The organism is Halobacillus sp. HZG1 (assembly GCF_035818575.1).
Taxonomy (GTDB): Bacteria; Bacillota; Bacilli; order Bacillales; family Halobacillaceae; genus Halobacillus; species Halobacillus litoralis.
Window position 1 is genome coordinate 115343 of the sequence record NZ_JAYLVQ010000086.1, and the last position, 213539, is coordinate 328881.

210 protein-coding genes and 2 riboswitches (1 of these 212 cut by a window edge) are annotated in these 213539 nt (G+C 43.6%); of the genes, 14 read left to right on the top strand and 196 right to left on the bottom strand.

Annotation, left to right across the window (positions count from 1 at the left end; genetic code table 11):
- Positions 1-224 carry the end of an AMP-binding protein gene (locus tag VKA52_RS19695; protein WP_326316932.1) on the top strand. 1732 nt of this gene lie to the left of the window's left edge, so only the last 224 of its 1956 coding nucleotides appear in the window; its start codon lies beyond the left edge, outside the window; the stop codon is at positions 222-224.
- 102 nt (positions 225-326) lie between these two features.
- On the opposite strand, the gene VKA52_RS19700 is transcribed toward VKA52_RS19695, so the two are convergent.
- The 14 genes from VKA52_RS19700 to VKA52_RS19765 all read right to left on the bottom strand — a co-directional run bounded on the left by VKA52_RS19700 (position 327) and on the right by VKA52_RS19765 (position 16829).
- Entirely contained in the window at positions 327-1856 is a 1530-nt protein-coding gene (locus VKA52_RS19700) for an acyl-CoA carboxylase subunit beta (protein WP_326317094.1), read from the bottom strand.
- A gap of 15 nt (positions 1857-1871) precedes the next feature.
- Positions 1872-2654 carry an enoyl-CoA hydratase gene (locus VKA52_RS19705; protein WP_326316933.1) on the bottom strand — a complete coding sequence of 261 codons (783 nt, stop codon included), beginning with the start codon at positions 2652-2654 and terminating at the stop codon, positions 1872-1874.
- Between the two features lie 3 nt (positions 2655-2657).
- Positions 2658-3566 (bottom strand): hydroxymethylglutaryl-CoA lyase, encoded by a 909-nt coding sequence (locus VKA52_RS19710; RefSeq protein ID WP_160913389.1) that lies wholly within the window; start codon positions 3564-3566, stop codon positions 2658-2660.
- A 13-nt stretch (positions 3567-3579) separates the two neighbouring features.
- A complete protein-coding gene (locus VKA52_RS19715; protein ID WP_160913387.1) occupies positions 3580-3792 on the bottom strand; it encodes an acetyl-CoA carboxylase biotin carboxyl carrier protein subunit in 213 nt (70 codons plus the stop codon).
- 12 nt (positions 3793-3804) lie between these two features.
- A complete protein-coding gene (locus VKA52_RS19720) occupies positions 3805-5160 on the bottom strand; it encodes an acetyl-CoA carboxylase biotin carboxylase subunit (protein WP_326316934.1) in 1356 nt (451 codons plus the stop codon).
- A gap of 17 nt (positions 5161-5177) precedes the next feature.
- Complete coding sequence (locus VKA52_RS19725; RefSeq protein WP_326316935.1) at positions 5178-6818, bottom strand: AMP-binding protein; 1641 nt, start codon at positions 6816-6818, stop codon at positions 5178-5180.
- 23 nt (positions 6819-6841) lie between these two features.
- Positions 6842-7984 (bottom strand): acyl-CoA dehydrogenase, encoded by a 1143-nt coding sequence (locus VKA52_RS19730; RefSeq protein WP_326316936.1) that lies wholly within the window; start codon positions 7982-7984, stop codon positions 6842-6844.
- A gap of 69 nt (positions 7985-8053) precedes the next feature.
- Positions 8054-8686 (bottom strand): TetR/AcrR family transcriptional regulator, encoded by a 633-nt coding sequence (locus tag VKA52_RS19735; RefSeq protein WP_160913380.1) that lies wholly within the window; start codon positions 8684-8686, stop codon positions 8054-8056.
- Positions 8687-8689: 3 nt separating this feature from the next.
- Positions 8690-8881 carry a hypothetical protein gene (locus VKA52_RS19740; protein ID WP_160913378.1) on the bottom strand — a complete coding sequence of 64 codons (192 nt, stop codon included), beginning with the start codon at positions 8879-8881 and terminating at the stop codon, positions 8690-8692.
- A 45-nt stretch (positions 8882-8926) separates the two neighbouring features.
- On the bottom strand, positions 8927-11383 hold the full coding sequence (gene parC / locus VKA52_RS19745; protein ID WP_160913376.1) for a DNA topoisomerase IV subunit A: 2457 nt from the start codon (positions 11381-11383) through the stop codon (positions 8927-8929).
- Positions 11384-11398: 15 nt separating this feature from the next.
- Complete coding sequence (gene parE / locus VKA52_RS19750; RefSeq protein WP_442788869.1) at positions 11399-13381, bottom strand: DNA topoisomerase IV subunit B; 1983 nt, start codon at positions 13379-13381, stop codon at positions 11399-11401.
- A 429-nt stretch (positions 13382-13810) separates the two neighbouring features.
- Complete coding sequence (locus tag VKA52_RS19755; RefSeq protein ID WP_160913373.1) at positions 13811-14224, bottom strand: CoA-binding protein; 414 nt, start codon at positions 14222-14224, stop codon at positions 13811-13813.
- 11 nt (positions 14225-14235) lie between these two features.
- Positions 14236-15762, bottom strand: a complete 1527-nt coding sequence (locus VKA52_RS19760; RefSeq protein WP_326316937.1) for an ABC transporter permease/substrate-binding protein — start codon at positions 15760-15762, stop codon at positions 14236-14238.
- On the bottom strand, positions 15759-16829 hold the full coding sequence (locus VKA52_RS19765) for an ABC transporter ATP-binding protein (RefSeq protein ID WP_326316938.1): 1071 nt from the start codon (positions 16827-16829) through the stop codon (positions 15759-15761). The genes VKA52_RS19760 and VKA52_RS19765 overlap by 4 nt, the downstream gene beginning before the upstream one ends.
- 259 nt (positions 16830-17088) lie before the next feature.
- Here VKA52_RS19765 and plsY point away from each other — a divergent pair, with 259 nt between their 5' ends.
- The 4 genes from plsY (at position 17089) to VKA52_RS19785 (ending at position 19393) form a co-directional block, all read left to right on the top strand.
- The gene (gene plsY / locus VKA52_RS19770) at positions 17089-17670 is read left to right on the top strand and encodes a glycerol-3-phosphate 1-O-acyltransferase PlsY (protein ID WP_326316939.1); all 582 of its coding nucleotides are present in this window, start codon (positions 17089-17091) and stop codon (positions 17668-17670) included.
- 175 nt (positions 17671-17845) lie between these two features.
- Positions 17846-18778 carry a GTP cyclohydrolase FolE2 gene (folE2, locus tag VKA52_RS19775; RefSeq protein WP_160913365.1) on the top strand — a complete coding sequence of 311 codons (933 nt, stop codon included), beginning with the start codon at positions 17846-17848 and terminating at the stop codon, positions 18776-18778.
- 8 nt (positions 18779-18786) lie between these two features.
- On the top strand, positions 18787-19041 hold the full coding sequence (yidD, locus tag VKA52_RS19780) for a membrane protein insertion efficiency factor YidD (protein WP_160913363.1): 255 nt from the start codon (positions 18787-18789) through the stop codon (positions 19039-19041).
- Between the two features lie 61 nt (positions 19042-19102).
- Positions 19103-19393 (top strand): HesB/YadR/YfhF family protein, encoded by a 291-nt coding sequence (locus tag VKA52_RS19785; protein WP_326316940.1) that lies wholly within the window; start codon positions 19103-19105, stop codon positions 19391-19393.
- Positions 19394-19400: 7 nt separating this feature from the next.
- Here the strand turns inward: VKA52_RS19785 and VKA52_RS19790 are convergent, their stop codons facing one another.
- The 7 genes from VKA52_RS19790 to acnA form a co-directional block, all read right to left on the bottom strand.
- Entirely contained in the window at positions 19401-19718 is a 318-nt protein-coding gene (locus VKA52_RS19790; RefSeq protein WP_160913359.1) for a hypothetical protein, read from the bottom strand.
- The gene (locus VKA52_RS19795) at positions 19718-20143 is read right to left on the bottom strand and encodes an acyl-CoA thioesterase (protein ID WP_160913357.1); all 426 of its coding nucleotides are present in this window, start codon (positions 20141-20143) and stop codon (positions 19718-19720) included. Before VKA52_RS19795 ends, VKA52_RS19790 begins: the two co-directional genes overlap by 1 nt.
- On the bottom strand, positions 20143-22407 hold the full coding sequence (locus VKA52_RS19800) for an AAA family ATPase (RefSeq protein WP_442788871.1): 2265 nt from the start codon (positions 22405-22407) through the stop codon (positions 20143-20145). Before VKA52_RS19800 ends, VKA52_RS19795 begins: the two co-directional genes overlap by 1 nt.
- Before the next feature lie 133 nt (positions 22408-22540).
- A complete protein-coding gene (tlp, locus tag VKA52_RS19805; protein WP_160913353.1) occupies positions 22541-22786 on the bottom strand; it encodes a small acid-soluble spore protein Tlp in 246 nt (81 codons plus the stop codon).
- A 147-nt stretch (positions 22787-22933) separates the two neighbouring features.
- Positions 22934-23077, bottom strand: a complete 144-nt coding sequence (locus VKA52_RS19810) for an FbpB family small basic protein (protein ID WP_160912244.1) — start codon at positions 23075-23077, stop codon at positions 22934-22936.
- 51 nt (positions 23078-23128) lie between these two features.
- Positions 23129-23701, bottom strand: coding sequence for a TlpA family protein disulfide reductase (locus tag VKA52_RS19815; protein WP_326316942.1), 573 nt, complete (start codon positions 23699-23701; stop codon positions 23129-23131).
- Positions 23702-23997: 296 nt separating this feature from the next.
- Positions 23998-26703: an aconitate hydratase AcnA gene (acnA, locus tag VKA52_RS19820; RefSeq protein WP_326316943.1), complete on the bottom strand. Its 2706-nt coding sequence runs from the start codon at positions 26701-26703 to the stop codon at positions 23998-24000.
- Positions 26704-26980: 277 nt separating this feature from the next.
- Here acnA and VKA52_RS19825 point away from each other — a divergent pair, with 277 nt between their 5' ends.
- The gene (locus VKA52_RS19825; RefSeq protein WP_326316945.1) at positions 26981-27409 is read left to right on the top strand and encodes a DUF2621 family protein; all 429 of its coding nucleotides are present in this window, start codon (positions 26981-26983) and stop codon (positions 27407-27409) included.
- 12 nt (positions 27410-27421) lie between these two features.
- On the opposite strand, the gene VKA52_RS19830 is transcribed toward VKA52_RS19825, so the two are convergent.
- The 8 genes from VKA52_RS19830 to VKA52_RS19865 form a co-directional block, all read right to left on the bottom strand.
- Positions 27422-27904 (bottom strand): CcdC family protein, encoded by a 483-nt coding sequence (locus tag VKA52_RS19830; RefSeq protein WP_160913345.1) that lies wholly within the window; start codon positions 27902-27904, stop codon positions 27422-27424.
- 32 nt (positions 27905-27936) lie between these two features.
- On the bottom strand, positions 27937-28296 hold the full coding sequence (locus tag VKA52_RS19835; RefSeq protein ID WP_160913343.1) for a response regulator: 360 nt from the start codon (positions 28294-28296) through the stop codon (positions 27937-27939).
- A gap of 14 nt (positions 28297-28310) precedes the next feature.
- Positions 28311-28739: a Na(+)/H(+) antiporter subunit B gene (locus VKA52_RS19840; RefSeq protein WP_326316947.1), complete on the bottom strand. Its 429-nt coding sequence runs from the start codon at positions 28737-28739 to the stop codon at positions 28311-28313.
- Positions 28740-28803: 64 nt separating this feature from the next.
- A complete protein-coding gene (locus VKA52_RS19845) occupies positions 28804-29505 on the bottom strand; it encodes a cytochrome c biogenesis CcdA family protein (protein WP_160913339.1) in 702 nt (233 codons plus the stop codon).
- A 139-nt stretch (positions 29506-29644) separates the two neighbouring features.
- On the bottom strand, positions 29645-29869 hold the full coding sequence (locus VKA52_RS19850; protein ID WP_035505139.1) for a YneF family protein: 225 nt from the start codon (positions 29867-29869) through the stop codon (positions 29645-29647).
- Between the two features lie 305 nt (positions 29870-30174).
- Positions 30175-32178 (bottom strand): transketolase, encoded by a 2004-nt coding sequence (gene tkt, locus VKA52_RS19855; protein ID WP_160913337.1) that lies wholly within the window; start codon positions 32176-32178, stop codon positions 30175-30177.
- Positions 32179-32361: 183 nt separating this feature from the next.
- Positions 32362-32595, bottom strand: coding sequence for a DUF896 domain-containing protein (locus VKA52_RS19860; protein WP_206945099.1), 234 nt, complete (start codon positions 32593-32595; stop codon positions 32362-32364).
- Positions 32596-32679: 84 nt separating this feature from the next.
- Complete coding sequence (locus tag VKA52_RS19865) at positions 32680-33339, bottom strand: YneB family resolvase-like protein (protein ID WP_160913334.1); 660 nt, start codon at positions 33337-33339, stop codon at positions 32680-32682.
- A 301-nt stretch (positions 33340-33640) separates the two neighbouring features.
- Here VKA52_RS19865 and lexA point away from each other — a divergent pair, with 301 nt between their 5' ends.
- A complete protein-coding gene (lexA, locus tag VKA52_RS19870) occupies positions 33641-34264 on the top strand; it encodes a transcriptional repressor LexA (protein WP_146816304.1) in 624 nt (207 codons plus the stop codon).
- Positions 34265-34421: 157 nt separating this feature from the next.
- On the opposite strand, the gene glnA is transcribed toward lexA, so the two are convergent.
- The 7 genes from glnA to miaA form a co-directional block, all read right to left on the bottom strand.
- Positions 34422-35753, bottom strand: a complete 1332-nt coding sequence (gene glnA, locus VKA52_RS19875; RefSeq protein ID WP_089652331.1) for a type I glutamate--ammonia ligase — start codon at positions 35751-35753, stop codon at positions 34422-34424.
- 24 nt (positions 35754-35777) lie between these two features.
- Positions 35778-36182, bottom strand: a complete 405-nt coding sequence (locus tag VKA52_RS19880; RefSeq protein ID WP_089652332.1) for a MerR family transcriptional regulator — start codon at positions 36180-36182, stop codon at positions 35778-35780.
- Between the two features lie 126 nt (positions 36183-36308).
- The gene (locus VKA52_RS19885) at positions 36309-37556 is read right to left on the bottom strand and encodes a methionine gamma-lyase family protein (RefSeq protein ID WP_326316949.1); all 1248 of its coding nucleotides are present in this window, start codon (positions 37554-37556) and stop codon (positions 36309-36311) included.
- A gap of 50 nt (positions 37557-37606) precedes the next feature.
- Complete coding sequence (hflX, locus tag VKA52_RS19890; protein ID WP_160913330.1) at positions 37607-38839, bottom strand: GTPase HflX; 1233 nt, start codon at positions 38837-38839, stop codon at positions 37607-37609.
- Between the two features lie 80 nt (positions 38840-38919).
- Positions 38920-39864 (bottom strand): AAA family ATPase, encoded by a 945-nt coding sequence (locus tag VKA52_RS19895; protein ID WP_160913328.1) that lies wholly within the window; start codon positions 39862-39864, stop codon positions 38920-38922.
- Between the two features lie 157 nt (positions 39865-40021).
- Positions 40022-40246, bottom strand: a complete 225-nt coding sequence (gene hfq, locus VKA52_RS19900) for an RNA chaperone Hfq (protein ID WP_089652336.1) — start codon at positions 40244-40246, stop codon at positions 40022-40024.
- 45 nt (positions 40247-40291) lie between these two features.
- A complete protein-coding gene (gene miaA / locus VKA52_RS19905; RefSeq protein WP_160913327.1) occupies positions 40292-41221 on the bottom strand; it encodes a tRNA (adenosine(37)-N6)-dimethylallyltransferase MiaA in 930 nt (309 codons plus the stop codon).
- Between the two features lie 185 nt (positions 41222-41406).
- Between miaA and VKA52_RS19910 the strand changes: the two genes are divergently transcribed.
- Positions 41407-41766, top strand: coding sequence for a helix-turn-helix domain-containing protein (locus VKA52_RS19910; protein WP_160913325.1), 360 nt, complete (start codon positions 41407-41409; stop codon positions 41764-41766).
- A 108-nt stretch (positions 41767-41874) separates the two neighbouring features.
- Here the strand turns inward: VKA52_RS19910 and mutL are convergent, their stop codons facing one another.
- The 111 genes from mutL to smc form a co-directional block, all read right to left on the bottom strand.
- On the bottom strand, positions 41875-43737 hold the full coding sequence (mutL, locus tag VKA52_RS19915; protein WP_326316951.1) for a DNA mismatch repair endonuclease MutL: 1863 nt from the start codon (positions 43735-43737) through the stop codon (positions 41875-41877).
- 13 nt (positions 43738-43750) lie between these two features.
- Positions 43751-46333 (bottom strand): DNA mismatch repair protein MutS, encoded by a 2583-nt coding sequence (gene mutS, locus VKA52_RS19920; RefSeq protein ID WP_326316952.1) that lies wholly within the window; start codon positions 46331-46333, stop codon positions 43751-43753.
- Positions 46334-46516: 183 nt separating this feature from the next.
- Complete coding sequence (gene cotE / locus VKA52_RS19925) at positions 46517-47092, bottom strand: outer spore coat protein CotE (RefSeq protein WP_115823236.1); 576 nt, start codon at positions 47090-47092, stop codon at positions 46517-46519.
- A gap of 171 nt (positions 47093-47263) precedes the next feature.
- On the bottom strand, positions 47264-47689 hold the full coding sequence (locus tag VKA52_RS19930) for a RicAFT regulatory complex protein RicA family protein (RefSeq protein ID WP_160913319.1): 426 nt from the start codon (positions 47687-47689) through the stop codon (positions 47264-47266).
- A complete protein-coding gene (miaB, locus tag VKA52_RS19935) occupies positions 47690-49261 on the bottom strand; it encodes a tRNA (N6-isopentenyl adenosine(37)-C2)-methylthiotransferase MiaB (RefSeq protein ID WP_160913317.1) in 1572 nt (523 codons plus the stop codon).
- 481 nt (positions 49262-49742) lie between these two features.
- A complete protein-coding gene (locus VKA52_RS19940; protein ID WP_326316954.1) occupies positions 49743-50918 on the bottom strand; it encodes a glycine C-acetyltransferase in 1176 nt (391 codons plus the stop codon).
- A gap of 18 nt (positions 50919-50936) precedes the next feature.
- Positions 50937-51977 carry an L-threonine 3-dehydrogenase gene (gene tdh / locus VKA52_RS19945; RefSeq protein WP_326316956.1) on the bottom strand — a complete coding sequence of 347 codons (1041 nt, stop codon included), beginning with the start codon at positions 51975-51977 and terminating at the stop codon, positions 50937-50939.
- A gap of 418 nt (positions 51978-52395) precedes the next feature.
- Positions 52396-52656, bottom strand: a complete 261-nt coding sequence (locus VKA52_RS19950) for a stage V sporulation protein S (protein WP_008640081.1) — start codon at positions 52654-52656, stop codon at positions 52396-52398.
- Between the two features lie 108 nt (positions 52657-52764).
- Positions 52765-53562 (bottom strand): TIGR00282 family metallophosphoesterase, encoded by a 798-nt coding sequence (locus tag VKA52_RS19955; protein ID WP_160913314.1) that lies wholly within the window; start codon positions 53560-53562, stop codon positions 52765-52767.
- 87 nt (positions 53563-53649) lie between these two features.
- The gene (rny, locus tag VKA52_RS19960; protein WP_160913312.1) at positions 53650-55212 is read right to left on the bottom strand and encodes a ribonuclease Y; all 1563 of its coding nucleotides are present in this window, start codon (positions 55210-55212) and stop codon (positions 53650-53652) included.
- A gap of 345 nt (positions 55213-55557) precedes the next feature.
- Complete coding sequence (gene recA, locus VKA52_RS19965) at positions 55558-56601, bottom strand: recombinase RecA (protein ID WP_160913310.1); 1044 nt, start codon at positions 56599-56601, stop codon at positions 55558-55560.
- A 166-nt stretch (positions 56602-56767) separates the two neighbouring features.
- On the bottom strand, positions 56768-58006 hold the full coding sequence (locus VKA52_RS19970) for a competence/damage-inducible protein A (protein ID WP_160913308.1): 1239 nt from the start codon (positions 58004-58006) through the stop codon (positions 56768-56770).
- On the bottom strand, positions 58003-58581 hold the full coding sequence (gene pgsA / locus VKA52_RS19975) for a CDP-diacylglycerol--glycerol-3-phosphate 3-phosphatidyltransferase (protein WP_160913306.1): 579 nt from the start codon (positions 58579-58581) through the stop codon (positions 58003-58005). The genes VKA52_RS19970 and pgsA overlap by 4 nt, the downstream gene beginning before the upstream one ends.
- Before the next feature lie 116 nt (positions 58582-58697).
- Complete coding sequence (locus VKA52_RS19980) at positions 58698-59618, bottom strand: helix-turn-helix domain-containing protein (protein ID WP_326316958.1); 921 nt, start codon at positions 59616-59618, stop codon at positions 58698-58700.
- Positions 59619-59636: 18 nt separating this feature from the next.
- Positions 59637-60428 (bottom strand): DUF3388 domain-containing protein, encoded by a 792-nt coding sequence (locus VKA52_RS19985; RefSeq protein ID WP_146816339.1) that lies wholly within the window; start codon positions 60426-60428, stop codon positions 59637-59639.
- A gap of 192 nt (positions 60429-60620) precedes the next feature.
- Complete coding sequence (locus tag VKA52_RS19990; RefSeq protein WP_160913302.1) at positions 60621-60881, bottom strand: DUF3243 domain-containing protein; 261 nt, start codon at positions 60879-60881, stop codon at positions 60621-60623.
- A 67-nt stretch (positions 60882-60948) separates the two neighbouring features.
- Entirely contained in the window at positions 60949-61668 is a 720-nt protein-coding gene (ymfI, locus tag VKA52_RS19995) for an elongation factor P 5-aminopentanone reductase (RefSeq protein ID WP_326316960.1), read from the bottom strand.
- Positions 61661-62953 (bottom strand): EF-P 5-aminopentanol modification-associated protein YfmH, encoded by a 1293-nt coding sequence (gene yfmH, locus VKA52_RS20000; RefSeq protein WP_326316961.1) that lies wholly within the window; start codon positions 62951-62953, stop codon positions 61661-61663. Before yfmH ends, ymfI begins: the two co-directional genes overlap by 8 nt.
- Positions 62953-64239 (bottom strand): EF-P 5-aminopentanol modification-associated protein YfmF, encoded by a 1287-nt coding sequence (yfmF, locus tag VKA52_RS20005; RefSeq protein WP_326316962.1) that lies wholly within the window; start codon positions 64237-64239, stop codon positions 62953-62955. The genes yfmH and yfmF overlap by 1 nt, the downstream gene beginning before the upstream one ends.
- Positions 64240-64379: 140 nt before the next feature.
- A complete protein-coding gene (locus VKA52_RS20010; RefSeq protein WP_202412419.1) occupies positions 64380-65339 on the bottom strand; it encodes an ABC transporter permease in 960 nt (319 codons plus the stop codon).
- On the bottom strand, positions 65340-66386 hold the full coding sequence (locus tag VKA52_RS20015; RefSeq protein WP_202412418.1) for an ABC transporter permease: 1047 nt from the start codon (positions 66384-66386) through the stop codon (positions 65340-65342).
- Complete coding sequence (locus VKA52_RS20020; RefSeq protein WP_160913293.1) at positions 66386-67912, bottom strand: ABC transporter ATP-binding protein; 1527 nt, start codon at positions 67910-67912, stop codon at positions 66386-66388. Before VKA52_RS20020 ends, VKA52_RS20015 begins: the two co-directional genes overlap by 1 nt.
- Positions 67913-68040: 128 nt before the next feature.
- Positions 68041-69156: a BMP family lipoprotein gene (locus tag VKA52_RS20025; protein WP_326317098.1), complete on the bottom strand. Its 1116-nt coding sequence runs from the start codon at positions 69154-69156 to the stop codon at positions 68041-68043.
- 115 nt (positions 69157-69271) lie between these two features.
- The gene (locus tag VKA52_RS20030; protein WP_160913291.1) at positions 69272-69997 is read right to left on the bottom strand and encodes a GntR family transcriptional regulator; all 726 of its coding nucleotides are present in this window, start codon (positions 69995-69997) and stop codon (positions 69272-69274) included.
- A 672-nt stretch (positions 69998-70669) separates the two neighbouring features.
- Positions 70670-72967 carry a DNA translocase FtsK gene (locus VKA52_RS20035; protein ID WP_326316964.1) on the bottom strand — a complete coding sequence of 766 codons (2298 nt, stop codon included), beginning with the start codon at positions 72965-72967 and terminating at the stop codon, positions 70670-70672.
- A gap of 128 nt (positions 72968-73095) precedes the next feature.
- A complete protein-coding gene (locus VKA52_RS20040) occupies positions 73096-73302 on the bottom strand; it encodes a YlzJ-like family protein (RefSeq protein ID WP_160913287.1) in 207 nt (68 codons plus the stop codon).
- Positions 73299-74018, bottom strand: a complete 720-nt coding sequence (locus tag VKA52_RS20045) for a ClpP family protease (RefSeq protein WP_206945078.1) — start codon at positions 74016-74018, stop codon at positions 73299-73301. Before VKA52_RS20045 ends, VKA52_RS20040 begins: the two co-directional genes overlap by 4 nt.
- 226 nt (positions 74019-74244) lie before the next feature.
- The gene (gene dapA, locus VKA52_RS20050; protein ID WP_326316965.1) at positions 74245-75117 is read right to left on the bottom strand and encodes a 4-hydroxy-tetrahydrodipicolinate synthase; all 873 of its coding nucleotides are present in this window, start codon (positions 75115-75117) and stop codon (positions 74245-74247) included.
- Complete coding sequence (gene dapG, locus VKA52_RS20055) at positions 75114-76355, bottom strand: aspartate kinase (protein ID WP_326316966.1); 1242 nt, start codon at positions 76353-76355, stop codon at positions 75114-75116. The genes dapA and dapG overlap by 4 nt, the downstream gene beginning before the upstream one ends.
- Positions 76356-76380: 25 nt before the next feature.
- Positions 76381-77427: an aspartate-semialdehyde dehydrogenase gene (gene asd, locus VKA52_RS20060; RefSeq protein WP_160913280.1), complete on the bottom strand. Its 1047-nt coding sequence runs from the start codon at positions 77425-77427 to the stop codon at positions 76381-76383.
- Between the two features lie 104 nt (positions 77428-77531).
- The gene (locus VKA52_RS20065; RefSeq protein ID WP_370550837.1) at positions 77532-78131 is read right to left on the bottom strand and encodes a dipicolinate synthase subunit B; all 600 of its coding nucleotides are present in this window, start codon (positions 78129-78131) and stop codon (positions 77532-77534) included.
- Positions 78128-79021, bottom strand: a complete 894-nt coding sequence (gene dpaA / locus VKA52_RS20070; protein WP_326316968.1) for a dipicolinic acid synthetase subunit A — start codon at positions 79019-79021, stop codon at positions 78128-78130. The genes VKA52_RS20065 and dpaA overlap by 4 nt, the downstream gene beginning before the upstream one ends.
- A gap of 111 nt (positions 79022-79132) precedes the next feature.
- Positions 79133-79360: a YlmC/YmxH family sporulation protein gene (locus VKA52_RS20075; RefSeq protein ID WP_202412449.1), complete on the bottom strand. Its 228-nt coding sequence runs from the start codon at positions 79358-79360 to the stop codon at positions 79133-79135.
- 27 nt (positions 79361-79387) lie between these two features.
- A complete protein-coding gene (locus tag VKA52_RS20080) occupies positions 79388-80308 on the bottom strand; it encodes a polysaccharide deacetylase family protein (protein WP_160913272.1) in 921 nt (306 codons plus the stop codon).
- 149 nt (positions 80309-80457) lie between these two features.
- The gene (gene pnp, locus VKA52_RS20085; protein WP_326316970.1) at positions 80458-82581 is read right to left on the bottom strand and encodes a polyribonucleotide nucleotidyltransferase; all 2124 of its coding nucleotides are present in this window, start codon (positions 82579-82581) and stop codon (positions 80458-80460) included.
- A gap of 122 nt (positions 82582-82703) precedes the next feature.
- Positions 82704-82973 carry a 30S ribosomal protein S15 gene (gene rpsO / locus VKA52_RS20090; RefSeq protein WP_128522718.1) on the bottom strand — a complete coding sequence of 90 codons (270 nt, stop codon included), beginning with the start codon at positions 82971-82973 and terminating at the stop codon, positions 82704-82706.
- Positions 82974-83171: 198 nt separating this feature from the next.
- Positions 83172-84068: a tRNA pseudouridine(55) synthase TruB gene (gene truB, locus VKA52_RS20095; protein ID WP_326316971.1), complete on the bottom strand. Its 897-nt coding sequence runs from the start codon at positions 84066-84068 to the stop codon at positions 83172-83174.
- Positions 84069-84137: 69 nt separating this feature from the next.
- The gene (rbfA, locus tag VKA52_RS20100) at positions 84138-84488 is read right to left on the bottom strand and encodes a 30S ribosome-binding factor RbfA (protein ID WP_075037583.1); all 351 of its coding nucleotides are present in this window, start codon (positions 84486-84488) and stop codon (positions 84138-84140) included.
- 26 nt (positions 84489-84514) lie between these two features.
- Positions 84515-84793 (bottom strand): DUF503 domain-containing protein, encoded by a 279-nt coding sequence (locus tag VKA52_RS20105; protein WP_089652373.1) that lies wholly within the window; start codon positions 84791-84793, stop codon positions 84515-84517.
- Positions 84790-86850 (bottom strand): translation initiation factor IF-2, encoded by a 2061-nt coding sequence (gene infB, locus VKA52_RS20110; protein WP_326316973.1) that lies wholly within the window; start codon positions 86848-86850, stop codon positions 84790-84792. The genes VKA52_RS20105 and infB overlap by 4 nt, the downstream gene beginning before the upstream one ends.
- Positions 86851-86857: 7 nt before the next feature.
- Entirely contained in the window at positions 86858-87172 is a 315-nt protein-coding gene (locus tag VKA52_RS20115) for a YlxQ family RNA-binding protein (protein ID WP_160913265.1), read from the bottom strand.
- Entirely contained in the window at positions 87169-87444 is a 276-nt protein-coding gene (gene rnpM / locus VKA52_RS20120) for an RNase P modulator RnpM (RefSeq protein ID WP_160913263.1), read from the bottom strand. Before rnpM ends, VKA52_RS20115 begins: the two co-directional genes overlap by 4 nt.
- 14 nt (positions 87445-87458) lie before the next feature.
- Positions 87459-88568, bottom strand: coding sequence for a transcription termination factor NusA (nusA, locus tag VKA52_RS20125; protein ID WP_160913261.1), 1110 nt, complete (start codon positions 88566-88568; stop codon positions 87459-87461).
- A 14-nt stretch (positions 88569-88582) separates the two neighbouring features.
- Positions 88583-89056, bottom strand: a complete 474-nt coding sequence (rimP, locus tag VKA52_RS20130; RefSeq protein ID WP_160913259.1) for a ribosome maturation factor RimP — start codon at positions 89054-89056, stop codon at positions 88583-88585.
- A gap of 535 nt (positions 89057-89591) precedes the next feature.
- A complete protein-coding gene (locus VKA52_RS20135) occupies positions 89592-93884 on the bottom strand; it encodes a PolC-type DNA polymerase III (protein ID WP_326316974.1) in 4293 nt (1430 codons plus the stop codon).
- 89 nt (positions 93885-93973) lie between these two features.
- Positions 93974-95677 carry a proline--tRNA ligase gene (locus VKA52_RS20140; protein WP_326316975.1) on the bottom strand — a complete coding sequence of 568 codons (1704 nt, stop codon included), beginning with the start codon at positions 95675-95677 and terminating at the stop codon, positions 93974-93976.
- A gap of 145 nt (positions 95678-95822) precedes the next feature.
- Entirely contained in the window at positions 95823-97079 is a 1257-nt protein-coding gene (rseP, locus tag VKA52_RS20145) for an RIP metalloprotease RseP (protein WP_326316976.1), read from the bottom strand.
- 106 nt (positions 97080-97185) lie between these two features.
- The gene (gene dxr / locus VKA52_RS20150; protein ID WP_160913252.1) at positions 97186-98331 is read right to left on the bottom strand and encodes a 1-deoxy-D-xylulose-5-phosphate reductoisomerase; all 1146 of its coding nucleotides are present in this window, start codon (positions 98329-98331) and stop codon (positions 97186-97188) included.
- A gap of 20 nt (positions 98332-98351) precedes the next feature.
- A complete protein-coding gene (locus VKA52_RS20155; RefSeq protein ID WP_160913250.1) occupies positions 98352-99149 on the bottom strand; it encodes a phosphatidate cytidylyltransferase in 798 nt (265 codons plus the stop codon).
- Between the two features lie 16 nt (positions 99150-99165).
- Positions 99166-99933, bottom strand: coding sequence for an isoprenyl transferase (locus tag VKA52_RS20160; RefSeq protein ID WP_326316978.1), 768 nt, complete (start codon positions 99931-99933; stop codon positions 99166-99168).
- Between the two features lie 270 nt (positions 99934-100203).
- Entirely contained in the window at positions 100204-100761 is a 558-nt protein-coding gene (gene frr, locus VKA52_RS20165) for a ribosome recycling factor (protein ID WP_089652385.1), read from the bottom strand.
- A gap of 2 nt (positions 100762-100763) precedes the next feature.
- Positions 100764-101486 carry a UMP kinase gene (gene pyrH, locus VKA52_RS20170; RefSeq protein ID WP_089652386.1) on the bottom strand — a complete coding sequence of 241 codons (723 nt, stop codon included), beginning with the start codon at positions 101484-101486 and terminating at the stop codon, positions 100764-100766.
- 116 nt (positions 101487-101602) lie between these two features.
- Positions 101603-102487, bottom strand: a complete 885-nt coding sequence (tsf, locus tag VKA52_RS20175) for a translation elongation factor Ts (RefSeq protein ID WP_160913246.1) — start codon at positions 102485-102487, stop codon at positions 101603-101605.
- A 121-nt stretch (positions 102488-102608) separates the two neighbouring features.
- Positions 102609-103346, bottom strand: coding sequence for a 30S ribosomal protein S2 (gene rpsB / locus VKA52_RS20180; protein ID WP_074734064.1), 738 nt, complete (start codon positions 103344-103346; stop codon positions 102609-102611).
- Between the two features lie 145 nt (positions 103347-103491).
- A complete protein-coding gene (locus VKA52_RS20185; RefSeq protein WP_326316980.1) occupies positions 103492-103980 on the bottom strand; it encodes a DUF6115 domain-containing protein in 489 nt (162 codons plus the stop codon).
- Between the two features lie 92 nt (positions 103981-104072).
- Positions 104073-104849: a FliA/WhiG family RNA polymerase sigma factor gene (locus VKA52_RS20190; RefSeq protein ID WP_160913243.1), complete on the bottom strand. Its 777-nt coding sequence runs from the start codon at positions 104847-104849 to the stop codon at positions 104073-104075.
- A 43-nt stretch (positions 104850-104892) separates the two neighbouring features.
- A complete protein-coding gene (locus VKA52_RS20195) occupies positions 104893-105183 on the bottom strand; it encodes a hypothetical protein (protein WP_326316981.1) in 291 nt (96 codons plus the stop codon).
- Positions 105180-105683: a chemotaxis protein CheD gene (locus VKA52_RS20200; protein WP_326316983.1), complete on the bottom strand. Its 504-nt coding sequence runs from the start codon at positions 105681-105683 to the stop codon at positions 105180-105182. Before VKA52_RS20200 ends, VKA52_RS20195 begins: the two co-directional genes overlap by 4 nt.
- On the bottom strand, positions 105670-106314 hold the full coding sequence (locus tag VKA52_RS20205) for a chemotaxis protein CheC (protein WP_326316984.1): 645 nt from the start codon (positions 106312-106314) through the stop codon (positions 105670-105672). The genes VKA52_RS20200 and VKA52_RS20205 overlap by 14 nt, the downstream gene beginning before the upstream one ends.
- Positions 106307-106774, bottom strand: coding sequence for a chemotaxis protein CheW (locus VKA52_RS20210; RefSeq protein ID WP_326316986.1), 468 nt, complete (start codon positions 106772-106774; stop codon positions 106307-106309). The genes VKA52_RS20205 and VKA52_RS20210 overlap by 8 nt, the downstream gene beginning before the upstream one ends.
- 18 nt (positions 106775-106792) lie before the next feature.
- Positions 106793-108802 (bottom strand): chemotaxis protein CheA, encoded by a 2010-nt coding sequence (locus VKA52_RS20215; RefSeq protein WP_326316987.1) that lies wholly within the window; start codon positions 108800-108802, stop codon positions 106793-106795.
- A 4-nt stretch (positions 108803-108806) separates the two neighbouring features.
- Positions 108807-109859, bottom strand: a complete 1053-nt coding sequence (locus VKA52_RS20220) for a protein-glutamate methylesterase/protein-glutamine glutaminase (protein WP_326316989.1) — start codon at positions 109857-109859, stop codon at positions 108807-108809.
- Between the two features lie 4 nt (positions 109860-109863).
- Positions 109864-110724 carry a MinD/ParA family protein gene (locus VKA52_RS20225; protein WP_326316990.1) on the bottom strand — a complete coding sequence of 287 codons (861 nt, stop codon included), beginning with the start codon at positions 110722-110724 and terminating at the stop codon, positions 109864-109866.
- Positions 110708-111808 carry a flagellar biosynthesis protein FlhF gene (gene flhF, locus VKA52_RS20230; RefSeq protein WP_326316991.1) on the bottom strand — a complete coding sequence of 367 codons (1101 nt, stop codon included), beginning with the start codon at positions 111806-111808 and terminating at the stop codon, positions 110708-110710. The genes VKA52_RS20225 and flhF overlap by 17 nt, the downstream gene beginning before the upstream one ends.
- Positions 111809-111810: 2 nt before the next feature.
- Positions 111811-113841: a flagellar biosynthesis protein FlhA gene (flhA, locus tag VKA52_RS20235; protein WP_160913226.1), complete on the bottom strand. Its 2031-nt coding sequence runs from the start codon at positions 113839-113841 to the stop codon at positions 111811-111813.
- A 17-nt stretch (positions 113842-113858) separates the two neighbouring features.
- Entirely contained in the window at positions 113859-114944 is a 1086-nt protein-coding gene (gene flhB, locus VKA52_RS20240) for a flagellar biosynthesis protein FlhB (protein ID WP_326316994.1), read from the bottom strand.
- Between the two features lie 5 nt (positions 114945-114949).
- Positions 114950-115726 carry a flagellar biosynthetic protein FliR gene (gene fliR / locus VKA52_RS20245; protein ID WP_160913222.1) on the bottom strand — a complete coding sequence of 259 codons (777 nt, stop codon included), beginning with the start codon at positions 115724-115726 and terminating at the stop codon, positions 114950-114952.
- A 1-nt stretch (position 115727) separates the two neighbouring features.
- On the bottom strand, positions 115728-115997 hold the full coding sequence (fliQ, locus tag VKA52_RS20250) for a flagellar biosynthesis protein FliQ (RefSeq protein WP_089652403.1): 270 nt from the start codon (positions 115995-115997) through the stop codon (positions 115728-115730).
- 17 nt (positions 115998-116014) lie between these two features.
- Positions 116015-116680: a flagellar type III secretion system pore protein FliP gene (gene fliP / locus VKA52_RS20255; RefSeq protein ID WP_160913220.1), complete on the bottom strand. Its 666-nt coding sequence runs from the start codon at positions 116678-116680 to the stop codon at positions 116015-116017.
- On the bottom strand, positions 116673-117332 hold the full coding sequence (locus VKA52_RS20260) for a flagellar biosynthetic protein FliO (protein ID WP_326316997.1): 660 nt from the start codon (positions 117330-117332) through the stop codon (positions 116673-116675). Before VKA52_RS20260 ends, fliP begins: the two co-directional genes overlap by 8 nt.
- Before the next feature lie 11 nt (positions 117333-117343).
- Positions 117344-117706: a response regulator gene (locus VKA52_RS20265; RefSeq protein ID WP_160913216.1), complete on the bottom strand. Its 363-nt coding sequence runs from the start codon at positions 117704-117706 to the stop codon at positions 117344-117346.
- A 27-nt stretch (positions 117707-117733) separates the two neighbouring features.
- Positions 117734-118948 (bottom strand): flagellar motor switch phosphatase FliY, encoded by a 1215-nt coding sequence (fliY, locus tag VKA52_RS20270; RefSeq protein WP_326316999.1) that lies wholly within the window; start codon positions 118946-118948, stop codon positions 117734-117736.
- A complete protein-coding gene (fliM, locus tag VKA52_RS20275) occupies positions 118941-119942 on the bottom strand; it encodes a flagellar motor switch protein FliM (protein ID WP_160913212.1) in 1002 nt (333 codons plus the stop codon). The genes fliY and fliM overlap by 8 nt, the downstream gene beginning before the upstream one ends.
- Before the next feature lie 27 nt (positions 119943-119969).
- Positions 119970-120386 carry a flagellar basal body-associated protein FliL gene (gene fliL / locus VKA52_RS20280; protein WP_326317000.1) on the bottom strand — a complete coding sequence of 139 codons (417 nt, stop codon included), beginning with the start codon at positions 120384-120386 and terminating at the stop codon, positions 119970-119972.
- The gene (locus VKA52_RS20285; RefSeq protein ID WP_160913208.1) at positions 120383-120598 is read right to left on the bottom strand and encodes a flagellar FlbD family protein; all 216 of its coding nucleotides are present in this window, start codon (positions 120596-120598) and stop codon (positions 120383-120385) included. The genes fliL and VKA52_RS20285 overlap by 4 nt, the downstream gene beginning before the upstream one ends.
- Before the next feature lie 43 nt (positions 120599-120641).
- The gene (gene flgG / locus VKA52_RS20290) at positions 120642-121550 is read right to left on the bottom strand and encodes a flagellar basal body rod protein FlgG (protein WP_160913207.1); all 909 of its coding nucleotides are present in this window, start codon (positions 121548-121550) and stop codon (positions 120642-120644) included.
- A gap of 82 nt (positions 121551-121632) precedes the next feature.
- Positions 121633-121998 (bottom strand): TIGR02530 family flagellar biosynthesis protein, encoded by a 366-nt coding sequence (locus tag VKA52_RS20295; RefSeq protein WP_326317002.1) that lies wholly within the window; start codon positions 121996-121998, stop codon positions 121633-121635.
- 1 nt (position 121999) lies between these two features.
- The gene (gene flgD / locus VKA52_RS20300; RefSeq protein ID WP_326317003.1) at positions 122000-122467 is read right to left on the bottom strand and encodes a flagellar hook assembly protein FlgD; all 468 of its coding nucleotides are present in this window, start codon (positions 122465-122467) and stop codon (positions 122000-122002) included.
- An 8-nt stretch (positions 122468-122475) separates the two neighbouring features.
- On the bottom strand, positions 122476-123906 hold the full coding sequence (locus VKA52_RS20305) for a flagellar hook-length control protein FliK (protein WP_326317004.1): 1431 nt from the start codon (positions 123904-123906) through the stop codon (positions 122476-122478).
- A gap of 27 nt (positions 123907-123933) precedes the next feature.
- Entirely contained in the window at positions 123934-124509 is a 576-nt protein-coding gene (locus VKA52_RS20310) for a magnesium transporter MgtE N-terminal domain-containing protein (protein ID WP_326317005.1), read from the bottom strand.
- 4 nt (positions 124510-124513) lie between these two features.
- Complete coding sequence (gene fliJ, locus VKA52_RS20315; protein WP_326317006.1) at positions 124514-124963, bottom strand: flagellar export protein FliJ; 450 nt, start codon at positions 124961-124963, stop codon at positions 124514-124516.
- Positions 124964-124976: 13 nt separating this feature from the next.
- Entirely contained in the window at positions 124977-126281 is a 1305-nt protein-coding gene (gene fliI / locus VKA52_RS20320; protein WP_326317007.1) for a flagellar protein export ATPase FliI, read from the bottom strand.
- Positions 126274-127035, bottom strand: a complete 762-nt coding sequence (gene fliH, locus VKA52_RS20325; RefSeq protein ID WP_326317008.1) for a flagellar assembly protein FliH — start codon at positions 127033-127035, stop codon at positions 126274-126276. The genes fliI and fliH overlap by 8 nt, the downstream gene beginning before the upstream one ends.
- Positions 127019-128032, bottom strand: a complete 1014-nt coding sequence (fliG, locus tag VKA52_RS20330; protein ID WP_206945033.1) for a flagellar motor switch protein FliG — start codon at positions 128030-128032, stop codon at positions 127019-127021. Before fliG ends, fliH begins: the two co-directional genes overlap by 17 nt.
- A 12-nt stretch (positions 128033-128044) precedes the next feature.
- A complete protein-coding gene (gene fliF, locus VKA52_RS20335; protein WP_326317009.1) occupies positions 128045-129655 on the bottom strand; it encodes a flagellar basal-body MS-ring/collar protein FliF in 1611 nt (536 codons plus the stop codon).
- Positions 129656-129719: 64 nt separating this feature from the next.
- On the bottom strand, positions 129720-130025 hold the full coding sequence (gene fliE, locus VKA52_RS20340; protein WP_160913187.1) for a flagellar hook-basal body complex protein FliE: 306 nt from the start codon (positions 130023-130025) through the stop codon (positions 129720-129722).
- Between the two features lie 16 nt (positions 130026-130041).
- On the bottom strand, positions 130042-130494 hold the full coding sequence (gene flgC, locus VKA52_RS20345; RefSeq protein WP_326317011.1) for a flagellar basal body rod protein FlgC: 453 nt from the start codon (positions 130492-130494) through the stop codon (positions 130042-130044).
- A 3-nt stretch (positions 130495-130497) separates the two neighbouring features.
- On the bottom strand, positions 130498-130890 hold the full coding sequence (gene flgB, locus VKA52_RS20350; protein WP_326317012.1) for a flagellar basal body rod protein FlgB: 393 nt from the start codon (positions 130888-130890) through the stop codon (positions 130498-130500).
- A gap of 944 nt (positions 130891-131834) precedes the next feature.
- Positions 131835-132614: a GTP-sensing pleiotropic transcriptional regulator CodY gene (codY, locus tag VKA52_RS20355; protein WP_160913181.1), complete on the bottom strand. Its 780-nt coding sequence runs from the start codon at positions 132612-132614 to the stop codon at positions 131835-131837.
- 25 nt (positions 132615-132639) lie between these two features.
- Entirely contained in the window at positions 132640-134037 is a 1398-nt protein-coding gene (hslU, locus tag VKA52_RS20360) for an HslU--HslV peptidase ATPase subunit (protein ID WP_206945028.1), read from the bottom strand.
- A 12-nt stretch (positions 134038-134049) separates the two neighbouring features.
- Positions 134050-134595 carry an ATP-dependent protease subunit HslV gene (gene hslV / locus VKA52_RS20365; protein ID WP_326317014.1) on the bottom strand — a complete coding sequence of 182 codons (546 nt, stop codon included), beginning with the start codon at positions 134593-134595 and terminating at the stop codon, positions 134050-134052.
- A 5-nt stretch (positions 134596-134600) separates the two neighbouring features.
- Positions 134601-135500 carry a tyrosine recombinase XerC gene (xerC, locus tag VKA52_RS20370; RefSeq protein WP_206945027.1) on the bottom strand — a complete coding sequence of 300 codons (900 nt, stop codon included), beginning with the start codon at positions 135498-135500 and terminating at the stop codon, positions 134601-134603.
- Positions 135501-135888: 388 nt separating this feature from the next.
- On the bottom strand, positions 135889-137964 hold the full coding sequence (gene topA / locus VKA52_RS20375; RefSeq protein WP_160913173.1) for a type I DNA topoisomerase: 2076 nt from the start codon (positions 137962-137964) through the stop codon (positions 135889-135891).
- A 306-nt stretch (positions 137965-138270) separates the two neighbouring features.
- The gene (gene dprA / locus VKA52_RS20380) at positions 138271-138954 is read right to left on the bottom strand and encodes a DNA-processing protein DprA (RefSeq protein WP_326317017.1); all 684 of its coding nucleotides are present in this window, start codon (positions 138952-138954) and stop codon (positions 138271-138273) included.
- A 265-nt stretch (positions 138955-139219) separates the two neighbouring features.
- Positions 139220-140122, bottom strand: coding sequence for a succinate--CoA ligase subunit alpha (sucD, locus tag VKA52_RS20385; RefSeq protein ID WP_160913170.1), 903 nt, complete (start codon positions 140120-140122; stop codon positions 139220-139222).
- Between the two features lie 17 nt (positions 140123-140139).
- Positions 140140-141300 (bottom strand): ADP-forming succinate--CoA ligase subunit beta, encoded by a 1161-nt coding sequence (sucC, locus tag VKA52_RS20390; RefSeq protein WP_160912433.1) that lies wholly within the window; start codon positions 141298-141300, stop codon positions 140140-140142.
- Between the two features lie 552 nt (positions 141301-141852).
- Positions 141853-142122: an EscU/YscU/HrcU family type III secretion system export apparatus switch protein gene (locus tag VKA52_RS20395; protein WP_160913168.1), complete on the bottom strand. Its 270-nt coding sequence runs from the start codon at positions 142120-142122 to the stop codon at positions 141853-141855.
- Entirely contained in the window at positions 142119-143975 is a 1857-nt protein-coding gene (locus VKA52_RS20400) for a hypothetical protein (protein WP_326317018.1), read from the bottom strand. The genes VKA52_RS20395 and VKA52_RS20400 overlap by 4 nt, the downstream gene beginning before the upstream one ends.
- Before the next feature lie 18 nt (positions 143976-143993).
- A complete protein-coding gene (locus VKA52_RS20405; RefSeq protein WP_326317019.1) occupies positions 143994-144758 on the bottom strand; it encodes a ribonuclease HII in 765 nt (254 codons plus the stop codon).
- Between the two features lie 174 nt (positions 144759-144932).
- Positions 144933-145778, bottom strand: a complete 846-nt coding sequence (ylqF, locus tag VKA52_RS20410; protein WP_326317020.1) for a ribosome biogenesis GTPase YlqF — start codon at positions 145776-145778, stop codon at positions 144933-144935.
- A gap of 10 nt (positions 145779-145788) precedes the next feature.
- The gene (gene lepB / locus VKA52_RS20415; RefSeq protein WP_160913800.1) at positions 145789-146340 is read right to left on the bottom strand and encodes a signal peptidase I; all 552 of its coding nucleotides are present in this window, start codon (positions 146338-146340) and stop codon (positions 145789-145791) included.
- Positions 146341-146655: 315 nt separating this feature from the next.
- Positions 146656-147000: a 50S ribosomal protein L19 gene (rplS, locus tag VKA52_RS20420; protein ID WP_160912444.1), complete on the bottom strand. Its 345-nt coding sequence runs from the start codon at positions 146998-147000 to the stop codon at positions 146656-146658.
- Between the two features lie 127 nt (positions 147001-147127).
- Positions 147128-147859, bottom strand: a complete 732-nt coding sequence (gene trmD, locus VKA52_RS20425; protein ID WP_160913160.1) for a tRNA (guanosine(37)-N1)-methyltransferase TrmD — start codon at positions 147857-147859, stop codon at positions 147128-147130.
- Complete coding sequence (gene rimM, locus VKA52_RS20430) at positions 147859-148374, bottom strand: ribosome maturation factor RimM (protein WP_326317022.1); 516 nt, start codon at positions 148372-148374, stop codon at positions 147859-147861. Before rimM ends, trmD begins: the two co-directional genes overlap by 1 nt.
- A gap of 8 nt (positions 148375-148382) precedes the next feature.
- Positions 148383-148769: a YlqD family protein gene (locus VKA52_RS20435; RefSeq protein WP_160913156.1), complete on the bottom strand. Its 387-nt coding sequence runs from the start codon at positions 148767-148769 to the stop codon at positions 148383-148385.
- 90 nt (positions 148770-148859) lie between these two features.
- Positions 148860-149087, bottom strand: coding sequence for a KH domain-containing protein (locus tag VKA52_RS20440; RefSeq protein WP_089652440.1), 228 nt, complete (start codon positions 149085-149087; stop codon positions 148860-148862).
- A 22-nt stretch (positions 149088-149109) separates the two neighbouring features.
- Positions 149110-149379, bottom strand: coding sequence for a 30S ribosomal protein S16 (rpsP, locus tag VKA52_RS20445; RefSeq protein WP_089652441.1), 270 nt, complete (start codon positions 149377-149379; stop codon positions 149110-149112).
- Between the two features lie 85 nt (positions 149380-149464).
- Positions 149465-150805, bottom strand: a complete 1341-nt coding sequence (gene ffh, locus VKA52_RS20450) for a signal recognition particle protein (RefSeq protein WP_160913154.1) — start codon at positions 150803-150805, stop codon at positions 149465-149467.
- Between the two features lie 13 nt (positions 150806-150818).
- A complete protein-coding gene (locus tag VKA52_RS20455; RefSeq protein ID WP_115824939.1) occupies positions 150819-151148 on the bottom strand; it encodes a putative DNA-binding protein in 330 nt (109 codons plus the stop codon).
- Between the two features lie 75 nt (positions 151149-151223).
- The gene (gene ftsY, locus VKA52_RS20460) at positions 151224-152546 is read right to left on the bottom strand and encodes a signal recognition particle-docking protein FtsY (RefSeq protein ID WP_326317026.1); all 1323 of its coding nucleotides are present in this window, start codon (positions 152544-152546) and stop codon (positions 151224-151226) included.
- A 13-nt stretch (positions 152547-152559) separates the two neighbouring features.
- Positions 152560-156120 (bottom strand): chromosome segregation protein SMC, encoded by a 3561-nt coding sequence (gene smc / locus VKA52_RS20465; protein WP_326317028.1) that lies wholly within the window; start codon positions 156118-156120, stop codon positions 152560-152562.
- Between the two features lie 382 nt (positions 156121-156502).
- On the opposite strand from smc, the gene VKA52_RS20470 reads away from it, so the two are divergent.
- Entirely contained in the window at positions 156503-156724 is a 222-nt protein-coding gene (locus tag VKA52_RS20470) for a DUF1128 domain-containing protein (protein ID WP_160913149.1), read from the top strand.
- 71 nt (positions 156725-156795) lie between these two features.
- Here the strand turns inward: VKA52_RS20470 and rnc are convergent, their stop codons facing one another.
- The 9 genes from rnc to sdaAB all read right to left on the bottom strand — a co-directional run bounded on the left by rnc (position 156796) and on the right by sdaAB (position 165002).
- Positions 156796-157488 carry a ribonuclease III gene (gene rnc / locus VKA52_RS20475; protein ID WP_160913147.1) on the bottom strand — a complete coding sequence of 231 codons (693 nt, stop codon included), beginning with the start codon at positions 157486-157488 and terminating at the stop codon, positions 156796-156798.
- Between the two features lie 76 nt (positions 157489-157564).
- The gene (gene acpP, locus VKA52_RS20480) at positions 157565-157798 is read right to left on the bottom strand and encodes an acyl carrier protein (protein ID WP_035505393.1); all 234 of its coding nucleotides are present in this window, start codon (positions 157796-157798) and stop codon (positions 157565-157567) included.
- A gap of 130 nt (positions 157799-157928) precedes the next feature.
- Positions 157929-158669 (bottom strand): 3-oxoacyl-[acyl-carrier-protein] reductase, encoded by a 741-nt coding sequence (gene fabG / locus VKA52_RS20485; RefSeq protein WP_326317032.1) that lies wholly within the window; start codon positions 158667-158669, stop codon positions 157929-157931.
- Positions 158669-159610, bottom strand: coding sequence for an ACP S-malonyltransferase (gene fabD / locus VKA52_RS20490; RefSeq protein WP_326317034.1), 942 nt, complete (start codon positions 159608-159610; stop codon positions 158669-158671). The genes fabG and fabD overlap by 1 nt, the downstream gene beginning before the upstream one ends.
- The gene (plsX, locus tag VKA52_RS20495) at positions 159607-160611 is read right to left on the bottom strand and encodes a phosphate acyltransferase PlsX (RefSeq protein ID WP_160913142.1); all 1005 of its coding nucleotides are present in this window, start codon (positions 160609-160611) and stop codon (positions 159607-159609) included. The genes fabD and plsX overlap by 4 nt, the downstream gene beginning before the upstream one ends.
- A complete protein-coding gene (gene fapR / locus VKA52_RS20500) occupies positions 160608-161189 on the bottom strand; it encodes a transcription factor FapR (protein ID WP_326317037.1) in 582 nt (193 codons plus the stop codon). The genes plsX and fapR overlap by 4 nt, the downstream gene beginning before the upstream one ends.
- A 206-nt stretch (positions 161190-161395) precedes the next feature.
- The gene (recG, locus tag VKA52_RS20505) at positions 161396-163432 is read right to left on the bottom strand and encodes an ATP-dependent DNA helicase RecG (RefSeq protein ID WP_326317101.1); all 2037 of its coding nucleotides are present in this window, start codon (positions 163430-163432) and stop codon (positions 161396-161398) included.
- 5 nt (positions 163433-163437) lie between these two features.
- Positions 163438-164322 carry an L-serine ammonia-lyase, iron-sulfur-dependent, subunit alpha gene (sdaAA, locus tag VKA52_RS20510; protein ID WP_160913135.1) on the bottom strand — a complete coding sequence of 295 codons (885 nt, stop codon included), beginning with the start codon at positions 164320-164322 and terminating at the stop codon, positions 163438-163440.
- A 17-nt stretch (positions 164323-164339) separates the two neighbouring features.
- Positions 164340-165002: an L-serine ammonia-lyase, iron-sulfur-dependent subunit beta gene (gene sdaAB / locus VKA52_RS20515; protein ID WP_326317038.1), complete on the bottom strand. Its 663-nt coding sequence runs from the start codon at positions 165000-165002 to the stop codon at positions 164340-164342.
- Positions 165003-165224: 222 nt separating this feature from the next.
- On the opposite strand from sdaAB, the gene VKA52_RS20520 reads away from it, so the two are divergent.
- Positions 165225-166493: an NCS2 family permease gene (locus tag VKA52_RS20520; RefSeq protein ID WP_160913132.1), complete on the top strand. Its 1269-nt coding sequence runs from the start codon at positions 165225-165227 to the stop codon at positions 166491-166493.
- 84 nt (positions 166494-166577) lie between these two features.
- On the opposite strand, the gene VKA52_RS20525 is transcribed toward VKA52_RS20520, so the two are convergent.
- The 11 genes from VKA52_RS20525 to VKA52_RS20575 all read right to left on the bottom strand — a co-directional run bounded on the left by VKA52_RS20525 (position 166578) and on the right by VKA52_RS20575 (position 177078).
- Positions 166578-166964, bottom strand: coding sequence for a hypothetical protein (locus VKA52_RS20525; RefSeq protein WP_326317040.1), 387 nt, complete (start codon positions 166962-166964; stop codon positions 166578-166580).
- Between the two features lie 546 nt (positions 166965-167510).
- Positions 167511-167960, bottom strand: coding sequence for an Hsp20/alpha crystallin family protein (locus VKA52_RS20530; RefSeq protein WP_326317042.1), 450 nt, complete (start codon positions 167958-167960; stop codon positions 167511-167513).
- Positions 167961-168033: 73 nt separating this feature from the next.
- Positions 168034-169746 (bottom strand): assimilatory sulfite reductase (NADPH) hemoprotein subunit, encoded by a 1713-nt coding sequence (gene cysI, locus VKA52_RS20535; RefSeq protein WP_326317043.1) that lies wholly within the window; start codon positions 169744-169746, stop codon positions 168034-168036.
- Between the two features lie 28 nt (positions 169747-169774).
- Positions 169775-171571 carry an assimilatory sulfite reductase (NADPH) flavoprotein subunit gene (locus VKA52_RS20540; protein WP_326317045.1) on the bottom strand — a complete coding sequence of 599 codons (1797 nt, stop codon included), beginning with the start codon at positions 171569-171571 and terminating at the stop codon, positions 169775-169777.
- Between the two features lie 23 nt (positions 171572-171594).
- On the bottom strand, positions 171595-172407 hold the full coding sequence (locus tag VKA52_RS20545; protein WP_326317046.1) for a uroporphyrinogen-III synthase: 813 nt from the start codon (positions 172405-172407) through the stop codon (positions 171595-171597).
- On the bottom strand, positions 172395-173021 hold the full coding sequence (locus tag VKA52_RS20550; protein WP_326317047.1) for an NAD(P)-binding protein: 627 nt from the start codon (positions 173019-173021) through the stop codon (positions 172395-172397). Before VKA52_RS20550 ends, VKA52_RS20545 begins: the two co-directional genes overlap by 13 nt.
- On the bottom strand, positions 173018-173776 hold the full coding sequence (locus tag VKA52_RS20555) for a sirohydrochlorin chelatase (RefSeq protein WP_326317048.1): 759 nt from the start codon (positions 173774-173776) through the stop codon (positions 173018-173020). Before VKA52_RS20555 ends, VKA52_RS20550 begins: the two co-directional genes overlap by 4 nt.
- 13 nt (positions 173777-173789) lie before the next feature.
- Positions 173790-174566 (bottom strand): uroporphyrinogen-III C-methyltransferase, encoded by a 777-nt coding sequence (gene cobA, locus VKA52_RS20560; RefSeq protein WP_160913118.1) that lies wholly within the window; start codon positions 174564-174566, stop codon positions 173790-173792.
- Positions 174567-174579: 13 nt separating this feature from the next.
- Complete coding sequence (gene cysC / locus VKA52_RS20565; RefSeq protein ID WP_326317050.1) at positions 174580-175176, bottom strand: adenylyl-sulfate kinase; 597 nt, start codon at positions 175174-175176, stop codon at positions 174580-174582.
- Between the two features lie 5 nt (positions 175177-175181).
- On the bottom strand, positions 175182-176330 hold the full coding sequence (sat, locus tag VKA52_RS20570) for a sulfate adenylyltransferase (protein WP_326317052.1): 1149 nt from the start codon (positions 176328-176330) through the stop codon (positions 175182-175184).
- Positions 176331-176343: 13 nt separating this feature from the next.
- On the bottom strand, positions 176344-177078 hold the full coding sequence (locus tag VKA52_RS20575; RefSeq protein ID WP_326317054.1) for a phosphoadenylyl-sulfate reductase: 735 nt from the start codon (positions 177076-177078) through the stop codon (positions 176344-176346).
- 81 nt (positions 177079-177159) lie between these two features.
- A riboswitch (SAM riboswitch) is annotated at positions 177160-177266 on the bottom strand.
- Positions 177267-177436: 170 nt separating this feature from the next.
- Positions 177437-177534, top strand: a riboswitch (SAM riboswitch).
- 118 nt (positions 177535-177652) lie between these two features.
- Between VKA52_RS20575 and VKA52_RS20580 the strand changes: the two genes are divergently transcribed.
- Positions 177653-178534 carry a sulfite exporter TauE/SafE family protein gene (locus tag VKA52_RS20580; protein ID WP_160913110.1) on the top strand — a complete coding sequence of 294 codons (882 nt, stop codon included), beginning with the start codon at positions 177653-177655 and terminating at the stop codon, positions 178532-178534.
- Positions 178535-178574: 40 nt separating this feature from the next.
- Here VKA52_RS20580 and VKA52_RS20585 read toward each other — a convergent pair whose 3' ends face one another.
- Both VKA52_RS20585 and VKA52_RS20590 read right to left on the bottom strand, forming a co-directional pair.
- Positions 178575-180242 (bottom strand): DAK2 domain-containing protein, encoded by a 1668-nt coding sequence (locus VKA52_RS20585; protein WP_326317057.1) that lies wholly within the window; start codon positions 180240-180242, stop codon positions 178575-178577.
- A gap of 31 nt (positions 180243-180273) precedes the next feature.
- A complete protein-coding gene (locus VKA52_RS20590; protein WP_160913106.1) occupies positions 180274-180636 on the bottom strand; it encodes an Asp23/Gls24 family envelope stress response protein in 363 nt (120 codons plus the stop codon).
- Positions 180637-180878: 242 nt separating this feature from the next.
- On the opposite strand from VKA52_RS20590, the gene rpmB reads away from it, so the two are divergent.
- Positions 180879-181067 (top strand): 50S ribosomal protein L28, encoded by a 189-nt coding sequence (gene rpmB, locus VKA52_RS20595; protein WP_035505437.1) that lies wholly within the window; start codon positions 180879-180881, stop codon positions 181065-181067.
- A gap of 146 nt (positions 181068-181213) precedes the next feature.
- On the opposite strand, the gene spoVM is transcribed toward rpmB, so the two are convergent.
- The 14 genes from spoVM to VKA52_RS20665 all read right to left on the bottom strand — a co-directional run bounded on the left by spoVM (position 181214) and on the right by VKA52_RS20665 (position 195025).
- Positions 181214-181294 carry a stage V sporulation protein SpoVM gene (gene spoVM / locus VKA52_RS20600; protein ID WP_035505439.1) on the bottom strand — a complete coding sequence of 27 codons (81 nt, stop codon included), beginning with the start codon at positions 181292-181294 and terminating at the stop codon, positions 181214-181216.
- 48 nt (positions 181295-181342) lie between these two features.
- The gene (locus VKA52_RS20605) at positions 181343-182002 is read right to left on the bottom strand and encodes a thiamine diphosphokinase (RefSeq protein WP_326317058.1); all 660 of its coding nucleotides are present in this window, start codon (positions 182000-182002) and stop codon (positions 181343-181345) included.
- Positions 182003-182398: 396 nt separating this feature from the next.
- Entirely contained in the window at positions 182399-183052 is a 654-nt protein-coding gene (gene rpe, locus VKA52_RS20610; RefSeq protein ID WP_326317059.1) for a ribulose-phosphate 3-epimerase, read from the bottom strand.
- A gap of 2 nt (positions 183053-183054) precedes the next feature.
- Positions 183055-183936 (bottom strand): ribosome small subunit-dependent GTPase A, encoded by an 882-nt coding sequence (rsgA, locus tag VKA52_RS20615; RefSeq protein ID WP_160913102.1) that lies wholly within the window; start codon positions 183934-183936, stop codon positions 183055-183057.
- 11 nt (positions 183937-183947) lie between these two features.
- Positions 183948-186002, bottom strand: a complete 2055-nt coding sequence (pknB, locus tag VKA52_RS20620; RefSeq protein WP_326317060.1) for a Stk1 family PASTA domain-containing Ser/Thr kinase — start codon at positions 186000-186002, stop codon at positions 183948-183950.
- Positions 186002-186763 (bottom strand): Stp1/IreP family PP2C-type Ser/Thr phosphatase, encoded by a 762-nt coding sequence (locus tag VKA52_RS20625; RefSeq protein WP_326317061.1) that lies wholly within the window; start codon positions 186761-186763, stop codon positions 186002-186004. Before VKA52_RS20625 ends, pknB begins: the two co-directional genes overlap by 1 nt.
- Before the next feature lie 145 nt (positions 186764-186908).
- A complete protein-coding gene (rsmB, locus tag VKA52_RS20630) occupies positions 186909-188255 on the bottom strand; it encodes a 16S rRNA (cytosine(967)-C(5))-methyltransferase RsmB (RefSeq protein WP_326317063.1) in 1347 nt (448 codons plus the stop codon).
- Positions 188248-189195, bottom strand: coding sequence for a methionyl-tRNA formyltransferase (gene fmt, locus VKA52_RS20635; protein ID WP_326317065.1), 948 nt, complete (start codon positions 189193-189195; stop codon positions 188248-188250). The genes rsmB and fmt overlap by 8 nt, the downstream gene beginning before the upstream one ends.
- Positions 189196-189217: 22 nt before the next feature.
- The gene (priA, locus tag VKA52_RS20640; RefSeq protein WP_326317067.1) at positions 189218-191626 is read right to left on the bottom strand and encodes a primosomal protein N'; all 2409 of its coding nucleotides are present in this window, start codon (positions 191624-191626) and stop codon (positions 189218-189220) included.
- A complete protein-coding gene (coaBC, locus tag VKA52_RS20645; RefSeq protein ID WP_326317069.1) occupies positions 191623-192828 on the bottom strand; it encodes a bifunctional phosphopantothenoylcysteine decarboxylase/phosphopantothenate--cysteine ligase CoaBC in 1206 nt (401 codons plus the stop codon). The genes priA and coaBC overlap by 4 nt, the downstream gene beginning before the upstream one ends.
- Before the next feature lie 104 nt (positions 192829-192932).
- On the bottom strand, positions 192933-193160 hold the full coding sequence (gene rpoZ, locus VKA52_RS20650; protein WP_146816568.1) for a DNA-directed RNA polymerase subunit omega: 228 nt from the start codon (positions 193158-193160) through the stop codon (positions 192933-192935).
- A 2-nt stretch (positions 193161-193162) separates the two neighbouring features.
- Entirely contained in the window at positions 193163-193777 is a 615-nt protein-coding gene (gene gmk, locus VKA52_RS20655) for a guanylate kinase (protein WP_160913089.1), read from the bottom strand.
- A 14-nt stretch (positions 193778-193791) separates the two neighbouring features.
- Positions 193792-194055, bottom strand: coding sequence for an extracellular matrix/biofilm regulator RemA (gene remA / locus VKA52_RS20660; protein WP_027954142.1), 264 nt, complete (start codon positions 194053-194055; stop codon positions 193792-193794).
- Between the two features lie 79 nt (positions 194056-194134).
- Positions 194135-195025, bottom strand: coding sequence for a YicC/YloC family endoribonuclease (locus tag VKA52_RS20665; RefSeq protein WP_326317104.1), 891 nt, complete (start codon positions 195023-195025; stop codon positions 194135-194137).
- A gap of 141 nt (positions 195026-195166) precedes the next feature.
- On the opposite strand from VKA52_RS20665, the gene VKA52_RS20670 reads away from it, so the two are divergent.
- A complete protein-coding gene (locus VKA52_RS20670) occupies positions 195167-196882 on the top strand; it encodes an Rqc2 family fibronectin-binding protein (RefSeq protein WP_326317071.1) in 1716 nt (571 codons plus the stop codon).
- Between the two features lie 103 nt (positions 196883-196985).
- Entirely contained in the window at positions 196986-197111 is a 126-nt protein-coding gene (locus VKA52_RS20675) for a hypothetical protein (protein ID WP_255534767.1), read from the top strand.
- A gap of 38 nt (positions 197112-197149) precedes the next feature.
- Here the strand turns inward: VKA52_RS20675 and VKA52_RS20680 are convergent, their stop codons facing one another.
- From VKA52_RS20680 to lspA, 13 genes are all read right to left on the bottom strand, one after another.
- The gene (locus tag VKA52_RS20680) at positions 197150-199324 is read right to left on the bottom strand and encodes an FUSC family protein (RefSeq protein WP_326317074.1); all 2175 of its coding nucleotides are present in this window, start codon (positions 199322-199324) and stop codon (positions 197150-197152) included.
- 703 nt (positions 199325-200027) lie between these two features.
- Complete coding sequence (gene pyrE / locus VKA52_RS20685; RefSeq protein ID WP_160913081.1) at positions 200028-200654, bottom strand: orotate phosphoribosyltransferase; 627 nt, start codon at positions 200652-200654, stop codon at positions 200028-200030.
- On the bottom strand, positions 200629-201351 hold the full coding sequence (gene pyrF, locus VKA52_RS20690) for an orotidine-5'-phosphate decarboxylase (protein ID WP_326317076.1): 723 nt from the start codon (positions 201349-201351) through the stop codon (positions 200629-200631). Before pyrF ends, pyrE begins: the two co-directional genes overlap by 26 nt.
- Positions 201317-202249: a dihydroorotate dehydrogenase gene (locus VKA52_RS20695; protein WP_326317078.1), complete on the bottom strand. Its 933-nt coding sequence runs from the start codon at positions 202247-202249 to the stop codon at positions 201317-201319. The genes pyrF and VKA52_RS20695 overlap by 35 nt, the downstream gene beginning before the upstream one ends.
- On the bottom strand, positions 202246-203004 hold the full coding sequence (locus tag VKA52_RS20700) for a dihydroorotate dehydrogenase electron transfer subunit (protein ID WP_326317080.1): 759 nt from the start codon (positions 203002-203004) through the stop codon (positions 202246-202248). Before VKA52_RS20700 ends, VKA52_RS20695 begins: the two co-directional genes overlap by 4 nt.
- Positions 203001-206204 (bottom strand): carbamoyl-phosphate synthase large subunit, encoded by a 3204-nt coding sequence (gene carB, locus VKA52_RS20705; RefSeq protein ID WP_326317081.1) that lies wholly within the window; start codon positions 206202-206204, stop codon positions 203001-203003. The genes VKA52_RS20700 and carB overlap by 4 nt, the downstream gene beginning before the upstream one ends.
- Positions 206183-207292, bottom strand: a complete 1110-nt coding sequence (locus VKA52_RS20710; RefSeq protein WP_326317082.1) for a carbamoyl phosphate synthase small subunit — start codon at positions 207290-207292, stop codon at positions 206183-206185. Before VKA52_RS20710 ends, carB begins: the two co-directional genes overlap by 22 nt.
- Positions 207273-208562, bottom strand: coding sequence for a dihydroorotase (locus VKA52_RS20715; protein WP_326317084.1), 1290 nt, complete (start codon positions 208560-208562; stop codon positions 207273-207275). The genes VKA52_RS20710 and VKA52_RS20715 overlap by 20 nt, the downstream gene beginning before the upstream one ends.
- Entirely contained in the window at positions 208563-209459 is an 897-nt protein-coding gene (locus tag VKA52_RS20720; protein ID WP_326317086.1) for an aspartate carbamoyltransferase catalytic subunit, read from the bottom strand.
- A gap of 164 nt (positions 209460-209623) precedes the next feature.
- Positions 209624-211012 carry a solute carrier family 23 protein gene (locus VKA52_RS20725; protein WP_326317088.1) on the bottom strand — a complete coding sequence of 463 codons (1389 nt, stop codon included), beginning with the start codon at positions 211010-211012 and terminating at the stop codon, positions 209624-209626.
- A gap of 191 nt (positions 211013-211203) precedes the next feature.
- Entirely contained in the window at positions 211204-211746 is a 543-nt protein-coding gene (gene pyrR, locus VKA52_RS20730; RefSeq protein ID WP_206945876.1) for a bifunctional pyr operon transcriptional regulator/uracil phosphoribosyltransferase PyrR, read from the bottom strand.
- Positions 211747-211938: 192 nt separating this feature from the next.
- Positions 211939-212850 (bottom strand): RluA family pseudouridine synthase, encoded by a 912-nt coding sequence (locus tag VKA52_RS20735; protein WP_160913063.1) that lies wholly within the window; start codon positions 212848-212850, stop codon positions 211939-211941.
- The gene (gene lspA, locus VKA52_RS20740) at positions 212847-213320 is read right to left on the bottom strand and encodes a signal peptidase II (RefSeq protein WP_160913061.1); all 474 of its coding nucleotides are present in this window, start codon (positions 213318-213320) and stop codon (positions 212847-212849) included. The genes VKA52_RS20735 and lspA overlap by 4 nt, the downstream gene beginning before the upstream one ends.
- Between the last annotated feature and the right edge of the window lie 219 nt (positions 213321-213539).

The following is a 213539-nucleotide window of genomic DNA, read 5'->3' on the forward strand; positions in this document are numbered from 1 at the left end:
CAGAAGAGTTAACGATGATTCTGAATCAAAAACTAGGGAAGGCTCTCTCCCCGAAAAAAATCTTTGTGGTCGATGACCTGCCTAAAACAAGAAATGCCAAGGTGATGAGACGTGCCATCAAATCCGCATACTTGAACCACCCTTCCGGTGACTTGAGTGCACTTGTCAACCCGGAAAGCATTGAGCAAATAAGGAGCATTGGTCAAAATCTTTCGTCAACGTAAGAAGTACCACCCTTTTGTATGAGGTTGCTAGAAATCATTCTATTAACATGTCGTATCCAATAAAAAAGGTTCCTGGACCAATGTTGTCCAGGAACCTTTTTGTCAGACCGGATAGACGCCGTGTTTTCTTTCAGTAAACAACACGTCTTTTGTTTCGTAGGCATCGTATCTGGTGGAAAGCTCTTCGCGCAGCTTATTCGGCTGAACGATGTCATCGATGACCATCTCAGAAGCCAACCGATAGATATCAATGTTCTCTTTGTATTCTTCATGCTTTTCCTTGATGAAAGCCGGTCGCTCCTCTTCAGGCAGCGCAGCAATCTTATTGGCATACACGGCGTTCACAGCCGCTTCCGGCCCCATGACAGCAATTTGTGCTGTTGGCAAGGCTAGACACGCATCTGGCTCAAACGCCGGCCCTGCCATCGCATAGAGCCCTGCTCCATATGCTTTGCGGACTACAACAGAAATTTTCGGTACCGTTGCTTCACTCATAGCAGAAAGCATTTTCGCACCGTGACGGATAATCCCTGCTCGCTCAACCTTTGTTCCGATCATGAACCCTGGAATATCAGCAAGGAACAGTAGTGGAATATTAAAGGCGTCACAGAGCTGGATGAATTTCGCCGCTTTATCCGCAGAATCAGGGAATAGAACCCCTCCCTTTGCTCTCGGCTGGTTAGCGATAATCCCCACAGGCCGTCCTTCAATTCTTGAAAGCCCGGTAATGAGTTCAGGAGCAAACTTTTTCTTGATTTCGCAGAACGAATGATCATCAATGAGACGATCAATCAACTGGTACATATCAAAGGGTGCATTTTGATTTTTAGGAATCAGTTCTTCCACACTTTTCTCAAAAGGAGCAGGCTCCCTCGAATCTGCCTTTTTCGGAAGTTCCCGGTAGGACTGCGGGAAGTAACTCAAATACTTTCTGGCATAGGCAATCGCATCACTTTCGTCTTTAGCCAGCACATCTCCGCATCCGGAGACCGAACAATGCATATTCGCACCGCCCATTTCCTCAAGTGTCACTTTTTCACCGATGACTTTTTCTGCCATACGTGGAGATCCTAAATACATGGATGCATTGCCATCGACCATCACGACGATGTCGCAAAAGGCAGGTATGTAAGCCCCGCCCGCTGCGGATGGTCCGAATAGTAAGCAGACTTGTGGCACGCGGCCGGATAGTTTGATCTGATTATGGAAAATACGTCCCGCTCCGCGGCGGTTAGGGAACATCTCTACCTGATCGGTAATCCTTGCCCCCGCCGAGTCTACAAGGTAAAGCATAGGGACATTTAGTTTTAATGCGGTTTCCTGGATCCGGATAATCTTCTCAACTGTCCGCGCACCCCAGGATCCTGCTTTAACGGTTGAATCGTTAGCCATCACGCATACTTTCTCTCCGTTAATTCGCCCGATTCCTGTGACCACGCCGTCAGCAGGAAGGGATTCATCCTGGCAATTGGCGAAAAAAGCATCTTCGATATCGATGTCGTCATCAAACAAAAGCTGTAAACGTTCACGGACGAACATTTTCCCTTTTTCTGCGTTCTTGCTATGATATTTTTCCGCACCACCAGAAGCAATTTTCTTCGCTCGTTCTTCTAACGTTTCATTTGTAGGCATCGTTTTTTCCACCTTTTATTCTCCTTTGTATTCCGGCTTCCTTTTTTCCTGGAACGCTTGAAGTCCTTCCACGCGATCATCAGTTGGAATCGTCTTTTTATAACAGGCGCGCTCAATCTCAAGACCTGAAGATAAATCGGTATCATACCCTTGATTGATCGCTTTTTTTGCCTGCTTCATAGCTACCGGGCCGTTCCGTGCAATGCATGCCGCAAGGTCCTTCGCTTCTTCCATAAGAAACTGCGGTTCATGGATATATTCGACAAGTCCGAGGGAATAAGCGCGGTTGGCTTCCACCGGTTTCGCTGAATAGATCATCGCTTTTGCCTGGCCAATCCCAATCAGCCTGGATAGACGCTGTGTTCCGCCAGCTCCCGGAATAATGGCAAGCGATGTTTCCGTCAGTCCTACTTTGGTAGACGTACTCATCATCCGTAAGTCACAGGCAAGCGCAAGCTCTAATCCACCGCCAAATGCGACCCCATTGATGACAGCAATCGTAGGTACATGGATATCTTCGATCATTCGAACCGTATCTCCGATTTTGGTTACGGTCTGGACGACTTCTTCGTCACTCATTCCCTTTCTTTCTTTCAAATCAGCACCTGCACAAAAGGCTTTATTTCCTTCCCCAGTCACTAAAACGACTCTGATCTCCTGACGCCGGTTAATTTCGTGTGCTTTTTCCTGCAGTTGGTCAAGTAGATCTGAAGACAATGCATTCGCTGCATCCGGCCGGTTCAATTTCAGTACAAACACGTGAGGGGAAATCTCTTCTAACGCGACTAGTTCCTCCATCCGTTACACCCTTTCTTTATTTACCACCTGCATTTGATGACTCGGCAGTGATTTATTCAACACGCGTTGGATATAAATCGCCGCTTCCTTCAGTTTTTCTTCATTGATCCCTGTTTCAATGCCCATCTGATGAAGCATGTGTACAAGATCGTCTGTGGCTAAATTCCCGGAAGCTCCCTTTGCGTATGGGCAGCCCCCGAGTCCTCCAAGCGCTGCATCAAAAGTGGTGATGTTATGCTGCATGGAGACAAGGACGTTGGATAAGGCCATTCCCCTTGTATTATGAAAATGCATGGCAAGCTTGTCGAAAGGAAGCCATTGTTTCCATTCGTGAAGAGCTTGATCAACTTGCCTCGGATTTGCAACACCGATTGTGTCTCCTAAAGACAATTCATCAATACCCATTTCCAGTAAACGCTCACTTACCCTTGCCACCTGGTCTGTAGCAATGTCTCCTTCATAAGGGCACCCGAACACCGTGGAAAGATAACCTCTTACAGTTTTGCCTTCTAATTTGGCTTCTTGCACGACCTCTTTAAGGACTGGATACGTTTCCTCCAGCGTCTTGTTGATGTTTTTTTTGTTATGCGTATCGGAAGCGGACATGAATACAGATACTTCATCCACGTCCGTATCGATCGCTGCTTCAAGCCCCCGCCGGTTGGGGACCAGGGCAGCATAGGTGACCCCCTCTTTCCGTGAGATCTTCGCTGCCACTTCCTTTGCATCTTTCAACTGTGGAATCCACTTTGGATGGACGAATGAACTGAATTCAATGTACGAGTAACCCGCTTCAGATAAGAGATCGATCCAGGCAACCTTATCTTCAAGCGGTACTTCTACAGGTTCATTCTGCAGGCCATCACGTGGACCGACTTCTTTAATTGTGACTTTTTCAGGCCATTCCATCATACGAACCTCCTGTTTATTCAATAATGGCGATGACGTCTCCTTCGTTGACGAAATCCCCTTCGCTTACTTTTAACTCTTTGACTGTTCCCGAGGTTTCTGTAGGGATCGGAATCTCCATTTTCATAGATTCGAGGATCGCAATATCCTCTCCGTCGTTCACTTTTGTACCTTCTGCTGCAACAATTTTCCATACACTTCCTGCCATGGATGCTTTAATTTCTGTCATGATTATTCCTCCTTAATGATTTGTCAATGTTGGTAGGTAATAGTTTTCTACAAATGTGGTTTTCGTTTCGCCTTCTTTAAATTTCTCATGGGTGACGACGCTCTTCAGCATCGTCAGGTTGCATTTGATGCCTTCAATTTCGTATTCATGAAGGGCTTTTGTAAGACGTTCAATCGCGTCTTCACGGTTTTCTCCATGAATGACAAGTTTCGCAATCATCGGGTCATAGAACGGAGTCACTTGTGAATCTCCTTCTACCGCTAATTCATGCCGTACTCCTGGTCCTTCCGGCAGAACCATTTTCGTCAATTTACCTGGTGAAGGATAGAAAGTATTTGGATCTTCGGCATAAATCCTCACTTCAATGGCGTGGCCGTCAATGATCAAATCCTTCTGCTGGATGGATAAATGTTCCCCGTCTGCTACCCTCAATTGTTGTTCGACAAGGTCGACCCCTGTAATTTGTTCGGTGACCGGGTGCTCGACTTGCAAACGTGTATTCATTTCAAGGAAATAGAAATTCTCCTGATCATCGACCAGAAACTCAATTGTACCGGCATTGGAATAGCCGAGAGAGGAAACCGCCTTCAGAGCACTTTCACCCATTTTCTCCCGTGTCTTTTCTGAAAGGACCGGTGACGGGGCCTCCTCAACAACTTTTTGGTGCCTGCGCTGAATGGAACATTCGCGTTCAAACAAATGGACGACATTACCGTGACGATCAGCAAGCACTTGAATTTCAATGTGACGCGGATGCTCGATTAATTTTTCGATGAACATCTTCCCATCACCGAAAAAGGCCTGCGCTCGTTTGGAGTTGCCTTCAAACGCTTTTTCCAGTTCTTCATCGTTATAGACCGCCTGCATGCCGATACCACCGCCTCCAGCGGCCGCTTTCAGCATGACAGGATAACCGAACTCGACCGCAATTTTTTTGGCATCGTCGGAGTTCGCAACTGCATCTTCGGTTCCAGGAATAATAGGGACACCAGCCGCTTTCATTTCCGCCCTCGCGGCAATCTTATCTCCCATTTTTGCAATGACATCGGCAGCCGGTCCGATAAACGTGAAGCCTGCTTCTTCCGTTCTTTTCGCAAACTCCGCATTTTCACTTAAAAGACCGTATCCCGGATGAATCGCTTCCGCTCCGGAGTCCTTGGCCACCTGTAAGATTTTATCGATGTTCAGGTACGATTCATTCACGCGTGGTTTTCCAATAAGATAGCTCTCATCAGCCATTCGTACATAAGGAGCTTGCTGATCCGCTTCCGAGTAGACAGCCACTGTTTGGATGTTCAATCTTTGGCACGTCCGAATAATTCGGGATGCAATCTCTCCACGGTTGGCAATTAATATTTTTTGAAACAACAGGGATCACCTCTTCGTTAGGATTTTAAGTTCATCATTTCAAGCGCATGTTCACGGAGTCTGAACTTCTGGATCTTTCCGCTCGCCGTCATTGGGTACTCATCTGTGAAGGTTATATATCGAGGAATTTTATGTTTCGATATTTTCCCTTCACTGAATTCCCTGATATCGCTTTCATTTAATTGTTTACCTTCTTTAGGAATGATCCAAGCCATGATCTCTTCCCCGTACTTCTCATCTGGAACACCAACCACTTGGACATCGAGAACATCCGGATGCTGATACAAAAATTCTTCAATTTCTCTCGGATAGACATTTTCGCCTCCGCGAATAATCATATCTTTGATTCTACCGGTAATTTCGACATAACCATTTTCATCCATCACTGCAATATCTCCTGTATGCAGCCAGCCATCCGGATCGATCGCAGTCATTGTGGCTTCCTCGTTTTTGTAGTACCCTTCCATCACGAGATATCCTCGCGTACAAAGTTCACCAGGAGTCCCTGTATCCACTTCTTCACCTGTGGCGGGTTCAATAATTTTCACTTCGACGTTTGGATGGGCCTGGCCGACGCTGCTCACTCTCAAATTAATCGGATCATCCGCTTTTGTCTGTGTGATGACAGGTGATGACTCCGTCTGACCATAAGCAATCGTGATTTCTTCCGCTCCCATATCTTCGATCACACTCTTCATGACTTCCATCGGACAGGTAGAGCCTGCCATGATTCCTGTTCGTAAAGTCGAAGGCTTCAAGTCTTCATATTCTGGGTGGTTCAATTCGGCAATGAACATGGTAGGCACTCCATGAAGCGCTGTACAGTTTTCCTCTTTCACAGCCTGGAGTACTTTTTTCGGATCAAATTGCTCCAGAATAACCATCGTTGTCCCTTTGGAAACAGCAGCCATCGTTCCTAACACACACCCGAAACAGTGGAAAAATGGCACGGGAATACAGAGGCGGTCATCTTCTGTAAGGCGCATACAATCCGCTACCTGATTTCCGTTGTTTACGATATTGTAATGACTCAGCATGACCCCTTTAGGAAAGCCAGTTGTTCCTGAAGTGTACTGCATGTTGATCACATCACGATGGTGAAGCGTTTCTTTCCGCTCTTTCAATTCCCCATCATCTACGGTCATCCCCATATCAAGGATATCCTGCCATGAATAACAGCCGCGGTAGGACTTGTCACTCAAAACAACGATATTCTTTAAGAAAGGAAGACGATCACTTTGAAGATCACCTTTTTCAGAGGTTTCAAGCTCCGGACAGATTTCTTTCAAAATATCAATATATGAGGTTCCTTTGAATTCTTCAGCAAGAATCAATGTGGAAGCATCTGATTGTTTTAATAGGTATTCGAGCTCCTGAGCCCGATAGTTCGTATTGACAGTGACGAGTACGCCACCCATTTTTCCAGAGGCAAATTGTGATTGAAGCCACTCCGGCTTGTTATCCGACCAAATGGCGACATGCTCTCCTTTTTCAATCCCTAGAGCCATGAATCCCTTGGCTACTTCATCCGTCATATCGTTGAATTCAGCATAGGTCTTCCTAAGATCCAGCTCAGGATAAACGAACGCCTCATGGTCCGGATAAGCTTCGGCCTGCTGTTCTAACAATTCACCAACCGTCTGATCTAATAAGGACATAAGATTTCCTCCTTTAAAATGATTTAGCAACCTAACTGACGGGCAATGACCAAGCGCTGGATTTCTGATGTTCCTTCACCAATCTCAAGAAGTTTTGCATCACGGAGAAAACGTTCGACTTCGTACTCTCTCATATATCCATATCCACCATGAATTTGGATGGCCTGATTAGCAGATCGGAAAGCCGTCTCTGAAGCGAAAAGTTTTGCGTAGGCCGATTCTTTTGTGAAATTCCTTCCTTGATCTTTCAACCAGGCTGCTTTTAAAACCATGTTCCGAGCAAGTTCCACTTCCATCGCCATGTCTGCCAGCTTAAACTGAATGGCCTGGAATTTAGTAATCGGCTGACCGAACTGTTTCCGTTCTTTTGCATAAGCGAGGGCGCGGTCCAATGAAGCTTGTGCGATTCCTACTGCTAGAGCAGCAATGGAAATTCTTCCCCCATCCAATGTGTAAAGGAATTGTTTGAACCCTTTTTCTGGATCTCCGAGAATATTTTCTTTCGGCACTTTCACATCTTCTAAGATGATTTCAGACGTGTTCGAACCTCGGACGCCCATTTTGTCATAAGGACTGGTAATCTTCATACCTGGTGTATCTTTTGGAACGATGAAAGCGGATATGATGTTCTTCCCGTCGTCACGCTTTCCTGAAACAGCCGTGACCGTGATGGACCTCGCATATTCAGCATTTGTAATCCAGCACTTTTCTCCATTGATCACGTAGTGGTCACCTTTCAATTCGGCACGCGTCTTCGTACCTCCTGCATCGGAACCGGCATTCGGTTCTGTCAATCCAAAAGACGCTAATCCTTCTCCTTTAGCTAGAGGAGTTAAGAACTCTTGTTTTTGTTCTTCTGTCCCGAAATAATAGATGGGGCTCGCTCCCAGTGAAACGGCAGCAGCGTAACTGAGACCCGTAGAACCACAAACACGACCGATCTCTTCAACAGCAAGAGCATAACTGATCGTATCTCCCCCGGATCCGCCATACTCTTCAGGGAATGGGATACCGAGAAGCCCAAGCTTGCCCATTTCATCAAAGATATCTTTCGGGAATTCACTGTTGATGTCGATATCCACCGCTCTTGGTGCAATCACATCTTCTGAAAAATCACGGACCATTTTCCTTGTCATTTCCTGCTCTTTCGTTAAATCGAAATTCATATGATTCCTCCTTAGGGAAATAAAGACCGACTGGTTGGTCTGTTTTAATGATAAATATAATGAAAGCGTTTACTCACTTTCATAAAAAAAAGGAACTTTTAACATATGACGGAAATATTCACTGTCTTCTTTACCTGGAAGCAAAAAGTGCAGCACCAGATCAGTGAAAACCTCTGCGATTTGATCGATGGTGTATGTCCCATCCCGCCTGTACCATTTATAGATCCAGTTAACCATACCTAAGATCGCCATCCCTGTAATCTCAAGCGGCAGCTCTTTACGGAAGTGGCCGGATTTTTGACCTTCGTCAATGACATTGAACACCATCCGTTTGAACTCATCACGCTTCCCTTTGATTTCTTCCTCATACGCTGGTTTTAAATACAGGCTTTCCTGATAAAACACCGAGATATGTGGTTTGTACAAGTCGAATACCTGAACAAACGATTGAATGATCGCCTGTACTTTCGGTATAGGGGAAGAATGAGTAACGTTAGCGGCCTGTGCTTCTTTCAATACATATGTAATAAACGTGTCGTGAATAACGAATAGAAGTTCATCCTTTGACTGGAAATGATGATAGAAGCCGCCTTTTGATGTGTTCGTCTGCTGTACAATTTGTTTTACTGTGACGCCGTGAAAACCATGGCGGTCGAACAGTTCTAAAGATGTCTGGATGATTTTTTCTCGCAAATCGCTCATACATCAACTCCCATCTGCTGAATATACACTCATTTTATCACATTTTTCTGAAAATACAACGGTATAAAGGATGACATCAAGCAGGTGTTCACCTCCGTGAACGAATGATTCTCCTACACCCGCTTCATTGGTAGAACAGAGGCCAGCGAAAAAAGTCTGGACCCCTATACACACAAGCCATTCTTTTTTATCCAATAAAAAAAGCCCTCTGGACGCAGAGGGCTTTTCACATCATTATTATTAGGTTGTATCAGGTTCGGTTTCAAAAGGAACACGATAGACCGGCTTGATCCACGCTTCTTCCGCTTGTCCTTTTTCTTCGGTGTCGAGGACATAGGACCCATTGCTGTATCGATCATTCGCTTTAAAGTCCATCGGATTGACAACGATGGTTTCTTGTTTTTCTGTCATGATCATCACTTGGTCATCTCTATGCACGAGGTGTACATCCACCAATTGATGAGGGTTCTTCTTCAACTCTCTTAACATGAGCACCCCGCGTTTTGCCCGGGTTGTTCGTTCAAACTCTTTCAATCGCATCCGCTTCACTGCGGCACGATGAGTGGTCAGAAGGATCGAAGGATCTTCTGAGGCTCTGAACAATTGTCCAGACACCACTTCATCGTCTTCTTTCAGGTTGATCGCTTTCACACCTGCTGCCCGCTGGCCGACGGTGTTCACTTCTTCTTCATGGTACCAAAGGCCATAAGCTTTCTTCGTAGCAATAAACAAATCGGACTGGCCATTTGTTTTGTAGACATCCACTACTTCATCATCATTTTTCAGATTGATGGCAACGAGAGCCTTGGAATGACGCTGGGCTTGATAGAGCTGTAATTCGCTCTTCTTCACCATCCCGTTCTTCGTGAAGAAAATGAGGTATTCCTCTGCTGTGAAGTCACGGACTGGTATGGCCTCAACGATATATTCTTCTTTGTCCACTTGTACAATGTTGGAAATATATTGACCAAGATCCTTCCACCGGATATCCGGCAGTTTGTGAACAGGTAAGAATAAATATTTACCGAGGTTCGTAAAGAGTAAGATGGTATCCGTTGTATTGATTTCAAATAAACCCAGCAGGTGATCCCCGTCTTTCAAAGCGAAATCTTCCCCGTTTGACGCTGCATAGGAACGAAGACTTGTGCGCTTAATGTAACCATCTTTCGTCACAGATACGAGCACATCTTCACTCGCGACAGTCACTTCAAGATCTACTTTCAACTCTTCCACTTTTTCCTCGATCTTCGTCAAACGATCATCGTTGTATTGTTTTTTCATCGAGCGAAGATCAGCCTTGATGACTTTCAACATTTCGTTTTCACTGGATAACAATTTTTCTAAGTAATCAATTTGCTTTTTCAGTTCATCCGCTTCTTTTTGCAAGGCTGTAATATCTGTATTTGTTAAACGGTACAGCTGTAATGTCACAATCGCTTCTGATTGTTCTTCTGTAAAATCATAGCTTGCAATGAGCTGTTTCTTGGCATCAGCTTTGTCTTTGGAGCTGCGAATCGTTGCGATGACATCATCCAAAATGGAAATCGCCTTGATCAGACCTTCCACAATGTGAGCGCGAGACTTCGCTTTATTCAAATCATAAATGGATTGCCTTGTGACCACTTCTTTCTGGTGCTTGATATAGGCGTCAAGCATCATTGGAAGACTCATCAGGCTTGGTGTCCGTTCATGAATGGCGACCATATTAAAGTTGTAAGAGATCTGAAGGTCTGTATGTTTGTAAAGGTAATTGAGGACCCCTTCACTGTTCGCATCCTTCTTCAGATCAATGACGACACGCAAACCGGTACGATCCGTTTCGTCACGGACTTCAGCGATACCTTCGACTTTTTTATCAATTCTCAATTCATCCATTCGCTTGACCATGCTTGCCTTGTTCACTTCAAAAGGAATTTCGTCGATGACGATTTGTTCTCGTCCTCCGCGCTGTTCTTGGATTTCGGCACGCCCACGTAAGACGATTTTCCCTCTGCCCGTTTCATAGGCCTTCTGAATGCCATCGATCCCTTGAATGATTCCACCCGTAGGAAAATCCGGACCTTTTAATTTGGTCATCAGCTCAGGTACAGTCGACTGAGGCTTATCGATCTTCATGATTACCGCATCAATTACTTCTCCCAGGTTGTGGGAAGGAATTTCTGTCGCATAGCCTGCGGATATCCCGGTAGAACCGTTGACGAGAAGATTCGGGAACTTGGCCGGAAGAACGGTTGGTTCATCAATCGTATCATCAAAGTTTGGAATAAACTCCACGGTCTGTTTTTCAATATCCCTGAGCAGTTCAGATGAAATTGCGGAAAGTCTTGCTTCCGTATAACGCATAGCTGCAGGCGGGTCGCCATCAACACTTCCGTTATTTCCGTGCATCTCCACTAAGGATTTTCTCACTTTCCACGTTTGGCTCAAGCGGACCATCGCATCGTAAACGGAAGTATCCCCGTGCGGGTGATAATTACCGATTACGGTACCGACCGTTTTCGCGGATTTCCGGTAAGCTTTATCGTGGGTGTTTTTTTCCTGGTGCATCGCATAAAGGATACGCCTCTGTACAGGCTTTAGCCCGTCCCTGGCATCAGGGAGGGCACGTTCCTGGATGATGTATTTACTATATCTCCCGAAGCGGTCTCCGAGAACTTCTTCTAATGGTAAATCTAAAAATTTCTCTGCCTCTGCCAACAGAAGGTCCCCCTTTTACGTCTGTATTTTGTCGTTTTCTAGTATGCTCGCTTCATCTTCAAGACCAAAAGCGACATGGGATTCAATCCATTTACGGCGAGGTTCAACCTTATCTCCCATCAACGTCGTCACCCTGCGCTCGGCACGGGCGATATCGTCAATCGTAACCCGGATCAATGTGCGTGATTCGGGGTTCATCGTCGTTTCCCAAAGCTGATCGGCATTCATTTCACCTAAACCTTTGTATCGTTGGATCGTATACCCGTTTTTAAATTCCTTCAATATCTTCTGCATGCCTTCTTCATCCCACGCATATTCGACTTTCTCTTTCTTCCCTTTCCCTTTGGAAACTTTATAAAGGGGTGGGAGGGCGATAAATACTTTCCCCGCTTCTACAAGCGGTCGCATGTATCGATAGAAGAAGGTTAATAAAAGCACCTGAATGTGTGCTCCATCGGTGTCGGCATCGGTCATGATGACGATTTTATCATAATTACAGTCTTCGAGCGTAAAGTCTCCTCCGACTCCAGCGCCGATGGTATGAATGATTGTTGAGATTTCTTCATTTTTGAAGATGTCCGCAATTTTCGCTTTCTCTGTGTTGATGACTTTTCCGCGCAAAGGAAGGACGGCCTGGAATTTACGATCACGTCCCTGTTTTGCTGATCCACCAGCTGAGTCCCCCTCCACGAGATACAACTCGTTCTTTTGGGCATTTTTAGACTGAGCAGGCGTGAGTTTCCCGCTTAGAAGAGTGTCCTTACGTTTCTTCTTCTTCCCTGAACGCGCATCTTCTCTAGCTTTTCTTGCTGCTTCTCTAGCTTCTTTCGCTTTAATCGCTTTTTTGATGAGCATAGAAGCGACATCCGGATTCTCTTCGAGGAAATAGGATAATTGTTCAGCAACGATTCCATCGACGGCGGAGCGTGCTTCAGAGGTTCCTAATTTGCTTTTGGTTTGCCCTTCAAATTGAAGAAGCTCTTCTGGAATTCGCACGGAGATCACCGCAGTAAATCCTTCTCTGATATCGTTTCCTTCTAAATTCTTATCTTTATCCTTCAGAAGTTGTGCTCGTCTGGCATAATCATTAAAAACTCTGGTAATGGCCGTTTTAGCTCCAGATTCATGGGTGCCCCCATCCTTCGTCCGCACATTATTGACAAAGGATAAAATGTTCTCTGCAAACCCGTCGTTGAATTGAAAAGCGAAATCCGCTTCAATTCCACTGTGACTTCCCTCGAAAGAAACGACAGAATGCAGGGTATCTTTCTCTTCATTTAAATATTCGACAAAAGAGACCAGTCCGTCATCATATTGGTACTCTTCTTTAACCGTTTCCTTACGCTCATCTACAAGGATGATACGGAATCCTTTCAATAAGAAGGCCGCTTCTCGTAAACGTTCGGATAACGTTTCAAAATTGAATTTCGTCATTGAGAAAATGGAAGGATCCGGTTTAAAGCGGATCGTCGTTCCTGTTTTGCGGGTCGCTCCTTTATTTTCTAAAGAAGTGACGGGAACGCCCCCGTTCTCGAATCTTTGATAAAATTTCTCTCCATCTCTACAGATGTAAACTTCCAACCATTCAGATAGAGCATTTACCACAGAAGCACCGACACCGTGCAAGCCACCTGAGGATTTATAACCACCTTGGCCAAATTTACCTCCTGCATGTAGGACGGTCAAAATAACCTCAGGTGTCGGTTTACCTGTTTTATGCATCCCCGTAGGCATGCCCCGGGCTTCGTCCTGAACCGATACACTACCATCTTTATGGAGCGTGACAGTCATTTTTTCGCCGAATCCAGATAACGCCTCATCAATCGCGTTATCTACAATTTCGTGGACGAGATGGTGCAGACCTCTATGATCCGTGGATCCAATATACATCCCCGGTCTCTTCCGAACGGCCTCCAATCCCTCCAGCACTTGAATAGAATCATCTGAATACGTTTGATTTTGACTCGACAATTTACCATCGGCTCCTTTCTCTAACACCTGCTACATCAATAATAGAACAAACGTTCGATTATGTAAACGATGAGTGCATCTCCAGGTCCTTCAGCTCTCACGACATAAGTCAATCAACGGTGTGGACACTCTTCCACTCCATTGATTGGCTTATGACTTAGAATAAGGCTGCCGACCTGTGCACAAATGTGGGGGTGATTAGAACTCCCGTTTGATTTCGCTTACATTTCTTATTCTTTCTTAAACAACCGTTCTGTTAAACCATGGTTCTCCAATTAAAATCGGTCCTCTACTAAAGGTCCTTTTCTCTTATTCGGAGCTTCTCGTTGTCTCTAACAAAAAACGTCGCTTGTTATATTGTAGCGATTTTATAAGGTTTCGCAAACATAAATCTTCCAAAAAACATGAAAAAACCCCTGAATGAACAGGGATTTTTTCATTTTCATTCATATTCTTTTACTTGTAAATCGCATGCGCGACCTTTATGCAAGAGTCCATAATGACAAGCTTTGAATCGTTTTTCAGGATGTCATCCGCTTCTTCGGAATAGACCCCTTGCTGAGCCCAAAAGGCTTTAGCCTTAATATTTTTCGCTTCCTCTGCAATTTGGGGTAAATATTCGGATCTTCGAAAGACATTGATAATGTCTACAGGCTCTTGTATATCTCCAAGGTTTGCTACCGCTTTTTCCCCAAGAGCTTCTTTGATTTGAGGATTCACAGGGATGATTTTGTACCCGGCTTTCTGCATGGCTTCACTCACTTGATAGGATGTACGGTGCGGTTTATCCGAAAGCCCTACAACCGCAATCGTCTTCGATTGGGCCAGTAAATCCCGGATCTCTGTTTTGGACGGATTTTCAAAAGTCATCTTTATACCTCCTATTCGTCGATTAATCCTTCACTGACTAAATACTCTCTAGCCACTTTTTCAGGATCGCGATCTTCAAAATCAACCTGGTAATTCATTTCCCTCATTTTATCTCCGGTAATCTTTCCTCCCAGTTGATTCAGGACTTCCTCAAGTTCAGGATATTGATCTAAGGTCTCTTGTCTCATCAATGGTGCCCCCTGGTATGGAGGAAATAGATTTTCCGGATCCTCCAATACTTTTAAATTCAGGTCAACCATGTAACTATCTGTAGCGTAGGCGTCAATGATGTCAACTTCTCCACTTTCAATAGCTCCCTGTCTTAAGCCAGGGTCCATTGTCCGAACTTCTCCCAGGTTCAAGTTATAGATGTCCTTCATGCCTTGATACCCGTCTTGACGATCATTGAATTCGAGTGTGAAACCAGCTGTGATTTGATCTTCAACTGGTTTAAGGTCCCCGATCGTTTCAAGATCGTATTGATCGGCAAGCTCCTGGGTCGTAGCTACGGCGTAGGTATTGTTAAATTGCATCGGTTGCAAAAACGCCATATCATAGGTTTCTGCCATACCTTCTTTCGCCTGTTCATATACTTCTTCAGGTTCATTGCTGTTCGCTTCTTCTCCTAGAAGAGAGACGATAGCTGTCCCTGTGAATTCCGGATAAATATCAATGCTTCCTTCTTCCAATGCACTGAATACAAGGTCTGTCTTTCCTAAGTTCGGTTGAAGACCTACACTCAAGTCTGTTTCCTCTTCTATTAAAAGCTTATACATGTTAATGAGTATAGCAGGTTCTGATCCAAGCTTTGCTCCAAGCGTCAAGTCATTCTTCACTTTTCCACCGAACGCTAAAGGACCAACTGCAATCAAAGCAGCGATCAATAATAAACTGACAAGTGAACGGAAACCGGATTTGGCTGAAGTTCGTTCAAATAAACGGAGAATAAGATCTAGAATAATGGCTAACAAAGCAGCTGGAATAGCGCCGAGCAAGATAAGATTGACATCTCCGCCCCTGTCTAAACCGAGCAGGATTAAATCCCCGAGACCACCCGCTCCAATAAGAGCAGCAATCGTGGTCGTTCCGACGATCAGTACCATGGATGTCCGTATCCCTGCCATAATGACAGGCATGGCGATTGGTAATTCAATTTTAGAAAGACGTCTGAATGATTTCATTCCCATTCCTGTAGCCGCTTCCTTTAGAGCAGGATCCACTTCCTTGATTCCTGTGTACGTGTTTCTAAGGATAGGTAGGAGCCCGTAGGCCGCAAGCGCGATAATGGCCGGGGTTTGACCAATACCGAAAAACGGAATGAGAAAAGCAAGCACCGCAAGGCTTGGAATGGTCTGTAACACAGCTGTCATCCCGATAATAGGCTCTGCTACTCTCTGCTTTCTTGTCAGCCATAAGCCAAGCGGAACGGAAATCAATGTAGCAATCACTAATGCAATAATGGATATTTGTAAATGTTCCCATATCTTCTCTAATAAAATGCCCTGTCGTTGATTAAAAACCTCTAGAAACTCACTCATTTACTTTCCACCTCCTCTTCCTTTTTACGTGACTGTTCTTTAAGGTAGAGGACAATATCCCTATAAGATAAGGTGCCGATCAGCTTGTCACCCTTGACGACTGGCAGAATGGTAGAGTGACCTTCTTCAAAGATTCGAACAGCATCTCTAAGAATCATATCATTGGATAACGGGTGAGCCTGTACCTGATTCCCATCCTCGATCATCCCTCGATACGTCCCATCGTGACTTTTAAGGGCAAAAGGTCCATCCACGACAACATGGCCTTCCTTGAATTCTTCTTCTGACACAACACGTTTTTCTGCATGATTCATGATGACATCAACAGCGGTCTGCCACGGTGTTTTTCTCCCCCCGATGAAATCTTCTACGAATTCATTGAATGGTTTCAATACGAGATTTTGTGGAGTATCCAACTGAACAATTTCTCCTACCTTCATGAGGCAGACGCGATCGCCCAGTGCTAAAGCTTCGTCCATATCATGGGTGACAAAAACAATCGTTTTCTTGATTTCCTTCTGCAATTGACGGATATCCTTCTGCAACTGATCCCTGCTGATAGGGTCGAGAGCACTGAAGGGCTCATCCATCAAGATGATATCAGGATCTGCAGCTAATGCCCGGATCACTCCGACCCTTTGCTGCTGGCCGCCTGAAAGTTCACTGGGTTTTCTTTTGCGGTGCTTTTCAGGATCCAGGCCAACCATATTCATCAATTCGTCAATTCTTTTAGACAAATCTTTTTTCTTCCATTTTTTCATTTCAGGTACGACCGAAATGTTTTCTTCTACTGTCATATGTGGAAAGAGAGCAATTTCCTGCAACACATAGCCGATATTCCAACGTAGTTCATGAATGTTGTATTCTCTAATATCTTTGTTATGTATAGTAATGGTCCCTTCCGTCGGATGAATCAGACGGTTAATCATTTTCATCGTGGTTGTCTTCCCACAGCCGCTTGGACCGATCAGCGCAAGCAGTTCTCCTTCTTGCACTTCTAAGTTGAAATTCTTCAACGCTGTCGTCCCATCCGGGTAAGTCTTCGTTACATCAGTAAACGTGATCATCGTTTTCCCCCTAAACAAAAAATAAAAGACCTATTTCTATAACCACATTTCCACAATCTGAAACATTTTGCAATTTTCCTGCCTTTTCAATAAGCTGAATTTTTGCAACTGCCTCCCTTGCCGGTTCTCCAACACTATTAAAACAACTTGATACCTGGTACTAAATTGATATAATAGAGAAGCTGCCTTATGAAATAAGAGTTCTTTATCTATGAAGCCCATGATAAAATAGTAGAAAGTGCAGAAGGAGTTGAACTTATTGGAATATGTACTCTATATCCTCATCGCCTATCTCCTTGGGTCCATCCCTTCAGGATTAATTGTAGGTAAAATTGGTTACGGTACGGACATACGCGAACATGGAAGCGGAAACCTTGGAGGTACGAACACATTCCGAGTGTTGGGGATCAAAGCAGGCTTAATTGTCACCCTCGCTGATATCCTGAAAGGAACATTAGCCGCAGCTCTTCCTTATTTTATGGGAGCTGAAGTCATACCACTTGTTATTGGAATTTTTGCCGTTATAGGTCATATGTATCCTGTATTTGCGGGCTTTAAAGGTGGAAAAGCTGTCGCTACATCCGGAGGCGTGATTCTGGGTGTCAATCCAGTCATTTTTGCCGTCCTCTTATTATCCTTTTTCATTGTCCTATATTTAAGTAAATACGTTTCCTTATCTTCCATGGTAAGCGGAATTGTTGGCATTATTGCTACTTTGGTCGTGAAGGATTACGGCTTGACCATCATCATTTCCTTGTTTACCATCTTCGTGATTTACCGCCACCTTGCAAACATTAAAAGGATTATTAATAAAACAGAGCCGAAAATCACATGGATGTAGAAACGATCCACGCTTAAAAGGGTATCGATTGCGAAGATAGTCTATCCCATTGAAGGATAGGCTTTCTTTTATGGTGTATTCTATAAATACACACTCATCAAGCAATCCATTGTATATTCAGAAATACATATTGTATACTTTGACATAGAAAGAAGGCCTGAAAGGAGTCTTTATTATGAATAAGACTGAATTGAACCAAAACAAACAATTACCATCCAAAAAAGAACGACATAAATTATTCGGCTCCGTTGAGCCGGGTCCACGAACAAAGCCTTTGGAAAAAGATCAAATGGCTGACCTTCAAAACTCGAAAAAGGATTTTTTGTTTGAAATTGATATGGTTGGGATTTCCAGCGTCAAGCACCCCATCCGTATTCCCAGCACGATGACACCAGAGATTCAGACAACCATCGGAACCTTTTCATTCGGTTCATCCATTGCTCAAGGTAGTAAAGGCACGAACATGAGCCGATTCACAGAGCAGCTTGATAAATACCACAACGAAGGATTCGCCGTTGACATTGGCACCCTAAAACAATTTACCGAGGAATTAGCCGGTCGCCTCAAGCAATCGGATGCGGAAGTGGAAGTGACATTTCCATGGTTCTTCGAACGAAAAGGTCCATACTCCGGTCTCACAGGGATGAATCATGCAGATGCAACCATCCGCGTCGAGTATGATCAAGAAACAGGACATGATGTGACCGTGACTCTTACCGGGAAAATCACCACGCTATGCCCTTGTTCCAAGGAAATCAGTGAATATAGTGCGCACAACCAGCGAGGAAACGTGACCATGAGTGTGAAATTGACGGATGATTTCGATGAGCAGGAAATCGATTGGAAAGCAGCGCTTTTAGAAGCAGCTGAAAGCAATGCAAGCGCGCGCATCCATCCGGTATTAAAGCGACCCGATGAAAAGATGGTAACAGAACAAGCCTATGAGAATCCTCGCTTTGTCGAGGATATCGTAAGACTAGTCGCTGCCGATCTTTATGAGTATTCCTTTATAGAAGCGTTCACCGTAAAGTGCCGTAATGAAGAATCCATTCACCTGCATGATGCTGTGGCGACCCTCAGTTACGATAAGAAGAAGGAAGCTGAGTAATAGAACAGATGAAACAAATCATGATCGTCTTGATTCAATTTTACCGAAAGGGCATCAGCCCGTTTTTCCCACCATCATGCCGGTTTCAACCAACGTGTTCAGAATACGGACTTGAGGCTTTTCGTCGTTTCGGTTTCTTCAAAGGCAGTTATTTGACGGTCAAGAGAATTCTTAAGTGCCACCCTTTCCACCCAGGAGGATTTGACCCTGTACCTATGAAGCAACCGAACCATAACTCTGATTCGTCTTCTCCTGAAAAATAGGTTTATAAAACGACGACAGAGGAAAGAGACGAACACGGACCCCATTACAGGAGATGATCTAATGAACTTAACAGTAACAGAAGAAGCAGCAAAGTGGTATGAAGAAGAACTCGATATCGATAGGAACGTTGACTTAAGATTTTACGTCCGTTATGGAGGCGTTGGTGGACTTCAACCTGGTTTCTCTCTTGCCATTAAATTGGAGGATCCTGCAGAACCAATTGCGGAAACCACAACAGGCCCGATACATTTCTTCATTGAAGCGGACGATGAGTGGTACTTTGATGAACATTCATTAGAAGTGACGTTGGATGAGAAATGGAATGAACCGTCATTTGAATATAAAAAATAAGACGCCGCTATGGCGTCTTATTTTTTTGTAATTGGAAGCGGCGAATATGGTCCCAATGCCCTTCTTTTTTCAAGATAAACAGCTGACGGTCACCAAATAGATCGAAGTGCGGGAATCTTGGATCGTTATGGATCCAGGCCGGGTCTAAACCATACTGTTTCCCCCATGCCTCCAATTTCTTGAGATCACAGCAGCCGACTTTAGTGACGGTATCACAGCCAGGAAAACGATCATCCAACCAAAAGTGCGTCAAAAAAGCAATATCCCCTCGCTTCACTTTCGCTTTCCAATCCTGCAGTTCCGACTTTTTCACTCCAAAAGCCATTAGCCTTCCGTCTCCATAGCAGATAAATAAGCTTCGTGCCAATCGGGAAAACTACGCCTGATGGATACTGGTTTGAAGTTATCTTTTTTAACGATGACGTGTTTCGTCACCCCCGTCACTGCTACATCACCATTACTAAACGCCACTTCGTATCCGTAGGAAACACGAAGACCGTCGTAACTTTCGACCCATGTTCGCACATGGACAGGGTCACCGTATTTTACAGGTTTTTTAAAACTCATTTGAGCATCAATGACGGGTGAAACGACTCCCTGTTTTTCAATCTCAGAATACATAAACCCCAGGTCTTCGATAAAGGATGTTCGTCCAATCTCAAACCAAACTAAGTAGTTGGCATGGTAAACGACACCCATCATATCTGTTTCTTGATATCGTACTTGAATCGGTGTTTCGACCACTTTCATTAAGAAGACTCCCTTCGCACCATATGCCATGCTTTTTCTAAATCGACAAGTTCAAGCTCATTCATATCTTCCACTTCATTTTCCATAATTCGAATCGCCTGGAATTGAATCGCTTCATTCACAAGGTTATTGATGAAGCGTCCATTGCCCCTCACTTTGTGATCCTTGTATTTTTCTAAGAGGAATGACTCCGCCCATTCATTGAAATGATACCCGTATTGCTTCGCCTGATAGTGAGTCATGGCAATCAACTCTTCCTCTGTATAATCCGGGAAGTGGAAATATTTTTTAAAGCGGGAAGACAAGCCCGGATTACTTTCCACCAACTGCTCCATTTCGCGTTGATAACCAGCGAGGACAACGACTAGGTTCTCATTATGTTTAGTCATTTCGTCCACGAGGGTCTCAATAGCTTCTTTACCAAAATCATCCCTGCCTCCGTTGTATAGAGAATAGGCTTCATCAATGAAAAGGACACCACCAAGAGCCTCCCGGATTTTCCGTTTCGTTTTGATGGCTGTCTGTCCCACATAACCGGCGACAAGATCGCTCCTTGAGACCACCACTGTATGCCCTCTCTTTAACAACCCGCATTCTTTCAGGACATCAGCATAGATTTCTGCAACCGTTGTCTTTCCGGTCCCTGGATTTCCTGAGAATACAGAATGCAATTGGATAGGAACGACTGGATATCCTTTTTCTTTCCTCTTTTGCTGGGCTTGAACGAAGGATGACAGCTTTTTCACCTCTTCTTTGACGTTGGATAGCCCGATCAGTTCATCCAAGCGTTGCATGGGAGACCGCTCGTCTTCATCCGTTTCTTTCTCCCACACAAGGTCTTCGACAGAAATCCTCATATGATCCAGCCAATGATGCTTATCCTGTTCAGCTTCCTTGGCACCTTTTTGGAAAACGGTCTTTAATACTAAGTTTTTGACCGTGCGTGCATTACCGAATGAATCATCCACACGCTCGCGATCAATGAGTGAGGTGAATTCATTTAACGCAGATTCTGTGAAAAAGAAATCATTATCAGTCGCCGTTTGCTCAGCAATCGTAAGCAGTTCATCCATGTGATAATCAGGTAGTTCGATATGATTTTGTTCAGGGAAACGACTTCGGAGACCTGGATTTGACCATAAGAACTGGCGCATTTCTTCTGGATAACCAGCAAGGATTACGGCAAACTTCCCTCCATATTCTTTGCTTGTCATCGCAGAAACAAGAGTGTCAATGACCGCTTGACCATAGTCATTTCCTGTTTGCCCTTCCCTTTTTAGGCTATATGCTTCGTCAATGAACAAGACACCGCCGATCGCCTGTTTGACATAGTTCATCGTATTCTCTTCACTCTGTCCGACATAAGACCCGACAAGGTGGGAACGATTTACTTCTACTACTTCTTTTGTATCTAAAATTCCAAGCTCATGATATATATTCGCGAGCAGCCGGGCAATCGTCGTTTTCCCTGTCCCGGGGTTCCCGGTAATGATCATATGTAATCCAGGCTCATCCACCATGGAAAAACCATAGCTTTTTCTTTGCTGCTGGTATCTCAAGAAATGATAATACCGTCGAATGTACGTTTTCACATCATGCAACCCAACCATTTGATCGAATGCTTCTAAAGGATTTTGAAACGATTGATCTGTCAGAAAGCTTGGCAATCGTTTATAAATTTCATCCTGATTATCTGAAAGGCGTCTTGTACGCTCATTGATCTCTTTGACAGGTACTCGAATCCGCCGATTTTCAATAGAGTTAATAGCTTCTTCCAGCATGTGTTCCAAATCAGACAATTCTTCATAAACATCCTGATATAAGCTCAAACGACTGGATGCGTCGATGATCGTTTTTTTGGCCAGATCATCGTCCCACTGCTCCTTCAAATGACAAACATCAGAGTAAATGGCTTTCGCTTTTTTACCCTTCGCTGAATCATGATCCGTTTCATGAAGAATCCACTGATCAAGTGGTGTTTCTTTTAATAAAGTATACGCCTGCATCAACTGCTGGGACTCATACAATTCCGCCACTAAGGGATGCGCAGGATGCAGTACCCGAGCCTCATCGATGAATTGCTCAGCAAGAGGATCATCTCCCGGGTGCCTCTTAATCCGGTGGTAGGCAAGCGTGACATAAAGCAAAGCTTTTACTTCTTTCTCCTGCTCCCCACTCGTTTGATCCATATATCGTAAAGCCTCCACTTCGGAAATAGGAGGCTGCTGCTCTAAACTGTTCCACTGTTTCAGTTGTTCTAACATCTTCATCACTTCCTTTTCTTTCGCCGATATCCATTTTATCATAGTCAAGATTTAATGTAGATGAAGATGCCTTAAAGCTTACATTGTAAAGGTAAAAAACCGCTCCCCTGAAAGAGAAGCGGTTGATCAGACATTAATATTGTTGATGACGGGCTTCGTCCTTAATTTCATCACGCATAGCTTCTAATGATTGATTTCTGCGTTTGTTTTTCTTCTCAATGTTTCTCTTTTCTTCCTCTGTTGCAAACTGCATAGCATCATGGGATTCTTCAATATTTTCAATCGTGTTCGTCACTTTTTCTTGAAGACGATCGACGTTATCTGCGCGATTGTCAGGGTTCGGTTTTTGATTAGCCATATGCTGTTGTTTATGGGACATGGTCTTTTCCCTCCTGTAAATGTCAATAGACCCTCGATGAGTCATCCTTTACTTTTCCCATGAAGAAGCTGAATTATGAAAAGAAAAAGGAAGGAGCCTGCAATGCTCCTTCCTTTGTGGTTTATTATGTACAAAAACAAACCCCGCTTACGATGGGATTTGCTTCATACGCTCATTGTGACGCTTTTCAATCCGTTCATCGATCTGGTCCAACAGCTTTTGGTCAGCTTTGATGGAACGGATATTTTCTTTCACACGTTCTTCAAAAGATATGCTTTTATGTTTTCTCATGGATATCTCTCCTTTTATAGGTAGGATTTCCATGAATTGATAAAAATATTCCTATTTCAGCGCATCTTTCTTCTTTTCCATCATTTCGTAGGTCATCGGCCCGACAATTCTTGGTTCTTGAATGACTCCATCTGTACCGATGAAATAAGTGGTAGGAATGGATAGAATCTGGTATGTCTGATTAATCTTGAGTTCCTCGTCCAGAAGAATAGGGAATGTATAACCTCCATCTTTGACAAACTGGTCAACATCTTCTATTTTTTTCTCTGTTCCCGTTCCATTAACAGCCAGAATGACCACTTCATCTCCATAATCTTCATGAAACGCCTGCATTTCGGGCATTTCATCACGACAAGGAGGGCACCAAGTCGCCCAATAATTGAGAAAAACTTTTTTACCGCGATAATCAGAAAGCTGAACGGTCTCTCCGTTCAACGTTTTCAAAGTGAAGTCAGGAGCCTTCTCCCCTACTTGTAATCCATCTGGTGCATTAGGTGCAACCATACCTGCTTCCTGATTTGCAGAAGATTTTTGCTGCTCCCCCTCGTCCTTTTCAGAAAAGGTAGTAAAAATAACGAGACCTAAAAGTATAACCAGGAAAGCTGTTGCCAGCCATTGTTTCATGATGATAGCCTCCGTCCATAATCCAAAACGTTTCTGCTTTATGTATAAGAATAAAGAAAACCATTTATGCTTGTAAAGCTTTATCAGAAAATGTATGAGAGTCGTTAATGATCTTTTTGTTTTTTATAACCTTTGGAGTTACTACTAAGTTTGAATAGAGAATAATAGACACGTCTTACGAATCCACACTTCTTCCTTCAAGCAAAGATCGGTGTACATTTCCAATCATTGATCACATGGTTTTTGTGAAGAATAAAAAAATCGCCCTTTAAAAAGGGCGATTTTTAGAAAGAAATTTAGTTCAATTTGTTTCGTAGAACCATTTGTAAAATACCACCGTGGCGGTAGTAATCAACTTCCACTTCACTGTCGAAGCGGGCGATTACTTCAAATTCTTTCTTATTGCCTTCTTCGTCTGTAGCTGTGACTTTGACAAGGTCACGTGGCTTAACATCTTCACCGACTTGTACGTCGAATGTCTCGCGTCCAGTCAGCCCAAGAGACTCAATGCTGTCTTCAGGTTTGAACTGCAATGGAAGAACACCCATCATAACAAGGTTCGAGCGGTGGATACGCTCAAAGCTTTCAGCGATGACCGTTTTAATTCCAAGAAGATCTGTCCCTTTTGCAGCCCAGTCACGGGAACTTCCCATACCATAATCATTACCGGCAATGACCATCAACGGAGTCTTATCCTGTTGGTACTTCATTGCTGCTGTATAAATCGGCATCACTTCTTCTGTCGGCCAGTAAGTAGTGAAACCACCTTCAGTACCTGGAGCTAACTGGTTACGGATACGGATATTTGCAAACGTACCACGCATCATAACTTCATGGTTACCACGACGGGAGCCGTAAGAGTTGAAGTTACGAGGACTTACGCCATTGTCTTGCAGGTATTCCCCTGCAGGCATATCTTTTGGAATCGCACCTGCTGGTGAGATGTGGTCCGTTGTTACAGAATCGCCAAATTTACCGATGACACGCATGCCATTTAATGGCTTAACTGCTTCAGGATTACTGGAAAGTCCTTCGAAGAACGGAGGATTTTGGATGTATGTGGAGTTGTCGTTCCAATCATACAATGGCTCATCCGTTGTTTCGATTTCGTTCCATTTTTCGTTTGAGTTGAATACATTTTCATACTCTTTACGGAAAATCTCAGGTGTAACAACACGGGAAATTTCTGATTTGATCTCTTCTTGAGAAGGCCAAATATCATTGAAATACACGTTGTTTCCTTCATTGTCTTTTCCGATTGGTTCATTTTTAAGGTCAATATCTACAGTACCCGCAAGGGCATAAGCAACTACTAGTGGCGGAGAAGCCAGATAGTTGGCTTTAACTAGTGGATGAATACGTCCTTCGAAGTTACGGTTACCAGACAAGACAGAAGAAGCCGTCAAGTCACTGTCAGCAATAGCTTTTTCAATTTCCGGCAGTAATGGACCTGAGTTACCAATACATGTCGTACATCCATATCCGACCAGGTTGAATCCTAAATCATTCAGGTAAGTCATTAGTCCTGAATCTTCCAGGTAGCGAGTAACAACTTTAGATCCTGGAGCTAAAGATGTCTTCACGTAATCAGGAACTTGCAAGCCTTTTTCAATCGCTTTTTTAGCGACCAGGCCAGCCCCAAGCATAACGTGAGGGTTGGATGTGTTTGTACAGGAAGTAATAGCGGCGATCGCCAGAGCACCTGTCTTCATAACAGACTTGTCTCCATTATCAAACTGCACTTCAACTTCTTTGTCGAACTCAGATTTATCCAGGCCAAAACCATGGTTTCCTGCTGGACCTGTAATCGCCTTTTCGAATGATTCTTTCATTTGAGAAAGAGGAATCAAATCCTGAGGACGTTTTGGTCCTGACAAGTTCGGCTCCAACTCACCGAGATCGATTTCAACAAGTGATGTGAATTCCGGGTCCTCAAAGGACGGATCATACCAAAGGCTGTTCTTCTTGCAGTATTCTTCGACAAGCTTGATTTGCTCCTCAGTACGTCCCGTAAGGCGAAGATACTCAAGAGACTCGCCGTCAACCGGGAAGAAACCACATGTCGCACCATATTCAGGAGCCATGTTGGAGATAGTCGCACGATCAGCCAATGGCATTTCCTGCAATCCTGGCCCGAAGAACTCAACAAACTTCCCGACTACATTTTGTTCACGAAGTTTTTGAGTGACTTTCAGGGCTAAGTCTGTAGCTGTTGTTCCTTGTGGGAAGCTTCCATTCAGCTTCACTCCAATAACTTCTGGAGCCGGGAAGTAGGAAGGTTGACCGAGCATGCCGGCTTCTGCTTCTATACCACCAACACCCCAGCCCAGGACACCAAGACCATTGATCATCGTTGTATGTGAGTCCGTTCCGACAAGTGTATCAGGATAAGTATCATAAGAGCCGTTCTCATTTTCTTTCGCGTGAACGACGTTTGCGATGTATTCAAGGTTTACCTGGTGAACGATCCCTGTTGCAGGTGGAACTGCACGATAGTTATCGAACGCTTTTTGAGCCCAGTGTAGGAATTCATAACGTTCTTCATTTCGTTCAAATTCTAGCTCCATGTTCACATTCAGTGCATCTGGTGTTCCATACTTGTCCACTTGAACAGAGTGGTCAATAACAAGATCAACAGGAACTTCCGGGTTGATTTTGTCAGGGCTTCCTCCCATATCCACCATCGCTTTTCTAAGAGATGCCAGATCGACCACGGCAGGTACACCGGTGAAGTCTTGTAAAATAACACGGGAAGGCTTAAATGGAACATCTTCCCCTTTGGATTTCTCCGTTCCCCAGTTTGCTAGACTCTCGACGTGATCATCGCTGATGACGCGTCCGTCATGTTGACGTAATAGAGATTCTAGTAGGATACGGATGGAGAAAGGTAGACGGGAAATCTTACCATGTCCCGCATCTTCTAAGGCTTTCAAATCGTAATAGTTGTACGTTTGGCCATTGAGTTCAAATTGTTTGCGAGCATTAAAAGCATTGCTAGCCATATTCCTTTTACCCCCTCATCAATATTCAATAGTGAACCTTTTTTAGGTTTCACTATTCCCCAAATTCTTACATTTGTTCCCTTTGTATAAATCAAGTTCACAAATCTGCAATCCTTATTGTAAATGAAAACGATTTATAAGTAAAATGAATGACCACAAATTTTTCTGAATTCGATAAATTTTATACAAAAACCTACATAAACGTACGCTTGTATTTAAAGAGTCAACCTTTTATAATGAAATTAGAAAAGTCTAAGACAATGAAACAGGTGATAATATGTCAGGTGGATTTGCCCTATTTATCGTCGGGTGGATTGTCATTATGGTTGGTTTGATGAGCATTGGTGGTTTCTTTATGTTCCGCAAATTTCTGAAACGTCTTCCAAAAGAAGACGGAAAATCAATCATTGATTGGGAAGAATATTATGTGGACAAAACAAGACACATGTGGTCTGCGGAACAAAAAGACTTATTGGAAGAGTTGATCTCTCCCGTCCCTGAGATCTTCCGGGATGTAGCAAGACAAAAGATCGCTGGCCGTATCGGAGAAATCGCCCTACAGAAAAAGAAGAAGAAAATCACCCAGGAGATTTTAATTGAGGGCTACATACGAGCCACTCCAAAGCGAGACCATAAGTTCCTCGTGAGAAAGTTAGAAGAGAAAAAAATAGACATGAGCCCTTATGATGTACTGATTGAACGTTAAAAAGGACCCGGCTTAAGCCAGGTCCTTTTTTAGTTCCAATTTTTTCTCTAACTGTAAGTATTGTTTTAACATGGCGATCCGCCAAGTCATAATCATACCGAAGGCCAGCAGAAAGAACATTCCACTCGTTTCTCCAAGGGATACATGCTGCCCTATAATAATTTTGAAAACCACTCTCAAAATCAGAAGTCCGAAAAGAATAAACACGAAGGCCCTTGATGGCTTTAAATAAATATCTCCATCCCTCACCTCAAATTTCGAAGTTCGAATGAGGAATATCGAAAAAATCACACCAATGAGTACGGCCTCAATGACCTGGGTCCATTCAACTCTGAACACTGGAAATACAAACATGAGAGCCCCTGTGCTCATCATGAAAGGCGGCAGAATGATTTTTTTTACACTTGCGGGTTTTTTAGCCGCCCGCAATCGGACGAAGATCATCGCTGTTGCCATCCCAGCAGCGACAATGGTACTTGCAATTAACCAAAACATAACGATTCACTCTTTCTACTCTGTCCTTAATATCAGTTCAACACAAGATCAATGGCATCCAGGACCCGAGCTTCATCAAAGGGTTTAACGATGAAGTCTTTTGCTCCACATTCAATAGCCTTTAAGACCATTTTCTGCTGCCCCATCGCTGAACACATGATGACTTTTGCTTCATTAGAAACCTGTTGGATCTCTTTAAGAGCATCAATGCCGTTCATTTCCGGCATTGTAATATCGAGCGTAACCAGGTCTGGTCGAAGCGAACCATATTTCTCAACCGCTTCTTTTCCATTATCAGCTTCCCCTACAACTTCATGTTGTCCTTTTTCCAGGATGTTTTTTAAAGTTACCCGCATGAACTTGGCATCATCGACAATTAATACCCTAGCCATTACATGCTCCCCTTTTAATCCCTGTCATAAGCAATGGTCAAAATGATCGTCATGGTTACGCCAACAACAGCTAGATAAACACCGAGGTCGAACAGAAGCGCCGTGGCAAGTTCTGTTTTGCCAAGGATCGGTAGTTGAAAGTAAGCAAACGTTTGAGTTAGGAAAGGTGCGTTAAACACCATTCCACCAATCCCGGTTGCTGCAGCTACCATCAATCCAACCGGAATCAGAAAACGGAAATTAATCGGAAGGATCTTTTCCATCGCTTTACTTCCATAGGCCATGTACATGAGGATAATGGCCGCAGCTGTCATTAAACCACCAATAAACCCTCCACCTGGAGCATTATGTCCAGCAAAAAATAAATAAACGGAAAACCCTAGCAGGATAAAGGCGATTAGTGTGGTCGTAGTTCTTAATATAATATCGTTGGTCTGGGTCATAAAAAAGCTCCTTTATTTTTTCTCTAGTATCATCTTAATATAAATGCTCATTAAAATCCACGGCTTAGAACCCTTGGAAATCAAAGACTCCGGCTAGGTATGATGTCAGCATAGTCATCCAGTCGAAATAAAGAGCAATCCCGACGAGGATCATGATATACCCACCTATCTTAACAATTCCCGTACTATGAGTTTTAATCCAATTCAATTTCCCAATGAAGAAGGACAGGGCTAGAAAAGGAATGGAAAAACCAAGAGAATAAGACAGCATCATAACTAAGAAAAGTTCCGGAGAATCCGCGGCCAACGAAAGGACAGAAGCTAGGATTGGACCTGTACAAGGGGTCCAGCCGAGTGAGAATGTAAGACCAATAAGAAACGTGCCTATGTATCCAGAGGGCCTATTCTTAAAAGTGATTTTCCGGTCCTTCATTAAAAAATCGAAGTTGAACACCCCTATAATGACAAATCCGAAGAAAATAATCAGAATGGATCCTAAACGACGGATCACGGATTCATATTGTATGAAAAACTGTGCAAACAACGATCCTGAAAACCCTAAGAGTAAGAAGATCGTTGTAAATCCTAGTAAGAACAAAACCGTATGGATCAGACTTGCTCTTTTCAGCATCCCATTGTCTTCTTTTAATTCATGCACACTCATCCCGGTAATGTAGGAAAGGAATGCAGGATATAAAGGAAATACGCACGGGGATATAAACGATAAAAAACCTGCTCCGAAAGCAAGGAAGAGATTCACATCCATTCAATCATCACACCTTCATTCATAGTCGCCTCTTATTGTATCAGAGCTTCAGGACTAACACGATGTTTATCTTGTGAACATCTCAGGAAGTCCGCATAGAGAAAGCCTTCTTTCGTTTACGAAAGAAGGCTTTGTGTCATTATTTCATTTGATTGTTCATTGAACGCATCATCTGATTGATTTTCTTCTGTGAAGGCTTTTGGCCCATCTGCATCATCAATGTGCGCAACATTTGTTCGTTAATTGGCGGGTTTTTTTTCAAATAGTTCATCATGTACTTTCTTGCGATGAAGAAGCCTAGAGCTGCACCACCGACAAGAGTCAATAAAGCAATGATGATAACCCAAACGATCCCCAATGTCATGACTTCGTCTTCCTCCTTCGTGTTGTCTCCCATAACAGTATAGTAAAACGTTCTTTAGAATACAATAGTCGTTTCTATAAGACTAGAGACCAAACGCTACTATAGGATCAACCGTCACTTTAAATAAGCAAAAACACCCTGAAATGAAGGATTATCCGCAATGACAGATGACCGTAACAGAGACAACAATCATTCTTATGAATATTATATCATATAGAGCTGGGAAACCGAAAATGGTTATCCCTACGATCTCACTATTCAGCCAAAAAAGAAGCTGCCTCAGAAACAGGCAGCTTCTTTCTTGTTTATTTCATTAAGTTTTCCGCATGCTTGACTACGTTTTCTACTGTAAAACCATAGTTCTCAATTACAGTATTTCCTGGCGCAGAAGCACCGAACTTGTCAATTCCGATGACAGAACCATCAAGACCTACATAACGGTCCCAACCGAATGAAGCGCCCATTTCAACTGCCAGACGTTTGCGGACAGAAGAAGGCAATACCTGTTCCTTGTATTCCTTAGGCTGAGCTTCGAAGCGATCGAAAGAAGGTACACTGACAACGCGGACGTCATAGCCATTCTTTTTCAATTCAGCTTGAGCTTCAACAATCAGCTGCACCTCAGAACCTGAAGCAAGTAGGATCGCATCCGGCTCTTCTTTATCAGAATCGCTAAGGATGTATGCCCCTTTCTTCATTCCTTCATAGGCATGTTCCTCTGTACCTTTTAGAGTCGGTAAACCTTGACGTGTAAGGACAAGTGCTGTTGGAGTCGATTCAGACTCTAAAGCAAGTCGCCATGCCGCATTGGTTTCGTTCCCATCCGCAGGACGGAGTACAGAAAGGTTTGGCATTGCACGAAGTGAAGCCAATTGTTCAACAGGTTCGTGGGTCGGACCATCTTCACCAACAGCAACAGAATCATGAGTGAAAACATAGTTCACCGGCAGGTTCTGCAGAGCGGATAGACGGACAGCAGGACGCAGATAGTCACTGAAGACAAAGAATGTACCCGCATATACTTTAAGACCACCATGAAGTCCCATTCCGTTTAAGGCAGCCGCCATGGCAAATTCACGTACACCGAACCAGATGTTTCGACCTGCGTAGTTGTTACGTGAGAAGTCCTCTTCGTCTTTGACGGCCGTTTTGTTTGAACCTGCCAGGTCGGCACTACCACCAAAGAAGTTAGGGATCGCTTGAGAAAGAGCATTAATCGCATCACCCGATGCTGCGCGTGTGGCCGGGCTGTCTTCCCCTACCTGGTATGTTGGAAGGCTTTGATCCCAACCTTCAGGAAGTTCACCACGAATCGCACGCTCAAACTCTTCAGCAAGTTCAGGATGCGCCTCTTTGTACTGAGCCAATAGATTGTTCCAGGACTCTTCTTTATCCTGACCATTTTGCTGAACTTTTTCTTTGAAGTCCTGATAAACTTCTTCAGGTACGTGGAACGGCTCATGTTCCCACTCATAGAACTGCTTCGCTGCTGTAACTTCCTCATCACCTAAAGGAGCACCATGAGAAGCAGACTTACCAGACTTGTTAGGAGATCCATACCCAATGACCGTTTTCACTTCAATCATTGTAGGCTGATCAGTGTTTGCTTTAGCTTTCTCTAAGGCTTTCGCAACTTCTTCTGTATTCGTGCCCTCCTCTACACGGATAACTTGCCATCCATAAGCTTCATATCGTTTTTCGACACTTTCGCTGAAGGAACGGTCAAGATCTCCATCAAGAGAAATATCATTGGAATCATAAAGAACAATCAATTTACCAAGGCCAAGGTGACCGGCAAGAGAAGCAGATTCTTGTGATACTCCCTCCATCAAATCACCATCACCGCAAATTGTATAGGTGTAATGGTCAACGACGTTGTAACCTTCACGGTTATATTTCGCAGAAAGATGAGCTTCAGCCATCGCCATTCCGGTCGCCATTGCAATACCTTGTCCAAGGGGACCTGTAGTTGCTTCTACACCGTCTGTGTGACCAAACTCTGGGTGACCAGGGGTTTTGGAATCCCATTGACGGAACGACTTAAGGTCGTCCATCGTCACATTATAACCAGATAGGTGGAGCAAGCTGTAAAGAAGCATAGAACCGTGTCCAGCTGATAGGACGAAACGGTCACGGTCGAACCAGTTCGAGTTTTTTGGATTGTGATCCATGAACTGAGTCCATAGCGTATAAGCCATCGGCGCTGCACCCATTGGCATCCCCGGGTGGCCGGAGTTTGCTTTTTCTACTGCATCGATTGTTAAAGTTCTAATCGTATTGATTGATGTTTGTTCAAGGCTGTTTGCCATGTTCAACATTCCCCTTTCTTTTCAGGTATATGTACCATGTATTATCCTATAATGAAAATCGTTTCGAAACAAGCTTTGTGCAAAATTTCGCACAGCCTCAGACCTAATTTCCCCCTTATCCAAGGAATTAAACAAGAAAAATCCGCATTCGAAAATAGATCGAATACGGACGAATGATCAAGATTAATTCTTTTTCTCGTTCTTTTGCATTTGACGAAGCTTCTCTGGAGTTACGTCATTCCCTTTCGGATCAATGACGGTCACACCTTTAAGTTGATTTTTGAAGGATGCACGGGCGTTTTTCAAATATTCCTGGCGCAGCTTCTGCTGCTCTGCTTTTTCTTCCTTCGAAAGCTCTTCCTGCTTAGATTTATTAGCTAGTTCATTTATACGATTAATTTTTTCTTTTGATAACATAGATCCTTCTCCTTTACTCATAGTCTGGATCGCAAAACATGAAAAAGACAAGAAATCCATAGATCCTTGTCCGTGTACCTAATATTATCGTGATTCTTCTTCTTTTTCAAGCGATAGGTACTCTTTGTATCTACGATGCACCGTAGCTTTTGATACGTCATATCCCAAACCTCTCAAAGTCGCTGCAATATCTTTGAAGGTCAAATCATTTTTCCTTAACCGAACAACCTCCTCAATGGGAAACTCGATTCTCTCACGTCCGGGTGCCTGATCACGATTGGATAAGTTGGCGGATGGATCGTAGCCGCCCTCTACAGCTTTTCTCATCCCACGCCGTATTTTCATATTATGTATCTTCCTTTGGTATTCTTCTACAATGCCGACAATCTGTAAAACCATCGAATCCGATTCCGATAACTGAAGCTCCCCCTGGTTAGATAGGGAGTACACCTTGATCTCCAACCGATTTAATTGATGGAATAAAGCAATCTTCGTGTTTCCCCGACCTAAGCGTGTTTCATCCTGAATCAATAAGGCATCCGCACGTCCGGAAGAAAAGCATTCCAGCATGCGGAAAATCCCTTCACGTTCAATATCGTAACCACTCGCCTGCTCTTCAATACAATCAACCACTTCGAAGTCATGACTTTCCGCCATGGATATCAATTCAGCTCTTTGTCGTTTTAGTGAAGTCACTTGAGCTTCTTTCTCCGTACTTACTCTGCAATATAAAATTACCTTCAATTAATATGTTCCTCTCTCTTTCTCTATTATACAGCTGTGACCATAGAATAATAGAGAATGATAAAACTCACAATAAAAAGAATAATGTAGGTGTAATCCAGCTTAGATAATTTGTTAAACATTGATAACCCCTCCGTTTTCCTTAGAACGAACGTTCTTAAGAACCTGTGTTCGCTTTTGTTACTTCCATTATATACGAACACAAGTTCTTGTCAATGGTTTTTTCGAACGCGTGTTTGTATTTTTGAAATATAAGTGGTACAATGTGGTTACTATAATCCTATGTACGAGGTGCTAATCTATGAGTAAACTTTCAAAGCGGCAGCAGGAAATACTAGATTTTATTAAAGAACAAGTCCTATCCAAAGGGTATCCACCATCCGTAAGAGAGATTGGCCAGTCCGTCGGTCTCGCTTCAAGTTCGACAGTTCACGGTCACTTATCCAGACTGGAGAAAAAAGGATACATCAGACGTGACCCGACCAAACCTCGTGCCATTGAAGTGATCGAATTAGAAGAAGATCACAGCATCCCGAGAAGCGAAGCTTCTTACGCTCCAGTAATCGGTAAAGTCACGGCGGGGTCACCGATTACAGCTGTTGAAAACATTGAAGAATATGTCCCTCTACCAGATACACTTGCAGGGTCGGATGACAACACATTCGTACTAATTGTCCAAGGGGAAAGTATGATCGAGGCAGGAATTCTTGACGGGGATATGGTCATCGTCAGACAACAACAGACCGCTCAGAACGGCGACATCGTTGTTGCAATGACAGAAGACGAAGAAGCCACTGTGAAGCGGTTCTTCAAGGAAAGAAATCATGTTCGCTTGCAGCCTGAGAACGCAACGATGGAACCCATTCTATTACAGGATGTATCCATTCTAGGGAAAGTCGTAGGTCTTTACAGGACCGTACACTAAAAGAAAGAGGCGAGGTTTAGTTTAACTCGCCTCTTTCTTTATTTATATCAAGCTCATAACTTTCAACGAAAAAAATTTCACTTATTTTCGCTCGTAAAGTGAATCTTCTTGAACACAGAAAAACCCTTGAAGTAAACTACTTCAAGGGTTTTATCATTTAATATGTCTGTAGATATTGTTCGCGTTCCCACGGATGGACCTGTGTGCGGAACATATCCCATTCGATTTCCTTCGCTTCAATGAAGTGTTCAAACAGGTGCTCGCCGAGAGCTTCTACCATGATTGGATCTTGATGCAGCTCTTCCAATGCATCATATAGAGTAGCTGGGAGATCTTTCACTCCGTGTGCTTCCCGTTCTTTTTTATCCATCACGTAAATGTTTCGATCGACAGGAGCAGGTGCTTCCAGTTTATTTTCCACACCATCAAGTCCAGCAGCAAGAAGGACCGCCATCGCCATGTATGGGTTCGCTGAAGGATCCACACTGCGGACTTCGATTCTTGTGCTCAACCCACGGGATGTCGGTACGCGTACAAGTGGACTACGGTTTTGACCGGACCATGCAACATAACATGGAGCCTCATAGCCTGGTACAAGACGCTTGTAAGAGTTGACGGTAGGATTTGTCACGGCTGTGAAGTTCGTTGCATGCTTGATGATGCCTGCTGTGAACTGGTAAGCGACTTCTGACAATTGTTCCTTCCCTTTCTCATCGAAGAAAGCATTGCCCTTTTCATTGAAAAGAGACATGTTCGCGTGCATACCCGACCCATTTACGCCGAACAATGGTTTAGGCATGAATGTTGCATGCAAACCATGTTGACGTGCAATGGTTTTTACGACGAGTTTGAATGTTTGGATATCATCACAGTGCTTGACGGCATCTGCATATTTGAAATCAATTTCGTGCTGACCTGGAGCTACCTCGTGGTGCGAGGCTTCGATTTCAAAGCCCATTTCCTCAAGCTCAAGGACAATATCACGACGGCAGTTTTCACCAAGGTCGGTCGGTGCCAAGTCGAAATAGCCACCTTTATCATTCAACTCCATCGTCGGTTCGCCTTTTTCATCTAATTTAAATAGGAAAAATTCAGGTTCTGTACCAATGTTGAAAGCAGAAAAGCCGAGTTTCTCCATTTTTTTGATGTTACGCTTCAGATTGTAGCGCGGGCATCCTTCAAAAGGAGTTTGGTCTGGGTTGTAGATGTCACAGATGAATCGTGCGACCTTCCCTTTTTCTGAAGTCCAAGGGAAAACGACGAACGTATCCAGGTCTGGAACCAAATACATGTCAGACTCCTCGATACGAACGAATCCTTCAATAGAGGACCCGTCAAACATCATCATGCCATCAATAGCTTTATCCAACTGGCTTAGTGGGATTTCCACGTTTTTTATCGTACCAAGCATATCCGTAAACTGAAGGCGGATAAACTTGACGTTTTCCTCATCGATTTTTTTGTAGATTTCTTCTTTTGTTAAACCCATTGAATTTCTCCTCTCAACACAAAATTAATGGAAGAACCTCGACATTTCTCCCTGCCTGATTGCTAATTTACCTTGTCTTCCCGCTGTGAATAGTTCTCGTTGCAGCATACGACGAAGTTCTTTTTCGGTAAGTTCATTGTGTACTTCCTTCACTTGATCCTCATCATATACCTCATTATCTGGCTGATCATTCAGCTTCAGAACTTTCTTGATTCCGGCCATGTTCACACCTTGATCGATCAGGTCTTTTATTTCGAGAAGACGATCGACGTCATTGAATGAAAACATGCGACGGTTACCTTCTGAACGGGCCGGCTGTACCAGCTCGTGCTGTTCGTAGTACCGGATCTGCCGTGCAGTAAGGTCTGTCAAGGATTGAACAATCCCCATCGGGAATAACGGCATGGAACGACGAATTTCATCACTCATCGATGTGCCACCTCCCCATAAGAATGATACTTTAATTATACGTCACGAAAGGGATATGTCAACATATGTGAGGAATGTTCACACAATTTATCGCTGTTTTTTGAAAGGGTTACCATCCCCGTAGCTTCAGGCTTTGACCATACCCTCTTCGATTAATTGTTCCACTGCTTGTACGACAGCGATCTTAACATGGGCATAGGTCAATCCACCTTGGACGAAAGCAGTGTAAGGGGGGCGGATGGGACCATCAGCGGTCAATTCGAGGCTTGCGCCCTGAATGAAAGTCCCAGCAGCCATAATGACTTCGTCCTCGTATCCCGGCATGGCGCTCGGTTCGGGTTTGAAATGGGAATTCACTGGAGATGCCTGCTGTATGGATTGGCAGAATCTGATCATTTGTTCAGCCGTTTTGAAGTTGACGGATTGAATTAAATCCGTTCGTTTTTTATCATAAGCAGGATTCGTGTCGAAACCATATTCACTTAAATATTTAGAAGTGAAAATAGCTCCTTTCAAAGCTTCCCCTACGACATGTGGGGCTAGAAAGATGCCCTGATACATCTCCTGAAGGCTATTTAAACTCGGTCCTGTTTCCTTCCCTAACCCAGGAGCAGTCAAGCGGTAGCTGCATTTTTCAATTAAGGATTTGCTCCCTGCAATGTAACCACCGACCCTGGCAATTCCACCTCCCGGGTTTTTAATTAACGAACCAGCAATTAGATCAGCGCCAACTTCAAGTGGTTCCTTCATTTCTACAAACTCACCATAACAATTGTCAACAAAAATAATTACATCTTCTTTGATCTCACGGACGAACTGTATGATCGACTGTAATTCGTCAATGAGAAATGATGGACGATCCTCGTACCCTTTGGATCGTTGGATGGCTACTACCTTCGTTTTTTCACGCATAGCTTCCCGGATTCTATCATGGGAAAAAGACCCGTTTTCTTCTAAAGGAACCGTTTGGTAACTGATACCAAAATCACGTAAAGAACCTGTATCCTTATTTCCTCCAGAACCAATGACTTCTCTCAGGGTGTCATAGGGCTCTCCTGATATGTAAAGCAGTTCATCTCCAGGTCGCAGGACACCAAACAAGGCAGTCGTAATCGCATGCGTTCCGGAGATGAGCTGAGGTCTGACAAGGGCATCTTCCGCTTCAAATATTTCTGCATACAATGCTTCAAGGGTGTCCCGCCCAAAGTCATCATATCCATACCCCGTCGTCGGATTAAAGTGAGAATCGCTGACCCTCAGTTTATGGAAGGCCTTCAAAACCTTTTGCTGATTGTGCTCGACAATCTCTTCCACGTGATCATGTTGAGGCTTAATTTCTTTTGTTACGCGTTGCTTCAATTCTTGAATATTCATGATGAGTCCTCTTCCTATTTTGCAGAATTTCGTTGATTCAACGTTTTCATTTATAATATTTGGTGTTTCAATGGGTGCTCTGGATGGATGAAACCATGAAGAGCGTACCCCTCTTTTTCTTCAAAGAAATGAATGCTTGTAATCATGCTGTAAGCCTTGAATTGCTGGAGCCGTTTCCCGTCAGAAGCTGGTACGAAAACGTCATACTCGTCCCACTCTTCCTTTAGTACCTCTTCTATTTTATGAAGAACCCTTTTACGATCAATCGGATCATGTACACTCACCGTCAGCGAAGGGAAAGAGTGGGGAATGAAATCCTCCTTAAGGAGATCTTTCTTATTGTAAACGGTCAGAACCGGCAGCTGACCAGCCCCAAGGTCCTCCAATAACTTCAATACAGTCTTTTCCTGCTGCATATGATCAGGGTGTGAAGCATCAACCATATGAACAATAAAGTCAGCTTCTGTCACTTCTTCTAACGTAGACCGGAAGGCTGCAATAAGCGTCGTTGGCAGGTCCTGAATAAATCCTACCGTATCGGAGAGAAGCGCCAAAAAGCCAGAAGGAAGGCTCATCTGTCTTGTCAAAGGATCGAGTGTAGCAAACAATAAATCCTCTTCAAAAGACTGGCTGTCCGTTACTCTGTTGAAGAACGTCGATTTACCAGCATTCGTATAACCGACGATCGCTACTTGAAAGGCACGGTTTTCTTTTCTGCGTTTTCGATACTGCTCACGTTGTTTGACAACCGTATCCAGCCGCTTCTTAATATCATCAATTCTTCTTTGGATATGCCGGCGGTCGGTTTCCAGTTTGGTTTCACCCGGACCACGCGTACCAATTCCTCCACCTAAGCGGGATAAGGCCGTCCCTTGACCGGAAAGCCGTGGAAGCAAATACTGCAGTTGGGCAAGTTCCACCTGCAATTTCCCTTCCTTTGTACGTGCCCGTCCTGCAAAAATGTCCAGGATCAGCTGACTTCTGTCGATGACGCGAACTCCGATTCTGTCCGATATATTTCTAAGCTGACCTGGTGATAACTCATCATTGAATATCACCAATTCAGCTTCAGATTCCTCTGCTGCTTCTTTTATTTCTTCCAGTTTTCCCTCACCTAAATATGTAGCCGGGTGAACCCGGTCACGCTTCTGAGTTATAATTTTGCATACTTCTCCATTAGCGGTCTCAGTAAGTGATTGAAGCTCCTCCAAAGAAGACTGAAACCGTTCTTCTTGCTCGAATGGTTCTCTCCTGGCAACCAACACGACCATTTCTTTTTCCATCTGTCTCTTCACCTACTCTTCCATCTGCCTGTATCTTTTTCATCATAACAGAAAATCGTTTCCTATGAATGTACGAGTGTTTAGAACACGTCTGTTTCTTTTAATGGAACATCAAAATCTTCTGCTTGAAGGGTCATCAGTGCTTTTTTCTTCGGGTTTGCTGTGCTGATTACTCTCCAGGCATGCTTTCGAATGGCTTCTTCAATGAGGTTCCTTACATAGCGGGCATTCGAAAAATTTTCCTCACGTCTTGAGTACATGTATGCGAGATGCTGAAAAAGTTTCCGTTCCGCTTCTTTTGTTAAACAATATTCCCTTTCTTCAATCATTCCAAAAGCAATCTGTGTAAGTTCTCTAGCCGAATAATCCTTGAATGAAAGCTGGATGGGAAACCTGGAAGCGAGCCCTGGATTTAAGGTCAGAAAATCTTCCATCTCCTCAGGATACCCCGCAAGAATAATAATGCATTCATTATGATGATCTTCCATGCATTTCACTAACGTATCAATCGCTTCTTTTCCGAAATCCTTTTCTCCACCTCTCGCTAATGAATAGGCTTCATCAATAAAAAGGACGCCCCCCAATGCTTTATGAATAAGATCCTTCGTTTTTTGAGCCGTATGACCAATATATTCTCCTACAAGGTCGCTCCTATCCGCTTCAATAAATTGACCTTTCTCAAGCACCCCTACATCGCGGAATAATGCAGCAACCATCCGCGCGATGGTCGTTTTACCCGTACCGGGGTTTCCGTGAAAGACCATATGCAGAACTTGTGCATTCGACTTCAATCCTGCTTCTTCTCTCTTCTTTGAAACGAGCACCTGGGCATAGATTTCTTTGACCCTGGTCTTTAGATCCTCCATTCCGATGATGGAAGAAAAAAATTCCTCAATTTTCAAAAAAGGAGACCCTGTCTGTTTGAGGGCAGCTGCTTTCCGATCAGGAATCGCTTTTTCTTTAGATTCATTTAACACAATATTTATCGTGCTGCTCGTTCTCGCTGTTTTCGCTTGGGGTTGCACATCAATCCCTCCTCATTCTTCTTCATCATACGCGGAGGTGAGGTTCCCTGTGACAAACGCCCAAAAGATGAACGCACAACACCATTTCCTTTATCCATGAAAGAAGCGGAGGCCTTTTTAAGGCCTCCGCTTCTTTCGGTTTCATCAACCATTCACACTATTCTTTATCCAATGAAACATTTTTTACAGGAGCAAATGTTGAAATGGCATGTTTAAAGATTAATTGCTGTTTTCCTTCTGTCTCCAGCAAGACAGTGAAATTGTCGAAGGCTTTGACGATGCCTCTCAATTGAAATCCATTGAGCAGAAAGACAGTCACCTGCATGCGTTCTTTCCTTAATTGATTCAAATAATTGTCCTGGATATTAACCGATTGGGCCATGGATCTTCCTCCTCTTTTCTATCTGTAATAATACGATTCTACGCATTAGTCTATCTTTCCTGCTAAATCGCCTAAAATTGTTTCAAATTTCTCCTTATAGTTTGAAGGAGATACTTCATACCATTGGATTTCCATCTTGTTCTTGAAGTACGTGTACTGACGCTTCGCATAACGTCTTGAATTGCGTTTCAGCAACTCCACTGCTTCCTCCAGGGTACATGAACCTTCAAAGTAAGGAATCAATTCCTTATAACCGATGGCCTGCATCGATTGAACGTCCTGCAATCCCTGTTCATACAGATGCTTTACCTCTTTTACCAAACCTTGTTGAATCATCTGATCGACCCTTTTATTGATACGTTCGTACAATAACTCACGGTCCATCTCCAGTCCAATTAAGATCGGGTTAAAAGGAGATTCATTCTGCTGCTGTTGGTGGCGGTCACTCATTATCCGTCCTGTCGTTTCATAAACTTCTAGTGCCCGCAGCACCCGCCTTTCATTATTCGGGTGAATTTTTTCTGCTTGTTCGGGATCAATTTCAACAAGGCGTTTGTACATATAATCTCTGCCATTTTCTTTCCGCTCTTTTTCAAGCTTCTCCATGATGGCAGGGTTCTTTTTTTGTTCAGAAAAGTGGAAATCAAAAAGTGTTGCTTGTATGTATAAGCCTGTCCCCCCTACCAAAACCGGCAGCTTCCCCCGCTCATGGATTTCTCTGATTAAGGTCTGCACATTCTCCTGGAATTCAGCAACTGAAAACTTCTCATCAGGGTTTTTAAAATCAATCATATGATGCGGAATACCCTGCATCTCCTCTTTAGTTACCTTCGCTGTTCCAATATCCATCGTCCGATAAATCTGCATGGAATCGCCACTGATCACTTCGCCGTCAAAGCGCTGAGCGATCTGGATCCCTAAATTTGATTTTCCGACTGCTGTAGGACCGACCACTGAGATCACCAATGGTTTCATACGCCCACCTCCTTCACACGTCTCTATTATACATGAATGGCTCTACAATCATACCTCAGGCAGTAAACTAACGCAATCCGTTACCAGTACTAACGGTTTCCGTTACAAATATTCAAAATATTCGTTAGTCGTACTATCGCATTTCGTTAGTCTGTGTTATAGTATAGAAAAGGAGGCGTCTTAAAGTGGTTCATGAAAGAATTCGTTCACTTAGAAAAGAAAGACGTTTAACACAATCGATGTTAGCTGAAAAAGTCGGTGTGTCCCCACAAGTCGTGTCGAATTGGGAACGGAGTTACACTTCTCCTGATCTTGATGATCTCACGAAGATTGCTCACGCTCTCCATACCACCGCAGATTATCTCCTCGGTTTAAGTGATGAGCAAGAGGATGAAATGCGGGAAATTAAACAGCTCCTGGAAACGAAAGGTTACTCAAAACCAGTATTTTTCGACAAGAAAGCATGGTTCGGAATTCAGCCGGAGGACATCAAACAGATCGATAACTATTTTCGCTTTCTCCTCCAGCAGAAGAACATCTCCTGATTCCCTACTCTGTCATTCGTACTTATATATAAATTAAATATAAAAATATTATGTAAACAAAACAGCAAACAAAAAAAGAGAGACTCCCACTTTGGAGTCTCTCTTTTATTACATCACACGCTTGAACATTTTTTCCATTTCATACTCCGAAAAGAATACAATGATCGGCCGTCCATGCGGACAGGTGAAAGGGTCGGTCGACTTTCTCAAGTCTTCCAGAAGTTGAAACATATCCGTGTGGTTCAAATAGTGATTCGCTTTGATCGATCGTTTACACGACATAAGAATCGCCGCTTCTTCTCTTAGTTTAAGAATATCAATCCGGTCTTCCTCCATCAGCTGCTGAATCATTTCATCAATGACTTCCTCTTCAAACCCTTTAGGGAACCATTGAGGGTGACTGCGCACGATATAGGTCGTGTCTCCGAATGGTTCAAAAAACAAACCTACTTTTTCCAGTTCGTCTTTGTACTCTTCCATTCTTAAAGATTCAGCCTTGGACAATTCAAAGGTCATCGGTACAAGCAGTTCCTGTACTTCATGATTCACTTCCGACAGTTTGTCTCTGAAGAATTCATATTTTATCCTTTCTTGAGCCGCATGTTGATCGACAATATACATGCCTTCTTCATTTTGGGCAAGGATGTATGTTCCATGCAGCTGACCTATCGGGTGCATGGTCGGGACTCTTTTCTGTTCATCAGAAGGTTCTTTCGGTTCGAATTTATCTTCAATCTGTACACGTTCCTCTATCACAGAGTCTTCCGAATCGAATGCAGGGACCATCTCTTTGATTAACTCATTCTGATTTTTTTGAAAACCATCCTCTGTGGGGAGTCCCTTCTCACTTTTCACTAAATGGTCCACTGTGGATTCCCGCTCGCGATGCGCATCCTCCTCCCTCGTATGATAGAGGTCGAAGGATTCCTGGGTGTTTTTCTCTTTGGCAGGCTTTGATTGTGGCTGGGCCACATCAGGAATAAGAGTTTGTTTACGAAAGGCCTGACGAACGGTCTCTTCCAGCAAATCATACAATTCCTTTTCCTTACTAAAACGCACTTCCATTTTAGACGGGTGAACGTTGACATCGACAAGAATTGGATCCATGTCTATATTTAATACGACAATCGGGCTTTTACCGATCGGAAGCAGAGTATGATAGCCTTGTAAAACCGCTTTATTTAAGGGAATGCTTCGGATGAAGCGCCCGTTGATGATCGTTGACATATAATTTCTTGAAGCACGGTAAACTTCGGGCTTTGCAATATAACCATCAACTTTAAAGTCCGCCGTTTCCATCTCTATCGGAATCATTTTCTTTGCGACATTCATTCCGTAAATGTTCGCAATAACTTGGAGAAGATCTCCGCGTCCATTCGTCTTGAAAATCTGCTTTTCATTGTGCATGCACAGGAACTGGACTTCCGGATGGGCTAAGGCCAAACGATTTAATACATCTGTCACATGACCGAGCTCTGTGTGGATGGTTTTCATATACTTCAACCGGGCCGGCGTATTGAAAAACAATTCCTCAACCGTAATGTCTGTTCCTTTTCTTGCATCACTTTTCCCTCTGGAGACGAGATGTCCTCCCTCTAAATTCATTTTCGTTCCAGCACTTACCCCCGTAGAGGTCTGAATACTCAATCGGCTCACTGCAGCGATACTTGCAAGTGCTTCTCCGCGAAAGCCAAGGGAACGGACATGGAAAAGGTCGTTTTCATCAAGAATTTTACTCGTTGCATGGCGATGAAAAGCGATTTCGCAGTCCTCTTCCTCCATTCCCGCACCATCATCAGTGATTCGGATTCGCTGCAATCCAGCCTCCATTAAATCGATCTTCACCCATGTGGCACCTGCATCAATACTGTTCTCGACCAGTTCTTTGACAACAGAGGCTGGGCGTTCAACAACTTCTCCGGCCGCTATTTTGTTGGCTAGGTGGTCTGGCATCAGTCGTATCCGCGCCATCTCTGGTCCTCCTTTATGATTTCAAATGTTTTTGCAATTGGTACAATTCATTCATGGCGTCCATCGGAGTCATTTCCATCAAGTCTAATGACTGTAGACGCTTCTCTATATGAGAAGGACCCGGCTTAGCTTCCCTCTTTTTCTCCACCTTCGATTCTTCTACAAACAAGCTTAATTGTTCCTCTTCTTCGGTGGAGACAGGGCCTTCTTTTTTGCCGGTCCCATTTTCAAGCTGATCCAGAAGTGCAGTCGCTCTGTTGATTAATGGATCAGGCAAATGAGCAAGTTTCGCTACATGAATACCGTAACTTTCATCCGCAGGCCCCTCTTTGATCTGGTGAAGGAAGACAACATTACCTTCATACTCTTCGGCACGGACGTGAACGTTTTTTAAACGCTCCAGCTGTTCTTCCAATGAAGTCAACTCATGATAGTGGGTGGAAAATAGCGTTTTGGCATTGATCTCCCCATGAATATATTCGACAATCGCCTGAGCCAGTGCCATGCCATCATACGTACTTGTCCCTCTACCGATTTCATCGAGAAGGATCAGGCTGTTTTCCGTCGCATTCGTCAATGCATGATTTGCCTCCAGCATTTCGACCATAAATGTACTATGACCAGAAACAAGATCATCAGCCGCACCAATTCTTGTGAAAATTTGGTCGAAAACTGGTAAACTCGCAGACTGGCAAGGTACAAATGAACCCATCTGTCCAAGAATGGCCGTCAAGGCAAGCTGGCGCATGTACGTACTCTTACCGGACATGTTCGGCCCTGTAATCAGTAATACATCCGTCTCTTCATTCATGTAAATATCATTCGGAACGAACGTTCCTTCCTGCATAACTTTCTCCACTACAGGGTGACGCCCTTGACGGATGTCCACCACACGTTGTTCACGATACTCCGGTCGTACATACTGGTAGGATTCTGCAACTTGAGCAAAACCCTGCAGCACATCCACGCGGCTGATTTGGTCTGCCAGCTGCTGAAGTCTTTTAACATACGCTTTCACTTTTTCACGAACCTCGAGGAAAAGTTCATACTCAAGCTCTACACTTTTCTCCTGGGCTTCGAGAATCATCGTTTCTCTTTCTTTCAGCTCTGGGGTAATGAAACGTTCCGCATTGGTAAGGGTCTGCTTCCGTTCATATCTACCTTCAGGCAAATGCCTCAAGTTCGCTTTTGTGACTTCGATATAATAGCCGAACACACGATTATAGCCAACTTTCAAAGACTTGATTCCTGTTTCCGTTCGCTCTCTTTGTTCTAACTCTGCGATCCACTGCTTTCCGTTCTTGGAAGCATATCTATAGTCATCCAGCTGTTCATGAAAACCGTCCCTGATCAAGCCTCCCTCTTTTACAGAGATCGGAGGGTCATCCGCGATGCTTTCCTGAAGAAGATCCTTTAATTCTTGGAGTGGATCGACCGTGTCATATAACTTTTCTATGGAAGAGTGGTCAAATTTTGAGAGCGTCGTTAAGATGTCCGGAATATGATTTAAGGAATTTTTCAACTGAATCATATCTCTGGCATTCACATTCCCAAACGCTACCCTTCCAGCTAAACGTTCCAGGTCGTAAACATTCGATAGTTCCTCTCTCAGCGTCTCCCGCTCAAAGAATTGATCAAGAAATCCCTCGACCTGATTATGCCTCTCCGCAATGGCATCCGCTGACAACAACGGACGCTCCATCCATTTTTTAAGCATACGCGCGCCCATAGAAGTGACGGTTTTGTCGATAACAGAAAGAAGGCTTCCTGCTTTTCCTTTCTTTCTAAGGGTTTCCAATAATTCTAAGTTTCTTTTGGAGTACATATCAAGGGTCATGTATTGTTTCAGCTCGATCACTTTCACAGGCTGAAGGTGATCGAGTGACCTTTTTTGGGTATGCTGAATATAATTAAGAAGCCTTCCGAAGCCAACTAATAGCTTCTCCTGATGGACTCCCTCAACAAGAGGTTGGAATTCAGGAGCTATCTCAGTATTGTCCTGATGTGAAACCGTATAATCTAAACGGTCCATCAACATCTGCTTATGCTCGACATCAAAATCATTGGATACCACCACTTCTTTGACCGGCCGGCTGTACAATTCGCTCATCGCCGCGTCAAAACCACCTGGAATAAGGGCCACACTGTTTTCTCCAGTCGTAAGATCGTTGTAACTGACGACGTAAGAGCCATCTTCAAATACGCTCAGTGAGGCAAGGTAGTTGTTTTCTTTTTCATCGAGCATACTGCCTTCCATGACCGTACCCGGTGTGATCAATTGAACGACTTCCCGTTTCACGACCCCTTTCGTCGTTTTCGGATCCTCGACCTGCTCACAAATAGCCACCTTGTACCCTTTTTCAATCAACTGCTTTATGTAATTGTCCGCAGAGTGATAAGGAACTCCACACATAGGGATCCTCCCGTTTGAACCTCCATCCCTGCTGGTCAACGTAATTTCAAGTTCCTGAGATGCTTTCGTTGCATCTTCAAAAAACAATTCATAAAAATCGCCTAACCGGAAAAACAGAAAGGCATCTTTTTGGTCTGCTTTAATTTTTAAATACTGCTGCATCATGGGTGTGTATTGTGCCATAAGGTTAAACCTCCAAAACGTGCATAAGATTCTCCACCCATTATAGCATACGAGGCAAATAATCTTACACGAAACGACATGACTTTCTTATAGGGGAGCTGAATTCCGGTAGTCTATTTTATTTTCAGAACCATGTAGATCAGGCAAAAAAAATTCCTCGCTGAGTCAGCAAGGAATTTTTCATTAATCGTGACTATCGTGATCTTTGTCAGAAGAAGATGGAAGGAAGTCCGTTTCAATGGCTGAAAAATCATCGGATGACAGATCATAATCGTAATCATCATCATGTCCGCATCCATGTGGATCCACTTTCACACACAATTTCGTCTCACCTATGACATCTACAACAAACTCTCTCTCTACTTCCACTACAATCTTTTGGCCGTTTCCTGAGATATTTGCCTCTAAACAATTCGGTTGCTGTACGACCTTAGCAATTACCTCAAAGTCATCATGTACACAATTATCATCTTTCACAGCCAACTTGACGTGATCACAATAGCTGACACGTTCTGTAACGACTTCTGTTTTTGTATTGTCGTTGTACGAATACCAGACGTTCACATCGTAACTGCCAGAGATTTCAACGTGATCTCCTTTCTTCTTGGCATTGTAGATGTGATTGATGACCCAACAACCTAGGATACTTGTCGGACGGTGCGAAGGGCTGATGGTGTGTGTGGATTCTGTAAACTTTTTACCTTTAGCGATTACAGCTTTTGTGATGATCTCTCTGTAATCTCGTTCAAAAAAAGACATAGGGTTTCACTCCTCCTTATTCTACCACCCATCCTATGTTTGGGTTGGGCGAATGGTGACTAGCGGGAAAATGGCCTAAGGACGTGTTTAATTCATTCTATGCACTAGCCCATAAAATTGTACGAAAAAAATCCGCCAGAGGGGGAAAACCCTCTGACGGAAGTGTATGCATCACCGGCTGCAACCATGACTCGATTTATTTGAACCTGTTTCTCCTTGCAGGAGATCCCCGCCTGTTGAACGGATGACTTCATTGGTAACTTCCCGAGAAATCGTGTTTGAAACCATTTGAAGAATATCATTAATAATGGTTTGAGAATCTTTAAATTCTGCAACGACCGGAATCTCATCAAGCTCATCTTGAAGTCGATCAATTTCTTTTTCAATCTTCTGTAGAGCCTCTGTTTTACCATAGGCTTGAAAGTTTACTGCCTGTTTTTGCAAAGCTTTGATTTTCTTAATATGAGATTGAACTTTTTGATTGTCATTTAATTTCGCTTCCAGTTGTTTGAAACGATCGATTTCTTCGATATCTGCCATCATTTTCGCTAATTTTTTTGCTTCTTCTACGACTTCCTGTCTTGTATAATGTGCCATTCATTTCACCTCTGCGTTGATTTCTACTAACTCTCCATCAAGGGACCACGTTTTCGCTTTGGTCACTCTTACGGGTACAATTTGTCCGATTGTAGATTCAGGTGCACGGAAATTAACCAGCTTGTTCCGCTTTGTATACCCAGCTAACACATCTGGATTATTCTTACTTTCTCCCTCTACAAGGACATCTACAATTTCACCTTCGTATGCTTTCATGGCGTCTGCGGACTGCTGGTTGACGATTTTATTTAATCGCTGCAAACGATCCTTTTTCTCTTCCATTGAAACGTTATCTTTCATCTTAGCTGCAGGAGTGTTCTCCCGTGGAGAATAGATAAATGTATAAGCTGCTTCAAAACCGACTTCTTCCACTAAGGATAATGTATCCTGAAACTGTTCTTCCGTTTCATTCGGAAAACCAACGATGATATCTGTCGTAAGTGTTGCATCCGGCATCGCCACACGAATTTTACGAACAAGTTCAAGATACTCTTCCCGCGAGTATTTCCGGCCCATGATCTTCAAAACATCACTATTCCCCGACTGGACCGGTAGATGGATATGATCAAGCATATTCCCACCTTTGGCAAGTACTTCAATTAAACGATCATCAAAGTCTCTAGGGTGAGATGTTGTAAAACGAACCCGTGGAATATCTATACTCCGAAGTTCATCCATCAAGTCCCCGAGCCCATAGGACATGTCTAAATCTTTTCCATAAGCATTGACATTTTGCCCAAGGAGGGTGATTTCCTTGTACCCTTGAGCCGCCAGGTGTCTCACTTCCTGAATAATGTCCTGTGGCAGACGGCTTCTTTCTTTCCCTCTTGTATATGGAACAATACAATAGGTGCAGAATTTGTCACAGCCATACATGATATTCACCCAGGCCTTGATTTTTCCTTTTCGAGATCTTGGAAGGTTCTCGATAATGTCTCCTTCTTTCGACCACACATCGATCACCATTTCTTTCCCGAACATCGCTTCTTTTACAAGCTGCGGGATTCTATGAATATTGTGTGTACCAAAAATAAGGTCGATAAATGGATGTTTTTTAAGAATTCGGTTTACGACTGACTCTTCCTGTGACATACACCCGCAGATGCCGATGATCAAATTCGGGTTTTCCATTTTCAAAGGCTTCAAATGTCCGATTTCACCGAACACTTTATTTTCTGCATTCTCACGAATGGCACAGGTATTCAATAGGATTATGTCCGCTTCTTTTGTATCTTTCGTGGGTTCATAACCCATTTCTTCAAAAATACCTGCCATAACTTCCGTATCATGTTCGTTCATCTGGCATCCGTATGTACGGATCAAATATTTTTTACCCCTGCCTGCTTGATCCATATCTTCAGGAATTTCAAAATCATAGTGCACGTCCGTTTCCTTACGTTTCCTGCGCTGTGCATCCCTCATGTTCGGAGGTTGGTATGTTGTTTCAAAGTATTTGACAAAATCTTCACTTGTTTTTTGTTTCAATCGATTCAGGTTATCTTGTTCTGCTTTATCATCCGCCTTGGAAGGCTGACGAATTTGTGACATTTCCTTGCGTTGCTGTTCGTTCATAATGATCTCCTTTCAAGCCGAACCTTCTAACTGTACCATTATATCAAGTTTTACAGGATAAATTAAGCGTAAACATAAATTCCACCTTTTTTCATCAGTTTTCCAATCATTTCATTCAACAATTGGGCAGAATTCTTGAAGACTCAGTTTCGAGTCTTTTCGGGTTTCATTGCCGGGGGTGTGCGTCAGGGATGGCTGGGAAGCTTATCCACCCAATGTATGAGTGAAACGAACCCCTCTACCAATTCGGAGGATCTCCACTATCCAAATGTTAGAGGTGTACTGCGCTACGGATCAAGCTTTTACGTATTTTAGAGGTATTCTAATAATCCCCTTCCCTCAACCATACATGCTGTCTTTTGAACCAGATCAAAATCTCGCGACTGATTATTCAAGAAAAGGAAGTGTTCGTTTAATAGAGGGGGTACTGTTTATAAAAAAAGAAGCCAGCTATGCGACTCCATAGCTGGCTTCTTTATTATTACAAGATTCCTAATTTCTTACCGACTTTTTCGAAGGCATCGAGAGCTTCTTGAAGTTCTTCTTTGGAATGTTCTGCTGTAACAATTGTACGCACGCGTCCTTTTCCACGCTGGACCGTAGGGAAGACGATTCCTTGTGCGAATACTCCTTCTGCGAACAATTCATCAGAGAATTTGTGAGTAAGAGCATCGTCCCCCACCATTACTGGAGTTACTGGCGTTTCACTGATGCCCGTATCAAACCCTAGAGCGTTCAAACCATCTTTGAAGAATTTTGTATTGTCCCAAAGTTTTTCGATCAGTTCCGGCTCCTCCAACAATACATCAATCGCTGCATCATTCGCTGCCGTAACTGCTGGCGGGTGGGATGTACTGAACAAGAATGGACGACCTTTGTGTATTAAGTAATCTCTAAGGGTTTTTGTACTTGCCACATACCCGCCAAGTACTCCAATGGCTTTACTTAATGTACCTACTTGGATATGGACCCTGCCATCAAGATTGAAGTGGTTGACCGTACCGCGCCCATTATCACCTAGAACTCCACTAGCATGTGCATCATCCACCATAACAAGAGCATCATACTTTTCAGCAAGCTCTACGATTTTTGGTAGCGGTGCGATATTGCCATCCATGGAAAAGACACCATCAGTAACGACTAAACGTGTACGATAGTCGCCGCTTTCTTTCAACGCCGACTCTAGCGACTCCATGTCCACATGCTTATAAATTTTACGGTCCGCTTTTGTTAAACGAATTCCATCAATGATTGAAGCGTGATTTAACTCATCAGAAATGACTACATCTTCTTTACCTAGAATAGAAGACAAGACACCCTGGTTTGTTGTGAAGCCGGACTGAAATACTAAAGCAGCTTCTGTATGCTTGAATTTCGCTAATTTTTCTTCAAAATCTTCATGCATTTTCAAAGTACCTGCGATCGTACGAACTGAACCTGTTCCTACTCCGTATTCTTCATTAGCTTTTTCAGCTGCTTCTTTCATCCTCGGGTGAGAGGTCAGTCCCAGATAGTTATTAGAAGAAAGTTGAATTACTTCTTTTCCTTTGATTGTCACTTTGGAACCTTGTGCAGATTCGAGAGGAATCAACGTACGGAATGTTCCTTCTTCCTGCATTTCATTTAGTTCTTTTTGCAAATATTCAAAGCCTTTCATAAAATATCCTCCTTACAATTATGGGTGTAAAACTACTTTTCCACATTGACCCTGATTCATCAAGTCAAAGCCCTTCTCGAACTCTTCAAGCTTCATATGGTGAGTAATCAGTGGAGCAACATCCACCTGTTTAGACTGAAGAAGTCGGGAAACCTGCTGCCACGTTTCGTACATTTTCCTCCCAGTAATCCCTTGAACCTCAACACCTTTGAATACGATATCATTCGTAACATCAAGGCTGACTCTCTTTGTAGGTAGGCTTAGAATGGAAACGCGGCCTCCATTCGTAATCATCTTAAATCCTTGATCCATCGCTACGGGATGGCCACTCATTTCACAAACCACGTCTACCCCATGACCATCCGTTAACTCTCTTGCTTTTTTTACAGGATCTATTTCACCAGAATGAATCACGGTTGTCGCTCCCATTTTCTCAGCAAGTTCAAGGCGGTACGGATTCAAATCAAAAGCAAGCACTTGAGATGCTCCAGCTGCCTTGGCAACGCCTACAGCCATCAACCCAATGGGACCACATCCGATGATAGCTACTGATTTTCCTGCTACATCGCCATTTAAAACCGTATGTACAGCATTCCCCATCGGCTCTTGAATGGAAGCGATGTCTGTTGGCATATCTTCCGGATTTTTCCAAAGGTTGTCGGCGGGAAGAGCTACATATTCAGCAAAACAACCTTGGGTATCCACACCAATAATTTTAGTGTTTTCACAAATGTGGAATTTACCCGTCAAACACTGAGGACAGTGGCCACAAATAAGGTGAGTCTCTGCACTAACATAGTCACCAGTTTGGAAATTATGAACCTTACTTCCTACTTCCACAATCTCCCCTGAGAATTCATGACCGAAAACATATGGGGGTTTAACGCGGCTTTCAGACCACTCATCCCAATTATATATATGGACATCCGTCCCACAAATCGATGTTGCTTTCACACGAATTAATACTTCATCATCACGGATCTCAGGAATAGCAACTTCTTGCATTTGCGCTCCCGGACCTCGGTGATGCTTAACGATCGCTTTCATCGTTCCATTCACAGTGAACACTCCTAACCTAAGTAAATCATTATTAAACCTCTTATAAAAACAATAGTAACATGTATTGCGTAAAACGCAAATCTACCTGTCCACTGTATAAATACAAACGCTTATATTCTACAAACTTTCTAGCAGCCTCTAGCAACTATCCATATTTATAACATTAAGTACTATTCTTTAGTATCTGATTTGGTATCTTTAAGCGCGGACGGGCCATAGTCTGCAAACTCAGAACCACCGTTGTTTCTTAAGCAGATCATCTTCACAGCTTTCTATTACATCATAATAAAAAAAGACGTACTCAATTGTGAGTACGTCTTCTGCTCCATTCTATTTTTCTTTCATTCACAACGACAAGCTATCCGCTAGCAAATATCGTAAGTACACGAAACTGATAAAAAAGCCGGAACTTATAAGTTCATCGAGGTTCGACGATCAACTTAATCGCTGTCCGTTCCTCCTCGTCGATCATGATATCTGTAAATGCCGGAATACAAATCAAGTCCATGCCACTTGGGGCGACAAACCCGCGGGCGATGGCAACGGCTTTAACTGCTTGATTCAATGCTCCTGCTCCGATCGCTTGAATTTCGGCCGTCCCGCGCTCTCTTACTACGTTGGCCAAGGCTCCTGCTACTGAATTAGGTACGGATTTGGCTGATACTTTTAAGACTTCCATTACTAGCTCCTCCTTCAATCACTATAGTTGTTCCATAACTACTATATTCTTGGAGATGTAGGATATTACCTTTTCATTATGAATGAATTTGTCGCAAAATTCAAATAATCACTCAAAGAATGGATGGTCATCATTAATTAAAATACGCTGCACTTTCGTAGACTTTCCTGTCTTATCATCTACATCCACCAAGAAGGCACTCAGTTGTGCTCTTCCCTTTTTTGGAACTTCAAAACGTACAGGTAAGTTTGTAAGAAAACGCTTCAAAACGGCTTCACGTTCCATTCCTAAAATTCCGTCATATGGCCCTGTCATACCTACGTCAGTAATATAGCCCGTACCTCCCGGCAGAATTCTTTCATCTGCGGTCTGTATATGGGTGTGTGTCCCAACGTTTACACTCACTCTGCCATCTACATACCAGCCCATCGCCTGCTTTTCACTTGTTGCTTCCGCATGAAAATCCAGAAAAATAATAGATGTTCGTTTTTTAGCTTCTTCGATCAGCTCATCAATTTTCCTAAATGGATCATCATTCGGAGACAAAAACGTACGTCCTTGTAAGTTAATAACGGCGACCTCACCCTTAGGGGTTTTGACAAAAGTAATACCTTTTCCTGGCGTGCCTTCAGGGTAATTGGCTGGCCGGACGAGATATTGTGCGTCGTCAATAAATTCAAAGATCTCCTTTTTATCCCATGCATGGTTCCCGAGTGTTACGGCCTGAGCACCTTTTTCAAGGAACCGACGGTAAATCTTTTCGGTAATACCTTTTCCGGAAGCTGCATTTTCCCCGTTCACAATCGTCACAGCAGGCTGATATTTCTGCTTGAGTTTCGGTAAGTATTCATCAACCATTTCACGTCCTGGTGAACCTACGACATCACCTATGAATAAAATTCTCATTTAACAAAAACCTTCCTTCCACAATCGTTTCTTTATTGTCCCCGTAAAAACAGAAATGAAGCGACCCAGAAGGCCGCTTCATTCATTTTATTTCGCATACTCCACAGAACGTGTTTCACGAATAACGGTAACTTTAATATGACCTGGATAATCGAGTTCTCCCTCGATTCGATTTCGAATATCTCGTGCTAATCTTGTTGCTTCAAGATCATCAATTTCATCAGGACGAACCATGATGCGAACTTCGCGTCCAGCTTGGATCGCGAAAGATTTCTCTACGCCATCGTAAGACTCTGAAATCTCTTCCAGTTTTTCAAGACGTTTGATGTAATTCTCTAAGGTTTCACTTCTGGCTCCAGGACGTGCCGCGGAAAGAGCATCGGCAGCAGCCACAAGTACAGAAATGATTGAAGTCGGCTCTTCATCACCATGGTGGGATGCCACAGCATTGATAACCGTTTCATTCTCTTTGTACTTCATCGCCAGTTCTTTACCGATTTCCACGTGGCTTCCTTCAACTTCATGGTCAATAGCTTTACCAATATCATGAAGCAGACCTGCGCGACGTGCCAGGGTTTCATCTTCTCCAAGTTCGGCAGCTAACAAACCAGAAAGGTAGGCGACTTCCATTGAGTGTTTCAAGACGTTTTGTCCGTAACTGGTACGGTACTTCAGACGTCCTAAAATCTTAATCAGATCTGGATGGAGACCATGAACACCTACTTCGAATGTCGTTTGTTCACCAACTTCTCTGATGTAATCATCAACTTCTCGTCTAGACTTGTCCACCATCTCTTCAATACGAGCCGGGTGAATTCGTCCATCCTGCACCAACTTCTCAAGGGCCATTCTTGCTGTTTCTCGTCGAATTGGATCAAACCCTGAAAGGATGACGGCCTCTGGAGTATCGTCAATAATCAAGTCAATGCCTGTTAATGTCTCTAAAGTACGAATGTTCCGGCCTTCACGGCCGATGATACGGCCTTTCATTTCGTCATTAGGGAGATTGACCACGGAAACGGTCGTTTCAGCTACATGATCCGCTGCACAACGCTGAAGGGCAAGAGAAAGAATGCTTTTCGCTTTCTTATCCGCTTCTTCCTTCGCGCGGTTTTCCGCTTCCTTAATCATAAGCGCTGACTCATGCGATACCTCTTGTTCGACGCGTTCTAAAATCATCTGCTTCGCCTGGTCTGATGTTAAGCTTGAAATACGTTCAAGCTCTGTTTGTTGTTCTTGAAGCATAGCTTTCACTTTGCTTTCCATTTCTTCAATTTGTTGTTGTCTCTCGGCAAGAGTCCCTTCTTTCTTTTCGAGTGAAAGATCACGTTGGTCAAGCGTTCCACTCTTACGATCAAGATTCTCTTCTTTCTGAGTTAAACGATTTTCAGTTTTCTGCAGGTCCATGCGGCGCTCACGAATTTCGTTCTCCGCTTCCTGGCGAAATTTCTGGTTCTCTTCTTTCGCTTCAAGAAGAGCTTCCTTCTTGGCTGATTCAGCATTGCGATGACCTTCTTCCACAATCTGTTTCGCAAGGTCCTCAGCACTGGAAATTTTCGCCTCCGCAATCGATTTCCGAATAAGATAACCAACAACAGAACCGATGATAAGGGCAAGCAAAATGAAGATGAGCGAGGATATTATATCCATAATTTCACCTCCTCTTGCTATGAACTTGGTCCGTTTGTCGGCAATTACAAACGTTTCATTTTCAGTTTCATTTGTTTAAGATAAGGGTATAAAGATGAAAATGATACACATTCATTTTATGCTTGACTATACGGAATGTCAAGGAAACGCCCTATGTATCTGCTAACATATTCAAATATTTAAAAATGTCAGTCTATTCATTTCGCATTTTCAGACCTAATTTCTTTAAAAATGATGTGAAACAAGCCTAAAAATAGTTTTTTTATTTGGATTTGGAAAAACCTATACCTATGAAAAAATCGAGTATGAAACAGTGGTTTCATACTCGATTTTTCTTCTAAACAGTTAGACGTCCAGCGTTTCCTGACTTTCTTTGTTGTTGGCATCTCCAGCTTCTTCATCTGCTTCCATGCCGTAATGGTCTCGAATCAGTTTTTTCACTTCTTCATAGACTTCTACATTTTCTTTCAGGAATTGCTTGGCATTCTCACGGCCCTGACCGAGTCTATCATCTTTATACGAATACCAGGAACCACTCTTCTGGATGAGATCAAGGTCTGTTCCGATATCAAGAAGTTCTCCTTCTCGGGAAATTCCTTCTCCGTACATAATATCCACTTCCGCCTGTCTGAAAGGAGGGGCTACTTTGTTTTTGACCACTTTCAAACGGGTTTTGTTTCCGACCATTTCGTTTCCTTGTTTCAAAGTCTCCGCACGACGGACTTCCAGACGAACAGAAGAATAGAACTTCAAGGCACGTCCACCAGGGGTTGTTTCTGGGTTACCGAACATTACTCCCACTTTTTCACGAATTTGGTTAATAAAGATGGCCGTCGTTTTCGATTTGTTGATAGCTCCGGAAAGCTTACGAAGCGCCTGAGACATCAAACGGGCCTGCAAACCGACGTGGGCGTCACCCATTTCCCCTTCAATCTCAGCTTTTGGTACAAGTGCTGCTACAGAGTCGATGACAACCATATCTACTGCACCACTACGGACTAGGGCCTCTGCAATTTCAAGCGCCTGCTCTCCCGTATCCGGTTGAGATAGTAGAAGCTCTTCAATATCTACGCCCAACGCTCTTGCATAGACAGGGTCTAAGGCATGCTCCGCATCGATGAAGGCCGCCTGGCCGCCTTTTCTTTGAGCTTCAGCAATCGCGTGAAGCGCGACTGTTGTTTTACCAGAGGATTCTGGTCCATAAATTTCTACAATTCTACCTCGCGGGTATCCTCCTACTCCAAGTGCCACATCAAGAGCAAGGGATCCACTTGGGACCGTGTTCACTCTCTGCTCAGCACTTTCACCAAGCTTCATAATGGAGCCTTTTCCGAATTGTTTTTCTATTTGACGCAATGCCATATCTAACGCTTGTTTACGATCGCTCATTATATACCGCCTTTCAATATTTCTAACCCTATCATAACTTGTTTTGGATCGTTTGCCAACTAAAAAGCGAATAAATGTTCCCTTTTTTTATAAAGAAGAAAAGGTGCAATTTTTTTATTTCTCCTACGTGAAATTATCAAAACTGCACCTTTTTATCAATGAAAAATCATTTTTTCAATCTTAGGAAAATCATTTCGTACGCCTTTTTCACAGCTCTCACTCTCACTTGTTCCCGTCCACCGTCGAAATGAAATTTATGAACTTCAGGTTTCCTCTCCCCTATTTGAAGACCGATGAAGACAGTGCCTGGTTCATGTCCTTCACTGGCATCCGGACCTGCAACACCCGTGAAACTGACCACCACATCTACATCTAAGTTCGCTTGGGCATTCAAAGCCATCATTTCCGCACATTCATGACTGATGGTTCCATATTTCTTTATGAGGAATTTGGGAACCTGAAGTATTCTTTCTTTCATCTCAGGAGTATAGACGGTATAGCCACCCTGACAGACGGATGAAGCACCAGGAAGTGCGATCAGACGTTCCAAGAACCTCCCACCGGTAAAGCTTTCTGCCGATCCGATTTTGAGACTCTTTTCTTTAAGAAGATCTCTAACCTTCTCTTCAATGGTAATCGCATCACTGCCGTAATAATATTTGCCGACATGGGTTAGAATTTCAGTTTTAAGCGAAAGGATTTTTTCCTTCGCCTGCTCAGTGGATTCCCCTGTCGCCGTCAGCCTTAGACCCACTTCTCCCTCAGATGCAAGCGGGGCAATGGTTGGATTGGTTTGAGATTTAATGAAAGACTGAAGCTTCGTTTCTAAATCCGATTCACCGATCCCGATAAAACGCATCATTTCTGACACGATTTGGGATTCAATATGGTAATTATTCTGTAAGTAAGGAATGATATACTCATCCATTATATACTTCATTTCTCTAGGGACACCTGGCAGGAAGACCCACACGGTATCCTCATGCTTTACCAGTTGACCAGGAGCCATCCCCTCTAAATTTTGAAAGACGGAAGCACTCTCAAACACACGCGCCTGTTTACGATTGTTCTCTGACATAAACTTTTGATTTCGTTGATAATAGCTCTTGATCTTCTCCATAGAATCTTCATGTTCGACCAATTCCTGATCAAAAACGAGTTGAGCGGCATCCAGTGTCAAGTCATCTTCGGTAGGGCCGAGCCCGCCTGTGACAATAACAAGATCAGCCCTTTTTTCCGCCAATGCGAAAGAATCAGTTACCCTCTTCAGGTTATCTCCAACAACAGTGTGATGATAAACGGAATGCCCAAGTGTCGCAAGCCGGCTTGAGATCCACTGAGCATTTGTATTCGCAATTTGACCTAATAGTAATTCTGTACCGACGCCTATTATTTCTGCTCTCATTTAGAATCCCTCATTACATGCCAATTTTTTTTGAAGTAATCGTAACCAGAGTACACGGTAATTATTAAAGCCAAGTATAGCGCGATCATTCCCAGAGGGAACCCGATGAAAGCGAAAGGCCAATTATGCAGGAGCAGAAGGGAAATAGCGATGATTTGGATCCATGTCTTCAGTTTTCCCATTTGGCTTGCTGCAAGGACACTGCCCTCTCCTGCGGCTACCAGACGAAGCCCCGTCACTGCGAACTCACGACTGATAATCAATATGACGATCCAGGCGGGTGCAAGACCGATCTCAACTAGTAAGATGAGGGCTGCACTGACTAAAAGCTTGTCAGCTAAAGGATCTAGAAACTTTCCTAAGTTAGTGACAAGGTTATACTTCCTTGCAATATACCCGTCAATCCAGTCAGTTGTAGAAGCTATAATAAATAGCAAAGCACCTGCTAAGTGGGCGACGGGTAACTCACGCCCTTCCATTTGGAAGGTACCCCAGTCAAATGGAACACTCATAAGGATGATAAAAATTGGAATAAGGAAAATTCTTGATAATGTAATTTTGTTTGGTAAATTCATACGTTCACTCTCCTAACAGTCATTTCAATACATCAAAGGCTGCCCGTCCACGAAGAATGGTTTTCATTCTTCAAATGAAACGCAGGGGCAGCCTAGTCATGATTATATTCAGTTTCTTAGTTGAATTGCAACAATAGTTTCTGCGTGGATACTTCCGGGTTAGGATAAGGGACTTTCTTACCGCCGATCGTAACGATAGTTCCCGGTGCATTTCCAGTCTTAATGTACAATTCAGCTTTGTCTCCTAAATCAAGGGTGATAGGCGAATCCTCGGCGGTGTATTCCTTTGCTGTCACAAGGTCTTCACCACTCTTAGGAGCTTGTACTTCCATGTAGGCTCTCCCTGTCAACTCGATGTTAACGGTACGTTCAGTCATGCCGCTGACATCGTAGGTATGCTCCGGAAAAGAACCTGTCCCTTCCTGAACCAATTGAATATCTACCTCTTCTTCTTCTTCTTCTACAGGAGTTTCCTCATCTTCTTCAGCTGATGTTTCTTCTTCAGCTGAATCTGTAGATTCACTTCCATCCTCAGTGTCTTTCGCTTCTTCCTGATCGTCGGAAGTCTCGCTCTCAGAATTCTCAGGCACACTGATTTCATTGTTGGAACCATTTTCTGTTGCTGGATTTTCACCTTCAGCCCCGCTCATATTCTGCCATACGAGCCACACGACAAAGATTAAACCAATGATTAAGCCAACGGTTAAAATCGTAGGCAGAACACGGGAGGATGGCCCGCTTTTCTGTGTCGCTTCCTTTTTAGTCCTCTGGACACGGCTGTATTGTACCGAACTCTCCTCATCGAAGGTCGGAAGCTCCCCTTTGTGTTCTTCCATGACCACTTCTGGATCTAATCCGACCGCAGAGGCATACTCCCTGATAAACGCCCGAGTATAGAATTTTCCAGGCAGCACTTGAAACTCATTCTTTTCAATTGCCTGTAGGTAGCGTTTTTGTATTTTTGTCGTCTCTTGCAGCGATTCTAAAGAAAGGCCCTTCGATTCACGGGCTTCCCTTAGTCTTTCTCCAATCTCCATGTTAACACCATCCAATTTCTAAAAATCGAACATGGAAAAACCTTCATTCATAGACATCTCTTGTTTTTCCACAGGTTCATAAGTAATTTCTTCATCTTCGTTATTCCGAAGTTCGATAATATAATCAAAGTCATCCATCGTATATTCTGTTTCCTGAACAAAAATGTCCGGATGTTCAATGACTTTCGTTGCGGGAAGTCTCATGATCTCGCGCACAAGCTGCCAGTGTTTTTCATTCGCTCTTTTAGCAGATACAATCCCATCGATGATGTATAGGTTGTCTTCACTGTACTCTTCGTCAATCAATTGGTTACGTACGGTCTGCTTTAAAAGCGTACTGGAAACGAATAACCATCGTTTGTTTGCACATACACTCGCTGCCACGACAGACTCCGTTTTTCCTACTCGGGGCATCCCACGGATCCCAATCAGTTTATGCCCATCTTTCATAAAGAGCTCTGCCATGAAATCAACCAGTAACCCCAGGTCCTCCCGGTTGAAACGGAATGTTTTACGATCATCCACATCGCTATGTATATAACGTCCATGCCTCACTGCCAAACGATCTCTCAATTTCGGCCGGCGTAACTTTGTCACCTTAATTGTATCCATTGTATTTAAAATCGATCTCAACCGTGTAATTTGTTCTTCATCTTTACATAAGAGCAGCATGCCCCGGTGTGAATTTTCTACACCATTGATGGTAACGATGTTAATCGCCATCATCCCAAGCAATGAGGAGATGTCCCCAAGCAATCCTGGGCGGTTATATTGGATTTCATATTCTAAGTACCATTCTTTTTTTTCCATAATACAACTCCTCTGAGAAATTGTCGTTATTTGTCAAAGTCGAGTGATTTATGGAATTTTTCACTCTCTATCTATCATAAAGGATTTTTTCTAAATAGGAAAGGACGATCCCCCATAAACATACAAAAATTGAAAAAGCTTGGGTTCACCAAAAAAAATCCGCACAGACATCTGTGCGGATTGATGACGAGGTTAAGCTTGGTTTCCTTCGTTTTGGACCATCTTCACCATCATATTAGCGATGGCGTGTTGCTCTTTTTCATCTGCTACGTTCCAAAGATCACGCAAGACAGCTTCCTGCTCATTCTTCGCATCAACGGAGTTAGCTAAATAACCACCAATTTCATAAGCAAGTTCAGAAACCGCTTGTTCTTGCATCCCTTGACCTTTCGCCTGATGTAAGCGATCCCCCAAGAAATCCTTCCAAGAATCGAAATTATCGAGAACAGACATGATGTAACCTCCTCTGAATTTTTTCATGCTTAGTATGAGAAGGAAACAGGGATCTTATGCAACAGAATTAAGTCCAACCACCATCGACTTGGATCACTTGCCCCGTTATATAACTGGATTTGTCACTCAACAAAAAGCCAGCCAGGTCTGCGACTTCCTCAGGTGTTCCGGATCGTCCAAGAGGAATGTCGTCCTCAAGGAAGTCCAATTCTTCCTGATTAAGATGTGCGTTCATCTTTGTCGCAATTAAGCCTGGGGCAATACTGTTGACCCGAATTCCACTTGGTGCCACTTCCTTTGCAAGACCTTTCACAAAGCTGTTCTGTGCACCTTTTACAGAGCTGTAAATAACCTCCATACTGGCACCTTCAAGACCGAAAATCGAACTGATGACAAGAATATTGCCCTTCTTCTTTCGAATCATATATGGAATTACTTTGTGAGCAATCATCCACAAAGATTTAACGTGAACCAAATAAAGTTCGTCCATCTCACTGGATTTCATATCCTGGAACAGACCACTGTACATTTGACCACCAGCAAAGATCATAGCGTCCCAACCTTCATCAATTTGATCTAAAAGTACATGAATACCTTCTAAGGTAGAGAGGTCTGCTCCATATGCCCCGGCCCACTGAGCATCAGGGATCTGCTTTTTGCTTTCTTTAATGGTTTTTTCACTATGATTGTAGTGCAGACCAACGGAATAGCCCTGCTCAACCACACGTTGCACGATCGCCTGACCAATCCCCCCGCTGGCCCCAATGATCAAGCACCTCTTAAGCATCAGCTTGAGGTTTGATTTGGAAGACAGTGATGGCGTCTTCTTTCAGCCAGTGTTGCAGATATTCTTCCGCATCATCAGCGGTCAAGGATTCAATGATCGGCAGTACTTCGAATAAGTCTGTACCAAGTGTATGGTAGTGAGTAAACTGATTAGCAATAAACTCCAAGGAGTTCATAGCTCTCATAAACTGACCGATTTTTTTCCTTTTCATCCTTGTGAAATCTTCATCAGAAATCCTTTGTTCCTTTAATTCATGCAACATTTCCTTAATTCGAGAAGCCATTTCGTCAGGCTTTCTGGAGTCCCCTCCTAGAATAGTGAAGCCAAATTGGCGATCAAGCTCCGTTTCAAACTGGAAACTGTCATCAATGAGGTCGTTTTTGTACAGTTCTTCGTAGAAAACGCCGCTTCTTGAAAAGTAATAATCAAGAATCATCCCAGAGAGAAGTTCTACACGTACCAATTCTTCACCTGTTAACCCATCCACATTTTCCTTGACCCCGACCATCGCCTTTGCTGTGGTCACAGGCATCGTAATGGAGTGTTCTTTTTTAGAAGCAGAAGGCGGTTCTTCAGGATAAGAACGATTGATTTCAGGCGCCTCAGGGAATTCTTTATTCGCTTGATTGTCCCTGATCATTGTCATCATTGATTCAGGTTCAATATTTCCAGCTACGAACAAGACCATGTTTGATGGATGATAAAACGTCTCATAACAGGTATATAGATCGTCTTTGGTTATTTTCTGTATGCTCTCAACTGTCCCTGCGATGTCTACCTTCACTGGATGGTCGTGGTACAAACTTTGGATGGTTCCGAAAAAGGATCGCCAATCAGGCTGATCATCGTACATGCGGATTTCCTGAGCGATGATTCCTTTTTCTTTCTCCACAGACTCTTCTGAGAAATAAGGGTCCTGAACAAAATCAAGAAGTGTCTTTACGTTCTTATCTATTTGACTGGTTGCAGAAAACAAATAAGCCGTTTTGGTAAAGGATGTAAAGGCATTTGCCGATGCGCCGAGTTTAGTGAAATCCTGAAACACATCACGATCTTCTTTCTCAAACAATTTATGTTCCAGAAAGTGTGCAATCCCTTCTGGTACCGTCACTTTCTCATTTTTCCCGATCGGTGTGAACGTTTGGTCGATCGATCCATAATTTGTCGTAAAGATCCCAAATGTTTTAGCCATTTCAGGCTTAGAAAGTAAAAACACTTTCAATCCGTTATCCAATGTTTCCTGATATACTGTTTCATTCAGTTGAGTATAGACCAGTTCCTCCATTAAGATTCCCCTCCTTCTTTGCTCGTCAAAAAGTAAATCGTGTCCAATTCAATCTTTTTAGCCATCTGGACAACTTGTTCTTTCGTAACTTTTCGGATATTATCAATCAACTCATTCGCAGGCATTTCTGCACCTGATAACATTTGATGATAAAGGACTTCAATCATCCCATTCGCATTATCCATCGTTTCTTGAAGTTGATGAATAACCTGTTCTTTCGTTTCTTCGACTTGCTCCTCTGTAAAATCCCCGTTTTTCATAGCATCCATCTGCTCCAGGATGATTGATTTCGCCTGATCAAAATCTTTAGGATCAACGCCACTGAAGACAAGCAGAAGCCCTTTATGACTCTCGAACCTTGAAGCGGCATAATAGGCTAAACTGTGTTTTTCACGAACGTTCATAAACAATTTGGAACTAGGAAATCCTCCAAAAATGCCATTAAAGATTTGGAGTGCATAATAATCATCATCACCGAATTTCGTGTATGTCCGATAGCCAAGATGAAGTTTACCCTGGTTCACTTCTTCCCTTTCGACAACTTCTTTTGCTTCCTTGACTTCTTTCGTCACAGCTACCTGATCGTCATCCGCATTTGTGCTTCCTTTCCTAGCGAAATACTGATCTGTAAGCTTTTCAATTGCTTTTTGATCCATGTCACCAATCACATATACGTCAAGCATATCCTTGGAAATCATTTCCTTATAATAAGCGTACAGCTTTTCAGATGTAATGGTTTTAAGATCCTCCAGGTATCCATGGACATGCAGAGCATAAGGTTCGTCTTTACACATGTGATCCATGAGCCTCATATTGGCATAACTCATTTTGTCATCTTTGATGCTGGTGATTTTTTGCTCAAGTGTCTGCTTTTCACGCTCGACGATGGAGGAATCAAAACCTTCTCCTTCTGTCTTCGGATCAAACAAGACTTCGTTAAACAATTGGACGGCTTCCTCAAGAATCGGTTCCTGGTCATTTAAGTACGCCTCGTTGACAACTTCCATGCGGAAGCTGATCACATGGTTCTCACCTTTCTTTGAGCCATCGCTAGAAAGAGCGGTTCCATAAAGGTTTTCAAAAGCAGACTGCAGCGAGCGCACATTAGGATGGTTATTCGTGGCTTTTTGCAGGACATGAGGCAATAGCGCCCGTTCTGTAATCCCTTCTCTCTTTAAAGGGGCTTTGAATTTTGCAACAATCGTAATGGTTTTGTATTTTTTACTTGGTAAAATATGTAGACGATACCCTTCTTTTTCGAGTAACGTTTCTTCAGTTATTTTCATATTCATCCTCCTTATCATTCTCTTCTATTATAGACCTACATGTCCATATTCATCCATTCGAACTAAGTCTTATGCTAAGGTATATGTGTGAAAAAGTAAAAAAATTAAGCCCGGCACGTTTGTGCCGGACTTTAAAACCCTTAACGATTCCCTTTTACATAAGCTTCTCCTAAAGACTTTGGTGCTTCTGCTCTTCCGATAAAGCCTGCCAAAGCAAGGATTGTCAGGACATATGGAGCGATAAGCATAAAGACAGAAGGAACATTTTCCAAAAAGGTGATATCTGATGAAACAATACTTAAACTTTGAGCGAATCCGAAGAAAATAGCTGCGCCGAGTGCTCCCAGCGGGTGCCATTTCCCGAAGATGACTGCTGCCAATGCAATAAACCCCTGACCTACGATCGTACCATGAGAGAAATTATGTGTGACTGTTAAAGCATAGACAGCACCACCAAGGCCACCGAAGGCTCCAGAGAGCATCACTCCGATGTATCTCATCTTGTATACATTAATTCCGTTGGTATCTGCAGCCATTGGATGCTCACCTACCGAACGTAAACGAAGTCCAAATGGTGTTTTGAAAATAATGAACCATACAAGAAAAGCCATAGCAATCGCTAAGTAAGAAGTCCAGTACCACCCGGTGAAAAACATGTCCCCAATAATAGGGATCTTATTAAGTAATGGGACATTTGAAGAATAGATCGGACTTTCGATGAAATCTGTCTGCCCCTTGTCGTACCATTGCTTAGTAAGAAATAGACCGATTCCTAAAGCTAGAAAGTTTATAGCTACTCCACTCACCACTTGATCTGCCCGGAATGTAATGGAAGCGACCGCATGCACGAGTGCAAAGATAGCGGATACGACCATAGCGATAATCAGCGATACAACCGGAGTCGCGGCACCGAAAACACTATAAAAAGTCAAATTAGAAACAATCGCAACGAAAGCTCCCATAATCATTAAGCCCTCAAGACCAATGTTGATGACTCCAGACCGTTCACTGAACACTCCCCCTAAAGCGGTAAAAATAAGAGGGGTTGCGAATACAACAGATGCGCCGAGAATACGGCTGATCAGTTCAATAATCTCCATTTACTTCCCCTCCTTTTTAAACCGAAGAATGACCCAGCGGATCATATAACTGGAAGCTACGAAAAATATAATCAAAGCAATAATGATTTCTACTAGTTCAGTCGGAACACCCGCAGCTGTGGGCATATTTAACGCCCCTATTTTCAGGATACCGAAAAGGAAAGCTGCAAGAATTACCCCAAAAGCTGTATTCGCACCGAGTAAAGCAACGGCGATCCCGTCAAACCCGATATTGGTAAAGCCAGACTTGATCGACATAAAACCAAATGTTCCGAGACCTTCCATCGCACCTGCAAGACCTGCAAAAGCACCGGAAATGACCATTGCTAGGATGATGTTTTTACTAACATTCATGCCGGCATACTTGGATGCATGCTGGTTAAACCCTACAGATCTCAATTCAAATCCAGTTGTCGTCCGGTTAATGATGAACCACATAATGAGTGCCATAAGTAACGCGACAATAAAACCGTAGTGGATCCTTGAATAAAAGGTCATTTCTGCAAGCCAGGTAGATTGTAAAGATGCCGTTTCAGCAACGTTTTCTGTTCGATCCGCACCGTCGCTTAGTAAATTACGGACGATAGAATTACTTAAATACAAGGCAATGTAGTTCATCATGATGGTGACGATAACTTCATGGACCCCTAATTTCGCTTTCAAAAGGCCCGGAATAAAGCCCCAGAAGGCACCCGCAACAGCCGCAGCTAATATAGCTAAAGGCAAATGAAGGATCATCGGCAGTTCAAAAGAAATACCGATCCAGACCGAAGCCAGCCACCCCATAAATACCTGGCCTTCCACTCCAATGTTCAACAGCCCAGACCGAAGAGCAAATGCAACTGCAAGACCTGAAAGAATATAGGGAGTCACCTGCCTGATCGTCTCTCCAAAGAAGTAAGCATCACCAAACGCCCCATTCCAAAGGGCAGCAAAGCCTGCAATCGGATTATAGCCGAAGATCAGCATAATGATGGCACCGGAAATCAGACCGAGCAAAACAGAAATGATCGGTACTAATATATTAAAAAGTCGATTGGAAAACATCATTGCTCACCTGCTTTCTCTGTGGAATTACCAGCCATCAGCAGCCCTAGCTTCTGCTCATTCGTTTCTTCCGGTTGGACATCAGCAATGATCCGTCCGTCGAACATGACGGCAATCCGGTCACTTAAGTTCATGATTTCATCAAGTTCAAATGACAGAAGAAGAACGGCGCGCCCTTTGTCTCTCTCTTCAATCAATTTTTTATGGATAAATTCAATGGCACCTACATCCAAGCCACGTGTGGGTTGAGCAGCAATAATCAAATCCGGGGATCTGTCCACTTCGCGGCCAATGATGGCTTTTTGCTGGTTTCCACCTGATAAGGCTCTGGCTGGAGTATAAGCATCTGGAGTACGGACATCATACTCCGCAATTAAATCTTTGGCCTTTTGATAAATATTCTTAAAGTTCATGACACCTTTTTTTGAATATGGTTTTTGATGGTAACTTTGCAGCACCATATTTTCACCAATAGGAAAATCAAGGACAAGACCGAATTTATGACGATCCTGAGGGATATGTGAAACACCGGATTGAGTGACTTTACGAGGCGTCAAATTAGTGATTTCCTTATCATGAAGACGGATGGTTCCCGACTCACTTCTCCTTAGGCCTGTAATAGCTTCGATTAACTCGGACTGGCCATTTCCATCAACACCCGCAATTCCAACAATTTCGCCAGCACGAACTTGCAAGTTCAACCCTTTGACCATTTCGACACCGCGGACATCCTTCACCCGTAAGTCCTTTATAGAAAGATAGGATTCTTTCGGTTCAGCTTTTGTTTTTTCTGTTGAAAAATTGACATCACGACCCACCATTAAAGAAGCAAGCTCTGTAGGGTTGGTTTCAGACACATCTACAGTTCCGATCCCCTGCCCTTTCCTTATGACGGTACAGCGGTCACAGACTTCCATAATCTCCTTCAACTTGTGAGTAATCAGGATGATTGATTTCCCTTCTTTTACAAGGCTTTGCATAATATCAATCAGTTCTTTAATTTCCTGAGGAGTAAGAACCGCTGTAGGCTCATCAAAAATCAAGATTTCCGCACCACGATAAAGCGTTTTCAGGATCTCGACACGCTGCTGCATACCTACAGATATATCTCGGATTTTCGCTTTTGGATCGACATTTAGACCGTATCTTTCCGAAAGCTCTCTCACCTGCTCTTCTGCATGTTTTAAGTTCACGGTTCCCGCCTTCTTCGGTTCGCTTCCTAAAACAATATTTTCAGTAACTGTAAACGTGTCCACGAGCATAAAGTGCTGGTGGACCATCCCGATCCCCTGTGCGTTCGCCACGTTGGGATCTGTGATGTTGACTTTCTCTCCACGCACCCTGATTTCTCCTCTTTCCGGCTGATAGAGGCCAAACAGGACGTTCATCAGTGTAGATTTACCCGCTCCATTTTCCCCAAGAAGAGCGTGGATTTCTCCTTTTTTCACCTGCAAATTAATATTGTCATTCGCTACAATACCCGGGAATTCTTTTCTAATGTTCAACATTTCAATAACATAGTCCATTCGTCTCTCTCCCTCCCCCGTTCACCTTAAAAAATCACCAAAGGAAAAGGGCCGGAACAATCTTTTCATTTGATGACTTTCCTTGACAGAAGAAAAGGCCGGCTCTCACCAGCCCTTTCTGACAATTGTTACATTGAATCTAAGAATGTTTGAAGATCTTCACGTGTGCTTGGCACTTCAACGTCACCGTTGACGATTTTCTCTTTCCACTCTTCAACAGCAGAAACGATTTCTTCTGTCATCGCTTCTTCGTTTGTGCGGGCAATGCTGATGGCATCATCAGCAAGACCAAACTCAAGAACTTCCCCTCCAGGGAACTCTCCGTTCATCGCTTGGTTTGCTACTTCTTGAACAGCAATATCTACACGTTTAACCATGGATGTCAATGTGACGTTGGAGTCACCGATCTGACCTTCTTCATGTTGGTCACGGTCTACACCAATGACCCATACCTCTTCATCAGGGTTACTGTTCTTGATGTCTTTTGCCTGAGCGAATACACCGTTACCTGTACCACCAGAAGCATGGTAAATGACATCGATATCTTTGGAGTACATGTTGGACGCGATCGCTTGTCCCTTTTGGGAATCATTGAAACTCTCTGCATACTCTACTTCTACTTCAATTTCAGGGTTCACAGATTTAACACCTGCAACGAATCCTGCTTCGAACTTGTTGATCAAGCTTCCATCAACGCCACCAATAAAGCCGACTTTATCCGTGTTTGTCTTGTTGGCTGCAGCTACACCTGCAAGGAAAGAACCCTGGTGCTCTTTAAACACGATACTCGCGACGTTATCGCCTTCTTGGACGGAGTCTACAAGCGCGAAGTTTGTGTCTGGATATTGTTCAGAAACTTCAGCGATTGCCGGTTGAAGAAGGTATCCGATTCCATAAATCAAATCATAATCCTGACGAACAAGACGGTTCAGGTTTGTCGCGTAATCGGCATCACTCTCAGATTGAGCGTAATCAATCCCTTCCCCTTTGCTCATGTCATATTCTTCACCGAAAGCCTGTAAGCCTTCCCACGCGGATTGGTTGAATGACTTATCATCAACCCCACCCACATCTGTAACCATAGCTACAGAGAAATCGCTGTTTTCTTCTCCAGAAGATTCCTCACTGCCAGAATCATCACCGCTGCCACTGGACTCACCCTCTTCTTCTGAAGAACCACAAGCGGCTAAAAATACACCAAAAGTTAAAAGAAATACTAGAACCATAAGAAAACGACTTTTCAACAAAACGATTACCCCCTAATTGTTTAGTATGACGTTAATCAAAATCCAGCAGATTTCTAGAATCTATGACCAGCCTCACCTCCCTAAAATGAATCTGTCACACTTTTGTAAGCCCTTACACTCTTTTTCTTAGTACGTGAAAGCTGAACTTGTCAGCTCGGAAGTAATTGGAGGAAAGTAACATTGGAACATCGTCCTGAGAGTAATGCATTTGTCTTAAAAGTAAGAGCGCTTGGTCGGGTTCACAATTCAAAATCGGAGAAATCCTTTCATGAAAGCCAATCGGTTCAATATGTGTCACCGCATAGCCAATCGTTTTCCCTGTATAGCGCTCTAAAACGTTAAATAAGGAATCAGATTCCCTGATTTGATCGATGGGGAGTAAACCTTCAGGAATTTTATCTGTACAATAAACCACTGGCTGGTCGTCAGCCGTCCGAACACGTTCGACCTTCGCAATACTATGTACTTCCAGTGGAGAGAATCGTTTCCGATCTTCTTCTGTCGGTTCGATGAGCTCTGCAGACAAATACTGAGATCCCGGGGTCATTCCTGACTTTGCAATCATGCCTGTCACACTATCTAATTCCTCAATTCCGGACGTGAACAGGGGTTTCGGATTAACAAAAGTACCCACCCCATGCCTTCGAGTAACCACACCTTCTTCTTCTAAAATTCTTAGTGCTTCCCTCAACGTCGCCCTTGAAACCCCGAGCGATTTGGAAAGTTGGAATTCGGAAGGCAATTTTTGCTTTTCTAAAAAGATACCGTTTTCAATATCGCGTTTAATCTGCTCGATCACCTGTAAATAAAGATGTCGAGTATCTTGTCTGATGGACATCACTTTCACCCCAAGTCTATTGAACTATACGTCTAGAGATCTGACCTCTGACGTTCGACACATCACATTTTGACAATAATATAACACTATTCGATAAATAAATAAATAGAATTAGGACATTTTTATGAATTTTGACTCATTTCCGTGTAAGCGTTTGATAGATTTAGATCAGCATTCCATTATTGTGAAATATATACATTTATAATAGAAACGCTCCCTTTTCTTGAATCCTCTGTTTCGAGACTTTTGTTGGGTAGATAGGGCTGCGGGGAAGAAATTCTCGAAACTACCTTCCAGCAATAGGAGCTTTTATGGTTGAGAATCCTATATCAATGCGGTTTAAGGAGGATTTATAACAGTTTTAGGCAAGGTAATATAAGAGGGGTTTCGAGAACCTCATATGGCAAAGGGGCGGAGGGAAACGGTGAGACTCCTGTGGAAAGTGCGTGGTAGATGAGACCCCGCAGAGCGTTAGCTCGAGGAGGCTCATCACTCGCCCACGGAAAGCGAACCTTTTCCCGGAGCCCCTAAACTCCAACGAAAGTCTCGAAATCAAGTCTCCCACAATCCTGCCAGTTAGTTTAATAAGTAAATAGGAAAGCTTTGGTCATGTCATTAATGAAGCACACGAAAAAAAAGATCCAACCTAATTAGGTTGGATCCTTTTAAGATTTATGAAGTATGTTGTTCTTCTGCTTGCTGTGAAACAAGGACAGCACGTGGTTTACTGCCTTCATAAGGTCCTACGATGCCGTTGTCTTCCATGGCATCGATCAAGCGGGCTGCTCTTGTATATCCGACACGAAAACGTCTTTGAATCATAGAGACACTAGCGCTCTGCATTTCGATGACCATCTGAACAGCTTCCGGATAAAGATCATCATCTACTTCCTGTTTAACTTCACTTTCTTCTTCCGGAATCATCTCTTCCTGATACTGCGCTTTTTGCTGCTCTACACAGAAGTTAACGATCCTCTCCACTTCTTCATCAGATAAAAAGGCACCTTGCACCCGTGTCGGCTTGTTGGATCCGACAGGCGTAAACAGCATGTCCCCTCTTCCCAATAGCTTTTCTGCTCCCCCGGAATCCAAAATCGTTCTCGAATCCGTTTGTGAAGATACACTGAAAGCAATTCTGGAAGGAATATTAGCCTTGATGACACCAGTGATGACGTCTACCGAAGGACGCTGAGTGGCGATAATTAAATGAATACCTGCTGCACGGGCCATTTGGGCAAGACGGGTGATGGCGTCTTCCACTTCATTTGAGGCAACCATCATTAAGTCTGCAAGCTCATCTACAAGGACAACGATGTATGGAAGTTGAGGCTGTTCGTCTTCATTTTCCTTGTTATGCTTTTTAATATATTCATTGTAGCTTTCAATATTTCTTGTGCCTGTATCTGAAAAAAGATCATACCTTCGTTCCATTTCAGACACTACTTTCTTCAAGGCGCGTGAAGCTTTCTTAGGGTCTGTGACAACCGGAGCTAGAAGGTGTGGAATCCCATTATAGACATTCAATTCCACCTTCTTCGGATCGATCATCATCATTTTCACTTCATGGGGCTTTGCTCTCATCAAGATACTTGTGATGATTCCATTAATACAAACACTCTTACCACTACCAGTAGCACCTGCGACAAGCAAGTGTGGCATTTTATTCAATTCTGACATGACTGCTTCACCCGAGATGTCTCTTCCAAGGGCAAAGCTTAACTTCGCATCTGGTTTTGATTTACCCGTTTCTAATACTTCACGTAAGGAAACCATGGAAACTTCCTGGTTCGGCACTTCAATTCCAACCGCTGATTTTCCTGGAATCGGGGCTTCAATCCGAATATCTTTCGCCGCTAAGGCAAGGGCAAGATCATCGTTCAGGTTTACGATTTTGCTTACTTTTACTCCAACATCCGGATACACTTCATACTTCGTTACAGATGGCCCCACATGAACTTTGGTTACTTTCGCTTTCACACCAAAGCTTTGAAATGTCTTTTCAAGCTTCCTTACGGTTGCCTGGATGTGCGAACGCCCCTGACTTTGTGGGGTTGAGGTAGGCTCATCCAACAATTCCAGGCTTGGTAACTGGTAATCCATGTTTTCAAGTTCAGCGGTCGGCATCGATTTTTCGATGTTTACCTCGTCGACATCCTGTTGGTCATCCGTAACATTTTCAACAGGCTTGTTCGTTTTCTCAGAAGCATAAGCAGTATCTGTGAAGTCCTGGATAATCGGCTCTTGGTCTTCTTCTTCCTGATCATTCGCCGTATCATTCAATTCATAAACCACTGTATCTTCGTCCTGTTCTTCTAATGCCTGTTTTTTCTTTTCTGCTTTCTGCTCTTTTTGTTCTTTCATCTTCTGTACTTGTTCTGTGCTCATCTCTTTCACTTTTCGACCAAGCTTAGCAAAAAGCTCACCTATGGATTTTTCACTGACAAAAATCACACCAATGATAAATAGGAAAAACGACAAAATGGCTGCTCCAGCTTTAGCAAAGAGGTAATAGCTGATCGAAAGCAGGATGGCACCTGTCAATCCTCCGCCAATACTGTAAAACGGGAGTTCTCCCCTCATCATTCCGGTGATTCTGTCCCAAGTCATGGCAAAAATGGAACCTTCGCCAGAGCCAAGCTCAGCTGAAAGAGTTTCAAGGTGTGTGAATAAGAGTAAAGCCGTGACTATGGTGTACACACCCAACAGACGTTTATGTAAAAATGCAGGCCATTTTCTTTTTACCATTAAATACACACCAACAATTAAAAAGAACAGGGAGGCAATAAAGTACCATACCCCAAACAAGAACTGCCAGAACCTCTCCAATCCTCCTGGAACCGCTCCATCACTAATAGCAGAAGCACCGCTTCCGATGACTGCAATGAAGAGGAAGAACAGCCCTAAAAGTTCAAACTTTAAATGGCTTTTCATATTCGATTGCTTTTTTTTCTTTTTTCTTTTTCCAGCCATGGTCTTTCCTCCCCATATGTATAACTAAAACGAGAAAAATGCCGATGGTTCCTTCAATATTCATGAAGAAATACAGCACCGGCATCCAGTCACTCATTTATTCTATTATACCATAGCCATCTACAATGTTACGAGTCCAACCATTGTCCTGGTTGAAGATCCGGATCCATATAATGAGAGGGATCTGTCGAAAGGACTTGCATAATCTGTTTTCTACCATCTTCCGATTTGCGACACATTAATGGGCAATTGTTATGCTCATGATACACCACAGACATTTCTTCTTCCATTGGAAAAATGTCATGTTCACTTAAGGGAGTGTATAGAATGGTCATTGAACCACCTGCTGGTCAGGACCTTTTCTTTGCTCAATAAGCTCATTCAGTTTGGACATGGCTTCTTTCACACCACCGACAGCATCAATAAGACCGTGATCCACTGCTTGCTGACCCACAACGTTCGTTCCGATATCCCGAGTTAAATTTCCCTTATCGAACATAAGCTCCTTGAACTTATCTTCTACTACATTGGAATGCCTTGTCACAAAACTGATGACACGATCCTGCATTTTATCCATGTACTCAAATGTTTGTGGAACACCAATGACAAGCCCTGTCATACGTATCGGGTGAATCGTCATCGTCGCCGTTTCAACGATAAACGAGTAATCAGCAGAGACAGCAATTGGCACACCAATGGAGTGCCCCCCTCCTAACACAATGGATACTGTTGGTTTGGATAGGGACGAAATCATTTCAGAGATGGCAAGACCAGCCTCAACGTCTCCTCCAACTGTATTTAACAGGACGACCAAACCTTCAATTTTAGGGTTTTGTTCAATCGCAATCAATTGAGGAATCAAATGCTCATACTTCGTTGTTTTATTTTGTGATGGCAACTGAACATGTCCTTCAACCTGCCCGATAATCGGCAGCACATGAATATTGGAATCAGCAGGCTGAGGGACATTGCTTTGTCCAAGCTGCTGAATCTTGTCAACGAGAGAGGATTGCGATTTGGATTGATCTTTTTCTTTAGAGTCGTCTTTCATGGATCGATCTCCTTTCGCTCTTTTCCCGTAGTATGACTCAAACGATGTGAAACATACTTTCAACATGAAGCTGTTGTTCACATTCTTCATAAGTCCTTCATTGAATTTTTTAAAGGATGTGGCAGGATAGGGTAAGACTCCGTGTCACACCCCTAGAATCAAAATAGTCCTGAACCGGCGCTTGTCTATAAGAGATCAATTAAAAAACCAGGGGGATGGCCCTGGTTTAGGTAATATGCTGTAAGCAGTATGCAACGGCTGCTTCTTCATCTTTAGTTAAAGGAACCAGCGGCAGCCTTACTCCACCGGTTTCAAGACCCCGAATTTTCAAAGCTGCTTTCACAGGGGCGGGAGAAGGAGCGTTGAACATCCCATTAAACACTGGCAAAAGCATTCGATGGAGTTCTCCCGCTTCTTTCCACTTTCCTTCTTCAAAAAGGGAGAGCATCGTTTGCATCTGATTTCCAATGACATGAGAGGAAACCGATATGATGCCGTTTGCACCGACAGCAAAGGCAGGAAGGGTAAGGTGATCATCTCCGCTGTAAATGGAAAAGTGCTCATCCGTGCATGCACGAATGTTGGCCATCCCTTCCAGGTCTCCAGTAGCTTCTTTTAAAGAGACAATGTTTTCAATCTTAGAAAGTTCAATAATGGTCTCTGGTTGAATTCGTACGACTGACCTGCCCGGAACATTATAAATCATCACAGGAAGCTTCACCGATCCTGCAATGGTTTTGAAATGTTGATAGAGACCTTCCTGATTCGGTTTATTGTAGTAAGGGGCAACAAGCATAATGGCATCCACGCCAGTGGCTTCCGCTCTTTTGGATAATTTTATGGATGATTCTGTACTGTTGCTTCCTGTACCGGCGATGACTGGCGCTCGACCGTCAACGGTTTTGACGACATGCCGCCATAAGCTTACTTTTTCATCAGCTGTCAGCGTCGGAGATTCACCCGTGGTTCCGGCAATAACAAGGCCGTCGGATCCATTCTTTAATAAATATTCCACCAGGTCGGTCGTTTTATTAAAATCAATCTCACCATGTCGATCAAACGGAGTCACCATGGCAGTTAGGACCTTTCCGAAGTTCATGTCAATTGTTCCCCTTTCTTAGGTGCTTTGCTCAATCGGAAAGTTTTATGGAGAGCGTTGACGGCTTCTATTAGGTCATCTTCCTTGACTAGGACCCAGATCGTCGTGTGGGAATCGGCGGATTGTAGAATTTGAATCCCCCGGTCAGTCAACGTCTGAACAATCTCTGCCGTTACCCCGGGAATCCCTGTTATGCCGGCTCCGACTGTGGAAACTTTGGCACAGCCTTCTCTCACTTCTGGTTCGTAGCCTAGTTCTTCAAGTATTTGGATGGCTTTGTCTGTAAAGATGTGGTTGATGGTGTAAAGGACACCGCTCGGAGATATATTGATGAAGTCTACAGAAATGTTGGCGGAAGCCATGGATTTGAATACATCCGATTGTAGTTTGGAAGGATCTTCTTTCGATTGAACTTTTATTTGTGTGAGGCCATCCATATGAGCAATTCCAGTTACGGTGCGTTCGGATATGTCTCTTCCAGTTCGATCTTCTTTCGTCCCTGTGACAAGTGTTCCAGGAAGATCAGAGTATGTGGAGCGTACACGGATGGGGACTTTTGCATACATAGCAATTTCCACAGCCCGTGGGTGGATCACTTTAGCTCCTTGATATGCCAAGTTGCATATCTCATTGTACGTGATGGTGTTTAGGGGTCTCGCTTCTTGAACCAGTCTTGGATCTGCCGTCATGATCCCTTCTACATCAGTGAAGATATCGATAAAATCAGAATGCAAAGCCGCTCCCAAGGCAGCAGCCGTTGTATCACTGCCTCCACGGCCAATCGTTGTGACTTCTCCGTGAATCGTTTGCCCCTGAAATCCTGCCACGACTACGACTTCATATGTCTTCAGTTCTTCTAATATCCTGCCAGGGTTTAATTGAGTAATTTTAGCTTTCGTAAAATCCCCATTAGTCATTATCCCTGCCTGAGCTCCTGTTAACGAAACAGCGTTTACTCCCGCCTGATTCAACTCATGTGCAAAAACGATAGAAGAAATCGTCTCCCCGCATGACATCATCAGATCCTGCTCTCTTGGCGAAACGCTTGTTTTCGGGAAGTCAATTAACCCAAGCAGTGTATCCGTGGCATATGGACTTCCTTTTCTCCCCATAGCTGAAACAGTAACGACGATTTTATATCCTTCTTTCAAGCCGTTTTTCACATGGTGGATGGCCCGGGACCGACTCTTCTGATCCCGGACGGACGTTCCACCGAACTTTTGTACAAGTAGCTTCATTTGGCCACCTCAACTCAATAAAAGTTTACAGCCACTCATTCGCAATCAAACGTTCTGCAATCTGCACGGAATTCCATGCTGCACCTTTTAACAAGTTATCTGATACAACCCATAAATGGAATCCTTTTTCATCATCGAGATCTTTTCTGATTCTGCCGACAAAAACATCTCGCTTTTCTGCCGCACTCAATGGTGTCGGGTACGTTTGTGTAGCAGGATCATCCTCGAGAACGATTCCAGGCGCTTCATTCATCAACTGTTTCACTTCTTCTACCGTAACCCCTTCTTTTTCTACTTCAATATATACACTCTCCGCGTGAGATGTGAAGAAAGGAAGGCGTACACAAGTAGCAGCCACAGAAAGATCAGGAGCATGCATGATCTTTTTCGTTTCGTTGATCATTTTCATTTCCTCGAATGTGTACCCATTCTCCTGAAAAACGTCAATCTGGGGTAATGCGTTGAATGCAATGGGATAGTGCTTTTTATCCCCTTTGACAGGAAGAAGATTCGCTTCAAGCTCTTCCCCATTCAAAAAGGATTGAGATTGTTCACGCAATTCTTCAGCTGCTTCATTTCCAGCTCCGGAAACCGCCTGGTAAGTGGAAACAATGACACGATTCATGCCAAAGGCTTTACGAACCGGCTCAAGGGCAGCCACCATTTGAATAGTCGAACAGTTTGGATTGGCAATAATTCCTTTGTGTTCCTTGATATCTGCTTCGTTCACTTCAGGTACGACGAGAGGTACATCTTCCGTCATACGGAAAGCACTCGTATTATCGATGACAACCGCTCCATGTTTCACAGCTTCAGGAGCCAGTTTCTTAGATATAGATCCTCCCGCAGAAAACAAAGCAATGTCTACTCCTTGGAAGCTCTCAGGCTTCGCTTCTTCGAGTGTATATTCCTGGCCATTAAATACCATTTTCGTTCCTGCTGATCGACTTGATGAGAGAAGCTTTAAGTTTTCAATAGGGAACTTTCGATCTTCTAACGTCTCCAGCATCTTTTGACCGACAGCACCAGTTGCTCCGACGACAGCTACATTATATTTTTTCGTTTCACTCATATTCGGCATCCTCTCTTGTATATCATTTGTAAGAATAGTAAGACATGTCACTATTTTTGTTATTTTATCATATTTACAAGAACACCTGGTATGAAAAAAAGATATTAATTCGGATACCTTTCAATTAAGACGGGCTGAAGCTGCTTTCCTTCAAGCGCTGTTTCAATCGTTTTAGGAATTAATGTCATATCTGCTACCAACGAATTCGGCTTTTTGAAAGGATGATCCTGACCTAAAGGTACAAAGTAGATGTTCTTCGTAGCCATGAGTCGCATAATGTTCACACCATTCAATCCGAGAGCATCATTGGTTGAAACGGCTACAACAACAGGGCTTTCATTTCTCAAAGTCGCTTTAGCAGCCATCAATACAGGGGAATCTGTTAACGCATTGGCAAATTTACTCGTCGAATTCCCCGTAAGAGGCGCAATAAGCATGCAGTCCAAAGGTCTTTTAGGTCCGAGAGGTTCCGCATCAGGAATCGTCAAAATTGGTTCTTCCCCAGTAATCTCTTTTATTTTTTCTAAATGATCGGAAGCATCACCAAAGCGGGTATCGGTTTTTTGTACCGTGTAAGATAGAACAGGTACCACAGTTGCTCCAAGATCAACGAGCTCCTGCATAACAGGAAATACCTCATGGTACGTACAATGGGATCCGGTCAACCCGAACCCAATCACTTTTCCTTTTAATATAGACATCATTCATTCTCCTTTCGTGAACCTTTCTGAACGATTCGTGATACCACATCTGCTATGATTCTACCTGCCGTTTTTGGAGCTACAATCCCAGGGAGACCTGGTGCGAGTAATGCTTTGATCCCGCGTTTATCTGCATAACGGAAATCGGTCCCTCCTGGTTTTGATGCAAGATCCAAAATCATCGCATGAGAAGGCAGCTGCTTAATAACCGAAGCATCTACGACCAGATGTGGAACGGTATTCAGTAAGATATCACAGGACATATCTGCCTTCGCCATGTCCTTCATATCAATCGGTTCCAGACCCATTTCATAAACTCTTGCTGCTGCCTTTGATGAACGTACTCCAACAGATACTTTGGCACCAAGGTGGTCAAACGTGCGCGCAAGACTCATCCCTACCCTACCAAGCCCAAGCACGATAATTTTAGAGCCGTGTATCGTAAAATCGGTATGTTGAATAATCAACATGAGCGTTCCTTCTACAGTAGGAATAGAATTATAAATGGCAACATCATCCCGATCCATCAAGGGGATGAGTGTACGATTGGTTTTAGCAGCTAAATCTTTTAAATGATCATTAGCGATTCCAGAAAATACTTGGCAATGGGCAGGCGTTCTTTTCAGCCATTCTTCTGATAAGTGAATCAACTGGTTGGAAAATATCCCTTCAATCTTGCCTTCCGAGTCCGTACCCGGTACAGGAAGGATGATGGCATCTAATTTTTCCACCTGATCGCTGTCAAAATCAAGATCGATGGCTTCTCTAAAGCTTTCATTCAATTGGTCGAACCCAGCCAAATAGACGGTGGCATCCCACTCATTCAACCTTCGAATAAGTTCGATCTGCCGGGCATCGCCCCCTATGACTGCTACATGATATCCTGTTAGCATCCCGGATGTCTCCTTTATCTAGTATCTTATCTCCTTGTATCCTATGCCGGAATGCGGAGTTAGTGATTTCGATTAGTAAACAAAAAAACACTGCAGCACAGGCTGCAGTGTTCACCTTTTTTTTAAGAGGATCGTCTCTTCACCAATGGTCTCAATTTGACTCCAATCGATTGTCATCGCCTTTTTGGAAGACCCAAATCCAATAAATCCGTGATTCATAATGACCAATGACTTGATTACTCCTGAATCTGGGTCAATGATCAAGTCTGCTTTTCCTAAAATGCCTAATTTTTCTCCATTCTCTACATCAATCACTTGTTTTTGGGCTAGAGATGTCATTCTCACAAGAGCTTCTCTCCTTCTTCTCTATCTCTCTTCACTCAATAATTTTTGCAGTGAAGTCAGTTTATACCCTTGATCTTTAATCTGCTCAATGAGTTTCGGCAGACTTTTTACTGTCACATCAGTCGGATGCATGAGAATGGTTGCCCCATTATGGACTTTGTCCATCACCCTTGTGATTAACACATCAGATGTTGGTTTTTTCCAATCGATTGTATCCACTGTCCATAAGATGGTTTCCATATCCATTTCATCTGCGGCTTCAACAGTAGCCGTATTATAACTTCCGGATGGAGGAGCGAAATATTTCACTTTTTCCTTTGTTAAAGCGAATAAGAGCTCATCCGCCTGCTCTAGATTCGCTTTCGCTTGCTCCTTTGTCATCCTCCCCATGTCCTTATGTCTGTACCCATGACTTCCGATTGTATGTCCTTCTTCTTCAATCATCTGCACGAGGTGTGTAAAATCATTCGCAAAAGCTCCATCAATGAAAAATGTTGCTTTCACTTGATATTCATTTAAAATCTCAACCATATCCGGAATGTATTCTTCACCCCAGGAGACATTGATTAGAAAAGAAACGGCTTCTTTATCTGGATGTCCTCTATAGATTGGAGAAGCTGGTAAATCCTCTAAAGAAACTTCTGGTTTGATCAATTTATAGACATACAATTCAGGATTGTACTTCCCGTATTTTTGCATTTTTTTATAGGAAGCGTCGACATCTACTTTGCGACCAACAATCCCAGGTGTCTTTTTCCAAACAGAATCAATTTTCGCATCCTGCGCTTCCCATTCGAACTCTTCTTTTTCATCCTGGATTTTTTGGTAGATGGTATCTTCTTTATTGACGGTTACGACATGGTCTGCAGTCAAAAAAGCCATGCCAAACCCTATAAAAAAACAGAGATTGACGCTGAATAATACGATTAATCTGAAGCTCATGGACCATCACCCCTATACCATCCTATGGGACAGGTCCTACTTCTAGACCAAAATCATACTAACGGAAACATCCTCATAACACTCAGATGCTGAAATTCAGGCAAAAAAAAGAGACTGGCAAGCCAGTATCTCTTCTTTACGTAACCCTATTAAGATTGTTCAACATTTTCCTGTTTTTTCTTCTCATCAAGAAGGATCGCTTTTCTGGAAAGGTTGATTCTTCCCTGGTTATCGATTTCTTTAACCTTAACTTTGATTGTATCGCCAAGGGAGACGATGTCTTCCACTTTACCAATGCGCTCTTCAGCCATTTCAGAAATGTGGACAAGTCCCTCTTTTCCTTTGAAAAGCTCTACAAAAGCACCGAACTTCTCGATACGTTTCACTTTACCATCGTAAACTTCGCCGACTTCTACTTCACGTACGATATCCTCAATGATTTTCTGAGCTGTTGTATTCATGCTGGCATCTGTAGAGGAAATGAACACTGTGCCATCCTGTTCGATGTCAATTTTCACACCAGTATCATCAATGATTTTATTGATTTGTTTGCCGCTTGGTCCAATGACATCACGGATTTTGTCTGGATTAATCTTCATCGTCATGATCTTCGGAGCATGGGCGGAAAGTTCTTTGCGAGTTTCAGGAATCGTTTCAAGCATGTGACCAAGGATTTCCATACGCCCTTTTTTCGCCTGAGCTAATGCTTCTTCAAGAATTTCTCTGGAAAGACCTTCAATCTTGATATCCATTTGAAGGGCTGTTACTCCCTTTTCAGTACCGGCAACTTTAAAGTCCATGTCTCCTAGAGCATCTTCCATGCCTTGGATATCTGTCAGGATTGTGTAATCATCACCTGATTTCACAAGTCCCATCGCAATTCCTGCAACTGGTGCTTTAATTGGAACACCCGCATCCATCATAGCAAGGGTACTTGCACAAATACTCGCTTGAGAAGTAGAACCATTTGATTCAAGGACCTCAGACACTAGTCGGATGGTGTAAGGGAATTCATTCTCAGAAGGAATAACCACTTCAAGCGCACGTTCACCTAAAGCACCATGACCGATTTCACGTCGACCAGGTCCACGGATCGGGCCAGTTTCTCCAACAGAGAATTTAGGGAAGTTGTAATGGTGCATAAAACGCTTGGACTCTTCAAGATCAAGACCGTCAAGGATCTGTACATCACCAAGAGCTCCAAGGGTACATACACTAAGGGCCTGGGTTTGACCACGTGTGAACAATCCGGAACCGTGTGTACGTGGAAGCAATCCTACACGGGAAGTCAGTGGTCGAATAACGTCAACACCACGGCCATCTGGACGAATCTTATCTTTCGTAATGAGACGGCGCACTTCTGTTTTTACCATATCTTCTAATATGGAGCCTACTTGTTTAATTGTTTCTTCGTCTGCTTCCTGCTCTTCGTAAGAAGCAACCACATCAGCTTTCACTTGGGCAATGGCATCTTCACGAGCTTTCTTTTCTTCCGTTTTGATCGCTTGAACAATGGCGTCTGTTGCTTCTCCTTTGACCTTCTCTTTCAGTTCAGCATCGAGGTCGAACAACTGCACTTCCATTTTCTCACGACCTACGGCTTCAACGATTTCTTCCTGGAAGGCAACCAAGCGCTTGATTTCTTCATGTCCGAACATGATCGCTTCAAGCATGTCTTCTTCAGAAACTTCATTGGCACCGGCTTCAACCATATTAATGGCATCTTTCGTACCCGCTACTGTAAGGTCGATATCACTTTTCTCCTGTTGTTCAACGGTAGGATTGATGACAAATTCACCATCTACTCGTCCAACGATGACACCTGCAATCGGTCCTTCAAAAGGAATGTCAGAAACACCTAAAGAAATGGAAGACCCTAGCATTGCAGCCATTTCTGAAGAACAATCCTGATCCACACTCATAACAGAGCTGATCACCTGTACATCATTTCGATATCCCTCAGGGAATAATGGACGGATCGGACGGTCAATAAGACGGGAAGCAAGGACCGCCTTGTCACTTGGACGACCTTCTCGTTTGATGAATCCACCTGGAATTTTACCTACAGCGTAAAGACGCTCTTCATAATTTACTGTCAAAGGGAAAAACGGCAGGTCCTTCGGCTCTTTACTTCCGGTAGCCGTGGAAAGGACAGTCGTATCTCCGTAATGAATGAGTGCTGCACCATTCGCTTGTTTCGCCAACTCGCCAATTTCCACGGAAAAAGTACGACCGGCTACGTCAATGGAAAACACTTGTTTTTCTTCTGCCATATAGAACTTAACTCCTCTCGATAACTCTTCTTATTTCATTATAAGGGTTTATTGTCAGTTTACACCCTTCTGTATGTAAACATACAGAAAAAGCGGGAATAACTCCCGCTTTTTCCCATACATTAGCGACGCAAGCCAAGGCTCTTGATTAGCTCACGGTAACGTGTAATGTCCTTATTACGAAGGTAGTTCAATAGGTTACGACGCTTACCTACCATTTTAAGCAATCCACGACGAGAGTGGTGGTCTTGCTTGTGAGCACGAAGGTGCTCGTTCAAAGTAGTGATCTGCTCTGTTAGTACAGCAATTTGTACTTCTGGAGATCCTGTGTCGTTGTCATGAGTTTTGTACTCATTGATTAGTTCTTGCTTACGTTCTTGTGTGATAGCCATTATAGCTACACCTCCTGATAAAATTTAGAATTCCCTTTCCCCGAGCGGCCGTCGGAGTTACGTTCCGCCAAGCGAAGGTTCCATATTAAAGAGTACATTTTTTTCGAATGAAATGCAAGGAAAACCAACAAACTCTGATAAAAAACTATGCTTATGTTCTTCAGTAAGTCTTATTTCAACCATTTAAAAATGAGTGCATTAAAATACACGTAGCGGCTTAATAAGACCTTCTTTTCTTGGGTGCTGCTGGTAAATGGCCAAGACCTCCCCAGCATAGGTCACTGCAAATTGCTCTGCATGAACATGAGCAGGTTTATTGAATACTTGTCCGTGTTTAATTTTATCCACCTGTTCCACATCGACTTCCCAGGAGTCCAAATGGGCAAGCCCTCTGGATAAAGGAAGCAGTAATTGTTCCCCTTTGCTTTCATCTACCACCTTTTGAATCTCATCGAAGGAATAGCAGTCTTCCTTTGTAATATCTGCTGTTTGTGTCCGTACCAAAGAGGACATGTGAGCGGCGTATCCAAAAGACTTGCCAATGTCTACACATAGGGTCCTCACATAGGTGCCTTTGGAACAGATCACACGGAAAGAAAAAGTGAAGGTGTCGCCGTCCTGCTTAGGTTCAGGTGGCATCATTTCGATGTGTTTGATGTGTACTTCCCTTGAAGGTCGCTCCACTTCCAATCCTTCACGGGCATATTCATAAAGCTTCTTTCCGTTAACTTTTACCGCAGAGTACATGGGTGGTGTCTGCGTAATCCATCCTTTAAAAGTACTAAGTACGTCGTTGATCGTTTCCAGGGAAATGCGTTCATTTACCGGAGTTGTTTCCACCGTCGTACCTGTAGCATCTTCGGTGTCTGTGGCATACCCGAGCGTAACAGAAGCTTCATACACTTTATCTGTCTCTGTTAAAAAAGGAACGATTTTCGTCGCCTTCCCTACACAAAGAGGCAGCACCCCTTCTACTTCTGGGTCAAGGGTGCCTGTATGACCGACCTTTTTCGTTTTCAACATACCACGGGCCTTACTGACACAATCATGGGAAGTAAAACCCTTTGGCTTCCATAATGGAAGAATCCCGTCCATTTACCTCTCACCTCGAAACTTCTTTAATCCTATATAAAATCCGTGCTGGATCCAGCACGGATTTTACTGTCATTCTTCCGTATCGTTTAAATCGCGAAGAATCGTTTCAATACGATTTCCTCTTTCGATCGCTTCGTCAAACTCAAACATAATTTCCGGAGTCTTACGCAGACGGATTCGCTGGCCGATCTCAGATCGGATAAACCCTTTCGCTTTCGCAAGACCTACGAGGGTATCATGTTTTTGTTTATCGTCACCCAATACAGAAATATAAACTTTTGCTTGTTGTAAATCACCTGTCACTTTCACTTCAGTAACGGTGACGAACCCTACACGTGGATCTTTGATTTTCTTACTGATGATGTCACTCATCTCTTTTTTCATCTGTTCTCCAACGCGGTTCGCTCTTAAATCGTTCATGTATTCTCACCTCTTCTAACCAGACATCACAGCCATTCCTGATGGGTCTCTGTCCGTTCAAATTCAGGAAATGAATCGATGAAAGCCAAAGCTTGCTGCATCGTTTGTTCCGCAATCACTTTATCACTAGCAATAGTGACGAGGCCGATCCGAGTTCTCTGCCATAAGTCTTGATATTCAAGTTCACTTACAGCAATGTTGAACTCGTTCCTCAGCCTGGTCATGATGCGTTTCAAAACCGCACGCTTGTTTTTCAGTGACTGCGCATCATAAATGATACCATCCACTTCTGCGCTTACGATCATTTACGTTCGATTTCCTGCATTTCAAATGGTTCAATGATGTCGCCTACTTTAATGTCATTGAAGTTCTTAATTGTAATTCCACATTCGTATCCTTGTTGCACTTCTTTTGCATCATCTTTATATCGCTTCAGAGCATCGATTTCACCTTCGTAAATGACGACACCATCGCGAATGACACGGATACCGGAATTACGGCCGATTTTACCATCTGTAACGTAAGAACCGGCAATTGTACCGATCTTAGATACTTTGAAGATTTCACGGACTTCCACCTGACCGATGATTTTCTCTTCATATTCTGGATCGAGCATCCCTTTCATAGCCGCTTCGATCTCTTCCATCACCTTATAAATGATGTTATGAAGACGGATTTCTACATCTTCTGCCTCAGCTGCTTTTCTAGCATTCCCGTCAGGACGGACGTTAAAACCAATAACAATTGCATTGGAAGCAGAAGCGAGTGTAATGTCAGATTCTGTTATGGCACCGACACCTGTGTGAATAATTTTAACTTTCACACCTTCCACTTCAATCTTCTCAAGAGATCCAGCAAGGGCTTCTACTGATCCCTGCACATCGCCTTTAACAATCAGGTTGATTTCTTTAACCTCGCCTTGTTTGATTTGATCAAACAAGTCGTCTAAGCTTACTTTTGCGTTAGAGCCACGGTTTTCTTCTAATTGTTTTTGAGCACGTGCTTCCCCTACAGAGCGCGCTTTCTTTTCATCATCAAAGACTAGGAAGCGGTCGCCTGCCTGAGGAACATTGTTTAACCCTGTAATTTCTACTGGTGTGGAAGGCCCGGCAACTTTTACGCGACGGCCGATATCGTTCACCATAGCACGGACGCGCCCCCAGGTATTCCCCACTACAATGGCGTCACTGACATTTAAGGTACCGTTCTGAACCAGCAATGTGGCTACAGGACCGCGTCCTTTATCCAATTCTGCTTCAATAACCGTACCATAAGCAGCTCGCTCAGGGTTGGCTTTCAATTCTTCCATCTCGGATACAAGACCGATCATTTCAACTAGATCGTCGATACCTTCTCCGTTAACGGCGGACATTTTCACAAAGATCGTTTCTCCACCAAAGTCTTCAGCAATCAGCTCATATTCCATAAGCTCCTGCATCACACGGTCAGGATTCGCGCCTTCTTTATCCATCTTATTGACCGCAACGATAATTGGTACTTCTGCTGCTTTCGCGTGACTGATGGCTTCTTTTGTCTGGGGCATAACTCCATCATCCGCAGCAACAACAAGGATGGCGATATCAGTCACTTGAGCACCACGGGAACGCATGCTTGTAAATGCAGCGTGACCTGGTGTATCAAGGAACGTAATTTTCTTGCCATTGTCTTCGATTTGATAAGCACCAATATGCTGGGTGATTCCACCGGCTTCGCCTTCCGTCACTTTCGTGTTACGGATCTGGTCAAGAAGCGTCGTTTTTCCGTGGTCTACGTGACCCATGATGGTAACGACAGCAGGGCGGTCCTGCAGATCTTCAGGTTCGTCATCGAACACCATGTTCTCAATGTCCGTCTCGTCCACAATGACCTCTTCTTCGACTTCTACACCGAATTCCTCACAGATTAATTCAATGGAATCTCCATCAAGTTCCTGGTTAATGGTAGCCATTGTGCCTAGGAACATAAGCTTTTTGATGATTTCTGAAGAGTCCTTGTTCAGTTTTTCTGCAAGCTCTCCAACCGTGAGGCTGCCTGAATAAGTGATTTTTTCAGGTGTCTGCTTTTTAGACTTTTTAGGTGCCTGCTGTGCTGCAGGTTTGTTGTTTTTCTGGTTGTTGTTTCTTTGCTTTTTGTTTGCTGGCTTTTTATTATTGTTAGGCTTTTGAGACTTTGATTTATTCTGGTTTTGAGCTTTTGGTGCTTGGCCTTTTCCAAATGCCTGGTCCAGCTTCTTCGCTGCATCCTCTTCCAAAGTGGACATATGGTTGTTCACTTCGATATTCAGATTTTGCAGTTTTTGAATCACTTGTTTACTAGATAGTTCGTTTTTCTTGGCATATTCGTATACGCGCATTTTACTCATAAAATCTTCACCCCCGAATAGATTCATCGAGTAGCGATTGCAACTTTTTCGCAAATCCTTGGTCAAGAACTGCGATCGCGACTCTCCCTGCCTTTCCGATAGCCTGTGATAATGTGTCTCGATCATCGACTTCATAGCAAGGTATTTCATAGAAGCTGCATTTATCTGTCAGCTTCTTTTTTGTTTGTTTCCCTGTATCATTGGCAATGAGGACGAGCTTAGCTTTCTGTCTTTGAATGTCTCGTACAATCGATTCTTCACCGAGCGTACACTTCCCGGCTCTAAGGGCCAGTCCCAACAGGTTCAAATAGCTGCCGCTCATGATGGGTCAGCCTTCACTTTTGCTCTCAATTCCTCGTAGATGTTTTCATCCACCTTGGTTTTAAGGTGACGGTTCAGCACCTGTTGCTTTTCAGCCTGATCAATGATTTCTAGGTTTTTCATGAGATAGGCTCCGCGTCCATTCTTTTTCCCTGTATCGTCCACAAAAACCTCTCCCTCTTTATTGCGCACTACACGGATCAATTGCTGCTTAGGAACCATTTCCTGTGTGACGACACATTTTCTTAATGGTTGTTTTTTGGAACGGGTCATCGTTCTACCCCTCCTTAATCTTCAGACACTTCTTCGTCGAAAAAGTCTTCCTCTTCAACATCAGTCTCTTCTGTAGAAAGAAGACCTTGTTCACGTGCTTCACTTTCACTCTTAATATCGATCTTCCAGCCTGTCAATTTAGCTGCAAGACGAGCGTTTTGACCACGTTTACCAATGGCAAGGGACAGTTGGTAATCAGGAACAATTACCGTTGTCGCCTTGTCTTCCTCATCTACAAGCACTTCGACGACCTTAGAAGGGCTTAACGCATTCGACACATATTCAACGGGATCTTCAGACCATTGAACAATATCAATTTTTTCACCCTTCAGTTCATTTACGATCGCCTGAACACGTTGACCTCTTTGACCCACACAAGAGCCAACCGGATCGATTTCCTGATCTTCAGCATATACAGAGATTTTTGAACGGTCGCCGGCTTCACGCGCTACAGACATGACTTCGACTGTACCGTCATAAATTTCAGGTACTTCCATCTCAAACAAGCGCTTCAAAAGCCCTGGGTGTGTACGGGATACATAGATGTGTGGCCCTTTATTGCTGTTTTCCACCTTCGTCACAAATACTTTGAGGCGATCATGAACTTCATAAGTCTCGGTCGGCATTTGCTCCCCTTCTGGAAGACGAGCTTCAATTTTCCCAAGATTTACATAGACGAAGCGGGGATCTTTCCTTTGGATGATCCCAGTCATGACGTCCTCTTCACGATCGACATATTCGCCGTAAATGATGCCGCGTTCCGCTTCACGGACACGCTGCGTAACGACTTGCTTAGCGGCTTGAGCTGCGATACGACCGAAATCCATAGGTGTCACTTCTACTTCAATGACATCTTCAACCTCATAGTTCGGATCAATGTCTTTCGCTTCTTCTAAAGAGATCTCCTGCTGCGGGTCCATCACTTCGTCTACGATTTCTTTTCGCGCAAGAACTTTCATGGCACTTTCTTCTTCATTAATATCCACACGGACGTTCGTTGCGGAATTGAAGTTTTTCTTATAAGCAGAAATCAATGCTGCTTCAAGTGCTTCCAATAAAAGATTTTTGTCGATGCCTTTTTCCTTTTCTAAATAATTCATGGCATCAAATAGTTCACTACTCAACAGTCTTCTCCCCCTTAATTAAACGTGACAGCTAAATTGGCTTTAGCAATCTTTTGATATGGTACTTCCAGTTGCTTCTTACGTGTTTTAATACGAATTTCTACAGTTGCCACGGAATTTTCAAAGGACTTTAGTGTGCCTTCAAACTCCTTCTCCCCATCAATCGGTTCATAGAGTTTCATATACACGTACTCACCAACAAACTTCTTAAAGTCTGCTTCTGTCTTTAAAGGACGTTCTGCCCCTGGTGATGCAACTTCAAGAAAATACGGAATTTCAATGGGATCTTCTTCATCTAATTTTTCACTCAATTGTTCAGATACTTGTCCGCATTCTTCTATGTCCACACCGCCTTCTTTATCGATGAAAACGCGAAGGTACCAGTTTTGACCTTCTTTCTTGTACTCAATATCGACAAGTTCGAGGTTCATATCCTCAAGGATCGGCTGGACAAGACGTTCTGTAACGGATGTAACATGATTGCTCATGCTCTTCCCTCCTTCGAACACAATGTAATGGTTAGTACTTATTATTATGGGATGTATTCGCTCATTTCATTAAGTAATGGGGGCCGTATATGCAAGTACCATGAGAAACCGCTATGACATAAGATCATAGCGGTTCGTCTCGCGGGTACTAAAACCCCTCATGCATCGAAGTTTCTCCACAAGCAAGAGGCTGGAATATGACGAAAGAGTGGGTTGCCCCACTCTTTCGTCGTTCGTATCACTCTTCTCACCATAAAAAATATATCATAGATGCGTATTCTATGCAACAAAGGAAGAAACCAACAGCTTTTCCTATACCCTCAAATGACGTTATTTCATAAAACTCCTGCTTTTGTAAGACTGGATTTCGAGAAGTATGTGACCAGAGGCGAGGAGTGCGGGGAATGAGTGGCTCCCCAACCACCTCTGGCTGTTATTTAAAAATGAACCTTGAAAAATCTCGAAGCTGAGCCTCAAACTATGCTATTTCCTATAACAATGAAACGGTATTGTTATTTGTCACAGAGTTGAGAAGTTAGAAAAGGGACAGTTGGTTTTCATCAGGCATTCCCTCTAAACAACCGAAGTTATCCAGATACTCAAGAACGGTTTTGGAAATACGACTCCGCTCTCTCAAGTCCTGCTTGGATAAGAATTCGCCCTCTTTTCGTGCATTGACGATATTGATGGCAGCGTTCGTGCCTAATCCATCGACGGCATTAAATGGTGGAATCAATTCATTACCTTCGACCAGGAAGTCCGTCGCACTGGATTGATACAGATCCACGTTTTTAAATCCATATCCTCTTTCACACATTTCAAGAGAAAGTTCAAGAACAGTCATCAAACTTTTTTCTTTCGGAGTAGCATCGAATCCTTTATCCTGAATCTCTTTCATACGCTTACGGATGGCTTCGGAGCCTTTCATCATGGTTTCCAATTCAAAATCGCTTGCCCTGACGGTGAAATAAGCCGCATAGAAATAGATCGGGTAGTGGACTTTGAAGTAGGCAATCCTTACAGCCATCAGTACATAGGCGGCGGCGTGGGCTTTCGGGAACATGTATTTGATTTTCTTACAAGAATCAATGTACCAGTCCGGCACGCCATGTTTTTTCATTTCTTCAATCCACTCATCTTGAAGTCCTCGTCCTTTACGAACAAATTCCATGATCTTAAAGGCAAGGGAAGGGTCGAGACCTTTGTGCATGAGGTACACCATAATATCGTCACGACACCCGATAACCTCAGGTAGTGTACATATGCCATCATTGATCAACTGTTCGGCATTTCCAAGCCATACGTCCGTGCCGTGAGACAGTCCGGAAATGATGACAAGTTCTGCGAATGTTTTCGGCTTTGTATCTTCTAGCATCTGCCTTACAAACCTTGTACCAAACTCCGGCACTCCGAGGGTCCCTGTTTTACACATAATCTGATCCGCCGTCACTCCCAGTGCTTCAGGACCACTGAAAATCTTCATTACTTCAGGGTCATCGACAGGGATTTCCTTCTGGTCAATTCCGCTGAGATCCTGAAGCATACGGATGACGGTCGGGTCATCGTGACCAAGGATATCCAGTTTTAAAAGGTTGTCATGGATGGAGTGGAAATCGAAGTGCGTCGTCTTCCACTCTGATTTCGTATCATCCGCCGGAAACTGGATCGGTGAGAAATCATAGATCTCCATATCATCAGGGACTACGATAATCCCTCCAGGGTGCTGTCCGCTTGTCCTTTTCACACCAGTACATCCGTGAACGAGACGGTCAATTTCAGCATTTTTATAAAGCAGCTGATGATCTCCTGCGTACCCTTTAACATACCCGTATGCAGTTTTTTCAGCAATCGTACCAATCGTTCCGGCACGGAATACACTATCTTCTCCGAACAATTCTTTCGTATAGTTGTGCGCATGTGGCTGATATTCCCCGGAGAAGTTCAAGTCGATATCCGGAACCTTATCCCCTTTAAAACCGAGGAAGGTTTCAAATGGAATGTCCTGACCGTCTTTCGTTAGAGAAGTACCACACTCCGGACAGTCTTTTTCCTCAAGGTCAAAGCCGCTTCCGACCGATCCGTCTGTAAAGAATTCATTATATTGACAAGACGGACACACGTAATGCGGTGGCAGAGGGTTCACTTCTGTAATGTCAGTCATTGTAGCAACGAAGGACGATCCGACAGAACCACGTGAACCAACGAGATAACCATCTTCCAGGGACTTGGTTACAAGTTTCTGTGAAATAAGATAGATAACCGCGAACCCGTTTCCGATGATACTATCTAGTTCTTTTTCCAAACGTTTGACGATCAAGTCAGGAATAGGCTCTCCGTAAATGCTGCGTGCTTTGTTGTAGGACATTTCACGAATCTCCTGGTCCGCCCCTTCGATGTTAGGCGTATATAGATCGTCCTTCACCGGAGAAACTTCACCTATCTGTTCTGAAATTTTATGAGTGTTCGTTACGACTACCTCTGTGGCTTTGTCTTTTCCTAAGAAACCAAGTTCATCAATCATTTCATTCGTCGTTTTAAAGTGGACCTCCGGTAGTGTCTGCCTGTTCAGCGGGTTTCCATTTTGGGATGAAATAAGAATTTGACGGTACTGCTTTTCATGAGGCTCTACGTAGTGAGTGTTTCCTGTAGCCACTACTGTTTTCCCCATTCGTTCAGCCATAGCGACAAGCCTTTTCAAAATATCGAGAATTTGTGCTTCCGTCTGGACTAGATCTTTTTCCACTAAGTGATAGTAGTTCCCTGGCGGCTGAATTTCGATGTAATCATAAAATTCGGCGACTTTCTCTGCCTCTTCTTCTGATTTCTGCATCATCGTTTCAAACACTTCCCCTTTGTCACAGCCGGAACCGACAAGGATTCCCTCACGGTTCTTCGCGAGAAGGGAGCGTGGAACGCGTGGAACACGGTAGAAGTAATTGACATGTGCTTCTGATACGAGACGATAGATGTTTTTTAATCCCGTGCTGTTTGTCGCAAGCAGGGTACAATGGGAAGGTCGTGAACGTTGATACGCTTTCCCCTCACCCATATAATCGTTCAGGTTTTTATGGTTCGTAATCTCTTTATCCATGGCTCGTTTTACGAGTTTCCATAGTAAATAACCGGTGGCTTCAGCATCATAAATTGCCCGGTGGTGCTGGGTCAACTCAATATCGAATTTCTTACACAGTGTATTTAAACGGTGATTTTTTAATTCCGGAACGAGAAAACGGGCGAGCTCTAACGTATCGATGACCGGATTCGTGGACTTCTCTAGTCCGATTTTCTGATAACCGGCATTTAAAAAGCCCATATCGAAACTGGCGTTGTGAGCGACAAGGATGTCTTCTCCCGTCCATTCATGGAAGTCCTTGAGTACCTGTTCAATTTCCGGCGCATCCTTGACCATGTCATCCGTGATTCCCGTAAGGTCAATGGTTGTCTGAGACAAAGCTTGGTGCGGGTTGGCGAAAGATTCAAATCGATCGATGATTTCTCCACCCTGCACTTTGACCGCAGCTAGTTCGATGATCTTATCGTAAACCGCGGAGAGTCCCGTAGTCTCGACGTCAAAAACGACGTACACGGCATCCTCAAGGTCCCGGTCCTGTTCCTCATACGCAATCGGGACTCCGTCATCTACTAAGTTTGCTTCCACCCCGTAAATGATCTTCACACCATTTTTCTGGCCTGCGGCGTGAGCATCCGGATAAGCCTGGACGACTGCATGGTCTGTAATCGCAATCGCTTCGTGGCCCCAGTCTGCCGCTTGCTTGATGAGACGGGACGGGGAAACAGGTGCATCCATCGCACTCATCGTGGTATGGGCGTGCAATTCGATCCTCTTCTCCCCTTCAGGTGCTTTATCTTCACGTAATTTTGGTTTCACTTCATTGATATCGTTGGCCATCATCGTCAATTCGTTCGTGAAATTATCTGTCTGGATTCCCCCGCGGGCTTTAATCCACATGCCTTCTTTCACATGCTTAAAGAGTTCCGCATGATCGTCTCCACGTGAAAACATCTTGATCGAAAAAGAATCCGTATAATCAGTGACTTTCAAGAGTAATAAATGACGCCCGGAGCGAAGTTCTTTGATTTCAACATCAAAGATATAACCCTGGACAACAATCTTCTTCTCTTCCTCCTGGATTTCCTCCATCGGGATGATGTCATCTTGAATTTTGTAACCAATTTCAAGCGGTCCTTTTGGTTTGGAGTCGTCTTTATCTTTGGCTCTTTCTTCTTGTTCTTTCACCGCTTGCTGGACTAGTATTTTGTCTTCTTTTTGGCGTTCTTCCTGGAATCGTTTGATTTGTTCTGTTTCTTCTTTCACTCGTGTTGAAAGCATGAACGAAGGAAGGCCGCATTTGAGACAGAAACTTTTTAAAGGTTCTTCCAACTTTTTCTGTATGGCATGACTTTCGGCTAAGTTCCTGCAAGTTAACATAACCTTATTCCCGTTCACTTCAGGTTGCTGCTCCATCAATAAATCTTTGTAGCTTGGCGTTAAGTTCGTTAAAGTTTTAATGAAGCTCTGCCAGTATTCTAGGACATCATTCATGGCGAGTTCTTTTTCTGATGTCTCAATTGTCCACGTTACGTCTGCAATGGAGCGGAAAGTCGCTACAAGTTTACTTGTAAATAAATCATAGACAGATGGCGGCAGGGGCTTTGGCATAAGAAAATGAAAATGCCATAATTTTTGTTCGCGGTAAACCACCAGTTTCTGCATGCTGCTGTCTTTAAAGTGAGGTTCTATTAGATCATGCGGGAACTGAATCTGTTCCAGCAAATAGTGCATTTTTTCCTTGTTGCTGACACTCAAACGGAATTCCTCCTCTTTCCTAACCCAACACCCGACATGGAAAAACCCTTGCTCTTTCCTTTAGCAAGGGTATAGTTTTCCAAAAAATATTAGGCTTTGTACCAGTTCTTTATATATTCTAAGACTTCACTAGTTTCTAATTCATTCTGATCGCCCGTTGCACGTTCCTTCACTTCGACAACGCCTTCACCGGCACGTTTTCCTACCGTAATCCTTACGGGTACACCGAAAAGATCGCTGTCGGCAAATTTCACACCGGCACGTTCTTTACGATCATCATATAAGACTTCGATCCCTGCATCAAGCAGTGTGTCATATAATTGACCTGCCAATTCTTTCTGTTCTTCTTTTTTAGGATTTAATGAAAGCAGATGGACTTGATATGGGGCAATATTCTTCGGCCATGTGATCCCTCTATCATCGTGGTATTGTTCCACGATAGCTGCAAGCGTACGGGATACGCCGATACCGTAGGAGCCCATGATCATGGTTTTCGCTTTTCCTTGATCATTAAGGAAAGTCGCATTCATCCGCTCGGAATAAAATTCACCCAATTTGAAGACATGTCCCACTTCAATCCCTCGGGCAAACTTGATGACTCCCTCTCCATCCGGTGATGGATCTCCTTCTTCAATAAATCGTAAATCGGCATATGACTTGACCTCAAAGTCTCTTTCAGGTGTCGCATTCTTAAAGTGATAGCCTTCTTCATTAGCTCCACATGATACGTTAACCAAGGCTTCCACAGCATGATCGGCAACAACTTCCACATCTTCAGGAACTCCAATTGGTCCAAGGGAACCAAACCCTGATCCGAGGAGGCGTTTTGTATCTTCTTCTGAAGCCAGTTCAACGATATCGGCATCATATAGATTTTTCAACTTGACATCATTCACTTCATGATCTCCACGAGTAAGGGCGAGCACAAATTTCTCATCCACTTGGAAAAGAATCGACTTGATGCCTTCCTGTACATCATGCCCCAGGAATTCGGCTACATCCTTCATCGTCTTTTGACCCGGTGTTTCGACTTTTTCCAACGTTTCAGGAGCCGCTGAGGACTTTTCATACGTTGCAACGACCGGGGCCATTTCAATGTTTGCTGCATAACGGGAAGTATCGGAATAGGCAATGACATCCTCACCTACTTCAGATAAAACCATAAACTCATGGGTATCTTTCCCGCCCATGGCTCCGGAGTCCGCGATGACAGCACGGAAGTTCAAACCGCAGCGTCTGAATACATTCGAATAGGCTTCAAACATTTTGTCATAGGTTTCGTCAAGGCTTTCATAGGACTCATTGAAAGAATAGGCGTCCTTCATTAAAAATTCTCTTCCACGTAAAAGACCGAAGCGAGGACGTGCTTCATCACGGAATTTATTTTGAATTTGGAAAACCGTCAAAGGAAGCTGCTTATAACTTTTCACTTCATGTCTTACAAGACTTGTGATGACTTCTTCGTGTGTCGCACCAAGGGCGAACTCCCGATTGTGGCGGTCGTTCAAACGCATCAGTTCCGAACCGAAGGTCGTCCAACGTCCCGTTTCCTTCCAGAGTTCGGAAGGCTCAAGAGCGGGCATGGCCATTTCATGGGCACCGATTTTTTCCATCTCTTCCCTAACGATATTTTCAACCTTGCTTAATACACGGCGGCCGATCGGAAGGAAGCTGTAGATGCCGGATGCGATCTGGCGTATGTAACCAGCGCGAACGAGGAGCTGGTGGCTCTTGATTTCAGCATCCGCAGGGTTTTCTTTAAGGGTAGGTATTAACATATGACTTTGTCTCATAAATGCACCTCAGTTCTATTTAATCAAAATGTATAAAAGGGGGAATTCACTAGTCTCAAAGATTCCCTATCTTTTTGAAGTTAATAAAAAGAAGCCGGAAGCCTGGGAATCGCCGATCACCTCAGGACTTCCAGCTATAAATCAATCACAAGAATAAACGTTGGATATCGTTCCATGTGACTACGAGCATCAATAACATGAGTAATGCAAACCCTATGAAATGTACGATCCCTTCTTTTTGAGGATCAATCGGCTTTCCTCTAAGCCCTTCAAGACCTACGAACAAAAGACGTCCTCCATCCAAAGCAGGGAGTGGAAGAAGGTTCACAATCCCGAGGTTAATACTTAAGATGGATGTCCACATGACGAAATTCGTAAATCCTGTGCGGACGACCTGGTCAGTGGCATCATATATGCCGACAGGTCCTGACAACATATCTAATGAAAACTGTCCGGTCACTAATTTACCAAGATTCGTTAATATCAATGCTGACCACTCATAGGTCTGTGTAAATCCAAACGTTAATTTTTTCGCAAATGATTCTTCAAAAGCCCGGGCGACACCTACTTGGCCGATGGTCGCTTCTCTACTTTCAACAGCGGCCGGAGTGACGCTCAACTGATTCGTTGCTCCTTCTCGATTGACGGTCAATGTCACTTCTTCCTCTGGATGAGCACGGATGATGGTGGTGAACTCTTCCCATGTACTTACGGATTCACCGTCCACTGCAACGATTTCATCACCAGCCTGCAAACCAGCCTGTGATGCAGGCGAGTTGTCCTGGATTTCTCCTAGCTTGGCTTCGTTTGAAGGGACACCTTGAATGAAACCAAGGATCATGAACAATACAATAGCCAAAACGAAGTTCATCATGGGCCCTGCGAAAAGCTGCATCGCACGCTGCGGGACGGATTTGGATGCGAATTGTCGGTTGTAAGGAGCAATTTGCGTTTCCTTTTCATCCATGACGAACATTGCTTTTTGGTCTACTTCAAAGAAGAGTTTTTCATCTTCATCGATTTCATAACCTTCAATGACAAGGCGATGATCTAGATCCGCTCGTTCGACTTCAATCACACGTGCGTGAGGATGCTTGTCTTTATTGTTTACGATGATTTTATTTACTTTCCCCGCTTCATTGAATTCAAGACCAATATGATGGCCTGCTTTCAATTCTACGATTTCTGGATCTTCACCTGCAACTCGAACATAACCGCCAATGGGAAGAAGACGGATTGTATAAAGAGTTTCATTTCGAGTGAATGCAAAAATCTTAGGTCCAAATCCTATCGCAAATTCCCTTGCGAGCATTCCCGACCGTTTGGCAAATATGAGATGCCCCCACTCATGCACGAACACCAAAAGTCCGAACATAAGAATAAATGCAACCACTGTAGTCAAATGAAGCACCTTCCTTTTTAGCTCTCATTGTTCTATGGATGTGAATAGCGGAAGTGAACCATCAACGTTTAGACGGCCGCATGAACTTCTCCAACAACCAGAGCTCTTAATTTATTTGGAAACGAACTCTTTCCCTCGTTTCCTTATCTATAGAAATTATGGTAGACAAGTCAGGGTTATGAATCCTGTCATGGTTTTCTAATGCTTGACCGATGTATTTTTCAATGTCAAGAAAGGAAATTCTGCCTTCGAGGAACTGCTGCACAGCTTCTTCGTTAGCCGCATTCAAGACTGTCGGCATGGATCCGCCTGCTCTTCCTGCTTCAAATGCCATTCTCAAGCAAGGAAAACGATCCATGTCCATCTTTTGAAAATTCAACGTTGCGATCTCTTCCAAATTCAAGTTTTTGGTGATCGGAAGTTCTTTCCTTTCAGGGTAGGTCAATGCGTATTGGATAGGAACTTTCATATCCGGTGTTCCTAATTGTGCAATGACATTCCTGTCCACATATTCAACCATGGAATGGATGACACTTTCTCTATGAAGAATAACATGAATCTGGTCATAAGGTACATCAAAAAGCCAGTGCGCCTCAATAACTTCTAATCCTTTGTTCATCATAGATGCAGAATCAATGGTGATTTTCGCCCCCATCTTCCAGTTTGGATGATTCAATGCATCATCCACTGTCACTCCGACAAGTTCTTCCCTTGTTTGATCTCTGAAGCTTCCACCAGATGCGGTAATGATAAGTTTATTGATGTCTTTCCTCTGCTCACCGTTCAATGCCTGAAAAATTGCCGAATGTTCACTGTCTACAGGGAGAAGGTTGACCTCATGTTTTTTAGCTTCTTCCATGACGAGATGCCCCGCTGTCACAAGCGTTTCCTTGTTCGCAATCGCGATTTGTTTTTTGGATTGAATCGCTTTTAAAGTCGCTGGTAATCCGATACTCCCCATGACTGCGTTTACGACTACATCTACAGGTTCGGCTACACTTGCCTCAATTAAACCTTCTCCACCACAAAGAATTTGTGAGTGAGTCACTTCTTTTTCCAGTTTTCTCTTCGTTTCTTCATCTTGAACGACAATCATGGCAGGTTTGAACTCTCGAATCAAAGGAAGAGCTTTTTCGACGTTTCTCCCAAACCCCATGGCATATAAAGAAAATTGATCTGGGTGCAACCGAAGTACATCAAGGGTTTGAATTCCAATTGAACCCGTTGCCCCAAGTAACGATACTTGCTTCATTGTTCCATGGCCCCTCTCTCCTATGAAATAAAGTTAATCAAATGCAGGATCGGTAAAATGAAAATCAGACTGTCAAACCGATCCAATACACCCCCGTGTCCGGGCAGGATTTTCCCTGAATCTTTCACTGCATAGTGCCGTTTGAATGCCGATTCCACAAGGTCCCCTATTTGTCCGGCAATCGAAACAAGTACAGTGACGAGTAACACGATAATCATCGAATGTTCAAGAGGATAAACCAATTGGAAAATCAGTGCGACTACACAGGCAAGGATGATCCCACCAACGGAGCCCTCGATGGTCTTCTTCGGACTGATTTGAGGCCAAAGCTTATGTTTACCTAACGCACGACCGAACAGGTAAGCACCTGTGTCTGTTGCCCATACGACAAACAATGCAAAGAAGATATATTCCAGTCCCTCTTGCCGTGTCTCCATTAGATAATTGAATCCCATTCCAATATAGATGGCTGATAATAAAAGAAAACCAGCATCATCAAAAGTGAAACGGTTTTTGACAAGCACTGTGTAACTTAACAGTACAAGTACCGCCAGTAGTGTAATTTCGGATTTGGTAATGAGGTCCTCTGAGGTGATGGTTTCATCGAATACCTCATACGGGAACATCAAGGCCCACATCAGAAGCAACCCAAGTCCAGAGGCTACCGAATAGCGGGCTATTTTTTTCATACGTACCAATTCAAGCAATGCGATGCTTGCAATGATATACACAAACGCCTTAAAAGGCCATCCTCCCAACATAACAATGGGAAGGAAAATAAGTGCTGCAACGATAGCTGTAATTGTTCTTTGTTTCATAAGTCTTTTTCACACCTTATACTCCGCCGAAACGACGTTTACGATTTTGGAAGTCATAAAGAGCTTTTTCAAAATGACTTTCATCAAAGTCCGGCCAATAAACCTCTGTAAACCAAAATTCAGCATAGGCCAGCTGCCATAATAAGAAGTTTGACAACCTTTGTTCTCCGCTCGTCCGGATAAGCAGATCAGGTTCAATCAACTCTGACGTGTACAATTCTTGAGAGAACATGGATTCGTCAATGTCTGAGATGTCCATTTCTCCTTTTTGTACTTTAGAAGCAATTTGCTTGACTGCATGCACCATCTCATAACGACTTCCATAATTCAGTGCAAAATTGAGAATCAGCCCATCATTGTCCTTCGTTTTTTCCATCGCTTCTTTGACGGCCTTTTGAGTATGGTCAGGAAGGACGTCGAAATCACCGATGGTCCGGACTTGGACATTTCGCTCGATCAGTTCAGGCAAATATGTACTTAGAAAATCGACAGGAAGCTTCATAAGAAAGTCTACCTCATTTTTCGGGCGTTTCCAATTTTCCGTAGAAAAAGCATAAAGGGTAAGAACCTTCACACCGACATCTGAAGCATATCGAACGATTCTCTTCACGACGCCCATGCCCTCTTTATGTCCGGCAATCCGAGGCATTCCTCTATTCTTCGCCCATCTTCCATTTCCGTCCATTATAATCGCAACATGTTGAGGAATATGGTTTTCTTCAAGGCCTAATGGCTCGGTGCGGGGCTGCTTTTTATCTTTTTTGAATGGAAACTTGATAGGCATGTTCAATCCTCCAGTCCAATTGTTCCATCTATTTATTATATACTAAATTCAAATATCATGCCGAAATCCTTAAAGAGACTCAAGGAACACACGTATTTACACGAATCGTGTAACATCATGTCTGCTTACGCGCTCAAGCCTATTGATAAAAGTCTCTACAGGATTTTTTCCTCCTCAAGTGAATATTTGAGGCTAAACTAAAATAAAAGCCGCGCTGCCAAACATCTACAGCGCGGCTTGATACACCTTAAGGCATATAGAATTGGAGAATCATACTTCCATGATTTCCTCTTCTTTTGTTTTTGCAAGTTGATCGATTTTCTCAACGTGCTGGTCTGTGACCTTCTGAACGTCATCCTGGTAAGAACGAAGGTCATCTTCCGTTAGCTCGCCATCTTTTTCAAGCTTTTTAAGACGGTCATTGGAGTCACGGCGAATGTTACGGATTTGCACCTTCGCTTCCTCCGAATACTTTCCTACGACTTTAGCAAGGTCTTTACGACGTTCTTCAGTCAGTGCAGGAATGTTGATTCGTACAACATTTCCGTCACTAGAAGGAGACAAGCCAAGGTCTGCTTTCTGGATCGCTTTTTCAATTTCTGCAATCGCACTCTTATCATATGGTGTAATGACAAGTAAACGCGGTTCAGGTGCAGAGACTTGTGCCAGTTGGTTCAATGGAGTCGCAGCTCCGTAGTAATCCACGTACACGTTATCAAGAATTGAAGGATTCGCACGTCCTGCGCGGACCGTTGCAAGCTGACGAGAGAACGCTTGTGTCGCTTGTTCCATTTGTTGCTTCGTTTCATTAATTACTGCATCAGACATAATTATTTCCCCCTCACAATAGTTCCAATATTTTCGCCCATTACGGCTTTCTTGATGTTTCCGTCTTCTGTTATTGAGAATACCAATAAATCGATATCGTTGTCCATACATAATGATGAAGCTGTAGAATCCATGACCCCAAGACCCTCATTCAAAACGTCCATGTAAGAGAGCTGATCGTACTTCACAGCATCTTCATTGGTTTTAGGATCATCTGTATAAACACCGTCTACATTGTTCTTCGCCATTAAGATTACATCCGCTTCCACTTCTGCAGCTCTTAGAGCAGCTGTTGTGTCAGTAGAGAAGTATGGGTTCCCTGTCCCAGCCGCAAAAATGACGACGCGTTTCTTTTCCAGATGACGAATCGCTTTTCTGCGGATGTATGGTTCCGCTACTTGTCTCATTTCAATGGAAGTTTGGACACGGGTCGGAATCCCTAAGTTTTCTAGACTATCTTGAAGGGCAAGAGAGTTCATGACCGTTGCAAGCATCCCCATATAATCAGCGTTTGCACGATCCATTCCCATCTCGGCTCCTACTTTACCGCGCCAGATGTTTCCACCTCCGACGACGACAGCGACTTCCACACCCAGTTCAGCCACTTCTTTGACCTGACGGGAGACTGATTTGATGATGCTGGGTTCTAGTCCAAACCCTGCTTCTCCACTTAAAGCCTCTCCACTTAGTTTTAATACGATACGACGATAGCGAGCAGTAGTCATAGTTACCTCCCGTGTTTTAACTGTATTCCTCTACATTTTTTTGCACATCGTTCTGCAATTATGTAGCATGTTTGAAAATAGGGAACACCGGAAGTGTCCCCTATTTTCCATGTTCATTATTTTTTAACCTGGTTCATAACCTCATCCGCGAAGTTTTCTTCGCGTTTCTCCATACCTTCACCAACTTCGAAGCGATCGAAACCAGTGATTTGGCCACCAGTAGATGCTACGAATTGTTTTACTTTCTGGTCTGGATCTTTAACAAAGCTTTGATCAAGCAGGCAGATTTCTTCGAAGAACTTGTTCAAACGGCCTTCGACCATTTTTTCAACGATGTTTTCAGGTTTGCCTTCGTTCATCGCTTGTGTTTTAAGCATTTCACGCTCTTTGTCTGCTTCTTCTGCAGGAATTTCTTCACGGGAAACATAACGAGGGTTTACAGCTGCTACATGCATCGCAACGTCTTTCGCTGCAGACTCATCTGTAGAACCTTCAAGTACAGTCAACACACCGATGTTTCCGCCCATGTGAAGGTAAGCACCAAATGCATCGTTATCCGTTTTCTCTTTGATAACGAAACGACGAAGGGAGATCTTTTCACCGATTTTCGCTACGCGTTCTGTGATATAGCTGCTAAGTACTTCTCCATCACCGTGAAGCTTCTGTTCTAGAGCTTCTTCAACTGTTGCAGGCTTTTGAGAAAGCAAGTGCTGACCTAGGTCTTTAAGCAAGTCCTTGAACTGGTCGTTCTTCGTTACGAAGTCCGTTTCACAGTTCACTTCGAAAAGTACAGCCGTGTTGCCGGAAATTTCAATTGCAGCAGAACCTTCCGCAGCAATACGGTCAGCTTTCTTAGCTGCTTTGGAAATTCCCTTCTCACGCAACCATTCCATTGCTTTGTCCATGTCACCATCAGTTTCAGTGAGTGCTTTCTTACAGTCCATCATTCCAGCACCCGTTTTTTCACGAAGTTCTTTTACCATTTTAGCATTTACAGCCATTGTAAAGCCTCCTTATTAGTTGCATATAAGTATAGCTCTTGCGTTTGGGAACGCTTGAGCTGTTACGGATTCTTTAAAAAAGGTGATAAAGGTATACCCCCTTATCACCTTTTGACCCATCTTACTCTTGAGCAGCTTCTACAGCAGCTTCAGTTTCTTCCGTTGTTTCTGTTTCTTCCCCTTGCTTAGCTTCAAGAACAGCGTCTGCCATCTTAGAAGTCAACAATTTAACGGCACGGATTGCATCATCGTTTGCAGGGATGACATAATCGATTTCGTCTGGGTCACAGTTCGTATCAACGATACCTACAACTGGAATATTCAATTTGTGAGCTTCAGCAATCGCGATGCGCTCTTTACGAGGGTCGATCACGAACATTGCGTCCGGAAGGCTCTTCATTTCTTTAATACCGCCTAGGAATTTAACAAGACGATCTTTTTCTTTAAGCATGTCGACGACTTCTTTTTTAGGAAGTACATCGAATGTACCGTCTTCTTCCATGCGCTCAATGTCTTTAAGACGGTTGATACGCTTACGGATGGTTTCAAAGTTTGTCAGGGTACCACCCAACCAACGTTGGTTGATGTAATACATGCCACAACGAGTCGCCTCGTCGCGAACTGTATCCTGAGCTTGTTTTTTAGTACCTACGAAAAGAATGTTACCGCCGTCAGCAGCGACCTCTTTTACATAGTTGAATGCTTCATCAACTTTCTTGACCGTTTTTTGCAGGTCGATGATGTAGATCCCGTTACGCTCCGTGAAGATGTATTTTTTCATCTTCGGATTCCAGCGGCGGGTTTGGTGTCCAAAGTGAACACCAGCTTCAAGTAGCTGTTTCATAGAAATTACAGACATGATAGTTCCTCCTGTTTGGTTTTTTTAGTATCCTCCGCCTCTTTCATCTTCTCTAGTGAACTCTATAAAAGAGCAACCTCACTTGAGAATCCAAAGGCGTGCGTATTGACACCGTCAGTAAATATATCACAACAGAACGGGGCATTCAAGTTTTTTTCATAGGTTTTTGATGAAATTTAAGGAGTAATTCGATTTCTGTCTTTCCTTTATCCATTATTTTTGCAATTTCCTCTATACTATAACCTTTTTCTTTCAAATCCAATACCTGTGAATGAAAAGAGGGCTGATAGCTTTCCGTTTCTTCCAACTCAGGCGGGGTATAGGTAGAGGAAATCTGTTTCTTTGTGATGACTTCTTTATCCAGATGATTTTTTTCCCTTTCCCCTCTGTCTTCTGTTTGAGAATCATGAAAGTCAGAGGAGTGACTGTTCTTCCTGACAAGGCTTTCCATTCTTTTGTTTTCTTCTTTTATTTCCATTAAATACGAAGTGAAAAGATCCTCTATTTCTGCTGCCACTTGTTTTTGTCTAAGTTCAAGTTCTTCGGTTCTGCGGACCTTCTTCATTATAATGAAGAGTGAAAAGAGCAGAACGCCATCAATAATAAAACTGAAAATCAATAAAAATCCTGTCATTTCTATTCACACCATTCATTTCTGTTCCATTTATGTAGGGGGGGGGGGGCACAATCACCGCTTCACTGCCTTCTGTTTCATCCCCTGGTCTTCTATACGGTTACAATTTCCCGCAAAGACCCTTTTAGCTTATAGATTGCTTTCGCATGGATTTGGGAGATCCGGGAGGTTGTCAATTCCAGAACCTGACCAATTTCCGTCAAAGTAAGCTCTTCATGATAGAAAAGACTGATAACCAGTTGCTCCTTCTCGTTTAACCGACCGATTTCTCTCGCCAATTCTTCATAGTTTTCTTTTTTAATGACCGATTCTGAGGGTGTAAATGCTCGATCATCCGGAATCGAATATCCAATTCCTTCTTTATGATCTTCGCTTCCATCATTTGTTTTTTCTTCCATGGAGAGAACATTTGCAAAAAGAGAGTCCTTGACAGTCTCTTCCACTTCTTCCGGAGACATACTTAGAGCTTCGGCAATCTCGTGGGAACTTACCGGGCGTTGCCATTCCTGCTCCAGCTTTTCTGTCATCTGTTCGATTTTTTTTGAACGGTCCCTCACAGATCTCGGGAGCCAGTCTTCTTTTCGTAAACCGTCCATGATTGACCCTCTGATACGGAAGGAAGCATACGTATCAAACTTCAAATCTCTTGTTCTATCAAACTTTTTCAATGCATCATAAAGCCCCAACAATCCTAAACTTCTCACATCATCTTTGCTGACGCTCTTCGGTAAATGAGCAGAGATCCGCTGAACATGGTAGCTCACTAAATAGTCGTATTGCTGGACCAATTGATTTGCAGCTTCTCCATCCTGCTCATGTGTCCACATATTCCACCACTGTTGTTCTTGAGGAGATAAACAGCTGGTCATTCCAATCCTCCCCGTCCTTTAATTGGTTAATTACTAAAACCTTTTATGAACCTTCATTCAATAACTCCCGCACCATCTTTGAAGTTTCTTCTATATCCATATCCGATGATGATGCTTTTTGAGCCGATTCATGAGTACCTTCATTATCGGCTGGAGCTGTGACCAAACTCCAAAACGCCCGAAATACATAGGAGAGTACAAAAAAACTTAAAAAGGCGATGGTTCCCCTGTAAATCGCGGTATCAAAATTCGTCACTTGAGTGCTGATTGAAAAAACGAATAGAAACCCAAACACGGCTGTCCATAAATTCCACAAAAGCGTACCCATCATCAAATCACACTTTCTCCTTGATTCACTTTCTTAATATGCAAATTCGCTGTCTCAGGGTTGAATTCAATCGTTCGTCCGCTCTTACCTCCTACATCTTTTGCCAATATCGGAATATGAAGAGATTGAAGGTTTTTTTTCACCGCCTCCACATTCCTTGGGCCTATACGCATCATGTCACTGTTGGAAGTGAATTGAAACATTTGGGCCCCACCCGCAAGCTTCGCTTTTAAACGATAGGAAGACGCTCCAGCACCTCTAAGGGCAGTAATCAGATCTTCGATCGCTGTATCTGCATATTTCGCTCTCTTCAGTCCCTGCTTTTTTGCAAGGGAAGCTTCAGGAAGCATAATATGAGCCATTCCCGCCAGTTTTTTAATATCGTCATAAAGTACGATCCCAACACATGAACCAAGCCCTGAAGTACGAATCAAATGCGGGGGATGGACAATACCCATGTCTCCGATCCCAATTCTCACGACCTGTCCTTCCTTAATCACCTTCATTCACTCCTAAGGAAGAAAAAATCTTCTGATAAGAGGGAGGATCAGGAAAGAGGAAGAAATGACCTTCCAGGAATCCACCTTCCCCTCCGTCTCGATCCGTAAGAGAAGTCTTGATCACAATGGCTGCGTCACTCACTTGCGAAAGTTCAACTAATCCCATGCTTAGAATAGCCCCCACCATATCCTGAGATATCGATGGTACCGTTGATTGAAGATCCAATTCTGTAAAATCGCAAAGTGCGGTAAGATAGGCCCCTGACAGGATATTCCCTAGTTCCTGGAGAGCAGAAACGGCCATGCCCGCATCATTATCAAAACCTTCGGAAGCATTTGTCATAAGCTCCACAAAATGATGAGCTTGAGAAGGGGGCATAAGAAAGAACATACTGCCTGGAGCCTCGCCTTCCATTCTTTGAAAAATACTGACGACTTCTTTATCTGCTCCCCCGGCGAGATCCATCACTTGGTCAAAGTCCACCACTTCTACACCGGGGACATTCATCTCTATTTTCTTCTGAAGCAGTTTGGATAGAGATGTAGCCGCATGTCCTGAACCTATATTGCCGATTTCTTTCAAAACATCCAGCTGGATGGGACCAAATTCTTCAATGAATTTTTTTGAATTAGACATAAAGCTCATTCAACTCATGAACATCGTCTTTGGCAAGAACTTTTTCTAAATTCAACAAAATGAACAGGCGTTGATTCAACTTGGATACCCCTTGGATATAATCCGCCTCAACTGTTCCTATCACTTCTGGTGGAGGTTCGATGCTTTCTTCATCCAGGTCGAGGACATCGTTTGCCGCATCCACGATCAAGCCGACACTCATCTCATGGATTTTCACTGTGATGATTCTTGTAGCATCCGTATCCGCCACTTCTTCAATCCCGAATCTTTGTCTCAAATCGATGACCGGTGTGACGACCCCTCTTAAGTTCAGGACTCCTTTTACAAATGATTTTGTGCCGGGGACACGGGTGATCGGCATTAGTCGTTCGATGGAACCTACGAGATTAACAGGTACGGTGTATTCTTCATTGTTGATTTGAAAGACGATCACTTTTAATTTTTTATTTTCTTCTGCCACTTTCTTTTCCCTCCTTTGTTACTTGATTAAGGCATTGCTGTCGAGGATTAATGCGACTTGTCCATCTCCCAGAATCGTCGCACCTGAAATGGCGAAAGCTCCGGATAAGTAGTCGCCGAGCGACTTTAAGACGACCTCCTGCTGACCAATGAATGAATTAACAACGAGAGCTGCCATCTTTTCTCCTTTTCGAACAATAACAACAGAGTAGTATTCCTCTTCATCCAATTCCTGCGGTACACTCAGCACATCTTTCAAAAAAACGAGTGGTACGACTTTCCCTCGGAAGTCAATGACTTTTTTGTTATGGGCATGCATGATTTCTTCTTTTTTCACGATGGCCGTTTCAATAATTGATGAAAGAGGGACAGCGTATTTTTCTTTTTGTACTTCCACCAGCATTACGGAAATAATGGAAAGGGTGAGCGGCAGCTGGATGGAGAATATACTCCCCTCATCAGGTACCGAATCTACGGAAATACTCCCTCCAAGAGATTCGATGGTGTTTTTCACAACATCCAGTCCTACACCTCTACCTGATACGTCAGAAATGGTGTCTGCCGTTGAAAACCCGCTTTCCATGATCAAATCGAACACTTGAGAGTCAGTCATAGCCGCTGCCTGTTCTTCTGTGACCACGCGATTGCTCACCGCTTTTTGTACAACTTTGTCACGGTTTATGCCGCCTCCATCATCAGAAATTTCAATGAAGACATGATTACCACTGTGGTATGCTTTCAATTCAAGCTTTCCTGTGGCAAATTTCCCTTTGGCTTCTCTTTCTACTGGACCCTCAATTCCATGATCGATCGCATTACGAATAAGGTGCACAAGTGGATCACCGATTTCATCAATAACGGTACGATCCAATTCTGTTTCAGCTCCTACTACACTTAAATCAATCTTCTTATTCAAATCTTTTGAAAGCTGGCGGACCATCCTAGGAAATCGATTGAACACCTGCTCGACTGGTACCATACGCATGTTTAAGATGATGCTTTGCAAATCCCCAGAGATTCGTGTCATGCGTTCGACTGTTTCACGTAGTTCCGTGTGCTTTAGATCATCTGATATTTGTTCAAGGCGACCCCGATCAATCACAAGCTCTTCAAACAAGTTCATAAGAGCGTCCAATCGATCAATGTTGATGCGGATGGTTTTACTCCCTACCTGTTTTCCTTCTTTCTCTTCATTTTGGACAGGCGGCCTTTCTTGACCAGCCTTTTCCTTTTGTGGAGACTTCGAATCTGCTTCTTCTTTCGTCTCTTCAGAAATCTGATAGACAGTGACATGAACACTTTCAATTTCGGATACTTTTTTAATTTGACCTTCTATGTCCTCAGGAGAATCTGCTGTAACGAGCAAAACCTGGAAACTCGTTTCAAAATCTTCATTCTCCAAGGCTTCTACAGAAGGAGAGGACTTGATCACATCCCCTGACTGCTCTAAGATTTCAAAAACCATATAGACACGGGCGGCTTTCAAAAGACAATCCTCTCTTAATGTAACTTCAATCTGGTAATTGCTTTTTCCCAATTCACTAGATTGTTCCAGAGCTGCTTTTGTATATTCATCAATTGAAAGTAAAGAGGCAGCTTCCGTCTTCTTTGATGTAGACACCACAGCAGCAGCCTCCGCTGCCCCTCCTTCACCGTTTTCGATGTTTTTTAATAACTCGACGACTCTTTCGACATTTCTTTCACCCGAGCCGCCTTCCGCTATATCAATGACCATCGCTTCCAAGTCATCTACAGAATCAAAAACGACATCCAAGATGCCTTCATCTACTGACACTTTTGCATTCCTTACAGCATCAAGGACATTCTCCATTTTGTGTGTCAAATTGGATAGATCTTGATATCCCATTGTTGCTGACATGCCTTTCAATGTATGGGCCGACCTGAAGATTTCATTGACGATGGTAAGGTCTTGAGGATTTTTTTCCAACTGTAAAAGTTGGTCATTGATGGATTGCAAATGCTCTTTACTTTCATCAATAAAAACTTCCAAGTATTGATTGGTTTCCATAGCTCTACCTCCTTTTATGTTGAAGAGATTCTACAATACTGTGACTGATTTCATTTAATTTCCTGACATCATCAGCAAGACCTGATTTCACGATTGCCTTTGGCATTCCGTATACAACACAGGTACTTTCATCTTCTGCGATCGTGAAGACGTTCCTTCCCTGCTCCTTCATGGCAAGAATCCCTTCTAAACCATCGACCCCCATCCCTGTCATGATGACAGTGGTTGTGGAGAACCCCGGTAGATTCGCAATGGAAGAGAACATCACATTCACTGAAGGTCTATGACCATTTAGAGGACTGGATTCATGTAAATGAATCCTGAGACGCTGGTTATCCTTTACCACTTCCATGTGGTACCCGCCTGGAGCGATATAAGCAACGGCCTTATGTATTTCCTCCATATGTTCCGCTTCCTTCACTGAAATTTCAGACAGCCTGTCGAGGCGTTTAGCCAAAGATTTCGTGAATCCTTTAGGCATGTGTTGAACGACTAAGATCGGGGCAGGAAGGTTGCCTGGAAGAGAGGTCAAAACCTCCTGCAAAGCTCTGGGTCCTCCGGTGGAAGTGCCTATGGCAATCAGATGCCCTTCCTCTTTCATATCGTCAGGGGCACGGACTTTTTTACTGGAGATTATCGTAGATGGTGGCTTTACTTTGGCCTCTCCTGCAATAAGAACCTTGCGGACAACATCTTTGTCTACCTTTTCCATATCAAGAGAAATAGAGCCCGATGGTTTTTGTATAAAATCCACAGCTCCAAGACTCATGGCTTTCATCGTGCTTTCCGCTCCCTCCTGTGTCAAACTTGAAACCATTACTACAGGGAGCGGAGAACTTTCCATGATCTTTTGTAATGCCTCTAAACCATCCATGACTGGCATTTCTATGTCCATTGTTACGACGTCCGGCCGTAAGGTGTCCAGCTTTTCCAGACAATCTTTGCCATTCCTAGCGGTGCCAACAACCATGATTCGATAGTCTTTTTCTAATATATCCGTCAAAATTCGCCTCATAAAGGCGGAATCATCGACGATCAGTACCCTCAGCTGTTTCATTTCTCTACCTCTCAAAAACAAATCTCTTTAATTTATCCACGAACGAAAAGGATGATGATGCCTGAGTACGGCTCTCGTTCAAATAACCAAGCACCAGCTCCTCAAGGGATCGGCTCACTCTGCTTTTAGGTCTGTCAATCACATATGGACGCTGTTTATTGACGGCTTCAAGGACAGATCTGTCATCAGGTAAAACGCCTAATAAAGCCACTTCTGATGCTAAGAACCTCTTGACTACAAGCGCTAATCGTTCAAAAGTCTCTCTGCCACTTTTCTCATTAAGCGAACGGTTCACGAGAATTTTAATCGGAAGTCTGTTGTCTTTATGTACAAGATGCTTAATCATCGCGTAACCGTCCGTAATTGAAGTGGGCTCGGGAGTAGTCACTACGATCACCTCGTGGGCCGAGCTTATAAAGTGCAAACTGTCTTGAGTTGCCCCTGCCCCCATGTCGAAGAGGATATAATCGAATGACTTGATCAACTGTTCAAATTCATTTTGAACATAGTTGAATTTCGCGTCGTCAAGTTCAAAAATGCGTGTGAGTCCTGAACCGCCGGCAATATAGGGCAAGGATTCTGGTCCTCGTTCAATAATATCTTGAATCGAGATATCTTCCTTAAATAAGTCCACAAATGTCCTTTTGGGTGATTTCCCCATTAAAATATCGATGTTTCCCATACCGATATCCAAATCAAAGATCAAAACCTTCCGGCCTTTCCTCATGAGCTGCAACGCAAAGTTCACGCAAAAATTCGACTTGCCCACCCCACCTTTTCCGCTGGCAACAGCTATGGTTTTCGCCTGTTTGTTTCCTTCCTTCTCCTGCATACGCATGCGAAGAATTTCAGCTTGATCTTTCATTTGCAAAACCCTCCACAACTTCTCTAGCAAGGCCCATGGCGGACGCTGTATTAATGTCATCCGGTACATTCTGCCCATCCGTCAAATAAGCAACCCCGACAGCATGAGTAAGGACCATGTTTACGGCATTGCCCTTTCGTGCGGTTTCATCGGCTTTAGTGAAAATCAGCTGATGGATGGGAATATCTTTGAATTGCATAAGGATCTCACTCATATCGGTGAACTTGCTCGTCAATCCTAGTACAAGGAAGTTATCCGAATCCTCATGAAAGTCGATCACCTTCTGCAGTTCACGGATGAACAATGAATCCCTGAAGTTCCTTCCTGCCGTATCAACAAGTACGAGGTCGAAATCTTGAAAACGTTCCTTCGCCTTCTTGTAATCCTCCATGCTATAAGCAACTTCTAGAGGGATATCCAAAATTTTTGCATATGTTTTCAACTGATCGATCGCGGCAATCCGATATGTGTCTGTTGTAATAAAACCCACGTTCAACTGGTGATTTAAAGCGGCATCCGCCGCAAGTTTCGCAAGCGTGGTCGTTTTTCCCACGCCCGTAGGTCCGACTAAGTGGATGAATTTCTTATCGAAAGCAGGTTTCCCAAATTTCATCTGCTTCATAGATTCATGCAATTCCAGTCTCAGGTGGTTTTCAAGCTCGGTTAAATCTTTGAAACTTTTTCTTTTTTCCAATAGACGATCAATCACATTTCCTGCTACATCTTCCGTGACTTCACGCCCTAAGAGAAACTGATAAGCCATTTCAAGCGGTTCAGGATAAGCTTCTTTTCGATTTTGAATGATGGACCTAAGCTCTTTCAATTCCTCCATAATTTCACGATTCGGGTGGACGTTGGATGGTTGTTCTACCATTTTATCAACCCGTCTCGTTGGATCAGGTGTCCTCTCGTGCTCATCAGAAGGGTCAATGGCAGCAATGACTTCTGTGATCTCTTTTTGGAACAGACCTAAAAATCCATTCGATTTCTTCACTTTGGAATTTAGGATCACAGCATCCGCCCCTAATTCCGCTCTCACTTTCTTCATGACTTCCGGCATTGTAGCCGCTTGAAATTTTTTCACTCTCACGCTACATTCACCACCCCTACACTCTGGACTTCTACCGTTGGATCTAATTCGTTATAAGATAATACAACGACTTGAGGTAAGAAACGATCCAGCAGTTGTTTTACATACATCCGTACCGCTGGTGAACATAGAAGGATGGCTGTTTCTTCCTGTAAGGACATTTGCTCCACCTGTTCTGCAATCGCAGCAATAATGGTCTGCTGATTTTCAGGATCCAGGGCTAAATAACTTCCATGCTCTGTCTGCTGGATATGATCGGCAAGGATCTTTTCCACTTTTCCAGAAACGGTAATGACTTTCACTAATTGATTGTCTTTTTTATACTGGTTCGTAATTTGCGCGGACAGAGATTGCCTCACGTATTCAGCCAGCAACTCCGTATCATTGGTCATTCTTGCGAAATCAGCGAGCGTTTCAAAAATAACAGGCAGGTTTTTCACAGAGACATTCTCTCGTAATAATTTCGCAAGGACTTTTTGTACATCACCTACACGAAGCGGCTCTGGTGTAACTTCTTCTACAAGGATCGGGTAAGATTCTTTCAGATGATCGATCAGCTGCTGTGTTTCCTGCCTTCCGAGCAACGCATGAGCCTGCTGTTTTATAACTTCGGTAATATGTGTTGACACAACAGATGGAGGATCCACCACTGTATAACCGGATAGTTCTGCTTCATCCTTCTGTTCTTCCGTAATCCATTTTGCAGGAAGGCCAAACGCAGGTTCCCGGGTATCGATCCCTTCGATTCCATCATCATCTCCTGGGCTCATCGCTAAGTAATGATCCAATAAAAGCTCCCCATGAGCCACTTCGTTCCCTTTCACTTTAAGACGGTACTCGTTAGGGTTCAGCTGTATGTTATCTCTGATTCTTACAACAGGGATGACGATTCCAAGTTCAATCGCCAACTGTCTTCTGATCATGACGATACGGTCCAGGAGGTCTCCTCCCTGGTTCGTATCCGCAATCGGGATCAAGGCATATCCAAACTCAAACTCAATCGGGTCCATACTTATCAAGTTTACAACGCTTTCTGGGGATTTCATTTGATCGCTCTCCGCTTCATCCATCTCTTCCGGTTCATCAAATTCCGGTTCTTTCTCCTCTCGGGATAACCAATACCCACCAAAGGCAAGAACAGCCGCAATGAGTGTAGTCAGGAAGATCGGAATCGGTGTCAAACCAAGAAGGAAGATGGTCACAGCAGCAATGTAAAGCAGCTTCGGATAGCGAAGCAGCTGACTGGTGACATCTGTACTCAAATTTCCTTCAGAAGCCACCCTCGTTACAACAATTCCCGTCGCTGTTGAGATGAGAAGGGCAGGAATTTGACTGACAAGGCCGTCCCCTACCGTCAAGCGCATGTACGTATCTATCGCTTCGCTGAAAGACATGCCCATCTGAACCATACCGATGATCAGTCCAAAGATAATGTTGATCAAGACGATGATGATTCCAGCAATGGCATCTCCTTTCACGAATTTACTCGCACCGTCCATCGCTCCATAGAAGTCCGCTTCATTTTCAATTTTTCCCCTACGTTCTTTTGCCTGGTGTTCATTGATCATTCCAGCATTAAGGTCTGCATCAATGCTCATCTGCTTCCCTGGCATCGCATCCAGAGTGAAACGAGCGGCCACTTCAGAGACTCTTTCCGCCCCTTTTGTGATAACGAGAAATTGAATGATGACCAAGATGACGAACACCACAAATCCGACAAGCGGGTTACCGCCAATGACAAACGTTCCAAATGTCGCAATCACTCCCCCAGCTTCTGCTTCAGAGAGAATGGAACGAGTAGTGGAAACGTTCAACCCCAAGCGGAATAAAGTAAGTAATAATAGCAATGTCGGGAAGACAGCAAACTGCAGAGCTTCATCCATGTTCATAGACACAAGGATGACAATAAGGGCAAGGGTAATATTAATAAGTATGAAAAAGCTAAGGAGCCACCCCGGCAACGGTATGACAAGCATGACGATAATTAAAATCACGCCGATAAGTACAGATAAATCTCTTGCTGACATAAGGGTTTACTCCTTTCTTACATTTTTCTTTCTAATTGATAGACATAAGCTAACACTTCAGCAACAGCTTTATAAAACTGTTCATCGATCGGCTTGTCAATTTCTGAATGCTGGTACAAAGCTCTCGCCAGTGGTCTATTTTCCACAGTCACCACATTGTTTGATTTCGCCACTTCCTTGATTTTAAGAGCGATAAAGTCTACGCCCATCGCGACCACATAGGGAGCATCTGACTGCGCTTCATCATATTTGATCGCTATGGCATAGTGAGTGGGGTTGGTAATGACAACATCAGCATCCGGGACCTCACTCATCATTCTCGCTGCTGACATTTGGCGTTGCTTTTCCTTGATCTTTGCTTTAATTTGCGGATCACCTTCCATGTTCTTGTGTTCATCTTTAATGTCTTTTTTGGACATCCGTATATTTTTTTCATGGTCATATTTTTGATAGGTGTAATCCAGAACAGATAAGATCAACAAGGCTAGTGCGGAAGCCAGCCCCATGATGGTCGTAATCGTTCCGAAAAAAGCCAGTGCCGATTCCACCGACTTCTGGGACATCATCATCATTTGGTCTTTATTGACCCAAATGATGGCAAACGTGATGACCCCAACCATGCTGATCTTTAAGAGTGATTTCAGCAGCTCGACCAATGCTCTTGCAGAAAAAATCCTTTTCGCACCTTTGATGGGATCCAATTTTTTTAAATCCATTTTCAAAGGTTCTGCTGTGAACATAATCCCTACCTGAAGGAGATTTGAAGCAATACCAGCAACAACCGCTACCCCCATGATGGGTGCTATGATTTTGGTTATTTCCATCGTCATCTCCACGAACATCGCATGGGTCTGTTCTTGAGAAAGATCTTTATGTATGTACTCATTGAACGCCACTTTGTACATGCCTTTGAGTGTCCCTTCCATATAACCCCCTAGAAGGAAAAGCGTTCCGAATATGAGGAGCAGTAAAAAGCCGGTATTCACATCCTGGCTTTTCGGGACCTGCCCTTTTTTTCTTGTATCTTCACGTTTTTTCGGTGTGGCTTTCTCTGTTTTTTCATCTGCAGCAAAATACTGGAGATCAAGCTTTAACCAAACCATTATTCTCAACCTCCGAATACTTGCATAAGATCACGCATCGTCACCAGCATCGTTTCAAATAAATTCTGTATGAGCATGACATAAAAAGTCATGGCAATGACAAGCACAGACAGGGCTACAAAAATTTTCAATGGTAAACCAACAACAAAGACATTCAGCTGAGGTACTGTTCTCGCGATGATGCCAAGAGCGATATCCACTAAAAACAGACAGCCGACGATTGGAACGGCCATAAGAAAAGCAACAACGAACATTTGGTTGAAAGATTGAATGACGAACATAATCCATCCTTCTTCTCTTAAAGGTAAAAATTGATCGATGGCAATCATTTCATAGCTGTAAAACACGCCGTCAATCATCAGATGGTGACCATCCACAGCTAAAATAAATAATAGAGTGATAATATATAAATACTGTCCAATTAATGGACTTTGAGCACCCGTCTGCGGGTCAATGACGTTAGCAATGGCAAAGCCCATCTGGAAATCTATGAATCCCCCTGCGATTTGGATTGCTGAGAGAATTATGTAGGCTAAGAGTCCGACACCGATCCCTACGGCCATTTCTTTAAACAATAATAGAAAATACTCTGCATCAATGGTCAGTTCAGGCGCAGGAACGGTGAAGTACATGATCGCAGCCAAGAAAAAACTGAAGGCGACTTTATGTCTCGTCGGAACGGTCCGATATGAAAAGAGAGGAAGCGTTACAAAAAAAGACGTCACCCTTACTAATATGAGCAAAAACGCTGGCACATTGGCCCAATCGATCGTATCCAGCATCTTATCCCACCAGGATATTCAAGTTATTAAAAATATTAGCAGTGAATTCAACCATATTGGTAAGCATCCACGGCCCGAAGACGATGAGACCAATCATAACAGCCACGATTTTTGGAATGAAAGCAAGCGTTTGTTCCTGAATTTGCGTCGTTGCCTGAAAAATACTGACAAGTAATCCAATGGCCAGTGCCAAAATCAATAATGGACCCGAAATGAGGAGGACGGTATAAATGCCTTCTTTAGCAAACGAGATCACCATATTACTGTTCATTCTTTAAACCTCCGATCTTAAAAGCCTTCCAATAAAGATTTTGATATTAAGTACCACCCATCCACTAGGACAAAGAGTAGAATTTTAAATGGCAGGGAGATCATGACGGGCGGAAGCATCATCATTCCCATGGACATAAGAACACTCGCTACAGCCATATCAATGACTAGAAAAGGAACAAAGATCATAAATCCCATTTGAAAAGCCGTTTTCAATTCACTGATGGCAAAGGCTGGAACAAGAGTCGTGAGCGGGACATCTTGAATGCTTTCAGGTGCTTCCAAGCCTGAATAATTCATAAATAATGCGAGATCCTTTTGTCTCGTATGTTTTCCCATGAATTCTTTCATAGGTTCACTTGCTTCCTCATAGGCTTCATCTAACGTAATTTCTTCATTGAAAAGCGGTGTCAATGCTTCTTCATTCACTTCCTGAAATGTGGGGGCCATAATGAAGAAAGTGAGGAATAATGCGATCCCGATGAGAACTTGATTGGGGGGCATGGATTGAGTAGCCAGTGAAGTCCTGACAAATGACAAAACGATCAAAATTCTTGTGAAGCTTGTCATTAATATTAAAATGCCCGGTGCCAAGGATAGGACCGTCAGCAATAAAAGCAATTTGACTGAAGTTGCGACACTCTCCGGGTCTGAACTTGAGAAGATATCAATGAATTCATTCATGCTCGGAATCCCTCCTCTTCTCATCCATAACTTTCTTCCTTTTATCTTTCATATCGTTCAATTGGTTTTCAAACAGTTGCTGAAATTGAATAGAAGAGGAGCCACTTGGTTCCTGTCTGTCTTTCCATTTGTTCGTCCATTTTTTTATGTTCAAGTTTGGAGATGGGCTCCCGTTCTGCTCCTGATTCAACAACGTCTGCTTTGTCTCTTCTTCGGTGATTTCAGTTATGATCTGTACCGTCTCCCCCACTCCCAGGATAAAGACTTGTTCACCAATACGTACAGCCTGGATCGAGCGGCTTGGGCCCAGGTTCATTCCACCCAGGTTCTCCATCGTACGGTTCTGATTAAACATTTTATTTTTTTGGTTAAAGAACTTAAGCAATCCATATAGCAGAGCCACTACAAAGATCAATGCAAAGATCAGTTTAACCACATTCCACACAAGACTACCCCCGCCCTTCATTTCTACAGGGGAATCTGATGTCTGCTGATCTTCTTTCTGCCCACCTTCAGAGGAAGGACAACCCTCAAGCTGAGGGTTCTCCAAACATTCGAAGGCCGAGGGCTGGGCAAATCCTTGTACAGGAAAAACTGTCATCATCAGGATGATGAGCACGGCTGCCACTGTCACTCTTGTTGTAGAAATCATGGACACTCTTCTTAACTCAACGCTTTTTGAATAGCTTCGATTACACGATCAGCCTGGAATGGTTTAACGATAAAATCTTTCGCTCCAGCCTGAATGGCATCCACAACCATGGCTTGCTGTCCCATAGCGGAACACATAATCACTTTGGCATCCGGGTGTTGGCCTTTAATTTCCTTCAATGCCGTAATTCCATCCATCTCCGGCATTGTAATATCCATCGTAACCAAATCCGGCTGTTCCTCTTTATAGAGTTCAACGGCTTTTTTGCCATCTTCCGCTTCACCAGCAATTTCATAGCCGTTTTTCGTTAAAATGTCTTTTACCATCATTCTCATAAATGCTGCGTCGTCTACGATCAGTATTCTTTCTGCCATATTAAATCCTCCCTATTAATGCTCTATTTATCGTAATTTTGTTAAACGTTCTTTAGGACTCAGGATATCCGTCACACGTACGCCGAAGTTCTCATCAATAACGACAACTTCCCCTTTGGCCATCAATTTTTCATTGACATGGATATCCACGGGCTCTCCCGCTAATTTATCAAGTTCAAGCACAGAACCTGATGATAATTCCAGTATTTCTCTGACAGAACGTTTCGTCCGCCCAAGCTCTACCGTCACCTTCAAAGGAATGTCCATCAACATATCCAAATTCTTTTGTTCAGACCCATTCAATTGCACAGGCGTGAAACTTTGAAACTCGGCCGTTTGAACATTTGCATCATCTGCTGACTGTCCGGCCGGTCCTCCTACATATTGCGGAGAATGAGGCGGCTCTTCTGTCATGGGAGATTCATAGAATGTATGTTCAGACATGTTGTCCCCCTGCTTCTCATGATTTTGAACAGAAGGTTGCTCTTTCACCGGTTCAGTTTCACTCTTTGAAAGTGGTTTCTCTGCAGACGTAAAGCTCTCTCCAGCCTTAGATTCTTCCTGCTGTGGGTTCATTAATTCTTCCACAAGCTCTTTAGCGAAACTCACCGGGATGAGCTGCATGATATTGGAATCAATCAAATGCCCTACCTGGAGTTGGAAGGAGACTTTTACAAGCACTTCCTCGTCCGGAATCTTGTGCGTACCTTCATCTTCCTCCAAATTCAGCACATCGATGGCTGGCGGAGATATGTCTACTTTTTTATTAAAGATCGTCGACATACTCGTAGCCGCAGATCCCATCATCTGATTCATCGCTTCCTGTACGGCACTCAATGCAATTTCATTCAGGTGATCATCCGGGTCGGTACCGTCACCGCCAAGCATTAAATCAGCAATAATGGCGGCATCCTTCGTTCGAATTACGAATACATTTTCACCTGAAAAACCGTGGGTATAAGTAACGCCGACCGCTACGTGCGGCTTCGGGAATTCATCCGGTAAATTCTTTCTTTCCAAGACGGAAATCTGCGGTGTTGTAATATCAACCTTCTGATTCAAAAGTGAAGATAGGGCAGTCGCTGAACTCCCGAATGAAATGTTGCCGATCTCACCTAAGGCGTCTTCCTCCAATGACGATAACGTTTCTTCATTATCCAAGAGGCCCTCTTCGTTGTCATTGTCACCCCCACCGTTTAATAGCGCATCAATTTCATCTTGGGATAACATATCATCACTCATTTTCTCCGGCACCCCCTTGATATTCCTCTAATACTTGCACAGCCAGTTTATTTCTTGATTTCCCTGGCTGTATGTAAAATTTAACTTCATCATCCACCTTCATTTTCAGCGGTTGATCGATGGGCTGGTCAAGACGGATGACATCCTCTTTACTCAACCCTAAAAATTGTTCGATGCTCATGTCAGCCTCTCCGAGGACCGCCCTAACATCCAGCTCTGCTTCCTTGATGGTATGACTGATGGCTTGGACTTCTTCTGGATCCCGTTCTTTTGGTTTTTCTTTCTGCATCCAGTAGTGCACAGATAATCTTGGGATAATCGGCTCCAGTACAACATGCGGAATACAAATGTTGATCATCCCGCTTGTCTCGCCTATGGTCGTGTTCAATGACACAACGACTACGGTTTCATTTGGTGAGACCATTTGTAGAAATTGCGGATTCACTTCAAATTCTTCCAGTAAAGGATCGATATCGACAATCGAGCCCCATGCTTCTTGATAATTCTCTAAAGACCTTTCAAAAAGATGAGACATGATCGTTGTTTCAATTTCGGTTAAATTCTCGATCTTGTTGACGCTGCTTCCTTTACCTCCAAGCACACGATCCATCATGGCGTAAGAAACGTTGGGATTTGCCTCTAAGAGAATCCGTCCTTCAAGGGGAGGCACGCTGAAAATATTCAGGATCGTCATCGTAGGAATCGACCGGATAAATTCTTCATAAGGCAACTGATCCACTGATGCCACTTCAATGTTCACATAAGTTCTCAGTTGCGCTGAAAAATAAGTCGTCAACAACCTGGAAAAATTTTCGTGTATTCGTGTTAAACTTCTGATCTGATCCTTAGAAAAGCGGAGCGCTCTCTTAAAATCATAAACTTTTACCTTTTTTTCATTATTTTCGTTCTTTAACTCCTCTGCATTCATCTCCCCGGTAGATAGGGCCGAAAGCAATGAATCGATCTCATTCTGCGAGAGAACCTCTTCTGCCAAAACCTCACCCCCCTTTCTTTTTCTCTATTATTGAAGGACCTTGTTTACCGTATAGACGTCTGTGACTTCTCCTTCATCCATGAAATCATTCAGTCTTAATTTGACTTTCGCTTCAAGATCTGAGAGTCCAGACTGAAACGTCTCAGAATCCATAGTCGATAATTCTTTCAGAAGAACATTTTGCATTTGAAAGTCTCTTTTCTTCATTTCTTCCATCGATTCTTTGCTATCCGTCACAACCCGAAAGCTGATCCGGACATAATCTCCGTTTTGCAAATCCGTAGTAATCTCTTCTGTTAAAAAAGAGGCTTCACGAATATCATCAATCGATCTTTCCCCACTCGCTTCGCTTTCTCCATTAAAATTGAGAACAAGCACAAGTGCTACGACACCGATGACGGTCAACGTGCTTAACGTAATCACCATCACTTTAAATCCATTCATTCGTCATCCCCTGCCTTGTCTCTCACCCCGACAATACCGATGTTTTTATAAAAACTCGTGACCTTTTCAACGACCTCAGCTTCACTTTCTTTCACGAGGATCGTCCGGCCTGTTGTTGTGATCACTGTCGTATCAGGGTTCGATTGGATTTGCTCTATGTAGATAGCATTGAAAGTAAAAAGCTGGCCGTTTAATTTAGTTAAAGTAATCATTGATATATAGAGAGGGGCGGATATTCAACCCCTCTACCCCCTTTTATCGTTTCAAGTTGACGAGTTCTTGTAAGATTTCATCCGATGTAGTGATGATTCTTGTGTTTGCCTGGAATCCACGTTGAGCCGTTATCATTTCAGTGAAGGACTCCGCAAGATCGACGTTGGACATTTCCAGTGCTCCAGATACTGTCTGCCCCGTACCGTTTTGACCAGGAGCAATTAAATCATCGATACCTGCTAAACCTTCGCCATCAACGGAGTAAACTCCAGCGTTATTCGTATTCTGGAACGCATTTCCTCCAATTTTCTGAAGACCACTCGGGTTAGAGAATTGCGCCAAACGAATTTGACCAGCTACAGCAGTATTACCAGTACTATCGATGTAGTTGACTGTGCCGTCGGTCTGTATACTGAAACTTTGGGCATCTGTAGGAATGGTGATTGCTCCTGCTCCTCCACCTTCGCCGTTCTGACCAATCAAGTATTTTCCTTCACCATTTACAATGGCTCCATCACTATCCAGATAAAAGTTCCCTGCACGTGTAAAAGATAAATTAACAGCTTGCAAATCCAGAGCAGCATCATCCGTCGAAATGGGAAGCTCTGCTGTACCTTCACCCAAAACGAACATCCCATCTCCTTCTAAAGCTAAATCCAATGGACGGTTCGTCGTTTGCCTGTTTCCCTGAGTGTGGATGGTATCAATTGAACCCACTTGAGACCCAAGCCCCACCTGGGAAGGATTCAATCCCCCTCTTATATTCTCTCCGTCAGCCAAAGCGGTAGGCCCCTGAGCGGCAGACATCGTCTGGCTCATCATATCCTGAAAAGTGACTCTCCCTTTTTTAAAACCATAAGTGTTGACGTTTGCGATGTTATTTCCAATCGTATCGAGTTTTGTCTGAAAGCCTTTCATACCAGAAATCCCTGAGTACATTGAACGTAGCATATTGACGACATTCCTTTCCTTCGGTAGGTTCACCTGCATCAATCGGTCAGCAGATGGTAAGGCCTCCCGTTAAGGGTCCAGCCTATTCGTTTACAAAAATGGTTCCATTAATATTGGTGAAAATCTGAGATTGTGTCTCCTCGCGGTCCATGGCGGTTACAACCGTTCGATTTTTTGAGCTGACCACGAGGGCTGCTTCCTTAAGTACGACCAAGGATTGGTCGACCCCTTTTTTGCGGGCTTCGATCATTTTCTCTCCAATTTTTGACCAGGTTTTTTCACTGATCTCAATCTTCCGCTCTTGTAACCTGTCCATCGCATGTTTACTTACTTTGATTTCTTTCGCTCCATGAAGGAACTGTTGAAAAGGAACATTAGCCTTCTTAGCCAGCGGCTGCTTTTTTGGTATGGATAACGGCCTGTGTAAAGATTGAATGCGCGGGTCCATCTTATCCCTCTTCAACCTCTTTCTCAGAATTTCCGTCCACTTCACCAACTTTGGTAATGTGTGCCACTGAGATTTTCTCTCCTGATTCGAGTTCCAGGTAAGTTTCTCCTCCGGACTGGTTGACCGCTTGGACAATGTCTGATTCCGTACGATCCACTAGTCCTGTATCCTGATCATAAACTGGATAAGAAACTTCTTTTCCAATCAGCCCACTGTATTGAATAAGCGGAGGGAGATTCTGGGTGTCTATGAATCTTTGAAAGGACTGTGACATATTTGTCATCTGTTCAAGGCTTGAGAACTCTGTCATTTGTGAAATAAACTCTTTGTCTTTCATAGGGTCCAGCGGATTTTGGTTTTTTATTTGAGCCATGAGGATTTTCAAGAAATCATCTTTACCGAGCGTGCTGCTCCCGGTCCCTCGAACCTGCTGATTCTGCAAATAGAGAGAGGGATCAATACTTGTCATACCATCACCTATACTTTCTCATTCATTAAGATTTCGTGGAAACTGAGTTCTTCGTTCTCTGTCATTTCCATATCATCCTGCTCTTCAACATGCTGATTATGGTCATTTGGTTGCTCCCGGTCTTTACTGCTGCTATCCATCTGCTCATGGAGCTGTTGCTGCAAAGCAGATGATTCCACCTTTTCTATCACCACTTGCTGAGGGGAAAACATATGTCTCAGTTGCGTTTTGTTCCCTTCGAGCATCTCTTTAGCGGCTTGACTCGTTACTAATATCTTCACTGCCATTTCCCCATTAACCTGAGCAAATTTTACGGTTAGATCCCCAAGGTTCCCCGGTTTCAACTTAATCAGCATTTCCATACTGCCTTTAGGATTTGTGAGCAGCCGACTGGATTGAATGATTTTCTCCAGCTGCTGGATCATCTGTTTTTGAGAAGATGTGCTCTCTTGATTCTGGTTCATATGGATGACATGTTGTTCCACTTTAGTCATGGGCATCGTTACATTATTGGATAATGGCTGATACTTGGGGGCTTGAAGTTTAGGCTCTTGTTGAAGATCTTCCCCCATTGCCTGCTTCACCCATTTAACGATGTCCTTTCCTGTTAGAGGTGTTTGTTGATGGTAAGTTTTTGGAACATCCGTCCGGTTTTGATACATATGGATCAATTTACTGAACACCTGTCGCTCTTGAAGCGTACCTTCCTGAGTAATCCTTTCAAGAACACCCTGCCCTGTTGATTTATGATTAGGTAGCGACTCAACAAGATGCATGAACTTCTGTAACAATTCCTTCATTTCTTTCCCAGCTTTATGAGAAGCTTGAGGAGAAGGATCTTTCTCATGAAAAGTCTGAATGATGCTCTTCATCTCCTGCCATGTCTTATGTAAGTTTTTTTCTATGTGGTCAGGATTTGAAGCAGATACAACCTCTTCCCCAGTAAATAAAGGAGTAAGGTGCTGCAGGGAGCTTTCACTCTTTGTCGTCACTGTTTTCAGAAGTAATGCCAGTTCTTTGAATGTTCCTGCCAGTTCCTGGGTCTGTTCGGATAAATCAGCAAGGGGTTCTTCAGCGATGAGTTGCTGTCCCAGTTCTTCCATGGGTGAAATTATTTTTGAGAAAAGTCCTTCAGAGACCGCTCCTTTAGCATTGCGAATGGTTTCATTCCAATACGCACCTTGACCATCAGACCATTCACCTTGTTCTATCAGGTTCGAAATCATGGCCTCGATTTTATTAAAAAGCTCCATGAATTTTTCTTTTGTTTCCTTTAGGTTGCTTTCCTCTGGAATTGACACTGTGGTCCTTCCTTGAAGATCGAGAAGAATAGATCCAAACAAAACTTCTTCAGTGGCTCCCTCTTCCTCTTTTTTCATAATAGAATTCATCACTTTTTTGTGAGATGGCCCGGAGAGCGTCATTAAAGCTGTATTCATTTTTTTGCACCCCCTTTCAAGGAAGTCTTACTCTTCAATCAGCATACTTGCAATGTTAGCTGCAGCTTCAGGGTCCATCTGACCCAGGATTTCTCCTTTTTCTTCACTGGCTACTTCACTCAAGACTTGGACCGCTAGATTTTGGTTCATACTTTCGAGGATAGGAGCCGCTTCTTCTGGATCCATCTCCTGAAAGGAGCGAGCCATTGCTGATACTTTTGAATCCTCATTGTTCCCCTCTTCTGCCACTGCCTCTTCCAAATCAGCTTTCAACTGCACCACTTGTTGTTCCAGTTCATTGATTTGACTCTGTTTACTATCAGCTTCTGATTGGAGTTCTTCCACTTCCGCTTCTTTGTTGGCAATGACGGCCTTCAATCGGTCCATCTCGCCACCATCTGTATCTTTACCTTCAGATGAAGCAACAGAGGATAGACCTGGAATACGACTGGCGTACCTCTCAACCTCCTCAAAAACATTTACGCCACTCAAGGTGAGTACAATCAATGTCAGTGTGATAAGAAAAATCAAGGGAAAGATAATGGCGGTGATGATTTTCAAAAAGGATTTTTTGTCTTTTTTCGTGTATGTACTCTTTGTCATTCCATCACCTATTCTGAAAATTCAAGTATTGTTGCATGGATAGTTCATCCATCTGCTTGGTTTCTTCATGTTTCATAAAATTCCATTGCTCTTCCTGCTTATGCTCCACAATCTTTTCAAACTTCTTCACCTCTATATGAGCCCTGGAAAGTTTGGCTTGTTTTTGCTGCATATTCACTCTGGCAATTTGCACAGCAGGTTGGAGGTGGTCGATCGTTTCCTGTAAACTTTGTATGTATCGCTGGTGCCGCACGATCGCATCCGCTCTCACTGTTTGGTTCTTCATTTCTTCTTCAAAGCTTTTTTCCGCTAATTCCTTTTTTCTCAGGCATTCATAAAGTTTTTCTGCCTGTTTTTCGAAATCATTGACCGCATCCTGATAGACCTTGTGGTTTTGTTGTTTCTCTCTATCTCTCAAGTCTCTAATTCTTTGGAATGTTTGAATTTCAGCCATGTCATTCAGCCTCCTATAGGAACAGATTTCTCAAATCTTCCACGGACTTCTCAAATCTTGCTGGTTCGTGAATCCCTTGTCTTAAAAATTGAATGATGGCAGAGTGATAGGATATCGCTTGGTCGATTTCTTTACTGGACCCTTTTTTATAGGCCCCGATTTGAATCAACTCACTATTTTCTTCATACGTAGCTAAAAGAGCTCGCAACTTCTCAGCTGATTCCTTATGCTCGTAAGAGACAATTTGCTTCATCACTCGGCTGATGGACTTCAAAATATTGATGGCTGGAAAATGTCCTTGTTCCGCGAGTTTACGATCAAGAACAAAATGACCATCTAGAATTCCCCTTACAGTATCAGAGATCGGTTCATTCAAATCATCACCATCAACTAAAACTGTGTAAAAGGCTGTAATCGTTCCATTTGTACTGGACCCCGTTCTTTCTAATAGTTTGGGTAAGAGTGCAAAAACGGAGGGCGTATAGCCTTTGGTCGTCGGTGGTTCTCCAGTTGCAAGACCGATCTCACGCTGCGCCATGGCAAAACGAGTGACAGAATCCATCATCAAATTGACGTTATACCCAAGGTCACGAAAATATTCACTGATGGCTGTCGCTGTGTAAGCTCCCTTTACTCTCATCAAAGCTGGCTGGTCGGAAGTAGCAACGACAAGAATGGAGTTTTTTAACCCCTCATCACCGAGATCATTCTCAATGAACTCCCTCACTTCCCGCCCTCTTTCCCCAATCAAGGCGATCACATTTAAATCGGCGGAGCTGTTTCTGGCGATCATTCCCATCAAGGTACTTTTACCAACACCGCTTCCTGCAAATATACCGACTCTCTGTCCTTTGCCGACCGTCAACATGGTGTCAACAGCTCTCACGCCTACTTGAATCGGTTCATGAATCGGTGGACGCATGAGAGGGTTGGGAGGATTCTGGTCTGTAGGATACCCCCTTAAACCTAGTGGCATCGATGCACCATCTAACGGGTGCCCTGTAGCATCCAGGATCTTACCGACAAGCCCCATCCCGACTTTGATTCGCATAGGTTCACCGGTAGCTTCGACAATGCTTCCAGGCCCCACTTCCTTTAATTCTCGAAAAGGCATCAAAAGGATGTTTTCATTGTTGAAACCGACCACTTCGGCTGCGATTTTTTCTTTTTGTTCAGAAGTATGGATATAACACAAATCACCGACAGAGGCTTCCGGCCCTTTGGATTCAATCATAAGTCCGACAACCCTATGAATTTTCCCGTACCTTTTCATAGATTTTGCATTGGCGATCGCATCAAAATAACGCTGACTATTCATTTCCCATCTCCTCATGTGCCACCGAGAGCAGTTGATGCCTAAGTTCTGATAACTGAGTACCTATGCTTCCATCAAGTCTTCCAAACCGTGACTCCACGATACATGCGTTAGGGTCTAACTCTTCTTCTGCATAAATACTTAAGTATGAGGATGGTGTAATCAGCCTTTCAAGTTCATCAGACTGCTTATGGACCAAACTATATTTTTCCGGGTGGACATACAAGGCGACTTCTGGTTGTCCTTTGACCTCTTCCATCACTTTTTTAACCACCGGCATAAACGAAGTCGGATCTTCTTCCAGTTTCTTGTTAAGAATCTTTTCGGCAGTTTTCATAGCTACTTCTACAATCGTTCTTTCACTATTTGTAACCATACGGTCATGCGAATCTTTCGCTTGAAGGATCATATCATTAGCCTGGGATAACCGGGTTTGGAAGGTTTCGTATCCTTCTTTATGACCTTGTTGAAATCCCTCTTTCATCCCTTTCTGATAGGCTTCACTTTCAATCATTTTTCTTTCTTCTTCCCAAGTGGCTTTCAAAGACTCTATTTCTTCTTCCGTGGAACGAATCAATTGATTCCTTTGCTTCTTGGCGGCCTCTAAATCTTCTTGAGCCTGCTGTAAGTGCTGCTTGATTTGCAGCCTCTGCTTGTCTTGTTCTTCTTCATTTGTGCGATGTCCTTGAAAATGAACAGGTCTTAAGCCAATGACACGGCCATTGGAAGAAGATCCGCCATTAGACAATGATGTCATCTCCTCCACCTCTTGCTATTACGATTTCTCCAACATCTTCTAAACGGCGAATGGTGGAAACTACTCTCGTCTGCGCTTCTTCCACATCCCGCAGTCTGACAGGTCCCATAAATTCCATCTCTTCTTTAAAAGTGGTTGCCATCCGTTCAGACATGTTACTGAATACGATGTCCTTCACTTCTTCACTGGACACTTTAAGTGACAGTCGCAGATCATCATTTTCAACATCACGGATGATCCTCTGTATCGCTCTGTTATCCAGAGCAACAATATCCTCAAACACAAACATCCGTTTCTTAATTTCTTCTGCGAGTTCCGGATCTTGTATTTCAAGGGAATCCAGGATCGTCCTTTCTGTACTACGATCAACACCATTTAAAACTTCCACAACCGCTTGAATTCCACCCGTTTCTGTATAGTCCTGAGTGACTGTTGTAGACAACTTTTTCTCAAGAATTTGTTCTACTTGACTGATCACTTCAGGGGAAGTGGAATCCATGGTGGCAATCCTTCGAGCCACATCTGCCTGAAGTTCCTGGGGGAGTTCTGATAATATCTGTCCAGACTGTTCAGGGTCGAGGTAGGACAATACTAGTGCTATGGTTTGTGGGTGCTCGTTTTGAATAAAGTTCAAGATCTGATGAGCATCCGCTTTTCTCGCGAAGTCAAATGGCTTCACTTGCAAAGATGAAGTGAGTCGCCCGATGATATTTGATGCTTCATCTGAACCAAGTGCTTTCTCAAGAATCGTTTTAGCATAGCCGATTCCACCCTGTGAAATATAATCCTGAGCTAATGCAATTTGATGAAACTGATCCAGGATCTCTTCTTTTTCTTTACTATCCACTTTTTGAACAGAAGAGATTTCTAATGTCAATTGTTCAATCTCTTCTTCATCTAAATGTTTGTAAACTTGAGCAGCAACATCCGGACCAAGAGAGATCAACAGAACAGCCGCTTTCTGCTTGCCAGTCAACTTTGTTTTTCTTAAGGCCATAAATAGACCTCCTTAATCTTCCGCAATCCAAGATCGCAATAATTTCGCGAAATCTTCCGGTTTTTCTTTCGCCATTTTTTCTAACTGTTTCCGTTTACGCGTTCCTTCATCTTCCCGCTCTTCTATAGAAGGGATTTCCTGAGGTCTGGATTCTTGTACCTCTTCTTCAAAGAACCTATAGTCTTCCTCATCCTCGTCTACCTTCGTTCTCTTTCTTCTAGCGATAACGATGAGAAGTACGAGAATCGTAAATAAGAGTAGAGCTCCGATAATGTAAACCCATAGAGGAAGGCCTTCCCGTGCATCAGGGAATTCGGGTTCCCCATTGAATTCCTGGAACACGATGGATACTTTCTCCTGTGTATCTATTTCTCCGTATTCGCCATTAATCGACGTGGTAATCATTGAATCCACAATGGACTGTACGCTCTCTTGCACAGTTTGTTGTTCAGCAGCAGTCAGGTATTCGATCTCTCCTTCTGTACCGACACTCTTGGTATTATCGATCGCTACTTGAATTCCTAAATCCCTGACCTTATATGGACTTTCTTCAATATTCTTCTTGATTCTGTTGAACTCATTGTTGATGGTTTCACGATTCATTTCGTAATCTCCACCTGAACCTTCTGTGCCAGCTGGGTATTCAGGTATGTCCCCTTCTTCTGTACCTACAGGGCCACCTTCAGGAATACCCCCTTCGTAAGTTTCTTCAATTCTTTCTACACTCACAGGCAGCCCTTCCATTGTTTCAGGGTCTACGGGCTCAACCAGTTCCTCTACACGATTTTCCTTAGTGAAATCAATATCTGCTGTAACCGTTGCTATCACTTTTTGCTGGCCGATCATCATGCCGAGCATACGCTGAAGACGCTGCTTAATGTCTCTTTCGATGTCTTTTTTTACATTCTGCTGATATGTATAAGCATTGTCAGAACCACCCATTTGAGATTTGTTGATATCAAAATAGTTGAAATTCTGGTCCATAATGACGATATTATCTTCAGGCAGATTCGGTACAGATTTTGAAGCTAAGTTATAAAGTGCTTCGATTTGACCGTCCTCAATTTGGTGCCCCGGCTGTACATTAAGCACAATAGAGGCAGAGGCCGGTTGCGCGGATTCAGAAACGAAAACCTGTTCTTCCGGCATATTGATCATGACTTGAGCATCCTGAATGCCTGTGATGCCTTTCATTAAATTAGCAAGTTCAGTCTGCATCGCATCCAGTTTAATGACATCAAACTCATTATCCGTCATCCCCCAGGATGTATTTCCACTGAAAAAACCATAATCAATGGTTCCACTATTAGGCAGGCCGGCAGCTGCGAGATCAACAAGTAAACCTTCTGCCTGCGTGTCTGGAACAAGTATCGTAGATCCTCCTTGATCCAGTTCATATGTAACTCCTCTTGTTTCCAGTTCCGTCTTAATTTGACCAATTTCCTGTAATGTCAAATCTCTGTATAAGGGAACCATATTCGTACGTGAAGCGAACACACCAGTTAGGATAAAGATAAAAATAATGGCAGCCACCCCACCGATTATCCACCCCTTTTGTGATGTTTTCCGCTCTTTCCAAAAGGTTGTCATTCTTCCTTGATATTTTTTTATTTTTTCTTTCATAGTTGCCCCCAAAAAAAGCACGACCTAAGCGAATGGTTTAGTGCGAATTAAATATAAAGCAGAGTTATACCTGCATACGCATAATTTCTTTATATGCTTCCACGACTTTACTCTGCATTTCCACAGTTGTCTTCATCGTGATGCTTGCCTTTTGTGAAGAGATCATCACATCGTGCAAATCGTTGATGTCTCCCCGTGCGAGTGCTTTTGTCTTTTCATTAGACAAAATTTGAGCTTTGTTCACTCCTGCAACAGCATCCTTTAATTGATTGGCAAATGTTGCATGAGCTTCACCAGGAGAAATATTTTTCTTCCATTGGGTTTGAGAAGGTTGGCTTAAGGGGATTGTGTTAATTATAGGGTTGGACATTCTCTATTCTCCTTACTTATCTTCCGATTTCCAAAGCTTTCATTAACATACTTTTAGAAGCATTGACGGCCGTCACATTCGCCTCATACGAACGTGTGGCACTCATCATATCAACCATTTCTTTTAAAGGGTCGACATTAGGCAGTTCTACATAACCATCCTCGTTGGCATCTGGATGATTTGGGTTGTATACGAGTTTAAAAGGCTCTTCGTCCTCAATGATTGCTGTTGCTTTCACACCACTTCCTTGTGATGAATCGCTGGCTGCTTTATGTAAGAAACTCTTGAAGTTGTTTTCAGACGGCTCAAAGACGACCATCTTGCGCCGGTAAGGCTGCCATTCCCCATTCTCATCAAAAGTGGCTCTTGTTGTGTTTGCGTTCGCCATGTTCGATGAAGCTACATCCATACGTAAGCGCTGAGCTGTGAGTGCGCTTGCACTATTGTTCATTGCATGAAAGATACTCATCTGTTAATTCCCTCCCCTGATAACAGATTCCAGGCTGCGGAATTTACCACTCATGCGGTCAACTAAAGCCTGATACTGGATTTGATTTTGTGCCAGTTCATTCATTTCTTTATCGATGTCCACGTTATTTCCGTTATGATTGTATACCGTATCTGTTTTTGTAAACGTCCGGTACGGTTGACTAGTGTTATTCGTAAAGGGTAAATGACGATCATTCGTTCTTTTCGCCTGCAGGAATGAATGTTCCTGATTTAAGACATCTTTGAAAGCAACGCCTTTAGCTTTATACCCCGGTGTATCCACGTTGGCAATATTATTAGAGATCGCTCTGTTTTTAGCTGATGAATAGTCCAAGGCATTCTCTAAACTTGTAAAAGTGCTACTGAAAAGAGCCATTACTCCACCTCTATTCGACATTTTTCCATACTCACAGACACAATTGTAAAAAAATTCACGTACTTGTGTCTATATAAAAAGCTACTTTTTTACGAGAGTATTACAAACACCCCAAAAGAATCAGGTCTATATTCCTTAATTTTTAACTTTTGTTTCCAAGTGTCGAAATCTTTCCCATAATGAACATTATTACATAACTTTTTGTCGAATAGTGAATATATTTTGGATATTTTTAAAACACGACATAAGATAGTGAAAATAGGTTAAAACTGTTAAAAAACACATCACCCTGGAAAAAATGGTCTTTCTTCGTTTCAATATATGGAATTAATGTAAAAGTCTGCTATCACTACGATTATAGAGGAGAGAAATCCACCCTTTTTCGTGAAGTTCAGTAAGCCTTTTGAATCACATTCGAATTTCTGCGTTCTTTTTGTTTACTTCATGGGCTTCATCCAGCGTTTATATCACAGATTAGCGTAGCTGCAGATTTCATGTGAAAACCCTCCATTCCCGCTTCCGTTCTCCGACTTCTCAATGTTCTTCAAGAACTCTTATGATAATAACGACTTCATGAAAGTGAGTCATTTCCTCTCCTGATCAGGTATTGAGGTAAAAATAATCATTTTTTATAGCATGAGAGTGAGTAAAAGAGAGCTCTCGCGCATGAAGGTTCTTCTGTAACATCAATCGGGTGGGCCCGCTTAAGAAACTACAGATCTCCCGCTGGCAGACGGATATTGAATAGAACAGGCCGGACGCTGTGCTAAAGCCTCGCTACAACCTACAGGAAAGTGTCATTGCAGAATTTCCAGGAGATAAACGTGTCTGAACGATGAAGCTCATCCCATCACCACGATGTTAAGGAATAACAGGGCCTATTGAAACTCAATAAACGCATAAAAAAAACCGCCACTTTGTAAAAAGTGGCGGTTTGGTTTTACTTAATTGGTACGAAGCTTTTGAAGCTCCAGTAGGAAGTTGTTATTCAACACTTTGATATAGGTTCCCTTCATCCCTAATGAACGAGACTCGATAACACCTGCACTTTCCAGTTTTCTAAGGGCATTAACAATCACTGACCTTGTAATTCCTACACGGTCGGCAATTTTACTTGCTACAAGCAGCCCTTCGTTCCCTTCCAGCTCTTCAAAAATGTGTTCGATAGCTTCAAGTTCACTATAGGATAGGGAGCTGATCGCCATTTGTACGACGGCTTTGCTTCGTGCTTCCTGTTCGATTTCTTCTGTTTTTTCATGAAGAATTTCCATACCAACTACAGTAGCCCCGTATTCAGCTAGCAGAAGGTCATCTTCATTAAAATTACTATTCAGACGGCTCAGAATAAGCGTACCTAAACGCTGGCCACCACCAATGATTGGAACGATTGTTGTTAGGCCGTTTTCAAACAGTTCACGGTTCTCAACCGGGAAAGCTGTGTATTCACTGTTGATATCGATATCCGGCGTTGTTTCTTCTATTTTAAATAGGTTTTGTGTGTACTCTTCCGGGAATTGACGTTCAGAAAGCATGGCTTTCATTCGCTCGTTCTCAATTTCCTGATTGATGGCAAAGCCTAGAAGCTTCCCTCGACGGCTTAAGACGAATGTATTCGCCTCAATCACGTCTCGCATTGTTGCGGACATATCATTGAAGTCCACGGATTTACCCGTTGTTTTTTGCAGCATGGCATTGATTTTACGTGCGCGGTCTAATAGTTTCATGTTCATTTCCTCCTTGTTGTTCACCCTATAAAATAAATCGACTCAAATCTTTGTTTTTTACAATTGATGATAGTTTGCTGTCTACGTACTGTGGTGTAATCTCAATGGTTTCCATCGTGACGTCAGGGGCTTCAAAAGATAAATCCTCCAGCAGTTTTTCTAAAATCGTATGCAGCCTCCGCGCCCCAATGTTATCTGTTTCCTGATTTACTTCATGAGCGATTTCTGCGAGTCTAGTAATAGCATCGTCAGAAAATTCAACCTTTATACCTTCTATTTCAAGTAATGCCTTATATTGTTTCAAAAGAGCATTCGAAGGCTCAGTTAAAATGTTCTTGAAGTCAGAAACACTGAGTTTATTCAACTCTACACGGATGGGAAACCTTCCCTGCAGTTCTGGAATTAAGTCCGAAGGCTTCGCCATATGGAAAGCACCGGCAGCAACAAATAGAATATGGTCAGTTGCAACAGGTCCGTATTTCGTGACGACCGTCGAGCCTTCGACGATTGGAAGGATGTCTCTTTGCACACCTTCCCGTGATACATTCGCCTGGTTGTCACCCTTGGCCGCCACTTTATCGATCTCATCAATAAAGATCATCCCGGCTTGTTCTACTTTAGCTACAGCATCCTGACCGACTTCATCCATATCCACCAATTTGCCTGCTTCTTCCTGTGTTAATACTTTTCGTGCTTCGGAAACAGGAAGTTTACGTTTCTTTTTCTTTTTCGGCATGAATTGACTGAATGCATCCTGCATATTCATACCCATCTGTTCCATACCGGAGCCTTGCATCATGTCAAACATGGAAGATTGAGATTCTTCCACCTCGATGGTTACCATACGGTCCTCCAGCTCACCAAGATCCAATTGATGACGAATACGGCTTCTTTTTGTCTCTATTTCCGCTTCTTCGCTCTTTTCATCAGGCTCAACTTCCTGTTGATTGCCTTGATTAAAGATCATCTCAAATGGGTTTTTGAAATTATTGGACTGTTTTTTCTTAGAAGGGACGAGCAGTTTTACAAGGCGCTTGTTCGCTTGTTCTTCTGCTCTGTCTTTCACAGCCTCCATTTTCTCTTCCTTCACCATACGTACGGCCATTTCCACTAAGTCACGTACCATGGATTCCACATCACGTCCTACGTAACCGACCTCAGTGAATTTGGTAGCTTCTACTTTAACAAAAGGAGCCCCGACTAATTTCGCTAAACGACGGGCAATTTCAGTTTTACCTACTCCTGTAGGCCCCATCATCAAGATGTTTTTCGGTACGATTTCATCTTTCAAATCATCTGTTAGCTGCATGCGGCGATACCTGTTACGAAGAGCAATGGCTACAGATCGCTTCGCGCTCTCCTGGCCAATAATATATTGATCAAGTTTTTCAACAATTTGTCTTGGAGTCAAGTTTAATGACATACATGGTCCCCCTTAATCGAGAACTTCCAGAATTATTTGATCATTAGTAAACACGCAGATCTCTCCTGCAACCTCAAGTGCTGCTTTGGCAATTTGAGAAGCAGATTGGTCCGGTGAATAACGTTTCAAGGCTCTCCCTGCACTCAAAGCGAAGTTACCACCTGAACCGATAGCAAGAATACCATCGTCCGGTTCTATTACTTCCCCAGTACCTGATACAAGAAACATATTTTCTTTATCCATGACGATCAACATCGCTTCTAATTTCCTCAGAACGCGATCACTCCGCCACTCTTTGGCAAGTTCTACAGAAGCTCTAGCAAGGTTCCCGTCATAGCTTTCCAGCTTTCCTTCAAACTTCTCAAATAGAGTAAAAGCATCGGCCACAGAACCAGCGAAGCCTGCTAATACTTGATCATTAAATAATCGGCGGACTTTCCTTGCCTTGTGTTTCATCACTACTTGATTTCCTAATGTAACCTGACCATCTCCGCTCATCGCACACTCTCCGTTGTGCTGGACGGCGAAGATCGTTGTTGCATGAAATTGCTGCTCCATTATTTTCACCTCTTATTCGCTCGGGGATGACTGTTCATATATACATTTTTCAATCGATCTTTCGATACGTGCGTATAAATCTGAGTGGAAGAGAGCCGTTCATGCCCTAACAATTCCTGTACAGAGCGCAGATCTGCCCCTTCGTTCAGCAGGTGGGTAGCAAACGAATGCCTCAATTTATGGGGGTGAATATCCACCGTCATTGCAGCATTTTCCACCATTTTTTTCAATATAAGCCTGATCCCATCGGCTGTTAAAGGACCGCCTTTAGCATTCAAAAACAACCGTTTACTCGATGTATTTTTCTTAGAAGCCAATTGATTCCTGCCATCATTTATATATGTGTGAAGTGATTTTGCAGCAAATTGCCCATATGGAACGTAGCGGTCTTTACTTCCTTTTCCATGAACAAGAGCTGTATTCAATGAAAAATCCAGGTCAGAGAGGTCCATTTTCACACATTCACTGACACGTATACCCGTTCCATAAAGAAGTTCGATAAGAGCCTGGTTTCTCTGTCCTAAGGGCGTATGAAGATCACTCACTGTGAATAGTTTCTCTAATTCTTCTTCATAGAAGAAGTTCGGTATAGGACTTTCTTTCTTAGGCAACACCACATTTAAAAATGGGTTCTGACCGACAATTTCTTCTCGTTCTAAAAAACGGAAATAGCTTCTCAAACTTGATATTTTTCTGGAGACTGTCCTTCTTGAATGTTGCGCATCATACTGCCTTGATAAAAAGATTCGAATGACGGGGTATTCACATTCCTGAATCGTTACCCCCTCGGATGTGAGAAACGATTCAAATTCATCCAAATCCCTTCCGTAATGTTTTAAAGTAAGAGGCGAAGCGTTTTTTTCAATTTGAAGGTATTCCATAAAAAGATCTTTGTATGACTGCATAATTCCTGCCACCTCTCAAAGGCGTCTAAATTTTATCACAACACTCATAGACATAACAATGCATTTAATTAAAATGTAACAAAATTCTGAATTGTTTCCAACTCTTAATAACCAAGGAGTCTCAGAAATCGTAGTTTCATTAGGATATGTGTCAAGTATGTATACTTACCAAAGCGTAATTATAGCGTCCCATATTATAGCTGTCAATCAAAAACTTACGTTCCATAAAAACTGGTCATCGATTTCATAATTTATCCCTATTCTTTAAGTCTTAGGTTGCACCTTTGATCTGTTTAGCAGCTGTCATGTAATCCAACATCTGTTGTAACAAATAAAAAAGAGTCTATAACTAAAAGGATAGTCATAGACTCTTGGTTTTATAACTAGATCATGATTGAGGCTCTTCTTTATAGTCACATTCGGTACACTGAATCTGAGTGCCCTTCTTCGACTTCTTCTCCACAAGGAGAGATTCACATTTCGGACAAGGTCTGCTGATTGGCTTATCCCAAGATATGAAGTCACAATCAGGATAGTTTTCACAACCAAAGAACTTGCGGTTTTTCTTACTTTTCCGTTCAACGACTTCTCCATCTTTACATTTCGGACAAGTGACTCCGACCTTTTTAAGAATCGGTTTCGTATTGCGGCAGTCAGGGAAATTCGAGCATGCAAGGAACTTCCCGTACCTCCCCATTTTATAGACCATTTCATGCCCACATTTCTCGCAATCAATTCCTGCAGGCTCATCTTTTATTTCAATTTCTTCCATTTCTTTTTCCGCTTTTTCTAAGCGAGGCTGAAAACCATTATAGAATTGGCTGATGATATTCACCCAATCCTCTTTTCCATCCTCAATTGCATCAAGGTCATCTTCCATACCTTTCGTAAAATCGACGTCAATGATTTCCGGGAAGTACTCTCTCAATTGCTCAAGAACAATTTCACCGAGCTCCGTTGGAATAAAACGTTTATTATCCAGAGCGACATAACCACGACGCTGAATGGTATCAAGGGTTGGTGCATAAGTTGAAGGACGCCCGATCCCGAGCTCCTCAAGTGTCTTAACCAGACGCGCTTCCGTATACCTTGGAGGAGGCTGCGTGAAGTGTTGGTTCGGTTGGATTTCTTCTGCTTTTACAGTCATCCCTTCTTCAAGATGAGGCAAAAGCTTGTCTTTCTCTTTCTTATTATCATCCCGACCTTCAATATACACTTTCATAAACCCTTTGAATTTCACTTCAGAACCTGTAGCTCTGAATTCCACCCCTTCATTGTAAAGGTGTACAGTCATTGTATCCAACACGGCTGGCGCCATTTGGCTTGCTATAAACCTGTCCCAAATCAATTTATACAGACGATACTGATCACGGGATAATATGCTCTTCATAGCTTTTGGATCACGATCTGCTCCTGTAGGCCTGATGGCCTCGTGTGCATCTTGTGCTCCTTCTTGCTTTTTGGCCCCTTTGCTTTGACCAAGAAACTCTTTACCGAAATTACCTTCGATGTATTGCTTAGCGTCCTCTTTGGCCGAATTCGACAAACGTGTGGAATCCGTACGCATATACGTAATTAAACCAGTAGTCCCCTGCTTTCCGCCAAGATCGATTCCTTCATAAAGCTGTTGAGCAATCATCATTGTCTTCTTCGCACGGAAGTTCAATTTACGTGCCGCTTCCTGCTGCAGTGAGGAAGTGGTGAAAGGAAGAGACGGGTTCCTTTTTCTTTCTCTTTTGTTTACTTTCTCTACAGAGAAATCTTTTCCCTTCATCCGCTTTTGGATTTCATCAACATCATCCTGTGTTTTCAAATCCTTTTTCTTGCCATCAACACCGTAAAAGGAACCTTCAAAGGTCTCTTTTTCTTTTAAGAAATCAGCTTCAATGGTCCAATATTCTTCGGGTTGGAATTTTTTAATTTCATTTTCGCGATCAATGATAATTTTCACGGCAACGGATTGAACACGACCCGCACTCAAGCCCTTTTTCACTTTCTTCCAAAGAATCGGGCTGATGTTATATCCGACAAGGCGGTCAAGAATCCGGCGGGCCTGTTGAGCATCCACCAGATCTGAATCGATCGATCTCGGGTGTTTAAATGAATCTTTTATTGCTTCTTTGGTGATTTCGTTGAAAACGACTCTACAATCTGAAGTATCATCAATTTCCAAACTGTGGGCTAAATGCCAGGCAATCGCTTCCCCTTCACGGTCGGGGTCGGCAGCGAGATAAACTTTCTTTGCCTTTTTGGCGGCAGTCTTCAGTTCTTTTAAAACAGGGCCTTTTCCCCTGATCGTTATATATTTGGGATTGAATTCATTTTCAACGTCCACACCCATTTGACTCTTAGGCAAGTCACGCACATGTCCAAGGGATGCTTTGACTTTATATTTCTTTCCCAGGTATCGTTCAATTGTTTTTGCTTTTGCAGGTGATTCTACTATTACCAGATAATCTGCCATATAGGTTCCTCCCATAGAGGTGTTTTCTCTTTATGTTTCATACACTCTTTTTACATTTTTGTTTTTTAAATTTACCTATCGCTCTAAAACTTAATCAAATGGAAAAAGGAAGCCTAACTGTCTTCTCCAGTAAGAAAAAGTCACTCGAACGTGGTCATCTTTCCATGCTAGTGGGTGAATCAGCTTTTTATAAAATAAATCTTCCCTATTATTAAATACAATGAAACCGTTTGTCAAACATATATTTTTCAAAAAAGTCACAAATTGGTCCAATCTCACCCTTGAATGTAACACCTTTGTAACGGATTATTCAAATTTTTCTAACCAATCTTCCAGAATGTCGTGATACGTATGAACCAATTTTGCGCCCTCATTAATCATTTTATGACACCCTTCACTGGTTATCCTTCCTGCAGGGCCCGGAAGTGCATAAACATCTTTCCCCTGCTCCAAGGCCTGGTCTACTGTAATTAATGTTCCACTCTTCAATCGAGCTTCAATGACAAAGGTACTCGGAGTCAACCCGGCGATCAGGCGGTTACGCTCAGGGAAATGATACTTTTTCGGGGGGCAGTTTGGCGGGTATTCACTAATGACTAAGTGATTTACAGACAAGTTATGGTATAGTGCAGGGTTGTTCTTAGGATAAATATGCTGAAATCCAGAACCGAGAACTGCAATTGTTTTTCCATTGTATTCACTTGCTAACGTGTGGGCAAGTTGATCAATTCCCTGTGCCATCCCACTGACTATGGTAAAGCCGGATTTGATAAGAGGAATAAGTACAGCTTTCATAGAAGGAAATGCATACGATGACGGCTTCCGAGTGCCGATTACACTGATGGAAAGGGGGTTATGAAAAAACGATACATCTCCTTGCGTATAAAGGACATAAGGTGGGTCGGGAATCGTTTTTAAAGACTCTGGATAAGTATGATCAAAGACGGTGACAATTGTATATTTTTGATCATATATGTCGAGTTTCTTCATTATATTAGGTGCTGTTATATGACGGAGGATGGATTGTGATCTAGAAAGAGGAATGGATAGATCTTTGGATAACTGTGAAGCTGAACATGAAAAGGGGTGAAATAAAGAAGCATCAATCTGAAGTAATTTTCTCACGAGCGGTCTTGTCATGTGAGGAGAATCATGAAGAAGGAGTAAGCGTGTTCTACGGTCTTTCATCAGGCACCTCATTTCCATAATTTAGAGGCCGTACCTGTTCATCGATACGGCCTCTTTCTTCATTTAATTAGTGGGTTTTACACTTATCGAATAAATTCTGATCTTTTAAAACCCCGATTAATGTTTCACCCATCACTGAAGGTGTTTCAGCCACTTGGATTCCACATTCGTTCATGACACGGATTTTTTCATCAGCCGTACCTTTACCACCGGAAATAATTGCACCAGCGTGGCCCATGCGTTTTCCTGGAGGGGCTGTACGACCGCCAATGAAGCCGACGACAGGTTTGTTCATGTTCGCTTTCACCCATTCAGCTGCTTCCTCCTCGGCAGTTCCGCCAATTTCACCAATCATGATGACCGCTTCAGTATCAGGGTCTTCATTGAAAGCCTTCAGGACATCGATGAAGTCGGTCCCATTCACAGGGTCACCGCCGATTCCTACCGCAGTGGATTGACCAATGCCAGCTTCAGAAAGCTGATGGACCGCTTCATATGTCAGTGTACCAGAACGAGAAACGACGCCTACATGACCTTTTTTATGGATGTAACCAGGCATGATGCCGATCTTACATTCATCAGGAGTGATGACACCAGGACAGTTCGGTCCCACAAGGCGAGTTTTCTTTCCTTCCATGTAACGTTTAACTTTGATCATATCCAAAACAGGAATATGTTCAGTGATGCAAATAGCAAGATCCATTTCTGAATCTGTCGCTTCCATGATGGCATCCGCTGCAAACGGTGCAGGGACATAAATGACGGAAGCATTTGCTCCAGTTTTCTCTACAGCTTCTGCAACTGTATTAAAGACTGGAATTCCTTCAACCTCAGTGCCGCCTTTACCAGGCGTTACACCGCCCACAATTTGTGTACCATACTCAACCATTTGTTTTGTATGGAAAAGTGCTGTCGATCCTGTAATTCCTTGAACAATGACTTTTGTGTTCTTATCAATATATACACTCATCTGATTACCCGCCTTTCTTACTTGACTAGTTCAACGATTTTTTGTGCGCCTTCTGCCATAGAATCTGCAGAAGTGATGTTCAAGCCTGATTCATCAAGAATTTTCTTCCCAGCATCTACGTTCGTACCTTCCAGACGAACAACGAGCGGCAATGTAAGTCCGATTTGTTTCGTCGCTTCAACCACACCCTCAGCGATGACATCACATTTCATAATGCCTCCGAAGATGTTAACGAAAATTCCTTTTACATTTTCATCAGAAAGGATGATTTTGAAAGCTTCGGTAACTTTTTCTGTTGTAGCGCCGCCTCCGACATCCAGGAAGTTGGCAGGGTCTCCACTATAGTGTTTGATTGTATCCATGGTAGCCATCGCAAGACCTGCACCATTAACCATACAGCCAATGTTTCCATCAAGTGCGATGTAACTAAGGTCGTATTTGGATGCTTCTACTTCTTTTGGATCTTCTTCTTCAAGATCACGAAGTTCAGCAATGTCTTTTTGACGGAAAAGAGCGTTATCGTCAAAGTTTAACTTGGAGTCAAGCGCCATTACTTCCCCGTCACCTGTTGTAACAAGTGGGTTGATTTCTGCAACAGAGCAATCCTTTTGTACAAAGACGTCATAAAGGCCAAGCATAAACTTAACTGCTTTTCCTAAAGATTCTTTCGGAATATTAATATTAAATGCAAGTCGACGCGCCTGGAATGGTGTAAGACCTGTCACAGGATCAATGACTTCTTTGAAGATTTTTTCAGGAGTCTTTTCTGCGACTTCCTCAATTTCTGTGCCACCTTCTTCAGATGCCATCATCGTCACACGGCTAGTCGCGCGATCGAGAACAAGACCGACATAGTACTCGCTCTTAATATCGCAGCCTTCTTCGATAAGTAAGCGCTTTACTTCTTTGCCTTCTGGTCCAGTCTGATGGGTTACAAGAGTTTTTCCTAGTATTTCGTCAGCGTATGTACGCACCTCGTCAAGATTTTTAGCAATTTTGACTCCGCCGGCTTTCCCGCGGCCACCTGCGTGGATCTGCGCTTTGACAACTGTGACATCGCTACCTAATTTCTTTGCTGCTTCGACAGCTTCATCTACGGTATATGCGACGTGTCCATTTGGCACAGATACGCCAAAATCACGCATGATTTCTTTTCCTTGATACTCGTGAATGTTCATGTTTCATCCTCCCATCAAATTTCACTGCATGTACATTGTATAAAAAAACGCTATCAATTGTCCATACTAAGCTAGATATCTGTCGAAAAATTCAATAGATTACCAGGTATATTATTATGTAAACTAGATTAAAAATGATAAATTTACCCTATCCATTTCCTCCAAACATCCCCTCGATTGAGGAAAACTCATTTTCAATATTTCTGGTTAGTGAATGGAGCTGCGGGGAATATCTTGCTTTCCACGGGATCGCGGGGAGCCTCTGCCATTAGAAAGGAACTTCCCAGATCTATGGAGCGCTCAAATCTGTGTTTTCCCCAATAAAATGCTGTTACAAAGCGCCTTATGTCTACTGGACAAGCGGAAATATGCGTCCCTTGAGGGTTCGTTTATCACCATCACCCATGGGATGCTGGGAAGCTGCGAGACTCCTACACAGGAGTACCAATGCGGCATTCACCTGGTTAGGCACGACTGGAAATACAAGGCCATGAACACCGAAAACAACTCGATGACGAGCCTTCACTATCCTGTCATATCCTTACAAAAGTGTTATTTATTAAGTTCCTGCTCAACGTTGTAAATGAAGGCGAAAACTTCAGCAACCACCTGATAAAGATCTTCCGGGATTTGTTCATTGATGTTCAACTCCGAAAGCAATTCGACGAGCGTAGCGTCTTCTTGTACAGGAACTTGATGCTCCTCTGCTGCTTTTAATATATTTTCAGCAATGATGCCCTTTCCTTTTGCCACAACCTCGGGAGCAGCCGCTTTTTCAGATTGATAAGTCAAAGCAATGGCTTCTTTTCTTTTTTCATTCATATTCTGAGATCCACCCCTTCTATCCCCTCCTCATTTATGTTGGAGTCCGGGATTTTCGAGACTTCTTTCGTGACACGTGCCTTCAAAGAGTTCAATTCATACCCCGCCTTTTCTAAGCCTATTTCTAATTTCTGTTGATACGGTTTGAAAAGCTTTTCCAGCTCTGGTTTCTCATTATAAATGACGACAGAGACACGGCGTTCAACGATCTGAAGGTCTATGACGGTTTCCTCCAGCTGAGAAAGATGTAAGTAGAACATGACATGACAATAGTCAGAATCTATTTGCCCATCCTCATTCTTCCGTCCCTCCATGTTCATGTGAACATCCTTTAAAGCCCCTAAGAAATCACCTGGAAATTGAAGGGCTATTTGCAGTGTTTGAGGGTTATCCTGGTAGGAAGCAATTTGAGAGCCATTGATGAGGTTTATCAGTCGATTTGCTGTATCCGTTTTTACATCTGAACCTTCATTCGCCGCCTTGATGAGCAACGATTTTAATGAGCTTTCTGACTGCACAGGTACATCACCCTTTTCAAGGGCTCTTGCTAGAAAATGCTCATCATTGAAACCTGTTTCATTCACTATTGCTTTCAATTGGATCCACATTTTGTCTTTGTCAGATACGGATACATGTTGACTTAATGCGTGCAATGATTCAACAAGGAACTTTTGCTGCTCCATTGATAGTTGTTTTCCAAATAATTTTTGCATAGTAGCAACAAAAGAACTAAATTCAGTTCTTGTAAAAGGGGGTTTTTCAATCTGGCTCTGATCTGAAAAAGTGACGGCTTTATCCATAAAAACCTTAGTGGACTCCTGCAAATGCGGAGTTATTCGTGCTAATATTTTTTGGTCCACCATTTTCCTTAAAGTCTCCGACCAATGGCTGCGTATTTGGCGAGGCAACATGGAGAAATCACTGTCAGAAGGCTGCGGTGCCCAGAGTGACAGGATTTTTTCCGATGTATTCATCCATTGTTTGATCGTTTGATTTTCTGAAGCTGTCAGAGGCAGTTGATTTAGTAACAACTGATGTAAAGAAACCGCTACCCGTCTTTTTGAAAAAGGTAACGTATCCATGGCGGGGTTGTTTTGAGACCACTCTTCCTGAAATGATGAGAGGGTATGCTTATTGTCTATGAGCGTGGCTTTCTTAAGGAGATGAAAAGTCACTTGTGAACCCTGTGCTAGTTTAGAGCTTAATCTATTCAAAGCATCCCTGTCTGCATAGGGGTTTGGTTCAGCTCGTAAAGTTCGAATCATTGATAAAATTTTTTCATCAGAATAAGAGAGTGATTTTCCGCTTAATTGTTGCTCAACATCTGACAAAGCTTGAGAATATTCAACTGTGTATTTCATAGATAATGCCGCATATACTGAGGGTTGAATGGGCATCTTCCTGCTTACCATATGTAGTAATAGATCGCGTGAAAATGGCTGGTTGGAAGAAGACTGTACCAAGCTGAACGCTTGGACCAAATCTTTCTTATTCAATGGTACCTTTAAATTAACGATGGCTTTCATCAGGGAGAGGTTGTCTTTGTTTACTTTTACACCTATTTGCTTTAAAAGTGATGCATGATCTAATTGCTCTCTACGCGCTTCAGAACGAGAGACAGCTCGTAATAAAAGAGATGGTTCAACCTGCTCGATTTGGAATAAATAAGATGAACCTTTCATCAACGACTGAGTCACGATAGCTTCCACACTCTTCTTCCCCAAGTTCACCACAACTTTGTTGTCTTGCAGGGATTGAATGACTTTCCCTTTTACCAGTTGGCCCGATTTGAGTTCAGCAGACAGAGGTGCTTGTGAAGATAAACGTGTAAGACCATTGATTATATGATTCATCTCTTTTTCATCCCTTTCTTAAAGCAGATCTTTCACAGGGGCAAATGTTTTTCTATGCACCGGAGAGGGCCCGTGACTTTTTAGTGCTTCGACGTGTGGTTTTGTTCCATATCCCTGATTGTTACGGAACTCGTACATTGGATACCGTTCGTCTATTTCAGCCATCATGCGGTCTCTTGTCACTTTGGCAATGACACTAGCTGCAGCAATCGAAACACTTCTCTCGTCCCCTTTAATGAGCTTTGTTTGAGGGCTCGAAATCGCGTCCAGTTCCATCGCATCAATTAGTAAATGTTCCGGGTGGCCTGAAAGATCTTCGACGGCTCTCTTCATAGCAAGTTTAGATGCTTGATATATGTTGATTTGATCGATCTCTTCATTTGTGACAATACCAACACCCCAATCAGCATCTGCTTTGATCCGCTCAAAGTATGCCTCCCGATTCTTCAAAGAAAGTTTCTTCGAATCATTCAGTCCTTCTAAGTAATAATCACGAGGTAAAATAACAGCCCCGGCCACAACAGGACCGGCAATGGGCCCTCGCCCTGCTTCGTCTATTCCTGCAATCTGGGTGAATCCACGTTGGAAGAGATCTTCTTCAAAGACCATCATCTTCTCATACTGACTTCTCAGCTCTTGCTTTTGACGGATTTCCTTATGGTAACGCTTCACAAGTTGCTGTACCCCTTTTCTCGAATCCTCTTTAAACAAAGCTAACTCTTGAGAGGTTAATGTATCGTCATTCAGTCTTTCCTTTACCTGGGCTACTGTCAATTGGGTCATGAAGCTTAAACCCTCCATTTCTTATCATATCGGACAATTTTCATCATTCTAAAATCAAATAATCGCTTTCTATTTAATATCTAATGTGGCCATGGATGAATGATTTAGAGGTGCAATTCAGAAATAAACTCATAAAAGAAAGCGCAAGGGCCTGGAGCCTCTTTGCGCTTTTGTTTATGAGTCAGGGTGTTCAAGGGTGATCGTACCCAGCTTCCCTGTTCGCAAGTCTTGTAAGATAATGTCAGAGACTTTTTCAAAGTTAATACGGCCTCCACTTTCGAGGCAGCCTCGTTTTTTCCCAATGGTCTCAAATGCTTCCATCATATCATCCACATTCTCAAGACTAAATCTCTCTTCAAGTCGTTCTGGATAGGATTGATGGAGAAAATGAAGGACATAGGCGGCTACATCTTCTTTAGGAAGGATTTGATCTTTAATCGTGCCAATCGCAGCTAAGCGATATCCAACTTCCTCTTCTTCGAACTTCGGCCATAGAATTCCAGGGGTATCAAGCAATTCAAATTCTTTTTTCACTTTTATCCACTGCTGCTTCGTGGTGACGCCTGGTTTATCCCCTGTTTTAGCCATTTTCTTGTTGGCCAGTCTATTGATCAAGGTTGATTTACCTACGTTCGGGATGCCTATGATCATCGCCCGTGAGGCTCTTGGACGGATGCCTTTCGCTTTGAGTTTATCCATTTTCTCTTTCCCTAACTCTTTTGCCAGCTGGACAACTTTCTGTACATCCTGTTTATGATTTGCCTCAATAGCGACGGCTGGAATACCTTGTTCTTTAAAATGTTCAATCCACTCCGTGGTAACATGGGTGTCGGCGAGATCTTTTTTCATCAACACCATCATTTTGGGCTTTTCTTGTAGCGTGTTATGAAGCATGGGGTTCTGAGAAGACATTGGGGCACGTGCATCTACGAGTTCAATTACGAAATCCACGAGTTTAAGTTTCTCAGCGACTTCCCTTTTTGCTTTGGCCATGTGGCCCGGGAACCATTGAATGGTCATATAGATCCTCCTAGTTCACAAGCTGGATGCGATTTAATGGCCAATAGGAAACAACAGCTTCCCCTACCATCTGCTCTTGATCAATCATGCCGAGCATCCTGCTGTCTGTCGAGTTGTTGCGGTTATCACCAAGCACGAACAAATGACCCTCCGGGACTTCTTTGTAGTTGCCTGGCATATCCTCTTCCATGATGAAGTCATCAGTCAACGGGCGGGTGCCACTTAATTGCTGTTTACGTTCATCAAGAAAAGGTTCTTCCACGGGTTCTCCATTTACATAGAGTTGATCATCTTCATAGGCAATATGATCACCAGGAAGGCCGATCACCCGTTTGATATAGTCTTTACGTTCTGTTGCATGAAATACAACGACATCAAATCGCTCCGGCGATCCAAGCGTATAATTGAGTTTGCTCACGATCAAATGATCTCCGCTATGTAAAGTGGTCAACATGGAAGGTCCTTCAACGACGACGGGTGCAAACAAAAACACTCTTACGATGACAGCTAATACACCAGCGATAAGAAATGCTTTCAACCAGTCCAACCATTGTTGTTTCATCATTATCCCTTCTTCCTTGAATGAAGGAGTCTGGAGCGGCAAAACCACAGTATACCGGCTGTAGAGACACAGCCTTTCCATAATACAGGGTTAAATTTGCTGCTGAATGCTCGCTTGTCTTATGTTATAGTCTTATAAATCATATCATAAATTTCATAAACCTTGGTTCCATTTTCGTTTAGCATTGTTTTTGAAAACTCAATTTTGAAAGTCTCATGAGGGGTTAGATGCTTTTGAAAAATCATGTCTCGAAAATAATACCTATAGATAAGTAGAAAAAAGGAGCTTGACATCGCAAGCTCCTTTTCACTGAAATTAGATAATTTCTTTAATACGTGCCGCTTTACCGCGTAGGTTACGCAAGTAGTAAAGTTTCGCACGACGTACTTTACCACGACGAGTACGCTCGATCTTAGCGATACGTGGAGAATGAACTGGGAATGTACGCTCAACACCTGTTCCGTAAGTAATCTTACGAACAGTGAATGTTTCGCTGATTCCGCCGTTCTGACGCTTGATGACAACACCTTCGAATACCTGGATACGTTCACGTGTGCCTTCGACAACTTTCACGTGTACTTTTACAGTATCACCAGGACGGAAATCAGGGTGATCCGAACGAAGTTGTTCTTTTGTAATGTCATGAATCAATTGTTGCATGATTTTCACTCCTTTTTAACTAATGCTCTTGTCTTCTAAGAGGCAGCGGAACATCGTTTTCCACTTAAACCGTACGTTTAAGCACAAGATTTAATATACCATATCGAGAGACAAACATCAACAGGGCTCAACGATTTTTCCACTCTTCCACCCACGTTTGTTCTTTCACAGATAATTCTCTTCCTTCAAGCAGATCCGGTCTTCTCTCATAGGTTCGTTTTAATGACTGATAATGACGCCATTCATCGATTTTAGCATGGTTTCCTGACAAAAGAACATCCGGTACTTTGTGACCTCGAAAATCCGCCGGTCTCGTATAATGAGGATGCTCCAGCAAACCGTTTGAGAATGAGTCCATTGGGGCCGACTGTTCATTACCGAGAACTCCTGGAAGAAGTCGGACTACGGAATCGATGACAACCATCGCACCAAGCTCTCCACCAGTAAGGACATAGTCACCGATGGAAATTTCATCGGTCACCAGTTCCTGTCTGATCCGTTCATCATACCCTTCATAATGGCCGCAAATAAAGACAAGATGATCTTCTTCGGAAAGTTCTTCCGCTTTTTGCTGGGAGTAGGGTTCTCCCTGCGGGCAAAGAAGCACGACGCGTGGAGGTTTTTCCGCTGTGTCTTTGATGGACTGAATGCTGTCAAAGATGGGCTGCGGGGATAGAACAAGCCCAGCTCCTCCACCATAAGGGTAATCATCAACTTTATTGTGCTTGTTTTCAGTGTAATCACGGAAATTGACATACTGATGTGAAAAGGCGCCTTGTTCCTGAGCACGCTTCATGATGGAATTCTGCAGTACACCATCAAACATTTCTGGAAAAAGTGTCAGAATATCGATATGCATTAGTCTAGCAGCCCCTCTATTGGATCGATGATGATGGTTTTCCGCTCCGGATCCACTTCTTTAACGACAGGTTCGATATACGGAATGAGAACATCCGGCTGATTCTTACGCTTCACAACCCAAACGTCGTTCGCGCCAGGGGTAAGGATTTCTTTGATTTCACCTAACTCTTCTCCTGACTCTAAAAACACGGTACACCCAATGATTTCATAAAAATAGAATTCATGATCATCAAGCTCTTCATGATCTTCTTCTGAAACCATCAGCTTTCCATTCTTGTATCCTTCGACATCATTAATCGTAAGGTGATCCTCAAAGCTTACAAGGTCGAAACCTTTATGATTCCGGTGTGTCCGAATGACCAGTGGTTTCGGCTCGCTGTTATCACTTACCCAATACAAAAGCTGACCTGGTTCAAATCGTTCATCAAAATCAGTGACACGATGAACTTTCACTTCTCCTTTGATGCCGTGTGTGTTTATGATTTTACCAACATTAAATAACTGTTTTTCCATGAGTGCAATTACCTCGCTCGTATGACTTTTCCGTCTTCCACGACGATTTGACGATCCTGAATGACCTGTTCCCATTGATCGCCTTCTTCAACTTCAATCAATGCCTGTACTTCATCCGTTTCAAGTTCACTTCCATCTGGCAGGATATCCAACTGTTTACGTTGATATTCAAGCCACTTCAGTTGATCTTTTCTCCGACCGATTTCTTTCGAAAAACGCCGCTCCACTTCCTGCCTGGAAACCCCGGGCTTACGTTCCAGCTTTTTCTGTTCAAACGAAAGCTGCCTGCATTCACGTTCCAGACGTTGGTATCTTTCGTCGAACTTTTCCTTGATTTGCGCACGGCTCGTCTCTGTCAAAATCTGTTTGACAGGTACTGTTCGGATGATCTGCATCTTTCGCCCGCCCCTCTGCTATTCCTTGAGAATAGTAAAAAAGGGAAAAGGTTTCCCTTCTCCCTTCTTACACCAATAAAATTAGTTCTCTTACATGATATCCAAATAGATCCGTTTTTCAGAATCTGAACCTGCCGCATAAACGACAGTCCGAATCGCTTTCGCAATCCGCCCGTTCTTACCGATTACTTTCCCTACATCATCCGGGTGGACCGTTAGATGATAAACCACTTTGTGATTTTCTTCTTTCTCATCCACCACAATGTCATCAGGATGATCGACAAGCGGAGTTACGATCGTTTCGATTAAGGTTTTCATGGGATCACCACTACTTTATGATTTATTGGTTTTTCTTATCGTGGAACTGCTTCATGATGCCTTCGTTAGAGAAAAGGTTACGAACAGTGTCGCTTGGCTTCGCGCCGTTAGACATCCAGTCGATCGCTTTCTCAGCATCAAGTTTAACCTCTACAGGGTTAGCAACTGGGTTATATGTTCCGATTTGCTCGATGATACGTCCATCACGAGGAGAACGAGAATCAGCAACTACTACACGATAAAATGGGTTACGCTTAGATCCCATACGTTTTAGGCGAATTTTTACTGCCATTTTTAACAACCTCCAAAATTTCTTTAATGTTTCACACAGATTTAGATTTTAGCAGAACTTCAAGGGTGTGTAAAGGTTTTTTCCATTACATAAAAGGAAATTTCATTCCTTTGCCTTTTTTCCCTTTCGTATTGCTCATTTGTTTCATCATTTTCTTCATTTCTTCAAACTGCTTCAACAGTCTATTGACCTCTGAAACAGAAGTTCCGGAACCTTTAGCAATCCGCTTCTTACGGCTTGCATTCATAACAGAAGGGTCCTGTCTTTCATTTTTAGTCATCGATTGGATGATGGCCTCGACATGAACAATCTGCTTGTCATCGAAGGACACATTCTGAAGGCCCTTCATTTTGTTCGCACCAGGAATCATGTTTAAAATTTCATCCAGCGGCCCCATATTTTTCACTTGCTCCATCTGCTCAAGGAAATCCTCAAAAGTAAAGGAAGCATTACGCATTTTCGACTCCAGCTCTTTCGCTTGCTTTTCATCAACCTGCGTCTGTGCTTTTTCAATTAAGGTGAGCATGTCGCCCATTCCGAGAATCCTTGACGCCATACGCTCGGGGTGGAAAGTCTCAAGCTGGTCAAGCTTTTCACCCATACCTGCGAATTTAATCGGTTTACCTGTCACGGCTTTGATGGATAATGCGGCACCACCACGAGTGTCTCCATCCAGTTTCGTGAGAAGAACACCGGTAACGTCCAGCTGCTCATCGAAGCTTTCAGCTACGTTTACAGCATCCTGCCCCGTCATGGCATCGACAACAAGGAAAATCTCATCAGGATTGACAGCTTCCTTGATTTCCTGCAATTCACCCATCAAGTCGCCATCAATATGCAAACGACCAGCGGTATCAATGAGCACATAATCATGATGCTCCTCTTTGGCTTTGGCTATCGCATTTTTGGCGATGTCCACAGGATTTGCTTCGGTACCTTCCTCATGAACAGGCATATCCAGCTGTTTTCCGAGTGTCTGCAATTGCTGGATGGCAGCTGGACGGTAAACGTCCGCACCAACGAGTAATGGCTTCCTGTTGTAGCTTTTGCGCAACAGATTCGCAAGCTTCCCGGTAGTGGTCGTTTTACCTGCACCCTGCAAACCGACCATCATAATAACCGTCGGAGGACGCTTGGCAACAGCAATCTTACTTTCGTCGCCACCCATCAGATCGGTAAGCTCTTCTTTAACAACTTTGATAACCTGCTGCCCAGGGGTCAGGCTTTCCATGACCTCTTGACCGACGGCGCGTTCACGGACACGCTTCACAAAATCTTTAACGACTTTAAAGTTTACATCGGCCTCAAGGAGGGCGAGACGGACCTCCCTGGTCATCTCTTTTACGTCTTGTTCGTTTACCTTCCCTTTGCCTTTGATTTTCTTGATCGTTTCCTGCAAACGGTCGGATAAACCCTCAAATGCCATCGAAGATCCCCTCCTATTCTAATTCTTGTAATTCGTGCAGCCATGATTCATAAGGGGCAGGGAGCTCGTCTTTTTTAAACTGAGCCTCCATTTCCTTAATCACTTTCTGCCGCTTTTCAAACTTCCCATATAGATGAAGCTTTTTTTCATATTCTTCAAGCATCGTCTCTGTTCGGCGAATATTATCGTAAACGGCTTGACGTGAGACATCAAAAGTTTCCGATATTTCACCAAGAGAATAATCTTCGAGATAGTACAACTCCATATAGTTTCTCTGCTTAGGAGTTAACAACGATTGATAGAAATCAAATAGATAATTAATCCGTGTCGTTTTTTCAAGCATGCTTGAAGCACTCCTTGTTAAGTGAAATGCCTTTACACATAAATACTAAAGGAACATGTACCTTTATGTCAAGGCTTATGAAAGTTCTTCTTCTTCTTCATATTCTTCAATCATATCTGCGAACAGACCATAAACGAAAGCATGAGCATCGAATGTTTCAAGATCGGTCACTTTTTCTCCCAGGCCGACAAGTTTTACCGGGATCTCCAATTCATTTCGGATGGCAAGAACGATTCCGCCTTTTGCTGTTCCATCAAGTTTTGATAGGACAATGCCGGAAACATCCGTCGCTTCGGAAAATGTTTTTGCCTGGCTCATTGCATTCTGTCCTGTTGTAGCATCCAGGACAAGCAGCACTTCATGAGGAGCTCCAGGAATTTCACGTTCAATGACACGTTTCACCTTGGAAAGCTCATTCATCAAGTTCACTTTATTTTGCAGACGACCGGCAGTATCGCAGATGAGAACATCGGCATTCTTCGATTTCGCCGATTGAATGCCATCATAAATGACAGCAGCAGGATCACTGCCTTCACTATGCTTTGTGACATTCACCCCTACACGTTTGCCCCACTCTTCCAGTTGCTCTATGGCACCTGCACGGAATGTATCTCCTGCGGCAAGGGTTACGTTCTTCCCTTCACTTTTCAATCGGTGGGCGAGTTTACCAATGGTCGTTGTTTTCCCTACGCCATTTACGCCAACAAATAGATAGACTGTCAAACCATCTGGATTTTCATTCAACCCTTCGATCTCTTCAGCGCGATCATCCCCGTAGTAGATTTCAACCAGTTTTTCGGAAATAATTTCTTTCACTTTTTGAGGATCCTGAACGTTTCTTCGTTTCACTTCCATTTCCAGCTCCTCAATCATTTCCATCACGGTTGTAACCCCGACATCAGCAGAAATCAACACTTCCTCTAATTCCTCAAAGAAATCTTCGTCGACGGTTCGGTAACGAGCGACGAGATCATTAATTTTAGTTGAAAATGAATTCCTGGTTTTAGCCAGTCCCATTTTAAATTTAGAGGCGATCGATACTTTTTCATCCTCTTCCTGACTCTCTCGATGATCATCTTCTGTCATAGATTCATCCAGAGCTCCTACATTCTCCTCGTCATCATCAACCACAGATGATTCTGCAGCCTCTTCTTCTACTTCCTCTTCAGGTTCAGTTGCGTCTTCTCCATCCAAAGAGTCTTCCGTTTCTTTCGTTTCTGTTTCTCCCTGAAGGTCGGTCACCTCTTTATCTGCGCTATCTGAGAGTGGTGCATCGGACTCCTGAGAATCCTCCCGATCGTCGGAATCCTCTGTGTCTTGGGCCTGCTGTTCCTCTTTTTTTTCATCCGACTCAGAATCTTTTACGAATTTTTCTTTCAGTTTCTTAAAAAAACTCATCGACTCATCCTTCCTATGCTTCCAATAATTCCGGTGTTTCTTCTAGTCTGACAGATACAAGTTTAGATACCCCTGACTCTTGCATGGTCACACCGTAAAGTACATCCGATTCTTCCATTGTCCCTTTTCTGTGAGTGATGACAATGAACTGTGTCTTTTCACTGAATTCTTTCAAGAATTTAGCAAAACGATCCACGTTCGCTTCATCCAATGCTGCTTCCACCTCGTCCAGTACACAAAATGGAACAGGACGGACGCGCAGAATAGAGAATAGCAGAGCGATTGCTGTCAGAGCACGTTCGCCACCTGATAGCAAACTCATATTCTGCAGTTTCTTACCCGGAGGCTGGGCAACAATATCAACACCTGTTTCTAACATGTCATTCGGATCAGTGAGTTGCAAGTCGGCTCGTCCTCCACCGAACAAAGTACGGAAGACTTCACCGAATTCAGCACGGATTTTAGTAAAGGTATCTTCGAATTTCCGTTTCATTTCACCGTCCATCTCATTAATGACTGTATGAAGCGTTTGTTTGGCTTCCAGTAAATCGTCTTGCTGGCCTTTCAGGAATTCGTAACGCTCTTTAATCCGGTCATACTCATCGATGGCACCCAAATTCACAGTGCCAAGCTCTTCAATAGCCCGCTTGATCAGCTTGACCTTCGTTGATGCTTCATCAATATCATCGACTCCCGGATAGTCTCTCTTCGCTTTTTCAAATGTCATCACATACTCTTCCTGCAAGTATTGAAGCATATTCTCAAGCTCCACGTCCAGCCTGTTTGCTTTGACTTCCTTCTGCTGCAAATCCTGGGTGAAGTTTTGATGCCTACGCTTCCATTCTTTCAGGCTCTGTTCTGCCTGCTGAATGTCTGCAGCAAGCTCTTGACGCTCTTTCCTCTTCGAATTGATGGTCGAAGCCGTTTCTTCTTTGGCCGTACGCATGCTTTCAATTTGGGATTGAATCTCATCTTCCGTCTGGTTGGACTCTTTAACCTCCATCAGCTGTTGATAAGAGACCCGGTTGCCTCGTAACTCCTGCTCTATCAAGTCTTTCTCCTGCTGATAACGATCTGTTTTTTCCTTTTGGTTGTTTACCGATGATTCTTGCTCGGCCAGTTGGATTTGAAGCTTCTGCTTACGTTCCTGCAAGTTAGCTTCGTCCTCTTTCTGACGTTCTTTTGTAGTCGTCAGTTCTTCGATCTTTGTATTAATCGAGACAAGTTGTTCCTCTAGAGTTTGCAGGGTTTCATCAAGGTCGCTCAACTGCTGATCTGCATGGTGAGAATCCTGATCGTATTGAGCCTGGTCCTGGTCGAACAATTGAAGTTGATCATTCAAATGGTTGAGTTTCAGCTGCACTTCTCTTTGGTCAGACTGTTTTTCATACTCTTCCTGCTTTAACTCCGAGAGTTTCACATTCCACTGCTCTTTTTCCTCTTCCTGCTCAGCCAAGGTTTCTTTCAACTTCTTTACTTTATTCTCAACTTCCAACGCCTTTGCATCATAAGCAACGATTTTCTCACTAAGTTCCTGCAATTCCTTTTCTCTTGTAAACAAGGATTGTTTCGATTGTTTTTTGGCCCCTCCTGACATGGAGCCGCCAGGATTAACGACATCTCCATCAAGCGTCACAACCCTGTATTTTCTATTCAATACGCGGGCGATTTGGTTTGCGTGCTCCAACCCTTCAGCTATGACGATATGACCCAGAAGGTGCTGGATTGGTTTTGAATGGGCCGGATCATATTGGATAAGGTCGGCTGCTACTCCTACATACCCCTCTTGTTGTGAGAGCGATGCAGCCCCGTGTACAGAACGAGGTTGAATCGAGGTAAGAGGAAGGAAAGTAGCTCTTCCTTTATTGTTCGTTTTTAACCAGTGAATCGCCTGTCTTCCGGTTTGTTCATCTTCTACGACAATATGTTGTGCCTGAGCACCCAGGGCAGTCTCAATCGCTGTCAAGAGATGAGAAGGGATATCGATCAATGCGAGCACGGCTCCATGAATCCCCTGCAGCTGGCCTCTTTGGGAAGCTTTCAGAACCTCACGGACGCCATGGAAATACCCGGAGAAGTCTTCCTTCATCTCTTCAAGCATTTCCTTTTTCGATCGCATGTTCTCCAAATATTGATAGCCTTTATAAAGCTTTTCCTGCCATTCCTGATACGTCTGTTTGTTTTTTGCGTGTTTCTCGTTCAACTCCTGGACTTGCGTCTCCAACTCTTCCCGTTGTTTTGTAAGGTTTCCCAACTCTTTTGTCATTGAAGTCAATGTTTCTTCAAGCGTAGCTCGTTCACTTCTAAGATCTTTGAATTTATCAATCTGACTTCCCTTTTTAGAGTGAATTTGGTCCAACTGTTTTTCTAAGAGTTGTTTTTCGTTCCGTTTGGCTGCCTGCTTATTAAGCAATTCAATATATTCACTCTTCAAATCTTCAATTTCTTCTTCAATTAAATGAAGATCCTGTTTTAATGCTTGAGTGGTTTGGTTTAGTTCTTGCTTTGTAGATTCTCTTTTTTCTTTAATCTGTGCTAACTTTTGGGCTTCTTCTTCGGCGATTGACTTTAAATTCACCAGTTTGTCAGAGAGATCTTCGTAGGCCTCTTCCAATTTGGATTTATTTTCTTCAAAATGTTTATGCCGCTCTTTCATCAGCTGCTTTTTACCCTCAAGGTTTTCGAGGTCTCTTGTTAAAGAGAGCAATTTTTCCTGCATATTTTCTATAGAAGCATCCAGAATTTCCACACGATCTCTTTGATCTTTTAGTGAAGCTTCATCCGCCTCGATCTTCCCACTCAACTCGTTTTCCTGGGTTTTAACTTCTTCCAGTTCTTTAAGGATTCTTTCCCATTCCCCATGAACCTGCTGTATTTGAGTGATCAATAATGAAATTTCAACATTTTTCAGTTCGTCTTTTTTCTCTAAGTAATCTTTCGCGACAGCCGCCTGTTCTTTTAACGGTTCAAGCTGACCATCAATCTCCCATATGATATCTTCCACACGGTTCAAATTTTCCTGTGTTTCCGACAACTTGTACTCCGCTTTCTTCTTCCGCTGTTTGTACTTAAGAACTCCTGCCGCTTCTTCAAAAATGGAACGACGGTCTTCTGCTTTGGAGCTGAGGATTTCTTCTACTTTGCCTTGGCTGATGATAGAGAAAGCTTCCCTGCCAAGCCCGGAATCCATGAATAGATCTACAATATCCTTCAAACGGCATGTCTGGTTATTTATATAGAACTCACTTTCACCGGAGCGGTAAACGCGTCTCGTCACGCTGACTTCCTGGTAATCCAGAGGCAGTGCCTGGTCTGTATTATCAAGAGTCAAAGTCACTTCTGCCATATTCAATGGGGATCTGGTTTCACTACCTGCAAAAATGATATCTTCCATTTTGCTACCGCGAAGCGACCGGGCTGATTGTTCACCTAATACCCATCGAATCGCATCCGTTATATTACTTTTTCCACTACCATTCGGTCCGACGACAGATGTGACTCCAGAAACAAAATCCACGGTCACTCGTTCGGCAAATGATTTAAAACCTATCGTATCTAATTGTTTGAGGAACATATTCATCCTCCTGTTTTTTCACAAATCTTTCATTCACTCAACTTATATATTTTATCATAAAGAACGCCCCTACGGTAGGAACCCCAGTCTACTTTTATAACACCATGTGAAATCCCATTCAACATAATCTCCCATTAGTTGAAGACTCAGTTTCGAGAATTTTTTTGTTGGGCGGATGGGGGCTGCGGGGAATAGCTCGCTTTCCAGCCACCCCGGACGCTCAACCCGGGCAACGAACCCCGGAAAGTCTCGAAAGTGAGTCTTCAAGTAACCTGCCATATACTTTAATAAGTAATTATATTAATGAAGGGTTTTAAAATTCGGCAAAGTCCTTTATCATATGTAATAGTCTATATAACGAGCCCTGAAGGAGGATTCATTTTTGAGTTTACAAGAACCGAATCAAGAAAACCTGGAAACCATCATCAATGACATGGCTGAAAAACTGCAGGTCGTGAACCGTTCCCTCATGGACCCAGAGGATTACGATCTGAATAAATACGAAGAAATCAAATCCCTTCACGACATCATTGAAATGAAAGGGCAATTGAGCGTTTCTGAAATACAGGCATTCGTTCAGGAACTTGGCCAGTACAGAAAATAACCAGCCGTAAAAAAGACCGTTTCGGAGTCGCTCTCCGAAACGGTCTTTTTAAAAATGCTTTTACAGGCGGATTATAAATGGGCTCCTTGGTTTTCCAACGCCTGTTGAGCCGCTTTCTGTTCCGCTTCCTTCTTCGTTCGGCCTACACCAATTCCACCGATGTCATCCTGAATCAGTACATGAGCGATAAACTCCCGGCTGTGTGCAGGTCCTCTCTCTTCAACGATTTCATATTCAATTTTACTGTTTTTATCCCGTTGAATAAATTCTTGTAGCTGACTTTTGAAATCCATCGCATGAGAAAAAGCACCTTTTTTCACTTTCGGATACACATACGCTCTTAAGAACTGTATGACTGCATCGTAACCCTGGTCTAAATAAAGAGCGCCAATGAACGCTTCAAAAACATCAGCAAGCAATGCCGGTCGATTGCGTCCTCCGGTCAGCTCTTCACCTTTACCAAGTAAAATCAGGTCTTGGAAATTCAGCTCATTCGCAAATTCTACTAATGAGACTTCACACACAATCGAGGCTCTGAACTTCGTAAGCTCTCCTTCAGCCATATCCGGGAACTCGCGGTACAAATACTGCGAGACTCCTAGTTCAAGAACGGCATCTCCCAAGAATTCCAGCCGTTCATTATCCTCTCGATCGGTTTTCCGATGCTCATTCACATATGATGAATGTGTAAAAGCCTGTTCCAGTAACGAGATATCATTGAATTGTAATTTTATCTTTTTCTGGAAACTGGAAAAATCATCCATAAATCACCTTGTCCTTTGCAATGAATTTCTTGAAAAATATAGGAAAGGCTGCCCGAATAAACGGACAGCGATCCTATTACGACTGGCTGCTTATGTAATTCACAGCGTCGCCTACTGTATTGATTTTTTCAGCTTCTTCATCAGAAATTTCCATATCAAACTCGTCTTCAAGCTCCATTACAAGCTCAACGACATCAAGAGAGTCTGCTTCTAGATCTTCTTTGAAGGAAGCTTCCATAGTCACTTTAGACTCATCAACATCAAGACGATCGACGATGATTTGTTTTACACGATCAAATGTTTCTGCCATTGGAACCTCACCTCCCTTCAGTAATTATAGTAATGTGTGTCCAAAAGCGCAAGAGGTTGTTTAGCCCCGGCTCATAGAAACCGTCGTCCCTTTACTCTAAATGAGATGGACGATTCATGAGATTAGGTTATTACATGACCATGCCGCCATCTACATGCAATGTTTGACCTGTCATGTAAGCTGCATCTTTGGAAGCTAGAAAACGGACAACGCGCGCAACATCTTCCCCTTCACCAAGACGTTTGAGTGGAATCATGGCAAGCATTTGCTCGCGCTGCTCATCTGTAAGGGCATCTGTCATATCTGTCGCGATATATCCGGGAGCTACAGCGTTCACCTGGATGTTTCTAGCGGCTAATTCTTTAGCATTCGATTTGGTCATACCGATGACACCCGCTTTAGCAGCGACATAATTTGCCTGCCCGGGGTTCCCTGAAACACCAACGATTGATGCAACGTTGATAATTCGTCCATACTTTTGTTTCATCATCTGACGTGTCACCCCTTTTGTACAGAGGAAAACGCCTTTCAAGTTCGTATCAATAACGGAATCAAACTCTTCTTCTTTCATTCTCATCAGGAGATTGTCCTTTGTAATCCCTGCATTGTTGACAAGTATATCCAAACGTCCGAATTCATCAACGACTGTTTTCACCATACGTTTGACATCTTCATCATTAGAAACGTTAGCCTGTATTTTAATGGCTGCACCGCCCTGTTCATGGATCTCCTGAACAACCGCCTCGGCTTTATCTTCGCTCCCTGCATAATTGACGGCCACTTTCGCTCCTTGACGAGCAAGTTCAAGCGCAATAGCCTTTCCAATTCCACGGGATGCTCCTGTAACAAGAGCCACCTGGTCCTGTAACATTACGATTCCTCCTTATACCAATCGATGAACGCTCGCAGTGACTCTGGGTCCTGCACACTGAACGTTTTCATACGACGTTTTACTTTTCGGACAAGACCACTCAATACTTTGCCCTGTCCCACTTCTACAATCGCATCGACCTCTTCTTCGACGAATGCCTCAAGGATCTGCTGAAACCTTACAGGGGAGTATAGTTGTTCAACGAGAAGCTGTTCTATTTCTTCCGCATTTGTGACCGGCGCAGCAGTCACATTAGCATATACGGGCACGTTGGCATCATAGATCTTTGTTTCAGATAAATGGTCAGCAAAATCATCACTGGCTGACTTCATGAGACGAGAGTGGAATGGACCACTGACGTTAAGAGGGAGTACGCGCTTCGCACCTGCCTCTGACAACTGTTCAGAAGCTTTCTCCACGCCTTCCTTTGTTCCAGAAATGACAATTTGACCAGGACAATTGATGTTGGCAAGGTCAACAGCCAGCTCTCCATCAAAGTCACGCAGAACTTCTTCTATTTCTTCTTGTGAAAGTCCAAGTACAGCCGCCATTGTTCCCATGCCTGTAGGGTAAGCTTCTTCCATCAGCTTCCCACGGACATGCACAAGTTGTACGGCTTCCATTGGATCGAGTGCTCCGGCTGCGACCAAAGCACTGTATTCTCCTAGACTGTGACCTGCCGTCATAGAAGGAGCCACTCCTTCTTGCTGTAGTACACGTTGGATAGCTATACTGTTCAAAAGCAATGCGGGTTGAGCATTTTCTGTTTTCGTTAATTCTCCTGAAGGGCCTTCGAACATTAAACGAGTTAAAGAATATCCAAGAGCTTCATCCGCTTCATCAAACAATTGTTTCACAGCAGGATATGCCTCATACATCGCCTTCCCCATACCTACTTCCTGGGACCCCTGCCCTGGAAAAACACATGCGATTCGCTTCATGATTCATCCTCCTCTTTGTCCATTTCAGCAAGTGTTGTTGAAATGGTATTCGTTACATCAAGCTCAATCATGTGGCAAGCCTGACGGATTGCATTCAAAACAGCTCGATCATTGGAAGAGCCGTGCGCCTTAATGACAGGTGCGGCCAAACCAAACAACCCTGCTCCGCCATATTCACTATAATCGAGCTGGGCTTTTAAATTTCGCAGATCATTTTTTGCTAAGCCAGCCGCAATTTTTGTTTTAAAGTTACTCATAAATGTTTGTTTAATCATTGAGAACATCGTCATAGCCGTTCCTTCAATCGTCTTCAAGGTTACATTCCCTGTGAACCCATCAGTGACGACTACATCGGCTACGCCTTCAAGAAGATCACGAGCCTCAACGTTCCCGACAAAGTTAATCGGAGCTTCTTTCATCAGTTCAAACGCTTTTTTGGTCAAGTCACTTCCTTTGCCGTCTTCCGTACCGACATTCAAAAGTCCGACTCTTGGCTGCTTAATTTCTCGTACATTTTCCGCATAGATACTCCCAATCACTGCATATTGCAACAAGTGATCAGGTTTTGCATCCACGTTTGCACCGACATCCAGCATAAGAAATCCTTTACCGTCCGACGTTGGAAGAGTCGGGCTAAGTGCAGGCCTGTCGACCCCTTTCATTCGACCGACGACAAACAAACCTGCGCTCATCAAGGCCCCTGTATTTCCAGCAGATATACAGCCATCCGCTCGCCCTTCTTTCACTTCCGTGGCCGTCAAAACCATAGAGGATTGTTTCTTTCTCCTCACCGCTCTTACCGGCTCATCATCAGAAGTGATCACTTCTGTAGTATGTAATATAGACACATTTGACTGCCCTTTTAAGAAAGGTTTGATTTGATCTTCATCCCCTACAAGGGTGATTTCCAAACCTTCAATTGTGTCTGCGGCCATTACCGCCCCTTTTACGATCGCTTCTGGGGCATTGTCGCCGCCCATAGCATCAATGGCTAGCTTCATTCTCGATCCATCTCCTTCTGTTGGTTCGAACGATACATCTCAAAAGTTCCAGCAAATACTTCTTCGTTGTCGACGTAACTATGCACATTCACAAGTGTTCGCCCTTTTTCACCGTCGCCTTTGACCGTCGCTTTAGCCACCACACGTTCTCCAAGTTTTACTGGACGTGAGAATGTAATTTCCGACTGGGCCGTAAGCGCCAGTTCATCATTAATCAAGGCAACGGCGAGAGAGTTAGCCTGTGCGAATAAGTAGTGACCTCTGGCTATATGGTTTCTGGAAAAGACATGTTCCGGACGGATGTCCAAGATTGAAATCGCACGGTCGTCCAATTCCAGGTCGACCACTTCTCCAATGATTTCTTCCACAGGCAAGGCTTTTACCGTTTCATTCCATTCCTGCGTGGCGACTGACTTGATCCGTTCCCGCAGTTCAGGAATTCCAAGTTCCATCCGATCCAGCCTTATCGTCTGAATACTGACCCCGAATGTCTTTGCCAGTTCTTCGTCTGTAATGAAGGGGGTATGGTCTATTTTCGTTTTCAATTCTTCCTGACGTACTTTTTTAGACTTCTTCATACATATGCCACCGTTCATTTAGCCATAAATTCTTGCTTTATGACTAGGTACTAATAGTAATATATAATACCAAGTTCAATTACGCAAGGATTTGCTTATGATTCCCTATTTTCCTATCGATAGTAATCCCACTACAGTCTGACTCTGAAAGGTTTCGTTCAGGGGAAAGAAAAAAACACCCGGCATTTGAGCCGAGTGTTTGAAAGTTAGTCCAACACATTGCCAAGAAGATGTTGGTCACTGTAGACGTGCTCCTTTAAAGCTTTGTAACGTTCATCGTTATCCAGGGTGTTTTCCATAATCATTTCAGCGGCATCTTTTCTTGCGGTTTCAAGAGCCCGGTAATCATGGACCATGTCTCCGACTTTGAACTCAGGTAGACCACTTTGTTTTTTGCCGAAAAAGTCACCAGGACCACGCAGCTTCAAATCTTGTTCGGATAATTCGAACCCATCATTCGTCTCGGTCATAATTCTCATCCGTTCTTTTCCTACGTCTCCCTTGGGATCACCAAGAAGAATACAGTAACTTTGATCTGCTCCACGCCCAACACGGCCTCTCAACTGGTGAAGTTGGGAAAGACCAAACCTCTGGGCATCATAAATGACCATAACAGTTGCATTCGGTACATTCACACCCACCTCTACGACAGTGGTGGAGACAAGAATCTTCAGCTCGTTTGCTGCAAATTGTTGCATAACGTTTTCCTTTTCTTCATTGTGGAGACGACCATGCATCAACCCGACTGATGTGGCGGGCTCAAAAACAGCGCTGAGTTGATCATAGAGATCAATGGCATTTTGAATATCAAGTTGGTCCGACTCTTCAATCAGCGGACAAATGACGTAAGCCTGGTGCCCTTGATCAATTTCTTTCTGAATGAAGCTCAACACACGGTTGGTCATTTCTCCCTTGACCCAGTACGTATCTACAGGTTTCCTACCTGCAGGCATTTCATCAATCACACTTACATCCATATCGCCGAAGGCTGTGATCGCAAGCGTTCTCGGAATAGGTGTTGCCGTCATGAAGAGAACATCAGGAGAAAGACCTTTATCCCTTAATGCCCGCCGCTGTTCCACTCCAAAACGGTGCTGCTCGTCAACGATAACGAATCCAAGGTTTTTGAAGACCACCTCATCCTGGATCAATGCATGGGTTCCGACCAGGATGTCAACCTCTTCCTGTTCTACGGATTCTAAGATCTCTCTTCTCCGCTTTCCTTTAATAGACCCGGTCAATAAAGCGACCTTCGCACGCCCCTCAAACATTTCTTTCAAGGATTGATAATGCTGTTCGGCGAGAATTTCTGTTGGGACCATCAAAGCTCCCTGATGTCCTGCGGTAATGGATGCATATAGAGCGATTGCAGCAACAGCCGTCTTACCTGAACCAACGTCTCCTTGCAGTAGTCGATTCATTCTGTGAGGACTTTTCATGTCGGTTAAAATTTCTGCAAGCGACCTTTTCTGTGCAGAAGTTAATTCAAATGGCAATGATTGAACAAAGGCAGTCAATTGCTCATTGTCATAGGTTTGTACAACCCCTGAGGTAGATTCACGGTTATGTTTTCTTAAGAGCTGCATTTTCAATTGAAATAATAGAAACTCTTCATAAATAAAACGGCGTTTTGCATGTTTTAACATCACCCGGGTTTCCGGATAGTGCATTTGATTTAAAGCTTGAGGACGGTCTGGGAGCTTATAAGCAAGAGCCAGATCTTGAGGAAGAATCTCGGGAATATCTGTACTGTAATCATCAAGCGCGTGTTTGATTACTTTCCTCAAGGTGTTGAGGTTGACCCCTTCTTTCAATGTGTAAACCGGTTGAATGGGTTCCTGACTTTTGGACTCTCCCTTTTTGAACTGGCTTACTGTTATTTGAAGTCTTTGTTGATCCCATTTCCCTGTCACCGTAACGGTGTCTCCTTGATTCAACTGTTTCTTAGCAAAAGCGCGATTGAACATGACCGCTTTTACAGCGAACTGATCAACTTGAAGAGTAAAAGTCAACCGCGATTTCTTCCTGCCATAAAAACTTAAAGCAGGTTCAGAGACAATTTCACCTTCGATGGTCGCCTTCTCATTGTGCGTAAGTTCAGTAAGAGGCTTCACTTCATAGGAATCATAACGGTGGGGAAAATAGAATAATAGGTCCTCCACTGTAAAAAGTCCCAGCTCATTTAATTGCGATTGTAGTTTGTCACCTACTCCTTTGACTTCACTGATCGATTGGTGCAGCACGTCATTCACTCTTTCTTCAACGATATTCCGTACACTTTGGCTTCTAATTCACGTCCTGTTGGTGTCGCGGCAAGCCCACCCTGAGCCGTTTCCCTGAAGGCTGAAGGCATGCGTTGACCGACTTTGTACATGGCATCGATCACCTCATCACAAGGAATGCGGCTTGTCACACCTGCAAGTGCCATATCTGCAGCAACAACGGCGTTGGAGGCACCCATGGCATTTCTTTTCACACATGGGACTTCTACTAGACCAGCAACCGGATCACAAATGAGTCCAAGCATATTCTTTAATGTTATCGCCATGGCTTCGGCAGATTGTGAAGGTGTACCCCCTGCCATTTCAACAATTGCAGCAGCAGCCATTCCAGCAGCTGAACCGACCTCTGCCTGACAGCCTCCTGCAGCTCCGGAGATCGACGCATTATTTGCCACTACAAAACCGAAGGCACCAGAAGTGAACAAATAGCGAACCATTTGTTCACGTGTAGGATTCAACTGATTTTTTACTGCAAAAAGTGTTCCTGGCACACACCCAGCGCTTCCTGCGGTAGGTGTAGCACAGATCGTCCCCATGGCTGCGTTCACTTCATTAGTTGCAACAGCTTTACTGACAGCATCCATTAGCAGGTTTCCTGATAAAGGGGTATGGTTTTTCATATAGTTTTGGATGAGCACCGCATCCCCTCCAGTTAATCCACTGTGGGACTTCACCCCTTTTAAGCCATCTTCAATGGCTTTTTCCATAACATCCAGATTTCTTTCCATTTGAGAGAACACTTGCTCCCTCGATAGTTGTTTGACTTCCATCTCCTGACGAATCATCACCTCAGAGATTTGGATATTTTCACTTTCTGCTAATTCTACGAGTTCAGCGACATTTCGAAACATGTGACCTCTCCTTTCTTTTAGTCTGATATTTTAGCTACTTGAGTTATGTGATCGGCTCGTTCTAGTTCATCAAGGATCGCATCATCAATGTTCTGATCTACTTCAATGACCATTAAAGCTTGTTCTCCCTGAGCTTTACGGGAGACTTCCATGCGTCCGATGTTAATTTCATTTCTTGCTAAAATGGCAGTTGCCGAGGCAATCGCACCATAACGGTCATTGTGGATAAGCAGAATCGCCGGATGACTTCCTGATAGACGAAGTTCAAAACCATTCAATTCTGTGATTTCTGCTTTACCTCCCCCGATGGATATGCCGACTAATTCAAGCTCACCATCGTCATCCCCGATTTTAACCTTCGCGGTGTTCGGGTGATCTGTATGAGCATCCTCTTCATGAAACCTTATTTTCATTCCATTCTTCCTTGCCGTAACAAGAGATTGACTAATACGTTCATCATACGTATCGTAGTCGAGCAATCCACCGATGATGGCTACATCAGTGCCGTGACCTTTATACGTTTTAGCAAATGATCCATACAAATGGATGTGGGCATATTTAGGTTCCCGTCCAAATAAGTGGCGTGCTGCACGACCGATTCTGGCCGCTCCAGCGGTGTGGGAACTCGATGGTCCAATCATCACGGGACCAATAATATCGAAAACTGAACGATATTTCATGAGAATCACCTTCCCTTTTTCATCTATATATAAAGAAAGAAAACGCTTTCTACTATATTATAATCCTTTTACATCTTAACACAAACTGTTGTTCTAGACCTCATTTTTTACAAAAAGCGAACAAATCAGCTTGATAGATTGCTTATTTACGAGTAAAATAAACGTTTGTGGGTTACTCGGTAACCGGGCGGGAGAGGGATAAATTTCATAGAGGAGATTCAAATGCTCAATCAGCATCATCAAAAAGTGAGCTGGAAGAAAGAAGGTTTGGCAGGGTTAATCGGTTATTTCACGACGGTCTATATCGTCGCCGTAAACAGCCAAATCCTTCACAGTGCAGGTCTGCCGCTTGAAAGCGGAATGATTGCAACAATTCTTGCCAGCGCACTCGGCTGTTTGATCATGGCCATATACGCCAATGCGCCTATGGTTCTCATTCCAGGTATGGGTGTCAACGCCCTATTCGCCTACTCCATCGTTGAAGGTACGGGATTGACTTTCCAAGAAGGGCTGGCTGTTGTATTTATAGCTTCCCTGATTTTTCTAATCACGGCTTTCACGAAGCTTGGAGACTGGTTGAAACACGCAATTCCGGCTTCCTTAAAGCACGCAATTACGGTTGGGCTTGGACTGTTTTTGACATTGATCGGTTTAGAGAAAGGTGGTCTTGTAGTCAAAGGGGAACACTCTTTAATTACACTTGGCAACCCATCTTCCGCAATTGTCATTACAAGCATCCTCACGTTGTTTATCGGGATTTTCCTTTTTACAAAAAATGTTCCTGGTAACTTCTTAGTGACGATGATTGCAGGTACCATTATTGCTCATTTCACAGGAGTTCTTGGAGAGCGGGGAGATTCTCTCGCTCTCAGTGAACAATCGTGGATTTTCATGCCGGACTTCGGAAGCGTGACAGAATTTGGTTTTTGGATGGCTGTTTTCCCCCTAGCGATTGTTCTCATTTTCGAGAATATGGGCCTCATTCACGGACAATTGGATATGCTTGATCAACAAAGCAAGTTCAAAAGGTCCTATCAGGCTTCTGCCTTTTCAGCATTAAGTACTGGATTCCTAGGTACATCACCGACGGTTTCTTCAGCAGAAAGTGCGGCAGTTATTGCTTCAGGTGGAAAGTCAGGAAGAGCAGCACTCACTATGGCTGTTTTATTCATCGGCACCATCTTTTTGATTCCTTGGATTTCCATGGTACCATCGACTGCTATTGCACCAATCCTTATCATTGTCGGAGCACTGATGGTACAAAACATCAAGGAAATTCCACTGGATCAATTGTCAGAAGCGATGCCAGCCTTCCTGATCATCGTGATGATCCCCTTCACCTACTCCATCGCTGATGGAATGGCTTTTGGGTTTATCGCTTATCCAATCGTGAAGTTTGCCATCGGAAAACAAAGAGAACTAACGACGCCGGTCGTACTCATTGCCATGGTCTTTCTCATTGAATTTATCATGCGCTCGCTTGGTCATTAATTTAGCTGCAGTGCTACTATGTTGTATTTTATATGAATACAATACAAAAAAGATAAAATCCCGTACATCTGAGATGTACGGGATTTATTGTACTCTCCATCGTAGTACGATGGTTAACTGACAGCATTCTACTTGTTGATTCCTTGCAGTCAAGTGGATCTTCATCCGGTCTGGATTATAATCGGCTTGAAAGGGAGATTCTACACCAGCACTTCGGATCAACGTGTTCACTTTCGATTGATCTGATTCCTGAGCAGCCCCCATCACATCATTGGCAAAATCATGAGAGTTACTGATTTTTCCTACTACTTTTCTAGCATCAGCCATCAACTTTTCCATCTCTGAGGCAGACTGGACAAACATGTCCTCATCGACTTCTGGATACAAGCGAACAAACCGGCGTTGAGGGTAATGATGGAAAACATTCGGGTACACGACAGGGACATAGCACGGAACCCACACGACATACATACAAAAACCCCCCGGGTCCTTTAGAACATTTCCTCCTTTTTTAACCATTATTAAATATATGTACCCCACAAAAAATCAGAAGCACCAAACCCCCCTTCTTCCTGTAATGCTCCCTATTCTTGAAAACTCAGTTTCGAGATGTTTGCTGAGTGGAAGGGGGCTTCGGGGAATAGCTCGCTTGCCAGAAGAGATTCTCGAAACTACCTTCCAGTAATAAGAGCTTTTATGGTTAAGAATCCTATACCGGCGCAGATTAAGCAGGATTTTACAACACAACTAGGCAGGTTACTATAAGAGGGATTTCGAGAACCTCATTTGGTAAAGGCGCGGAGGGAAACGGTGAGACTCCTGTGGGAAGTGCGTGGTAGAAGAGACCCCGCAGAGCGTTAGCTCGAGGAGGCTCATCACTCGCACACGGAAAGCGAACCTTTTCCCGGAGCCTCTAAACTCCAACAAAAGCTTCGAAATCAAGTCTTACACAATCCTGCCATTTAGCTTAATAACAAAAAAACGCCCAGGAGATTCTGGACGTTTTTTTGAGCTGGGTTATTGACCATCCACATCGATGACCTTGATGGTAGAGTTATGCTTGGGAAATACAATTGTTAAAACGCCACCCTTAAAGGATGCACTGCTTGCTGTATCCGCTACAGCAAAAGGAAGAGTGATCACCCGTTCTTTCTGACTTAACGAATGCGAACGATTGTAATAATGAGCATCTTCATCTTTCACTTCCCGGATCTGCCTTTCATCCACGCGAATTCTCAGTTGATTCCCGGAGCGATCAATGCGTATTTGCTCCCGAGTCACATTAGGAAGATAAGCTTCGACTGTGACATCCCGGTCTGTTTCAAACACTTCCACTGGAATAGTTGTTTGCTGAAAGAAATCATGTACATGTTTAATGGATTCATCAAAGAATGAATCGAAGGCTTTGACTATGTCACGAAAGCTTTGATCAAATAAATCCGGCAATTGTTTATGTTTATCATCCATTCCTTTGCACCTCATTTTACATAAAGTCTGCCCTACACTTTATGCACGGGGCTGGGTTTGGTGAATATTTCATTCATGAATGGAAGTCTTGACCTGAAGTAACCGGTCGAATGTAGCCTTTGCGTATGACAAAATCACCAAATCTTTCATGATCTCCCCGCTGTTTCGCATAATGGACAAGTAACGGTTTTAACTCTTGTAAAATCTCTCTTTCCGAGATATTTTCGCGGTACAGTTTATTCAACCGGTCCCCCGCGAACCCGGCTCCTAGATAAAGGTTGTATTTCCCAGGGGCTTTACCGATAAAACCGATCTCTCCTAGAGCTGGGCGTGAACATCCATTTGGACAACCTGACATTCTTATTATAATTTCTTCATTTCTCAAGCCCACTTCATCCAGGACTTCTTCTATTTGATCAATGAGCGAAGGCAAATACCTTTCCGATTCAGCCATGGCCAGCCCGCACGTAGGCATAGCCACACAGGCCATCGAGTTCCTTCTCAATGCAGAATTCTGTTTACCGTCTGATAATCCGTATTCACTAATAACGGCTTCAATTTCTGGTTTATTCTCATCCTTGATTTTCGAAAGCGTAACATTCTGATTAGGGGTCAGCCTGAACTCTCCAAGTCCCAGTTCGGCAATTTTCCGCATTCCTTCTTTTAGTAAATAGGTGTCTTCATCTTTAATGCGTCCATTTTGGATGAAAAAGGTATGATGCCAATCCCCATCTTCCCCTTTCAACCATCCATATCGATCGCCATTATGATCAAAATGATAAGGTTTCTCCTCTTCCAGCTCCCAACCTGTTCTCCGGTTCAATTCCTCACAAATCCACTCCACTCCAAGCCGATCCACCGTGTATTTGAAACGAGCATTTTTCCGGTTCGACCGGTTTCCGTAATCACGCTGGATGGTCAGGATTTTTTGTGCCACATCTTTTCCTTTTTCTTTTGGACAAAAACCGATGACACGCCCTAATTGAGGATAGGTCGTCTCATCCCCATGGGTCATGCCCATTCCACCGCCAACAACGACATTGAAACCAATCAGCTTTCCCTCTTCTTCAACGGCTATGAAACCGAGATCCTGCGAAAAGACATCCACATCATTGGAAGGAGGAACAGCGACACCGATCTTGAACTTCCGCGGCAGGTAGTGGGAACCGTAGATCGGCTCTTCTTCCTTTTTGCCATCTATGACTTTCTCTTCATCAAGCCAGATTTCATGGTAAGCCCTGGTCTTCGGAAGTAAGTGTTCACTTATTTGTTTAGCAAACTGGTAGACTTCCACGTGATATGGGGATTGATCCGGATTCACGTTAGCCATGACATTCCGATTGACATCCCCACAGGCAGCAATGGAATCTAACAACGATTCATTCATGGCCTGTATACTATTTTTCATATTCCACTTCAAAATCCCGTGCAGCTGAAAGGTCTGCCTTGTCGTAAGTTTCATCGTTCCATTTCCATAATCATCAGCCAACGTATCCATCGTCAGCCACTGATCTGGTGTTGCCACACCACCTGGGAGGCGGACACGGACCATGAATTGATAAGCGGGCTCCAACTTCTGCTTTCTCCGCTCGTTCCTCAAATCACGATCATCCTGCATGTAACTTCCGTGAAATTTCAGTAGTTTCGTATCATCCTCAGGGATACTCGCACTGATCCGGTCTTCAAAACTATCAACGAGCGTCCCTCTTAAAAAACGACTTTCCTCTTTAATTCTTTCCATATCATCCGGGGGACCTTCAGGCCTTATGGTTTTGTTTTCCGCCACTAGACTTCCTCTCCCTTCCTTCTTCTCCTTAATAAACGTCTCTTTGGTAACGCTTCGCTTTCCTCAATTCTTTCAAATATTCCTCTGCTTCTTCTTCGGTGTATTTTCCTTCTTCTTTTATAATCTCAAGGATGGTGTGGTGGACATCTTTGGCCATATATTTTTCATCCCCACACACATAGACATAAGCCCCGGATGCTAACCATTGATAAAATTCTTTCTGGTTCTCAAGCAAACGGTGCTGGACGTACACTTTTTCTGATGTATCTCTGGAGAAAGCGACATCCATTTTTGTTAGGACGCCTTCTTTTAACCATCGCTGCCATTCCACTTGGTATAGAAAATCCGTGACAAAGTGCTGCTCCCCGAAGAAAAGCCAGGACCTGCCCTGTCTCTCGCTTTCTTCTCGTTCTTCAAGGAAGGATCGGTAGGGGGCCACGCCCGTTCCCGCTCCGATCATGATGATGGGTATGGATGGGTCATCAGGCAGTTTGAAATTGTTGTTCTTCTGTACAAAAACAGACAATTGATCTCCCACTTCTGTCCTTTCAGCACACTGTCCCGAGCAGACCCCTGTCCGTTTCCGTCCATTTGAATCGTATCTTACTGTCCCGATTGTCAGATGTACTTCATCAGGATTTGCTTTTAAACTGCTCGCAATAGAATACAGTCTTGCAGGGATCTTCCTTAATGAGCTGACAAACGCTTCGGCTCCTGCTTTCCATGGTCCATAATCTCTCACGACATCAAGCAGGTCTCTTCCATATACATAAGCATTCATTTTATCTCTGGATGTCACTAGTTGTTTGAATTCTTTATTTTCTGTCAGAGTCGCTAATTTCTCCAGTAAGGGTATGGTCAAGGCCGTAATTTCATAATGGGAGGTCAAAGCTTCCCGTAATGCCCGGACTTCCCCATCTTTGTTCACGATGACCGATAAGTCTGGGTCCCATCCCATTTCTTCGACCAGCTCATCTACAAGGGTATCTTCATTTTTCGGATAAATCCCCAGACTATCCCCAGGTTCATAGGCAAGGTTCGCCCCCTCCAGGTCGAGCTCCAAATGGCGGGTCTCTTTATTCGATCCCCGTCCACTCAAATTGATATTCTCCAGCACTTCGGCTTGAAAAGGGTTTTTCTTAGAGTAAATCGGACGATCGGTAACAGACGTGACTTTTTCAACCGTTGGAGAGACCTGTTCATGAGTATCACCTAATGTATGAAGCACTCCATTCCACCATGATTCAGCATCTTCTTCATAATCAAGGTCGCAATCGACACGGGGGTGGATACGCTCAGCACCGAGTTCGTTCAGGCGTTCATCGATTTCCTTCCCCGTCTGACAAAAGAACTCATAAGAGCTGTCACCGAGAGCAAGGACAGAATACTTCGTTCCGTCTAATTTTGGTGCTCGTTTGCTGAAGAGAAATTCATAAAAGGACAGTGCATTATCTGGAGGATCTCCGTCTCCGTGGGTACTCGTCAAAATCAATAGATCCTGTTCATTTTTTAAGTTTTTCGGCTTATATTCATCCATATCCAGAACGTTGGCTACCATGCCCTTTTCTTTTAACTTGGCCCCATATTCTTCCGCAAGGGCCTGACAGTTTCCGGTATGTGATCCATACAAAAGGGTCACCTTCCGGGAAGACACTGCTTTTTCTTCTCCTTGGTGATTCTTTACAGCAAGGGAAGGAGAGTTCTGAAAGGCGGCCAAATAACCGCTCAGCCATATTTTCTGTCGGTCATCCATTGTTAGAAGCAAACGGTTCAATTGTTCCGTTTGTTCTTGATCAAATGGACTGTTCTTGACATCAAGATTCAACATTGACACCTCCATATTGATAGCTATTGATTCAACCATTGCTCCTGAAAATAATGATCGAGCTTCACAATCATCGCACCCATCTTCGGTCGCTCGGGTTGAATGACCGAAGAAATCCCTCGGTCATGCAGAGCCTGAGCGGTTACTTTACCAACAGCTACCGCCTGGACATGATGTTGGAAAGCTTCCACAACATTTTCCAACCTTTTGCTTTGATGAAATAAATTTTTCACCTGGGTTTTACTTGTGAAAACAACCGCATCCAGTTGAGCGTCTGCGATATGGAGGGCTAAGTCTTCTACGACAACAGGATCAGGTGGTAAGAACTTGTAGGGGTTAGCTCTGTAAACCCTGTATCCTTTCTCCTCTAATTTTCTTACTAAAAATTCTTCATCTTCATTGTATGTCTGTAGAAAGATTTCTTGGTTCTTTGTTCGATCTACAACAGGGATTTGACACAATAGATTTTCCATCGTTCCGTCTGCAGAGATTACATCAGGAAATAGATCATTGGCTTTTAACCAATCCAGCGTTTTCGAACCCCGGATGGCAAGAGACTCGTTTTCGAGCTTCTGAAGAAATTTCCCGTCTACCCTTTCTTTTATTGCGGCATCTCCTTGCGTCCGAGCGCCTATACCTGTCGTCAGTATGACCCGGTTAAACGATTGATGAAGGTAGTCTTTTACATGAGCGCGGGATGCTTTTTCATCCAGCAGCTGCTCTCCTTGCAATGGAAAAACAAAAGGCTTTCCACCCATGTTCGTTATTAATTTTTGAATCGCTTCCGAACGGCGATTTGCCGCAATGCCAACCTTTTTTCCTTTTAGTCCCGACAAAGGCTTCCTCCTCCTTTGGTATGTATTTCTTCCTTGATGACACATTGTTTTTCCCGTTCTAAATAAGAGGGATCAAGCATTCTTTCCAGATACATCTCTTTCTCCACTTTAGATAAAGGAGAGGCCTTCAGCATTTGTCTGCATTCATATAAAAAATCCACATAATCCTTATAGGCAGGAGGGAACTGCTTTTCCCATTCTTCACGCAAGCGTCCTGCGAGCTTAGGACTAGCTCCCTGGGTGGTGACAGATACGTTTAGTTTCCCCCGGGAAAATTGTGCAGGAAGATGAAAGTTTCCACCCTTCCCCCCATCTACTCTGTTCACAAGGGGCACATTCCCTGCTTGCAAGGCGATGTTGTCATTTGTCTCGCAGTCATCCGTCGCAATAACTAATAGAAATGCGCTCGTAACATCACCATTTTCAAAATGACGATTCAACCAATGGATCTCCTTCTTCTTGATCATCTCTTTTAAGCATTCCGTGACTGCAGGGCTGACAACTGTAATTTTTGCCTTTTCTCGTAGGAATACCTTCGCCCTTTTTTCTGCTGCTTTGCCTCCTCCAATGATGATGACTTTCTTCTGTTCTACATCAACCGATAGCGATATCATTTCACAATTCTCTCCTCTTCCACCCCTTTGCTTAAAGCTTGATTGACTCGGTCAACCAAGGATTGAACCATATTTGGGTGATCATTTAAATAAGAAGCGAGGTAGACATGATGTCCTTTCTCTTTTGCGTTCGCCACGCTTTTTTCCAAAGAATCATAGAGGAGGCCTGTAAACCATAAGTAGGGGACCACAATTGTTTTAGAATAGTTGCTTAGCGATTCTTCAAACGCGTCTTGAAATCGAGGAGAAAGTGCAGCCAGGTAGCAGGTTTGAATTTGTTGAATCCGTCCCTTCTCTCTCAACACACCAGCAATCCATTCGATGGATGTTTTTGTATCCGGATGCCTGCTCCCTCTTCCCACAAGTAAAACATTGGCTGATTCATCCATTTCGGTCGGCAGTTCTTTCAGCCGGTCCACCAGTACATCCGTGATTCGTTCCTGCATCCCAAGCGTTTGACCATAAGTAATCGAAATGTCTGGATAGATGGATTCAGCTTTCTCCATCTCATGAGGAATATCCTTGAAATAGTGGCCGGCACTCAGTAGCAGTACAGGGATAATGACAATCCTATCTGCCCCTTTTTCCACAAGTTTACGAATGCCTTCCAACACATCAGGATCTGCTAACTCGAGAAAACAAATATGAGAGAGTTCGCAGTTGACCTGCCGCTGAACAAGGTTCAAAAAGTGAATGGCTTCCTCTTTCGCTTGCTTTTTTCTACTCCCATGACTTACATACAAAACGGCTTCCATGTTACCCCTACTTTCATACAACACCTGTGGCTATTTCCTTAAGATTTTCTTCCAGAGATGACTCAAACCATTGGAGACGTTCTCGTAACCTGACTACGTCTCCAACGACGATCATTGCAGGATTCTCAATACGCTTTGATTTTTCGACAATATCTTCAATCGTGCCTGTCACCGTTTTTTGCTCCTTTGTTGTACCCCATTGCACCAGGGCAACAGGTGTATGAAGAGGTCTTCCGTACTTCAGAAGTCGTTCACAAATGAGCGGCAATTTCTTTACTCCCATATAAATGCACAAGGTATCCATACTTTTAGAGACCCGCTCCCAATAAGCCTCTTCATCGCCGCCTTGCTTATTGACACCTGAAATGAAAGCGACAGAAGAACTGTAGTCCCTGTGGGTCACAGGAATGCCAGCATAAGCAGGCGCTGCAATTCCCGAAGTGATTCCCGGTACGATTTCATAAGGAATGTTTCTTTTGGCGAGTTCTTCCGCTTCTTCCCCTCCGCGTCCGAATACGAATGGGTCTCCCCCTTTCAAACGAGTGACCACTTTTCCTTTCCGCGCATATTTACACAAAAGGTGATTGATGGTTGTCTGACTAAGGGCATGATGGTCCGGACGTTTCCCACAAAACACAAGTTCTGCACCTTCCTTCGCCTCATCCAGAAGCTCTTGATTGATCAAGCGATCATAGAGAATGACGTCTGCTTTTTGTATCGCTTTTAACCCTTTCACTGTGATCAGGTCGTAATCTCCCGGACCCGCTCCCACAATATAAACGTTTGTCATCTTCCGACCCCTTTCATGTCACCCATTTTTTATCTTGTAAAAGCTTCCACACTTGTTCCGCGCAACTTTCCACACTAAACGTTTTAGAATCAAGCACGAGTTCCGGTTGAAGCGGTTTTTCATAAGGCGCATCAATGCCTGTAAATCCCTTGATCTCTCCGTTTCTCGCTTTCTTATAAAGCCCTTTCGGATCACGGGTTTCACACTCCTCCACAGGGCAGTCGACATGGATTTCAATAAAATCCCCTTCCGGTATAGAGGCTCTTACAAGATCCCGGTCTTTTTGATAAGGAGAAATGAACGCTGTTAAAACGATGGTTCCACTGTCCGCAAAAAGTTTAGCGACTTCACCGATCCGTCTGATGTTCTCCTCCCTGTCTACTTCTGAAAACCCGAGATCTGAGTTCAGTCCATGTCTCACATTGTCACCATCAAGTAAATAGCTTTGGATGCCTTTTTCGTACAGGACCTTGTTCAATTGGTTGGCAATGCTTGATTTACCTGAGCCCGAGAGGCCTGTAAACCAGAGCACTCCACTTTGGTGCCCATTTTTTCTGCGATACTCTTCTTTCCCAATGGATGCCTCATGCCAGGTCAAATTTTTGTTCATGGACCTCACCCTTTCACTTCTACTGTGTCTTTCTGCAGCCCTTCAATTAAGACGTCCACCACTTCAGGACGACTGAACGTTTTTGGCGGCTTTTCTCCTTTACGCAGCAACTCCCTTACTTTCGTTCCTGATAAGATCATGTGATCCTCTTTATCGTGGGGGCAGGTTTTATGGGAAGCCATCGATTCGCAAGCGTTGCAATAAAAACTGTGTTCAAAGAAAAGTGGTGTGATACCAAGTTCCCCACTTTTATAGTGGCTGAAGATTTTCTGCGCATCGTACGTACCATAATAATCACCGACACCTGCGTGATCTCGCCCTACAATAAAGTGAGAGCAACCGAAATTCTTTCTGACGATTGCATGAAAGATCGCCTCCCTAGGACCTGCATACCGCATGGCCGCATTGAAGACAGCCAAGGTGACTCGTTCTTTTGGATAATAGTGATCAAGAAGAACTTGATAACTCTTCATCCGGACATCACTGGGAATATCATCACTTTTCGTTTCGCCGACCAGCGGATTTAAAAACAATCCATCCACCGTCTCCAGCGCAGCTTTCTGGATGTATTCGTGAGCCCTATGGACAGGGTTTCGTGTTTGAAACCCAACGACCTTTTTCCAACCATATTGTTGAAAAAGCTCCCTTGATTCTTTTGGATCTAAGTAAAATGACTTTCCATGTTCGTAAGGAGGTTTATGAAATACTTCGATTTCACCTGCAGCATACCAGTCTCCTCGTTCGAATAATTTTTTCACGCCAGGATGAGCCGACTCTGTCGTTAAGTACACGTTTTGAGCTTCCTTTTTCTTATCCGGTTTAAATCGATCGGTTATTGTAATCGTCCCATAAACAATCCCGTCCTTGACTAACTGGGCTTTCCTTCCAAGCGACCGGGATTGCTCCTCTGAGATCGGAAGCGTAATCGGAATACTCCACGGAGTGCCATCTTTTAACCTTAAGGTTTCGACGACAGATTCATAATCTTCCTTGTTCATGAACCCTTTTAAGGGACTATAAGCTCCGTTCGCAATTAAACCAACATCACTTAATGCCATCGAATCAAGCTCGATGATATCTTCCGGCAGCTCCTCTGGTCTCGTTTCCTTCCACCTGTTTACAAGCACTCCACCGTGCGGGGTTATGATTGACATGCCTTTTCCTCCTTTAAGATTTTTCCTTCTCTGAAGATTCCGCTGTGTGTAATCCACATTCGGTTTTATTGAACCCTTTCCATCTGCCTGATCTCCCATCATCTGATGCCTGGGCGGTACATGGGATGCAGCCGACACTAGGATAATGCTGATCGTGTAATTCATTGTAGTCCAACCTATTTAGTCGGATATATTGCCATACGTCTTCCCATGACCAATGAATCAAAGGGCATACTTTTATAGATTTAAATCTCTCATCCTTGTTCACGAAATTCGTTTTCTGACGGCTGGGGGATTGTTCACGTCTCAGGCCTGACAGCCAAGCTTTTCTGCCGCTGAGAGCATCTTCAAGTGGCTTAATTTTACGGATGTAACAACATTGATCCGGCTGCCGCTTCCATAGGGCGGAGCCATACTGTTCCGCTTGTTCTTCCAGCGTCATCCCAGGTTTTTTCATCGTTATATTTAACTTCGGATACCTCATTTTCACTTTTTCAATCAACTGATAAGTTTCTTCAAAATGAAGGTCTGTATCAAGAAAAACGACTTCGGCATCCGGCTTCTCCTTGGAAATCAAATCAATGAGAACGATTCCTTCTGCACCGAAACTGCAGGCATACACGATATCCTCGTACTGAGAATAAGCCCATCGAATGACCTCTGCAGCTCCTTTTGTATCATTATTTTTCGGTAGATCACCTTCAAATGGATTGTGAAAAGATTGATACGTTACGAGTGGTTGTTTCATCTCCTCCTCCTTTCTAAAAATAAAAATGCCTTTCTTCACGATAAGAAGAAAGGCATTTACATCTACATGTAAACTATATTCTTCTTATCTTCTCAAGCGCTTACCGCTTGCTGGAATTGGCACAGTATCTGTATAGATCCGTTGCCGAGGCTTCAAAGGGCCAGTCCCTCCACCTCTCTAGATAAGAAAAGCTATGAAATTTTCTGAAAAACAAGTTGATACAAATCTTATGCTCGTTATCATCATATGTCAATGCTTTTTTAGGAAAATCAAAAATTTTCTGTTTTTTTAAACTATATGATTGACAAATAAAACCATGTCCGTTAGTTTAAGAATTATTCTTTTAAAAATCATACGATCCTTATGAAGAGTCGGGGGAGGAACCTGGTCTGACGATCCCGCAGCAACCTGTAAGAGGGTGCTCATTCCAGCAGCCAGAAGGCTGAAAGATAAGGTGTGGATGACTCCCCCTTCTTTCAGATGGGGGTTATTTTTTTGATCATAAAACCAAGTAGATGCATAGGAATAATGTATATTCACAAACAATTGAACGGTATAAAAGGAGTGGTACACTTTGCAGAAACTGACGATTTTCGCTCTTATTGGATTTGCTGCTCAACTGATGGATGGTGCACTCGGCATGGGATTTGGGCTTAGTTCATCCACGATTCTCTTATCCTATGGACTAGCTCCTGCTGTAGCATCCGCTTCCATTCATATGTCACAGATTGCCACAACAGCTGTTTCTGGTTTTTCCCACTATAAGTTTGGCAATGTAGACAAACGCCTTGTCATGATCATCGCAGTTCCTGGTGCCATCAGCGCCTTCCTAGGAGCAGCATTTTTAAGCTACATATCAGGGGAATTCATTAGACCTTACATATCCATATTCCTACTCACACTAGGAATTTATATCATTTTCCGTTTCCTATTCCTTTCGAAAAATACACATATCAAAGAAAAGAAGTCCGTAAATAAACGTTTCCTCTTACCTCTTGGTATAGCAGGCGGTTTTTTAGATAGTGTCGGCGGGGGCGGCTGGGGACCGGTAAATACACCCGCGCTTCTTTCTCAATCAGGTATCGCTCCAAGGAAAGTCATCGGAACCGTGGATACTAGCGAATTCCTGGTAACGATTTCAGCAACGGCTGGATTTTTGATTTTTTTAGGGCATGATCAATTCAGCTGGCTGCTGATATCATCTTTCGTCATCGGTGGTGTCATAGCCGCTCCCATTGCCGCTTGGCTTGTCAAAACCCTTCCCTCTTCTGTTCTAGGAGTATTAGCCGGAGGTTTCATCATCCTTACAAATACGAGAACTTTACTGTCTTCGATCCAAATCAGCGATTCAGTTTTAACTTTTGTGTACACTTCACTGATCTTTGGGTATCTCTTGATTGTTGTTTTTTCTATTCGAAACCACCTTCGAGTCAAGATGGTTCGAAAACAAGCATAAAAAGAAACGCAGCCCCAAGAGCTGCGTTTGTGTACGTGTTTTATTCGATTGAAAAGATATAAGAATAAATCGGTTGTCCACCATTGTGGATTTCCACTTCTAAATCTTCATACGTTTCTTCGATGAATGATTCAAGTTCTGCTACCTCTTTTTCGTCGGCTTCCTCGCCAGTCAAGATAGTCAGAATCTCATCTTCATCATCGTCAATCATTTGGTTCAACAATGTTTTAGCAGTCGTCAAAGCATCTTTATCAGTGGCAGAGATTTTACCATCAGCAATTCCCATGAAGTGGCCTTTGGAAATGTCCAAACCATCGATTTGCGTATCTCTAACGGCGTAAGTGATTTGTCCTGTTTTCACTTCAGACATGAGGTTGAGCATTTCCTCTTTATTCGCATCAAGATCTGCTTCCGGGTTGAACCCAAGAAGCGCGCTCATCCCTTGAGGAATCGTTTTTGATGGAATAACAGCAACTTCTACATCCGCTAATTCTGCTGCTTGTTCAGCAGCCATGACGATATTTTTGTTATTCGGCAAGACGAGCACACGTTTCGCATGTGCTTCTTTAATCGCTTCTGATAGATCTTGAGTACTTGGGTTCATGGTTTGACCACCCTGGATAACGACAGTCGCTCCAAGACTTTCAAACAACTTCTTAATTCCGTCTCCCATGCTCACGGTCACAATTCCGTACTCAGCTTTTTCTTCTGACTTGGGCTTGGCTTTCTTTTTGTCACCAACAATCGATGTATGCTGTTCACGCATATTCTCGATCTTCATGTTAACAAGGCTGCCGTACCTTTGACCCAAGGTCATGGCTTCTCCTGGGTATTCCACGTGAACATGGACTTTGATCAAGTCTTCATCAGAAACGACAAGCAGAGAATCTCCCATTTCACTGAGCTCATTACGGAAGGCTTCTTCATCGTATGGGTGTTCAGCAAGTTTATCTTCTTCAAATTTCACCATGAATTCTGTGCAGTAGCCAAGTTCAATGTCTTCTGTGTTCATGAAGTCCTGATTCAGCTTGTGGTGTTCTGCGTTGACCATGTCATCCATCGATACAGTATCCTCGAGATCCGGAAGTTCCTCACCTTTTAAATTGGCAAGAAAACCTTCATAAATCGTGACAAGGCCCTGTCCACCACTGTCCACGACACCAACTTCCTTCAGTACTGGAAGCAATTCTGGTGTATTCTTCAGTGATTTCTTCGCTGCTTGAACGACTCCTTCGATGAATGGAATGAAATCATCCTCTTTTTCAGCAATCTCAACAGATGCTTCAGCAGCTTCTCTTGCTACAGTTAGAATAGTTCCTTCCACAGGTTTCATGACAGCTTTATATGCTGTAGTGGCCCCGCCTTGAAGAGCTTCTGAAAAGTCTTTGGTTGTGATGACTTCTTTGTCTTCAATCGATTTTGAAAAACCACGGAAAATTTGAGAGAGGATAACACCTGAGTTTCCACGTGCTCCCATCAAGAGACCTTTGGATAAAGATTGGGCCACTGTTCCTACATGATTCTGGTCCACATTCCGAACTTCTTCAGCTCCAGAAGTCATGGACAGATTCATATTCGTCCCCGTATCTCCATCCGGTACAGGGAAAACATTCAAAGCATCAATCATTTGTGAGTTCTGCTTTAAATGATGAGCTCCTTGCAAGATCATTTCGGCAAGCGTCTTGCCGTCTAACTTTTGTAACGTCACACTTACTTCCTCCTTTGACTACAACCGCGATCTATTCAGTTGTCACACGAACTCCCTGAATGAAAATATTCACAGAATCCACGGACAAACCAACTGTTTTGTTTAGTGTGTATTTTACTTGTGATTGGACATTATTAGCGACTTCGGAAATCTTTGTACCGTAGCTCACGATAATGTACATGTCTATATGGAGGCGATCTTCATCCTGTCTGACAACGACTCCTCTGGAAAAATTCTCTTTGCGGAGCATTTCAGATAAACCGTCACGGATCTGATTTTTAGATGCCATACCGACGATGCCGTAGCACTCAACAGCGGCTCCTCCAGCAATCGTTGAAATGACTTCATTGCTAATAGTAATATGACCATATTGGTTATTTAAATCAACAGACATAATAGATCCTCCTTTATAATCCTCATCAATCCTACCCTATTATAACACAAAATCACGATATGAATTTCTGTTCAATGGTAAGAAAATGACCTGGATATCCCTACTATACTGTGTAACAATTCATAAGTTCTGTCAAGAAAAAATTCTTGATATAATTCTGACTAGATTATTGCAAACACGTATTCTATATGATAAAGTTACTAAGTATCTGATGATTTATGTATGTAACAGGAGGGATTTTCATGGCACGCAGAAGTGTTCTATCTGGTAAAGGTACACGTTCAGGTAACCACCGTTCACACGCGATGAACGCTAATAAACGTAAATTCAAAGCTAATGTTCAAAAAGTTCGCATCCTTGTGGATGGCAAGCCTCAAAAAGTTTACGTAACAGCACGTGAACTCAAGTCCGGCAAAGTACAACGTGTATAATTGCTGACAGAGAGCTTATGAGCTCACAAAAAAAGCACCCTTAGAGGGTGCTTTTTTTATTTGTCTAAAGATAAGTAAACGGGCGCTTTTGGTGCTCTCCGGAGCTCAGCCCATGTGTACTCCGGAGCTTTCCTTTTGAATGGGTCCTAATCTTTTTTAAATGTACTTATGACTGCGCGCACTAAACCCCCGACGAACCGTGGGAGTTTGATGGTATAAAATTTCAAAAGAGCCCCCTCCTCCTATATGAACTAATGCGAACTCCCTTATTCCCCTCAAGTAGGCAAGTCTGTACTTCTTATTACTAAGAGTATGCCTGACTCAAATGAAAAAGTACCTGTATCTTCAATCAGTCGATTCGAGATGCACAAGGTGGATCCAAATGGCAGATAGGCGCGATCCAAGGGATAGTAAAACCCTTCAAGCGTAATCTTTGTCACTTCAAGCGTGACTGGTAAGAATGAAACATACGGGTATAATTCATCCGCTTCTATCTTATGCTCACCAGCGAAGACTAATTCCACCTGATTCTGTCGATCAATAATCGTACTCTTTATGTTTTCCTTCATTAAAGGATAAAGAAGCTGCATGTTCGCTTGAGAATGATCGATTCGACCACCGGTCACTCCGAATAATAGAATATGCCCGGGGTTCAAGCGGAGTGCTTCATTTATCGCTAATTCCAAGTCTGTTTCATCTTTTTCATCCGGAAAAATTAAGACCTGTTTGGCATTCTTTTTTATTTCTGCCAATGAATGTTCTGAAACAGAATCAAAATCTCCAATGGCTATGTCAGGAGCCAGTCCATGCTCAACAAGGACCTCCGCTCCTTGATCGGCGCCGATCCAAACGCATTCCGGACATGCGTATTCTTTTAAATCAGGTATGTAAGACTTCGGTCCGCCGCCGACTACGATCACTCTTTTCATTTTCATAACACCCTTCCTATACCTTTCACAAATAAAACAGTCCTTTACTACTCACGATAAGCTATCGATACGTGAAGACTCAGTTTTGGGACTTTTGTTGAGTGGATGAGTAGGGTACGGGGTTGCTCGCTTTCCGAGAGAGCGCGGTGAGCCTCCTCCGATCTGGGTCCTGTAGGGTCTCCCCCTGCATTTTCCCCCGCAGGAGTCTCGCCATTCCCATCCGCTCCTGATGCTCGATCCGGGTAACGAACCCCAGGAACAACCTAAAACTTCCACAATGTTACTATATACTACAATAGAACGGTTTCTTCTATTTTAAAATGTAACTTATTTCTTTACTGGATGCCAACAAAAGAGTGAATAAAAAAACTCAAAGGATCGAGACCCTTTGAGTTTTTTCAATTATTGTGCCGCTTGTCTAATTTCATCAATTGCTTTTTTGCGATCTTCCTGATTAAAAATGGCACTGCCGGCAACAAGTACATCAGCTCCAGCATCTGTACATTGTTTAGCTGTTTCGACTTTCACTCCACCATCGATTTCAATCTCAAAGGAGAGCCCTTCTTCTTCCCGCCAATGGGAGATTTGTTCGATTTTCGGTACAACGGAATGAATGAATGATTGACCTCCGAAACCTGGGTTAACTGTCATCAACAGGACAAGATCGATATCCTTAAGAATCGGTCGGATTGCCTCTGCTGGAGTAGCTGGATTAATGACGACTCCCGCTTTCAATCCGTGGCTTTTGATCAATTGAATCGTCCTGTGGAGGTGAGGACATGCTTCCTGATGAACGGTGATGATATCAGATCCTGCTTTAGCAAAGGCTTCGATATACTGATCCGGATTTTCAATCATTAAATGGACATCAAGAGGCAAGTCGGTGACTGGACGGATGTGGTCGACAATCAATGGACCGATTGTAATATTCGGAACAAAATGTCCATCCATGACGTCTACATGGATATAATCCGCTCCTCCACGTTCAACATCCTTAATTTCCTCTCCAAGTTTCGAAAAATCAGAAGCTAGAATGGATGGTGCAATTTTAGTCATGATTAATACCTCGGCTTTCTGTTCTGTATTTCATTTAAAAATTGTAGGTAATGCTCATATCGCTGTTCGGAAATGTCCCCTGCCTCAACGGCTGATTTGACCGCGCACTTCGGTTCCTTATGATGCAGACAACCTCGGAATTTACAGCCATTCTGTACCTCTACGAACTCAGGGAAACATTCAGGCAGCTGATCAAGTTCCAATTCTCCGAATTCCAGTGAACTGAATCCTGGAGTATCCGCCACAAGACCACCCGCTATTTCATAAAGTTCCACATGACGCGTCGTATGTTTTCCGCGACCTAAACTCTCTGAGATTTCATCCGTATCAATAGAAAGTCGAGGATCGATTGAATTTAGTAAAGACGATTTGCCGACGCCGGACTGGCCAGCGATGACTGTGGTGCGACCAGCTAAGTGAGATTGGACTAGATCCATGGATTCTGTATCATCTACTGCAGATAAAATGACAGGATAGCCGATTTTTTCGTACAGCGTTTTGTAGCTTTCCATCACTTCCATTTGTTGTCCATCCAGTTGATCCACTTTAGAAATGACAATGAATGGCTCGATCCTCTTTTCTTCCACAAGGACGAGGAATCGGTCCAGTAACAAAGCATTGAAATCCGGATGAACGGCAGAAGTGACGATTAATGCCTGATCCACATTCGAAATCGGAGGCCTTACCAACTCATTCTTTCTGTTTTCGATGGATAGGATATATCCTTCTTCCTTATTTTCCGCCTTGAATTCGACAAGATCTCCAACTAAGGGGGTGACTTTCTTTTTTCTAAAGTTCCCTCTTCCCCGACATTGGTAGACCTCCCCTTCACAAAGGACATAATAGAACCCGCTCAATGACTTAATAATTTTTCCTACTGGCATTTTTTCACCTCTTAATACGGTACTTCCACTTCTTCTTGAAAGACTTCGCCATCCCTCATTACTCGGTAAGTTGCTGATTCACCAGGCTCAATCGTTAAGGTAATTTCAAAAGTCTTCGTCTCGGTAATCATCTCACTGATTACAGGTGTACTTCCGTCACGATTTGCATCATTTACGTAAATCAATACTTCCTGACCCTCAGGCTCAGGCTGTTCCCCTTCTTGACCACCATCATCTTGTCCTTCTTCCTCTTTCTTTTCCGGTTCATACGGAACTTCAATAGAAACGGATTCATCTCTAGGAGGTTTTGGTTCAGGTCCTCTGGAAATAACTAAGTTTACGGTAGACCCTTGCTCAACTTCTGTATCAGCAGCGGGATCCTGCCTAATCACATTCCCTTCCCTTATATCTTCCGAAAATTCACGAGTGGTTTCAACTTGCAGGCTATTTCTTTGCAGGTAATCTGTAGCAAACTTCTCATTCGCATCCACTAAACTAGTCAGTTCAACTTTAGCCACTCCAGAACTCACTCGGAAAGTCACCGTCGTCTCATCAGGGATCACACTTGTACCAGGACTTGGACTTACATGGGCAATGATTTCTCCTGCTTCTTGTTCCTCACTTGTTTGTTCGATTTTATCGATCCCACTATATCCCTTACTTTCCAACTCTTCTTTTACCTGCTCGTAATCCTTACCGGCATAGTCAGGGAAATCCAACCGTTCTTTCCCATTGCTGAGATAAACCGTAACCTCTGAACCTTCCTTTACTGTCATCCCTGCTTCAGGGTCTGTTTCAATGACATCTCCCTCTTCCACCTCATCAGAAAAACGTGTTTCTCTTGTCACGTTAAGGTTTAGATCGCTAAGTTCACTATAAGCTGCTTCATACTCTTCTCCAGCAAGATCAGGAATTTCAACATCGGCCGGCTGAATGATTCCAGGGATGGTGAATAAAGCCACGAGCCCCCCTATTAATAGCAATAGTATAACGGTTAAGATCCAAGGCCATACTTTCCGCTTCTTTTTCTGCTTTTTCTCAGGAGGTGGCGGATCTGCGGCTGTTTCCTTATAGGTTTTTGTCGGCGATGCCGGGGCTGGGATTACAGGTTTGTGATCACTGGTATTAATGATCGTATCTTCATTCGGAGAGTCCCCATAGGCTTCATTAGTAATGACAGGGATGGCTTTTGTTTTTTCTTCATCTCCATCATCTGGTAATGTGAAGACAGGTTCATCTGCCCGATAAGGCTCAAGTGAGGTTTCAATCTCATGCTCCATTTCCAATACTGATTCATATCGATGAAACGGATCTTTGGCCGTCGATTTCAAAACGATATTTTCAACACTTTGAGGCAAGTCGGCATTCCATCTTCTTAAAGAAGGAGTTTCATGCTGAAGGTGCTTCAATGCGATCGAGACAGGAGATTCTCCTGAAAAAGGAAGCCTCCCTGTCAGTAATTCGAAAAAAACAATGCCCAGTGAATAGACATCGGACTTTTTGGTCGCCATCCCGCCCCTGGCTTGTTCTGGTGATAAGTAATGAACGGAACCAAGAACAGAGTTTGTCTGAGTCAACGCAGTCGCGCTTAGAGCCATGGCAATTCCAAAATCCGTCACTTTCACATGACCGTAGTGATCGATGAGGATATTCTGCGGTTTGATATCCCTATGAACGATTCCATTGTCATGCGCATGAGCGATGGCTGATGCAATCTGCTTCATTATATCCACTGCTTCAGATACATCGACCGGGCTATATTGCTGAATATACTGCTTCAAAGTCATTCCGTCGACGTACTCCATCACCATAAAATAGATGTCGTCTTCTTCTCCCACATCATAAATGTTGACGATATTTGGGTGAGAGAGACTCGTAGCTGACTGGGCTTCTCTATGAAAGCGAGCGATGAATTCCTCATCATTTCCATGTTCCAGCCGCAGTACTTTAATGGCGACCTCCCTGTCCAGAATGGTATCGTAAGCAAGGTAGACATTCGCCATACCGCCGCCACCGATCATCTCTTGTACACGATAACGGTCATTAAGGAGACGGTTATTCAACATTATTCCGCACCTTCTTTCACGTCTGAAGAAGGATGATGATGAATGACTGCAAGTGTAATGTTATCTTCCCCTCCACGTTCATTCGCAAGGTCGATCATCTGCTGAGTAAAGGATGACCAATCACCTTCAAAAGTTTTCAATTCACTTAATTCTTCATCAGTCACTTTATTTGTGAGACCGTCTGTGCATAAAAGGAGGCGGTCATTCTCTTCAAATTCCATCGTTTTTACATCGGCAGTCAAATCGAATTCCGTACCAAGCGCTTTTAATAAAACGTTTTTCCGAGGGTGGTGTTCCGCCTGTTCTTCAGTAATCTGACCGGAACGCACAAGTTCGTTCACAAGAGAATGGTCCTCGGTGATTACCTTGAAACCATAGTCATTAGCAAAATAACAACGGCTGTCTCCAATGTGGCCGATTGTCGCGAATTCTCCTGTACATAAAGCTACAACGACCGTTGTTCCCATCCCTGCACATTCTTCATGCTCATTGGCATACGATTTGATTTCATTATTTGCTGAGCGCACGGCTTCTTTGATCCATTTTTCTGCTTCATCAGGTGTTTCAATGAGATGGGCTTCCTGCCATTTTTTATGTATGTGTGAGGTCGTCATCTGGCTGGCTACATCACCGGCCTGGTGCCCGCCCATTCCGTCGGCTACAATGGCAAGAACTTGACCAGCATCGTTTTTGAAAACGCCGCCGGCATCCTCGTTATGAATTCTGACTTTCCCCTGATCTGTCTCGTAATAACCTATCATGGTTTCACCTGCCTCATATTTATAACTTCAACCAAACATGGGTGTTGATTCTTAGATGGCATTCCCTCTTTGTTTAAAGGGAAGGAATAGCAACCATTGCCGGCGCAGATTCCTTCCTGTTTTTGCATTCTATTTCAAAGGGGTCTTACTTCTTTCTCAATCGTGTTAAGAAAAATCCATCCGTGTCCCACTCCTGCGGGAAAAGCTGAAGGCCTGTTTCAGTAAGCCCTATGGATTCTTTAAGAGCTTCTGGAAGCTCCTCGAAGAAGGCTGGGTCTACTTCAAAGTCCGGATGCTCTTTTAAGAAATGTCTGACGGCTTCCTCATTTTCATGACGGTCTACTGTACATGTACTATAGACCAGCTTGCCCTCAGTTTTTAATAGTGGTGCGACTTCTCTCAAAAGATCATCCTGAATATTTCTTAACGAGAAAATATCTTCCTCTTTTTTATGGTATTTAATGTCCGGTTTGCCACGTAAAACTCCGAGGCCGGAACATGGAGCATCCAGTAGTATACGATCAAAGGTGCCCTGCTCATGTTTTTCTCCCAGTTTTCTTGAGTCTGCTTGGCTTGCGCTAATCGATGTGAGCTGCAGCTGTTCGGCCTTTTTGGTTACCAGCTTCGCTTTTTTCTCATGGAGGTCATATGCTACGACTTCTCCCTCATCCTCCATCTTTTCAGCGATATGGGTGGTTTTACCTCCAGGGGCGCTGCAGGCATCCAGTACCATCAAGCCTTTCTCAAGATCCATCATTTCCGCTACAAGCATGGAACTCTGGTCTTGAACCGTGATATAACCATTTTGGAAAAGAGAATGGGAGAGAATCGCACCCTCCAGCACAAGAAATCCTTGAGGAGAAAGTGTACTCTCTTCAACTTTGAAGCCATCGTCTTGGAGCTGCTTCATCGCGTCTTCGCGCGAAATTCTAAGCGGCTGGACTCTGAGAGACATAGGAAGATGCTGGTTGTTCGCCTCACACATCGCTTTTGTCGTTTCAAATCCATACTGATCGACCCAGCGATTCACAAGCCATAGAGGGTGACTCGTTTCAATTGCCATCCGCTCCACAGGGTCTTCAATTTTGTCCAGACTCTGAACTCCTTTACGCTGAACGTTCCGAAGCACACCGTTCATAAATGATGAGATGCCTTTATGCCCCCGCTTCTTCGAAATTTCCACCGCTTCATGGATGATCGCATGATCCGGTACTCTTTCCAAGAAGATCATCTGGTAAACAGACATATAAAGGAGCCACCTGACCCATGGCTTTATTTTCTTCTGTTTAGCAATGTAAGGCTCGATGGAATAATGGATCAAATCCCGGCGCTGGAGTGTACCGTAGACGATTTCAGTCAACAGTGCACCATCCTGCCTGGAAAGCTTTTGTTTGGAAATCTCCCGGTCTAATAAGACGTGACTGAATCCGCCCTGCTCACCTATCCGAGTAAGAAGATCAAGGGCTGACTCTCTTAATGCATATTTAGTCATGCGTCTCACCTAGACGTTCGCCGACCTGCAAGGACTGACCGGCACCATTAATAAACGCTTGTCCGTCCATCTTTTTCTTCCCAGAGGGTTGGAGAGAAACGACCTTTACAGCATTACTTCCGCCTGTAGTTACAAGAAAACCATCTTCATCGATTCTTACAACTGTCCCTGGTACTTCTTCAAATGTACCTTCCACCTTCTGAATCCACCAGACCTTCATCGGCTTGCCGTTCCAATACGTATAAGCGACCGGCCATGGGTGAAGACCACGAACATGATTGTAGACCGTTTGTTGATCCTTGCCCCAATCGATAAGTTCCTGCTCCCTCTTAATATTGGATGCGAAAGTGACTTTGGATTCATCCTGTTCTTCTGGCGTAATCTCGCCATTTAACAATTTTGGCAGGGTGTCCGCTAATAAGTCAGCTCCGGCGACGGAAAGTTTATCATGCAGCGTTCCTACATGGTCATCGTCTTCAATCGGAACCGTCACCTTTGAAAGCATGTCCCCCGCATCGAGACGTTTGACCATATACATAATGGTAACTCCTGTCTCTTTCTTTCCTTCAAGGATGCTGTAATGAATCGGTGCACCACCGCGGAATTCGGGCAGTAAGGAGGCATGGACATTGATACATCCATGTTTCGGCTCCTGAAGTAAAGCTTCCGGTAAAATTTGACCGAAGGCAGCGGTTACGATCAGGTCGGGATCGTAAGCAAGAACTTCTTGATATTCTTGTTTGATTTTTTCTGGTTGAAATACTGGGATTCCGTGTTTTTCCGCCGCTACTTTGACAGGTGGCGGGGTCATGGTTTTCTTTCTCCCTTTCGGTCGGTCCGGTTGTGTGATCACAAGGACAACCTCATACCCCTCTTCAATGATGCGGTCAAGGACAGGTACGGCGAAATCCGGTGTCCCCATAAATGCGATTCTTGTCATGACTGTGTTGCTCCCTTCTTGCTTACATCAGCTGATACGGTTGGAAATCAACCGTGATCTGCAAACCATTTTCTTGTTTCATTTCATCTTCATAATAATGCAATATCCGTTCAACGAACTTTCGCTGCTCAGGTTCCTTCTTGTATTTTATCATGCATTGATAGCGATATCTATTATTGATCCTGGTGAGCGCAGAAGGAGTAGGCCCAAGAACATAGGATTGCTCAGAAAGCTTCTGCTGCATGAACATGGTAATCTTCTGTGTCACTTCCTGCACTTTCAGTTGGTTGGGGTGCGAAATAGTGAAAAGTGTCAAGAAAAAGTAGGGTGGATAGCGGAAAGCTTTCCTTAATTTCATTTCTTCATTGAAAAATTGTTCATAATCATACTTGCTGGCAAGTTCAATACTGTAATGTTCTGGTGTGTAAGTTTGAACGACAACTTCCCCTGGTTTCTCATGTCTACCGGCCCTTCCGCTTACCTGAGTAAGCAATTGGAATGTTTTTTCTGATGCACGGAAGTCAGGAAGATTGAGCAGTGCATCGGCTGCCAGCACACCAACAAGAGTGACATTTCCGAAATCCAGCCCTTTAGCGATCATTTGCGTGCCGAGTAGAATATCCGCTTGTCCGTCGCCAAACTTTTTAAGCAGTCGTTCGTGCGCCCCTTTTCTTCTCGTCGTGTCCACGTCCATCCGAATCACACGAGCTTCCGGAATCAACTCCTTAAGCGCTTCTTCCACTTTTTGAGTCCCTGTACCGAAATAACGGATGGTTTTGCTTTCACATTCCGGACACTCTGTGGGCATTGGTTCTTCATGAGAGCAATAATGGCATTTCAAGCGGTTCTGCCTTTTGTGATACGTAAGGGCAATGTCACAGTGGGGGCATTCACTTACATGGCCGCAGTCCCTGCACATGACGAAAGTGGAATATCCTCGTCTGTTCAGAAAAAGGACAACCTGCTCGCCACGGGAAAGCCTTTCTTCGATTTTTTCCTTCAACGAGATGGAAAACATCGAGCGGTTTCCACTATGAAGTTCCTCTCTCATATCAACGAGATCCACCGTCGGCATTACTGCTTCATTCATACGCTTTTTCATCGTCAACAGCTGATAATTGCCTTTGACAGCCCTTGCGTAACTTTCAAGTGCTGGTGTGGCACTACCTAAAACGACGGGACATTGATGGGTCTTTCCTCTTTCGATGGCGACATCTCTCGCATGGTAACGTGTACGGTCTTCCTGTTTGTAACTTGTTTCATGTTCTTCATCAATGATGATCAAACCGATGTTTGTAAACGGAGCAAAGATGGCAGACCTTGCTCCTACAACGACTTGAACCTCTCTGCGCTGAATCTTCCGCCATTCATCGTATTTTTCTCCCGCTGATAAAGCACTGTGGAGAACAGCTACTTTTGAACCAAACCTTCCTTTAAACCGTTCAACCATTTGGGGAGTTAACGCAATTTCAGGTACAAGCATGATGGCTTCTTCTCCTTTATCCATCACTTCCTGAATGGACTGCAAATACACTTCAGTTTTACCGCTCCCTGTCACTCCATGAAGAAGAAAAACATCATGCGTATTCTCTTCGATGGTCTTAAGAATCGGCTGTATAGCTGTTTCCTGCTCTCCAGTCAGAGGGAAAGGCTGTGTATGTTCGAAGTCGCGATCCCCATATGGATCTCTGAAAACTTCCTGTTTAAACTCGCGAATGATTCCCTGTTCAATGAGCGGCTTTAATGAAGCAGGCGTCGTAGATAGCAGATCCAAAAGCCTCTTCTTTTCCAACACATCCGGGTACTGTAGAAAATACTCAACAATGGTTCGCTGCTTTTTCGCTTGGGGTGAAAGGTCCTCAAGCTTCTCCTCTAATTCCATCGGACTTAAGTTAGGTTCGACCATGGTCATCGTCTTCTTCGTTTCCCGGCTTTTCACTTCATAATGGACATCGACGTCTCCATCATTCATGTGTTTTCGGAGGGTGTGGTACCCAATGCCGGATTTCTCGAATTCCTCAAAATCCACAACCGCACGTCCATCAAATAGAGGATCGAGTTCAGAGGCGAGTGGCTCTTCTGTCAGCTTCCATAGCTCTTTTCGATATTTAGCTTTCATCACTTGAGGAAGCATGACTTGAAGACAGGAGATGTAATAGCTCAATGTATTTATTGATAACCACTTCCCGAGTTGTAGAAGTTCTTCCGTCAACGTCGGGATAACATCCAGAACATCGGTGATTTTCTTGACGGAAGAGAATGAACTTGTTTCGGAAAGAGATACCACATATCCTAAAATCTTGCGTGGACCGAATGGGACGATGACACGTACCCCTGGCTGAACGATCCCGTCAAACTTTTCAGGTATTTCATAGTCGAAAGGACGGTTCGTATTTTGAGAGGGTACATCAACGATTACGTTTGCAATCAATGAATTTCACTCTCCATCTCACCAGCTGCCACCATGAGAATGTTTTCGGAGAGTTCCTCTTTGCTCATCAACGGATAGGTCCTTTCTTCCCCTCTTCTGGTGATAAACAAAGAGGCATTGGTATCCGTCCCAAAGCCCGAACCCTCTTCAGATACATTATTGATGACTATGGCATCGAGGTTCTTTTTGTCCATCTTTTCTCTACCATACTTCTCCACGTCTGTCGTTTCTGCAGCAAATCCAATTAAGTATTGGTGTTCTTTCCGCTCCCCTAGCTCCATGAGAATGTCATTCGTCCGTTCCATTTCTACAACATAATCCCCTGGTTGCTTCTTCATCTTTTGATCGTACGTGATTTTCGGACGATAATCAGCTACCGCAGCTGACTTGATGACAAGGTCCTGATCAGCATACTCCTTCAAAACTGCCTCATACATTTCCTGGGCTGTTGTAATTTGAACGACTCTCACACCACTTGGAGGATCTAAAGCAACCTGCCCTGAAACGAGGGTCACTTCAGCACCCAGTTGTTTAGCTTTTTTCGCTAACGCATAACCCATTTTACCTGTCGATGGATTCGTGAAATAACGCACCGGGTCGATCTGCTCGCGGGTAGGCCCGGCTGTTATGAGTACTTTTTTTCCTTTAAGTGGCTGAGGCCGGTGATATTCTTTCTGTAGCACTTCCACAATCGATTCAGGCTCCTCTAAACGACCTTTACCTACATAACCGCAGGCAAGGTAACCTTCCCCAGGCTCAATGAAACGAAATCCCCACTCGTCGAGCTGTTTCAAATTCTTCATCACAGCTGGATGACTGTACATATGAACGTTCATTGCCGGTGCTATATAAACAGGTGCCTCGGTCGCGAGTAAGGTTGTGGAGAGCATATCATCGGCCAGACCATTCGCAAGTTTTCCAATTACATTTGCAGTCGCTGGGGCAATTAAGAAGAGGTCCGCCCAGTCAGCGACATCAATGTGCTGGATTTGAGAAGAATCTTGTTCATCAAAAGTATCGGTATAAACAGGCTGTCTGGATAATGCCTGAAACGTAGTCGGGGCGACGAATTTTTGCGCACTGTCGGTCATAATTACCTTAACCACGGCCCCTGCTTGAACGAGTTTGCTTGTTAGAGCGGCTGCTTTGTAGGCGGCGATTCCACCTGATACTCCTAAGACGATCTTTTTTCCATTCAACATCTGAGAGACCCCTTTACTTGAAAAATGTTGTCACTAAAACACGTAGGAAAAGCCGCGCTGATTTAATCAAGAAGCGCGGCTTTTCCTACGTCGTTTCGATGTTCTTATGTGGTTTCTGTACGTTCCTGGATTTCATCCGCTTCAATATAGTTCAATTTGCCATCGCGGATTTCTTCAAGCGCCACACCAACTTGCTGATGTGAGGTTGGATGATCGATCATCGGTGCGCTTCCTTGTTTCAATTCACGCGCTCTTCTTGCAGAGAGTGTTACGAGTGTGTACTTGGATTTAATCTGTTTCTGTAGGGAATCAATGGATGGTTCTAACATCATGATTATTCATCCTCCAATGCTTTTTTATATTGATGGGCAACACGTTCACGTTTGCAGTGTTCGCTGGAGACGATCGATTTCACTTTCGTCACAGCATTGTCAATCTGATCGTTCACGACGACATAATCATACGCATCCATCATGTCAATTTCTTCTTTCGCTGCCTTCAGGCGGTTCTTCACTTTGTCTTCCGTTTCTGTGCCACGGTTTACAATACGGTCCTTCAATTCTTCCAAAGATGGTGGAATCAAAAAGACGAACACGCCTTCAGGGAAGTTTTCTCTTACTTTGAGTGCCCCCTGGACTTCAATTTCCAAAAAGACATCTTTGCCTTCGTTCAATGTCTGCTCAACGTATTGGCGGGGGGTTCCATAATAGTTTCCCACATATTCCGCATGTTCAATCAATTGGCCTTCACTGATCAATTTCTCAAATTCATCTCTTGACTTGAAGAAATAATCGACTCCGTCCACTTCCCCTTCCCGTGGATCACGGGTCGTCATGGATATAGAATAGCGTAAATCTGTCGATTGTTCGAATAATGCTTTACGTACCGTTCCTTTGCCGACACCGGATGGGCCGGAAAGGATGAATAAAATACCTTTCTGATCAATCACTGCAAAAAGTCCTCCTAGTTTTCATCTGAGATCTCGTCGTTACTGATGACACGCTGTCCGACGGTTTCCGGCTGGACGGCTGAAAGGACGACATGATCACTATCTGTAATGATGACCGCACGCGTTCGACGGCCATATGTAGCATCTACTAATTTATTATTGTCACGGGCGACCGTGATGATACGTTTGATCGGAGCGGATTCAGGCGAAACAATAGAAATAATACGATTCGCAGATACGACGTTTCCAAAACCGATATTGATTAATTTCAAGCTCAAAGCTGACTCCTCCTTCTTCTGACCAAGCACTTTCATGACTACCTCTATTATATGAAAAAACTAGGCATAAACACAATTGTTATTCGATATTTTGTACTTGTTCTTTCACCTTTTCCATCTCGCTTTTCAAATTCACAACCATTTCCGTCATTTTGCCATCATTGGATTTTGATCCGATTGTATTCACTTCACGGTGCATTTCCTGCACAATAAAATCGAGTCTTCTGCCAACAGGTTCATCCATGGAAAGTGTGCCTTCAAATTGAATGAAATGGGACTGTAGTCTTGTCAACTCTTCAGTAATGTCGCCTTTCTCTGCAAGCAAAGCAACTTCCTGGAGAATTTTTGTTTCATCGGGCCGGAGTTGTTCTTTAGTGTATTCTTCTATACGTGCCCGAATCCTCTCTTTATATTCCTCGATGACCATCGGGCGCCTTTCATCCAGGCTGCTCAGCCATCTCCGGACTTCTGTGATGCGTTTCTTAAGATCTTCGTACAACTCGTGCCCTTCTTTCAACCGCATCTCCACCAGTTGTCTGGCAGCATTATCCATAGCCTCTAATAAAGCCATTTGCCATTCATCTGCATCGTTTTCCATCTCTTTTTCCGAAAAAACATGGTCTAACTTGGATACCATATCAATAGAAATATCCCCCGTCAAATCGTAGCGGCGCTGGAGATCTTTCAAACGGGTAAAATATTGATCGACAATTTTCCAATTGACATCGATTTTCTTTTCAATGAATGTTTCTCCCTCAAGTGTAACAAAGATATCGACACGACCTCTTGTTAAAAGGCCTTTCACAACCTGTTTCAGCCGTTCTTCCATAAACAGTAATCCATGTGGCATCTTGGTTGTTATATCCAAAAAACGGTGATTCACTGACCGAATCTCGACATGAATCTTTGTATCACCGACTTCAACCGTACTCTTTCCATACCCTGTCATACTCTTTAACAATACGATCATCACCTATATGTAAAATGAATTCCACACCTATTTTAGCAAAAGAAAGGATGCTGTTGCGAATGTTTGGCTTTAGTTGATGAAAAATCTTAGAATAACAAGCTTTACTCATGCTATACTTCTACAAGTAGAGAGGTGAAGACGATGTCTTTTGACGGAATTGTTACCCGGGCGATCACGAACGAATTGAATGAAACGATCCAGTCCGGACGTATTATGAAAATTTATCAGCCAACCGAAACGGAGCTCGTATTTACGGTCCGTTCCAATCGAAAAAAGCAAACGCTATTATTGTCCGCACACCCGAGTTATGCTCGCTTCCATTTGACGGAAGATCAATACCATAATCCTAAGGAACCCCCCATGCTTTGCATGCTTCTAAGGAAGCATTTGATCGGGGGATTTATTGAACGGATCGAACAGGTGGACATGGAAAGGATCGTAAAGTTCCATATCCGAACCCGAAACGAAGTCGGCGATGAAACCATGAAAACGCTCATCATTGAAGTGATGGGGAAACACTCCAATATCCTGCTTGTCGATGAAGAAGAAGGACATATGCTCGACAGCATCAAGCATTTGCCCCCTTCGCAAAACCGGCATCGGACGATCATGCCCGGACAGCCTTATAAACTTCCACCAGAACAAGGGAAAATCAACCCCGTTGACCTTGATCCAGATTCGTTCATCAGAAAATTGGATTTCAACTCTGGCAAAATGGATAAACAAATTTTGAATGTGGTGATGGGTTTTTCACCTATGATCACGAAGGAAATTGTTCACAGAGCAGGTCTTGGCGGCTCACAAACTGTGAAAGAAGCCTACCGTGAAATCAGGGAAATCATACTCAACCATGCGTATGAACCACAGATACACAGGGCAGAAAAAGAGCAGTTTTACGTCATCCCTTTACATGCGTTTTCCGATGATGTTGAAAAATTTGAAAGCGTCAGTGCTATGCTGGATGATTATTATTCAGGAAAAGCCGAACGGGATCGTGTTAAGCAACAGGCAGGAGACCTGCATCGTTTCTTGAAAAATGAGCGGGATAAAAATAAACGGAAGATTAAAAAACACGAAACTACGTTGAAGAAATCGGAATCTGCAGAAGAGTATCAAAAACTTGGCGAACTTTTAACTGCACACATGCATATGGTCAAAACAGGCGATGAATCTGTGACGGTCGTTGACTATTACGACCCTGACCAATCAGAAATGACCATTGAACTCAACCCTAATAAATCGCCGAGTGAGAATGCACAAAGCTATTTTCAAACGTACGCAAAACTTAAGAAATCCAAAGAAGTGGTACAAATAGAAATACAGAAAGCAGAAGATGAAATCCTTTATTTCGATCGTCTGATCCAACAAGTCGAAACAGCAAGAGAAGAAGACATTGAAGAAATCCGCGAGGAACTGCGGGAACAAGGCTACTTAAAGAAAAAGCCCGCGACAAAAGGAAACCGTAAAAACAAACCACAAAAACCGAAACCGGAAAGTTTTGAATCAACGGATGGTACGTTGATCTACGTCGGAAGAAACAACAAACAGAACGAATACCTGACGAACCGGATGGCGAACAAAATGGATATTTGGCTGCATGCCAAGGATATCCCAGGATCTCATGTGGTGATTCGTGATGAAGACCCGAGCGAAGATACGCTGTTTGAAGCCGCACAGCTTGCTGCGAATTTCAGTAAATCAAGCAGGTCCTCTTCTGTTCCTGTTGACTATACACGGATACGTCATGTGAAGAAACCATCAGGTGCAAAGCCTGGGTTCGTCACGTATGACCAGCAACAAACGTTGTTCGTGACACCTGATTCGACTTTCATTAAACGGTTAAAGAAAAAAGACTAACCCATGTCCCTGTGCCTATTATTGGCACAGGGATTTTCACATAGTACAACTGCGATTACAAATAATATAAAGGCAACTGAATCTGACCAGGGAGGTTGCTGTTATGCCAAAGAATTCAAAATCCAAACGTAACCCGAAAAAGAGCAGAGATGCTGTTCAACCAGCTACGGGTGAAGAACGAATTACCATCTCGAAAGCCGGCGAAGGGTCTTACGATCGTAACAGATAAACGAAAAGCAGCACATGCGAATTCGCAGTGCTGCTTTTTTAATCTTCCAACCTTTCCGCTGTAACAAGCCCCATTCTTTCACCAACTACCAGCAGAGCTTGATTGATTTTCCAAATATAAAAGAGGTGGTGGACAATATCTCCCTCCCCTTCTTTGTGTCCCGGGGCAAACCGTTCAATCATTTCCCGCTCATGTTGAAGCTTGAACAGTTGTCCACTCATTACTTCTCCGTTCATGACCGCCATGATCGTGCGTATGTTATGCTTATAAACCTTTTCCGTTCGCTGGAGAGCCTCTTTGATTTCCTCGGAATGATAAAAATCCTTTTGATACGTAGAAGCAAGTAATTGTTTTGCATAATAATTAATAGCCGTAAATGACATCAACAATCTGGGGATACCCGAATACTTATTCGCTCCGGGTCTTTGCAACGCAGGTTTTGCCTCCTCTTCTAGCAGCTGGATCTTCACATCCATCTGAAAAGCTAGATCTGCCAGCCCCTTCATGCTTTCTGACTGGCGGAAATTGTCCATGTAGGACAGGATGTAACCCTCGAGATCTTCTAAGTACTCCACCAGCTGTTCTTTCATTTTGTCCAATGTTCGAGTAGGAAAAATGAAGGCGGCAGCCGCAAGTGCAATCCCAGCTCCTGCAATGGTATCGACCACACGGGCTAGCAGCAATCCATAACTGATTCCTCCCAACATGAGGTCATACATGAAAGCGATGAGCATCGTGATGAACATACTCATCACAGTGTAGGAAACGGGAAGCGTGTAAAAAGCAAAAAAGATAACCGCAAAAATCAGGGCTACTTCCAGTTCAGACTGACCTGACACCGTCTTTGCTAAAATGAAACCAATAATAGCTCCTACGATCGTGCCAATGGACCTTTCCAAACCCTTCAGATATGTGCGCCCAACGGTCGGGGTCCCTAATTGAACGATAAAAGTCGTTAATAACACCCAGTAGGGCTGTATAGGAGAAATCAAGTGACCAACAACGACAGCGATTGATCCTGCGATCACCGACTGAATAGCTTTTTTCGTCGAAGGTTTCATCCCTTTCGTTTGTTCTTCCGTTTCTGTTGATTTCTTGTCTTCGGTCAATTCAGCACCAGAATGATCTTTGCCACTATATTTGATGGCAAGGGCTCCCTCCGTCACATGCGAAGCAATCGCCTCAATCCGGCGGAGCAGATAAAGCCATCCTTCAGGTCTTGTTTCACGTTCGCCAAATCTCTGGTCGATCGTATTTCGCAAAGCGCTTACTACACGCTCTGCCTCAGCAAGGTGGCTTTCTTTCTGCTCTAATTTAAGAACTTCAGCCTTCTGCAATGTACGTATGAGTCGTAAGAGGGTGAAACGGAGCTCTTCCGACTGAAGCGCTCCGCTTTCTTTTAACCTCTCTAAACTATCCGAAAGCGTCATGACAAACATCGCCGTATCGAATACATATAACCGTAATTGATCTGTGCGGACACCCGGCCAAACTTCTCTGATATTCTGGGCATTCAAATCTGTGGAGACATGATTTGCGTAGTCTCTCAGCTTTTTTACATTTTCCGTCAACTTTTTTGAGCGGATTTGGTTTATATCTGGATCATCTATGACTTCCGTCAACAGTTCGAACGTCAAGTTGGCCTGCCTGTGAAATGATTGGACACTGCGCCTGAGCTGCTGGGCGGTATCTCGGAAAATGATGAAATTATATAGAAAAGCGTAGCAGATGCCTATACAAATGGCGCCGTAAAACCATGGGAATTCTGCTGGGGGGAGTTTTAAAAAGGAAGAAAAATAAACCGTGATAAACCCAATCATCCCTAAAGAAAAGTAGCGACTACCAAATTTAGAAAAATAAAAGCTGCAAAAGATGATCAAGATCATTAACGCGGATACGAGAACGGCACTAAAGGAGAGCAAAGACCCCAGTGTCACTCCGCAGATGGCGGATAAAGGAAGCAAAAGTGTTGTCCCCTGCTTTTCTTTTTTGGTATCGTCCATGACCGCCATGATGCCCAACAGGCCGCAAACACCTGATATGATTGCGGGCAGAAGTGGATCTTTACCGAGTGTATTCAAGATCAGTAAGGTAGTAAAGACAGCTGAGATTACACTCAACGTCGCTTTTCCTGCCTGTTGCAAACGCTTATGTCCAGGATCAGACGCAAGCATTCTTTTCAACCAGTACGACTTTCTTCCTATTTCATACATTGAATAATCCTCCTTTCCTTTGTATGTGAAGAATCGATTCTATCTATTAAATAAATCTTCATTTATGTATTAAGAACGCACAACCCTTTTATTCTTCCATTGTATGAGTAACGAGATAGATAAAAATAAATTATAGAGCGCTCTATCCCATCTGTCAAAAGGGAAAGCTCCCTTTCTTACGTTTCCATCCAATTTGCCGTATTTGATATGTACTGATTTAGTAAGTATACAGGATTTGACTCTCAATAGGGCAAACAAACCCTGAGGATCGCAAAGCTAAGTCTCAAAGAATAGAGATTCATCTAGTAATAATTAACATTTAGTTTTGGGGCATTGGATTAAAAAAACCACGATTGAATCGTGGTTTCAGGTTAGAAAGTATGCGAATACTGCTATCGATGCCAGGTAAGAAAAAACCGCTTGTGCCCAATACCTCCGGCTTTCGCGCTTCAGCATATACACATTCCAAAGAATGAATAACGCAAGGGATGCGAATAAGCTTAATAAAGGTTCCAGGGACCACATAGACTCCATAAATGCAAAGGCCACCCATGTATATAAATAAACAAAACAGGTCAATAAACCAAGCGAAGCATTCATGAGTATGAAAAAAGAGTGTTTTTTAGATTTCATTTTCATCACCAATACGTTTTGATGACTTCATCGTACTAGGAGAATGCAGAAATAGCAACTCCTCTATACGTTAAGAGTTCGTAAAAACATAAGGGTCCTGGCTCCACTTCATCAACAGCTGCTCCTGCTCCTTTTCAATTTGATTTTCATTGAGTAACTGTTGCAGAAGCTCTTCATAACTTGTCAGGGATTGATAAGAATAGCTTGTATCCTTAAATGCATCCTCCGCCGCTTGAAGGTTGTAAGTGAAGATCGACAGCACTTCAACCACTTCCACACCTTCTTTTTTCAAGGCTTCTGCGGCTTCTATTGACGATTTTCCTGTTGAAATTAAATCCTCGATAACAATGGCTTTTTGCCCTTTTACAACATGACCCTCAATCTGGTTTCCTTTTCCATGCTTTTTGGCTGAAGACCTGACATAAACCATGGGAAGATCCATTAAGTCCGCCACCCAGGCAGCATGGGGAATACCTGCTGTTGCACACCCTGCGATGACATCGATGTGGCCCAGGCGCTTGATTTTGTTCACAAATGCTTCTGCAATGCTTTTTCTTATTTCAGGATAGGACATCGTTAAACGATTGTCACAATAGATTGGTGATTTCAGGCCAGATGTCCATGTAAAATAGTTATCGGTTTCAATTTTAACCGCTCCTATGTGAAGCAAGTCACGTATGAGTGTTGATTGACTCATGTTGAAAGGCCTCCTTTATTGTTTTGTAGATGTCTTCGGGGTTTTCTGCATCTCTGATTGCTCTCCCCACAACCATGGCATCACTCCCGTTTTCCCGGGCTTTTTCCGGGGTAGCCACTCGCTTCTGATCATGGTTTTCTCCCCCTGCCAGGCGTATTCCCGGTGTCAAAGCAGCAAGCGTCGTATGTTTTTTTATGATCCCGGCTTCTTCCACCGAACAGACGACACCATCCACGCCGCACTTCTCCGCTCGCATCCCATAGTGCTTGACGACTTCGGCTAAAGGACGGTTGATGAGCAGCTGCTCTTTCAACATTTGCTGGTCCGAAGAGGTAAGAACGGTAACGGCTAATAAAACGGGAACATGCCCTTGTGCTCCTTCTTCCAAACCGATTTTAGCAGCTTTCATCATATCTTCCCCGCCTTGAGCATGAACGTTGACGACATCGACTTTCATGCTGGCAAGGTTTCTCATCGCACGACGTACGGTTTCTGGAATATCATGCAATTTCAAATCGAGAAAGATTTCGTGCTCCATTTCTTTTAATTGATGGATGATGGCAGGTCCTTCTTTATAAAAAAGCTCCATGCCCACTTTAACCGGTATGCCTGTAAGGTCATTACGCTTCAAAAAGTCTAGTGCTTCCTTTCCCGTTTGGAAATCAAGGGCGAAGTACAGAGGTTTCAACTTTTTCATCATGGGCACCTCCAATCGCTTGCTCTACGCTTGAAAACCCATAGCGTGAAAGCGTCGCAGGCAAGTCTTCAATGACTTCCTTACAGATGAAAGGATTTTTGAAATTTGCACTTCCGATTGCCACTGCACTCGCTCCGGCTAGTAGGTATTCCAATACATCTTCTGCGGTTTCAATCCCACCCATACCGATGATTGGAATGGTTACGGCTTGGTAAACCTGATGGATCATCCGGATACTGATCGGTTTGATCGCTGCTCCTGAGAGGCCTCCTGTTCCATTTGCAATGACAGGTTTGCGCGTTTTAGGGTCAATCCGCATCCCTGTAAGTGTATTAATCATGGAAAGACCTGAAGCACCCGCTTCTTCTGCTGCAAGAGCCATTCTGACGATATCGGTCACATTAGGAGAAAGCTTCACATACACAGGCACAGTGCTCATTTCGACGACATAACGGATGACTTCTTTAGCTAACAGAGGGTCGGTACCGAATTGCACCCCTCCCTCTTTGACATTCGGACAGGATATGTTCAATTCGATGGCATCCACATGGGAGGAGATTTGTTCAGCAACCTCCCCATATTCCTCCACCGTACTCCCTGCTACATTGGCAATGATTGGAAGGTTATGGTTTCTCAAAAATGGAATTTCATCCGAAATGATGCTTTCCACACCAGGGTTTTGCAGTCCGATCGCATTCAGCATGCCGCTTGAGGTTTCTGCTACTCTTGGTGTGCCATTTCCAAAGCGACGTTCCTTTGTGGCTGCTTTCATAATGACGGCTCCAAGGCTTGCAAGGTCATAAAATTGTGCGAATTCCTTTCCGAATGCAAAGCAGCCACTAGCCGGCATAACAGGATTTTTCAAAGTTAAACCCGGTAGATTCACAGATAAATTCATGATAAGACGACCTCCCCGGATTTGAATACAGGACCATCACAACAGATGCGTTTGTATCCTTTTTCATCGTTCGATTCGACGACACAGGCAAAACAGGCGCCGATTCCACAGCCCATCCGTTCTTCCATCGACAAATACCCTGGTGTATCCGGATGTTGATCAGCGACTGCTTTTAACATCACCGTCGGGCCACAGGATAAATAGAGCTGGTAATCCTCTCTCACATCAGAGAGAGCGTCCGTTACACGGCCGCTTTTCCCCAGTGACCCATCTTCTGTCGTCACATGCACTTCTCCAAGGGCACGGAATTCATCGAGTAAAAAGGCATCCTCCCTGGATCTGAAACCGAGAATACTCGTGACGGCCACTCCATTTTCTTTCAGATTCTTCGCAGTGCTGTACAGGGGTGGCACTCCGATACCCCCACCAATGATCAGTGCATGATCAGAATAGATGCTCGTCGTCGGAAAACCTTGACCTCCCGGGCCAAGAACATCCAACCGATCACCGACCTGAGAACGCGTCAACGCTTTCGTCCCGTCTCCCATGACTTTATAAATCAAAGTCACGGTACGATTTTCAAGGTTAAAATCTGCAATAGATATCGGACGCCGCAGGTAGAAACCATCGATTCTGACGTGCACGAATTGACCAGGATCCGCGATCTCCTGCACCAGTTTTCCTTCCAGGACGAGAAGGTGCGTATCTCTCGCAACCTTCTCATGTCTAACAATGGTCATCCGTTCGTTTTTCATCCTGTCACTCCTTCCATTGGTGTGATGGCACGGGCCGAGAAGGACATCGCATTAATCACATCTACAATGGTTTTGGCTGTATCCAAGCTTGTTAAACAAGCAAGTCCATGTTCGACCGCTTCTCTACGGATTCTGAACCCATCCGATCTTGCACGCATCCCTTTGTTTAGTGTATTGACAACGAACTGCACTTCTCCTTGTTGAATAAGATCGATGACATCGCGCTGATCCGATCCCACTTTTCCTACCGCTTCTACAGGAATCTGTGCTTCTTCTATCACAGAAGCTGTTCCTTCCGTTGCGAACAGACGGAAACCCAGTTCAAAGAATGTTTTCGCAATATCCAGCATTTCTGATTTGTCTTTGTCTGCAACGGTAAGCAGTACAGATCCTTGTGTCGGAATCTTCAACCCTGCAGATGTCATTCCTTTGTAAAGGGCTTTTTCCAATGTTTGATCATATCCGATGACTTCACCGGTCGATTTCATCTCAGGTCCTAGCGTCGTATCAACACTTCTCAGTTTTTCAAAAGAGAAGACAGGCACTTTGACATAGACCCCATTCGGCTTTGCAGCCACTCCTGATGTGTATCCTTCGTCTTTCAATGTTTTGCCCAATAGAACCTTTGTCGCAAGCCTCGCCATCGGAACCCCTGTGATTTTACTCAAGAAAGGTACCGTCCGGCTCGCTCTAGGGTTCACTTCAAGAACATAGGCTGTACCTTTGTAAACGACAAACTGAATGTTGATGAGGCCTTTCATATTCAGCTCTCTGGCAATCTTTGTTGTCGCATCGATACATTGTTGTTCAAGTTCTTTTGTAAGCCGCTGGGTCGGATAAACAGCCATGGAATCTCCCGAGTGGACTCCTGCGCGTTCAATGTGTTCCATGATCCCCGGAATGAAAACATCTTCCCCGTCCGAGATGGCATCGACTTCAATTTCCATCCCGGTCATGTACTTGTCGATCAGAATGGGATGACCATTGTGTGCAGATGCATTTGTTTCCAAGTAAGAGGAGAGCTCTTCGTTTGAATAAACAATCGCCATCGCACGGCCGCCGAGGACATAGGAAGGTCTGACGACAAGCGGGTATCCGATTTTCTCAGCAGCAAGGAAAGCTTCCTCTGCGCTTTTGACACTTTCCCCTCCTGGTTTAGGGATATTCAAATCGTTGAGCAGCTGTTCAAACAAATCCCTGTCTTCTGTTTTATCAATCGACTCCATTGTAGTACCCAGGATCTTTACGCCTTCTTTCGTCAATCCGTCCACGAGGTTGATGGCTGTCTGTCCTCCAAACTGGACGATGACGCCTTCCGGCTGTTCGAGATCAATGACATTCATTACATCTTCGAGTGATAACGGTTCAAAATAAAGCTTGTCAGAAACACTGAAGTCTGTGGAAACTGTTTCCGGGTTGTTGTTCATAATAATGGCTTCATAGCCCATTTCCTTCAGTGCAAGGACAGAATGGACGGTCGCATAGTCGAATTCGACGCCCTGGCCGATACGGATCGGACCAGACCCGATGACGAGCACCTTTTTATTTCCACTAGGGATGGCTTCGTTCTCATCTTCATAACTGCTGTAAAAATAAGGCGTTTCCGATTCAAACTCCCCGGCGCACGTATCCACCATTTTGTACACCGGACGAATTCCATGACTTCTTCTCCACTCCCGAACTTCTGCTTCTTCCCGGTTTGTTAATCGTGCGATTTGTTGATCAGAAAATCCGGTTTTCTTTACTTTCTCTAGTAAAGATCCATCCATTTCTCCGTGGGCCACTTTCTTCTCAAGCTGGATGATCCGTTGTAGTTTATAAAGGAAGAATAAATCAATACCTCCTGTTATTTCATGCAGACTTTCAATGGAATACCCTCTCCTTAACGCTTCTGCGATTAAGAATATCCGTTCATCATCCGCTTTTTTCAATCTTCTATTCAGATCTTCCTCTTTCATATGTTCGGCATAAGAAAGATAAAGCTCTTCTGTATCACCCTCCAGCGATCGGATCCCTTTCAGTAAAGATTCTTCAAAGCTTCTGCCGATACTCATCACTTCACCGGTCGCTTTCATCTGGGTACCGAGTGTACGATTTCCCTTCGCAAATTTATCGAACGGCCAGCGTGGGATTTTCGTTACAACATAGTCGAGAGCTGGTTCGAAACAGGCATAGGTCGTACCAGTTACCGGGTTTTTGATTTCACCCAGCGTCATCCCTACAGCGATTTTGGCTGCTAGTTTAGCAATTGGATAGCCGGTCGCTTTGGAAGCAAGGGCAGAAGAACGACTGACGCGCGGATTCACTTCGATGATGTAATATTGGAAATTATCCGGATCAAGAGCAAGCTGGACATTACATCCACCCTCAATCTGGAGAGCCTGGATGATCTCCAATGATGCATTTCTAAGCATTTGATATTCCCGGTCGCTAAGTGTTTGGGAAGGAGCGACAACGATGGAATCTCCCGTATGAATGCCAACAGGGTCGAAGTTTTCCATATTACAAACGACGATTTTATTGTCCGCCCCATCGCGCATCACTTCATACTCTACTTCTTTGAAGCCGGCAATGTTCTTCTCTATTAAACACTGACTGACAGGAGAAGCGGCCAGTCCGCTTCTGGCAATTTCTTTTAACTGAGCAGCATCGTCACACATGCCTCCACCGGCTCCGCCCATGGTGTAAGCTGGGCGGACGATGACTGGAAAACCGATCGTCTCTGCAAAATCCAGTGCTTGTTCCACCGTGCTGACAATTTCACTTTCAGGTACAGGCTGATTCATCTCATGCATCAATGCCCTGAATTTCTCACGATCTTCGGCTTGTTGGATGGCATCAAGTGGCGTCCCTAAGAGTTCCACATTAAATTCTTCAAGAATACCAGAGTCACTCAACTCTACCGCCATATTCAGTCCCGTCTGCCCTCCAAGAGTGGGAAGAATCGCGTCCGGGGTTTCTTTTCTAATAATTTTTTGAAGAAACTCAAGCGTCAGTGGTTCCATATAGACTTGATCAGCAAAGGTATGATCGGTCATGATCGTTGCCGGGTTTGAATTAGCGAGGATAACTTCATATCCTTCTTCTTTCAAAGATTGACAGGCCTGGGTTCCGGAATAGTCAAATTCAGCAGCCTGACCGATGACGATCGGACCGGATCCGATGACGAGTATTTTTGTTAGATCTGTACGCTTAGGCATTGAGAGTCCTCCTTTGTGTTCTTCTGGTGGTGATCGATCATTTTCAAGAATTCATCGAATAAATGGGCTGTATCTTCCGGTCCTGGTGAACTCTCCGGGTGATATTGCACAGAGAAAACCGGGTCTTCCTTGTGTTTCAACCCTTCCACTGAGTTGTCATTCAAAGAAACTTGGGAAAGCTGCAGTTCGGTCTCTTTCAGTGAATGAAGGTTGACGGCGTAGCCATGGTTCTGAGAAGTGATATACGTTCTCCCCGTATCCAAATCTTTCACCGGCTGATTGATTCCTCTATGGCCGAATTTCATTTTAGAAGTATCTGCCCCAGAAGCAAGAGCAATCAACTGGTGCCCAAGGCAGATCCCGAATATAGGTACTTGACCGATCAGTTCACGAATGGTTTGAATCGCCTCAGGCACATCTTTTGGATCTCCAGGACCGTTCGAGAGCATCACACCATCCGGTTTCAGTCTCAGGATCTCCTCTGCTGACGTATGGTAAGGAACCACAGTCACATGGCAATCTCGCTTCGTAAATTCCCGTAAAATACCGTGTTTCATACCGAAATCTACGAGTACAATCCGCTCCCCTCGACCTGGAACAACATACGGCTTAACAGTCGATACCTGTTTCACTTGATCATTCAATAGTGGAGTCGCTTCCAATAAGCTGAGTACTTCATTAATCGGCCGATCGGATGAGGCGATCATCGCCTTCATCGTTCCATGCTGGCGGATGATTTTCGTCAGCTTCCTCGTATCAATGTCACTGATTCCTGGAATATTCTTCGCTTTTAAAAATTCGTCGATCGTTTCTTCGTTTCGGAAATTGGAAGGATAATCACAGTGTTCTTTTACGATGACTCCGAATACCCCCGGGTTGACGGTTTCAAAGTCATCGCGATTGATTCCATAGTTTCCGATGAGTGGATATGTGAAGGTGATCAGTTGTCCGTAATAAGACGGGTCAGAAATCGCTTCCTGATAACCGCTCATCCCCGTATTGAATACGACCTCACCAATCGTTTCCCGTTCACTGCCGAATCCTTCACCTACAAATACCGTTCCATCTTCAAGCACGAGTTGTTTCATGCGTTTTCCCCTCCCATACAATTTTTCCTTCAACCATGGTAAGCTCCGGCCAACCTTTCGCTCTCCAGCCATGGAAAGGTGTGTTCTTTCCTTTTGAAGCAAAGCTGTGACGGTCGATCATCTTTTCATGGTTTACCTCTACAATGGTGATATCTGCTGATGCTCCTTTTTCTAAAGTGCCATAAGGGATACCGAATACCTCAGCTGGCTTGCTCGTCAGCCATTCCACAAGACGCTCCAGCTGAATTTCATGCTTCTCTATGAAGTGGGTGTACAAAAGAGGGAAGGCTGTTTCCAAACCCGTAATTCCAAATGGTGAGTAAAGGAAGCCTTCTTTCTTATCCTCTTCGGTATGGGGGGCGTGATCCGTTGCAATAAAATCGATGGTTCCGTCCATCAAACCTTCAATGAGCGCTTTCTGATCTTCTTTGGATCGAAGCGGCGGGTTCATTTTGAAAAAGGCGTCGTCTTCCTGGACATCCATTTCGTTAAGAATCAAATGATGCGGCGTTACTTCTGCAGTTACTCGAATCCCCGCTTTCTTTGCATCACGGATGACCCTTACCGACTCCTTTGTTGAAACGTGACACACGTGATAATGGCAGCCGGTGGCTTCCGCAAGCAGAACGTCTCTTGCAATTTGTACAGACTCAGCAATGTTCGCAATTCCAGGCAGTCCGAGTCTCTCACTCACATCACCTTGGTGGGCGACCCCTTTATATACGAGTGAATTGTCCTCGCAATGAGCTACGATCGCTTTATCCAGCCGGCTTGCTTCTTTCATCGCTTCGTACATCATGCCAGCCGTTTGAACTCCTACGCCATCATCGGTAAAGGCGAACGCGCCCATTTGCGATAAGGTTTGCATATCAACAAGCTCTTTTCCGAGCTGACGCGTGGTTATTGAAGCATAAGGAAGCACTCTTACTGATGCATCCTGCTTGATCTTCTCCATCAAGTTATACATGTTCTCTTCAGAATCAGGTACAGGCTTCGTGTTCGGCATAGCACACACAGTTGTAAAGCCTCCACGAGCTGCAGCCTCTGTCCCTGTAAGTATGGTTTCTTTTTGTTCGTCTCCAGGTTCACGTAAATGAATATGGACATCCACCAATCCTGGCAGTACAAGACCCTCTTTCGCATCAATCATTTCATCTGCTTCTCCGACAGAAGGTGCTATATCAACAATCGTACCGTCCTCGATCAAAATTTCAGACTTCTCGAAGCGATGCTTCGTAAAGACCTGCCCGTTGATAATTTTCTTTTTCATTTAAAGCTCCCCTTTCATGAGTGCATGGATAATGGCCATCCGCATCGTCACTCCATTTGTCATCTGCCTGAAAATCTTTGACTTTTCGCATTCAACGAGGCTCTCATCGATCTCCACCCCGCGATTCACCGGCGCAGGATGAAGAATGATACTATGTTTCATCATCCTCGCTTCCCTTTCCACTGTCAGTCCATATTGTTCCAGATAGCTACCCGTCTCTTCACGACCCGTATGCCGTTCATGTTGAATTCGAAGCAGCATCAGGACATCACAAGTTTCTACAGCTTCGTCCATTGTGATGTAATTCTGTGTCATAGTAGGATCCTGCCATTCGGGTTTACTGACAAAAGATACGTCGGCCCCGAGTTGTCTTAGTGCATAGGCATTAGATCTGGCAACCCGGCTGTGTTTTAAATCTCCCGCAATGCAAACATGCAAGCCTTTGAAACTTTGAAAATGTTCATAAATGGTGTACAAGTCCAGAAGGGATTGTGTGGGATGCTCCCCACAGCCATCCCCAGCGTTGATTAAGGGTATATCCAACCCTTCCGTACATGTCGACAGGCCATCCACTTCTGACTGCCGCACGACAGCCAGATCCACGCCGAGCGACTCCAGCGTCTTTAAGGTGTCATATAAGCTTTCTCCTTTTGTTAAGCTGGAATCTACCCCATCCAACTCAACAACATCGAACCCCAACCTCTTTTCAGCGATGTGAAAACTCGTTTTAGTTCGCGTGCTCGGTTCTAAAAATAGATTGGCAGCAAATTGTCCTGAAAAAGAGGGACGGTTTACGGGATCTTTCAGTTTTTCTGCTAAATGAATCAGGTGATATATCTGTTCATTGCTCAGCTGCTTGATGGACAGCAAGTTTCTTTTAGATCGAATGGCGGTCATGTACATCTCTCCGTTCCTATTATTAAGTTAACGGGGACTAAGGAGAAAAAAAGCACCCCCAGGTGTCTGGGGGTGCTGAACTCGTCGCATGACAAACGAGCCCATCCCTAGTACACCTTTTCAAGCCTCTCTGGACTCATTTAAAACGTGAAGCTAGTGTTTGGTTATGCTACATGATTTTTCTTGTTTTGCTGTTCGACTTCAGGCGCTTCGAACATCTGTCCATTTCCGTGTCCTTTTTCTTTACCAGGTAGGATCAAGTTAAGACCGACACCAATGATGGCAGCAAGCGCCATTCCCGCGATTTGTACTTCCTCCGTCACTTGGACGAAAGCACCTCCGACCCCGATGACGAGGATGACTGAGGCGATGATCAAGTTTCTCTTTTCACCAAAATCGATTTGATTATCGATCAGCATACGCAGACCGCTGGAAGCGATAATTCCGAAGAGGAGAATAGATACGCCTCCCATGACGGCGGTCGGAATCGAACTGATGACTGCCGTTACCATGCCGATGAAGCCAAAGACGATGGCGATGACAGCTGCTCCGCCGATGACGAACACACTGTACACTCTCGTAATCGCCAGTACTCCGATATTTTCTCCATACGTGGTGTTCGGAGGTCCTCCCAGACAGGAAGCGATGAATGTAGCGACTCCGTCTCCAAGAATGGATTTATCCAATCCTGGATTTTTCAAAAAGTTTCTTCCTACCACTTTCGATAAGACCATCTGATCTCCGGTATGTTCCGTGATTGTGACAAGCGCAAAGGGAACCATCAGAAAGGCAATTTCCCAGCTGATTACTTCCAGTGGGGAAAAGTCGACGAATGGGACAACGAAATCCGGTGCTTGGAAGAGTGCAGCTATGGCAGCAGTAAACGAACCTGCTGTCGTAATTGTTGTCCATTCTTCCTGAATGCCGCTCGTATCCACAATGCCTTGAGTCATAGCAAATGCATACCCGCCGACAATTCCGAAAAGAATCGGCAGCAGGGAAAAGAACCCTTTAAAGTAGATGGATGCGATAATCGTTATGGCCAGTGTGACAAGAGCGACCATGAAGTGAGTTCCACTGTAAATGTTTTCTTCCTGCCCCGGCAGGTACATCGCCATCTCCACAGCCGTTGATGCTAACCCGAGACCGATGACAATAATGACCGGGCCGACAACAATCGGCGGAAGCAGGTTCATGAGCCACTTCGTTCCAAAAATGGAGATTAAGAGAGCAACCAGCCCGTAGACAAGACCGGCAAGAAAGCTTCCGACCATCGCTCCCGCAACTCCGCTTGACTTGGAAACTTCTATGATCGGAGCAATGAAGGCGAAACTAGAGCCAAGATAGGCGGGTACCTTCCCTCTCGTTATGAGCAGGTATGCGAGTGTTCCAAACCCGCTTGATACGAGAGCGACTGATGGCGATAAACCGGTCAGAAAAGGAACGAGAATCGTTGCTCCGAACATCGCGAACAGATGCTGGAGGCTAAGGACAAGCCATTTATTTAGTGGTGGTACTTCATTAACATCGAGTGCTGCTTTATGTTGTTTCATATCGAATTCCTCCTTCGTGTCTCTTCCTGTTTGGGGGTGGTACATGTTAGGGCATCCATCATCCCCGGGATTTCCCCATAAAAAAACCTCTTTGCGCTTAAAAAGTACGCAAAGAGGTAGACGTGTAGAGTACACGTATCCTTACGAACCTTTTAAGCCTCACGGGACTTTCTTTAAAGGTTACGATTCATTCATTTTTCATAAATCTTCACTTCGTCCGCTTCATCCGTTTCAGATAAAGTGACGGTAATGATTTCTTCCTGAGAAGTCGGAACATTTTTCCCCACATAATCTGCGCGGATCGGCAGCTCCCGGTGTCCCCGGTCCACTAAAACCGCCAGCTGTATTTCTTTTGGTCGTCCATGGTCGATCAGTGCATCCATTGCGGCACGCACCGTTCGGCCTGTATAAAGGACATCGTCGACGAGAATGACTTTTTTTCCATCAATATCCGCCGTAATGTTCGTTTCTTTCAATTGAGGTTCTGCTCCATTTCCCTGAGGCGTCAAGTCATCACGGTAGAGGGTAATATCAAGCTCCCCGTCTGGAAGATCTGCACCTTCAATCTCCTGAATTTTATCCTTAAGGCGCTGAGCAATCGGCACGCCTCGTGTTTTAATTCCTACAAGGACGAGATCCTCAATTCCCTTGTTTTTTTCTATGATTTCATGAGAGATCCTGGTCAATGCCCGACGGATCGCTGCATCATCGAGTACAGTCGCTTTTGCATTCATCATTGAGTCCTCCTTGATTCCCAGTGTTCAGTGACGAAAAAACCCCTTTTCCGCATAAAGGCAGAAAAGGGGTTTTAATACACGTGTCCTGTGCATAACCGTCACCTTTTCAGCCTCACGGGACTGTCTTTTAAAGGTCTTTATATTCTATATGGAAGTATGACACTCCCTATAAGCTTTGTCAATAGCTTATTAAACCTCTTTTGTCTCCAAGTACTTCAGTGTTTCCTTAAATTCCGCTGGAGGTTCGACCTCAAACTTTTTCCATTCCCCGGTTCTCGGATGCTCAAAACCCAGAGATTTAGCATGCAGTGCTTGACCATCAAGGTCCAACGTTTTACGTGGGCCGTACTTCGGGTCACCCGCTAGCGGATGATCAATATAGCGCATATGCACACGAATCTGGTGTGTACGCCCTGTTTCCAATTTACATTCGACTAAAGTGAAATCAGTAAAATGACGCAGGACACGGAAATGAGTCACCGCATCACGCCCGCCATCGACAACTGCCATCCTCTGCCGATCTTTAGGATCCCGTCCGATTGGGGCATCAATCGTGCCATATTCATGATGAATTTCTCCGTGTACGATCGCTTCATATTTACGTTCAACGGTTTTTTTGGACAATTGCTCCGCCAGTGATTGATGAGCAAGATCATTCTTAGCTACCATCAATAGACCACTTGTGTCTTTATCAATCCGATGAACGATCCCCGGGCGCTCCACTCCGTTGATTCCAGACAAATCCTTTACATGGAATAACAGAGCATTCACGAGTGTACCTGAATAGTGGCCCGCTGCCGGGTGGATTACCATGCCGGAGGGTTTATTGACGACAATCACATCTTCATCTTCGTACACAATCTCAATCGGAATGTCCTCAGGAAGGATATCCATCGGTTCAGGCTCTGGGATATGCCACGTAATACTCTCCCCCTCCTGCACCTTGTAATTGCTCTTTACTGCTTTTCCATCTACACAGACTATGCCATCTTTCAGCCATCCCTGAATTTGAGATCTGGACGCTTCTTCGATGACCTCTGTTAATAATTTATCAATCCGCTTTGACTGATCGTTTTCTGTAACCTTATAGTGTTCACTCAAGATTTCAAACTTCCTTTCTTTCTGCGCTCATCAACGAAAGTGGCAATCATGACAAAAATCACTCCGACGACAAGAGCAGAGTCCGCTACATTGAAAATAGGAAAATCATAGCTGAAAATGTAGGTGTTGGCGAAATCGACCACTTCCTTACGAAATACACGATCGATGAAATTCCCAACCGCTCCTGCAAGTATGAAAGCTAGAGCTACACCTACAAAGCGACTTTCTTTTCCATACTGATGTAAATAATAAATGACAAATCCTATGACAATCACCGTTATGATATAGAAGAACCACATCTGCCCTTGTAATATTCCCCAGGCAGCACCCTGATTCCGGTGAGAGGTCAGGTAGAAAAAGTTTTCGATAATGGTTATGCTTTGGCCAATATCCATTTTTGTGACCACAAGCCACTTCGTCCATTGATCAAGGATAATGAGACCAATGGCGATGATATAATACAAAATCATAAGCGTCCCCCATGAATCTTAGTCCTAGCCTATTGTACCACAAAACTACTCCTGCAAAGAACAACTTCTCACTTCCACATAAGCTCCCTTTAGTTGAAGACTCAGTTTCGAGACTATTATTGAGTGGATGGGGGCTACGGGGAATAGCTCGCTTTCCGCGGGAGCGCGGTGAGCCTCCTCGGACTGCGTCCTGTGGGGTCTCACCAAGCACTTTTTTCC

What these genes read in the sequence shown, in the direction of transcription:
- VKA52_RS19700 (WP_326317094.1), bottom strand. Translation starts at nt 1,856, where the DNA reads ATGCCTACAAATGAAACGTTAGAAGAACGAGCGAAGAAAATTGCTTCT.
- VKA52_RS19705 (WP_326316933.1), bottom strand. Translation starts at nt 2,654, where the DNA reads ATGGAGGAACTAGTCGCGTTAGAAGAGATTTCCCCTCACGTGTTTGTA.
- VKA52_RS19710 (WP_160913389.1), bottom strand. Translation starts at nt 3,566, where the DNA reads ATGATGGAATGGCCTGAAAAAGTCACAATTAAAGAAGTCGGTCCACGT.
- VKA52_RS19715 (WP_160913387.1), bottom strand. Translation starts at nt 3,792, where the DNA reads ATGACAGAAATTAAAGCATCCATGGCAGGAAGTGTATGGAAAATTGTT.
- VKA52_RS19725 (WP_326316935.1), bottom strand. Translation starts at nt 6,818, where the DNA reads ATGTCCTTATTAGATCAGACGGTTGGTGAATTGTTAGAACAGCAGGCC.
- VKA52_RS19730 (WP_326316936.1), bottom strand. Translation starts at nt 7,984, where the DNA reads ATGAATTTCGATTTAACGAAAGAGCAGGAAATGACAAGGAAAATGGTC.
- VKA52_RS19735 (WP_160913380.1), bottom strand. Translation starts at nt 8,686, where the DNA reads ATGAGCGATTTGCGAGAAAAAATCATCCAGACATCTTTAGAACTGTTC.
- VKA52_RS19755 (WP_160913373.1), bottom strand. Translation starts at nt 14,224, where the DNA reads ATGACTTTTGAAAATCCGTCCAAAACAGAGATCCGGGATTTACTGGCC.
- VKA52_RS19760 (WP_326316937.1), bottom strand. Translation starts at nt 15,762, where the DNA reads ATGAGTGAGTTTCTAGAGGTTTTTAATCAACGACAGGGCATTTTATTA.
- VKA52_RS19765 (WP_326316938.1), bottom strand. Translation starts at nt 16,829, where the DNA reads ATGATCACGTTTACTGATGTAACGAAGACTTACCCGGATGGGACGACA.
- folE2 (WP_160913365.1), top strand. Translation starts at nt 17,846, where the DNA reads ATGAATAAGACTGAATTGAACCAAAACAAACAATTACCATCCAAAAAA.
- yidD (WP_160913363.1), top strand. Translation starts at nt 18,787, where the DNA reads ATGAAACAAATCATGATCGTCTTGATTCAATTTTACCGAAAGGGCATC.
- VKA52_RS19785 (WP_326316940.1), top strand. Translation starts at nt 19,103, where the DNA reads ATGAACTTAACAGTAACAGAAGAAGCAGCAAAGTGGTATGAAGAAGAA.
- VKA52_RS19790 (WP_160913359.1), bottom strand. Translation starts at nt 19,718, where the DNA reads ATGGCTTTTGGAGTGAAAAAGTCGGAACTGCAGGATTGGAAAGCGAAA.
- VKA52_RS19795 (WP_160913357.1), bottom strand. Translation starts at nt 20,143, where the DNA reads ATGAAAGTGGTCGAAACACCGATTCAAGTACGATATCAAGAAACAGAT.
- VKA52_RS19800 (WP_442788871.1), bottom strand. Translation starts at nt 22,407, where the DNA reads ATGTTAGAACAACTGAAACAGTGGAACAGTTTAGAGCAGCAGCCTCCT.
- tlp (WP_160913353.1), bottom strand. Translation starts at nt 22,786, where the DNA reads ATGTCCCATAAACAACAGCATATGGCTAATCAAAAACCGAACCCTGAC.
- VKA52_RS19810 (WP_160912244.1), bottom strand. Translation starts at nt 23,077, where the DNA reads ATGAGAAAACATAAAAGCATATCTTTTGAAGAACGTGTGAAAGAAAAT.
- VKA52_RS19815 (WP_326316942.1), bottom strand. Translation starts at nt 23,701, where the DNA reads ATGAAACAATGGCTGGCAACAGCTTTCCTGGTTATACTTTTAGGTCTC.
- acnA (WP_326316943.1), bottom strand. Translation starts at nt 26,703, where the DNA reads ATGGCTAGCAATGCTTTTAATGCTCGCAAACAATTTGAACTCAATGGC.
- VKA52_RS19825 (WP_326316945.1), top strand. Translation starts at nt 26,981, where the DNA reads ATGTCAGGTGGATTTGCCCTATTTATCGTCGGGTGGATTGTCATTATG.
- VKA52_RS19830 (WP_160913345.1), bottom strand. Translation starts at nt 27,904, where the DNA reads ATGTTTTGGTTAATTGCAAGTACCATTGTCGCTGCTGGGATGGCAACA.
- VKA52_RS19835 (WP_160913343.1), bottom strand. Translation starts at nt 28,296, where the DNA reads ATGGCTAGGGTATTAATTGTCGATGATGCCAAGTTCATGCGGGTAACT.
- VKA52_RS19840 (WP_326316947.1), bottom strand. Translation starts at nt 28,739, where the DNA reads ATGACCCAGACCAACGATATTATATTAAGAACTACGACCACACTAATC.
- VKA52_RS19845 (WP_160913339.1), bottom strand. Translation starts at nt 29,505, where the DNA reads ATGGATGTGAATCTCTTCCTTGCTTTCGGAGCAGGTTTTTTATCGTTT.
- VKA52_RS19850 (WP_035505139.1), bottom strand. Translation starts at nt 29,869, where the DNA reads ATGACATTGGGGATCGTTTGGGTTATCATCATTGCTTTATTGACTCTT.
- tkt (WP_160913337.1), bottom strand. Translation starts at nt 32,178, where the DNA reads ATGGCAAACAGCCTTGAACAAACATCAATCAATACGATTAGAACTTTA.
- VKA52_RS19860 (WP_206945099.1), bottom strand. Translation starts at nt 32,595, where the DNA reads ATGTTATCAAAAGAAAAAATTAATCGTATAAATGAACTAGCTAATAAA.
- lexA (WP_146816304.1), top strand. Translation starts at nt 33,641, where the DNA reads ATGAGTAAACTTTCAAAGCGGCAGCAGGAAATACTAGATTTTATTAAA.
- glnA (WP_089652331.1), bottom strand. Translation starts at nt 35,753, where the DNA reads ATGGGTTTAACAAAAGAAGAAATCTACAAAAAAATCGATGAGGAAAAC.
- VKA52_RS19880 (WP_089652332.1), bottom strand. Translation starts at nt 36,182, where the DNA reads ATGAGTGATGAAATTCGTCGTTCCATGCCGTTATTCCCGATGGGGATT.
- VKA52_RS19885 (WP_326316949.1), bottom strand. Translation starts at nt 37,556, where the DNA reads ATGAATATTCAAGAATTGAAGCAACGCGTAACAAAAGAAATTAAGCCT.
- hflX (WP_160913330.1), bottom strand. Translation starts at nt 38,839, where the DNA reads ATGGAAAAAGAAATGGTCGTGTTGGTTGCCAGGAGAGAACCATTCGAG.
- hfq (WP_089652336.1), bottom strand. Translation starts at nt 40,246, where the DNA reads ATGGCCCAATCGGTTAATATCCAGGACAATTATTTGAATCAATTAAGG.
- miaA (WP_160913327.1), bottom strand. Translation starts at nt 41,221, where the DNA reads ATGAAACCATTGGTGATCTCAGTGGTCGGTCCTACAGCAGTCGGAAAA.
- mutL (WP_326316951.1), bottom strand. Translation starts at nt 43,737, where the DNA reads ATGGCGCGGATACGACTGATGCCAGACCACCTAGCCAACAAAATAGCG.
- mutS (WP_326316952.1), bottom strand. Translation starts at nt 46,333, where the DNA reads ATGGCACAATACACACCCATGATGCAGCAGTATTTAAAAATTAAAGCA.
- cotE (WP_115823236.1), bottom strand. Translation starts at nt 47,092, where the DNA reads ATGTCTTTTTTTGAACGAGATTACAGAGAGATCATCACAAAAGCTGTA.
- VKA52_RS19930 (WP_160913319.1), bottom strand. Translation starts at nt 47,689, where the DNA reads ATGGCACATTATACAAGACAGGAAGTCGTAGAAGAAGCAAAAAAATTA.
- miaB (WP_160913317.1), bottom strand. Translation starts at nt 49,261, where the DNA reads ATGAACGAACAGCAACGCAAGGAAATGTCACAAATTCGTCAGCCTTCC.
- VKA52_RS19940 (WP_326316954.1), bottom strand. Translation starts at nt 50,918, where the DNA reads ATGAAAGGCTTTGAATATTTGCAAAAAGAACTAAATGAAATGCAGGAA.
- VKA52_RS19950 (WP_008640081.1), bottom strand. Translation starts at nt 52,656, where the DNA reads ATGGAAGTCTTAAAAGTATCAGCCAAATCCGTACCTAATTCAGTAGCA.
- VKA52_RS19955 (WP_160913314.1), bottom strand. Translation starts at nt 53,562, where the DNA reads ATGAGAATTTTATTCATAGGTGATGTCGTAGGTTCACCAGGACGTGAA.
- rny (WP_160913312.1), bottom strand. Translation starts at nt 55,212, where the DNA reads ATGGATATAATATCCTCGCTCATCTTCATTTTGCTTGCCCTTATCATC.
- recA (WP_160913310.1), bottom strand. Translation starts at nt 56,601, where the DNA reads ATGAGCGATCGTAAACAAGCGTTAGATATGGCATTGCGTCAAATAGAA.
- VKA52_RS19970 (WP_160913308.1), bottom strand. Translation starts at nt 58,006, where the DNA reads ATGAGAGCAGAAATAATAGGCGTCGGTACAGAATTACTATTAGGTCAA.
- pgsA (WP_160913306.1), bottom strand. Translation starts at nt 58,581, where the DNA reads ATGAATTTACCAAACAAAATTACATTATCAAGAATTTTCCTTATTCCA.
- VKA52_RS19980 (WP_326316958.1), bottom strand. Translation starts at nt 59,618, where the DNA reads ATGGAGATTGGAGAAAGACTAAGGGAAGCCCGTGAATCGAAGGGCCTT.
- VKA52_RS19985 (WP_146816339.1), bottom strand. Translation starts at nt 60,428, where the DNA reads ATGGAAAAAAAAGAATGGTACTTAGAATATGAAATCCAATATAACCGC.
- VKA52_RS19990 (WP_160913302.1), bottom strand. Translation starts at nt 60,881, where the DNA reads ATGTCTGTTCTCGATAATTTCGATTCTTGGAAGGATTTCTTGGGGGAT.
- ymfI (WP_326316960.1), bottom strand. Translation starts at nt 61,668, where the DNA reads ATGCTTAAGAGGTGCTTGATCATTGGGGCCAGCGGGGGGATTGGTCAG.
- yfmH (WP_326316961.1), bottom strand. Translation starts at nt 62,953, where the DNA reads ATGGAGGAACTGGTCTATACTCAACTGAATGAAACAGTATATCAGGAA.
- yfmF (WP_326316962.1), bottom strand. Translation starts at nt 64,239, where the DNA reads ATGAAAATAACTGAAGAAACGTTACTCGAAAAAGAAGGGTATCGTCTA.
- VKA52_RS20010 (WP_202412419.1), bottom strand. Translation starts at nt 65,339, where the DNA reads ATGGAGATTATTGAACTGATCAGCCGTATTCTCGGCGCATCTGTTGTA.
- VKA52_RS20015 (WP_202412418.1), bottom strand. Translation starts at nt 66,386, where the DNA reads ATGTTTTCCAATCGACTTTTTAATATATTAGTACCGATCATTTCTGTT.
- VKA52_RS20020 (WP_160913293.1), bottom strand. Translation starts at nt 67,912, where the DNA reads ATGGACTATGTTATTGAAATGTTGAACATTAGAAAAGAATTCCCGGGT.
- VKA52_RS20030 (WP_160913291.1), bottom strand. Translation starts at nt 69,997, where the DNA reads ATGTCCATCAGACAAGATACTCGACATCTTTATTTACAGGTGATCGAG.
- VKA52_RS20035 (WP_326316964.1), bottom strand. Translation starts at nt 72,967, where the DNA reads ATGGCTGGAAAAAGAAAAAAGAAAAAAAAGCAATCGAATATGAAAAGC.
- VKA52_RS20040 (WP_160913287.1), bottom strand. Translation starts at nt 73,302, where the DNA reads ATGACCATTCTATACACTCCCTTAAGTGAACATGACATTTTTCCAATG.
- VKA52_RS20045 (WP_206945078.1), bottom strand. Translation starts at nt 74,018, where the DNA reads ATGAAAGACGACTCTAAAGAAAAAGATCAATCCAAATCGCAATCCTCT.
- dapA (WP_326316965.1), bottom strand. Translation starts at nt 75,117, where the DNA reads ATGAACTTCGGAAAGGTCCTAACTGCCATGGTGACTCCGTTTGATCGA.
- dapG (WP_326316966.1), bottom strand. Translation starts at nt 76,355, where the DNA reads ATGAAGCTACTTGTACAAAAGTTCGGTGGAACGTCCGTCCGGGATCAG.
- asd (WP_160913280.1), bottom strand. Translation starts at nt 77,427, where the DNA reads ATGAGTGAAACGAAAAAATATAATGTAGCTGTCGTCGGAGCAACTGGT.
- VKA52_RS20065 (WP_370550837.1), bottom strand. Translation starts at nt 78,131, where the DNA reads ATGATGTCTATATTAAAAGGAAAAGTGATTGGGTTCGGGTTGACCGGA.
- dpaA (WP_326316968.1), bottom strand. Translation starts at nt 79,021, where the DNA reads ATGCTAACAGGATATCATGTAGCAGTCATAGGGGGCGATGCCCGGCAG.
- VKA52_RS20075 (WP_202412449.1), bottom strand. Translation starts at nt 79,360, where the DNA reads ATGACATCTCTAGCCCAAAAACAAGTGATTGATGTAGAGAATGGAGAA.
- VKA52_RS20080 (WP_160913272.1), bottom strand. Translation starts at nt 80,308, where the DNA reads ATGAGCTTCAGATTAATCGTATTATTCAGCGTCAATCTCTGTTTTTTT.
- pnp (WP_326316970.1), bottom strand. Translation starts at nt 82,581, where the DNA reads ATGGCAGAAGAAAAACAAGTGTTTTCCATTGACGTAGCCGGTCGTACT.
- rpsO (WP_128522718.1), bottom strand. Translation starts at nt 82,973, where the DNA reads ATGGCTATCACACAAGAACGTAAGCAAGAACTAATCAATGAGTACAAA.
- truB (WP_326316971.1), bottom strand. Translation starts at nt 84,068, where the DNA reads ATGGACGGGATTCTTCCATTATGGAAGCCAAAGGGTTTTACTTCCCAT.
- rbfA (WP_075037583.1), bottom strand. Translation starts at nt 84,488, where the DNA reads ATGAACGATTTAAGAGCGAACCGCGTTGGAGAACAGATGAAAAAAGAG.
- VKA52_RS20105 (WP_089652373.1), bottom strand. Translation starts at nt 84,793, where the DNA reads ATGATCGTAAGCGCAGAAGTGGATGGTATCATTTATGATGCGCAGTCA.
- infB (WP_326316973.1), bottom strand. Translation starts at nt 86,850, where the DNA reads ATGAGTAAAATGCGCGTATACGAATATGCCAAGAAAAACGAACTATCT.
- VKA52_RS20115 (WP_160913265.1), bottom strand. Translation starts at nt 87,172, where the DNA reads ATGAGCGGCAGCTATTTGAACCTGTTGGGACTGGCCCTTAGAGCCGGG.
- rnpM (WP_160913263.1), bottom strand. Translation starts at nt 87,444, where the DNA reads ATGACCCGTTCCAAAAAACAACCATTAAGAAAATGTGTCGTCACACAG.
- rimP (WP_160913259.1), bottom strand. Translation starts at nt 89,056, where the DNA reads ATGAGCAATCATGTTACATCCGTTACAGAACGTCTTGTCCAGCCGATC.
- VKA52_RS20140 (WP_326316975.1), bottom strand. Translation starts at nt 95,677, where the DNA reads ATGAGACAAAGTCATATGTTAATACCTACCCTTAAAGAAAACCCTGCG.
- dxr (WP_160913252.1), bottom strand. Translation starts at nt 98,331, where the DNA reads ATGAAGCAAGTATCGTTACTTGGGGCAACGGGTTCAATTGGAATTCAA.
- VKA52_RS20155 (WP_160913250.1), bottom strand. Translation starts at nt 99,149, where the DNA reads ATGAAACAAAGAACAATTACAGCTATCGTTGCAGCACTTATTTTCCTT.
- VKA52_RS20160 (WP_326316978.1), bottom strand. Translation starts at nt 99,933, where the DNA reads ATGCCTATCAAGTTTCCATTCAAAAAAGATAAAAAGCAGCCCCGCACC.
- frr (WP_089652385.1), bottom strand. Translation starts at nt 100,761, where the DNA reads ATGTCTGATGCAGTAATTAATGAAACGAAGCAACAAATGGAACAAGCG.
- pyrH (WP_089652386.1), bottom strand. Translation starts at nt 101,486, where the DNA reads ATGACTACTGCTCGCTATCGTCGTATCGTATTAAAACTAAGTGGAGAG.
- tsf (WP_160913246.1), bottom strand. Translation starts at nt 102,487, where the DNA reads ATGGCTGTAAATGCTAAAATGGTAAAAGAACTTCGTGAAAAAACGGGT.
- rpsB (WP_074734064.1), bottom strand. Translation starts at nt 103,346, where the DNA reads ATGTCTGTAATTTCTATGAAACAGCTACTTGAAGCTGGTGTTCACTTT.
- VKA52_RS20185 (WP_326316980.1), bottom strand. Translation starts at nt 103,980, where the DNA reads ATGACAGGATTTTTATTGATTTTCAGTTTTATTATTGATGGCGTTCTG.
- VKA52_RS20190 (WP_160913243.1), bottom strand. Translation starts at nt 104,849, where the DNA reads ATGACCAGCTGTTTATCTCCTCAAGAACAACAGTGGTGGAATATGTGG.
- VKA52_RS20200 (WP_326316983.1), bottom strand. Translation starts at nt 105,683, where the DNA reads ATGAAGGTGATTAAGGAAGGACAGGTCGTGAGAATTGGGATCGGAGAC.
- VKA52_RS20205 (WP_326316984.1), bottom strand. Translation starts at nt 106,314, where the DNA reads ATGTCTAATTCAAAAAAATTCATTGAAGAATTTGGTCCCATCCAGCTG.
- VKA52_RS20215 (WP_326316987.1), bottom strand. Translation starts at nt 108,802, where the DNA reads ATGGAAACCAATCAATACTTGGAAGTTTTTATTGATGAAAGTAAAGAG.
- VKA52_RS20220 (WP_326316989.1), bottom strand. Translation starts at nt 109,859, where the DNA reads ATGAAACAGCTGAGGGTACTGATCGTCGATGATTCCGCCTTTATGAGG.
- VKA52_RS20225 (WP_326316990.1), bottom strand. Translation starts at nt 110,724, where the DNA reads ATGAAAGATCAAGCTGAAATTCTTCGCATGCGTATGCAGGAGAAGGAA.
- flhA (WP_160913226.1), bottom strand. Translation starts at nt 113,841, where the DNA reads ATGTCAGCAAGAGATTTATCTGTACTTATCGGCGTGATTTTAATTATC.
- flhB (WP_326316994.1), bottom strand. Translation starts at nt 114,944, where the DNA reads ATGGTTTGGTTAAAGCTTGATCTCCAGTATTTTGCTGCAGATGAAAAA.
- fliR (WP_160913222.1), bottom strand. Translation starts at nt 115,726, where the DNA reads ATGCTGGATACGATCGATTGGGCCAATGTGCCAGCGTTTTTGCTCATA.
- fliQ (WP_089652403.1), bottom strand. Translation starts at nt 115,997, where the DNA reads ATGAACAGTAATATGGTGATCTCGTTTGCTAAAGAAGGCATTTATACC.
- fliP (WP_160913220.1), bottom strand. Translation starts at nt 116,680, where the DNA reads ATGAATGAATTCATTGATATCTTCTCAAGTTCAGACCCGGAGAGTGTC.
- VKA52_RS20260 (WP_326316997.1), bottom strand. Translation starts at nt 117,332, where the DNA reads ATGATTTCTACAACAAGAGTGACAGTGGCAGCCGTGCTCATCATCCTG.
- VKA52_RS20265 (WP_160913216.1), bottom strand. Translation starts at nt 117,706, where the DNA reads ATGGCAGAAAGAATACTGATCGTAGACGACGCAGCATTTATGAGAATG.
- fliY (WP_326316999.1), bottom strand. Translation starts at nt 118,948, where the DNA reads ATGAGTGATGATATGTTATCCCAAGATGAAATTGATGCGCTATTAAAC.
- fliL (WP_326317000.1), bottom strand. Translation starts at nt 120,386, where the DNA reads ATGAATGGATTTAAAGTGATGGTGATTACGTTAAGCACGTTGACCGTC.
- VKA52_RS20285 (WP_160913208.1), bottom strand. Translation starts at nt 120,598, where the DNA reads ATGATTACTTTAACTAAATTAAACGGCCAGCTTTTTACTTTCAATGCT.
- flgG (WP_160913207.1), bottom strand. Translation starts at nt 121,550, where the DNA reads ATGCTACGTTCAATGTACTCAGGGATTTCTGGTATGAAAGGCTTTCAG.
- VKA52_RS20295 (WP_326317002.1), bottom strand. Translation starts at nt 121,998, where the DNA reads ATGGACCCGCGCATTCAATCTTTACACAGGCCGTTATCCATACCAAAA.
- flgD (WP_326317003.1), bottom strand. Translation starts at nt 122,467, where the DNA reads ATGACAAGTATTGATCCCTCTCTCTATTTGCAGAATCAGCAGGTTCGA.
- VKA52_RS20305 (WP_326317004.1), bottom strand. Translation starts at nt 123,906, where the DNA reads ATGAATACAGCTTTAATGACGCTCTCCGGGCCATCTCACAAAAAAGTG.
- VKA52_RS20310 (WP_326317005.1), bottom strand. Translation starts at nt 124,509, where the DNA reads ATGACAAAGAGTACATACACGAAAAAAGACAAAAAATCCTTTTTGAAA.
- fliJ (WP_326317006.1), bottom strand. Translation starts at nt 124,963, where the DNA reads ATGGCTGAAATTCAAACATTCCAAAGAATTAGAGACTTGAGAGATAGA.
- fliI (WP_326317007.1), bottom strand. Translation starts at nt 126,281, where the DNA reads ATGAATAGTCAGCGTTATTTTGATGCGATCGCCAATGCAAAATCTATG.
- fliH (WP_326317008.1), bottom strand. Translation starts at nt 127,035, where the DNA reads ATGACATCATTGTCTAATGGCGGATCTTCTTCCAATGGCCGTGTCATT.
- fliG (WP_206945033.1), bottom strand. Translation starts at nt 128,032, where the DNA reads ATGGCCTTAAGAAAAACAAAGTTGACTGGCAAGCAGAAAGCGGCTGTT.
- fliF (WP_326317009.1), bottom strand. Translation starts at nt 129,655, where the DNA reads ATGAAAGAAAAAATAAAAAAATATCAAGGAAGAATGACAACCTTTTGG.
- fliE (WP_160913187.1), bottom strand. Translation starts at nt 130,025, where the DNA reads ATGTCCAACCCTATAATTAACACAATCCCCTTAAGCCAACCTTCTCAA.
- flgC (WP_326317011.1), bottom strand. Translation starts at nt 130,494, where the DNA reads ATGAGTATCTTTCATGCAATGAACAATAGTGCAAGCGCACTCACAGCT.
- flgB (WP_326317012.1), bottom strand. Translation starts at nt 130,890, where the DNA reads ATGGCTCTTTTCAGTAGCACTTTTACAAGTTTAGAGAATGCCTTGGAC.
- codY (WP_160913181.1), bottom strand. Translation starts at nt 132,614, where the DNA reads ATGAAACTATTAGACCGCGCACGTAAAATCAATGCCATGCTGCAAAAA.
- hslU (WP_206945028.1), bottom strand. Translation starts at nt 134,037, where the DNA reads ATGTCATTAAACTTGACTCCAAGACAAATTGTTGAAAAACTTGATCAA.
- hslV (WP_326317014.1), bottom strand. Translation starts at nt 134,595, where the DNA reads ATGGAGCAGCAATTTCATGCAACAACGATCTTCGCCGTCCAGCACAAC.
- xerC (WP_206945027.1), bottom strand. Translation starts at nt 135,500, where the DNA reads ATGCAGTCATACAAAGATCTTTTTATGGAATACCTTCAAATTGAAAAA.
- topA (WP_160913173.1), bottom strand. Translation starts at nt 137,964, where the DNA reads ATGGCAGATTATCTGGTAATAGTAGAATCACCTGCAAAAGCAAAAACA.
- dprA (WP_326317017.1), bottom strand. Translation starts at nt 138,954, where the DNA reads ATGAAGAAACTCGACATATATGATCAAAAATATACAATTGTCACCGTC.
- sucD (WP_160913170.1), bottom strand. Translation starts at nt 140,122, where the DNA reads ATGAGTGTATATATTGATAAGAACACAAAAGTCATTGTTCAAGGAATT.
- sucC (WP_160912433.1), bottom strand. Translation starts at nt 141,300, where the DNA reads ATGAACATTCACGAGTATCAAGGAAAAGAAATCATGCGTGATTTTGGC.
- VKA52_RS20395 (WP_160913168.1), bottom strand. Translation starts at nt 142,122, where the DNA reads ATGAATGAAAAAAGAAAAGAAGCCATTGCTTTGACTTATCAATCTGAA.
- VKA52_RS20400 (WP_326317018.1), bottom strand. Translation starts at nt 143,975, where the DNA reads ATGAATCATATAATCAATGGTCTTACACGTTTATCTTCACAAGCACCT.
- VKA52_RS20405 (WP_326317019.1), bottom strand. Translation starts at nt 144,758, where the DNA reads ATGACCCAATTGACAGTAGCCCAGGTAAAGGAAAGACTGAATGACGAT.
- ylqF (WP_326317020.1), bottom strand. Translation starts at nt 145,778, where the DNA reads ATGACCATTCAATGGTTCCCGGGCCACATGGCCAAAGCAAAAAGGGAA.
- lepB (WP_160913800.1), bottom strand. Translation starts at nt 146,340, where the DNA reads ATGAAACAACAATGGTTGGACTGGTTGAAAGCATTTCTTATCGCTGGT.
- rplS (WP_160912444.1), bottom strand. Translation starts at nt 147,000, where the DNA reads ATGCAACAATTGATTCATGACATTACAAAAGAACAACTTCGTTCGGAT.
- trmD (WP_160913160.1), bottom strand. Translation starts at nt 147,859, where the DNA reads ATGCATATCGATATTCTGACACTTTTTCCAGAAATGTTTGATGGTGTA.
- rimM (WP_326317022.1), bottom strand. Translation starts at nt 148,374, where the DNA reads ATGGAAAAACAGTTATTTAATGTTGGTAAAATCATAAACACACACGGC.
- VKA52_RS20435 (WP_160913156.1), bottom strand. Translation starts at nt 148,769, where the DNA reads ATGCAGATCATCCGAACAGTACCTGTCAAACAGATTTTGACAGAGACG.
- VKA52_RS20440 (WP_089652440.1), bottom strand. Translation starts at nt 149,087, where the DNA reads ATGAAAACCTTAATCGAAACGATCGTAACTCCGCTTGTCGATCATCCT.
- rpsP (WP_089652441.1), bottom strand. Translation starts at nt 149,379, where the DNA reads ATGGCAGTAAAAATTCGCCTAAAACGTATGGGATCTAAGCGTAACCCA.
- ffh (WP_160913154.1), bottom strand. Translation starts at nt 150,805, where the DNA reads ATGGCATTTGAGGGTTTATCCGACCGTTTGCAGGAAACGATCAAGAAA.
- VKA52_RS20455 (WP_115824939.1), bottom strand. Translation starts at nt 151,148, where the DNA reads ATGCTTGAAAAAACGACACGGATTAATTATCTATTTGATTTCTATCAA.
- ftsY (WP_326317026.1), bottom strand. Translation starts at nt 152,546, where the DNA reads ATGAGTTTTTTTAAGAAACTGAAAGAAAAATTCGTAAAAGATTCTGAG.
- smc (WP_326317028.1), bottom strand. Translation starts at nt 156,120, where the DNA reads ATGTTCCTCAAACAATTAGATACGATAGGTTTTAAATCATTTGCCGAA.
- rnc (WP_160913147.1), bottom strand. Translation starts at nt 157,488, where the DNA reads ATGGATGATTTTTCCAGTTTCCAGAAAAAGATAAAATTACAATTCAAT.
- acpP (WP_035505393.1), bottom strand. Translation starts at nt 157,798, where the DNA reads ATGGCAGAAACATTTGATCGTGTAAAACAAATCATCGTCGATCGTCTT.
- fabG (WP_326317032.1), bottom strand. Translation starts at nt 158,669, where the DNA reads ATGTTACAGGACCAGGTGGCTCTTGTTACAGGAGCATCCCGTGGAATT.
- fabD (WP_326317034.1), bottom strand. Translation starts at nt 159,610, where the DNA reads ATGAAGCGAATCGCATGTGTTTTTCCAGGGCAGGGGTCCCAGGAAGTA.
- plsX (WP_160913142.1), bottom strand. Translation starts at nt 160,611, where the DNA reads ATGAAGCTAGCCATTGATGCTATGGGCGGCGACAATGCCCCAGAAGCG.
- fapR (WP_326317037.1), bottom strand. Translation starts at nt 161,189, where the DNA reads ATGAAGAAGTCTAAAAAAGTACGTCAGGAAGAATTGAAAACGAAAATA.
- sdaAA (WP_160913135.1), bottom strand. Translation starts at nt 164,322, where the DNA reads ATGTTTCGAAATGTCGCTGAACTCGTAGAATTAGCAGAAAGTGAAAAT.
- sdaAB (WP_326317038.1), bottom strand. Translation starts at nt 165,002, where the DNA reads ATGAAATATCGTTCAGTTTTCGATATTATTGGTCCCGTGATGATTGGA.
- VKA52_RS20520 (WP_160913132.1), top strand. Translation starts at nt 165,225, where the DNA reads ATGCTCAATCAGCATCATCAAAAAGTGAGCTGGAAGAAAGAAGGTTTG.
- VKA52_RS20525 (WP_326317040.1), bottom strand. Translation starts at nt 166,964, where the DNA reads ATGTATGTCGTGTGGGTTCCGTGCTATGTCCCTGTCGTGTACCCGAAT.
- VKA52_RS20530 (WP_326317042.1), bottom strand. Translation starts at nt 167,960, where the DNA reads ATGGATGATAAACATAAACAATTGCCGGATTTATTTGATCAAAGCTTT.
- VKA52_RS20550 (WP_326317047.1), bottom strand. Translation starts at nt 173,021, where the DNA reads ATGATATCGCTATCGGTTGATGTAGAACAGAAGAAAGTCATCATCATT.
- VKA52_RS20555 (WP_326317048.1), bottom strand. Translation starts at nt 173,776, where the DNA reads ATGGAAGCCGTTTTGTATGTAAGTCATGGGAGTAGAAAAAAGCAAGCG.
- cobA (WP_160913118.1), bottom strand. Translation starts at nt 174,566, where the DNA reads ATGACAAACGTTTATATTGTGGGAGCGGGTCCGGGAGATTACGACCTG.
- cysC (WP_326317050.1), bottom strand. Translation starts at nt 175,176, where the DNA reads ATGAACAAAAATTTGACCTGGCATGAGGCATCCATTGGGAAAGAAGAG.
- sat (WP_326317052.1), bottom strand. Translation starts at nt 176,330, where the DNA reads ATGTCAATCATAACCCCGCACGGTGGAGTGCTTGTAAACAGGTGGAAG.
- VKA52_RS20575 (WP_326317054.1), bottom strand. Translation starts at nt 177,078, where the DNA reads ATGAAACAACCACTCGTAACGTATCAATCTTTTCACAATCCATTTGAA.
- VKA52_RS20590 (WP_160913106.1), bottom strand. Translation starts at nt 180,636, where the DNA reads ATGTCTGTTGATTTAAATAACCAATATGGTCATATTACTATTAGCAAT.
- rpmB (WP_035505437.1), top strand. Translation starts at nt 180,879, where the DNA reads ATGGCACGCAGAAGTGTTCTATCTGGTAAAGGTACACGTTCAGGTAAC.
- VKA52_RS20605 (WP_326317058.1), bottom strand. Translation starts at nt 182,002, where the DNA reads ATGAAAATGAAAAGAGTGATCGTAGTCGGCGGCGGACCGAAGTCTTAC.
- rpe (WP_326317059.1), bottom strand. Translation starts at nt 183,052, where the DNA reads ATGACTAAAATTGCACCATCCATTCTAGCTTCTGATTTTTCGAAACTT.
- rsgA (WP_160913102.1), bottom strand. Translation starts at nt 183,936, where the DNA reads ATGCCAGTAGGAAAAATTATTAAGTCATTGAGCGGGTTCTATTATGTC.
- pknB (WP_326317060.1), bottom strand. Translation starts at nt 186,002, where the DNA reads ATGTTGAATAACCGTCTCCTTAATGACCGTTATCGTGTACAAGAGATG.
- VKA52_RS20625 (WP_326317061.1), bottom strand. Translation starts at nt 186,763, where the DNA reads ATGATAGGTTATTACGAGACAGATCAGGGGAAAGTCAGAATTCATAAC.
- rsmB (WP_326317063.1), bottom strand. Translation starts at nt 188,255, where the DNA reads ATGACTAAATATGCATTAAGAGAGTCAGCCCTTGATCTTCTTACTCGG.
- fmt (WP_326317065.1), bottom strand. Translation starts at nt 189,195, where the DNA reads ATGACAAGAATCGCATTTATGGGGACACCGGATTTCGCCGTACCTGTC.
- coaBC (WP_326317069.1), bottom strand. Translation starts at nt 192,828, where the DNA reads ATGTTGAATGGAAAAAAGATCGTCTTAGGAGTATCAGGTGGAATCGCC.
- rpoZ (WP_146816568.1), bottom strand. Translation starts at nt 193,160, where the DNA reads ATGATGTTAGAACCATCCATTGATTCCCTACAGAAACAGATTAAATCC.
- VKA52_RS20665 (WP_326317104.1), bottom strand. Translation starts at nt 195,025, where the DNA reads ATGATCGTATTGTTAAAGAGTATGACAGGGTATGGAAAGAGTACGGTT.
- VKA52_RS20670 (WP_326317071.1), top strand. Translation starts at nt 195,167, where the DNA reads ATGTCTTTTGACGGAATTGTTACCCGGGCGATCACGAACGAATTGAAT.
- VKA52_RS20675 (WP_255534767.1), top strand. Translation starts at nt 196,986, where the DNA reads ATGCCAAAGAATTCAAAATCCAAACGTAACCCGAAAAAGAGCAGAGAT.
- VKA52_RS20680 (WP_326317074.1), bottom strand. Translation starts at nt 199,324, where the DNA reads ATGTATGAAATAGGAAGAAAGTCGTACTGGTTGAAAAGAATGCTTGCG.
- pyrE (WP_160913081.1), bottom strand. Translation starts at nt 200,654, where the DNA reads ATGAGTCAATCAACACTCATACGTGACTTGCTTCACATAGGAGCGGTT.
- pyrF (WP_326317076.1), bottom strand. Translation starts at nt 201,351, where the DNA reads ATGAAAAAGTTGAAACCTCTGTACTTCGCCCTTGATTTCCAAACGGGA.
- VKA52_RS20695 (WP_326317078.1), bottom strand. Translation starts at nt 202,249, where the DNA reads ATGAATTTATCTGTGAATCTACCGGGTTTAACTTTGAAAAATCCTGTT.
- VKA52_RS20700 (WP_326317080.1), bottom strand. Translation starts at nt 203,004, where the DNA reads ATGAAAAACGAACGGATGACCATTGTTAGACATGAGAAGGTTGCGAGA.
- carB (WP_326317081.1), bottom strand. Translation starts at nt 206,204, where the DNA reads ATGCCTAAGCGTACAGATCTAACAAAAATACTCGTCATCGGATCCGGT.
- VKA52_RS20710 (WP_326317082.1), bottom strand. Translation starts at nt 207,292, where the DNA reads ATGAAACAACTCGTGCTTGAAGATGGAACGGTATTTGTAGGTGAAGGA.
- VKA52_RS20715 (WP_326317084.1), bottom strand. Translation starts at nt 208,562, where the DNA reads ATGAAAAAGAAAATTATCAACGGGCAGGTCTTTACGAAGCATCGCTTC.
- VKA52_RS20720 (WP_326317086.1), bottom strand. Translation starts at nt 209,459, where the DNA reads ATGACCGCCATTCGATCTAAAAGAAACTTGCTGTCCATCAAGCAGCTG.
- VKA52_RS20725 (WP_326317088.1), bottom strand. Translation starts at nt 211,012, where the DNA reads ATGAAACAACATAAAGCAGCACTCGATGTTAATGAAGTACCACCACTA.
- pyrR (WP_206945876.1), bottom strand. Translation starts at nt 211,746, where the DNA reads ATGAATGCAAAAGCGACTGTACTCGATGATGCAGCGATCCGTCGGGCA.
- lspA (WP_160913061.1), bottom strand. Translation starts at nt 213,320, where the DNA reads ATGATTTTGTATTATATCATCGCCATTGGTCTCATTATCCTTGATCAA.